216 protein-coding genes, 8 tRNA genes, 1 rRNA gene and 15 pseudogenes (2 of these 240 cut by a window edge) are annotated in these 230,686 nt (G+C 35.3%); 107 read left to right on the plus strand and 133 right to left on the minus strand.

Annotation, left to right across the window (positions count from 1 at the left end):
- The 5 genes and pseudogenes from cysS to AAGD84_RS02070 all read right to left on the minus strand — a co-directional run.
- Positions 1-1,350, minus strand: the 5' portion of a protein-coding gene (gene cysS, locus AAGD84_RS02050; RefSeq protein ID WP_264723211.1) for a cysteine--tRNA ligase. The gene continues 24 nt to the left of window position 1, outside the view; only the first 1,350 of its 1,374 coding nucleotides appear in the window; the start codon lies at positions 1,348-1,350; its stop codon lies beyond the left edge, outside the window.
- Entirely contained in the window at positions 1,343-1,999 is a 657-nt protein-coding gene (locus tag AAGD84_RS02055; protein ID WP_010962396.1) for an exopolysaccharide biosynthesis protein, read from the minus strand. The genes cysS and AAGD84_RS02055 overlap by 8 nt, the downstream gene beginning before the upstream one ends.
- A 90-nt stretch (positions 2,000-2,089) precedes the next feature.
- Positions 2,090-2,746 carry an exopolysaccharide biosynthesis protein gene (locus tag AAGD84_RS02060; RefSeq protein ID WP_010962397.1) on the minus strand — a complete coding sequence of 219 codons (657 nt, stop codon included), beginning with the start codon at positions 2,744-2,746 and terminating at the stop codon, positions 2,090-2,092.
- Positions 2,747-2,912: 166 nt separating this feature from the next.
- Positions 2,913-3,080, minus strand: a complete 168-nt coding sequence (locus AAGD84_RS02065) for a twin-arginine translocase TatA/TatE family subunit (protein ID WP_006013840.1) — start codon at positions 3,078-3,080, stop codon at positions 2,913-2,915.
- A 128-nt stretch (positions 3,081-3,208) separates the two neighbouring features.
- Positions 3,209-3,983, minus strand: a pseudogene (locus AAGD84_RS02070) (ABC transporter ATP-binding protein).
- 147 nt (positions 3,984-4,130) lie between these two features.
- Between AAGD84_RS02070 and AAGD84_RS02075 the strand changes: the two are divergent.
- Positions 4,131-4,207 (plus strand) — tRNA-Arg (locus AAGD84_RS02075).
- A gap of 101 nt (positions 4,208-4,308) precedes the next feature.
- Here the strand turns inward: AAGD84_RS02075 and uvrC are convergent.
- The 8 genes from uvrC to AAGD84_RS02115 all read right to left on the minus strand — a co-directional run bounded on the left by uvrC (position 4,309) and on the right by AAGD84_RS02115 (position 14,283).
- A complete protein-coding gene (uvrC, locus tag AAGD84_RS02080; RefSeq protein WP_182318997.1) occupies positions 4,309-6,126 on the minus strand; it encodes an excinuclease ABC subunit UvrC in 1,818 nt (605 codons plus the stop codon).
- Positions 6,110-8,227, minus strand: a complete 2,118-nt coding sequence (gene glyS, locus AAGD84_RS02085; protein ID WP_341818086.1) for a glycine--tRNA ligase subunit beta — start codon at positions 8,225-8,227, stop codon at positions 6,110-6,112. Before glyS ends, uvrC begins: the two co-directional genes overlap by 17 nt.
- A 3-nt stretch (positions 8,228-8,230) precedes the next feature.
- A complete protein-coding gene (locus AAGD84_RS02090; RefSeq protein WP_077188493.1) occupies positions 8,231-9,070 on the minus strand; it encodes a glycine--tRNA ligase subunit alpha in 840 nt (279 codons plus the stop codon).
- Between the two features lie 44 nt (positions 9,071-9,114).
- A complete protein-coding gene (locus AAGD84_RS02095) occupies positions 9,115-9,873 on the minus strand; it encodes a phosphatidylglycerophosphatase (protein ID WP_264723215.1) in 759 nt (252 codons plus the stop codon).
- A 137-nt stretch (positions 9,874-10,010) separates the two neighbouring features.
- Positions 10,011-11,015 carry a porphobilinogen synthase gene (gene hemB, locus AAGD84_RS02100; RefSeq protein ID WP_265037857.1) on the minus strand — a complete coding sequence of 335 codons (1,005 nt, stop codon included), beginning with the start codon at positions 11,013-11,015 and terminating at the stop codon, positions 10,011-10,013.
- Positions 11,008-12,033: an NADH-quinone oxidoreductase subunit NuoH gene (nuoH, locus tag AAGD84_RS02105; RefSeq protein WP_006280461.1), complete on the minus strand. Its 1,026-nt coding sequence runs from the start codon at positions 12,031-12,033 to the stop codon at positions 11,008-11,010. Before nuoH ends, hemB begins: the two co-directional genes overlap by 8 nt.
- Entirely contained in the window at positions 12,017-14,065 is a 2,049-nt protein-coding gene (gene nuoG, locus AAGD84_RS02110; protein WP_341818087.1) for an NADH-quinone oxidoreductase subunit NuoG, read from the minus strand. The genes nuoH and nuoG overlap by 17 nt, the downstream gene beginning before the upstream one ends.
- A 5-nt stretch (positions 14,066-14,070) precedes the next feature.
- Positions 14,071-14,283, minus strand: coding sequence for a hypothetical protein (locus tag AAGD84_RS02115; RefSeq protein WP_006279675.1), 213 nt, complete (start codon positions 14,281-14,283; stop codon positions 14,071-14,073).
- A gap of 261 nt (positions 14,284-14,544) precedes the next feature.
- Between AAGD84_RS02115 and AAGD84_RS02120 the strand changes: the two genes are divergently transcribed.
- The 4 genes from AAGD84_RS02120 (at position 14,545) to AAGD84_RS02135 (ending at position 18,251) form a co-directional block, all read left to right on the plus strand.
- Positions 14,545-15,057: a hypothetical protein gene (locus AAGD84_RS02120; RefSeq protein ID WP_245611107.1), complete on the plus strand. Its 513-nt coding sequence runs from the start codon at positions 14,545-14,547 to the stop codon at positions 15,055-15,057.
- A complete protein-coding gene (gene ltrA, locus AAGD84_RS02125; protein ID WP_338476458.1) occupies positions 15,042-16,343 on the plus strand; it encodes a group II intron reverse transcriptase/maturase in 1,302 nt (433 codons plus the stop codon). Before AAGD84_RS02120 ends, ltrA (AAGD84_RS02125) begins: the two co-directional genes overlap by 16 nt.
- A 131-nt stretch (positions 16,344-16,474) precedes the next feature.
- Positions 16,475-17,791, plus strand: coding sequence for an IS4 family transposase (locus AAGD84_RS02130; RefSeq protein ID WP_341818159.1), 1,317 nt, complete (start codon positions 16,475-16,477; stop codon positions 17,789-17,791).
- Between the two features lie 10 nt (positions 17,792-17,801).
- Entirely contained in the window at positions 17,802-18,251 is a 450-nt protein-coding gene (locus tag AAGD84_RS02135) for a hypothetical protein (RefSeq protein WP_341818088.1), read from the plus strand.
- A 9-nt stretch (positions 18,252-18,260) separates the two neighbouring features.
- Here AAGD84_RS02135 and AAGD84_RS02140 read toward each other — a convergent pair whose 3' ends face one another.
- The 9 genes and pseudogenes from AAGD84_RS02140 to AAGD84_RS02180 form a co-directional block, all read right to left on the minus strand.
- Positions 18,261-18,560 carry a hypothetical protein gene (locus AAGD84_RS02140; protein WP_264328518.1) on the minus strand — a complete coding sequence of 100 codons (300 nt, stop codon included), beginning with the start codon at positions 18,558-18,560 and terminating at the stop codon, positions 18,261-18,263.
- Between the two features lie 50 nt (positions 18,561-18,610).
- Entirely contained in the window at positions 18,611-19,111 is a 501-nt protein-coding gene (locus AAGD84_RS02145; RefSeq protein WP_341818089.1) for a hypothetical protein, read from the minus strand.
- A 130-nt stretch (positions 19,112-19,241) separates the two neighbouring features.
- Positions 19,242-19,382 carry a hypothetical protein gene (locus AAGD84_RS02150; RefSeq protein ID WP_341818090.1) on the minus strand — a complete coding sequence of 47 codons (141 nt, stop codon included), beginning with the start codon at positions 19,380-19,382 and terminating at the stop codon, positions 19,242-19,244.
- An 11-nt stretch (positions 19,383-19,393) separates the two neighbouring features.
- Entirely contained in the window at positions 19,394-20,695 is a 1,302-nt protein-coding gene (gene ltrA, locus AAGD84_RS02155; protein WP_338476458.1) for a group II intron reverse transcriptase/maturase, read from the minus strand.
- A 494-nt stretch (positions 20,696-21,189) separates the two neighbouring features.
- Positions 21,190-21,597 (minus strand): annotated as a pseudogene (locus tag AAGD84_RS02160) (crossover junction endodeoxyribonuclease RuvC); the annotation flags it as partial.
- 729 nt (positions 21,598-22,326) lie between these two features.
- Positions 22,327-22,536, minus strand: a complete 210-nt coding sequence (locus tag AAGD84_RS02165) for a hypothetical protein (protein ID WP_264328525.1) — start codon at positions 22,534-22,536, stop codon at positions 22,327-22,329.
- Between the two features lie 140 nt (positions 22,537-22,676).
- Complete coding sequence (locus tag AAGD84_RS02170) at positions 22,677-23,156, minus strand: hypothetical protein (RefSeq protein ID WP_341818091.1); 480 nt, start codon at positions 23,154-23,156, stop codon at positions 22,677-22,679.
- 69 nt (positions 23,157-23,225) lie between these two features.
- On the minus strand, positions 23,226-24,644 hold the full coding sequence (locus tag AAGD84_RS02175) for an AAA family ATPase (RefSeq protein WP_264328523.1): 1,419 nt from the start codon (positions 24,642-24,644) through the stop codon (positions 23,226-23,228).
- Between the two features lie 885 nt (positions 24,645-25,529).
- A complete protein-coding gene (locus AAGD84_RS02180) occupies positions 25,530-27,605 on the minus strand; it encodes an AAA family ATPase (RefSeq protein WP_341818092.1) in 2,076 nt (691 codons plus the stop codon).
- A 229-nt stretch (positions 27,606-27,834) separates the two neighbouring features.
- Here AAGD84_RS02180 and AAGD84_RS02185 point away from each other — a divergent pair, with 229 nt between their 5' ends.
- The 6 genes and pseudogenes from AAGD84_RS02185 to AAGD84_RS02210 all read left to right on the plus strand — a co-directional run.
- Positions 27,835-28,329, plus strand: a complete 495-nt coding sequence (locus tag AAGD84_RS02185; RefSeq protein ID WP_341810244.1) for a sigma-70 family RNA polymerase sigma factor — start codon at positions 27,835-27,837, stop codon at positions 28,327-28,329.
- 54 nt (positions 28,330-28,383) lie between these two features.
- A complete protein-coding gene (locus AAGD84_RS02190; protein ID WP_341818093.1) occupies positions 28,384-29,193 on the plus strand; it encodes an ATP-binding protein in 810 nt (269 codons plus the stop codon).
- 22 nt (positions 29,194-29,215) lie between these two features.
- Positions 29,216-29,995: an AAA family ATPase gene (locus AAGD84_RS02195; protein WP_341818094.1), complete on the plus strand. Its 780-nt coding sequence runs from the start codon at positions 29,216-29,218 to the stop codon at positions 29,993-29,995.
- On the plus strand, positions 29,970-30,413 hold the full coding sequence (locus tag AAGD84_RS02200) for a hypothetical protein (RefSeq protein WP_341810171.1): 444 nt from the start codon (positions 29,970-29,972) through the stop codon (positions 30,411-30,413). Before AAGD84_RS02195 ends, AAGD84_RS02200 begins: the two co-directional genes overlap by 26 nt.
- On the plus strand, positions 30,398-31,615 hold the full coding sequence (ltrA, locus tag AAGD84_RS02205; protein WP_341818095.1) for a group II intron reverse transcriptase/maturase: 1,218 nt from the start codon (positions 30,398-30,400) through the stop codon (positions 31,613-31,615). Before AAGD84_RS02200 ends, ltrA (AAGD84_RS02205) begins: the two co-directional genes overlap by 16 nt.
- 33 nt (positions 31,616-31,648) lie before the next feature.
- Positions 31,649-32,292: pseudogene (locus AAGD84_RS02210) on the plus strand (IS630 family transposase); the annotation flags it as partial.
- Between the two features lie 11 nt (positions 32,293-32,303).
- On the opposite strand, the gene AAGD84_RS02215 reads toward AAGD84_RS02210, so the two are convergent.
- Positions 32,304-33,629: an IS4 family transposase gene (locus AAGD84_RS02215; protein WP_341817859.1), complete on the minus strand. Its 1,326-nt coding sequence runs from the start codon at positions 33,627-33,629 to the stop codon at positions 32,304-32,306.
- 91 nt (positions 33,630-33,720) lie between these two features.
- On the opposite strand from AAGD84_RS02215, the pseudogene AAGD84_RS02220 reads away from it, so the two are divergent.
- Positions 33,721-33,947 (plus strand): annotated as a pseudogene (locus tag AAGD84_RS02220) (transposase); the annotation flags it as partial.
- A gap of 28 nt (positions 33,948-33,975) precedes the next feature.
- Here the strand turns inward: AAGD84_RS02220 and AAGD84_RS02225 are convergent.
- The 3 genes and pseudogenes from AAGD84_RS02225 to AAGD84_RS02235 form a co-directional block, all read right to left on the minus strand.
- Positions 33,976-34,110, minus strand: a pseudogene (locus AAGD84_RS02225) (type IV secretion system protein VirB2); the annotation flags it as partial.
- 215 nt (positions 34,111-34,325) lie between these two features.
- Positions 34,326-34,682 (minus strand): TrbC/VirB2 family protein, encoded by a 357-nt coding sequence (locus tag AAGD84_RS02230; RefSeq protein WP_285520239.1) that lies wholly within the window; start codon positions 34,680-34,682, stop codon positions 34,326-34,328.
- Between the two features lie 215 nt (positions 34,683-34,897).
- Positions 34,898-35,254 (minus strand): TrbC/VirB2 family protein, encoded by a 357-nt coding sequence (locus AAGD84_RS02235; RefSeq protein WP_264723088.1) that lies wholly within the window; start codon positions 35,252-35,254, stop codon positions 34,898-34,900.
- Between the two features lie 135 nt (positions 35,255-35,389).
- On the opposite strand from AAGD84_RS02235, the gene AAGD84_RS02240 reads away from it, so the two are divergent.
- The 5 genes from AAGD84_RS02240 (at position 35,390) to AAGD84_RS02260 (ending at position 42,153) form a co-directional block, all read left to right on the plus strand.
- Positions 35,390-36,205, plus strand: coding sequence for a YihY/virulence factor BrkB family protein (locus AAGD84_RS02240; RefSeq protein ID WP_264723087.1), 816 nt, complete (start codon positions 35,390-35,392; stop codon positions 36,203-36,205).
- On the plus strand, positions 36,192-36,947 hold the full coding sequence (locus tag AAGD84_RS02245; RefSeq protein ID WP_341818096.1) for an SDR family oxidoreductase: 756 nt from the start codon (positions 36,192-36,194) through the stop codon (positions 36,945-36,947). The genes AAGD84_RS02240 and AAGD84_RS02245 overlap by 14 nt, the downstream gene beginning before the upstream one ends.
- Before the next feature lie 779 nt (positions 36,948-37,726).
- Complete coding sequence (carB, locus tag AAGD84_RS02250; protein ID WP_341818097.1) at positions 37,727-41,182, plus strand: carbamoyl-phosphate synthase large subunit; 3,456 nt, start codon at positions 37,727-37,729, stop codon at positions 41,180-41,182.
- Between the two features lie 376 nt (positions 41,183-41,558).
- Entirely contained in the window at positions 41,559-41,819 is a 261-nt protein-coding gene (locus tag AAGD84_RS02255) for an IS110 family transposase (protein WP_010082049.1), read from the plus strand.
- A complete protein-coding gene (locus AAGD84_RS02260) occupies positions 41,776-42,153 on the plus strand; it encodes a hypothetical protein (RefSeq protein WP_341818098.1) in 378 nt (125 codons plus the stop codon). Before AAGD84_RS02255 ends, AAGD84_RS02260 begins: the two co-directional genes overlap by 44 nt.
- Positions 42,154-42,328: 175 nt before the next feature.
- Here AAGD84_RS02260 and AAGD84_RS02265 read toward each other — a convergent pair whose 3' ends face one another.
- The 9 genes from AAGD84_RS02265 to AAGD84_RS02305 all read right to left on the minus strand — a co-directional run bounded on the left by AAGD84_RS02265 (position 42,329) and on the right by AAGD84_RS02305 (position 48,122).
- Positions 42,329-43,309, minus strand: a complete 981-nt coding sequence (locus AAGD84_RS02265) for an SGNH/GDSL hydrolase family protein (RefSeq protein WP_341818099.1) — start codon at positions 43,307-43,309, stop codon at positions 42,329-42,331.
- Between the two features lie 140 nt (positions 43,310-43,449).
- A complete protein-coding gene (gene rpoD, locus AAGD84_RS02270) occupies positions 43,450-45,402 on the minus strand; it encodes an RNA polymerase sigma factor RpoD (RefSeq protein WP_341818100.1) in 1,953 nt (650 codons plus the stop codon).
- Between the two features lie 138 nt (positions 45,403-45,540).
- Positions 45,541-45,852: a cation:proton antiporter subunit C gene (locus AAGD84_RS02275; protein WP_006279706.1), complete on the minus strand. Its 312-nt coding sequence runs from the start codon at positions 45,850-45,852 to the stop codon at positions 45,541-45,543.
- Complete coding sequence (locus AAGD84_RS02280; RefSeq protein WP_006279705.1) at positions 45,849-46,268, minus strand: Na(+)/H(+) antiporter subunit B; 420 nt, start codon at positions 46,266-46,268, stop codon at positions 45,849-45,851. The genes AAGD84_RS02275 and AAGD84_RS02280 overlap by 4 nt, the downstream gene beginning before the upstream one ends.
- A complete protein-coding gene (locus tag AAGD84_RS02285; RefSeq protein WP_341818101.1) occupies positions 46,261-46,788 on the minus strand; it encodes a DUF4040 domain-containing protein in 528 nt (175 codons plus the stop codon). The genes AAGD84_RS02280 and AAGD84_RS02285 overlap by 8 nt, the downstream gene beginning before the upstream one ends.
- Position 46,789: 1 nt before the next feature.
- Positions 46,790-47,077 (minus strand): monovalent cation/H(+) antiporter subunit G, encoded by a 288-nt coding sequence (gene mnhG / locus AAGD84_RS02290; protein ID WP_006279703.1) that lies wholly within the window; start codon positions 47,075-47,077, stop codon positions 46,790-46,792.
- 6 nt (positions 47,078-47,083) lie between these two features.
- A complete protein-coding gene (locus tag AAGD84_RS02295) occupies positions 47,084-47,329 on the minus strand; it encodes a monovalent cation/H+ antiporter complex subunit F (protein ID WP_007548527.1) in 246 nt (81 codons plus the stop codon).
- Between the two features lie 28 nt (positions 47,330-47,357).
- On the minus strand, positions 47,358-47,765 hold the full coding sequence (gene rpoZ / locus AAGD84_RS02300; RefSeq protein WP_341818102.1) for a DNA-directed RNA polymerase subunit omega: 408 nt from the start codon (positions 47,763-47,765) through the stop codon (positions 47,358-47,360).
- 60 nt (positions 47,766-47,825) lie between these two features.
- Entirely contained in the window at positions 47,826-48,122 is a 297-nt protein-coding gene (locus tag AAGD84_RS02305) for a helix-turn-helix domain-containing protein (RefSeq protein ID WP_012673420.1), read from the minus strand.
- A gap of 436 nt (positions 48,123-48,558) precedes the next feature.
- Here AAGD84_RS02305 and purE point away from each other — a divergent pair, with 436 nt between their 5' ends.
- From purE to AAGD84_RS02325, 4 genes are all read left to right on the plus strand, one after another.
- A complete protein-coding gene (gene purE, locus AAGD84_RS02310) occupies positions 48,559-49,050 on the plus strand; it encodes a 5-(carboxyamino)imidazole ribonucleotide mutase (protein ID WP_264723080.1) in 492 nt (163 codons plus the stop codon).
- Between the two features lie 7 nt (positions 49,051-49,057).
- Complete coding sequence (gene mutL, locus AAGD84_RS02315; protein WP_341818103.1) at positions 49,058-50,875, plus strand: DNA mismatch repair endonuclease MutL; 1,818 nt, start codon at positions 49,058-49,060, stop codon at positions 50,873-50,875.
- An 898-nt stretch (positions 50,876-51,773) separates the two neighbouring features.
- On the plus strand, positions 51,774-54,428 hold the full coding sequence (locus AAGD84_RS02320; protein ID WP_341818104.1) for a 2-oxoglutarate dehydrogenase E1 component: 2,655 nt from the start codon (positions 51,774-51,776) through the stop codon (positions 54,426-54,428).
- Between the two features lie 245 nt (positions 54,429-54,673).
- Positions 54,674-55,462 (plus strand): hypothetical protein, encoded by a 789-nt coding sequence (locus tag AAGD84_RS02325; RefSeq protein ID WP_341818105.1) that lies wholly within the window; start codon positions 54,674-54,676, stop codon positions 55,460-55,462.
- 130 nt (positions 55,463-55,592) lie between these two features.
- On the opposite strand, the gene AAGD84_RS02330 is transcribed toward AAGD84_RS02325, so the two are convergent.
- Both AAGD84_RS02330 and AAGD84_RS02335 read right to left on the minus strand, forming a co-directional pair.
- Positions 55,593-56,189 carry a TIGR02217 family protein gene (locus AAGD84_RS02330; protein WP_264723093.1) on the minus strand — a complete coding sequence of 199 codons (597 nt, stop codon included), beginning with the start codon at positions 56,187-56,189 and terminating at the stop codon, positions 55,593-55,595.
- 190 nt (positions 56,190-56,379) lie between these two features.
- Positions 56,380-57,138 carry a DsbA family protein gene (locus tag AAGD84_RS02335; protein ID WP_264723094.1) on the minus strand — a complete coding sequence of 253 codons (759 nt, stop codon included), beginning with the start codon at positions 57,136-57,138 and terminating at the stop codon, positions 56,380-56,382.
- Positions 57,139-57,469: 331 nt separating this feature from the next.
- Between AAGD84_RS02335 and AAGD84_RS02340 the strand changes: the two genes are divergently transcribed.
- From AAGD84_RS02340 to AAGD84_RS02350, 3 genes are all read left to right on the plus strand, one after another.
- Positions 57,470-57,622: a hypothetical protein gene (locus AAGD84_RS02340; protein ID WP_007548541.1), complete on the plus strand. Its 153-nt coding sequence runs from the start codon at positions 57,470-57,472 to the stop codon at positions 57,620-57,622.
- Between the two features lie 16 nt (positions 57,623-57,638).
- On the plus strand, positions 57,639-58,712 hold the full coding sequence (locus tag AAGD84_RS02345; RefSeq protein WP_341818106.1) for a Fic family protein: 1,074 nt from the start codon (positions 57,639-57,641) through the stop codon (positions 58,710-58,712).
- Positions 58,713-58,799: 87 nt separating this feature from the next.
- Complete coding sequence (locus AAGD84_RS02350; protein ID WP_341818107.1) at positions 58,800-60,278, plus strand: UbiD family decarboxylase; 1,479 nt, start codon at positions 58,800-58,802, stop codon at positions 60,276-60,278.
- A 789-nt stretch (positions 60,279-61,067) separates the two neighbouring features.
- Here the strand turns inward: AAGD84_RS02350 and ubiA are convergent.
- From ubiA to AAGD84_RS02375, 5 genes and pseudogenes are all read right to left on the minus strand, one after another.
- A complete protein-coding gene (gene ubiA, locus AAGD84_RS02355) occupies positions 61,068-61,925 on the minus strand; it encodes a 4-hydroxybenzoate octaprenyltransferase (protein WP_077188461.1) in 858 nt (285 codons plus the stop codon).
- A 3-nt stretch (positions 61,926-61,928) separates the two neighbouring features.
- Positions 61,929-62,327 (minus strand): ribosome-binding factor A, encoded by a 399-nt coding sequence (locus AAGD84_RS02360; RefSeq protein WP_038249615.1) that lies wholly within the window; start codon positions 62,325-62,327, stop codon positions 61,929-61,931.
- A 9-nt stretch (positions 62,328-62,336) separates the two neighbouring features.
- Entirely contained in the window at positions 62,337-64,661 is a 2,325-nt protein-coding gene (gene infB, locus AAGD84_RS02365) for a translation initiation factor IF-2 (protein WP_341818108.1), read from the minus strand.
- 9 nt (positions 64,662-64,670) lie between these two features.
- Positions 64,671-66,233 (minus strand): transcription termination factor NusA, encoded by a 1,563-nt coding sequence (gene nusA, locus AAGD84_RS02370; protein WP_265038318.1) that lies wholly within the window; start codon positions 66,231-66,233, stop codon positions 64,671-64,673.
- A gap of 88 nt (positions 66,234-66,321) precedes the next feature.
- A pseudogene (locus AAGD84_RS02375) lies at positions 66,322-69,391 on the minus strand (efflux RND transporter permease subunit).
- A 175-nt stretch (positions 69,392-69,566) separates the two neighbouring features.
- Here AAGD84_RS02375 and AAGD84_RS02380 point away from each other — a divergent pair.
- Entirely contained in the window at positions 69,567-70,307 is a 741-nt protein-coding gene (locus AAGD84_RS02380; protein WP_264722978.1) for a hypothetical protein, read from the plus strand.
- Between the two features lie 3 nt (positions 70,308-70,310).
- Here AAGD84_RS02380 and AAGD84_RS02385 read toward each other — a convergent pair whose 3' ends face one another.
- Positions 70,311-71,048: a glutamine synthetase gene (locus AAGD84_RS02385; RefSeq protein WP_006280263.1), complete on the minus strand. Its 738-nt coding sequence runs from the start codon at positions 71,046-71,048 to the stop codon at positions 70,311-70,313.
- A gap of 326 nt (positions 71,049-71,374) precedes the next feature.
- Here AAGD84_RS02385 and dnaA point away from each other — a divergent pair, with 326 nt between their 5' ends.
- On the plus strand, positions 71,375-72,757 hold the full coding sequence (dnaA, locus tag AAGD84_RS02390; RefSeq protein WP_010962298.1) for a chromosomal replication initiator protein DnaA: 1,383 nt from the start codon (positions 71,375-71,377) through the stop codon (positions 72,755-72,757).
- 27 nt (positions 72,758-72,784) lie between these two features.
- Here dnaA and AAGD84_RS02395 read toward each other — a convergent pair whose 3' ends face one another.
- Entirely contained in the window at positions 72,785-74,059 is a 1,275-nt protein-coding gene (locus AAGD84_RS02395) for a metallophosphoesterase (protein WP_006279778.1), read from the minus strand.
- A gap of 190 nt (positions 74,060-74,249) precedes the next feature.
- Between AAGD84_RS02395 and AAGD84_RS02400 the strand changes: the two genes are divergently transcribed.
- The 8 genes from AAGD84_RS02400 (at position 74,250) to AAGD84_RS02435 (ending at position 82,452) form a co-directional block, all read left to right on the plus strand.
- Positions 74,250-74,337: transfer RNA gene (locus AAGD84_RS02400), tRNA-Leu, on the plus strand.
- Between the two features lie 29 nt (positions 74,338-74,366).
- Complete coding sequence (locus AAGD84_RS02405; RefSeq protein ID WP_010082649.1) at positions 74,367-75,449, plus strand: GTP cyclohydrolase II; 1,083 nt, start codon at positions 74,367-74,369, stop codon at positions 75,447-75,449.
- Positions 75,450-75,521: 72 nt separating this feature from the next.
- Positions 75,522-76,202 (plus strand): virB8 family protein, encoded by a 681-nt coding sequence (locus AAGD84_RS02410; protein ID WP_236514507.1) that lies wholly within the window; start codon positions 75,522-75,524, stop codon positions 76,200-76,202.
- A complete protein-coding gene (gene virB9 / locus AAGD84_RS02415) occupies positions 76,189-76,989 on the plus strand; it encodes a P-type conjugative transfer protein VirB9 (protein WP_174515708.1) in 801 nt (266 codons plus the stop codon). Before AAGD84_RS02410 ends, virB9 begins: the two co-directional genes overlap by 14 nt.
- Before the next feature lie 16 nt (positions 76,990-77,005).
- Positions 77,006-78,466 carry a TrbI/VirB10 family protein gene (locus tag AAGD84_RS02420; protein WP_264722982.1) on the plus strand — a complete coding sequence of 487 codons (1,461 nt, stop codon included), beginning with the start codon at positions 77,006-77,008 and terminating at the stop codon, positions 78,464-78,466.
- Between the two features lies 1 nt (position 78,467).
- Positions 78,468-79,460, plus strand: a complete 993-nt coding sequence (gene virB11 / locus AAGD84_RS02425) for a P-type DNA transfer ATPase VirB11 (RefSeq protein ID WP_264722983.1) — start codon at positions 78,468-78,470, stop codon at positions 79,458-79,460.
- Between the two features lie 30 nt (positions 79,461-79,490).
- Positions 79,491-81,503, plus strand: a complete 2,013-nt coding sequence (locus tag AAGD84_RS02430; RefSeq protein WP_265038322.1) for a type IV secretory system conjugative DNA transfer family protein — start codon at positions 79,491-79,493, stop codon at positions 81,501-81,503.
- Between the two features lie 121 nt (positions 81,504-81,624).
- The gene (locus tag AAGD84_RS02435) at positions 81,625-82,452 is read left to right on the plus strand and encodes a P44/Msp2 family outer membrane protein (protein WP_265038323.1); all 828 of its coding nucleotides are present in this window, start codon (positions 81,625-81,627) and stop codon (positions 82,450-82,452) included.
- A 163-nt stretch (positions 82,453-82,615) separates the two neighbouring features.
- On the opposite strand, the gene prmC is transcribed toward AAGD84_RS02435, so the two are convergent.
- Positions 82,616-83,455: a peptide chain release factor N(5)-glutamine methyltransferase gene (prmC, locus tag AAGD84_RS02440; RefSeq protein ID WP_264722986.1), complete on the minus strand. Its 840-nt coding sequence runs from the start codon at positions 83,453-83,455 to the stop codon at positions 82,616-82,618.
- Positions 83,456-84,374: 919 nt separating this feature from the next.
- Between prmC and rpsL the strand changes: the two genes are divergently transcribed.
- The 12 genes from rpsL (at position 84,375) to AAGD84_RS02500 (ending at position 100,276) form a co-directional block, all read left to right on the plus strand.
- Positions 84,375-84,749 carry a 30S ribosomal protein S12 gene (gene rpsL / locus AAGD84_RS02445; protein ID WP_006279787.1) on the plus strand — a complete coding sequence of 125 codons (375 nt, stop codon included), beginning with the start codon at positions 84,375-84,377 and terminating at the stop codon, positions 84,747-84,749.
- Between the two features lie 5 nt (positions 84,750-84,754).
- Positions 84,755-85,234: a 30S ribosomal protein S7 gene (gene rpsG / locus AAGD84_RS02450; RefSeq protein ID WP_007549313.1), complete on the plus strand. Its 480-nt coding sequence runs from the start codon at positions 84,755-84,757 to the stop codon at positions 85,232-85,234.
- Between the two features lie 21 nt (positions 85,235-85,255).
- Positions 85,256-87,331 carry an elongation factor G gene (fusA, locus tag AAGD84_RS02455; protein ID WP_010962308.1) on the plus strand — a complete coding sequence of 692 codons (2,076 nt, stop codon included), beginning with the start codon at positions 85,256-85,258 and terminating at the stop codon, positions 87,329-87,331.
- An 11-nt stretch (positions 87,332-87,342) separates the two neighbouring features.
- Positions 87,343-88,515, plus strand: coding sequence for an elongation factor Tu (gene tuf, locus AAGD84_RS02460; RefSeq protein WP_264722989.1), 1,173 nt, complete (start codon positions 87,343-87,345; stop codon positions 88,513-88,515).
- Between the two features lie 13 nt (positions 88,516-88,528).
- Positions 88,529-88,601: transfer RNA gene (locus AAGD84_RS02465), tRNA-Trp, on the plus strand.
- A gap of 19 nt (positions 88,602-88,620) precedes the next feature.
- Positions 88,621-88,821 (plus strand): preprotein translocase subunit SecE, encoded by a 201-nt coding sequence (gene secE, locus AAGD84_RS02470; protein ID WP_250295527.1) that lies wholly within the window; start codon positions 88,621-88,623, stop codon positions 88,819-88,821.
- On the plus strand, positions 88,811-89,647 hold the full coding sequence (nusG, locus tag AAGD84_RS02475) for a transcription termination/antitermination protein NusG (RefSeq protein WP_264722990.1): 837 nt from the start codon (positions 88,811-88,813) through the stop codon (positions 89,645-89,647). Before secE ends, nusG begins: the two co-directional genes overlap by 11 nt.
- 2 nt (positions 89,648-89,649) lie before the next feature.
- Positions 89,650-90,090, plus strand: coding sequence for a 50S ribosomal protein L11 (locus AAGD84_RS02480; protein ID WP_006279541.1), 441 nt, complete (start codon positions 89,650-89,652; stop codon positions 90,088-90,090).
- 4 nt (positions 90,091-90,094) lie between these two features.
- Positions 90,095-90,748, plus strand: a complete 654-nt coding sequence (gene rplA / locus AAGD84_RS02485) for a 50S ribosomal protein L1 (protein ID WP_264722991.1) — start codon at positions 90,095-90,097, stop codon at positions 90,746-90,748.
- 12 nt (positions 90,749-90,760) lie between these two features.
- Positions 90,761-91,279 carry a 50S ribosomal protein L10 gene (gene rplJ, locus AAGD84_RS02490; RefSeq protein WP_006279539.1) on the plus strand — a complete coding sequence of 173 codons (519 nt, stop codon included), beginning with the start codon at positions 90,761-90,763 and terminating at the stop codon, positions 91,277-91,279.
- A 26-nt stretch (positions 91,280-91,305) separates the two neighbouring features.
- Positions 91,306-91,707 carry a 50S ribosomal protein L7/L12 gene (gene rplL / locus AAGD84_RS02495; RefSeq protein ID WP_007551887.1) on the plus strand — a complete coding sequence of 134 codons (402 nt, stop codon included), beginning with the start codon at positions 91,306-91,308 and terminating at the stop codon, positions 91,705-91,707.
- Positions 91,708-91,765: 58 nt separating this feature from the next.
- Positions 91,766-100,276, plus strand: coding sequence for a DNA-directed RNA polymerase subunit beta/beta' (locus AAGD84_RS02500; protein WP_341818109.1), 8,511 nt, complete (start codon positions 91,766-91,768; stop codon positions 100,274-100,276).
- 6 nt (positions 100,277-100,282) lie between these two features.
- Here the strand turns inward: AAGD84_RS02500 and dusB are convergent, their stop codons facing one another.
- On the minus strand, positions 100,283-101,245 hold the full coding sequence (gene dusB, locus AAGD84_RS02505; protein WP_341818110.1) for a tRNA dihydrouridine synthase DusB: 963 nt from the start codon (positions 101,243-101,245) through the stop codon (positions 100,283-100,285).
- Positions 101,246-101,250: 5 nt separating this feature from the next.
- A complete protein-coding gene (locus AAGD84_RS02510) occupies positions 101,251-103,182 on the minus strand; it encodes a Ulp1 family isopeptidase (protein ID WP_341818111.1) in 1,932 nt (643 codons plus the stop codon).
- 143 nt (positions 103,183-103,325) lie between these two features.
- Here AAGD84_RS02510 and serS point away from each other — a divergent pair, with 143 nt between their 5' ends.
- Both serS and purD read left to right on the plus strand, forming a co-directional pair.
- Entirely contained in the window at positions 103,326-104,603 is a 1,278-nt protein-coding gene (gene serS, locus AAGD84_RS02515; protein ID WP_253303755.1) for a serine--tRNA ligase, read from the plus strand.
- Between the two features lie 34 nt (positions 104,604-104,637).
- Positions 104,638-105,909, plus strand: a complete 1,272-nt coding sequence (gene purD / locus AAGD84_RS02520; RefSeq protein WP_138264878.1) for a phosphoribosylamine--glycine ligase — start codon at positions 104,638-104,640, stop codon at positions 105,907-105,909.
- A 302-nt stretch (positions 105,910-106,211) separates the two neighbouring features.
- On the opposite strand, the gene AAGD84_RS02525 is transcribed toward purD, so the two are convergent.
- Both AAGD84_RS02525 and AAGD84_RS02530 read right to left on the minus strand, forming a co-directional pair.
- Positions 106,212-106,388, minus strand: coding sequence for a hypothetical protein (locus tag AAGD84_RS02525; RefSeq protein WP_264723041.1), 177 nt, complete (start codon positions 106,386-106,388; stop codon positions 106,212-106,214).
- An 80-nt stretch (positions 106,389-106,468) separates the two neighbouring features.
- Positions 106,469-107,328, minus strand: a protein-coding gene (locus tag AAGD84_RS02530; RefSeq protein WP_264705388.1) for an IS630 family transposase whose coding sequence is annotated in 2 segments (ribosomal slippage) — positions 106,469-107,004 and positions 107,004-107,328 — 861 coding nt in all. Because the reading frame shifts where the segments join, the coding sequence is not laid out codon by codon here.
- A gap of 61 nt (positions 107,329-107,389) precedes the next feature.
- Between AAGD84_RS02530 and AAGD84_RS02535 the strand changes: the two are divergent.
- From AAGD84_RS02535 to gatC, 3 genes and pseudogenes are all read left to right on the plus strand, one after another.
- Positions 107,390-107,971, plus strand: a pseudogene (locus AAGD84_RS02535) (ankyrin repeat domain-containing protein); the annotation flags it as partial.
- Positions 107,972-108,274: 303 nt separating this feature from the next.
- Positions 108,275-109,201: a ribose-phosphate diphosphokinase gene (locus AAGD84_RS02540; protein ID WP_264723118.1), complete on the plus strand. Its 927-nt coding sequence runs from the start codon at positions 108,275-108,277 to the stop codon at positions 109,199-109,201.
- Positions 109,191-109,544: an Asp-tRNA(Asn)/Glu-tRNA(Gln) amidotransferase subunit GatC gene (gatC, locus tag AAGD84_RS02545; RefSeq protein ID WP_264373789.1), complete on the plus strand. Its 354-nt coding sequence runs from the start codon at positions 109,191-109,193 to the stop codon at positions 109,542-109,544. Before AAGD84_RS02540 ends, gatC begins: the two co-directional genes overlap by 11 nt.
- Positions 109,545-109,585: 41 nt before the next feature.
- Here the strand turns inward: gatC and AAGD84_RS02550 are convergent, their stop codons facing one another.
- The 17 genes and pseudogenes from AAGD84_RS02550 to AAGD84_RS02630 form a co-directional block, all read right to left on the minus strand.
- Positions 109,586-110,848, minus strand: coding sequence for a Tol-Pal system protein TolB (locus tag AAGD84_RS02550; protein WP_006279726.1), 1,263 nt, complete (start codon positions 110,846-110,848; stop codon positions 109,586-109,588).
- Positions 110,849-110,853: 5 nt separating this feature from the next.
- Complete coding sequence (locus AAGD84_RS02555) at positions 110,854-112,488, minus strand: ribonuclease J (protein WP_341818112.1); 1,635 nt, start codon at positions 112,486-112,488, stop codon at positions 110,854-110,856.
- A gap of 192 nt (positions 112,489-112,680) precedes the next feature.
- Complete coding sequence (gene dnaJ, locus AAGD84_RS02560) at positions 112,681-113,814, minus strand: molecular chaperone DnaJ (RefSeq protein WP_341818113.1); 1,134 nt, start codon at positions 113,812-113,814, stop codon at positions 112,681-112,683.
- Positions 113,815-113,896: 82 nt separating this feature from the next.
- Positions 113,897-113,974 (minus strand) — tRNA-Arg (locus AAGD84_RS02565).
- A 66-nt stretch (positions 113,975-114,040) separates the two neighbouring features.
- The gene (locus AAGD84_RS02570) at positions 114,041-115,009 is read right to left on the minus strand and encodes a hypothetical protein (protein WP_265038336.1); all 969 of its coding nucleotides are present in this window, start codon (positions 115,007-115,009) and stop codon (positions 114,041-114,043) included.
- A 214-nt stretch (positions 115,010-115,223) separates the two neighbouring features.
- Positions 115,224-115,634 (minus strand): hypothetical protein, encoded by a 411-nt coding sequence (locus tag AAGD84_RS02575; protein ID WP_264707092.1) that lies wholly within the window; start codon positions 115,632-115,634, stop codon positions 115,224-115,226.
- Between the two features lie 100 nt (positions 115,635-115,734).
- Positions 115,735-116,655, minus strand: a complete 921-nt coding sequence (locus AAGD84_RS02580; RefSeq protein WP_264723114.1) for a group II intron maturase-specific domain-containing protein — start codon at positions 116,653-116,655, stop codon at positions 115,735-115,737.
- Positions 116,601-116,969: a reverse transcriptase/maturase family protein gene (locus AAGD84_RS02585; RefSeq protein WP_209473350.1), complete on the minus strand. Its 369-nt coding sequence runs from the start codon at positions 116,967-116,969 to the stop codon at positions 116,601-116,603. The genes AAGD84_RS02580 and AAGD84_RS02585 overlap by 55 nt, the downstream gene beginning before the upstream one ends.
- Positions 116,970-117,305, minus strand: coding sequence for a reverse transcriptase N-terminal domain-containing protein (locus tag AAGD84_RS02590; protein WP_209473178.1), 336 nt, complete (start codon positions 117,303-117,305; stop codon positions 116,970-116,972).
- A 502-nt stretch (positions 117,306-117,807) separates the two neighbouring features.
- Positions 117,808-118,155 (minus strand): annotated as a pseudogene (locus AAGD84_RS02595) (PD-(D/E)XK nuclease family transposase); the annotation flags it as partial.
- A 7-nt stretch (positions 118,156-118,162) separates the two neighbouring features.
- A pseudogene (locus AAGD84_RS02600) lies at positions 118,163-119,542 on the minus strand (IS4 family transposase).
- 54 nt (positions 119,543-119,596) lie between these two features.
- Positions 119,597-120,209, minus strand: a pseudogene (locus AAGD84_RS02605) (DUF6444 domain-containing protein); the annotation flags it as partial.
- Between the two features lie 64 nt (positions 120,210-120,273).
- Positions 120,274-120,447: a hypothetical protein gene (locus tag AAGD84_RS02610; protein ID WP_264722855.1), complete on the minus strand. Its 174-nt coding sequence runs from the start codon at positions 120,445-120,447 to the stop codon at positions 120,274-120,276.
- Between the two features lie 11 nt (positions 120,448-120,458).
- Complete coding sequence (ltrA, locus tag AAGD84_RS02615) at positions 120,459-121,760, minus strand: group II intron reverse transcriptase/maturase (protein WP_338476458.1); 1,302 nt, start codon at positions 121,758-121,760, stop codon at positions 120,459-120,461.
- Entirely contained in the window at positions 121,745-122,254 is a 510-nt protein-coding gene (locus AAGD84_RS02620) for a hypothetical protein (protein WP_341817816.1), read from the minus strand. Before AAGD84_RS02620 ends, ltrA (AAGD84_RS02615) begins: the two co-directional genes overlap by 16 nt.
- A complete protein-coding gene (locus AAGD84_RS02625; protein WP_341818114.1) occupies positions 122,163-122,558 on the minus strand; it encodes a DUF3168 domain-containing protein in 396 nt (131 codons plus the stop codon). The genes AAGD84_RS02620 and AAGD84_RS02625 overlap by 92 nt, the downstream gene beginning before the upstream one ends.
- A gap of 135 nt (positions 122,559-122,693) precedes the next feature.
- Entirely contained in the window at positions 122,694-122,990 is a 297-nt protein-coding gene (locus tag AAGD84_RS02630; RefSeq protein WP_341818115.1) for a head-tail connector protein, read from the minus strand.
- A gap of 87 nt (positions 122,991-123,077) precedes the next feature.
- Here AAGD84_RS02630 and AAGD84_RS02635 point away from each other — a divergent pair, with 87 nt between their 5' ends.
- Entirely contained in the window at positions 123,078-124,403 is a 1,326-nt protein-coding gene (locus AAGD84_RS02635) for an IS4 family transposase (RefSeq protein ID WP_341817859.1), read from the plus strand.
- On the opposite strand, the gene AAGD84_RS02640 is transcribed toward AAGD84_RS02635, so the two are convergent.
- The 3 genes from AAGD84_RS02640 to AAGD84_RS02650 all read right to left on the minus strand — a co-directional run bounded on the left by AAGD84_RS02640 (position 124,380) and on the right by AAGD84_RS02650 (position 127,138).
- On the minus strand, positions 124,380-124,682 hold the full coding sequence (locus AAGD84_RS02640) for a head-tail connector protein (protein ID WP_341817498.1): 303 nt from the start codon (positions 124,680-124,682) through the stop codon (positions 124,380-124,382). The two genes, AAGD84_RS02635 and AAGD84_RS02640, sit on opposite strands and share 24 nt — an antisense overlap.
- A 136-nt stretch (positions 124,683-124,818) precedes the next feature.
- Positions 124,819-125,130, minus strand: a complete 312-nt coding sequence (locus tag AAGD84_RS02645; RefSeq protein ID WP_319803698.1) for a hypothetical protein — start codon at positions 125,128-125,130, stop codon at positions 124,819-124,821.
- A gap of 352 nt (positions 125,131-125,482) precedes the next feature.
- Positions 125,483-127,138, minus strand: a complete 1,656-nt coding sequence (locus AAGD84_RS02650; protein WP_341818116.1) for an ankyrin repeat domain-containing protein — start codon at positions 127,136-127,138, stop codon at positions 125,483-125,485.
- A 310-nt stretch (positions 127,139-127,448) separates the two neighbouring features.
- Between AAGD84_RS02650 and AAGD84_RS02655 the strand changes: the two genes are divergently transcribed.
- Positions 127,449-127,625, plus strand: a complete 177-nt coding sequence (locus AAGD84_RS02655; RefSeq protein ID WP_179945715.1) for a hypothetical protein — start codon at positions 127,449-127,451, stop codon at positions 127,623-127,625.
- A gap of 292 nt (positions 127,626-127,917) precedes the next feature.
- Here the strand turns inward: AAGD84_RS02655 and AAGD84_RS02660 are convergent, their stop codons facing one another.
- The 3 genes from AAGD84_RS02660 to AAGD84_RS02670 all read right to left on the minus strand — a co-directional run bounded on the left by AAGD84_RS02660 (position 127,918) and on the right by AAGD84_RS02670 (position 130,391).
- A complete protein-coding gene (locus AAGD84_RS02660) occupies positions 127,918-128,496 on the minus strand; it encodes an RlmE family RNA methyltransferase (RefSeq protein ID WP_015588787.1) in 579 nt (192 codons plus the stop codon).
- A 76-nt stretch (positions 128,497-128,572) separates the two neighbouring features.
- Positions 128,573-129,148 (minus strand): PopZ family protein, encoded by a 576-nt coding sequence (locus AAGD84_RS02665; protein WP_010082598.1) that lies wholly within the window; start codon positions 129,146-129,148, stop codon positions 128,573-128,575.
- Between the two features lie 19 nt (positions 129,149-129,167).
- On the minus strand, positions 129,168-130,391 hold the full coding sequence (locus AAGD84_RS02670; RefSeq protein WP_341818117.1) for a TolC family protein: 1,224 nt from the start codon (positions 130,389-130,391) through the stop codon (positions 129,168-129,170).
- A gap of 129 nt (positions 130,392-130,520) precedes the next feature.
- Here AAGD84_RS02670 and rplM point away from each other — a divergent pair, with 129 nt between their 5' ends.
- The 3 genes from rplM to AAGD84_RS02685 all read left to right on the plus strand — a co-directional run bounded on the left by rplM (position 130,521) and on the right by AAGD84_RS02685 (position 131,903).
- Positions 130,521-130,979 (plus strand): 50S ribosomal protein L13, encoded by a 459-nt coding sequence (gene rplM / locus AAGD84_RS02675; RefSeq protein WP_010082596.1) that lies wholly within the window; start codon positions 130,521-130,523, stop codon positions 130,977-130,979.
- Between the two features lie 10 nt (positions 130,980-130,989).
- Positions 130,990-131,445, plus strand: coding sequence for a 30S ribosomal protein S9 (gene rpsI, locus AAGD84_RS02680; RefSeq protein WP_006279875.1), 456 nt, complete (start codon positions 130,990-130,992; stop codon positions 131,443-131,445).
- 146 nt (positions 131,446-131,591) lie between these two features.
- A complete protein-coding gene (locus AAGD84_RS02685) occupies positions 131,592-131,903 on the plus strand; it encodes an HU family DNA-binding protein (RefSeq protein ID WP_341818118.1) in 312 nt (103 codons plus the stop codon).
- Here AAGD84_RS02685 and AAGD84_RS02690 read toward each other — a convergent pair.
- Positions 131,896-132,603, minus strand: coding sequence for a pyridoxine 5'-phosphate synthase (locus AAGD84_RS02690; protein WP_006279877.1), 708 nt, complete (start codon positions 132,601-132,603; stop codon positions 131,896-131,898). The two genes, AAGD84_RS02685 and AAGD84_RS02690, sit on opposite strands and share 8 nt — an antisense overlap.
- 136 nt (positions 132,604-132,739) lie before the next feature.
- Between AAGD84_RS02690 and AAGD84_RS02695 the strand changes: the two genes are divergently transcribed.
- The 4 genes from AAGD84_RS02695 to AAGD84_RS07510 all read left to right on the plus strand — a co-directional run bounded on the left by AAGD84_RS02695 (position 132,740) and on the right by AAGD84_RS07510 (position 133,783).
- Positions 132,740-133,042, plus strand: a complete 303-nt coding sequence (locus AAGD84_RS02695) for a transposase (protein ID WP_081818090.1) — start codon at positions 132,740-132,742, stop codon at positions 133,040-133,042.
- A gap of 122 nt (positions 133,043-133,164) precedes the next feature.
- The gene (locus AAGD84_RS02700; RefSeq protein WP_094189604.1) at positions 133,165-133,461 is read left to right on the plus strand and encodes an IS3 family transposase; all 297 of its coding nucleotides are present in this window, start codon (positions 133,165-133,167) and stop codon (positions 133,459-133,461) included.
- Between the two features lie 3 nt (positions 133,462-133,464).
- Positions 133,465-133,626: a hypothetical protein gene (locus tag AAGD84_RS02705; RefSeq protein WP_341818119.1), complete on the plus strand. Its 162-nt coding sequence runs from the start codon at positions 133,465-133,467 to the stop codon at positions 133,624-133,626.
- Positions 133,619-133,783, plus strand: a complete 165-nt coding sequence (locus AAGD84_RS07510; RefSeq protein ID WP_353271907.1) for an IS3 family transposase — start codon at positions 133,619-133,621, stop codon at positions 133,781-133,783. The genes AAGD84_RS02705 and AAGD84_RS07510 overlap by 8 nt, the downstream gene beginning before the upstream one ends.
- 472 nt (positions 133,784-134,255) lie before the next feature.
- Here AAGD84_RS07510 and AAGD84_RS02710 read toward each other — a convergent pair whose 3' ends face one another.
- From AAGD84_RS02710 to AAGD84_RS02740, 7 genes are all read right to left on the minus strand, one after another.
- The gene (locus AAGD84_RS02710; protein ID WP_155968855.1) at positions 134,256-134,891 is read right to left on the minus strand and encodes a hypothetical protein; all 636 of its coding nucleotides are present in this window, start codon (positions 134,889-134,891) and stop codon (positions 134,256-134,258) included.
- Between the two features lie 128 nt (positions 134,892-135,019).
- Positions 135,020-137,536 (minus strand): leucine--tRNA ligase, encoded by a 2,517-nt coding sequence (gene leuS / locus AAGD84_RS02715; protein ID WP_265038331.1) that lies wholly within the window; start codon positions 137,534-137,536, stop codon positions 135,020-135,022.
- 12 nt (positions 137,537-137,548) lie between these two features.
- A complete protein-coding gene (locus AAGD84_RS02720; RefSeq protein ID WP_341818120.1) occupies positions 137,549-138,145 on the minus strand; it encodes a M23 family metallopeptidase in 597 nt (198 codons plus the stop codon).
- A gap of 45 nt (positions 138,146-138,190) precedes the next feature.
- Positions 138,191-138,517 (minus strand): MerR family transcriptional regulator, encoded by a 327-nt coding sequence (locus AAGD84_RS02725; RefSeq protein WP_006279880.1) that lies wholly within the window; start codon positions 138,515-138,517, stop codon positions 138,191-138,193.
- Positions 138,517-138,822: an integration host factor subunit alpha gene (locus tag AAGD84_RS02730; protein WP_006279881.1), complete on the minus strand. Its 306-nt coding sequence runs from the start codon at positions 138,820-138,822 to the stop codon at positions 138,517-138,519. The genes AAGD84_RS02725 and AAGD84_RS02730 overlap by 1 nt, the downstream gene beginning before the upstream one ends.
- A gap of 60 nt (positions 138,823-138,882) precedes the next feature.
- Positions 138,883-139,842 carry an MFS transporter gene (locus AAGD84_RS02735; RefSeq protein WP_341818121.1) on the minus strand — a complete coding sequence of 320 codons (960 nt, stop codon included), beginning with the start codon at positions 139,840-139,842 and terminating at the stop codon, positions 138,883-138,885.
- A 15-nt stretch (positions 139,843-139,857) separates the two neighbouring features.
- Positions 139,858-140,717 (minus strand): IS630 family transposase gene (locus tag AAGD84_RS02740; RefSeq protein ID WP_341817957.1). Its coding sequence is split into 2 segments (ribosomal slippage): positions 139,858-140,393 and positions 140,393-140,717, totalling 861 coding nucleotides; the frame shifts between segments, so codons are not numbered across the junction.
- Between the two features lie 49 nt (positions 140,718-140,766).
- Here AAGD84_RS02740 and AAGD84_RS02745 point away from each other — a divergent pair.
- Entirely contained in the window at positions 140,767-141,150 is a 384-nt protein-coding gene (locus AAGD84_RS02745) for a transposase (protein ID WP_341818122.1), read from the plus strand.
- A 203-nt stretch (positions 141,151-141,353) separates the two neighbouring features.
- On the opposite strand, the gene ppa is transcribed toward AAGD84_RS02745, so the two are convergent.
- The 5 genes from ppa to AAGD84_RS02770 all read right to left on the minus strand — a co-directional run bounded on the left by ppa (position 141,354) and on the right by AAGD84_RS02770 (position 148,010).
- Positions 141,354-141,869 (minus strand): inorganic diphosphatase, encoded by a 516-nt coding sequence (gene ppa, locus AAGD84_RS02750; protein ID WP_077188435.1) that lies wholly within the window; start codon positions 141,867-141,869, stop codon positions 141,354-141,356.
- Between the two features lie 62 nt (positions 141,870-141,931).
- Entirely contained in the window at positions 141,932-143,167 is a 1,236-nt protein-coding gene (locus tag AAGD84_RS02755; protein WP_264723063.1) for a hypothetical protein, read from the minus strand.
- A gap of 892 nt (positions 143,168-144,059) precedes the next feature.
- Positions 144,060-145,172 (minus strand): tRNA 2-thiouridine(34) synthase MnmA, encoded by a 1,113-nt coding sequence (mnmA, locus tag AAGD84_RS02760; RefSeq protein WP_006279545.1) that lies wholly within the window; start codon positions 145,170-145,172, stop codon positions 144,060-144,062.
- Positions 145,173-145,488: 316 nt separating this feature from the next.
- The gene (locus AAGD84_RS02765; RefSeq protein WP_007548791.1) at positions 145,489-146,565 is read right to left on the minus strand and encodes a rod shape-determining protein; all 1,077 of its coding nucleotides are present in this window, start codon (positions 146,563-146,565) and stop codon (positions 145,489-145,491) included.
- Positions 146,566-146,588: 23 nt separating this feature from the next.
- Positions 146,589-148,010: a carboxypeptidase gene (locus AAGD84_RS02770; protein WP_341818123.1), complete on the minus strand. Its 1,422-nt coding sequence runs from the start codon at positions 148,008-148,010 to the stop codon at positions 146,589-146,591.
- Between the two features lie 275 nt (positions 148,011-148,285).
- Between AAGD84_RS02770 and AAGD84_RS02775 the strand changes: the two genes are divergently transcribed.
- The 4 genes from AAGD84_RS02775 (at position 148,286) to AAGD84_RS02790 (ending at position 152,919) form a co-directional block, all read left to right on the plus strand.
- The gene (locus AAGD84_RS02775) at positions 148,286-148,765 is read left to right on the plus strand and encodes an OmpA family protein (protein ID WP_010081889.1); all 480 of its coding nucleotides are present in this window, start codon (positions 148,286-148,288) and stop codon (positions 148,763-148,765) included.
- Between the two features lie 184 nt (positions 148,766-148,949).
- Positions 148,950-150,245, plus strand: coding sequence for a tRNA lysidine(34) synthetase TilS (gene tilS, locus AAGD84_RS02780; RefSeq protein WP_007548788.1), 1,296 nt, complete (start codon positions 148,950-148,952; stop codon positions 150,243-150,245).
- Between the two features lie 12 nt (positions 150,246-150,257).
- Positions 150,258-152,096: an ATP-dependent zinc metalloprotease FtsH gene (ftsH, locus tag AAGD84_RS02785; protein WP_012673393.1), complete on the plus strand. Its 1,839-nt coding sequence runs from the start codon at positions 150,258-150,260 to the stop codon at positions 152,094-152,096.
- Between the two features lie 154 nt (positions 152,097-152,250).
- Entirely contained in the window at positions 152,251-152,919 is a 669-nt protein-coding gene (locus AAGD84_RS02790) for a hypothetical protein (RefSeq protein ID WP_010081999.1), read from the plus strand.
- Here the strand turns inward: AAGD84_RS02790 and tmk are convergent.
- Complete coding sequence (tmk, locus tag AAGD84_RS02795) at positions 152,912-153,502, minus strand: dTMP kinase (RefSeq protein WP_264723059.1); 591 nt, start codon at positions 153,500-153,502, stop codon at positions 152,912-152,914. The genes AAGD84_RS02790 and tmk overlap by 8 nt on opposite strands.
- A gap of 108 nt (positions 153,503-153,610) precedes the next feature.
- On the opposite strand from tmk, the gene AAGD84_RS02800 reads away from it, so the two are divergent.
- Together AAGD84_RS02800 and AAGD84_RS02805 are read left to right on the plus strand one after the other, a co-directional pair.
- A complete protein-coding gene (locus AAGD84_RS02800; protein ID WP_213863316.1) occupies positions 153,611-154,183 on the plus strand; it encodes a thioredoxin family protein in 573 nt (190 codons plus the stop codon).
- Between the two features lie 5 nt (positions 154,184-154,188).
- The gene (locus AAGD84_RS02805) at positions 154,189-155,907 is read left to right on the plus strand and encodes a monovalent cation:proton antiporter-2 (CPA2) family protein (protein WP_010963130.1); all 1,719 of its coding nucleotides are present in this window, start codon (positions 154,189-154,191) and stop codon (positions 155,905-155,907) included.
- A gap of 30 nt (positions 155,908-155,937) precedes the next feature.
- Here AAGD84_RS02805 and AAGD84_RS02810 read toward each other — a convergent pair whose 3' ends face one another.
- From AAGD84_RS02810 to AAGD84_RS02825, 4 genes are read right to left on the minus strand one after another with little or no spacing between them, the layout of a single operon-like run.
- Positions 155,938-156,555, minus strand: coding sequence for an SURF1 family protein (locus tag AAGD84_RS02810; RefSeq protein ID WP_264723058.1), 618 nt, complete (start codon positions 156,553-156,555; stop codon positions 155,938-155,940).
- A gap of 1 nt (position 156,556) precedes the next feature.
- Complete coding sequence (bfr, locus tag AAGD84_RS02815) at positions 156,557-157,033, minus strand: bacterioferritin (protein ID WP_264723057.1); 477 nt, start codon at positions 157,031-157,033, stop codon at positions 156,557-156,559.
- Positions 157,034-157,092: 59 nt separating this feature from the next.
- Positions 157,093-157,590, minus strand: a complete 498-nt coding sequence (locus AAGD84_RS02820; RefSeq protein ID WP_264723056.1) for an RDD family protein — start codon at positions 157,588-157,590, stop codon at positions 157,093-157,095.
- Positions 157,590-158,228, minus strand: coding sequence for an HAD-IA family hydrolase (locus tag AAGD84_RS02825; RefSeq protein WP_341818124.1), 639 nt, complete (start codon positions 158,226-158,228; stop codon positions 157,590-157,592). Before AAGD84_RS02825 ends, AAGD84_RS02820 begins: the two co-directional genes overlap by 1 nt.
- Before the next feature lie 167 nt (positions 158,229-158,395).
- Between AAGD84_RS02825 and AAGD84_RS02830 the strand changes: the two genes are divergently transcribed.
- Positions 158,396-159,229, plus strand: coding sequence for a hypothetical protein (locus AAGD84_RS02830; protein WP_341818125.1), 834 nt, complete (start codon positions 158,396-158,398; stop codon positions 159,227-159,229).
- Between the two features lie 130 nt (positions 159,230-159,359).
- Here the strand turns inward: AAGD84_RS02830 and AAGD84_RS02835 are convergent, their stop codons facing one another.
- Positions 159,360-160,013, minus strand: a complete 654-nt coding sequence (locus tag AAGD84_RS02835) for a transposase (protein ID WP_138264789.1) — start codon at positions 160,011-160,013, stop codon at positions 159,360-159,362.
- 37 nt (positions 160,014-160,050) lie between these two features.
- Positions 160,051-160,257, minus strand: a complete 207-nt coding sequence (locus tag AAGD84_RS02840) for a hypothetical protein (RefSeq protein WP_182309225.1) — start codon at positions 160,255-160,257, stop codon at positions 160,051-160,053.
- Positions 160,258-161,270: 1,013 nt separating this feature from the next.
- On the opposite strand from AAGD84_RS02840, the gene AAGD84_RS02845 reads away from it, so the two are divergent.
- Positions 161,271-161,816 (plus strand): phospholipase D family protein, encoded by a 546-nt coding sequence (locus AAGD84_RS02845; protein WP_341818126.1) that lies wholly within the window; start codon positions 161,271-161,273, stop codon positions 161,814-161,816.
- On the opposite strand, the gene AAGD84_RS02850 is transcribed toward AAGD84_RS02845, so the two are convergent.
- The gene (locus tag AAGD84_RS02850; RefSeq protein WP_341817859.1) at positions 161,803-163,128 is read right to left on the minus strand and encodes an IS4 family transposase; all 1,326 of its coding nucleotides are present in this window, start codon (positions 163,126-163,128) and stop codon (positions 161,803-161,805) included. The genes AAGD84_RS02845 and AAGD84_RS02850 overlap by 14 nt on opposite strands.
- A 222-nt stretch (positions 163,129-163,350) precedes the next feature.
- Between AAGD84_RS02850 and AAGD84_RS02855 the strand changes: the two genes are divergently transcribed.
- On the plus strand, positions 163,351-163,893 hold the full coding sequence (locus AAGD84_RS02855; protein ID WP_006279913.1) for a hypothetical protein: 543 nt from the start codon (positions 163,351-163,353) through the stop codon (positions 163,891-163,893).
- A 338-nt stretch (positions 163,894-164,231) separates the two neighbouring features.
- Here the strand turns inward: AAGD84_RS02855 and rnc are convergent, their stop codons facing one another.
- The 16 genes from rnc to AAGD84_RS02940 all read right to left on the minus strand — a co-directional run bounded on the left by rnc (position 164,232) and on the right by AAGD84_RS02940 (position 179,975).
- The gene (gene rnc / locus AAGD84_RS02865) at positions 164,232-164,930 is read right to left on the minus strand and encodes a ribonuclease III (protein WP_006279914.1); all 699 of its coding nucleotides are present in this window, start codon (positions 164,928-164,930) and stop codon (positions 164,232-164,234) included.
- Positions 164,931-165,020: 90 nt separating this feature from the next.
- Positions 165,021-166,088, minus strand: coding sequence for a quinone-dependent dihydroorotate dehydrogenase (locus tag AAGD84_RS02870; protein WP_007548704.1), 1,068 nt, complete (start codon positions 166,086-166,088; stop codon positions 165,021-165,023).
- 121 nt (positions 166,089-166,209) lie between these two features.
- Positions 166,210-166,281: transfer RNA gene (locus tag AAGD84_RS02875), tRNA-Cys, on the minus strand.
- 5 nt (positions 166,282-166,286) lie between these two features.
- The gene (locus AAGD84_RS02880; RefSeq protein WP_341818160.1) at positions 166,287-167,183 is read right to left on the minus strand and encodes a class I fructose-bisphosphate aldolase; all 897 of its coding nucleotides are present in this window, start codon (positions 167,181-167,183) and stop codon (positions 166,287-166,289) included.
- 64 nt (positions 167,184-167,247) lie between these two features.
- Entirely contained in the window at positions 167,248-169,554 is a 2,307-nt protein-coding gene (locus AAGD84_RS02885; RefSeq protein WP_264723052.1) for an AAA family ATPase, read from the minus strand.
- Between the two features lie 203 nt (positions 169,555-169,757).
- Positions 169,758-170,984 (minus strand): DEAD/DEAH box helicase, encoded by a 1,227-nt coding sequence (locus AAGD84_RS02890; RefSeq protein ID WP_038199603.1) that lies wholly within the window; start codon positions 170,982-170,984, stop codon positions 169,758-169,760.
- Between the two features lie 35 nt (positions 170,985-171,019).
- Complete coding sequence (locus tag AAGD84_RS02895) at positions 171,020-171,271, minus strand: cold-shock protein (RefSeq protein ID WP_006279919.1); 252 nt, start codon at positions 171,269-171,271, stop codon at positions 171,020-171,022.
- 174 nt (positions 171,272-171,445) lie between these two features.
- Entirely contained in the window at positions 171,446-172,780 is a 1,335-nt protein-coding gene (locus tag AAGD84_RS02900) for a TldD/PmbA family protein (protein WP_010081974.1), read from the minus strand.
- Between the two features lie 18 nt (positions 172,781-172,798).
- The gene (gene atpG, locus AAGD84_RS02905) at positions 172,799-173,671 is read right to left on the minus strand and encodes an ATP synthase F1 subunit gamma (RefSeq protein ID WP_010081973.1); all 873 of its coding nucleotides are present in this window, start codon (positions 173,669-173,671) and stop codon (positions 172,799-172,801) included.
- A 198-nt stretch (positions 173,672-173,869) separates the two neighbouring features.
- Positions 173,870-175,090, minus strand: a complete 1,221-nt coding sequence (locus AAGD84_RS02910; protein ID WP_341818127.1) for a heme biosynthesis protein HemY — start codon at positions 175,088-175,090, stop codon at positions 173,870-173,872.
- On the minus strand, positions 175,087-175,818 hold the full coding sequence (locus tag AAGD84_RS02915) for a hypothetical protein (protein ID WP_038250643.1): 732 nt from the start codon (positions 175,816-175,818) through the stop codon (positions 175,087-175,089). The genes AAGD84_RS02910 and AAGD84_RS02915 overlap by 4 nt, the downstream gene beginning before the upstream one ends.
- Positions 175,811-177,040 carry a lipoprotein-releasing ABC transporter permease subunit gene (locus AAGD84_RS02920; RefSeq protein ID WP_265034996.1) on the minus strand — a complete coding sequence of 410 codons (1,230 nt, stop codon included), beginning with the start codon at positions 177,038-177,040 and terminating at the stop codon, positions 175,811-175,813. The genes AAGD84_RS02915 and AAGD84_RS02920 overlap by 8 nt, the downstream gene beginning before the upstream one ends.
- Before the next feature lie 133 nt (positions 177,041-177,173).
- Complete coding sequence (locus tag AAGD84_RS02925) at positions 177,174-178,028, minus strand: sugar phosphate nucleotidyltransferase (RefSeq protein WP_341818161.1); 855 nt, start codon at positions 178,026-178,028, stop codon at positions 177,174-177,176.
- Entirely contained in the window at positions 178,025-178,165 is a 141-nt protein-coding gene (locus AAGD84_RS02930; protein ID WP_265038183.1) for a hypothetical protein, read from the minus strand. The genes AAGD84_RS02925 and AAGD84_RS02930 overlap by 4 nt, the downstream gene beginning before the upstream one ends.
- An 11-nt stretch (positions 178,166-178,176) precedes the next feature.
- Positions 178,177-179,478: a group II intron reverse transcriptase/maturase gene (gene ltrA / locus AAGD84_RS02935; RefSeq protein ID WP_338476458.1), complete on the minus strand. Its 1,302-nt coding sequence runs from the start codon at positions 179,476-179,478 to the stop codon at positions 178,177-178,179.
- A complete protein-coding gene (locus AAGD84_RS02940) occupies positions 179,463-179,975 on the minus strand; it encodes a hypothetical protein (protein WP_245611107.1) in 513 nt (170 codons plus the stop codon). Before AAGD84_RS02940 ends, ltrA (AAGD84_RS02935) begins: the two co-directional genes overlap by 16 nt.
- 592 nt (positions 179,976-180,567) lie before the next feature.
- On the opposite strand from AAGD84_RS02940, the pseudogene AAGD84_RS02945 reads away from it, so the two are divergent.
- Both AAGD84_RS02945 and AAGD84_RS02950 read left to right on the plus strand, forming a co-directional pair.
- Positions 180,568-180,807 (plus strand): annotated as a pseudogene (locus AAGD84_RS02945) (MFS transporter); the annotation flags it as partial.
- Positions 180,808-180,872: 65 nt separating this feature from the next.
- Positions 180,873-181,732, plus strand: a protein-coding gene (locus AAGD84_RS02950; protein WP_264705388.1) for an IS630 family transposase whose coding sequence is annotated in 2 segments (ribosomal slippage) — positions 180,873-181,197 and positions 181,197-181,732 — 861 coding nt in all. Because the reading frame shifts where the segments join, the coding sequence is not laid out codon by codon here.
- Between the two features lie 86 nt (positions 181,733-181,818).
- Here the strand turns inward: AAGD84_RS02950 and AAGD84_RS02955 are convergent.
- Together AAGD84_RS02955 and AAGD84_RS02960 are read right to left on the minus strand one after the other, a co-directional pair.
- The gene (locus AAGD84_RS02955) at positions 181,819-182,019 is read right to left on the minus strand and encodes a hypothetical protein (protein ID WP_010082383.1); all 201 of its coding nucleotides are present in this window, start codon (positions 182,017-182,019) and stop codon (positions 181,819-181,821) included.
- Positions 182,003-182,332 carry a transposase gene (locus tag AAGD84_RS02960; RefSeq protein WP_007548762.1) on the minus strand — a complete coding sequence of 110 codons (330 nt, stop codon included), beginning with the start codon at positions 182,330-182,332 and terminating at the stop codon, positions 182,003-182,005. Before AAGD84_RS02960 ends, AAGD84_RS02955 begins: the two co-directional genes overlap by 17 nt.
- A 328-nt stretch (positions 182,333-182,660) precedes the next feature.
- On the opposite strand from AAGD84_RS02960, the gene AAGD84_RS02965 reads away from it, so the two are divergent.
- The 4 genes from AAGD84_RS02965 to AAGD84_RS02980 all read left to right on the plus strand — a co-directional run bounded on the left by AAGD84_RS02965 (position 182,661) and on the right by AAGD84_RS02980 (position 185,324).
- A tRNA-Ser gene (locus AAGD84_RS02965) sits at positions 182,661-182,751 on the plus strand.
- 184 nt (positions 182,752-182,935) lie between these two features.
- On the plus strand, positions 182,936-184,081 hold the full coding sequence (locus tag AAGD84_RS02970; RefSeq protein ID WP_265038289.1) for a SurA N-terminal domain-containing protein: 1,146 nt from the start codon (positions 182,936-182,938) through the stop codon (positions 184,079-184,081).
- A gap of 87 nt (positions 184,082-184,168) precedes the next feature.
- Entirely contained in the window at positions 184,169-184,789 is a 621-nt protein-coding gene (locus tag AAGD84_RS02975; protein WP_264723066.1) for an oxidoreductase, read from the plus strand.
- Complete coding sequence (locus AAGD84_RS02980; protein ID WP_264723067.1) at positions 184,773-185,324, plus strand: 5-formyltetrahydrofolate cyclo-ligase; 552 nt, start codon at positions 184,773-184,775, stop codon at positions 185,322-185,324. The genes AAGD84_RS02975 and AAGD84_RS02980 overlap by 17 nt, the downstream gene beginning before the upstream one ends.
- 53 nt (positions 185,325-185,377) lie before the next feature.
- On the opposite strand, the gene AAGD84_RS02985 is transcribed toward AAGD84_RS02980, so the two are convergent.
- On the minus strand, positions 185,378-186,376 hold the full coding sequence (locus tag AAGD84_RS02985) for a glycine zipper family protein (protein WP_341818128.1): 999 nt from the start codon (positions 186,374-186,376) through the stop codon (positions 185,378-185,380).
- 150 nt (positions 186,377-186,526) lie between these two features.
- On the opposite strand from AAGD84_RS02985, the gene elbB reads away from it, so the two are divergent.
- Positions 186,527-187,234: an isoprenoid biosynthesis glyoxalase ElbB gene (gene elbB / locus AAGD84_RS02990; protein WP_264723070.1), complete on the plus strand. Its 708-nt coding sequence runs from the start codon at positions 186,527-186,529 to the stop codon at positions 187,232-187,234.
- Between the two features lie 146 nt (positions 187,235-187,380).
- Positions 187,381-187,689 (plus strand): hypothetical protein, encoded by a 309-nt coding sequence (locus AAGD84_RS02995; protein WP_010081942.1) that lies wholly within the window; start codon positions 187,381-187,383, stop codon positions 187,687-187,689.
- A 2-nt stretch (positions 187,690-187,691) separates the two neighbouring features.
- On the opposite strand, the gene AAGD84_RS03000 is transcribed toward AAGD84_RS02995, so the two are convergent.
- Entirely contained in the window at positions 187,692-189,239 is a 1,548-nt protein-coding gene (locus AAGD84_RS03000; RefSeq protein WP_264723071.1) for a peptidoglycan D,D-transpeptidase FtsI family protein, read from the minus strand.
- Between the two features lie 20 nt (positions 189,240-189,259).
- On the opposite strand from AAGD84_RS03000, the gene ispH reads away from it, so the two are divergent.
- The 6 genes from ispH to hemA all read left to right on the plus strand — a co-directional run bounded on the left by ispH (position 189,260) and on the right by hemA (position 199,157).
- A complete protein-coding gene (gene ispH / locus AAGD84_RS03005; protein WP_264329845.1) occupies positions 189,260-190,189 on the plus strand; it encodes a 4-hydroxy-3-methylbut-2-enyl diphosphate reductase in 930 nt (309 codons plus the stop codon).
- A gap of 636 nt (positions 190,190-190,825) precedes the next feature.
- Positions 190,826-191,083, plus strand: coding sequence for a hypothetical protein (locus AAGD84_RS03010; RefSeq protein WP_065095159.1), 258 nt, complete (start codon positions 190,826-190,828; stop codon positions 191,081-191,083).
- 608 nt (positions 191,084-191,691) lie between these two features.
- Positions 191,692-193,587 (plus strand): molecular chaperone HtpG, encoded by a 1,896-nt coding sequence (gene htpG / locus AAGD84_RS03015; RefSeq protein WP_264723072.1) that lies wholly within the window; start codon positions 191,692-191,694, stop codon positions 193,585-193,587.
- 65 nt (positions 193,588-193,652) lie between these two features.
- Entirely contained in the window at positions 193,653-194,630 is a 978-nt protein-coding gene (locus AAGD84_RS03020; protein WP_341818129.1) for a hypothetical protein, read from the plus strand.
- A gap of 18 nt (positions 194,631-194,648) precedes the next feature.
- Positions 194,649-197,819, plus strand: a complete 3,171-nt coding sequence (locus AAGD84_RS03025; RefSeq protein WP_341818130.1) for an ankyrin repeat domain-containing protein — start codon at positions 194,649-194,651, stop codon at positions 197,817-197,819.
- 129 nt (positions 197,820-197,948) lie between these two features.
- Positions 197,949-199,157 (plus strand): 5-aminolevulinate synthase, encoded by a 1,209-nt coding sequence (gene hemA, locus AAGD84_RS03030; protein ID WP_341818131.1) that lies wholly within the window; start codon positions 197,949-197,951, stop codon positions 199,155-199,157.
- Between the two features lie 118 nt (positions 199,158-199,275).
- Here hemA and AAGD84_RS03035 read toward each other — a convergent pair whose 3' ends face one another.
- The 4 genes from AAGD84_RS03035 to AAGD84_RS03050 form a co-directional block, all read right to left on the minus strand.
- Positions 199,276-199,971, minus strand: a complete 696-nt coding sequence (locus AAGD84_RS03035; RefSeq protein WP_151807552.1) for an inositol monophosphatase family protein — start codon at positions 199,969-199,971, stop codon at positions 199,276-199,278.
- 8 nt (positions 199,972-199,979) lie between these two features.
- Entirely contained in the window at positions 199,980-200,546 is a 567-nt protein-coding gene (gene efp / locus AAGD84_RS03040; RefSeq protein WP_012673415.1) for an elongation factor P, read from the minus strand.
- 62 nt (positions 200,547-200,608) lie between these two features.
- Positions 200,609-201,115: a ribosome maturation factor RimM gene (gene rimM, locus AAGD84_RS03045; RefSeq protein WP_006279718.1), complete on the minus strand. Its 507-nt coding sequence runs from the start codon at positions 201,113-201,115 to the stop codon at positions 200,609-200,611.
- Between the two features lie 14 nt (positions 201,116-201,129).
- Entirely contained in the window at positions 201,130-202,305 is a 1,176-nt protein-coding gene (locus AAGD84_RS03050; protein ID WP_341818132.1) for an aspartate aminotransferase family protein, read from the minus strand.
- Between the two features lie 66 nt (positions 202,306-202,371).
- Here AAGD84_RS03050 and AAGD84_RS03055 point away from each other — a divergent pair, with 66 nt between their 5' ends.
- From AAGD84_RS03055 to recF, 3 genes are all read left to right on the plus strand, one after another.
- On the plus strand, positions 202,372-203,790 hold the full coding sequence (locus AAGD84_RS03055; RefSeq protein WP_265038487.1) for a sensor histidine kinase: 1,419 nt from the start codon (positions 202,372-202,374) through the stop codon (positions 203,788-203,790).
- A 189-nt stretch (positions 203,791-203,979) separates the two neighbouring features.
- Positions 203,980-204,447 (plus strand): thioredoxin-dependent thiol peroxidase, encoded by a 468-nt coding sequence (gene bcp, locus AAGD84_RS03060; RefSeq protein ID WP_006279715.1) that lies wholly within the window; start codon positions 203,980-203,982, stop codon positions 204,445-204,447.
- A gap of 16 nt (positions 204,448-204,463) precedes the next feature.
- Positions 204,464-205,543: a DNA replication/repair protein RecF gene (gene recF / locus AAGD84_RS03065; protein ID WP_341818133.1), complete on the plus strand. Its 1,080-nt coding sequence runs from the start codon at positions 204,464-204,466 to the stop codon at positions 205,541-205,543.
- 806 nt (positions 205,544-206,349) lie between these two features.
- On the opposite strand, the pseudogene AAGD84_RS03070 reads toward recF, so the two are convergent.
- A pseudogene (locus AAGD84_RS03070) lies at positions 206,350-206,562 on the minus strand (TrbC/VirB2 family protein); the annotation flags it as partial.
- A 61-nt stretch (positions 206,563-206,623) separates the two neighbouring features.
- Here AAGD84_RS03070 and AAGD84_RS03075 point away from each other — a divergent pair.
- A protein-coding gene (locus AAGD84_RS03075) for an IS630 family transposase (RefSeq protein WP_264705388.1) occupies positions 206,624-207,483 on the plus strand; the annotation gives its coding sequence in 2 pieces (ribosomal slippage) (positions 206,624-206,948 and positions 206,948-207,483; 861 coding nt in all).
- Positions 207,484-207,563: 80 nt separating this feature from the next.
- Complete coding sequence (locus AAGD84_RS03080) at positions 207,564-207,740, plus strand: hypothetical protein (RefSeq protein WP_264723041.1); 177 nt, start codon at positions 207,564-207,566, stop codon at positions 207,738-207,740.
- A gap of 313 nt (positions 207,741-208,053) precedes the next feature.
- Here the strand turns inward: AAGD84_RS03080 and AAGD84_RS03085 are convergent, their stop codons facing one another.
- Positions 208,054-208,668 carry a hypothetical protein gene (locus tag AAGD84_RS03085; protein WP_264723042.1) on the minus strand — a complete coding sequence of 205 codons (615 nt, stop codon included), beginning with the start codon at positions 208,666-208,668 and terminating at the stop codon, positions 208,054-208,056.
- A 153-nt stretch (positions 208,669-208,821) separates the two neighbouring features.
- On the opposite strand from AAGD84_RS03085, the gene AAGD84_RS03090 reads away from it, so the two are divergent.
- The 9 genes and pseudogenes from AAGD84_RS03090 to AAGD84_RS03130 form a co-directional block, all read left to right on the plus strand.
- Positions 208,822-210,326: ribosomal RNA gene (locus AAGD84_RS03090) — 16S ribosomal RNA — on the plus strand.
- Between the two features lie 100 nt (positions 210,327-210,426).
- Positions 210,427-210,804 carry a succinate dehydrogenase, cytochrome b556 subunit gene (gene sdhC, locus AAGD84_RS03095; protein WP_007548462.1) on the plus strand — a complete coding sequence of 126 codons (378 nt, stop codon included), beginning with the start codon at positions 210,427-210,429 and terminating at the stop codon, positions 210,802-210,804.
- The gene (sdhD, locus tag AAGD84_RS03100; protein ID WP_010963113.1) at positions 210,801-211,157 is read left to right on the plus strand and encodes a succinate dehydrogenase, hydrophobic membrane anchor protein; all 357 of its coding nucleotides are present in this window, start codon (positions 210,801-210,803) and stop codon (positions 211,155-211,157) included. Before sdhC ends, sdhD begins: the two co-directional genes overlap by 4 nt.
- Before the next feature lie 84 nt (positions 211,158-211,241).
- A complete protein-coding gene (locus AAGD84_RS03105) occupies positions 211,242-212,519 on the plus strand; it encodes a hypothetical protein (RefSeq protein WP_264723044.1) in 1,278 nt (425 codons plus the stop codon).
- 116 nt (positions 212,520-212,635) lie between these two features.
- Positions 212,636-213,139 (plus strand): sugar phosphate nucleotidyltransferase, encoded by a 504-nt coding sequence (locus tag AAGD84_RS03110; protein ID WP_264723045.1) that lies wholly within the window; start codon positions 212,636-212,638, stop codon positions 213,137-213,139.
- A complete protein-coding gene (locus AAGD84_RS03115) occupies positions 213,045-213,557 on the plus strand; it encodes a hypothetical protein (protein ID WP_245611107.1) in 513 nt (170 codons plus the stop codon). Before AAGD84_RS03110 ends, AAGD84_RS03115 begins: the two co-directional genes overlap by 95 nt.
- Complete coding sequence (ltrA, locus tag AAGD84_RS03120; protein WP_338476458.1) at positions 213,542-214,843, plus strand: group II intron reverse transcriptase/maturase; 1,302 nt, start codon at positions 213,542-213,544, stop codon at positions 214,841-214,843. Before AAGD84_RS03115 ends, ltrA (AAGD84_RS03120) begins: the two co-directional genes overlap by 16 nt.
- An 11-nt stretch (positions 214,844-214,854) precedes the next feature.
- The gene (locus AAGD84_RS03125) at positions 214,855-215,028 is read left to right on the plus strand and encodes a hypothetical protein (protein ID WP_264722855.1); all 174 of its coding nucleotides are present in this window, start codon (positions 214,855-214,857) and stop codon (positions 215,026-215,028) included.
- Between the two features lie 64 nt (positions 215,029-215,092).
- A pseudogene (locus tag AAGD84_RS03130) lies at positions 215,093-215,678 on the plus strand (DUF6444 domain-containing protein); the annotation flags it as partial.
- Positions 215,679-215,685: 7 nt separating this feature from the next.
- Here AAGD84_RS03130 and AAGD84_RS03135 read toward each other — a convergent pair.
- A pseudogene (locus AAGD84_RS03135) lies at positions 215,686-217,084 on the minus strand (IS4 family transposase).
- 81 nt (positions 217,085-217,165) lie between these two features.
- On the opposite strand from AAGD84_RS03135, the pseudogene AAGD84_RS03140 reads away from it, so the two are divergent.
- The 5 genes and pseudogenes from AAGD84_RS03140 to AAGD84_RS03160 form a co-directional block, all read left to right on the plus strand.
- Positions 217,166-217,387 (plus strand): annotated as a pseudogene (locus AAGD84_RS03140) (tRNA pseudouridine(55) synthase TruB); the annotation flags it as partial.
- 317 nt (positions 217,388-217,704) lie between these two features.
- Complete coding sequence (locus tag AAGD84_RS03145; protein ID WP_341811335.1) at positions 217,705-217,839, plus strand: hypothetical protein; 135 nt, start codon at positions 217,705-217,707, stop codon at positions 217,837-217,839.
- Between the two features lie 71 nt (positions 217,840-217,910).
- Positions 217,911-218,240, plus strand: a complete 330-nt coding sequence (locus AAGD84_RS03150) for a transposase (RefSeq protein ID WP_007548762.1) — start codon at positions 217,911-217,913, stop codon at positions 218,238-218,240.
- Complete coding sequence (locus AAGD84_RS03155; RefSeq protein WP_010082383.1) at positions 218,224-218,424, plus strand: hypothetical protein; 201 nt, start codon at positions 218,224-218,226, stop codon at positions 218,422-218,424. Before AAGD84_RS03150 ends, AAGD84_RS03155 begins: the two co-directional genes overlap by 17 nt.
- A gap of 19 nt (positions 218,425-218,443) precedes the next feature.
- Positions 218,444-218,851 carry a transposase gene (locus AAGD84_RS03160; RefSeq protein WP_007548764.1) on the plus strand — a complete coding sequence of 136 codons (408 nt, stop codon included), beginning with the start codon at positions 218,444-218,446 and terminating at the stop codon, positions 218,849-218,851.
- Between the two features lie 382 nt (positions 218,852-219,233).
- Here AAGD84_RS03160 and AAGD84_RS03165 read toward each other — a convergent pair whose 3' ends face one another.
- The 3 genes from AAGD84_RS03165 to AAGD84_RS03175 form a co-directional block, all read right to left on the minus strand.
- Positions 219,234-220,109 (minus strand): tetratricopeptide repeat protein, encoded by an 876-nt coding sequence (locus tag AAGD84_RS03165; protein WP_341818134.1) that lies wholly within the window; start codon positions 220,107-220,109, stop codon positions 219,234-219,236.
- A 168-nt stretch (positions 220,110-220,277) separates the two neighbouring features.
- Entirely contained in the window at positions 220,278-220,667 is a 390-nt protein-coding gene (locus AAGD84_RS03170) for a DUF1284 domain-containing protein (RefSeq protein ID WP_209472357.1), read from the minus strand.
- Positions 220,664-221,191 (minus strand): biotin transporter BioY, encoded by a 528-nt coding sequence (locus AAGD84_RS03175; protein WP_264723036.1) that lies wholly within the window; start codon positions 221,189-221,191, stop codon positions 220,664-220,666. The genes AAGD84_RS03170 and AAGD84_RS03175 overlap by 4 nt, the downstream gene beginning before the upstream one ends.
- Before the next feature lie 85 nt (positions 221,192-221,276).
- Here AAGD84_RS03175 and AAGD84_RS03180 point away from each other — a divergent pair, with 85 nt between their 5' ends.
- Positions 221,277-221,864, plus strand: a complete 588-nt coding sequence (locus tag AAGD84_RS03180; RefSeq protein ID WP_264723473.1) for a nitroreductase family protein — start codon at positions 221,277-221,279, stop codon at positions 221,862-221,864.
- A complete protein-coding gene (gene dapF / locus AAGD84_RS03185) occupies positions 221,845-222,633 on the plus strand; it encodes a diaminopimelate epimerase (protein WP_341818135.1) in 789 nt (262 codons plus the stop codon). The genes AAGD84_RS03180 and dapF overlap by 20 nt, the downstream gene beginning before the upstream one ends.
- 8 nt (positions 222,634-222,641) lie before the next feature.
- Here the strand turns inward: dapF and sucD are convergent, their stop codons facing one another.
- The 6 genes from sucD to AAGD84_RS03215 form a co-directional block, all read right to left on the minus strand.
- Positions 222,642-223,517, minus strand: coding sequence for a succinate--CoA ligase subunit alpha (sucD, locus tag AAGD84_RS03190; RefSeq protein ID WP_341818136.1), 876 nt, complete (start codon positions 223,515-223,517; stop codon positions 222,642-222,644).
- Positions 223,518-223,520: 3 nt separating this feature from the next.
- Positions 223,521-224,672: an ADP-forming succinate--CoA ligase subunit beta gene (gene sucC / locus AAGD84_RS03195; RefSeq protein ID WP_265038204.1), complete on the minus strand. Its 1,152-nt coding sequence runs from the start codon at positions 224,670-224,672 to the stop codon at positions 223,521-223,523.
- Positions 224,673-224,709: 37 nt separating this feature from the next.
- A complete protein-coding gene (gene rpsU, locus AAGD84_RS03200) occupies positions 224,710-224,910 on the minus strand; it encodes a 30S ribosomal protein S21 (RefSeq protein WP_006279819.1) in 201 nt (66 codons plus the stop codon).
- A gap of 199 nt (positions 224,911-225,109) precedes the next feature.
- Positions 225,110-225,183, minus strand: a tRNA-Pro gene (locus AAGD84_RS03205).
- Between the two features lie 218 nt (positions 225,184-225,401).
- Positions 225,402-226,088, minus strand: a complete 687-nt coding sequence (locus AAGD84_RS03210; RefSeq protein WP_006279818.1) for a 16S rRNA (uracil(1498)-N(3))-methyltransferase — start codon at positions 226,086-226,088, stop codon at positions 225,402-225,404.
- Positions 226,089-226,116: 28 nt separating this feature from the next.
- Positions 226,117-226,188, minus strand: a tRNA-Glu gene (locus AAGD84_RS03215).
- Positions 226,189-226,378: 190 nt separating this feature from the next.
- Here AAGD84_RS03215 and AAGD84_RS03220 point away from each other — a divergent pair.
- Complete coding sequence (locus tag AAGD84_RS03220; protein WP_341817859.1) at positions 226,379-227,704, plus strand: IS4 family transposase; 1,326 nt, start codon at positions 226,379-226,381, stop codon at positions 227,702-227,704.
- Here AAGD84_RS03220 and AAGD84_RS03225 read toward each other — a convergent pair.
- Together AAGD84_RS03225 and AAGD84_RS03230 are read right to left on the minus strand one after the other, a co-directional pair.
- On the minus strand, positions 227,691-228,059 hold the full coding sequence (locus AAGD84_RS03225) for a hypothetical protein (RefSeq protein WP_341818137.1): 369 nt from the start codon (positions 228,057-228,059) through the stop codon (positions 227,691-227,693). The genes AAGD84_RS03220 and AAGD84_RS03225 overlap by 14 nt on opposite strands.
- A 50-nt stretch (positions 228,060-228,109) precedes the next feature.
- Positions 228,110-228,751, minus strand: coding sequence for a hypothetical protein (locus AAGD84_RS03230; protein WP_341818138.1), 642 nt, complete (start codon positions 228,749-228,751; stop codon positions 228,110-228,112).
- A gap of 49 nt (positions 228,752-228,800) precedes the next feature.
- On the opposite strand from AAGD84_RS03230, the gene AAGD84_RS03235 reads away from it, so the two are divergent.
- A protein-coding gene (locus AAGD84_RS03235) for an IS630 family transposase (protein WP_264705388.1) occupies positions 228,801-229,660 on the plus strand; the annotation gives its coding sequence in 2 pieces (ribosomal slippage) (positions 228,801-229,125 and positions 229,125-229,660; 861 coding nt in all).
- Positions 229,661-229,685: 25 nt separating this feature from the next.
- Here the strand turns inward: AAGD84_RS03235 and AAGD84_RS03240 are convergent.
- Together AAGD84_RS03240 and hemF are read right to left on the minus strand one after the other, a co-directional pair.
- Complete coding sequence (locus AAGD84_RS03240) at positions 229,686-229,859, minus strand: hypothetical protein (RefSeq protein ID WP_341818139.1); 174 nt, start codon at positions 229,857-229,859, stop codon at positions 229,686-229,688.
- Between the two features lie 81 nt (positions 229,860-229,940).
- Positions 229,941-230,686 carry the 3' portion of an oxygen-dependent coproporphyrinogen oxidase gene (gene hemF, locus AAGD84_RS03245; protein WP_264723038.1) on the minus strand. The gene runs 79 nt beyond the window's last position, so only the last 746 of its 825 coding nucleotides appear in the window; its start codon lies off the right edge, out of view; its stop codon occupies positions 229,941-229,943.

The following is a 230,686-nucleotide window of genomic DNA, read 5'->3' on the forward strand; positions in this document are numbered from 1 at the left end:
ATTGTCAGAAATTGTAATCCCCTTTTGTTTCAACTGATCCCTTATTTTGTCTGCAGTATCGTAATTTTTATTTTTTTTTGCAATTTTTCTTAAGTCTATCAACCTTTCTATTTCTTGATGATTTACATCCACAGCAAACCACTCTTGATAACTTGACTCAAGAAGACCAATAAATCTGGCACTCTTAACAAAACTCTTAGTTAATTTAAGCTTTTCACTTTCATTACTCATTTTGTTGATTTTTGCAGCCATTTCATGTAATATAGCTAGAGCTTCAGGGATGTTTAAGTCGTTTTTTAAAGCGTCTATAAAATCTTTAGAAATCTCTGCGTTACTTTCATCAATATTCGTTGTATCTAAACCACGTGATAATCGATAAAATTTATTTAAGGTTTCCTGTGCATCAGAAATAACGTTTTCTGTCCAATCAAGTGGTTTTCTGTAGTGAGTTTTGAGCAGTGCATAGCGTATTACTTCACCCTTTATTCCACTATCTAGCAAATCTCTTACTTTGACTATATTAAATAAGGACTTGCTCATTTTTTCTTCATTTACTGTAAGAAAGCCGTTATGTATCCAGTATTTTGCAAACATTGATCCAGCAAATGCAGACTTACTCTGTGCAATTTCATTTTCATGGTGAGGAAATTGTAAATCTATGCCGCCACCATGAATATCAAAATCTTTGCCAAGGTAAGCATATGACATTGCTGAGCATTCTATATGCCATCCAGGCCTGCCCTCTCCCCATGGGCTATCCCAATAACTTGAAAGTTTGTAGTCAATATCACTTGCAGGCTTCCACAGCACAAAATCTCCCGGGTGCTTTTTATTTTCATTAACTTCAACTCTGCTACCTGGAACCAATTCATCAGTTTTTTTTCCTGATAAAGCACCATATTCATGGTAAGATTCTATATTAAAATACACGTGTTTGTCAGATTCATAAGCGTGGCCTGATTGCAGCAAATGTTCAATTAATTTTATAATATAATCTACGTTTTCCGTTGCTTTTGGTTCGTATGTTGGTTTTTTACAATTTATGCTTTCCATATCATCATGAAAAGCTTTAATGTAATATGTGGTTATACTTTCTATGTTGCTATTTTTTTCACTTGCTGCATTAATTATCTTATCATCAATGTCGGTTATGTTACGCACATAGGTAACTTTGCCATAACAAAACTTAAGTAGCTGAAATAACACATCATACACAACAACAGACCGTGCATTGCCTATATGTGCTGTGTCATATACTGTTGGTCCGCAAACATACATTTTCACATGATCTTTATCGATAGGTGTAAAAAGCTCCTTTTTTTTTGTTAAGGTGTTGTAAAGCCTAACCATATACGAAGCTTTTGAGAAAAGAAAATGCCCCAATGATAAGTTGTGGCCCTTTGACTACTACAACAAGAGTAAGCAATAGCCCACACAATGATATTAAAACTCCCAATATGGATAGAAACCCATCTTTACTCATAATGCCAAGCGAAATAAGAGTCGTACCAATTGCAGGAATGAAGTTAGTAAGAGGCAATGGAAGAGCTATCGATAATGCAGAAAGCAACATTACAAAAGCTAAAATCTTTTCACCGGGCCCATAGAAAATAAAAGACATTCTTGGTTTCATGAACTTTTCTATTTTTTTTAATGCTGGAGAAGTTTTCTCTACCACAAAAGCTAGTGTTGAACGCTGAAAAGACCTTCTTTCCAACCAATGCGGCATCCAAGGAGAATCAAATCCAAATAGAAGCTGCAGTGAGAATAAGATTAAAGGTATAGAAAGAATAGTTGTATAACCAGGTGGAACCGGTATAGGCACCGATAGCGGCAAGGAGAAGATGATTATTAAAATACCAAAACCACGCTCATGCAAAGCTGTTTTAATGTCAAACAAAGTTACTTTATCGCTATCATTGTTATTGGTATCTGCAACTTCTTTTAGAATATCAGAAGCTAATTTATCACTTTTAGTCAACTTATCATTTTTTGACACGAAAAACCTTTGATAAAAATAATTCTTAACACAATTATTGTTTTATTTCAATATGCATTATTCATTTTGCGCTAGTAATTCGTTCTTTTGTTAAAGTGTTGTAAAGCTTTTAAGAAGAGAAAGTGCTCCGGTTATAAGTTGTGGTCCTTTGACTATTACAACAAGAGTAAGCAACAACGCGCACAATGATACTAAAACTCCCAATATGGATAGAAACCCGTCTTTACTCATAATGCTAAGTGAAATAAGAGTTGTGCCAATTGCAGGAAGGAAGTGAGTAAAAGGTAATGGAAGAGCTATTATTATTGCACAAAGCAACATCATAAAAGCCAGAATCTTCTCACCAGGCCCATAGAAAATGAAAGACAGTCTTGGCTTCATGAATTTTTCTATTTTTTCTAATACAGGGGAAGTTTTCTCTACCACAAGAGCTAGTGTTGAACGCTGAAAAGATCTTCTTTCTAGCCAACTGGGCATCCAAGGAGAATCAAATCCAAATAGAAGCTGCAGTGAGAATAAGATTAAAGGTATAGAAAGAATAGTTGTATAACCAGGTGGAACCGGTATAGGCACCGATAGCGGCAAGGAGAAGATGATTATTAAAATACCAAAACCGCGCTCATGCAAAGCTGTTTTAATGTCAAACAAAGTTACTTTATTGCTATCATTGTTATTGGTATCTGCAACCTCTTTTAGAATATCAGAAGCTAGTTTTTTATCTTTAGTTAGTTTCTCACTTTTTTGCACAATTATCCTTTAATAAAATATTCCTCTTAAGCTAACATAGTTGTTGCTGTATTTCAATATTTGTTATTTATTTCATACCAACACTTCATCTCTTTCATTCTTTAACCTGACTAAGTTTTTAAACAGATGACATGCACTAAGGTGCATGTCACGAAGTATGAGGACGCTAACGATCTGGTTCATTAGACGATAATTTTTCTGAGTCCTTAAGCTCCTGTTTAAGGTTTTTGATGCCTTTTCCTAAATCACCCATAACTTGCGGTAATCTGCCTGCACCAAACAGAACTAAAATTATTATTAAGACTAGAAACAATTGCCATGGTCCTAAACTCATTTTCACCTCCATTTAAAATATTGACCTTTAAATATTAAAACTTGACTGAAGTCAAGTAACACATAGATTATATCACCTTTATTTAATTATAAATCAAGGTTTTTTAATTATTTTATAACAATCCCAAACTAGATTATTTTCTTGCAGCGAATAAGTGGAAACTTTTCGCTTAACTGTAGAGTAGAAGAGAGCTCACTAAAAAAACTTTGCTAGCGTATCATCTTTAGGCTTATGGTATATATCGCTAGAAACTCCTGATTGAATAATTTTACCATTTTTCATTACGTAGATAAAATCTGCAACTTTCAATGCTTCTTGCGGGTCATGAGTTACCATTAGCACAGGGATATTTTTACTTCTGAAAAGGGACAATATATGTTGTCTTATTCGGCACTTGAGCAGTATATCTAAATTAGAAAATGGTTCATCTAACAACACAACATCAGGGTTTTGTGCCATCACTCTTGCTATTGCAACTAATTGTTGCTGTCCTCCAGATAAGGCGTTAGGGTACATATTTTCATATTTTTCTATATTGAGTAACTTCAAGATTTCCAATGCAATTAGGTGCTTTTCTCTCTTGGAAGAGCTGCGGATAGCAAAGGTTATATTTTCTACTACTGTTTTATGAGGAAATAATGCAGAATGCTGAAAAATCAATCCGATATTTCTATGCTCTATAGCGACTGATGCCTTATTACTTGCAACTAACCTATCATTTATAAAAATAGTTCCAGATTTTGGATTTTCTATCCCCGCAATTAATTTCAAAATTGTTGACTTGCCACAGCCAGAATGCCCCAATAAACATGCAACATTTCCTTTCTTTACTTTAATGTTTATATTGCTTAAAGCAAAGTCGTTTTGATTGTTATAGAAATAACCAATATTGTTAACTAGCATTAATCTTACTTAAACCATGTTATTAAATATAATAGCATTATACTCAAGAAGTACAGAAATGTTTTTTGTCGTCATAAATTGGTTATGCAAGAAATCTAGAAAAGAAAGGATTTTTTGCTATAACTTTACATGAATGGTAGGAAACACGGGACTATAGCTCAGCAGGATAGAGCGTTGGACTCCTAATCCGAAGGTCGTGCGTTCGAATCGCACTAGTCCCACCACATTGCTTCACAAATTTTATGGAGATTTTTTTTCACAAATACGCACACCTTTTTTTGCGGTTTTAAGATATAAATTCCCTAATAATAAAACGGGTTTTGTGTCATTCCAGTACTCCTCTCTTATAATTCACGTATTTAAGAATGACTTCTGCTAAACCTTTACTAATTCCAGGTACGTTTTGAATTTCAGCCAGAGAAGCTTTGCTTATATTTTTCACTGAACCAAAATAAGACATCAACGCTTTTTTTCTTTTGTTGCCAATGCCGGGTATTTTGCTTAATTGTGAAACTATAAACTGTTTATCGCGTTTTTTTCTATGTGAAGTTATCGCAAAACGGTGGGCTTCATTACGCAGCGATTGTAAGTAAAGCATGACTTTGCTGTCATTTGCCAGACTGAATTCTTCCCTGCCCAGCATATAAAATCTTTCATTTCCTGCGTTACGATCAGGACCTTTTGCCATACAAGCAAAAGGAACGTTTATATTCAATACTTCCAGTACATTCTGTACTATGGAAACATGTCCTGGTCCACCATCAATCAGTAAAAAATCAGGTATTATGCCTTTTATATTGCCGGAGAAACGTCTGGTTAGCACTTCCCTCATCATTTTATAGTCATCGCCTGAAAATTTTTCCTTTATAGTAAATTTTCTGTACTCACTTTTTAAAAAACCCTCCTGCCCTGCAACAACCATTACACCAATTTGTTGGTTTCCAAATATATGGCTATTGTCATAAACCTCAATACGCTTTGGAATGTTTGGTAACAAGAAGATTTTGCTAAGCTCTTCAAGCTTTTCTAGGTTATTTCTATAATCGATAAGCTTCTGCTCTAAGCTATGCTGAGAGTTATCATAAACAAATTTCAATAAATCACGCTCTTTTTTATTCTTTGCATGCAGAACTTTTACTGGCTTTTGAGCAACCTTATATAGTGCTTGTTCTATAATTTCCTTATCCACAATAGAATCTGGAACGTAAATTTGTATTGGAGGTATGTTAGCTGAATTATAAAAATTGACCAAAAAGGTGGATAAAATTTCATCATTTGAGTGATCACCACAGTTCTCGGCAAAGTAAGGAGTGCTGCCGTAGTTGTCTTTATTTCTGAACGATAACACACTAATACATGCTAGATCCTCTTCACGTACAATACTGAAGAAATCTGCATCTTTTTCAAAAGAAAAATCCGTGTGCTGTATTTGAATTTGCTCAAGAAACTTTACCCGATCTCTATATATAGCAGCAAGCTCATAGTTTTCTTCACTGCTGCACTTTCTCATTGTGAAAAGTAACTGTTCTTTCACTTCCTTATTTCTTCCAAGCAATGTATTTCGTGCCTGTTTTACTGATTGGCAGTAGTCGTCTTTTGTGATTTTGTTTATGCATGGTGCTGAGCAGCGCTTAATTTGATATTCAATACATGGTCTTTTTGTTGAGGAAAAGTATTGATCTGAACATACTCTTAGGAGAAAAGCTTTTTGCAATGACAATATAGTTTGCTTAACAGCAGCGGCAGATGTAAAGGGACCATAATAATGAAACTCATTTTTCTTAAATTTGCCTCTATATTTTGCTATTCTTGGATAATCGTGCTTGGAAATTGTTATATAAGGATAAAATTTTCCATCCTTGAGCACAATATTATAAAGTGGTTTCAATGATTTTATTAGCTGTGCTTCAAGAAGCAGTGCTTCGATTTCATTCTCAGTGATGAATATTTCAACCTTAATAACCTGTAAGAGCATAACTCTAATTCGTTCAGAAAGGTTTTCGAATTGAAGGTAGTCGGATAATCTCGACTTTAAGTTTTTTGCTTTTCCAACATATAAAACTTTATTCTTATCTCCGACCATCTTATACACGCCACAGGACTGTGGAGATGATTTGATTTGTTCTTTATATTGCCTGAGCATTTATCCATTGCTTAACCTGTATGAGGTTAAAATCTGCTACTAAATGAAAGATGGAAACTACATTTTCAAGCAAAGATAATCTGTTTCTTCTCAGCTTATCAGAATCACAGTTAATCTTTATACTGTCCATAAACTGATTGATAAACGGAGCAAAACCAGCAAGTTCATCAAGTGCTACATTAAAGTGGTTATTTTTTATCGCTTGTTTTATGTTTTTACAAGCAGTTATAGCACAATTTGATAGCGCAATTTCTTCACTTTCAATCAAAAACCTCTTACCGTAAGATGCACTATAAGTAGTGCCATCACTTTTCCTTGCTTTGCTCATCATGTTACTGACTCTTTTGTAAGTGCTTAGAATTTGTTCACCTTCTGGAGTACTAAGATAACGATCCAATATAACAGTTTGCTTTTCTGCTGTCAGCAGATCATTAATATCGATTTTATATAGTATTGAATCTACAACATCTTGCCTTATATCTCTATTTTTTAAAATAACCTTGAATCTTTCTAAGCAAAATCTAAATACTAGTTCTGAAATTTGTTTTCTATTCGGCTTATCAACTGACGCTGTATTTTTATTAAATAGAAGCCTTGAATATAAAGATACTGACTTGTCTATCATTAGCCTAATTGGAACATGCAAATTATTTTCAAGTATTGTCCTAATTATACCAATTGTCATTCTCCGCAAACCAAATTGATCATACGAACCAGAGATTTTCTCACCTGCTGCAATTAAACCAACTAAGCTATCCACTTTGTCTGCAATTGACACAGCAATTGCAGAAGGAGATTTAGGACACTCCTGCTCTGGCCCGATTGGCTTATAATGCTCAGTTATAGCTTCCACTATTTCTCTATCTTCTTGAAAATAAGAAGCATAATATCCACCCATTACTCCTTGTAATTCTGGAAACTCTCTTACTATCGATGTTGCCAAATCAGCTTTTGCCAAATATGCAGCACGTTCAACTTTTATCAGCGAAGCATGTGGAATAAATATAGCTATATACTTTGACAAAGCCGTAATACGCTTCACCTTTTCCCCCACGCTGCCAAGTGAAGCATGAAATAATATTGAACCTAATCTTTTGACATAATAATCTAGATTTTCCTTTTTATCTTGAGATATTAAAAATTGGGCATCAGCAAGACGTGCTTCTAATATTCTTTCGTGTCCTTTAACAACTTCACCATTGTTGACGTTGACAACAGTGACAAAGTGTGAAATTCTCTTTCCATTACTTAAAGCAAGGTATTTTTGTTGTGTATTAACTATACTAAGTATTACTTCCTTCGGTAATCCAAATGACTTTTCTTGATTCACTTCACCAAACAGTACGATTGGCCACTCTATAAGCCCTGTCAATTCATTTAGTAAATAATCATTTTTCTCAAGTTGTAAATTCTGCTCTTTTGTGAATTTATTAATCTGATCTAGTATAAATTGCTTTCTTTTGTCCATTTGGAGAATTACACTGTTTTTTTCTAGCAATTCAAAATAGTCTTTAGGTGTTTTAACAGTAAGCGCCGTACCACTTGAGAGAAATCGATGGCCATATGTTGTGTTAGATGCTGTAATCCCTGCAAAAGATACAGGTATTATTTCATCATTTAAAATGCATAAAATGTTTTTAATTGGCCTAACCCACCTTTCTTTTCCTTTGCCCCATCTCATACTTTTTGGCCAAGAGAAATTTTTTAATATTTCTCCTAGTTGATTTTTAAGAAACTCTTGAATGTTAAATGAGCAGCTTTCTCTTTTAATGAAGTAAAAATCCTCATTATTTACTTTTCGAACGAGCAAATCTTCTTCATTTTTCTGATATTTTCTTAAAAAACCTTCGATAGCACTTTTTGGTGCGTTAATGTTTGGTCCCTTAACTTCGTTATTGGAATCCTTTAGCTCCAAAGCATTTATGTTGTCGACTAATAGGGTAATGCGACGTGCCGTTATAAAAACCTCCATTGATGTAAATTTTACATTATTTTTGTTAAAAACATTGGCAATACAGCTCTTAACTTGAACTGTAGCTGAATTCTGCATTCTCGGGGGTATTTCTTCTGAAAGGCACTCAAATAACAACTGCAACGACATACGCTATTTACTCATGTACAATTCACAACATTTTTTTGTTAGCTCTCTAACTTTACCAATATAAGCTGTACGTTCATTCACACCAAGCACACCTCTTGCATCAAGCAGATTAAGTAGGTGACTAGTTTTAATACATTGGTCATAAGCTGCCATTGGTAGCTCCTTTTCAATAAGGAACTTACACAATTTTTCCGTATCTTCGAATTGCTGCTGTACCACTTTAGTATCATAATAATCTAACGCTAGATAAGAAAATTCATATTCTCTTTGTTTAAAAATATCTCCGTAAGTTACACCGTTATCGTTCCAAATTATATCGTAAACATTATCTACACCTTGTATGCACATTGCTAAACGTTCCAACCCATATGCCACCTCACCAGGAATCATCTTGCAGTCAATCCCTCCAACTTGCTGTATATAAGTAAGCTGTGTTACTTCCATTCCATTGCATGTAACTTCCCATCCAAGTCCTGATGCACCAACACTTGGGTTTTCCCAATCATCTTCAACAAACTTAATATCATATTTTTCTGTAGATATGCCAAGAGCTTTTAAGCTATCTAAATAGACGTCTTGTAAATTATTACCAGATGGCTTTATTATAACTTGATATTGGTGATGTTGATACAAGCGATTAGGATTATCACTATAGCGCCCATCTGATGGCCTAATTACTGGTTGTAGATATGCAATTTTTGTCGGTTTTGTATCAATTGCAGACATAATTGTTGCGGGATGTAATGTACCAGCACCAACTTCAGATGTGTATGGGTGAAGTATAACGCACCCTTCACCAGCCCAAAAATCTTGTAACTCTTTTATTATACTTTGTAAGTTCACACAAATTGTACACTTTTTATACTAAATATATAAATAAATAAGTACTATTCAATATTTATTTTTTTTGCAGCACTATGTAAATAATCACCTAAAACTGCTGAACTTTCCCTCACATACTGAATTATGCTTTTATTTAGGACAATTGCATCACGCATAGTTAAATCGCAGAATATAAATGCTGTTAAATACAGTAAAATCACCGCATAAAATGTGTGAAAAATCCCCTCAAATGTAATTGACATTGCATTATTATAGCTGAGCTGTATTGAACTTATTGGCCATGGTTTTATCACTTCTACGACATTAAAAAATACGTAAGGTATCATAAGAAAAAAGAAAAAGTGCATAAAATCATTAAACCAAAATGGGCATTGAAACATCTGCTTACATATACTCCCATAGAGTTTACTTACAGCATAATAAATTGACATTATTGCTGGCATTGAAAGTGCTACAGTCAATACTTGCCCTGACGCTATTTGTATTACTATGTCTTCACCACTGTTTGCTGAAGGGTCCTGAGCATGAAAAATAAATATTCCAATTAATTGCATTACTAACATAACTATTGCCAATTTTGTAAAAACAGCAGCTACAACTATTCCTGAATTTGGCATTTTATATAGTAAATATTCGCCTCCATATGTAAAAATCAATATAACATCGACAATAAATAATATTAAAAAAGAAGACCAATAGTTCTGCCAACCTGGTAAATATCCTATTCCCAAAAAAGAGCTTACTGTTTTAGCAGGAAAAACCTTGCCTAGCATCTTCCCCAAAAATTCAAAAAAAATCCCCATGCCCTAAGTAACACTTGGTTTATATTATTTATAATACTGTATTGTAACGGACTTATCAATAACTTAAAACATGTATTGGAAAATTTTAGGTAATATGCAGCAACAGTAGAAGAACATGCGCCAAAAATTTAGTAATTTTATAGGGCTTGTGCACTTAAATTTTTTGCAATATCAAGTGCAGCGTAAGTGAATATTGCACTTGCACCCGCACGTTTGAAACCAATCAAAGATTCATAAATCACCTTGTCATAATCCAGCCAGCTATTATTTGCAGCAGCTTTTATCATTGCGTACTCACCGCTTACTTGGTAAGCAAAAATCGGAAAATTAAACTTATCACTTGCTGTTTTGATAATATCCAAATATGGCATACCCGGTTTAACCATAATAAAATCTGCACCTTCATTTATATCCATTTCAATTTCGCACATTGCTTCGCGCGCATTTTTATAATCCATTTGATAACCACTTTTGTCTATAGAATGTGATAGCCCACATGAACCAACGACTTGCCTGAATGGAGCATAGAAGCTAGAGCAGTATTTCACTGCATAAGATAATATTAATACGTCTTGAAAGTTGTTATCATCTAATGATTTTCTGATTCTTCCTATTCTACCATCCATCATATCAGAAGGAGCAACTATATCACATCCTGCTTTCGCTAAAGCAAACGCTTGCTTACACAGCACTGATATAGTTTCATCGTTTTCTACATCCATCTGATTATCTTTTAAAATGCCGTCATGGCCGTGAATAGTGTATGGATCCAATGCAACGTCTGCAATAATACCAATTTCAGGTACCTTTAATTTTACAGCACAAATTGCTCTGCAGATTAAGTTGTCAGAATTATATGCTTCCTCAGCGTTTTCAGATTTTAGTTTACTATCAACTACAGGAAAAATTGCAACAGCATTAATCCCTAAATCTTTAGCTTCCTTAACTATAGACACTAATCCATCTATTGAATAACACTTTACGCCTGGTAAGCCAGAAATTGGTTCAGTTGTTTCTTCTCTGTCATGAACAAACAGAGGAAGAACCAGATCATTTACTGATAAACTATTTTCACTTGTTAAATTGCGAACCCATTTGCTCGAGCGCCTGCGTCTTAATCTTGTATTTGGGAAATTAAACATTGGATCCAGGCAAATTCCCAGTAAAGAGCAACACCCCTGAAATGAGTATCACCCAAAACACTGATATTGGTAAAAATACTTTCCAACCAAGGCGCATTAGCTGATCATATCGATAACGAGGTATTGTTGCTCTAATCCAAATAAATACGAATAAAAGTATAATTATCTTCAAAACGAACCAAATTAAACCTGGAATTTTATAAAGCAAACCAAGTTCTAACGGAGGATACCATCCCCCCAGAAAGAATATTGTCATCATAGCACTTGCTAAAATCATATTTGCATATTCTCCAAGAAAAAAGAGGGCAAAAGGCATGGATGAATATTCAACGTTATATCCAGAGACAAGCTCTGCTTCAGCTTCTGGTAAATCAAATGGGTGACGATTAGTTTCTGCAAGCAAAGAAATAAAAAATATTATTCCTATAGGCATTAGTAGTAAATCAACCCAAAATGGCATATTGTGTTTCGCTACCACCATCTCTCCAAGATTTAATGTTCCAGTGGTAATAACGACTGTAGCAACTATTAAGCCTATTGAAACTTCATACGAAATCATCTGAGCAGCCGACCGTATAGCGCCAAGAAATGCATAATTAGAATTGCTTGACCAGCCTGCAATAATCACGCCGTATACTCCCAGCGACGATATAGCTAGCACATAAAGCACTCCAACATTAATATTTGCTATAACCTTAGGAATAACTACTTGCTGGCCATTTTCTACAATTACTTCAGCACCAAACGGTATAACTGCCCAGGCAATTAATGCCAAGATAAAGGTAAGCATTGGAGCCATAATGAACAGTATGGTGCTCGCTCTAAATGGTATTATCGGCTCCTTAATCAGGAGCTTAATAGCATCTGCAAATGGCTGCAATAGCCCAAAAGGTCCAACTACACTTGGGCCGTGCCTCAGTTGAATTGCAGCAAGGACCTTACGCTCAAAGTATGTCAAATATGCAACTGAAAGTAGTAGCGGTACTAAAATAAATAAAATATTAACTAGCGTGTTCATAAAAAGCTTTAGTACAATCTGCCATTATTTTTGAAGCGCGACTTATTGAATCCGTCATATAAAAATTACACTTCTTTAAAGTAAAAGGTGTATTACTTAAGCTTATTTCACCGCTGCTGATTGGTACCCATGTGTTTTTTACCACTTGATCAGCATTTCTAAACTGTGGACCGATAGTATCTAATTTTTTTCTCACGTCAAATAAACTATCATATGGTAAGGAAAGATCCAAATATTGCGAGAGATTTTTAATAATTAACCAATCCTCCTTTGCTTCACCTGGAGGAAATACAGCTAAATTTGTTCTTTGCACTCGACCTTCAGTGTTTACATAAGTTGCATATTTTTCTGTATATGCAGCACCAGGCAAGATAACATCTGCCACATGTGCACCCTTATCACCGTGATGACCTTGATAAATTACAAATGTATTTTCTAATTTTGATGTATCAATTTCATCTGCACCAAGAAGATAAACCACTTCTATTTCACCACTTTCTGCATGTTCCAATATTTGATTAATATCCCTTTCGCCTTTTTTAGGAACAAACCCAGTATCTAGCCCACCAACTCTTGCTGCAGCTTTATGCAGCATATTAAAGCCATTCCAGTCATCTCTGACCATGTTAAATTTTTCTGCAATTTTGCCAGCTAGAACTAGAACTGATTCAGAATCGTCTCTTACTAATGCATCTTGACCGATAATCAGCATAGGGCTCTGAGCAGCACTCAGCAGCTCACAGAACTTATGATTTCCATTTGCTATTTCACTCAAAATATCAGGATTATCGCCCAATTTCTCAACATGATACAAATATTCAATGTTAGGACCAACACTTGCAACAGGAAAGTTGCCCTGTAAATATCTCTTTCTCAATCTTACGTTAATAATCGGTGCTTCTATCCTTGGATTTGTATTTATAAGCAGACATAAATCTGCATTTTCTATACCTTCAATAGTGGTATTGAACACATACGATCCACGATTACTTGGTATAAGCTTTGCACCATCTTGCCTACAGTCTATATTCCCCGAGCCGAGCTTCTGCATCACTTCTTTGAGTAGAAGCATAGACTCACAATCTGCTAAATCACCTGCAATTGCAGCTATTTTATTTGATTTTGTATTCTTTAATTTCTTTGCAGCAACAGTTAATGCTTCATTCCAATCAACTGGGGCTAATTTACCATCTTTTTTTATATAAGGTCGATCAAGACGCTGAACTTTTAGTCCATCATAGGCAAAGCGGGTTTTATCTGATATCCATTCTTCATTTACCTCTTCGCTCAGCCTTGGTAATATCCTCATAACCTCCGGGCCACGATAATCAACTCTAATTGCGCTGCCCACAGCATCTAGCACATCTATAGTCTCACAATGTGATAGCTCCCATGGACGCGCTGTAAAGGAGTAAGGCTTTGAAGTTAAAGCCCCTACCGGGCAGAGATCTATGATATTTCCAGATAATTCAGAACTAATATGCCTTTTTATGTAAGTGCTAATCTCTACATTTTCTCCCCTTCCGATTCCTCCAAGTTCATTTGTACCTGCAACATCAGACAAAAATCTAACACACCGAGTGCAATGAATGCATCGATTCATCGCAGTCTCAATCAGTGGTCCGAAGTGTTTTTTTGGCACAGCCCTCTTATGCTCATCAAGTCTGCTGGTTCCTTTCCCATAAGCCATCGTGATATCTTGCAAATCGCATTCACCACCTTGATCGCAAATTGGGCAATCAAGCGGGTGGTTAATTAGCAAAAACTCAAGCACACCTTCACGTGCTTTTTTAACCTTAGGGGTATCAGTGTGAATAACCATCCCTTCTGCAACTGGCATTGCACAAGAGGCTACTGGTTTTGGAGGTCCACCCTCCACTTCAACCAAACACATTCTGCAATTACCAGCAATTGCTAAACGCTCATGATAACAAAAACGTGGAATTTCAACGCCCACGACTTCACAAGCTTGAATTATAGTGAGCCCATGCTCTACTTCACATTCCTTAGAATTAATAGTAACTTTAACCACAACTATTATACAGCTTCCCACTTTATAGGATTGCCGCTTACCTCATCTTCAACCAGATTGCCGTTGTCATATTGAGCAGACATATAATTCATGCGCGAATCACGATCTATATATCTAACAGGTTTTACCGGTTTATCTTTATACATTTTTTGCTCAGCTTTCTTACGCTGAGTAGGGTTATTTTTACTAGCTGTCTTTGCTTTCCCACCTGCTGCCATATAAACTCCTAAAAACTTTTCATTCTATTTTAACACTTAAGTATACAGCGTCAATATTTAATAACTTTAAAATTTCAATAGATCTCTTATTATAATCATTTTACAATCATTGTTTAAATAAAAAGTTACCCCTTGATGCCATTCCAGCGCATGACGCACAGCTGTACGAACCATACGCGTCAAGTTAAGGAAATAAAGGTATGAAAGAGATAGAATAATAAGGTATAAGTTCTCCCAGATATACTTTTAGTGAGAGAACCAATGGTGCGCCAAGAAGTGCTTGGAGAACAGTTGGTGAAAATCCAACACAAACAAAGTCTAGCCAACAGTTTGGAACAGACCACTATGTTGCATGAGGTAACGAGTGTAATAGAGCTAGTGGGATGGACAATGCAGGGCACAACGGAAGTGAAGGAGTGGAGTCCCGAAATACCTGAAGACATAGAGGTCGACATGTTCATGGCCATGGAAGACAGCATGAAGGATAACGTAAAGGCAAGTTATCACTCACTCTATCGGGATCTGAGACCGTGCCATGTATTGAAATGGACTTCAAGTGAACTTGGGAGATCCCATGCATTCCTATTAAGGTACGTTGGAACAAGTCAACAAAGGCAAGAACTAGCGGAAGATGCAGGGGAAGTCGGACTGATTGATAGTACTCAGAATGTGGGAAAGCCACGTACAAGGGGAAGCGATCAGCAATATAGTAACTGGAATAGGGATTGCTATGCCAATACAACGGAGGTAGGAATAACATGCGATATAAACTAAACCAGATAGCAGTAAGAGCAAAGCAAGATAAGCGACTAAAATTCACATCGTTAGTCCATCTGATAAATACAGAGAATCTTGCGAGATGTTATAAAGAACTGAAGCGTAACAAGGCTTGTGGAGTAGACCAGATAACAGTGGAATCATACGGAGAAAATCTGAATGAGAAACTCGAAGTGCTAGTAGAAAGTATGAAGAGGAAGCAATATCAACCACAACCAGTAAAGAGGGTATATATACCGAAAGCTGGAAGTAAAGAGAAACGCGGACTCGGAATACCATCGACCGAGGATAAATTAGTACAGATTATGCTGAAGAAGATATTAGAAAATATTTACGAGGCAAACTTTCTGGACAGCTCATATGGATTTCGACCAGGAAGAAACTGTCATCAAGCGGTAAATGCACTAGATAAAGCAGTTATGTACAAGCCAATAAACTACATTGTAGAAGTGGATATCAAGAAGTTCTACGATAATATACAGCATAAATGGCTAATGAGGTGTCTAAGGGAACGAATAACTGACCCAAATTTGCTGTGGTTAGTAAAGCGGTTTCTCAAGGCAGGGATAGTCGAAGCTGGAAATTATGAAGCAACAAAACAAGGTACACCACAAGGCGGTATAGTAAGTCCTGTATTAGCAAATATATACTTACATTATGTGTTGGATTTATGGATAGAAAAGAAATTTAAACCAAGATCCAGAGGATATATACAAGTAATAAGGTTTTGCGATGATTTTGTGGTTTGTTGCGAAAGTAAGGTAGACGCGGAAGAATTTCTGGAATTACTGAAACAAAGGCTAAATAAATTTGGGTTGGAAGTATCTGAAAACAAGACCAGAGTAGTAAAGTTTGGCAAGAGGGAGTGGCAACGAGCGATAAGAGAGAAACGAAGGACGGAAAGTTTCAATTTTCTGGGGTTTACGCACTATGGTGCAAAAAGTCGTCGTGGTAGATTAATGATGGGACATAAAACCTCTAAGTTAAATCTAGCCAGAAAACTAAAAGAAATCAAGGAGTGGTTGAAAATAGTCCGCGGAAGTATTCGACTTAAAGATTGGTGGCAAGTACTGAAGGCTAAATTAACAGGACACTATAACTACTTTGGTATTAGCGGAAATTATTGGTGTTTGAAACAATTTTACACATCAGTAAGAAAGCTAGCATTTAAATGGATAAATCGGCGTAGTCAGAAAAAGAGTATGACCTGGGAACAGTTTGTACACTACGTAGAAGTAAATCCATTACCAAAGCCAAAAATACATTTTTCTTTATATGCATAAGAGGGACGACTGTGAAAACTAATATTGATGAGCCGTGTGCGGGAAATCTGCAAGCACGGTTCTTTAGGGGGAGTTGTAGTAATAAAACTCAAACGAGAGGAGTAAAGCTACAGCTTCTACCGAACAATAAAATAACTTGCTTATCAAAAAAGCTCAAAGAATTTTTTAATGAAAAAGCAGAGAAAATCTCAATTACAACAAGGTTTATAAAAAGAAAGAGAAAGCTAAAAGGTTCATCATTCGTAAAAGCCATGGTCTTGGGTAATATAGGAGTTGATAATTGTAGCGTAGAAACAATGTGTCAATTACTAAACGAGGACTCGATAGATATAACAAAACAAGGTTTGGATTTTAGATTTACTGAAGAAGCAGTGGAATTTATGAAAAGGATGTATAATGAATCTGTGGTTCTCTTTAAAAATATCTTGCAAGTTGATTGCAAAATCTTACAGCAATTTAATAGTGTTAAATTATTGGACAGTAGCTATATTACTCTACCTAACAGTATGGAAGAGATGTATAAAGGTTATGGTACTAGCTACAGTGGCTATGAAAGCAATACTAAGTCTGGAATAAAGTTACAATTAGTTTTCGATTACATGAATCAGATAATAGACCAACTTAATTTAACGGAGGGAATAAGATCAGACCAGGGATATAGGAAACATTTAAGTAATATATCAAGCAATGATTTGCTAATATCTGATCTCGGTTATTTTGTGCCAAGTTCTTTTAAACAAATCAATGAAATAGGAGCTTATTTCATAAGTCGTTATAAATCCGATACCAACGTATATGATGTAGAAACAAATCAAAAAATGGAGTTATTAGAATGTTTAGAGGATAAGTTATTTTTAGAAAACGAGGTATTGTTAGGAAAAGAAGCAAAAATTAGAGTAAGAATTATATGTCAGAAACTAACTGAAGAACAGTCTATAGCCAGAAGAAGGAAAGCTAATAGATTAGCAAGATCGCAGGGATATACATCCTCTAAAAGAAATCAAAAATTGTTGAACTGGTCAATATTTATAACTAATGTTCCAGAAAATAAAATTAGTGCTGAGCAAGTATTAACGATTTACAGAGTAAGGTGGCAAATTGAGTTATTATTTAAATTGTATAAAAGCCATATCAGACTTGATAAGCTAAAAGGAAAGCCATGCAGAGTATTATGTGAACTATATGCTAAATTGTGCGCAATTCTTATATTTCACGGCATAGTTGGTTGCACAGAAGTGAAAAAGAATACAGAACTTAGCTTAACAAAGGCATTTATTGAGCTAAAAAGACGGGTTAGAGAGTTATTTTTAGTATTAACCAAGATTAATAGTTTAAAAGTATTTCTTAAAAAACTCACTATAACTTGGTCGCGATTTTCATTAAAAGACAAACGTAGAAGGGCTAGAGTATCCACTTTAACCTCTCTAAATTTGCTCACAATCTCTTAACTTGACGCGTATGGTTGAAAAAGGAGTACCAGAGCTATTACCTAACGTTTCTTTTCAAGCATTCCCTTATATTCCACTGCAAGAAACAACTCTCCCAGAAAAAAAGATACTGCGATTAAAGGTTGAAGATAATACTATTTATGTTAATGACGTTGAAATTATAGGCAAACAAGCAACTTCAAGTATCCGCATCTTTAGAGTGTTACTTAAACAGTTTTTATGTGATTTAGAAGCAGCTAAAGAATGTAAATTTCTTAGTATCATTCAAATAGCAGATAGTTTAGGTATTGAAGACCCAGAACAGCAAGTACGCAGACCTCTTAATAGAATGCAAAAAACAATAGCAGAAAAGCTAGCTAGCACCTTGGGACTAAATATAAGACGAGATGATGTGATACAAGCATGTAACTGGTCAGGCTACCGGCTTAATCCATCTACCATTAACTTAAGTGCTAGCTAAGCTCCTTAGTCAATGTTGGACAGAAAACGCAGAAGGATACTTCTCTAAAATATACCGATACAATTCTTCAGCGCTTTTTTTGTCACCTGCAATGAAAGTAAAAAATTCAACTACGTCTCCTTTAATTTTGGCTAGTTTATACCAATCTCCTGCTCTTTCTCCTGTTGTCTCAACTATTATTTTATCTCCACGTAAATCTCCAATGTAAAACTTACTTTTGTAAAATTCACCACCAGGTAGTAAATGGAGTAGGTATTCTTCAATTCTATCAATTACTAACGCTTTTATTTCTTCTGGAGATCTATTCATAAAAGGTGCCCTCCAATAATTTATGATAAAAATATGATTCTTTTATTTGCTTAGAAAGGTATCCAATCAAGCCCAGTATTTTGATGTTGCTCTTGAGTAATAACCGTAGCAATCTTGTTTTTCTCTCCATATCGATCAGCTTCAATACCAACTTTTGCAGTAAACTCTAACCCGTTGAAATCAGCTATAGAGTTGACTTTTCTAGCAATAACTGCTTTTTCTGAAGTGTCATTTGAATGAATATTCCGTGCTGATTCCAAAATACTTCTAAGCATAGAATGACCAGATTTTCCCCAAACATCTTCTCCTTCAATACTTGCTTTGCCACTTTTGACACCTATAATCTGAAAAATCTTGCGTTTTGCATATGGACCTTCAGTGACAGTAAATTCAGCGTTTAAATAGATGCTGCCAGTAGTGTAGCTTTTAGTGAACCAATTTTCATAACCTCCAGGTTTAATGGCCATTTTGACTTTCACCGTTGTACCTTTTGGTATTAAATTACTTTGTGATTTTGCAGTATTAAAATCAGTTAAAAAATCTGATAGCATATTGTCCTCCTATAAATTAATTGCAAAACGAAAAAAAAGAATCAACTCCACTCATCTACGAGTTGCCAATTGCCATTTAGTTTATCGACAAGTTTGTTTGGCACGCGTTCACCATTACGAAGCTCAAATACTATCTGACGTACGGTACTTTCTTCATGTTCGGTAGAAGCTGTAGCTTTACTCCTCTCGTTTGAGTTTTATTACTACAACTCCCCCTAAAGAACCGTGCTTGCAGATTTCCCGCACACGGCTCATCAATATTAGTTTTCACAGTCGTCCCTCTTATGCATATAAAGAAAAATGTATTTTTGGCTTTGGTAATGGATTTACTTCTACGTAGTGTACAAACTGTTCCCAGGTCATACTCTTTTTCTGACTACGCCGATTTATCCATTTAAATGCTAGCTTTCTTACTGATGTGTAAAATTGTTTCAAACACCAATAATTTCCGCTAATACCAAAGTAGTTATAGTGTCCTGTTAATTTAGCCTTCAGTACTTGCCACCAATCTTTAAGTCGAATACTTCCGCGGACTATTTTCAACCACTCCTTGATTTCTTTTAGTTTTCTGGCTAGATTTAACTTAGAGGTTTTATGTCCCATCATTAATCTACCACGACGACTTTTTGCACCATAGTGCGTAAACCCCAGAAAATTGAAACTTTCCGTCCTTCGTTTCTCTCTTATCGCTCGTTGCCACTCCCTCTTGCCAAACTTTACTACTCTGGTCTTGTTTTCAGATACTTCCAACCCAAATTTATTTAGCCTTTGTTTCAGTAATTCCAGAAATTCTTCCGCGTCTACCTTACTTTCGCAACAAACCACAAAATCATCACAAAACCTTATTACTTGTATATATCCTCTGGATCTTGGTTTAAATTTCTTTTCTATCCATAAATCCAACACATAATGTAAGTATATATTTGCTAATACAGGACTTACTATACCGCCTTGTGGTGTACCTTGTTTTGTTGCTTCATAATTTCCAGCTTCGACTATCCCTGCCTTGAGAAACCGCTTTACTAACCACAGCAAATTTGGGTCAGTTATTCGTTCCCTTAGACACCTCATTAGCCATTTATGCTGTATATTATCGTAGAACTTCTTGATATCCACTTCTACAATGTAGTTTATTGGCTTGTACATAACTGCTTTATCTAGTGCATTTACCGCTTGATGACAGTTTCTTCCTGGTCGAAATCCATATGAGCTGTCCAGAAAGTTTGCCTCGTAAATATTTTCTAATATCTTCTTCAGCATAATCTGTACTAATTTATCCTCGGTCGATGGTATTCCGAGTCCGCGTTTCTCTTTACTTCCAGCTTTCGGTATATATACCCTCTTTACTGGTTGTGGTTGATATTGCTTCCTCTTCATACTTTCTACTAGCACTTCGAGTTTCTCATTCAGATTTTCTCCGTATGATTCCACTGTTATCTGGTCTACTCCACAAGCCTTGTTACGCTTCAGTTCTTTATAACATCTCGCAAGATTCTCTGTATTTATCAGATGGACTAACGATGTGAATTTTAGTCGCTTATCTTGCTTTGCTCTTACTGCTATCTGGTTTAGTTTATATCGCATGTTATTCCTACCTCCGTTGTATTGGCATAGCAATCCCTATTCCAGTTACTATATTGCTGATCGCTTCCCCTTGTACGTGGCTTTCCCACATTCTGAGTACTATCAATCAGTCCGACTTCCCCTGCATCTTCCGCTAGTTCTTGCCTTTGTTGACTTGTTCCAACGTACCTTAATAGGAATGCATGGGATCTCCCAAGTTCACTTGAAGTCCATTTCAATACATGGCACGGTCTCAGATCCCGATAGAGTGAGTGATAACTTGCCTTTACGTTATCCTTCATGCTGTCTTCCATGGCCATGAACATGTCGACCTCTATGTCTTCAGGTATTTCGGGACTCCACTCCTTCACTTCCGTTGTGCCCTGCATTGTCCATCCCACTAGCTCTATTACACTCGTTACCTCATGCAACATAGTGGTCTGTTCCAAACTGTTGGCTAGACTTTGTTTGTGTTGGATTTTCACCAACTGTTCTCCAAGCACTTCTTGGCGCACCAAAGCATCCCCCTCATTATCATCTCTGGGTGAACCCCCTTTTTTCTTTACAGCTTCAATAACTTCACTCTTACTTGCATTACCTTTGCCTGCTATAAAGCGTTTTATAGTTTTAACATTAACACCTTTGTACGGCACATGATGTTCTTCACACCAAGCAGAGAGAACAGCCAAAAACCCACCGTAGCAATGAGCTGCATCAGTTCCTAGATGTCTTCTCACTTCTTCAAAATACACTGCAGTGAACTCATGTTTCAAAGAATTAAGCCAATTACGAAAATTCAAGAAGCACATGCCACCTCCGCTAAAACGGCTACCATGAAAACTTTTGCTTCCACTTTCAATTACTCCATCTGTTAGAATTGCCCAGCCTGTCTGTTTGCCGAGGTCCAGTGTTAGGATTGACATTATTTAAAACTATAAGTAGCACTGATTCCAAAATGTCGTTTGGTTTCTGCAAAATACACTAGCAATTCATAGGTTTTTGTAGGCCAACAACGGAAATTCGAGAATTATGTGCTACTGCAGAAAGTTGTTTTCTTGTTATATATATTCACCAAAATTACGAAAACTGTTCACTTTTTTTTGCAAAGGATAAAAACCGTGTTAAACTTGCTTGCAAGTTTGTTTTGTAACAATAAGATTACTAAGGATAGCTTTTATTTGAGTTTAGAGGCTATTATAGACGTTCTTTAGTAAGTAGTGATTTTTTTTTCCCTAAAGTCACATCTAGCTTTAAAACACAGTTTTTGCCTTATTTAAAAAAATATAAATTCTCAATTACGTAACTTGCCAAAAGCCTATATTTCTTTTGCTTTCTGTTTTCCAACTTTTCTGTTTGAAGCACATCTACACTCAATGCCCCTACACTAATATATACCGGATTTCTTACTACTTTTTTCGGGATTTTTTCAAAAAAAGTTAAAATAATTTTAAGACAGCTAAGAAACTAAAGAGAGCCTAAACTTTAAGAACCAGCTAAACGGAACTCCTAGACACCTTACTATTTGAGCTGAGAAGAAATTACATGAGTTTTTGGTAAAAGCAAAATTCACTATCTATATCATCAATAACACTATAATAGCCCTCTAAAACGTTTTAAACCATAAAATTCAGAGATTTCTCATAGTGAGAACTTTAATCTTTAATCCTCTTTAAAAAGTTGTCTGAAGAAACGACTTTCATACCTCTTGCTTTTTCAAATGCCTCTCTTGCTGTGCCTGCATTTTTACCACCTTCCTTTGCCGCTTCTAAATTTTTATTATAGCCCTGTGCATCTTTATCCTTTATCTCATCAATGGTAGCTTGTTCTCCTAGCATATTGAAAATTAGCTCAATCGGTGTCATATGATCTCTTAAAGGTTAAGCCTTTTATTTCCTTATGATGCTTTGTTTTTACTCCAAATGTTCCCTCAGAAATTACGTCTGTCAATATTGCGTATTCCCTACCTTCAATATACTTGTTATTGTGGTCAGATATATTTCTATTACCCCATTCTTTTGTTAGTTGATTTCTGACAGCTATTGATTCTATTCTCTTTTGTATCCATTCTTGAGTTTTGCAGCATAATCGGCATAGATTCTTTTGAGTGCAAGTTCAGGGTTTTCATATTCTTGTAGTCTTTCATACCCAACTTTTGCAAGCCAACGTTTAAATTGCTCAACTCTTTTGGAAGGAATAGACTGCAAAATACGAAACAACCCCTCAACATTTGTACAATTAACATTCTGTTTACCACCTTTTGTTTTAATTTCAAGGGGGGGTGTCCCCATCCTTCAGAAAGCCCTATATCTCTGCTTTTTATCTTTTTTAGATAGTCAGATGGGTTCTTACTACCTGTCAGAAAAGCTATTACTTCTGTTATTACATACCACCTCTCTCCATCATGTAGTACTCTAGTAAAACTGCTATTATCAAAAGCAGTAGTTTCAATATCTCCTTCTTTTAAAGTTAAAGTATCAGTCATAAGCAACCTCTATAAGTTAAGAATAAACGTAAAAACTAAAAAGACATTATTTTTAAGTCAGAAAAACCATTACTTACAATTCAATAATTTTCCAAAATCAATTATGTGTGAAAAGTAACCACTATCTATAACATCATCACTTACATCATTGACGTGGATAAGGACTGGACGACATGAAAAGCCTTTTGGACGATTTAGTGCATCTATTTTCTTTTGTACCTCTTGTATTATTGAATGACCAATTTTATCTTTTGAAAATTTGATTTCGCAAATATAGAGAGTGTTAAACTTCGTTTGAATCATATAATCAATTTGACAACCTGCACTATTACGCGTTCTTTTCTGAAAAAATGGATTCTCGCTTATTATTCCATCAATTCCTAAGATATTACGTATACTCTTTCTATTGTTCAGCACCAAATTTTCAAATTGAAGCCCAATAATTGTATGCCACTCTGGTAGGAATCCTATAGAGTAGGTGTCACGACTAATTTTTCCTAGATCTTTTTCGATATATTTTAGATAAAACCTTAAATAATTATCTTGAAGTCTGTACCTCCTGAGCCGTGAATCAGTACCAGTTTTTATACTCCAAGTATGATCTTTTGCGATAAAACCAGCAAGTTCGAGCTCATGTAGATACTCAGAAATGCGTCCATGTCTTACGATATTTAAAGTAGCACAAATTTCTTCTTGTTCTTTAGCTCCAGTAGAAAGAGCTCTGACTATTTGCTTATAAAAAGCCGTTTTTCGCATGAATAAATCTGAGAATATTTGATTAAATTCTTCAACTAAAAACCCACCTTTTGTAAAACAAAGCCTTTTAATATTTTCTTCAGCGCTATGTTTAAAATTTATCTCCTCTAAATACTTTGGAATTCCTCCAGTTACTGCAAGCACCTTAAACTTTTCATATGCTGAAATATTTTTTGGCCAAAATTTGTTGCAATCAGAAAGTGATAATTCTCCGAGTGTCAAAGTTAACGATATTCTTCCTACAAAACCAGTACTACTAAGTATATTCTTCTCGATCCAGGATGAAGCTGATCCACAAACAACGAAAATTAGCTTGTTATTATTTTTTAGCTGTGTATCCCAAAAGTTTTTTATTTTGCCTAAAAAGGTTGGATCTTTTGAGCCCATCCAAGAAATTTCATCAAACAGCAATAATGTTTTTCCTGATAGTAGACGTTCACCAACTGCCCATAGTAAATCGCTCCAGTCATCATACCTAGCAAAAGATGTATTAAATTGTCTAGCAACTTGTCTAGAAAATTCATTAAGTTGGTAGGACGTTGTAGTATGCCTTTCTGGTGGCAAACCTATAAAGGAGTAATATTGTTCAAAATACTTACCAAACTCTTGAATTAAACGACTTTTTCCTATACGGCGCCTTCCTTTGACTACTACAAAAGATGCAGTATTTTTTTCTGTAAGTTCCAGTAGTTGCTTTAACTCAGTTTGCCTACCAATAAATGATGGAGACATAAAACACAAAATATAAATCTTTGTCTCCATTGTACGTGATAAAATTGGAGACGTAAATAAATAAATTTAGATCTTTGTCTCTATTTTAAGCGGGTTTTGTAGCTTCTGTTTCTTCTTCCATAGCAGCAACTCCAAACTTTTTTCCTTTAGCTTCATCTACAAATTATTTATATAGATTACCTAAAGACCCAACTTAAGAGTTCTAGATAAAAATAGTTGTATTTCAATAGGACCTCCAAAATAACCAGCTCTTGTTATATATTCACCTAAATTACAAAAACTGTTCACTTTTTTGAAAAAATATTTTACAAGGAATAAAAAGCGTGATAAAGTAGAGTGAGGGTTTTTTATAATAAGTAAAACTTTAAAGCAAGGGATAACTTAGAAATGCCTTGTAATCAAGTTTTAAGCCACCCTACATGAGTAACTTAGATCTTGATTGTACGATTCTACCCTGAAGTCATAGAATCTTTTTGAAACGCTATTATTAGCAATTTCGTCTTTTGTAAGCATTTATCTTTCATCTTTTTTTAGGTTATCCAAAGTGCAATAGTAGGTTTTTCATGTTTTTGTCTATTGAGATTTTTTAGTAAGCTAAAAGCTAAAGGTAGTATGTGTTAATTCATACTACTTAATATTATTATTTATAATAATAGGAGTTATTTTGAAAACTGAAAATCGGACAAAACCCTCTATATTTCTAGCTTTTTATCTCTTTTTTCAGTCTACGATTTCACAGTCTGACGATTTCTTAAACTATTGAAAATCTAGTGCTTTTTAATTATTAACAAATTCTGACTTCGTAGACTGAACGCATTCTGACAAAAACTGGCCAAGACTGAAAACTGAAATATTTAAGTAATAGAGAATTTTGGTGAAAAAGTTCTAGATATCTAAAATTTGATCGTTATAAACCCAAATATTTGGATTTTCTTCTGGAACAACATCCTCACATTCCGATGATTTGTAATCAGTAGGTAAAATCTTTTCATAGACTATAACATTCTTGTTTAGTTGATTATCAAACTTTGTTACTCTTTTTTCCATACCTTCAACACAAAGTATTCCATATTTGGTTCTTGCAGCATTTTTACCTTTTCTGTTAAATTTTATATAACCTTTTGCAGCAAGCACATCGATACGGTTACGAATAGAATGCTGACTACCAAGACCTGCTTTACCTTCAAATATCTGACAGAATGAATTAATTGTATATACTTTTCCTTTTTCTCGTGCTTCTTCATAAATCAACTGCAAAATAACATCATGTCTACGAGAACGTTCTGCATCTAACTTTTTACCATAATCTTTATTTATAAGCCTCTGTGATTCATAATCAATCATATGCCAGCAGTTATTGATTTTATCTATATATTTTGATGGAATAGCATGACCATTACGTAATTCAAACATCAGTTGACGACTACTCTGCCGTTCATCTGGCTTAAACATTATCATTCCTGTAGTATAAAAGCTTCTTAATGAACCAGCACCACTGAAACTCTGAAAAGGATCTTCTTCTAATGATTTCTTTTGTATCTTTTTCGTGTGATGCACTAGAATAACTCCTGCATCTGGATTGACTAATGTCCTTAGCTTTTCAACTCTCTCTTGTAAGAAAAAGAGCATTGCATTATTGTCATTTTCACTACCATTATCACCAGCATCAAAAATATTACGCAGTGGATCAATAGCAATAACATCAACTGTGTTTGAACCAAATGACTTTTCTATTTCAGCAACAACCTCATCCATACTATCGTCGTTTAAAAGCATCTTTACTTGTGGCGTAATTACCAAATTATCTGCAGCAAGCTCTATGAGCTCATCGCTAAGTTTTAGTTGTTGTGTCCGTTCACGCATATAATGGTAACCTATCTCTGTTTGAAGGTAAAAGATCCTTAAATGCCTCTTAGGTATCATATCAAGAAATGAAACTCCTGCTGCCATATGAAAAAGCCAGGAAATTAGAAAGTCACTTTTTCCTACTTTGGGTGCGCCAGCAAAAACTAAAAGCCCACTTGGAGTTAAAATTCTTGGTGCGATTATATCTTCTGGCATTGGTGATTTGTCACTCAAATATTGTCTTGCAGGAAATCCAACAAACCTTTTTGTATTTAAAATATCAGTAGCAGATAAATTTATACATGTGGTTAAAGCTAAAAACTTTTCAACATTTATACCTTCTTCCACACAATCAGCAGCATCCCATTTCTTAGGCTTACCTCGAGGAATTTCAAGCACAGCAAGTGATGCAACTCCAATTTCTAAAAGCTTATTTCCAACATTTTTAGCATACTTTGCACCTGCTTCATCATTATCTGGCCATATAATAATATGCTTGCCCTTAAGCTGTGACCAATCAGTCTTTTTAACATCTGCATTTGCTCCAGACATTATTGTTGTTGCTGTAATACCTTGTTTTATTAGCGCTTCTGCACATTTTTCTCCCTCAACAAGAATAACTTTATCGGACTTCAAAATACCTGGGATATTATAGAGTGGCCTTATCTCTGGCGCACCAAAGTCGGATTTTTTAATATCAAAAGGAAGATATCGCTTTCCATTACCGTCATCATAACGATAGACTCTAACAAGAGCTTGGCCTTTTTCATCGTAATAATCCCAATATGCAGTTGGATTACTTGAATTTTTGAAATGACCAAGCCACTCAGCTATAGAAGCCATTACCTCAGGAAACTCTGTCCTTGCATTCTTTCTATGCACAGCTGCCCAAAGGTCGATAATGTCACCACCTTCTCCAGTTGCAAAATCATTCCATAACCCAGCTCTACTGCCACTTAGTTCTACTCTTAAACTTTTTCCTTTGTTACCATGCACATCACCTATTCGAAATTCATCACCATGGAAGGTACCATTGGGGAAAAGGTAAGAAAGACAAGATCTTAAATTCAACAATAGTTGTGCTTTAATCTCTGGAACATTGTATGAAACACTCATAATTAATCTTTAAATTCGGAGTCTTGTTCTATATATTCACCGGATTTACAAAAACTGTTCAGTTCGTAGGTGCATTGTCTGATCAAAGTTTTGAGTGTCTGAGATTTAGAAAAGATTCTAGACTTTCAGAGGGTAAAAAATTCACGATTGTCTGAAGTATTTTTTTCATGTCCTACAATATTTACTAAGAAAGTTTCATCCTTAAGTCTTTCATTTAAGGATACATCTTATGAAATCTCGAAACTCTTATTCAGGTATTGATCCTAAAGTTGTTAATTTAATAAAATTTTATGCAAAATATTACAAATCGCTTACTGATCAAGATATTGAAGACATAGAACAAGACCTCTTCTGTGAGTTTCTTTCATGCATAGATCACTATGATAAAACTAAGGGCAGTCTTTCAACTTTTGCTAAGCAAGTTGTTAAAAATCGTATTAATAATCTAGTCCGTAAACACTCACGTACTACTCCTAAACTTGAAAATAATGTGCAACAGGAAAGTTACTGTTTTGAAGATGAAGCGATACTACGTATTGATGTTGAGCAAATTATTTCAAAATTACCAAAGAAGTGGCAAGTTTTATGTGAACAATTAAAACACCACAGCATTGCTGAAGTTGCAGACATAAACAATATGTCACGGACTACTTTGTACAACATTCTCAAGAAAATGCGATCTAAATTTGCACCTGTTTACGGAAAAAAGCATAAGAAAAATTGAACAGTTTTTTGAAATTTGGTGAATTTATATATAGTGGCAAATTAAGGTAAAAGCATGAAAATAATAAACAGCAAAGAAAGAGCAAAAATGGTCACAGGTGTGAAGATAGTAATCTTTGGACCTTATGGAATCAGCAAGACTAGCCTACTTAAAACCCTCGATGAATCAACAACACTTTGCCTTGATTTTGAAGCAGGACTTCTAGCTGTACAAGACTGGAAAGGAGATTCAACTGAGATTCGCACTTGGAATGAGGCCAGAGACATTGCTTGTCTTATTGGTGGTCCTAATCCTGCATTAAGGTCTGATCAGGCGTATAGTCAAAAACATTATGAGCATGTCTGTAGCAAGCACAAAGATCTTCTTTCTGAGGTTTCTAAATACCGCTCTATTTTTATTGATAGCATAACTGTTGCATCACGTTTATGTTTTTCATGGGCCAGAATGCAACCTGAAGCTTTTTCAGATAGATCGGGGAGAGAAGATAAAAGAGCTGCTTACGGATTACTCGCACAAGAAATGATGGCCTGGCTCAATCAGTTTCAACATATCAGAGACAAAGACATCATCATAGTTGGCACATTAGGTCAATATCTTGATGACTGCAATCGTCCAACTTGGCTGCCTCAATGTGAAGGAGCAAAAACTGCTAGTGAAATTCCAGGGATAGTTGATGAGGTAATCAGCATGGTTGGAATCAAGAAAGATGATGGAACAGAGAAACGTTCATTTGTCTGTCAGACTATTAATACTTGGGGATACCCTGCTAAAGATCGCAGTGGATGCCTCAATATGGTTGAAGAACCGCATCTGGGAAAATTACTTACGAAAATTAAAGCCAAAACCTTGGCTTCTGTTGCCTAAATTTAATTTTAAAAGGAGTAATATGGAACAAAGCTTTTTCAATATCGGTCAAAAAATCCCTTTTTACAGCGTAAAGGAGTATTTAAGTGATCAAACGCCAATACCAGAAGATATAATCTCACCAAGAATTTTAACAAAAAGAGGTCTATTGGTACTGGGTGGCCCACCTAAAATCGGCAAAAGTGACTTTTTGATCTCTTGGCTTGTCCACATGGCTGCTGGTAGATCATTTCTCGGTATGACACCAAGTAGACCTTTGAAAATCTTCTACATGCAAACTGAAATTGAATATGAATATATGAAAGAACGTTTGCAACAACTTCAACTTGATAATGAACTTTTGAATGTAGCTGCTAACAACTTAATCATTACGCCAAAAGTGCACTTATCATTTAATCATGATGAAATAAGTGAAATCAAGGAAATTGTGAATGAACGCTTTAAACCTGATGTTTTGGCCATAGATCCATTGCGTAACATCTTTAGCAGTGAGTATGGAAATGAAAATGATAATAGTGCTATGCTGTTCTTTTTGCAAAAGACTCTTGAAAAGCTACGCAGTGCTGTCAATCCAGATGCTTGTATTGTACTCACTCATCATACAAAAAAATTATCGAAAAAGATGCTGGAAGAAGATCCATTTCAAGGCCTAAGCGGTGCTGGATCTTTACGTGGATTTTATAGCACTGGCATGGTGATGTTTGCTCATGGTGCGCCAAGAAGTGCTTGGAGAACAGTTGGTGAAAATCTAACACAAACAAAGTCTAGCCAACAGTTTGGAACAGACCACTATGTTGCATGAGGTAACGAGTGTAATAGAGCTAGTGGGATGGACAATGCAGGGCACAACGGAAGTGAAGGAGTGGAGTCCCGAAATACCTGAAGACATAGAGGTCGACATGTTCATGGCCATGGAAGACAGCATGAAGGATAACGTAAAGGCAAGTTATCACTCACTCTATCGGGATCTGAGACCGTGCCATGTATTGAAATGGACTTCAAGTGAACTTGGGAGATCCCATGCATTCCTATTAAGGTACGTTGGAACAAGTCAACAAAGGCAAGAACTAGCGGAAGATGCAGGGGAAGTCGGACTGATTGATAGTACTCAGAATGTGGGAAAGCCACGTACAAGGGGAAGCGATCAGCAATATAGTAACTGGAATAGGGATTGCTATGCCAATACAACGGAGGTAGGAATAACATGCGATATAAACTAAACCAGATAGCAGTAAGAGCAAAGCAAGATAAGCGACTAAAATTCACATCGTTAGTCCATCTGATAAATACAGAGAATCTTGCGAGATGTTATAAAGAACTGAAGCGTAACAAGGCTTGTGGAGTAGACCAGATAACAGTGGAATCATACGGAGAAAATCTGAATGAGAAACTCGAAGTGCTAGTAGAAAGTATGAAGAGGAAGCAATATCAACCACAACCAGTAAAGAGGGTATATATACCGAAAGCTGGAAGTAAAGAGAAACGCGGACTCGGAATACCATCGACCGAGGATAAATTAGTACAGATTATGCTGAAGAAGATATTAGAAAATATTTACGAGGCAAACTTTCTGGACAGCTCATATGGATTTCGACCAGGAAGAAACTGTCATCAAGCGGTAAATGCACTAGATAAAGCAGTTATGTACAAGCCAATAAACTACATTGTAGAAGTGGATATCAAGAAGTTCTACGATAATATACAGCATAAATGGCTAATGAGGTGTCTAAGGGAACGAATAACTGACCCAAATTTGCTGTGGTTAGTAAAGCGGTTTCTCAAGGCAGGGATAGTCGAAGCTGGAAATTATGAAGCAACAAAACAAGGTACACCACAAGGCGGTATAGTAAGTCCTGTATTAGCAAATATATACTTACATTATGTGTTGGATTTATGGATAGAAAAGAAATTTAAACCAAGATCCAGAGGATATATACAAGTAATAAGGTTTTGCGATGATTTTGTGGTTTGTTGCGAAAGTAAGGTAGACGCGGAAGAATTTCTGGAATTACTGAAACAAAGGCTAAATAAATTTGGGTTGGAAGTATCTGAAAACAAGACCGGAGTAGTAAAGTTTGGCAAGAGGGAGTGGCAACGAGCGATAAGAGAGAAACGAAGGACGGAAAGTTTCAATTTTCTGGGGTTTACGCACTATGGTGCAAAAAGTCGTCGTGGTAGATTAATGATGGGACATAAAACCTCTAAGTTAAATCTAGCCAGAAAACTAAAAGAAATCAAGGAGTGGTTGAAAATAGTCCGCGGAAGTATTCGACTTAAAGATTGGTGGCAAGTACTGAAGGCTAAATTAACAGGACACTATAACTACTTTGGTATTAGCGGAAATTATTGGTGTTTGAAACAATTTTACACATCAGTAAGAAAGCTAGCATTTATAGCTCTTTCCATAAAAGTCCGGATGTGATAGGATAAGGGTAGATGATGATAAGGAGGTTGAATGCCAGCAGCATATAGTTATGATTTAAGAAAAAAAGCAATGGAAGCGCTAGACGAAGGAGAAAGCAGAGAAACAGTGGCAGCAAGATTTAAGATTGGACGAACTACTTTATGGGAGTGGCAGCAAAGAAGAAAAGAAACAGGAGACTTTCAATCAAAAAAACTTGGAAATGGGGGTTACAATCACAAAATTACCGACTGGGATACCTTTGCCAAATTTGCCAGAGAACACGGAGGAAAGACTCTATCGGAAATGGCTAAACTTTGGAACAACGTTAGTATCCAAACGATCTATCGAGCCCTTAAAAAAATTGGATTTACGCGCAAAAAAAGACATATGGATACAAGGAAAGAAACGAAGAAAAACGTGCTGAATTTTTGAAAATTATAGCGACAAAAGAACCTAAAAACTTAGTGTATATAGATGAGTCTGGCATTGATAACACCGAAGACTACCCCTACGGATATTGCCAGAAAGGACAGCGGTTTTATGCCTTAAAATCTGGAAAGAAAACTCAACGAATCAGTATGGTTGCAGCCTTAAGTGGAAGAAAGATAGTTGTTCCGTTAACCTTTGAAGGCCACTGTAATATGGATGTTTTTAATGGATGGTTTGAGCAATTTTTGACACCGATCTTGGAACCATACGCGTCAAGTTAAGAGATTGTGAGCAAATTTAGAGAGGTTAAAGTGGATACTCTAGCCCTTCTACGTTTGTCTTTTAATGAAAATCGCGACCAAGTTATAGTGAGTTTTTTAAGAAATACTTTTAAACTATTAATCTTGGTTAATACTAAAAATAACTCTCTAACCCGTCTTTTTAGCTCAATAAATGCCTTTGTTAAGCTAAGTTCTGTATTCTTTTTCACTTCTGTGCAACCAACTATGCCGTGAAATATAAGAATTGCGCACAATTTAGCATATAGTTCACATAATACTCTGCATGGCTTTCCTTTTAGCTTATCAAGTCTGATATGGCTTTTATACAATTTAAATAATAACTCAATTTGCCACCTTACTCTGTAAATCGTTAATACTTGCTCAGCACTAATTTTATTTTCTGGAACATTAGTTATAAATATTGACCAGTTCAACAATTTTTGATTTCTTTTAGAGGATGTATATCCCTGCGATCTTGCTAATCTATTAGCTTTCCTTCTTCTGGCTATAGACTGTTCTTCAGTTAGTTTCTGACATATAATTCTTACTCTAATTTTTGCTTCTTTTCCTAACAATACCTCGTTTTCTAAAAATAACTTATCCTCTAAACATTCTAATAACTCCATTTTTTGATTTGTTTCTACATCATATACGTTGGTATCGGATTTATAACGACTTATGAAATAAGCTCCTATTTCATTGATTTGTTTAAAAGAACTTGGCACAAAATAACCGAGATCAGATATTAGCAAATCATTGCTTGATATATTACTTAAATGTTTCCTATATCCCTGGTCTGATCTTATTCCCTCCGTTAAATTAAGTTGGTCTATTATCTGATTCATGTAATCGAAAACTAATTGTAACTTTATTCCAGACTTAGTATTGCTTTCATAGCCACTGTAGCTAGTACCATAACCTTTATACATCTCTTCCATACTGTTAGGTAGAGTAATATAGCTACTGTCCAATAATTTAACACTATTAAATTGCTGTAAGATTTTGCAATCAACTTGCAAGATATTTTTAAAGAGAACCACAGATTCATTATACATCCTTTTCATAAATTCCACTGCTTCTTCAGTAAATCTAAAATCCAAACCTTGTTTTGTTATATCTATCGAGTCCTCGTTTAGTAATTGACACATTGTTTCTACGCTACAATTATCAACTCCTATATTACCCAAGACCATGGCTTTTACGAATGATGAACCTTTTAGCTTTCTCTTTCTTTTTATAAACCTTGTTGTAATTGAGATTTTCTCTGCTTTTTCATTAAAAAATTCTTTGAGCTTTTTTGATAAGCAAGTTATTTTATTCATTGGTTCTCTCACTAAAAGTATATCTGGGAGAACTTATACCTTATTATTCTATCTCTTTCATACCTTTATTTCCTTAACTTGACGCGTATGGATCTTGGAACCTGGACAGACTGTCATTCTTGACAATGCTACTTTTCATAAGTCTGATAAGATTATCGAGCTTGCTAAAGGGGTTGGTGCAGAAATTTTGTATCTGCCGCCTTATTCTCCAGATTTCAACAAAATTGAGCATCATTGGTTTGCTATAAAAAACAGAGCCAGGAAAAAATTCCTCTATTCGAATCCTTTCGTCGTGCTGTTGATTCTGCCTTCCTATGACCTGTTCGGACTATTATGAGAAATGCTATATCTTGCATATCACTGATGATGTTGTATCACTTTCATCAACAAAAACGGTGTTGGTGGTGCCACCACTAGTATTAGCATTTGCATCAAACGCAAAGGAGAGAATTAACGCCACAAGTAGAAGAAAATTTTTCATTACGCCTCCTATAATTTCTGTTTCATGTTTGATTATCTATCGCTTTGATTAAATTTAAGTAAATGGTGAGGGTTCTAGTAAATTTGTCATCCTATCAGTTTATAAAAATTCCCGGATCTCAGTGTTATTCACTTGGACAACATTTATACAATTGTGGAATATGGTGCTCCTTTAAGAAGCACCGTTTAGCTAATGCTTTTCTAAATCTGCAGCGCCTATTTTTTACACGCTCCTGTACTTGTATCCCAGTTGGTACCATCAGGGCAAGCAGTTGCACCATTTTTACAAATCACACCGCCTGGTACTATTTTTGAAACAACTACAGGTGCACCAAAAAACACAGCAGTAAATGCACCGAGTGCAAAAAGCGCTGGCCACGGCATTCTGCCAAATATTGCAAGCAATGCTGCACCAATTATTACTATTGTGATCATCGGTCCACCTATGCCGTGAGTATAGCCTACTATTTTGCATATTGTGTTTGACGTTGCGTCATCAGTAACACTGCTAGCAAAAACATTATCAAATGCAAAGGAGAGAATTAACGCCACAAGTAGAAGAAAATTTTTCATTACGCCTCCTATAATTTCTGTTTCATGTTTGATTATCTATCGCTTTGATTAAATTTAAGTAAATGGTGAGGGTTCTAGTAAATTTGTCATCCTATCAGTTTATAAAAATTCCCGGATCTCAGTGTTATTCACTTGGACAACATTTATACAATTGTGGAATATGGTGCTCCTTTAAGAAGCACCGTTTAGCTAATGCTTTTCTAAATCTGCAGCGCCTATTTTTTACACGCTCCTGTACTTGTATCCCAGTTGGTACCATCAGGGCAAGCAGTTGCACCATTTTTACAAATCACACCGCCTGGTACTATTTTTGAAACAACTACAGGTGCACCAAAAAACACAGCAGTAAATGCACCGAGTGCAAAAAGCGCTGGCCACGGCATTCTGCCAAATATTGCAAGCAATGCTGCACCAATTATTACTATTGTGATCATCGGTCCACCTATGCCGTGAGTATAGCCTACTATTTTGCATATTGTGTTTGACGTTGCGTCATCAGTAACACTGCTAGCAAAAACATTATCAAATGCAAAGGAGAGAATTAAAGCCACAAGTAGAAGAAATTTTTTCATTACGCCTCCATAATTTCTATTTAACGCTGGATTATTCTTCACTTTGATTAAATTTAAGTAAACGGTGAGGATTTTTTTGCTTAAAAATATATTTGATTTCATTTAGAATACTTTTCTTGGTTCGTTTATATTACAGTGCTACAGAAATTTTACAGCATCGTTTATTGCCTTTATCGTGCTTTGATTGACACAATTTATAATGATGGAGTGGAGCACGCAGGGTATTTGTCATTTTTAATCCTGTTATCGATATTTCCTTTTCTCATCGTTTTAATGGCTGTGGCGTCAACATTTGCAAATTTTTTAGACCAGTACAACATTGGCTGGGTATTTATCATTGATAACATGCCACAGGATATTTTATCATCTTTGATGCCGCGTATTAGGGAGATAATATCAGGCCCGCCGCAAAGCTTACTAACTTTAGCAATTGTAGGTGCTGTTTGGACCGCTTCATCGACAATTGAAGGGCTTAGAACAATACTCAATAAGGCCTATAAAGTTCCGGTTTCGCCGCCTTATATATTAAGAAGAGTACTAAGTATATTACAATTTTTAGTAATCACGCTTATTATAACTCTAACTATAGTGTTCTCTACATTAGTGCCAATGCTAATTGATTTTTCCTATCAGGGACTAAGTTACACTAAATACCTACTCATTGAATTTGTACTTTTCACAGTAGTCTCTTGGCTATATTTTATGTTGCCAAACATAAAACAAAATTTATCAGACGTATTTCCTGGATCTTGTGTAGCTGTTATTCTTTGGACGATTTCTGCTTCAGCTTTTAAGCAATACTTAAAAGCTTCCTTTGACCAACTGGATTTGATATATGGAAGTTTAGGTGGTGTGGTAGTGTCATTACTATTTTTTTATATGCTAAGTTTGATTTTTATATATGGAGCAAAATTCAATTTTCAGCTAAAATATTTCAATGGATCTCGCTAAGGAGAAAGAAATGAGTAAGTTAGAAGGTAAAGTAGCTTTAATCACCGGAGCTTCAGGTGAAATAGGCTCTGCTGTTGCAAAAAGGTTTATAAGAGAAGGTGCATGTGTGATTCTGATTTCAAGATCTCTTGATAATCTCAAGCCACTATATAATGAAATTGAAGAGCTTGAAGAATTTAAAGAAGGCTCTGTGAAACTAATTCAGCTTGATCTTTTAGACTTTGAGAATGTAAAGATACTGACAAACATGATAGAAAGCCTGAAATTATCAGAATCTGGAGCACTTGATATATTAGTTGCGTGTGCTGGAATTTTAGGCAAACTGAACCCCATTCATGACTGTGAGATTGAAGAGCTACAGAACGTAATGAATACAAATTTTACTGCCAATTGGTACTTACTAAAAAACTTAGATCCAATGCTAAAAAAGTCTAATGCTGGAAGAGCGATATTCATGACCTCAGAAGTGACACTTTCTCCTTCCTCTTATCCATATTGGATGCCGTATGCTGCAGGTAAAGTTGCACTAGAAATAATGGTGCAGATATATGCATCTGAGACAAAACATACAAAATTATGTGTAAATGCTGTATATCCAGAAGGACCTGTGGGTAGTGAGCAGGCATTTCCTGGATCTGAATTGGTGTCACCTGATAAACTAACAGATAAATTTGTGGAATTAGCTTCTGAAGACTGCAGCATATCAGGAAAAATCTTACCGCTCAGCAAATCTCCCGAATAAATTACCATAGTATCTGCAAAGATACCGTTAAGCCCACAACTGTATGAACATTGTGATTTGAGAGTAATCTCCACTAGGAAGGATGTCATCCCAGTGCCTCTATGGTGTCATTCCAGTGCTTGACACTGGAATCTAGTCTTTATTATGCAGCCACTTATTTAAAGTTAAGTTTTCTGGATCCCAGACGGCTTTGTTGCATCGCTAGCTATGATGGATTAAAGATAAAAAAGATAGGGAATATCAGTAGCTTATTATTCTGGTATTTATAACAAGAACGGTCAATGAATACCTAAATTTGAGTAAAAGAAATTTCACTACCATTTACCAATCCGGCTAAAATTCAAGAATTTCAATGCTTTAGCTATTTTCAATAGAATTAAATTTATTAATATAAATAACAAATTACTATTCTTAAATTTGATCAGATTGATTGCAAAAAAACAAGATTTTCAATAGGTTGCTTATAATCCTAACTATAGTTAGCCTTTCATAAGTAGCGATGCAACAAAGCCATCCCAGACTGGGATGACACCTCTGGGCACTGCCGTCATAAAGGAACCAGTGTCAGCTACTTGAATGACATCATTTGCTGTGCAATTTACCTTCAAAAATGAATGTTTGTACAGCTGTGTGTCAAGCACTGGAATCTGCCACGCAAATTGCAATGTTCGTACAGTTATGCGTCAAGCCTAAAAGTAATTAGCTAATAGGTTTAATAAAAATTCACATATACAGGAAAGATTGGTAACATTACTTGAATAGAGACCGTTATTGTAATTATGCCGAAACGCACAGATATAGAATCTATATTAGTAATAGGAGCAGGCCCAATAGTTATAGGTCAGGCATGCGAGTTTGATTATTCCGGAACGCAAAGCTGTAAAGTATTAAAAAGCGAAGGTTATAAAGTCATTTTGGTTAACTCCAACCCCGCAACTATAATGACAGATCCTGAATTCTCTGATGCAACTTATATTGAGCCGGTACTGCCTGAAATCATAGAGAAAATTATAATTAAGGAGATGCCAGATGCAATATTGCCAACAATGGGCGGGCAAACAGCACTCAATTGCGCAATAAAACTTGCAGATGATGGAGTGTTAGACAAATACAATGTAGAATTAATAGGAGTAAATAGAGAAGCAATAAAAAAAGCAGAGGATAGAGAGTTATTCCGTCAGTCCATGGATAGAATAGGACTGAAATACCCCAAAAGTATCATTATAAAAAATCAAGAACAAATAAAAAAGGCTTTGGACTACGTTGGATTACCAGCAATCATCCGTTCATCATTCACTCTTGGTGGCGCAGGTAGTGGCATAGCATATAATAAAGAGGAGTTTTTTAATATCGCAGAAAGTGCTCTCAAAATTTCGCCAATAAATGAAGTTCAGATAGATGAATCAATTATCGGCTGGAAAGAATATGAAATGGAAGTTATCCGCGATTGTAAAGATAACTGCATAATAGTCTGTTCGATAGAAAATGTTGATCCGATGGGAGTGCACACTGGGGATAGCATAACTGTTGCTCCTGCTTTGACTCTGTGTGACGTAGAATACCAACAGATGAGAAATGCATCTATAGCAGTGCTGAGAGAAATTGATGTTAGTGCCGGAGGTGCAAATGTTCAGTTTGCAGTGAATCCTAAAGAAGATGGAAGCCTCGTTGTAATTGAAATGAATCCAAGGGTTTCTCGCTCTTCTGCACTTGCCTCAAAAGCAACAGGTTATCCTATTGCAAAAGTTGTAACTAAACTTGCTATTGGCTATTCACTCGATGAAATACGTAACGACTGCGCTCCAATAATACCAGCAGCATTCGAACCAGTGATTGATTATATCGTCACTAAAATCCCTCGATTTGAGTTTGAGAAATTTAAGGGAACGAATTGTGAACTATCAACCTCCATGAAATCAGTGGGAGAAGTAATGTCTATAGGCCGCACTTTTAATGAGTCACTGCAGAAAGCTTTTCGTTCACTTGAAACTGATCTTACAGGACTTGATGAAGTGTTTCCTGAGAACATTGATATTGATCACGTAAAATCTCAATTAGCAAAATTGCTACCAAACAGATTACTGATTGCTGCTGACGCAATGCGCCACGGAATTAGCATAGAAGAAATAAATTCGATTACAGGATATGACTTATGGTTTCTGCAAAATATACAGCAAATTATATTAACTGAACAAAAAATCAAGGAAAATGGATTTCCTGGAACTGCGTACGAAATGTTAGAGCTGAAAAAAATGGGATTTTCAGATGCAAGATTAGCAAAGTTAAGTAATAGACCTACCTCTGTCATTCCAGTACCCTCTAATGTCATCCCAGTGCGTGACACTGGGATCCAGCCAGCGTTACACGCTGGAGATCGAGTAAAACAAATCGAAGAAATAAGAAAAAAATTTGGCATTAAACAAGTTTATAAACGCGTAGACACCTGTGCAGCTGAGTTTGAATCAAGCACTGCTTATATGTATGGCTGCTATGAGGGTGATGTTGAAAATAAAACGGAATGTGAGGCGAATATTTCTGACCGAGAAAAGGTTGTCATTTTAGGAAGTGGTCCAAATCGCATTGGTCAAGGTATTGAGTTTGATTATGCATGCGTACATGCAGCTTCTGCCGCCAAAGAAATGGGGTATGAAACAATAATGATCAACTGTAATCCCGAAACTGTCTCAACTGACTACGATACCGCTGATCGTTTATATTTTGCACCACTCATTGCAGAGGATGTGCTTGAAATACTAAGTAAAGAGCAAGAAAATGGCACACTGGTTGGTGTAATAGTTCAAATAGGCGGTCAAACACCTTTAAAGTTAGCCAAAGTGCTTAACGAGAGAGGTTTCAAAATTCTGGGAACTTCGTTTGATTCTATTGACCTTGCAGAAGATCGCATGAGGTTTAAAAACCTTGCTTTGCAACTTAATTTAAAACAACCTGAAAATTCTATCTGCCATTCAGTAGAAGAAGCGTTAACCAACGCAGAAAAGGTGGGGTTTCCACTAGTAGTCAGGCCATCATATGTCCTCGGCGGTCAGTCTATGTCGATTAGACACGATACTCAGAGCTTTAAAGAGTACGTCTTAGATCAAACTAAAATCTTTGAGCATGGTTCGCTGCTTCTTGATAAATTTTTAGTCAATGCAGTTGAGGTTGACGTTGATGCTGTATGTGATGGGGAAAAAGTTTTCATTGCAGCGGTCATGGAGCATATTGAAGAAGCTGGTATCCACTCTGGTGATTCAACATGCTCAATACCGACAAATACATTGAGTGACGAAGTAATAAAAGAGATTAAGCTACAAACTGAAAGAATAGCTCTTGCACTAGAAGTGAAAGGTCTGATAAACATTCAGTTTGCTGTTCAAGAGAATAGACCTCTTGCAGAACCTGTTTGTGATGAGAAATTTTTAGAAAAAGTGCAGATGAGCACCACAGAATACTCGAATGTATTTGAGGAGCGCAGACAAGCTTTGACGACAAAATTGCCTTCAGAAATCGAGTTATGCAAGAGGTCTAGTGATGTATACATACTTGAAGTGAATCTAAGGGCTAGTCGCACAGTTCCTTTTATTTCCAAAGTAATTAACATCCCTATTGCAAAACTTGCCACTCAAGTTATTTTGGGTAAAAAATTGAATCAGGAAAACGAGCCTTTCAATCATTTTGCAGTTAAAGCTGCTGTTTTTCCATTCACGCGCTTTTCGGGAATTGATATTCTACTTGGTCCTGAAATGAAATCAACAGGAGAAGTGATGGGAATTGACTCATCTTTCGAAGCTGCACTTGCAAAAGTGCATATGGCTGCGGGATACAAGTTACCAACAGAAGGAGCAGCTCTGGTTTCAGTAAAAGATGATGATAAAGAGTATATATTGCCTGTTGTACGAATGTTGAAAGAACTGAGTTTTGAAATATATGCAACCAAAGGTACAGCTTCTTATCTGAATAATAATGGCATTGCTGCACAAACTGTAAATAAAGTGAGAGAAGGCAGACCCCACATAGTTGATATGCTCAAAGATGGAAAAATAAATCTAGTGATCAATACTTCAAAAGGTGTGAAATCAGTCTCAGATAGCAAAGATATCAGGAGAACTGCTATTTTGCAAAATATAGCTTACAGTACCACAGCTTCTGGGAGTAAAGCGTTAGTGCTTGCAATTCAATATGTAAAGAATAGCAAATTGGAAGTGAAATCATTACAGCAGATACAAAACGTTTAAATATCAAAACTAGAATAATTCACTCTCAAAATGCTAAAGAGAACATAATAAAAAGATGGAAATTTTGAAGGAAATAGTATACCTAAAGAATCAACTAGCGTAATTGAACAGCCAAATGCTACAACGAATACTCCACAATCTTACCTAGAGGACACTTCCCTTATATGTTAAGAACAAGTCTTTATAAATATCAAAGTAGTGATATTAAAGACACACAGAGAAGAGGAACCGTCACGCCCCTTGATTATAAGAATCGTTGTTCAGCAAGGTTCTCTTCTCTGGTTTATTATACTGAAAGTTCCGAACAACTGATTGAGCTTTTAGGCTCGTATATAAGGCTGGAAAATGCAGTATATGTTATTATTACGGAGGAATTATGAATTCATCAAATATTATTGCTGGCATTGATGTTAGCAAAAGTAAATTAGATCTCCACATTCACCCACTTGAGCATTATAAAATATTTGAAAACAATGTACAATCCATTGATGAAATGCTGGACTTTTTACGTTTGCATAATGTAACCAAAATTGGTCTTGAGGCAACTGGTGGATACGAAAAATTATGTGCCTATACTTTACTAAGCAATGGTTTTGAGGTGTACGTCATTCAACCAAGGTGGGAGAGACTATGCTAAAAGCCTTGGTATTACTACAAAAACTGATAAAATAGACTGCAGTATCATCTCACGTTATATTAATAATACAGATATGCGTGTTACTCCTTTAACAGTTAGTAATGGTAATATTGATTGCTTGAAACAAAAATTATCTCGTAGAAACCAACTTGTAGAAATAGCAAAAATACAAAAAACCCAAATCCAACAGGTAACTGATACATCTATAATCAAACAAATAGAGGAACTTCTTGCAATTTTACGTAATCAAATTAAAACTTTAGAAGATGAAATGATTACATTTATCGATCAAAACCAAGGGCTTAAAAGAAAATATATATCAATAACTATATAGTAGCGGGATGACGGTTTTTCAAATTGTCGGTAAATCTAAGTCAGTTTAGCTATAGGCAGCAATTTTCTGTATTTATTTTAAATTGAAGAAAGCTCAAATGAAAGATCGTGTTTTGCTAAAAATCACAGAATGCAGTCTGGTTACTATTTAAAAGGATATGTTCAAAAAAACTGTGTCAAATCAACTCATACACTTCATTACCAACTTCATGATGAAGTTCCGCAGTTGGATGGAAATAATCAAAAAAGAAATAATCCTTTAGTGTTTCTTTGCTACACCCAGGGTTATAGTGAACGTCAAGTTCCCCTTTAAATATCAACTTTAAGAGTATTTTTATATTTTCTTTAAATCTCCCAACTTGGTCTGCAATGTTCGATGTGCATGCATCTTGACAATTTAAACCTTTGCTCTTGTATTCGCTAAGCATACTTTTCATTTTAGAGTTAAGATCAAATGCTTTGATTTCAAGATCTGTACTTTTCTTCATACAATCTAAGCCATTAGCCAATTTTGCATTGAAACTCTCTGTGAGCTTTGTAGCTAGTTCCCTTGCTTCTTCATCTCTATTAAAAGCTGGTATTGAGCCAACTTCAGGTGCATTTGCAACAACTACATGCTTAACACCATGTTCATTTAGAACCTTAAGTGCATTACATATTTCACTCACTGCTTGTTCCAACACTTCTTCCGCTTTAGTATCGTCATAAGCAGTGGCAACCATAACATCATTTCCGCCGATTATGATGCAAAATAAATCTTCTTTACCTATATCTGGATGATGTTTAATTACCGCATCTAGCTGGTTAGCTAAACGAAATTTATTGAAGAAATAAGAAAAAATAGGGTCAAAAATTTCAGATGCTGTTGCATATGAAACTGCGTAATTCTGACCTTGCTGTTCGTGGCATCTCCCAAAAAATGAATAACTCCACCCAGGTTTAAATTCATCTAAATCTAAATATTTTGCTATATATTCAACAGCAGTAGGGCCATTGCTAAAAGATCTTCCTTGATAAAAAGGATCATCAAATTTTACGCTTTTTGCAAAGGATAAATTATTTAAAATTCCAATGATTGCGCCATTATCGGATAAGCTATCACCCAGAACATAAAAATTTCTATACTTTGAATTAGAATTGTCATTTTTGTTTGTCATAATATTTACCGTAGATTAGCATGTTGTTTCATTAGATTCATAGAAAAAGAAAAATAGCGGTGAAATTATACAACTTTGGCCTAACTTGCTCTCCACTTTTTCCGGGCAAAATCAGCTTCTTCTTAACTTGACACGTATACTTAAAAGAACCCTCTAAGTTTTCTAGCACGGCTTGGATGTTTCAACTTGCGCAGTGCTTTTGCCTCTATTTGCCTAATTCTCTCACGTGTTACATTAAAAATTTTTCCTACTTCTTCTAAGGTATGTTCCTTCCCATCTTTACCAAGGCCAAAACGCATTCTTAAAATTCTTTCTTCCTTTGGTGTTAAAGTTGCAAGAACATTGGTTGTAATGCCACGCAAGTCAGCAAGTATTGCAGCATCCTCTGGCCTGGAGACTCGCTTGTCTTCTATACAATCACCAAAGGTACTACTATCATCTTTTCCTGTTGGAGCTTCAAGACTTACTGGATCCCTTGCTATTTTCATAACTTTGCGTGTTCTTTCCAGTGGCATTGTCAGTTCTACACTCAATTCCTCTAACGTCGGCTCTCTTCCCATCTCATGAGTCATCTTTCTTAATGCTCTGTTGATTTTACTGATAATTTCCACCATATGAACTGGTATTCTAACTACTTTAGACTGCTCAGGTATTGCTCTAGTGATTGATTGTCTTACCCACCAAGTGCCATAAGTTGAAAATTTATATCCACGTTTGTAATCAAACTTATCCACGGCCTTCATAAGACCAATATTGCCTTCTTGTATCAAATCAAGCAGATCAAGGCCTCTTTTTGAATACTTCTTAGCAATGGAAACTACTAGCCTTAAGTTAGCCTTAATCATTTCTTGCTTTGCTTCAGAGACTTCTCGTTCGTGTTTTTGTATTCTCTTGATTAGCTCCTTAAATTCTTGTACGTTATCTTCCTGTATATGCTGCTTAATACCGTTCAAGGTACTAGCTATATGTTCAGAGTTATCGTCTATAAACCTTAAAAATTTGTTTTTTAATTCACCTGTAAAAGAGGACTGATTTTCATTGATCTTTAAAAGACTTATCTTTTTCAATTCGTGCTTTAAAAGCACGTCATCATAAACTTTATAGAAACTTTCTCTATCGATATCGTATTTTCTAGCCTCAGCAATAAGATTAGCCTCTTCAAGCGTAATGGATCTATTTATCTTATAAAGTTCTTGTGTAATTCTGGCAACAGCAGCATCACTTAACTTAATTTGTAATGCTATAGACCATATTTGATTATACAAATTTTCTAGCTCATTAGAGAAATTTTTAGAATTTTTTCTTAATATCAACGCTTCATTTGTTAAAGTAATTATCTCATCCAATGCAACTATGACCTTTGGCAATAAGTCACTTTCCATTTCAAGAATAGAAACATTTAAATTGACTGAACTTATATCTTCATTATTACCGTCTTTCTCATCATCACTTTTTTTACTATCTTTCTCATCATCACTACAGTACTCAGCATCTTCAGAAACATCCTCAGAATCCTCAACATCTTCAGCACTTTCTTTACTCTCTTCACTTTCTTCTTTGGGTACCACATTAAAATCAGAGTTATAAATTGCATCCAGATCTATAATTTCTCTCAGTAAGAGAGCTCCATTACTTAAATCATCACGCCATACTTTTATCACCTTTAATGTTACTGATGTTTCAATTATTGCACGTAACATGTTATGCTTTTCAGATTCAATTTTTTTTGCTATCTCGATTTCATCTGCCCTTGATAAAAGCTTTACGGAGCTCATGTCTTGTAAATAAATCCTCACTGGATCATCATTTTGTACTAAAGTTGCAGTAACATTTGGCGATGTGTCATCATCATCAAGTTTACTATCATCACTGTTGGAAGGAATATCTTCTTCATCTTCGCTACTTTCAAGCACATTAATTCCGGAATCCTGCAATAAAGATATAGCATCATCTATAAAGTCAGACGAAAAATTTTCATCTGATAATTTATCATTTATATCATCAAAGGTGATAAAACCACCCTTTTTTATACTCTTAGTTACCAGATCTTTGATAATTTTTTTCTTATCTTCTGCATCATTAATAGTTGACATCATTACCTTTATAGTTTATAATTTTATTTCTTATTAACAAACAAACTTACAACGAGCAAGTCTATAATTTTACTTTTAACTTGTGGCTATTTGTTACTTCATATAGTTTAAGATACTGTTAATTTATGTACACTTGTCTTAATCGATTGTTCCATACTTTTCTTCCATTTTTACTGCTATGGATAATCCAACTGAAAATGTTGCAATTCCAACCACTATAGCAGTAAGCATTAAAACATGGGGTATAGGATTGCTATATGAATAAAAATTTGAAACCAATATAGGAGGCAAGGAACTTTTTATATATCCTAGAGATATGTAAAATAACAAAACAGATGCTTGGAAGACGCTTACCCCTATCATTTTCTTGATTAAATTTTTATCGTTTATAATAATATATAAACCTAGCACCATTAATACAATAATAATCGTATAATTATATAAAGTCATTGTTTTTTCCTACGAGCAAAATTTATATATATAATTAACATAGAGGAGCAGACAGTAAATGCTACACCTAATTCCACCAAAAAAATACCTAATTTTTGACCGGTTCTATTATTGGTTAACAAGATATCATAAGATAAAAAATTTTGGCCAAGTAAAGTTGTTGCAACGCCCGTTCCTCCATAAATTAAAATACCTAACACGTTAGTCAATCTAATCACAGAATAAGGTATTGCTTTTAGAGTTGTAGATACACCAAATAGCATTGAATATAATATTATCCCGGAGGCAATAATTATTCCTGCTTGAAAACCTCCACCCGGAGTGTAATCACCGTGAAATTGTATGTATAAACCAAATAAAATGATAAAAGGTATCATCAAAAATGTTACTGCATTTAATATCGGATCTTTAATCATTTTCTTTTTCTTCTTTTAATATCAACGTTATACAAAGCGCAGCAGTAAAAACTACTATAGTTTCTCCAAACGTGTCATAACCACGAAAGCTTGCCAAAATAGCTGTCACTATATTAGGAATACCGGTAGCTTTTTCGGTATTTTCCACATAATAAGGAGCAAAATGCAAGTGGATCGGAGCATTGTGGCTGCCAAAATCTGGCAATTGAATCATAAAATATGACAAACATACAGTCAGAAATAACATAAAAAAAAGCGTTATAGAGTTATGAGATAGATTTACTTTATGATTCTTTATCAAGGAGAGTGCTGCAAACGTAAAAACTGTACTGAGCCCCGCACCAACAGAAGCTTCAGTAATTGCAACATCAGGTGCATTCATAATTAAGTATATAAGCGCAATCAGTGAACTAAATACACACATTAGAACAGCACTTACGACTAAATGTCGCGAGAAAACTATAAAAACCGTAACTGTTAGTAACAACAAAAGTAACACTACATTTAATATTTCTAACACCTTAGCCTTCTTTAACAGTTTTTTTCTTAACTTTATAATGAGTGCGCGCTAAAATATAGCTATTAGTTGAGTTAGCTACCCATATTATAAAAATTAATAATACTATTTTAACAGTATTGATTGAAAATCCATTCTGCAAAGCAAAACCAATTAACAATAACGTTGCACCGCTAGAATCTGTAATACCTGCTGCATGTAACCTAGTATAGAAATCAGGAAATCTGATCACCCCTATATTTGAAATAATTATCAAACAAATACCTAAAAATATGAAAATGGATCCTATCATAAATTATCAAAACAACATTAATCTCATTAGTGCTATAGTTGATATAAAGCTAACGCTAGCATACAACAATGCTATATCAATTAAAAAAAAATTATTCAGAATGATTGATATTGCTGTTATAAGTACAACTACTTGCGTTGAGAAATTATTGAACGCTAAAACCTTATTGTACACATCATTTGACTTAGACACTATGCAACACAACATTACACTCATACAGAACAACAGTGTATAGATAGCAATGCAAATCATTTAAAGACTATGTGACTTCAGTAGATTTCTAAACGGATACTTTTTCATCGCCATCTTGATCATTTATTTCATCATCTATTTCACCATCCACTTCATAATCTTGGCTTTCTTGACTTGCATCAAGATCTGTGTTATCAGAAAAATTTAATAAATTCGCTAGCTTACTTGTATTACTGCTGTAAACATTATTCATATTTCCTTTCATGTATTCCTTGCATCTACCTACCAAAAGGCTAAACAGCTCATGAGTATCCACCTGTTTTCCTGCTATTTCATGTAAGGAAACTATGGTATTTTTATGACCTTTAAACTTAGCTGCTTGAATTGGATTACTTGCCCCTGTATTTAAATCATGTGTTCTTTGACTTGCCAACAGAACCAATTTGAAACGGTTACTTACCCGTTCTATACACTTTTCTACAACAGACTCAGCCATAAGATACTACCTTAATAAGTTTTATACTATATCACAAAAAACAAGTTGTCAACTTTGTATCTATTGCGATTCAACTTCATGTTTTACTTTTTCTGCCTCAGATTTTATTTCTTGGCTTTCTGTCATCGTGATTGTTATCTCATGATCAAGTTTTTTTAGAAATCCTAACAATCGCTCTAAAGAAAAACCATCTATTTTACCATTTTTAATTTGCGATACCTTTGGCTGATCAATACCAAGTTTCTCAGCTGCAAAAGCCTGAGTCCAAGCATTTTTTTCTACAATTTTATTTATTATATAAAGCAACTTTGTTTTTATTCCTGCACTGTCTAAGTTATTTAACGATATTATTTCCATAATTCTTACACTCACATATCAATTAACTTTATTAAATATTATAACATAATATTTAATATACCAAGATATTAATATCATGTAACTTGTCAATAATTATATGATATCAATATTTAAAACTTTAAGTTGATTATATATTAATATTTTTATCAAATTTCTAGTAATTTTAAATTACCATTTTACCATCAGTCTATCTGAAAAAACCATTTATAGAAAGAACAAGCTAAGATTACAAAGCTTGAAATACAAAAATAATTATTTTATAAATTTATCTTACATAAGAAGTTTATATCTCTATATCTTAATATAAATATTTATTTAAATTTTTAAAATTTCTATTTTAACGAGAATTCTATATATTATATTTATAATATAATTTAAATATTTGTTGCTTTTTAGCTGGAACATTATTTAGTTAGTAAGTAAAATTGTGTTGAATATGACAAAAATAAAAAAAGATGTTGCTGTTATTATGGGAAGTGAGTCAGATTACACCACTATGGTCCATACTGTTGATATGTTAAAAGCATTAGAAATTTCACATGATATATTCATAATATCTGCACATAGAACACCAGAAAGGCTCTTCAATTTTGCTAAATCTGCACAAGAAGAAGGTTTTAAGGTTATTATAGCTGGTGCAGGAGGTGCAGCTCATTTACCTGGTATGGTTGCGTCACTAACTTGTTTACCAGTTATCGGCGTTCCTGTGCATAGTAAACAATTAAATGGGCTGGACAGTCTACTCTCTATAGTTCAAATGCCAAAGGGTGTTCCAGTTGCAACCATGTCTATAGGAGAAAATGGAGCATATAATGCTGCCATTACCGCCGTATCTATATTGTCAATTTCTAACAGTGAAATTGCAGGTAGGTTAAAAAAGTGGAGAGAGAAGCAGACCAAAGAAGTAAAAGAAAAACCAGTTTCATAATAAATCTATGGCAATAATTCTTTTAGACACAAAAACCATAAACCGTATAGCAGCGGGGGAGGTAATAGAAAGGCCAGCAAGTGTAGTAAAGGAATTAGTGGAAAATGCAATAGATGCTGGAAGTTTAGAAATAGAGATCAAAATAGAAAGTGGTGGGCGTAACCTTATTATTGTGACAGATGATGGTAACGGAGTAGAAAAAAACGATTTAGAACTTGCGTTTATGCGCCATGCTACTTCAAAATTGAGCGACAATGAGTTGATAGAAATCAAGCATCTTGGCTTTAGAGGAGAAGCTCTGCCTTCAATAGCAGCAGTAAGTAGGATAAAATTATCGTCTAAGGCAAGAGAAGCAAATGAAGCATGGTCTATAAGTTATGAGGGTGGAGAGAAAATAGGGGAGCAAACTCCTTACTCTTTATCACAAGGCACACATATTGAAGTACGAGATTTATTTTTTGCCACTCCAAATAGACTAAAATTTCTAAAAACTGAAAGAGCAGAAACTCAAAGCATTGTTGATATTGTAAATAACCTAGCAATGATTAACTATCATATAGGGTTTACTCTCACTTCAGGTAATAAAAAGCTCTTAAAATACGCTAAGCAGACTTCGTTATTTCATAGATTGTGTGAAGTAGAAGAAGAATTTCAGGGCAGTTCTCTGGAGATTAATGAAGAAGAAGACGGCATTAAACTTACGGGACACATCTGTAAACCGACCGTCAATCGTGGTAAGTCAACTCAGATCTATACGTTTGTTAATGGAAGGCCAATCAAAGATAATCTACTTATTGGCGCAGTTAGGTATGCATATCATGATTTTATTCCAAGCGATAGGTATCCTTTCGCAGCGTTACATTTAGAGATACCTTATGATCAAGTAGATGTAAACGTGCATCCAAATAAGTCAGAAGTAAGGTTTCAGAATAAGAAGCTCATATATGAGATAATGACAAGAGGATTAATTAAAGCATTGTCAAGAAGGATAGGCACCTTTCCAGCGCATGACCAGAAAATGGATTCAACATTGCCAGATCCTTTTGATAAACCTGATGTTCAAAATGAAAGAAGGCCAAGTCCTTTTGAAAATCAACTAATAAAAGAATTTGCTTCTCCAAATGAAAGAGTAAAAAGCTTATCAGAACAGTCAAAATCGTTTGATTATACCGGCATACAGAAATTACCATCACAAGCGGAGACTATGGTTCTAGAAAAAAAGGTGTTAGAGCAAGTTGATTTGATAGAGAGCCACCCGCTCGGGTTTGCACGCTGTCAGGTCTATAATACTTACATTATTGCCGAGGTAAGGGACAAATTGATTATAGTCGATCAGCATGCAGCCCACGAAAGATTAGTATATGAATGCTTAAAACAAAAATCAAATGTAAAAAGACAAAAACTACTTCTTCCTGAAACGGTTGAAATCAAAAATCAAGCCGGAATGGAGATGATTGAAGTTTATAAAGATAAGTTATTTGAAATGGGTTTTGATATTGAGATCAAATCAGAAAATAAAGTGATAGTAAAAGAAATCCCTGCAATTTTGGGAGCAATAGATGTGAAAGAGATGCTAATTAATATAGTCGATAGATTAACGGAAATAGAAGATACATTGCCAGTAGAAGATAAAGTGAACAAAATATTGGCCACTATCGCTTGTCATGGATCAATTAGAGCGGGTAGAAAAATGAGGTTAGATGAAATGAATGAGCTGCTGAGACAAATGGAAAAAACCCCATATTCCGGGCAATGCAACCACGGAAGACCAACTTATATAGAAATGAAACTCAGTGATATTGAAAAACTTTTTGAGCGTAGGTAATGAGGTTGCCATAAATATGTAAGTGCTCTTTCCTCGTCATCCAAGTAGCTCATAGAAACGGATTAAACGAAAAAACTTCCTTGACAAACTCCGTCAGCCCCCTTATCATGAAAGTGAAGCTATTTATTTATCTTCTCTGTACAGATTAAATGACAAAAAAACTCACGAATCTGGCGTCTCATGTTTAATTTTTTGCACTATGTGCACCTTATGTCTTTATAAAATTCTAGGTTTTTACCTAATATAAGCTAAAATGCGCTTATAAAGCATTTAAAACATAAAAAAACGCCAACTTAAAAAATGGATAGTGAATAATTAGCTACCCTAGGGTTTCTTTTGTCTTTTTTTCTGTTTAGTAAATTTCTTAAACATTTATGACTAAAGGTTAGTTGCATTAAAAAGCAGCTAAATCGCGGTTATTAAGCGTTTAGAATAAAAAAACGCCATACTTGAAAGTATAATGTAAGTAATTAGCCAACCACGGGGCTTCTTTTGCCTTTTTTTTCGCTTAGTAAATTTCTTAATGTTTATAGCTAAACGACAACCGTCATCCCGCTACGTGTTAGCGGGATCTCTTGTTAGCGCCGCGGCGGTATGACGTCTCGCTTGCAACCTATAGCTTTGTCATTCCAGTGCTCCTTTTTTTGTCATCCCAGTGCCTTGACTATTTGGATCCAGAAAACTTAGCTTCGAGTCAAGTAGGCTGCAAATAAAAACTGGATTCCAGCGTCACGCGCTGGAATGACACCCTGACAATCGTCATCCCGCTACGTGTTAGCGGGATCTATGTTAAGAGATACCGCGAATGAATCGCGGTATGACGTATAGAAACTAAAAAAGTTCTTTTTTAAAAAACTTAAGTTATACTTATAAGTATTTGATACTTTTTATAGTGATTATGTCGAGTTTAAGCTGCCTTTATGGTGATAATGCAGAATTTGTGGAAGAAATGTATAGCCGTTATTTGCAGGGTGATAAATCAATCGGGGAGGATTGGTATAGAATTTTTTCAAGCAATTTAGAAGTTAATAAAGCGGAGACCTGCGGTGCACAACATGTAACTAAGGTGGATGATTCAGTTTCTAGTTTAGCAAATTTTTTCAGATCTTACGGTCATTTTTTTGCGGATCTTAATCCGTTATCACCCAATGTGAATAAGGAAGTAGATTATCAGAAATATTCGAATCTATATCCGGCAAGTGACGCTGGAATCTATAGAGATATTTACTGCAAGAACATCGGTTTTGAATTTATGCATATCTCCTCTTATGAGGAGAGGATGTGGCTGCAGGAAAAGATCGAAAATCAAACCTATACGCTGAGTTCACAAGATAAAAAGGAAATACTGAGGCACTTAATTGAATCTGAGATGTTCGAGCAATTTCTCCATATGAAATTTCCTGGATATAAACGTTTTTCTATCGAAGGTGGGGAATCAGCTATCGTTGCAATTGAGAGAATCATTAGTGATTCTGCAGCTTTTAGTATTGAAGAAATAGTTCTTGGCATGGCTCACCGCGGACGACTCAATATTTTAACCAAAGTTATGGGCAAAGAATATGCGGCAATGCTATCTGAATTTCAAGGCAATCTTGCATATCCAGGTGGTCTTGAGGTGTCCGGTGATGTTAAATATCACCTTGGTTACTCTTCTGATCAAACACTTGCCGGTGGTAAGAAAATACATTTAAGTTTATGCCCTAATCCATCTCACCTTGAAGCGGTAAATCCGGTTTTGGCTGGAAGAATAAGAGCAAAACAGAATATAAGATCTGTGCTTGGCATATCAATTCATGGTGATGCGGCTTTCATCGGTCAAGGAGTGGTTGCTGAAACTTTAACCTTAAGCAATATTGAAGGCTATAAAGTGGATGGCATTGTGCACATTGTCATTAATAACCAAGTTGGTTTTACTGCTAACCCATGTTGCGCACGATCCTCTTTTTATTGCACTGATATAGCAAAATCAATAGAAGCTCCAGTGTTTCACGTCAATGGAGATAACCCGGAAGCTGTGAGTTTTGCTACAAGTCTGGCGATGGAATATAGGCAGAAATTTAAAAAGGACGTAGTAATTGACATAATGTGCTACCGCAAATATGGCCATAATGAAGGTGATGAACCGAATTTCACTCAGCCACTTATGTATAAGGCGATATCAAAGCATAAAACTCCTGGAACATTGTATGAAGAAAAATTGACTGCAGAGAAAGTATTAGATGGCGATGAAGTAAATAAATTGCGCAGTGAATTCAGGGCAAAATTAGATAAAAGTCTTGCTGAATCAGCGGCTTACACTCCAAAAAAAGCTGACTGGTTCGGTGGAGTGTGGTCAAAATTAAGAAGAGCAAAGCTGAGCGATTTGAGCAAATACTACACGGATTCTGGTGTTCCGCCAGATGAGCTGAAAAAATTAGGTGTGCGTATAAATAGCAATATCCCAAGTAACTTTAACATTAACAATAAGGTTAGAAAAATACTCGATGGCAGAATAGACAGCATAAATTTTGGTAGTAATATAGACTGGGCAACTGCCGAAAGTCTTGCGTTTGCATCACTGCTCACAGAAGGAATAGGAGTGCGTTTATCAGGACAAGACTCTGGTCGTGGAACTTTCTCGCACCGTCATTCAAGGCTTGTTGATCAGGTAACAGAAGAAGCGTTTATTCCGCTAAACAATATAAATGAAAAGCAAGCTTACTTTGAGGTCATAGATAGCGCTTTATCAGAGTATGCTGTAATGGGCTTTGAATATGGATATAGCCTTGATTCCCCATATTCACTGGTGCTCTGGGAAGGACAATTTGGTGATTTTGCAAATGGTGCACAAATTATGATCGACCAGTTTATTGCATCTGCAGAAACAAAGTGGTTGCGATCAAGCGGTCTAGTTTTGTTGCTGCCTCATGGTTATGAAGGACAGGGACCTGAGCATAGCTCCGCGCGTATAGAGAGATTTTTGCAACTCTGCGCAGAAGATAACATGCAAGTTGTTAATTGCTCTACTCCAGCAAATTATTTTCATGCTTTACGCAGGCAAATCCACAGAGACTTTCGCAAGCCTTTAGTAGTGTTTACACCTAAATCACTATTGCGTCATAAAAGAGCAGTTTCTAACCTATCTGACTTTGAAGGAAAATTCCTCACGGTAATCCCAGAATATAGAACAGATTTGGTTCTAAATGATAAAATACGTAAAGTTGTAATATGCAGTGGTAAAGTTTACTACGACATAATTGAAGTATGTGAAGCACAAAAAATAAACGATATAGCAGTAATACGTTTGGAGCAATTCTATCCGTTTCCGGCCGATAAACTAAGCAGTGAACTTGAGAAATACGAGAACGCTGAAATTATATGGTGTCAAGAAGAACCAAAAAATATGGGAGGATGGTTTTTTGTCAACCCATTGATAGAAGAAGTGTTATCCAATCTCAATATTCAAGCAAAAAGACCTAAGTGCATTGCAAGACTTGCTGCTGCATCTCCTGCATGTGGTTATGCTAGTGTACATGCTCAGCAACAAGAGGAGATTTTAAGACAGATCGCTTAGTATTTACAGTTATTGAAGCAGAAGTGGTGCTATAAAAGTAGCTGACACTTGAATCCGGTTGCATCACGCGCTGCGGCCAGGCGCAATAGAAAACGCATTACACCAATAAAGCCCTTTTGGTACTCAAGCAAATATAAAAGATTTTTATTCTATTAAAAAAAATATAATTTTTATTAAAATTTTCATTTATTTTTATTTAAAAAGTAAACATTATTAATATTTACTTTAACTAATATAGGATATATATGAATACAAAAATATTTGAGATGTTAATAAGGAGAACTGGTCTACGCAGAGATAGCAAAGCTGAGATCATACAGTTAAATAGAAATGAAAAAGCTTTCGTAGATGAGGATAAAGAATCTATCGAATTAGCTGAGGCCATTTTTGAAGAGAATAATATGTTTCATTTCCGCAAACCAGGTTCTGCTATGGATTACATTTTGCACAAATTAATAAATGATAGGAAGCTTTTCGAGGAAATGAAAGATAGAGGTACAAGTATAATACGTCTTTTTTCTTTGTTATCAATGTATCATGGTCGTCTCAATTGCTGTGTTATAAGAAAAGGAGGGTGTATTACTGAGTGTGGCATACTTGATTACGCTGGCACCTATCCAGAACTAGTGCCTTTAGAGGACTTTATACTTATTGAGCCTTGCTCGTACCTCGAGTACACTGTGCTTGATAATGATAACATCAGAAATAGGTTAGCTGAAGACTTAACTGAAGATAAAACAAAATTAGATATCTTTTTGAATGGAATTTTAGCAACAAAGAATTCGGATTTAGTATTATCTTGTATTAACAAGATAGAGGTTCTTAATGAGGGAGATAGATATTTTGTTAATCTCTTACAGAAAAACGGCATGCTAGACTACATCTTAAACAAAGATGATACAACACTTGCAAAATCAACTCTAAAGGAATTGTTGAAGCTTTCTATTTTGCAGGAAGGAGAAAGCACTGAGTTAGAATCTCCCCAAGCTTCAAGTGTAAATGTTAGCAAAGCTCAGCAACATTGTAGTATATAGCTGGTGATAAAGTTTAAAATAATTGCATATACTAAGGCTCATTTAGGTATAGAGCCTCAGTGGTGCTTAATTTTTTAATTTATGGTAGACTAGTAGCCCTACTATGATGTAGATCTATGCTCGCTTATAACTAAAATTTTACCTCTATTAGTGGAATGTTATTCCAGCTATTGCTTCCATAGTCATCAATAGAAGCGTTTAAGTAATCTGTATCAAAGCGCACGGGCACATCAAATTCGAAGCTCGCAGTGATTATTGCATCTTTTACTGGCGGTTTCATGAATGTTATTTCTCCCGTTGAATAATTTACTGAATATTCACTCTCTTCTTTACCATTTAAATAAATCTTTACTGTCCCATGTACTGGCTTTTTGATCGTGCGTATATGCTTATCTTCCCCACTTACATAAGTTTTGATTAGCTGAAAAGTCGTTTTTTTGTTATCTCCTATACCAATCTCTTGGTTGATGGCTATAAAATCCGACCAATCCTTAAAACGAAACCCTATTGCTTTACCTTTTCGTGCATGAAAAAATGTTATTAGTTCTAGTAGCTGCTCGTTTGATCTGACCCCGTAAGCTATGTTGTATCTAGTGCGTGCATGAGACCAATTGATGTTGCGCTGTTCACAACCATTGTGAGTTGTTACAACGTCAGTGGAAAATTCCGGTCCTCCAGTGGAACCATAAGATATATTTTCTGGAAATCTAATTTCTGTGAATGACATATGTCCTCCTGTGAAAGTAAAATAGTTTGGTTGAAGAAAATGTTGTAATTTGAAAGCGTTTCACATAGTAAATGACGCCATGGAAAGTGGATGAGACCACTGAGTTAAACTGCTGTCATACCCACAATTACTATACTCAGGTTCATTTGAGTTGTCAAGCAAAAAAATAAAATTTTATGGCAAATTGAAACTAGCCTTGCTTGTGACTTAATTCATCTACTTTTTTGCGTAATACATTCAAATCAGTTGCTCCTACAAACAGGCTATCTCCAATTATTAAAAAAGGTGTACCACCTACTCCCAAATCTTTTACTAGAAGCCTACTGTTGTTTATCATTTGCTCAATTTTGTCCGCGTTATCTTTTATGGAATCATTAAAATCGTCCTCATCAATCCCTATGCTTTTCACTATATCCAATATGCTTTCGTCTGAAAATCCTCCTTTGTGACTTAAAGCAGAATAGTGAAAATCGAAATATTTTTCTTTATCAATAAAGTAAACAGCTAAAGCGCTTTTTGCTGCCCTTAAAGAGTCATTACCAAGTATTGGAGCGTCTCTAAAGATATACTTAATTTTACCGTCGTTAATTAACTGCTTTATATCATTCTTCATAGCTTTGCAATATCCACAAGAATAGTCAAGGAAGCCTGCAACTATAACACTACTATTTTCATTTCCGGAGTAAGGATAAGTAAGGTCAAATATTTCATCCTTGTATTGTGAAATTTTACTTTTGGTTACATTATCTCGAGCAGCGTAACTACTTTTAATCGACTCCTCTTTGAGAGTTTTTACGATCTTATCAAAATTTCTACTGATATAATCATCTAATCTCGTACTTATTTGGTCATCGGTTAGGGTTTGACCGCGGTGTGAAAGCCAATTGTTTATTACTGGTAAACTTGCTACTGCCAGTATAAGAATCAATAAAAACGATATTCTAGACATATACTTATTAAAGAACCTACAATATAAAACTTTTAGTACACATTTATCTATATATTAAAAGAAGCATCTAATGTTAATATATAAAAACATTTATATCAAGTGTATTTTATAGTCAGTTTTGCCTCGAATACAAACTTTACGTACAATGATTAGGTATATTGTCACAAAGTTCATCAGAAGACTTGATAATGTAGGTGACCAAACTACCCCCAGAATAGCCAATTATGAGATGCTCTATCTTTTACCGCCGCGCTGTAAGCATGGCGGTAAAACAAAGTTGATAATTTTATTCCGCTGTGTATAATTTCAACAAACTCCGCGGAATAAACATATGAGTGAACCAATAATTGGCAGAGAAAAAGAAATAGCTATTCTACAAGACAAACTTCTTTCTCAATCAGCCGAATTTATTGCTGTTTATGGTCGGCGTCGTGTAAATGTTGTATTATCTGCATTTTATCAGCATAATATAGAAGTAATGTAATGCAGATATTATGCCGATGCCGAATTATACGATTACTTCTAAAATTGCTAGTTGTCTTATAAGGATTGAAGCAGCAAAAGAAAAAGTGTTACATTTGCCGCTCACTGTATCAATGCTTTTGTCTCTTCGTGAAACTGCACGGCTTTATACCACACACTATTCTACTATGATTGAAGGAAATCGACTTGAACCTAAACAGATTGAAGAGGTTTTAAGTGGTAAAAGCCACTTTCCAAAATATAGGAGAGATGAAAATGAGGTTAAAGGATATTATGCAGCTTTAACTCAAGTTGAACAATGGGCAGCAAGGAGAATACCCATTACTGAGAAAGCTGTTCAAACACTACATGCTCTAGTAATAGCAAGTGGAAAATCTAAAATAAAATCAACACCTTATCGTGATGGTCAAAATGTTATCCGCGATAGTCTTACACGTGCAATAATTTATATGCCACCTGAAGCAAAGGATGTACCAAAGCTCATGAGCAGTATGATTGATTGGATTCGTAACAGTGAGCAAGTGCCTTGCCCAATTATTGCAGGTATTGCGCATTATCAATTTGTAACAATTCACCCTTACTATGACGGTAATGGTCGTACTGCAAGATTGTTGACTACATTAATTTTACACCTTGGTGGGTATGACCTAAAAGGACTTTATTCATTGGAAGAATATTATGCTAAGAATCTAGGAGCGTATTATGAAGCAATCAGTATAGGTCCATCGCACAACTATTACATGGGACGAGCTGAAGCAGATATTACTAAGTGGGTGGAGTATTTCGTAGAAGGTATGGCAAATTCATTTGAGAACGTTTTACAACGTATAAATAAAGAAGAATACCACGCTGATCAGACTGATCTTATACGTAAGCTTGATCCTAAACAGCGTAGGGCTCTTGAGCTCTTCCAGGAGTTTTCCGCTATTACAGCTAGTCAGGTTGGCGAACTATTTAATTTTAAGCCTCGTACCAGTGCGCAACTTTGTAAAAAGTGGGTGGAAATGGGGTTTATCAAGATTGTAGATTTTTCCAATAGAGGAAGGAAATACAAACTTAGTAAGCGATATGAAGATTTGATCTCAAATTAACTGAAAGCTCGCTAGACAGTGCATAGATCAAATTTCAATAAAGTGCTTGAAAACTAGATATAAACTTAAAATTTTAAAAACTGGAATATGTACAACAACTTACGCGACTTCATCAAAGCCTTAGAAGAAAAAAAAGATCTGATTAGGATTAAGGAGGAAGTTTCAACAGTTCTTGAAATGACAGAAATTCACCGTAGGGTTTTGTCAAACAAAGGGCCAGCGATCATTTTTGAAAATGTTGTCACAGAAAATGGTAAAAATTCGATTCCTGTTTTGGTGAATTTATTTGGTACTATTAAGAGGATTGCATTGGGGTTGAACATAAACCCTGATGAACTAAGAGATCTTGGTAAACTTTTAGCATTTTTGCAATCACCTGAGCCGCCAAAAAACTTTAAGGATGCTATAAAAATGTTTCCTTTGTTGAAAGTCGTGTTATCGATGCGAAGTAAAGTCGTGAGCAAGGCTCCATGTCAAGAGGTAGTGCTAACCGGAGATGAAGTGGACCTAAGTCTACTGCCCATTCAAACATGCTGGCCAAATGAACCTGCACCACTTATCACCTGGCCGATTGTGGTGACAAAAGGACCTACGAAAGACAAACAAGATAATTTCAATCTTGGAATATATCGTATGCAGGTCATAGATAAAAAAACAACTCTAATGCGTTGGCTTGCGCATCGTGGAGGAGCAGGTCACCATAAACGATGGAAAGAGAAGGAACAAAATATGAAATTTCCTGCTGCTGCTGTGATCGGTAGTGATCCTGCAACGATTATTGCTGCAGTAACTCCAGTGCCAGAAACATTGTCAGAATACCAATTTGCTGGACTGCTGCGAAAGAGGCCGCTTGAGCTTGTAAATTGTAAGACTATTCCACTTCAAGTGCCAGCTCACGCGGAAATCGTTCTGGAAGGCTATGTGAGTTTGGATAGATATCAAGACGAAGGGCCATACGGAGATCACACCGGCTACTATAATTCTGTTGAGCAATTTCCTGAATTTAATATTACTGCAATTACTATGCGTAAAAATCCAATTTATCTCAGCACTTTCACCGGCAAGCAACCTGATGAACCATCGATTCTTGGTGAAGCACTCAACGAAATTTTTGTGCCCATTCTTATCAATCAATTTCCAGAGATAGTGGACTTTTATCTGCCACCGGAAGGTTGCTCATATAGAATAGCGGTAGTGTCGATAAAAAAATCCTATCCAGGGCAGGCAAAAAGAATTGTTATGGGCATACTTTCCTTTCTAAAGCAATTTTTATACACGAAGTTTATTATCGTTGTTGATGATGATATAAATATACGTGATTGGAAGGAAGTGATGTGGGCAATGTCAACAAGGATGGACCCTGTGCGTGATACAATCATGATAGAAAATGCACCTATTGATTATTTAGACTTTGCTTCCCCTGAAAGTGGACTTGGAGGTAAAATGGGATTTGATGCGACAAATAAAATCCCGCCTGAAACCAAACGAGAATGGGGAAAGAAAATTAAAATGAGTGAGGAAATAGTAAGAAAAGTCACGGAAAAGTGGGAGGAATATATGGACTAGACTTCTTGCATAAAAGCAGAAAAAAGTTTGGCGTTTTTTATAATGCCGTAATTAGCATTAACTGATAATTGTGATTTAAGTTCGTCACAGTGCCCTTTTTTTGTCATCCTATAGCTATACCGCCGCGGTATCTCTTAGCCGCTAACAAGTAGTGGGATGAAGAGCTTATCGTCATCCTGCCGCGAACCGTCATACCGCGATTCATTCGCGGTATCTCAGCCGCTAACAAGCAGCGGGATACTTAGGGATGACGGTTGTTGTTTAGCTGTAAATATTAAGAAATTTACCAAATGAAAAAAAAGGCAAAAGAAGCCCTGGGGTTATTATCCGCTTTAAAATATTGGCGTTTTTTATGTTTTAAACGCTTGACAAGCGAGATTCAGCCGCTTTTAATTGCAACTAACTTACGCTGCAAATGTTTAAGAAATTTACTAAGCAGAAAAAAAGACAAAGAACCCCCGAGTTAGCTAGTCTTTTACTATCTCTGTCGAGTATTGGCATTTTTTGATGTCTTGTAACGCTTTATAAGCGCGTTCAGCTTATTTAGATAAAAATCTAGATGTAGATGAAGTTTTGTAAAGACATACAGTATCTATATACTGCAAAAAATTGAACATAAGACGCCGATACATTAAGTAATCCTTACCTTTTAATCTGCAGATTGGCGAAAGCAAATACAATAGCTTCAGTTTCATGATAAGAGGGCTGGCGGAGTTTGTCAAGCAAGTTTTTTTGTTTCTGCGGGCTACCTGAGTCTATTGATTTCATTAGAGCCGAAACTCTTGAGACCTAGGTGATAATTCTATCTAAAAGAATGCCGAAAAAGAGCAGCAACCCTACGTAGGAATTATTTTTAAATATGGACATGCATTGACTGGGATCGTCAGGATTGAAATTTTTGTATTGGCGGTGAAATATGAACCCTACAGCAAGTAGAGCAATATAAAAAATGTTATTTAATGATGATAAGATACCAGCATATAGCCACGTCATAAGAGATATTAAATAAAATCTTTTCAACCAAGATTTTGTTGTATCACCAAAATATAATGCGGTAGATTTCATCCCGAGTTTTTCATCATCTTTTTTATCTTGATGGGCGTATATGGTGTCATAGCTAAGTGTCCAAAAGACGCATCCTATATAAAACAGCAAGGATTCTATACTGATCTGGTTTGTTATTGCTGCTGAGCCCATGAGCGATCCCATATTGAAGGTAAACCCTAAGAACAATTGTGGCCACCAAACATACCGCTTTAATAAAGGGTAAGTAGCTATCATACACATTGAGATTATTCCAAGTATGAGTGTAGTTTTATTAGTTAATAATAAGATTACCAGGGCAATAGACAGTAACAGTGAAAGTAAAGCTAAAGCCTGCTTTATGTTTAATGCACCACTTGCAAGTGGCCTATATTTTGTTCGTTCAACGTGCGCATCTATTTCCCTATCGAAAATGTCATTGATTATGCACCCTGCGGGTCTCATTAAAAATGCACCTATAGTAAACAAAACAAGGAGAAAAAGAACCTGATACGATAGAGAAGTTGAGGCTAAAAGAATACCGCTCAAACTGGGAAATAGCACAAGCCACAAACCCGTTAAACTGTGCAACCTCATTAATGAAAAGTAACGATTGAAATGCATTAATTAAGTGTGATTATGTAATATTTTGCTTACATTAACAAAATTATCGAACGCTAAGTCAGGCTTGAAAACTAGTTCAGGTATAAATCGCAAATCAACATAACACAATATAGATTTACGTATTGACCATGCAGATTGGTTCATTTCATTAACAACAGTATTAATATCACAATTATTCTCAGAAGGATCTCCAGTGCGTCTTTTTTCTGGATCTAAGTAGTCAGCTACTTGAATATTCAATGAAGATAACACAATATATACATCTGCTTTTTTCAAATCTTTACTTAATTTTACGTCAGATACCGCTACATTTTTATTGAACACCTTACCTTCCATTAGAATTCTTGATATTGCTCTATGCAATACCGATGCTATCTTTAGGTTTCTAATTTCCTTTTTCATATCCAGCTACTATAACACCCTTTCTTCTTGCACTAATTGATAAGCTTCCAAAATATCTCCAACTTTAATATCGACATTACCCTCTAGTGATACTCCGCATTCAAAGTTTACACCTACTTCTTTAACATCATCTTTAAATCTACGTAGTGCTTTTAACTTTCCTTCATGCACCAATTTACTATTGCGCACTACCTTAATTAAAGAATCTTTTTTTATGACTCCATCACTTACATAACATCCAATGATATTACCAGCTTTAGATACATTAAATATTTGCCTTACAGATGCAGAACCAACACGAACCTCTCGTGTAACAGGCTTTAACATTTTAGTTAAATACATTCTCATGTCGTCAATGAGCTCGTATATTATGTTATAAGTATGTATTTCTATACCTTTTTGTTTTGCCAAGTCCCTTATTTTTGAGTCCACTTTTACATTAAAAGCTAAAATTACTGCACTTGATGCTTCTGCAAGCAGCACATCTGAATCTGTTATCCCTCCTACTGCTTTGTGTAGGATATTTAATTTCACTTGGTCTTTACCGAGTTTATCAATTGAACTTGATATTGCTTCAATAGAACCAGTTACATCGCACTTTAAAACTACAGATAGTTCTTCTGTTTCGCTGTTATTACGACTGAATATATCTAAATTATTGTCGCCCAAATCTTCTTTCTTTTTCTTGATTAACTCTAGCCTGTATTCAACAATTTCACGCGCCTGCTTTTCAGAATTTACAACAACAAATTTATCTCCAGCATTTGGTACACCATTTAGACCAGTAATTTCAATTGGAGCGGAGGGTAGTGCTGCTTTTTCTCTTTGACCGAGGTGATTAACCATACTACGTACTTTGCTGTATGTTGTACCAACTACCAATATATCACCAACCTTTAACGTTCCTTCCTCAACTATCAATGTGGCTGATATTCCTTTCGCTTTATCTATTTTGGATTCTATTACCCATCCAAGTGCTCGACAATCTTCTATTGCTTCTAGCTTCATTAATTCAGCGATTAACAAAATCGTCTCTTCTAGTTTATCTAAATTAGTTTTCTTTTTTGCTGATACTGGCACAATCATAACATCACCACCAAGCCCTTCAGGGATGAGATCATATTGAGGCAAACTATTAATTATTTTTTCTACATCACCAGGCTCAGATTTATCAATTTTATTAATAGCAACTATAATGGAAACATTTGCTGCTTTTGCATGATTTATTGCTTCAACTGTTTGTTTCATGATTCCATCCTCAGCTGCAACTACTATTACAACTATATTAGTAATATTGGCACCACGTGTACGCATCGCAGTGAACGCTTCATGTCCTGGTGTATCAATAAAGGTAATTTTTTGCTTATCTTTTGTCGTTATTTGATAAGCACCTATGTGTTGAGTTATGCCACCTGACTCTCTTTCTGCAACATTAGATTCACGAAATGCATCGAGCAATGAGGTTTTACCATGATCGACGTGTCCCATAAAAGTGACGATTGGTGGTTTAGGTTTTTTAGTCAGGCTTTCTCTGCCTTCTATAAAAAATAAATCTTTTTCTCTGTTGGTATCGCTCACTCGTTTAGCCGTATGATTAAATTTTTCCACTATTTCACATGCTATATCTGGATCCACCAGATCATCTACTCTATAACTCTCACCGACTTCTTCTTTGAACATTTTTAGCACACTCTTGCTATCTTCTGCCATGCGAATAGATAACTCCCTGATAGTTATTTTGTCTGGTATAATAACTTCTCTTGATATATTTTTACCCTTAGTAAACTTTGACTTTCTACCTCTTATACCAAACCTTTGCTTAAATACAGGGGGTTGTTCAGTTTTTTCATCTATTGCCTGTGCAATTACCAGTTTAGAATGCTTAGAATATATATCTTTGTTGACTTTAAAAGACTTTTTATCGTTGTCCTCATGGTCAATACTATCTTCTTTTGGTTCAACTAAGTGGGTATTACTTAAAACTTGCTTATTTATTTCCTTAGATAAAGCGTCCGCTTCATTTTTCTCGTCAATCTCTTTATTGCTGTCTTCTTTTGCTGTTTTCTCTTTTTCTTCTCTCTGATTTCTTTCTTTCAGCAAAGCAGCATTCTGCACAGCATTAATGCGAAAAATTTGTTCTTTCTCTGTTAAAGAACCTAATTTACTCTCGTCAAATAAATTATGTTCTTCTGCATCATGAGATTTTTTTCTTCTTTTTTTTACTACTGTAGCTCCAGTACTTGGGCTAGCTGAAGAGTTTAAATTGAGGTCTAATTTAAGCTTGCTTAAACCTTGGAGCGTTAATTTTTTATCACTGATATCTTCATTATTCATATTATTTTATTATATTAATCCAAGCTTTTTACGTGCTTCTATGATTATTGAATCTACTGTATCTTTTAGATCTTCTTTGCTGTCGGATGAGGAAGAGAGTATGCTGCAAAACTCATAACTTGATAAATCTGCTATGTCCTCTAAAGTCTTAATATCATGCTTACTAAGAGCAATTTTATTGTCTATTGATAAAGTTAAATTGATTACATCATCCTCCATACCTAAACTTTTTAGCTCTTCTATTTTTCTATCATTTTCTGCTTTCAGGTACTTATTTGCTCTATTATGAAGTTCGTTTGCAATATCTTCATTAAAGCCCTCTATTGAAGCAAGCTCTTTAATTGAAGCGCTAGATATGTCTTCTACACTTGAAAAACCTTCTGTTACCAATAGCTGACCCATAATCTCTTCTAAGTTTAAAGCTTCAGCAAATAAAGCTGAACATTGACTAAGTTCTTTACTTCGCCTTTCTGATTCTTGCTGAGTGCTTAATATCTCAATTTTCCATCCAACAAGCTCTGAAGCTAATCTTACATTCTGGCCCTTTTTTCCTATCGCTAAACTCAATTGATCTTCAGCAACTATTAACTCTATGCAATTTTCATTTTCATCAATAATAACCTTCGATACTTCTGCAGGAGTAATGGCTTTAATAACAAATTGACCCAAATCTGAGGAGTAATTTATAACGTCAATTTTTTCACCATTTAATTCGTGTATAATAGTTTTTATTCTATCTCCCTTAACTCCAACACAAGCACCTACTGGATCAATGTTCTTGTCGGGAGAGAAAACGGCAACCTTAGACCTTGAACCAGCATCTCTAGCTATACCTTTAATTGTCACTAATCCGTTAGCAATTTCTGGTATTTCTTGATTTAATAATGCCTCCAAAAAGCCTTCATGAGTCCTAGAAAGAATAATTTGACGTCCATCATCAGAGCGCTTAACAGTCTGTATGTAAGCTTTAACCTTATCACCTTCACGAAATGATTCACCACCAGTTAAATTTCGCAATGGAAGATATGCCCTAGTGCCATTTATGTCTATAATAAGATCTGAATATTCTACTTGTTTAACAATACCATACCTTATTTCTCCCACCTTATCTTTAAATTCCTCATATTGCTTTTTTGACTCTTCATCTTTAATTATTTGAGCAATCTTTTGCTGGGCAATTCTTGCTGAAGCAAGATCAGTGTTAAGAGAGAGTAATTCACTAACAGTATCTCCAACTTTTGCATCTCCTTTTATTAATTTAGCTTGTGTAAGCGTAATTGATTCACACTCAGTATTCTCTTTTTCATTTGATTCATCATCAATAACTTTTAGTTTTCTGTATGAAGTAACTTTGCCTGTGTTTCTATCTATATTAACTACAATTTTACTTTTGCTACCATATTTTTGATAAGCCACTGCTTCTATAGCACTTTCTAGTGCCTTTATTACAACATCAAAATCTAAACCTTTTTGAAGTGAAAGCTCTCCTGCTGTTTTTATTACATCAAGGCTTCCAACTATGTTATTCTTGTTACTTTTCTGCTTAACACTGCTTTTACGATTAGCAATCATAATAAATAAATCCAATGTAATTAGTTATAATTATAGCTCCAACGGGCAAAGAACACTATCTTAAATGTTAAATGATTGCTAATTTAAGTCAAGTTTTTTCATGTCTTTGTATAACAAGCAACGCAGGAGTAAAGAATAAAGTTAAAACCGTTGCAGCCAATATTCCACTTGCTATGGTTGTTGAAATGTCAACCCACCACTGGCTTGATGGAGCATCATATGTGATTTGTAGCGTAAAAAAATTGATATTTAACCTGGTAATCATCGGTATTAAACCAAGAACTGTGGTTGCAACGGTAAGCAATATTGGCCTAACGCGAGAAATTGCAGCGTTTATTACACATCGCTTGATGTCATTTTTGTGTACCTTAATTTGGTGATGAAAGGCATCAAGTAATAGTATGTTATTATTCACTATAATTCCCGCCAAAGCAATTATCCCCACTCCACACATAACAACTACGAAAACTTGTTGGATAAGAAAGAAAACAAAAAACACACATGTTGTGGATAAAAACACTGCTGTCATTACGATAAATGTATGGTATACATTATTAAACTGTGTCACTAATACCAATATCATTAGTGTAATCGCTAATATAAAAGCCTTTAACAAAAATGCTCCTGATTTTTGTTGATCTTCTTTGTCGCCTTTAAAATCAATTTTTACTCCCTTGTCCCAATCCTGGGCAATAGAATTCTGAATGAACTTTACTCTTTCATCAACAAGATAGCCAGTATCAACGTCAGCAGAGATTGTCACTATGCGTAATCCATCAATCCTGTTTAGTTTGTTTACCTTTTTTTCGGGAGCATATTTTACTATATTGCTCATAGGATACGGGCCATTAACTGTATTGATAAAAAGATTGTCTATAGTCTTCATGTTGCGATCCTTTCCAGGGAAACGGAGTACAATATCGATTTCTTCATCCGTGTTATTTGGTCTATATTTTCCAATCAACACTCCATTTGTAACCATCTTTATAAAATCGCCAATGGTTGCAACACTTACTTCAGAGCTTGTAGCCTTATTCTTATCAACACTCATATTCCACTCTATTTCAGGTGCTGATCTGCTATCTTGAATATTTATAAACCCGGATGAAGGTTGGTTCATAATTTCTAGAATTTTCTCTGCTGCTAAATTCAAACTGGATACACTCCCGCTGAGGTTAATTTGTATTGGCTTGTCAGCCGACGGTCCTGGCTTTTCCTCTTGAACATTAATTATTATTCCTTTCATGTCTTGCACACTGCTCCTTATATCATTTAGTATGTGCTTAGCTTTGCGCCTGAAGCGCCAATCCATAAGTTCTAGTTGTATTCTGGCGATAACGTTGTCTGAAAATGCTCCTGATCTAGCATAAGAAACATGAATTTCTTTTTCAATGCTCAAAATGCGTTCTTCCACTTCTTTGAGTATCAGATCTCGTTCTTTGGCTGATAAGCTTTCTTTTGCTTTAACACTGATTAAAATATTATCTGAATCCACTTTCGGAAAAAACTTTACTCCAGGAGCAAAAGTACAGCACACTAAATGAAAACAAAACGAATACAGTAGCACATACGAATTTTTTAGGATGATCCAAAACCTTCTCTAGCATGCGTACGTAAGCTCTTATTATAGGCCCAGCATTTTTTATTTCACCACTTTCTATAGCACTCATTTTTTTTATTTCTTTTTTTGAAGTTATCGAAGGCTTACCAAATATTGCACCAAGTGTTGGTATAAAAACCAAAGCCATAATGAGCGATCCAGTCAAAGTTAGAATTATTGTAATTGGTATGTACTGCATGAATTTACCAACAGTATCAGGCCAGAATAATAGAGGAAAAAACACTGCTAATTTAGTTAACATTGATGATAGAACCGGATAAAACATATCACGAACTGAAGTGTAAAAAGCTTCTACTTTGTCCATTCCGCAGATCATCTTTCTATCGGCATATTCGCTGATCACAATTGCATCATCAACCAGCATGCCAACAGCCATAATTAAACTGAAGAGCACAACGATATTTAAGGTTATACCCATAAAGTAAAGAGCTATTATCCCAATGAGAAAGGAACCGGGTATCGAGAGTGCCACAAGAATAGCAATCCTTGTTCCCATAGAAAGCATCATTATGATCAATATTAACAACACAGCAAATATTATGCCGTTTTCCAAGTCATCAAGCACATCGCGGACGTTTTTTGACTGGTCGTTTAAGTACACCACTTTTAAATTTTCAGGTAATTGATCTTTTGCCTTATCCATTAAGTATTTTACTTGATTTACTGTGTCTATTATGTTTTTTCCGTTACGTTTTGAAATTTCTAGCACGACACTAGGTAATCCATTAATGCGAGCAAATCCTTGGTGATCCTCAAACCTAGGGTATACTTTTGCTATATCTTTGATTCTCAAAACTGCATCGCCTTGAGATCTAATAGGAATATTCATAATATCTTCTATATCTTTTAATAACCCTGATATTTTAATCGAATATTTACCGGTATCATTTTCCAGTGACCCAGCTTCCACTAGTCTGTTATTGCTTGATATAGCTTGGAATATTTCGTTTGATTGAATGTTATATTTTGTTAGAACTGTGGGCTCAACTATCACTTCCACTGTTTCTTTACGCATACCTGCCACTTCAACTTTGAGAACATTTGGCAGAGATTCTATTTCTTTCTTTAGCTTGCGTGCTATTTCAGTTAAGGCTCTTTCTGGCAAATTACCAATTAAGCCGACATTGAGTATCGGAAATAAGCTCAAGTTTATTTCATTGATTATCGGAGATTCCGCTTCAACAGGTAACTTCGATTTTATGTTTGAAAGCTTTGAACGAACATTATCGAGCACTTCTTTATTATCATACTCTGTTCCAAATTCGAGTATCATGTGAGCACCATCATTAGTTGCAAAAGCTCTCAATTCTCTTACACCTTCGATGGATCTTAGTTCATTTTCTATAGGAAGCACTAATAGCTTTTCACTATCTTGAGCAGAAATCCCAGGAAGTCCAACAAACACGCTGATTATAGGAATCTGTATATCAGGATTGCTTTCCCTTGGCATTTTTACATAAACGTATGAACCGAAGATAAAAATTACTATAAGTAATAATACCACCGCCCTGTTTCGCTCTATGAGTAAGCTCTGCATGTTGAATGTTAGCTGAATATGTGTGTTTGTACAATATTATAGTCGAGATACATTGCATATTAATTAATCCTTGTGTAGCTTTAAAACTTTACGCAAATAATTAAAATTTTCGCAAAATTGCAAGTATAAGAAAATTCCTGTATAATAATTCTAGAACAGTATTTTAGAGGTTATTATGGTGGCAATTCTAAATGTAACAAAGGGCAAAAATAAAGTTATTGTGTCTGGATTAGCTGGAGCTTTATCAGCTTTAATATTTTTAACAGCAATCCACATTGCCGCAAAGATAGCCATTATCGTTTCTGCTGCTGCAGTTACTTACTTATTACTTTCGCTGATTCATAAAATAAGAACTAAAAAAGAACAGCCTGAAATTACTGGTGTTTCAGGAGAGAAAGTTTCAGAAGATGAAGGGTATAGCAGTGTTGATGAAGGTGAAGAAAAAGATACCGCAAAAGAACCAGAAAGAACTGAAACTGAGTTAGAAGAAGAAATAATAAGGAAAAGAGCACAAGAACGCATGGAGAAAGGATCACTTGGTGGTCCTATAAATGCGTTTGGCGAACCAATTCATGTGACTATAGATGCTGAAAATAGTAATCCTGTTGATTATACAAAAACTATGGTAGTGCCTGAGGAAATTATTCTTAGCATGCTAAATGATAAAACTCTTACACAAAATAACTCTAGCTCTATAAAGAATCAGATGAAACCTCTTCCTGAGCACATGGATGTGCCTGGTAATCCACTTCCTGGGCAAGTGTTAAGCAATCTAGAGCTTGAATCTAAAGGCACGCAGAAACTATCTGCTTTAGACTTGCTATTACAGTGCAAAAATGTAGATAATGATGTAAAAAAAATGCTAAAACAGCCAATTACCCAAAAGGGGTTTAACGGATTAGGATTTGATAGATAGTTGTTATATTAACCTCTCCATCTCATATTGAGGATCAGATGCAATGCCGTAGACCCTATTTGGCGGAGCAATTTTGTTCTCTATACCAAAAACCATACCTTCAATTATTGCTGTGAGTACTTTTTCAAGGTCACAATCTGCTCCGGGAACGCGGTGCTCTAGGCGGCATCTTTTGAAATCGTTGCCAAAATAGGGAATTCTTATCGCAGCAGTTCTGTTATTTACTCCCCAACTAATCGTAGTTGGAGTGTGAATATCCGGATACTGAAATCTTAAATATGAATCATCATTTGGAGCAAAAAACAACATATGTTTTTTCATCATTGCACATAATCCACCAATACTATGAATCAGATAGTCACTGTACTTTTGCTCATTGATATAAAATAAGTTACCGTTATTTGAATTCACGAGATTAACATGCACATTTAATGCACTGCCTGCTCTATCCAAATAAGGCTTTGCTTTAAAAGAAACATTCCCACCTAGTTTTTGTGCTGTTTCAGTAAGTGATTGTTTTGCTAACTCAAAATGCTTAATTAAATTGTAGGAGTTCGTATAACAACCACTTTTTATCTCATACTGATGTGTAGAATTCTCCTTCTCGCAAGAAAATTCAAGAGATGCTATTTTATTTTTGATGCTATTCAGAAATAAGTATTCTTTTTCTATTCCTTCAATGTAAAACTCTAGTTCAATACCGAATACAGCATAACAACTCAAATTACTTAATATAATCATAAATTTGCTTCAGTAAATCTATATTAGGTTAGCTATATTTATATGAATACTTTACTTATTTGCCAGTAAATTTAACATCTTATTTATACATAATGTATTACTGTTTTTAATAGCATGCTTCTAATCCTCGATACAAGGGACATTTACAAATTTTTCATTTTTTTGAAATAAAAATGATCAATTTTAATGTTTTTATACCCTTTACAACCCATCAAAAAATCACCATAATTTTTAGTATGTATTAAGTAGTATTAGCTTTTCATTTTGCAGTAAGCTATTGATTATCTTATATTTTTCTAATTATTGCTTTTTTCTTGGTGTAGTATATGAACTTAACTAGCCCTAAGGTTTCTACTATGTTTTTTGATCAGATTATTACAGTAACGGATCACAATGTTACTTGGGAAAAAATCCAAAATTGTCTTTATAATCTTTATGGAGAAGCAACATATAATAGCTGGCTGAGTTCACTAAAATTTGTCAGTAGCAGAAATGGGGAAGTTCTTTTATCCGTGTCAACAAGGTTTATAAAAGAGTGGATTACAGTTCATTACATGAAAAAAATATTATCATTATGGCAAAGCGAAGATAAAAGTATACGTTCTATTGATATTCAAGTAATTGAGGAGAGGAATTCAAATTTTAATGTTATACTAAAAAACAGAGAGGAAAGTAATCATAATCTTGGTTCGCCGCTGGATCCAAGGTTCACCTTTGATAATTTTGTAGTGGGAAAGCCAAATGAATTAGCATTTACGGCGGCAAAGCGTGTGGCAGAATCTATAGATCCAATATTAGGCAGCAATCCTTTGTTTCTATATGGTGGAGTGGGACTTGGTAAAACACATCTAATGCATGCTATAGCTTGGCACATAGTCAATTCCCCATCAGCAAAAAGAAAAGTGGTGTATTTATCAGCAGAGAAATTCATGTACCAATATATTACAGCGCTGCGAAGCAAAGATATTATGTTATTTAAAGAGCAATTTAGATCAGTAGATGTATTGATGGTAGATGATGTGCAATTTATCAGTGGTAAAGATAGTACACAAGAAGAATTTTTTCACACTTTCAATGCATTGATAGACCAAAATAAACAATTGGTTATATCAGCTGATAGGTCTCCTAGTGATCTTGATGGAGTGGAAGAAAGAATAAAATCACGACTCGGTTGGGGGTTGGTGGCAGATATTAATGAAACAACTTTTGAATTAAGGCTTGGTATATTGCAGGCAAAAGTGGAGCAGATGAATATGTATGTTCCGAAAGATGTCCTAGAGTTTTTAGCAAGGAACATAAAATCTAATATAAGAGAATTAGAAGGAGCATTAAATAAGGTTACCCATACCTCATTAATTGGAAGAAGTATGACGGTAGAATCAGCTAGTGAAACCCTAATCGATCTTCTTAGGTCAAATCATAGGTCAGTCACAATAGAAGAAATACAAAAGAAAGTAGCTGAATTTTTCAATATAAAGGTTGCAGATATGCAATCCAATAGAAGGCTTCGCAGTCTTGCAAGGCCAAGACAAATAGCTATGTATTTTGCCAAAAAATTTACGCAAAAAAGCCTACCAGATATTGGGAGAAACTTTGGTGGCAGAGACCATGCTACTGTTATACATGCAGTAAAACAAGTAGAAAATTTTATAAAGACCGACTCAAAATTTGCTGATGAAATCAATCGATTAAAAAAAATGTTTAAGTAGCGTTTTTAAAATAGCTAATAACAAATCCTAAAATGAATCGACTATAGTTTTAATCCGTTTAAGTTTAAAATCTTCTGTTAGCTTCGCAGAATACATTTCCTTATTGTGTTGATTATAGAAGGTAAATTCGTGATCATCTAAATTTAGTATTGCAAAGCCAAAGCCAAAAAAGTTTCTAACCTCGTGTGCTAAGTAGTTTTTACCATTTAAATAGTCAAATTCTACATTTTGATAAACAGATTCTTGATCTTGAGCGTGTAATGATGCACCACCGTTTCCAACTATAATTTGGTCTGGAACATTATCCATTAATAAAATCTGGGCTATATGAATGTGGCCAGAAACTATGGTAGTAACATTGCTTGGAAATTTATCTCCAAAAGCTTCGATTTGTGTAAGATTACCATGGCTTTTTAATGTCAAAAATTCTTTTTTTGGAGATCTCCAAAGCGGTTTATGAGTTAAAAACCACATGGGCTTGTCAGAACTATTTTGTATCAATTTATCAAATTGCCTCTCAAAAGCATCAATTGTGCTTTGGGTTGTAAAAATATCCTCACCGGATGAAGAGTCGAAGATAAAAAATTTCATCGGTCCAGCATCTAAGGACCAACTAGAAACGAAGTTACCACATTTTTCAGACGAAAAGGGGTATGAATCTAGATACCTGAACCATCCTTCATAAGCTCTATCACAACTCTCATGGTTTCCACGAACAAAAAGGAAAGGGGATTGTGATAAAATATCCTTTGCAGGCTCAAACCAATCAGCGTACCAAACTTCTTTATTATATCCATAAATATCGCCACACTTTTTTGTATTTCTACATTTTGTTTGTCTATAATGATAATCACCAACATGGATAATTAAATCTGGTTTATGAAGGGCGATTGAATCTAAATTTTTTTTTAAAGGCCAGCTATCTACCGAATTACATTCCTGCTGAAATAACATATTTATTCTACAGCCCGTGTCACCAATGAAAGCAATTTTATTAACCTTTTTTGGTAATATAGGAACCCGTAGATCCTCAATACTAATGTTTTTGGCACTTGTTTGTACTGTCAGTTCACAAACTGTTTCGTTATGATCACCATTGTTAATTGAGCTGCGATTCAGCATTTCTGTTTCCTCGCCATCAACATAAACAATGGGACACATGTCATTGTCCGTAATTGCGCGTATGCTTAGTTTATTTTCTGGGATAACTTGAGACCATGTGTATAATATTTGTGCATGGACGAAATGAAAGCTAGTTATAAGAGAGAGAGCTAAAAAAATAAAGATATTAGCTATATTCATTTGTATAAAAACCTAAGTTAAAAATTAGTAGTAAGGTTATCTTAAATGATTAAAATTTATAATCACAAAATTCATAATCAAATTATACAAACAATTTCTAAATTATTCTAGTATCAGATTGACACTCTAGATGAAAAATTCTAAAATGATTAAGTAATTTAAAATAATTATATAAAAACTAGAATATAGTGCGGCCGTGGTGGAATTGGTAGACACGCAGCGTTGAGGTCGCTGTGGCTCATAAGGCCTTGGAAGTTCAAGTCTTCTCGGCCGCACCAGTTTTTATCGCTGTTTAATATGGGTAAAAATGTTTATAGGAAATCAGAGTAGCAATAAGGTAGAAAGAGCTATCAGCGAAATCAGGCGCGGTCGGCCAATTGTAATATATGATGAAAGTAATTACCTATTGTTTGCTGCTGCTGAGGCTTTAGAAAGAGATTTATTTAATCAATACAAGCTTACATCAAGTAATGTATATGTTACTTTAACTTCAAGTAAGGTAAAATACATATCTCAGAATAAAGAACATAACAGCAAACGTCTGTTGGTGAATAATTTTGATGAACTGCTCTATTTAATAAACTGTTCAAAGGAAGATTGCATAAAAGAGTTGCAATGCTCAAAGACAATAGATGAATGTGCTATTGCCTTGCTTAAGTTCTCAGAATTATTGCCATACGCGTTAGTGGCTGATATGACTTTTGAGAATAACCATGAAATGCGAAATTGGTGCGAGAAAAATGACGTTATTGCACTGGACACGTCATTCATAAATAATTTTCAAGAAAATCAGGATGTATATGAAGTGTGCAAAACATCGTTATTTTTAAAACAGACTCAAGAAGTAAATATCATATCTTATAGAACCGAAAGTGGTGGAAGAGAACATCATGCAATTATCATTGGCAATCCAGATAAAGATGACGAACCATTAGTGAGAATTCATTCTTCGTGCTATACGGGTGACTTGTTAGATAGCTTGTCATGCGATTGCAGAAGTCAGTTACATCAAGCAATTCAAATGATAGCTGACTCTGGAAGTGGTATTATATTGTATTTGATGCAAGATGGAAGAGGCATTGGTTTAACTAATAAGTTAAGAGCGTACAGTATGCAAAGAGGACATAATCTTGATACTGTTGATGCAAATAGAATATTGGGTTTTGAAGATGATGAAAGGAGTTTTGCTGTTGCAGCTAAAATGCTTAAGAAATTGAACATTAACAAAATCCAATTACTTACAAACAATGATAGGAAATTGTCAGAATTGGAAAGTAGTGGTATAGGAGTTACAAAGTGTCTACCACTTATTGTGGAACGTAATAAATATAACGATTCATATATGGAGACAAAGTTTGGTAAATTAGGCCATAGATTAAGAGTTTTTTAGCTTTTTTGCTGTAACTACTTTGTTAATTTGCTATGTTTATTAACATAAGTTAAGATTTTTAGGAATACTAAAATGCTAAGATTTTTTAAGCGAGAAAAAAATACTGAATCCTTAGATAAGGATATAAATTGGAATTCAAACCGCTACAGCACAGTTATTGCTCAAAGGAATATTCTACTTTTATTTGCATTAATATTATTAGCAACGATCTCTATCAGCATATTAGTCGTATTTAAAATTAGCACAAGTAGCACTATTGAGCCATTTGTTATAGAAATTGACAAGAAATCAGGAATAGTGCAATTGGTTGATCCTGTCACAGTAAAACAGTATTCTGCAGATGAAGCGCTAAACGATTATTTTATTTCAGAGTATATAAAAGCAAGGGAGGTTTTTGATCCATATCATTATAATTATAACTATTATACAAAGGTGAGGTTGTTTTCCTCACCTAATGTGTATAATGAATTTAGAAATTATGTAGGATCGCAGAATATGGATGATCTTTTTAATTTATATTCAGATACCAAAAGTGAATTTAAAATTCGCTCAATTCAAAAGTTGGGTAACGATGCTCTTCAGGTGAGATTTTTTGTGGAATTTACACGGAAAGATGGAAGTTCTACGAGAAAAAATAAGATAGTTATTATGTCATATAGATATGCATCGCTTGAAATGGATGATCAGCAAAGATATATTAACCCATTAGGATTTCAAGTTATTTCATATAGAGTAGATGATGAATATGTATAGGATATTATTAGTTTTAGCTTTACTTGTAAGTGGCAATTTAAACGCATCCATTAATTATAATGAGCCTATTTCTATAGATAGTAGAATAAAGACTTTTGTGTATAGCCCTAATGAAGTATTTACGGTGGTTTTTAGTCAGGGTTACTATTCTTATATTGAATTTGCGGAAGGAGAAAAAGTTAAAAATATCGCTGTTGGTGATGCATCAAGTTGGAAAATTAATCCTTATGACAATAAATTGCTTATCATGCCATTTGAAGTTAGTAGTCGCACTAACATGATTATTACGACAACTAAAAAAAGAAATTACATTTTTGATTTAATCTCAAGGCCAAACTACGATAAATACCCGGATACTGATGCTAAGAAAGTGGATCACGATTATTCTGCTGAAAAGGATATATCTTACGTAGTACGTTTTTATTATCCTCAAGAAGAAGGTGAATTTGATGTTGATTTAGATGAGGTTTCTTTACCTACTCAAATGCAATATACTACAGACAAGCTAGAAAAAATAATACAAGAAAATGATACGAAGTACAATTATACATATATTGATGAAGGTGGTAATGCGGATATAGTTCCGATCGAGTTATTTGATGATGGTTATTTAACCTATTTAAAATTTAGAAATAATAATAAAATACCTCAGGTTTTTGTAGAAGGGGAGGATAAACCTTGTAAAAGGCTGTTATTTGATGATTATGTTATAATAAAAGGAGTACATAAAAAGCTATTTATGCGTTATGAAGATGGTGAAGTTGAAATTATAAATAGGTCACTTTAGCTGTGGTACATGCAATATGAATAAAGAAAGGCGTAACAATTCAGAAGATGAATCAGAAATAGAGAATAAGGTAGTAACAGTTGGCTCTAATCAAGGTCATAGGGCATTGATGGTCATTATTTTAGTGCTTCTGGCTGGTGGAGTGTATTATCTCTATTTTAGTCCTTCTCCTAAAGAGGGTTCAGAAGTTATTAAAAAAGAGGAAACAAAGCAAAACGTTCAAGAATTGAAAGGAAAGTTGGAACAAGTTCCAGATAATGTAATGGTTCCTGAAAGAATAATAACTGATCCCTTACCACCCTTACCTCCTCTTCCTACACCACTAATCATACCAGAAATAAAACAAATTAGAAAAGAAGAAGTGATGAAAAAAGAAGAAGAGAAACCAAAAGAAACTCCTGTGTCAAATATACCTATTTTGCCAAAGCAAAATTTTCCTTCTAGTAATGTTATGGGCAATTTACCTACCTCGTTTCCTACAATAGGGGGTGGCGGTTATCCTAGAGACAGACGTAGTGCACAGATGTTGACAATTTCAGGTGGTAGTGGAGAGAACAAGTCTGCTGATGCTATTTTATCCGACACTTCAGCACAATCGAGCAAAGCTACCAGAGTAGGAAAGCTTGGTTTAATGATTACTCAAGGTAAAATTATTGATGCTGTTCTTGAAACTGCAATAAACTCTGATCTGCAAGGAATGCTGCGTGCTATGGTGAGTAGAGATGTTTATGCAGAAACTGGTGATACAGTTTTAATACCTAAAGGCTCAAGATTGATAGGCAGTTATTCATTTGACTCGAATGTTGCTAAATCTCGTGTAAATATAAACTGGAATAGAGTGATTCTGCCACATGGAATAGATATTGCAATCTCATCACTTAGTACTGACGAGCTTGGTAGAGCAGGAATAGCAGGAATAGTTGATAACAAAATAGTAAGTGCGTTATTCTCTTCAGTGACACTTGCTGGTGTTTCGATTGGTTCTGCTGTTATAGGGCAAAAGGCTTCTAATCTTGTTGATACGCTAACTATCAGAGATGCAGTAAAGTCTATCACTGCAACCGAAATAGATTTTTCTTCTCTCCAACTCATTATTGACCCAGAAAAGAAGATATCTAGTGACAAATGGAAATTAGGCCTTGGGGCTATCGGAAGAATTCGGAGTGCCAAAAGCAGACAAGATTTACTAAAAATAATGAAAGAGGAAATAGCAAAAGCACTAGGAATTGAAGAAGACGAGGTAAATATAAGCCTGGAAATTGTAAATCAACTGTTAGAACAAATTCAAAGAAAAAGCAAGTCTGTTTATGATGAAGCAATCGGGAAATCAATCGAGGATTTTTCTAAAGATATGCGGGATGTAGTGGGCAGATATACAGATAAAAAACCAACTATTTATGTTGATCAAGGCACTGCATTGAAAGTATTTGTTAACCAAGATATAGTATTTCCTCCACAGGCAATATTAAATCAATGAAATGAACTATGCTGCACTTGATACATATTTGGAGCCATTACAAGGCATATTTCAAGAAGAAGGCGTAAATGAAATATCAATAAATAAGCCAAAGGAAGTATGGATTGAAAATCGCGGTGAAATAAGGTGTGAAAAATTAGAAGTATTCGATCTTAACCATTTGAAATCTCTTGGCAGACTGATTGCTCAAGCTACAGAACAAAAACTTAGCGAAGAAGCGCCGTTACTTTCGGCAACATTACCAAATGGTTACCGTATACAGATAGTATTTCCGCCAGCATGTGAACCTGATAAAGTAGTCATGTCGATTCGTAAGCCTTCTAGCATGCAGTTAGCACTCGATGATTACGAAAAAATGGGGGCTTTTTCTGAAACTGTTACAGAAGCAACTGATAATCCAGTTGACCGTCATTTGGATTTATTGTTAAGGCAAAAAAAAATAAAAGAGTTTTTAGAATACGCTGTAATAAGTAAGAAAAATATTATAATTAGTGGTGGAACTTCCACTGGTAAGACTACTTTTACTAATGCTACTTTGCGTGCTATTCCAGTTGAGGAAAGAATTATTACTGTTGAGGATGCAAGGGAAATCGTTTTGAACGAACACCCCAATAAAGTCCATCTAATTGCCTCTAAAGGAGGGCAGGGCAGAGCAAAAGTAACCACTCAAGATTTGATAGAAGCGTGCTTACGTTTAAGGCCAGACAGAATAATAGTTGGTGAGCTCCGTGGAGCGGAAGCTTTTAGTTTTCTCAGGGCGATAAATACTGGTCACCCTGGATCAATATCAACCCTTCATGCGGATAGTCCAACGATGGCCCTTGAGCAAATAAAACTGATGGTTATGCAAGCAAACCTTGGCATTCCTCCAGATCAAATTATACCATACATTAGAAATGTGATTGATATTGTTATTCAGCTAAAAAGAACCGGTGGGGGCAAAAGAAGCATTTCTGAGATATTATTTACTAGATCTGCGAGCGAAAATGCTTAAATTTATACATAAGTTAAGGAAGAGTAGTTTATGAGTAATGGAAATCACCTACGTAATATTCTCATAGGAGGTGTAGTAGCTTTTAGCATACTTGAGTTTTGCTTCTATCTATCTGGTATATTGTTCTTTCTATTAGTTGACGGTCCGGATGCTGTGGATTTTAAGGCAATTAATCCTAGTTTGACGCCTTTCCCTCAAGCTCTTTGGCCAACAATCTTTGATCATATACAATATTGTTGGCATCATCCAGAGTTATATAGCCTTGAGCTCAAAATCACATTAATTATATCTTCTGCACTGCCTATCATTGTTTTAATGATTATTTTGTGGAATTTAAGAGAAAGGATAATTGAGTGGCGACCATTTAAAAAGAAAGAATCACTTCATGGAGACTCGCAGTGGGCATCAGAGAAAGACATACGAAAAGCAGGATTAAGAAGCAAAAAGGGATTATTGCTTGGTAAAGATAAAAGAGGATACTTCATTTCTGATGGGTTTCAGCATGCATTGTTATTTGCACCTACAGGTTCTGGTAAGGGTGTTGGCTTTGTAATTCCTAATTTATTATTTTGGACTGACTCGGTAATTGTACACGACATAAAATTAGAAAACTATGAAATAACAAGTGGTTGGCGAGAACGACAAGGACAAAAAGTATACGTATGGAATCCAGCGCAGCCAGATGGAATAAGTCACTGTTACAATCCATTACAATGGATTAGTGAAAAACCTGGGCAGATGGTTGACGATGTGCAGAAAATAGCTAACCTAATCATGCCTGAACAAGACTTTTGGCAGAATGAAGCAAGAAGCTTATTTGTTGGAGTGGTATTATACTTACTTGCTGCACCAGAGAAAGTTAAATCTTTTGGTGAAGTTGTGCGTACAATGCGTAGTGATGATGTAGTTTATAATCTTGCTGTTGCTCTTGATACGATGGGTAAAATACTACACCCTGTAGCATATATGAATATTGCAGCTTTTTTACAAAAAGCTGATAAAGAAAGGTCGGGTGTTGTATCAACCATGAACTCATCGCTTGAATTGTGGGCAAACCCATTGATTGATACTGCAACTGCGTCAAGTGATTTTAATATTCTAGATTTTAAAAAGAAGAAAATTACAGTTTATGTTGGTTTAACTCCTGACAACTTGACTAGGCTCAGGCCTTTAATGCAGGTTTTTTACCAACAGGCAACTGAGTTTTTATGTAGAAAATTGCCATCGGATGATGAGCCTTATGGTGTATTGTTTTTAATGGATGAGTTTCCTACACTTGGAAAAATGGAGCAATTTCAAACAGGTATTGCATATTTTCGTGGTTATCGAGTTAGGTTATTCTTAATTGTTCAAGATACTGAGCAGCTCAAAGGAATATACGAAGAAGCAGGGATGAACTCCTTTTTGTCAAACTCGACTTACAGAATAACTTTTGCAGCCAATAATATTGAAACAGCTAATTTAATATCGCAACTTATAGGAAACAAAACTGTACAACAAGAATCGTTGAATAAGCCTAAATTTTTAGATTTAAATCCTGCTTCAAGGTCATTACATATCTCTGAAATACAGAGAGCATTGCTATTGCCTCAAGAAGTTATTATGTTGCCACGTGACGATCAGATAATTTTAATAGAGTCGACTTACCCAATTAAATCAAAGAAAATTTTGTACTACAGTGATACCACCTTCACAAGAAGGCTGCTCAAGCAAACTCGTGTGCCTACACAAGAACCATATGACCCAAATAAAGTTCTTTCTGCCGCTGCGAGCAAAGATAAGGTTAATAACGAGGGGAATAATGCTCTTGAGGGGCCTAATTCAGTTGATTATCCTGCTGAAACTAAAACCGAAGATGCAGTATATGATGAATCAGATGAATTTGCAGACGAAGATATTGATGATGAAGATATTGACGATAAGTTTGAAGATGATGACGAGGAAGATGAGGATAGGAGCGATGATGGGTTTGATGACGAAGAAGAGGAGGATGAATTTGAAGATGAGGATATTGACGATAAATTAAAAAATGACGAGAAGTAAGGTTAACTTTGCCTATTTTTAGCTCAGAAAAGTGCAAGTTATGCAAATAATTAGGTTTTTCATATTAAGCCATTTTTAATTAATTAGTATTAGATTAGCTATTTTAACTAGAGGAGTAGTAATGATTAGTAAAAAAACATTAGCGGTTACAGCACTTGCTTTATTGTTGTCACAACAATCTTTTGCAAGTGAAACAGAAGGGTTTTACTTTGGTAGTGGGTATTATGGTCAATTTTTTAATGGCATGGGTGAGTTGAAAGCAAAAATTGGAGATACTGCTGCTACAGATGCCAATAATGTATCTATAAATGACAGGAGTGCTCAGAACACAGACGGTCAGTCACTAAGTAAGTATAAAGGAGATTATAATCCACCTTTTGCTGCAAATGTGGCACTTGGTTATACAGGGGAATTGAATGGCAATAGCTACAGAGCTGAATTGGAAGGAATGTATTCTTCTGTAAAAGTGGATAATATTGGTTTAACAAGTGGCCAGATGACAATATCCTACACAAAGGATAAAAATGACCCAAAAGAGAGTTATGGAGCAATAGTCAATCATGACCAAATTGAGAACATATCTGTAATGGCAAATGTTTATCATCATTGGAAAAGTGACCGTTTCTCTTTTTCTCCTTATGTTGGGGTTGGAGTCGGTGCAACAAGAATGACAATGTTTGAAAAATCGTCAATAAGACCCGCAGGTCAATTAAAAGCTGGCCTTGATTATCGCATAAACGAAGATGTAAATATGCATATCGGATATAGAGGTTTTGGTGCTATTGGTAGCAGTGAGTACAAACTAGAAACCTTAAAGTGGGATACCGCAACAAGTCAAATGGCTAAACAAACAGGTAATAATCAAGTATCCACTACCATACAGAACGGCTTTTTTCATACACACGGCATAGAGGCTGGCCTTACTTTCCACTTTGCCAGCAAAGCTTAAACATGTTGCCCTTTTAAAAAATGCATAAAACCGTTCCTGTCATCCTATGGCTTGACCATAGTAAATATAGATCCCAGTGTCACGCACTGGGATGACGAGGTAGAGGGTACTGGGATGACATAGGATAATATGGGATGAAGGAGATAATACAAGAAAACATTAGCTATGTTCTTTTCACAACAATGCATCTCTTCACTCCTGCTAAATCATGTACGTACTCCTGAAAAGCTAGTTCATACAAGGGTATTATTTTGTCAATATCATTTTGATCTTCACCTACCTCCAATATCGCAAACCCATTTTTTTTAAGGCACTTTCTCAATATTGGAAAAATACTCAAATAACAACTCAGACCATCAATACCACCATCAAGAGCAATTCTTGGTTCCTTTTGTACTTCGGCTTGCAAGTCTTTCAATTTACTTCTTTTAATATATGGAGGATTGCTAATTATCAGATCAAATAAATCGCTGCACTCTGTCCACGAACTAGGAAATATTTTGGCTCTGCTGAGGAGATCATGTTTCTTTGTGTTCTGATAGGCAACTTTGTATGCTTCCAAGCTTTTTTCAAAACCGACGCCAACAGCATATTCATACTCACTGAGTACGGATATCAATAAACAGCCTGTACCTGTACCAAAATCTGCAATTTTTAGTTTCTGTTTTTTGTTTGGGTAATATTTTAACACTGCTAGGATTATTGTTTCACTATCTGGCCTTGGATCTAAAACATGCTGATTAACTATAAAATTTTTACTCCAGAATTCACGATTACCTATTATTTGCGATATTGGATATCTTTCCGCTCTTTTTTTTGTTAATTTCCAAAATAGAAGTTCTTTGTCTCTTGGTACCTGATTAGTGTGATTCATAATTATGAATGATCTTTCCACTCCAAGTACGTGCTGCATGATGATTTCACAATCCAAATGTGGTGATTCAACTTTATGTGACGATAATAACTCCGATCCTTCTTGAATTAAAGTGCTGATTGTTTTCATTATTCTAAAAATATGTTCCTTTCAGCCAAGAATAGCAAGATGAGCGTAAATCTTTGAGTTTAGGATAACTGCACTAAATCCCAGTGTCAAGCACGCAACTGTACGAACATTGCAATTTGTAGATCCAAGTAGCTTGACTACTTGGATCCAGCTAAGTTGGTGAGCATAAAAGTATAGCTAACGCGAGCTTTACGTCATACCGCCACGAACCGTCATACCGCGATTCATTCGCGGTATCTTAGCCGCTAACACGTAGCGGGATGACGATTGTCGTTTAGCCATAAATATTTAAGAAATTTGCCAAATAAAAAAAAGGCAAAAGAAGCCCCGTGGTTGGCTAATTACTTACATTATACTTTCAAGTATGGCGTTTTTTTATTCTAAACACTTAATAACCGCGATTTAGCTGCTTTTAAGCCGCAACTAATCTAAATTATAAACGTTAAGAAATTTACTAAACAGAAAAAAAGGTAAAAGAAACCCTAGGGTAGCTAGTTATTCACTATCCATTTTTTAAGTTGGCGTTTTTTAATGTTTTAAATGCTTTATAAGCGCATTTCAGCTTATATTAGGTAAAAACCTAGAAATTTTATAAAGACATAGAGTGCACATAGTGCAAAAAATTAAACATGAGACGCCAGATACGTTGAGTTTTTTTGTCATTTAATCTGTACAGAGAAGATAAATAAATAGCTTCAGTTTCATGATAAGGGGGCTGGCGAAGCTTGTAAAGTAATTTTTTCGTTTCTACTGAATGACAGTTGTGGCTTGGGAGGTAGTGCAAGAAGTCTACTGATGGCTTTCAAGGCAGTTGAGCTTAATTATTAGAGTAGTAATGTTTATTTTTATATTGACTATTGAGGTTTATTATTTTATAACTAAAAACTTAGTTATTTTAATGAGCTTGAGTTTATAACATATGCCTACGATAAATCAATTAATACGTAAGGGTAGATTAGGATTGACCCATAAGAAAAAGGTACCAGCTTTGGGAGAAAGCAACCCTCAAAGGAGAGGTGTTTGCACTAAGGTGTATACTACAACTCCTAGAAAGCCTAACTCAGCACTCCGTAAAGTAGCCAGAGTAAAAATTAGTGGGTATGGTGAAGTGACGGCTTATATACCTGGTGAAGGTCATAATTTACAAGAACACTCTGTTGTTTTGATACGTGGTGGGCGGGTTAAAGATTTGCCAGGTGTGCGTTATCACATAATAAGAGGTGCCCTTGATCTGCGTGGTGTGCAAAATCGAAAGAAAGCTCGTTCAAAATATGGTGTAAAGAAATCTGGTTAAAGTTTATGGCTCGTCGGAATAAAGCAAAAAAAAGAGAAATAAGTCCTGATTCGCGTTACGGCAGTGTTTTGCTGATGCGTTTCATTAATACAATCATGAAATGTGGTAAAAAATCTACTGCAGAAAAGATTATCTATGACGCTTTGTCTTTAGCTGAAAAGAAAATAGGCGAAGGTGGGTTATCAATTTTTGAGACAGCAGTAGGAAATGTTACTCCTTCTATAGAAGTGCGTTCTCGACGCATTGGTGGTGCAACTTATCAAGTACCTGTTGAAGTTCGACAAGATAGAGCGGTTTCTTTAGCGTTAAGGTGGATTGCTAAAGCAACTTCTGCTGCTCGAAAAAAGAGTGGAAAAACCACTGTTGATTGTTTGCAATCTGAAATACTGGATGCTTATAATAAACGCGGTGGTGCGTTTAAGATGTGCGAAGAAAAATATAAAATGGCTGAAGCTAATAAGGCATTTTCTCATCTTCGTTTTTAATGTTAGCTAATTAATTGTGATATGGAAATTGGAATATCTAAATACAGAAATATAGGGATAATGGCTCACATAGATGCTGGTAAGACTACCACAACAGAGCGTATTTTATTTTATACTGGTAAGCAAAATAGAATTGGTGAAGTGCACGATGGTGCAGCTTCTATGGATTGGATGGAGCAGGAAAAAGAGCGTGGTATTACAATCACATCTGCTGCAACAACATGTTTTTGGAATGATCATAGGGTCAATATAATAGACACTCCTGGTCACGTTGATTTCACTATTGAAGTTGAGAGATCTTTAAGGGTTTTGGATGGTGCAGTTGCTGTATTTGATGGAGTTGCTGGAGTTGAACCTCAATCTGAGACAGTGTGGCGTCAAGCTGATAAATATAGCGTTCCTCGTATCTGCTTTGTTAATAAGATGGATAGAATAGGGGCAAATTTTTATCGATGTGTTGATATGATAAAGACGAAGCTTGGTGCAGCACCTTTAGTTATTCATTTACCAATAGGGAGTGAGAAAGATTTCAAAGGTATAATTGACCTTATTTCTATGAAAGCCATTATATGGCAAGAAGAAACGTTGGGCGCTAAATTTTCTTATGAAGATATTCCTTCTGATTTGCTTGATAAGGCTCAAGAATATCGAAATCTTTTATTAGATGCTGCAGCTGAGATGGATGATGAAGCGATGAATACTTACTTTGAGTCTAATGATCTGCCAGTAGATTTACTGAAAAAATGCGTGAGAAATGGGACCATTAAAGGAAAATTTGTTCCTGTGTTATGTGGATCAGCTTTTAAAAATAAAGGCGTACAACCACTTTTAGATGGTGTGGTTGACTTTTTACCTTCTCCTATTGATGTTGATGTAATTGTTGGAATTGATCCTAAAGATTCAGAAAAGAAAATTGAGGTCAAACCTTCAGAAAAAGAGAAATTTGTTGCTCTTGCATTTAAAGTGATGACGGATAAATTTGTAGGCAGCTTGACGTTTATCCGTATTTATTCTGGTAAATTAAAGTCTAAATCTACCGTTTCAAATGCGTTAAAAAACGAAACTGAAGGGATTGGCAGAATGTTACTTATGCATGCAAATAACCGAGAAGATATAACTGAGGCTAGGGCTGGAGATATAGTTGCTTTAGTTGGGCTAAAGAAAACAACCACCGGAGATACTTTATGTTCTGTTGATTTTCCTATATTATTGGAGCGTATGGAATTTCCTGAGCCTGTTATTGAAATTGCTGTGGAACCTAAAACCACTTCAGATCAGGAAAAATTAGGTATTGCTCTAAATAGGTTGGTTGCAGAAGATCCTTCTTTAAGAATGTCAGTAAATGCGGAAAGTGGCCAGACTATATTGAAAGGCATGGGTGAGCTCCATCTTGAGATTATTGTTGATAGAATGAAGCGCGAATTTAACGTTGAGGCTAACGTCGGTGCTCCTCAGGTTGCATATCGTGAAACTATCACTAAATCTGTTGAAATTGATTACACTCATAAAAAACAATCTGGTGGAGCTGGTCAGTTTGCTAAGGTTAAAATAAAATTTGAACCTCTTGAGCCTGGTTCTGGGTTTCAATTTGAAAGTAAAATTGTAGGTGGTGCTATTCCAAAAGAGTATATTCCTGGGGTAGAAAATGGCTTGGAGTTGATAAAAGAAGGTGGTATAATTTCGGGATTTCCGTTGATTGATTTTAAGGCTACCCTTCTTGATGGTGCTTTTCATGAGGTTGATTCTAGTCCTTTAGCTTTTGAACTTGCTGCTAAAGGTGCTTTTAAAGAGATGGCAAATAAAGCTGGTCCAAAAATGCTGGAGCCTATAATGAAAGTTGAAATCATTACTCCTGAAGAATATATGGGTGATGTTATGGGTGATATAAATAGTAGAAGAGGAAATGTTGCTGATATGCTCGATTTAGGTAATAATAGTAAAATAATTACTGCTTCGGTACCTCTTGCAAATATGTTTGGTTATATCAACGTTTTGCGTTCTATGTCTCAGGGAAGGGCGCAGTATAGTATGCATTTTTCTTGTTATGAGCAAGTGCCACAATATGTGGTTGATGAGTTAAAGTTAGAGTATAATTAAGGGTAATAATTATGACAGCAGTAGTGGAAGCATTTGGAAAGCCGCATGTAAATGTGGGAACAATAGGACATGTGGATCATGGGAAGACGACGTTAACAGCGGCGATAACGAAGCATTATGGAAATTTTGTAGCGTACGATCAGATAGATAAAGCGCCAGAAGAAAGGAAGAGGGGGATAACGATAGCAACAGCGCATGTTGAGTATCAGACGGAAAAAAGGCATTATGCACACGTTGATTGTCCTGGACACGCTGACTATGTAAAGAACATGATAGTAGGTGCAGCACAGATGGATGCGGCGGTATTGGTAGTGTCGGGGGTTGATGGGCCAATGCCACAAACGAGAGAGCATATATTGCTGGCGAAGCAGGTAGGTGTTGGATATATCGTGGTGTATATAAATAAAGCTGATGTTGCTGATGCTGATATGATAGATTTAGTAGAAATGGAAGTGAGGGAATTACTGAGTAAATACGGATTTCCAGGGGATGAGGTGCCTGTGGTGGTTGGTTCAGCGCTCAAGGCGCTGGAGGATGACAGCAGCGAATATGGAAAGAAATCAATAGACAAATTGATGGAAAAGTTAGATGAATATGTAGCGGTTCCACCAAGGCCTGTGGATTTACCATTTTTATTGCCAATCGAAGATGTATTTTCGATATCGGGGCGAGGAACAGTGGTAACAGGAAGAATAGAGAAGGGAGAGATAAAGACGGGAGAAGAGATAGAGATAATAGGTCTGAAAGCGACGCAAAAGACGATATGCACAGGTGTTGAGATGTTTAAGAAGTTGCTGGATAAGGGAAGTGCAGGACTCAATGTAGGAATATTGTTAAGAGGAACAAAAAGAGAAGAAGTGGAGAGAGGGCAAGTATTAGCGAAACCGGGGACGATAACACCGCATAGAAAGTTTAAGGCGGAGGTTTATATATTAAAGAAAGAGGAAGGAGGAAGGCATACACCATTTTTTGCGAATTACCAGCCACAGTTTTATTTAAGGACAACAGATGTAACTGGGAGCGTAAAATTGCTAGATGGGAAGGAGATGGTAATGCCAGGAGATAATGTGAGTATAGAAGTAGAATTGCAAGTACCGATAGCGATGGATAAGGGATTGCGTTTTGCGATAAGAGAAGGTGGTAGAACTGTTGGTTCTGGTGTTGTTTCTGAAATTTTGGAGTGAGAGTTTGAGTTATAGGAGTGTAGCTCAATTGGTAGAGCGCTGGTCTCCAAAACCAGAGGTTGTAGGTTCAATTCCTATCGCTCCTGCATTAATGTTGTGGTGAAAATGTTAAAAAGTTTGTGTGTTTTTTTCTGTGATATAAAGCAAGAAATACGAAGAATTGCTTGGGTAAAGAAACAGGAGGTGTTGTCATCTCTATTTGTTGTAATGATTGTTATATTATGCTTTTCGATTTTCTTCTGTTTTGTGGATTTTATGTCTCTTTACGTAATTAAGGCTTTATTTGGAATTATTTATGGAATGTGAATATAAATGGTATATCATTAAAGTTGATTATGGATATGAGCAAGATATACGCGGATTGGTAAGTAATGCTATTTATTTTAAGGAAGTGTTTATTCCTTATCAAACGGTATGTAATGCAAAGTCTGATATAAAAGAGTTATGTGAAGTGTATGTATATATGCATCTATGTGATGAAAGCAAAAATATTTTGAATCAAACGCCTGGATTCTGCAGTGGCGAATCTGGTAATTTTGAGATGATTTTAGATGATGAGATAAGTTTAAAGTGTAAAGAATTTAATAGGTATAAATGGTATATCTTGAGAGTTGCTTCTAATTGTGAAGAGAAAGTGCGCCAACATATATTGGAAAATTCTATGAGATTGGGTGTTAATGATTACTTTAAGGAAGTTTTTATTCCATATGAAGAGCTAAGTGAAGTAGAGTTGAAATCTAAGAAAATTGCTACACGAAGGAAATGCTTTCCTGGTTATGTCTTTTTATACGTGAATTTATGCGATGAAGTATTGAATTTTATCAATAATATACCAAAATCTCTTAAGGTTTATGGATTTTTGAAAAACGGTAATATTCCAAAGGTGATTTTGGATGATGAGATTCACTCAATGTGTAATGCACTTTATAATGCTCAAGAGACAAAGAAGTTAGGTTATGGTTATGAAAAAGGTGAAAAAGTGAAAATTAATGATGGTCTTTTTCAAAATTTTACTGGTAAGGTAAATATGGTAAACGATGAGAAAAAAATTATTAATGTGGAAGTATCGATTTTAGGTAAGCCGACAATAATAGAGCTTGATCTGGCTCAAGTAGAGAAAATAGAGGATTAATTATGAGTGTTATAGTTGCTAAGATTAACTTACTTATGGAAGCTGGGAAAGCAGTTCCAGGACCGAAAATTGCTTCAGTACTTGGTCCACGTGGTATACCTGTTCCTAAGTTTTGTGAAGCTTTTAATAAAGTTACTAGTGCTGCTAACGCTAATTATAAAGTAGGCGATTTAGTAACAGTGCGAATTTCCATAAAGGATGATCGCTCTCATGATTTTACTGTCAGCGGTCCGCCTGTGGCTTATTTACTTAAGCAGGAGGCTAAATTAAGTAAAAGTTCTGGTAATCCTGGTAAAGAATTAGTGGCTAAATTACCTATGTCTGCTATAATTAAAGTAGCAAAGTGCAAGATGGTTGATATGAAAGTGGATAATGAAGATTCAGCAGTGAAAATGGTTGTAGGCACTGCAAAATCTATGGGTATAGAAGTTGTGGAAGGTTAGGTAAATGAATACATATAATGATAATCCTAAGCAGTGTTTGAAGAAGATTGTTGAGTCTGCTTCAGCAAAATTTAATGAATCAGTTGATATTGCGGTCAATTTAGGCGTAGATTCACGTAAATCTGAAGAGCAGGTGCGTGGTACAGTAGTTTTGCCTAAAGGTATCGGGAAGAATATTAAAGTAGCTGTTTTCGCTCAAGATAAACATTTATTAGAAGCTGAAAAAGCTGGTGCTGATATTGCAGGAGGAGAGGATTTAGTTGAAGAAATAAAAAAAGGTAGAAAGTTAGATGTTGATTGGTGCATTACTACTCCTGATTTTATGGCAAAAATCACTCCTATTGCAAAAGCATTGGGTGCTAAAGGGCTGATGCCTAACCCTAAATTTGGTACTGTGACTTCTAACATTGCAGAAGCTATTAAAACCATTAAGTCTGGTCAGGTAAAATTTAGAACAGATAAAAATGGTGTTATTCATGGTAAATTAGGAAATATTAAATTTGATATTGATGACTTGCTAGAAAATTTAAAAGCCTTTCTTAAAGTAATTAAAGATAATAAACCTATTTCTGCGAAAGGAATTTACTTTAAGGGTGTTTTTTTAAATTCAACTATGGGTAAAGCTTATAAGATAGGCAAAGTGGAAGATATAATTTAAGGGAGTGATACCGTGAAGCGTAAAGATAAGGATGAATTTATACAGAGCACAATAAACGTATTTGTAAATAATGATTTCTTGATATTAGTAAATTTTAAATCTATAAATGCTAATGATTCATTAACTCTGAGGAATAGTCTGAAGTCTATAGCAGGTGGGGTATTAGTAGTTAAAAACACTCTAGCGCGCTTGGCTTTGGAAAGGACTGGTAAATTCTCTTATTTATCAGGCAAATTTTCCGGTCCTGTTGCTATTATATACTCTAGTGGCATAGTAGAAGCTGCAAAATTAATAGTTGATTTTACTAATGCTAACAAAGAAAAAATGTCTGTGATTTGCGCAGCTCATTTAAATGAATTGTTAACAGTGGAAGATGTTAATAAACTGGCTAAGTTGCCTTCTCTGGATGAATTGCGTGTTAAAATTATGCGTTTAATATCTTATGATATTCCTGCTCGGTTAGCGTTGTCTATTAATTCATCTTCTATGAGGCTTATGAGAGTTTTGGATTATTATAGTTCTAAAAAATAAATTTGTTGTTAAGTAAGGTGGTAATTATGAGTAATGTAACAAGTGATTTGGTTGATAAAATATTATCTTTAAACCTATTAGAGGCTTCTGAACTTGTAAAAGTTTTAGAAGAGAAAATAGGGTTGCCTGCTGGTTCTTTTCTTGGTGGAGCTGTTGGTGCTGGGGCGCCTATTGGTGATAATGCTGCTGCTCCTGCTGCTCAAGAAAAAGCTGAGTATAAAGTTGTGATTAAAGAAATTGATGCGAGTAAAAAAATAGGAGTTATTAAAGCTGTGAGAGAGGTTAATTCTACATTGGGTTTAAAAGAAGCAAAAGAGTTGGTTGAATCTTTACCTAAAGATTTGACTGCTAATGTTCCTAAAGACGAAGCAGAAAAAATCAAGCAAAAACTTATTGAAGCAGGAGCAACTAAAGTGGAGCTTGAATAATATTTAATGTATTAATTTTATATTGATATAGCTCTTTTAATTAGTTTGGGGTATTTTAATGGTTGATTCTTCTTATATGTACGCTTCTGGTGCTTTTGTTCCTAGAGTTTCTTATTCTAGGTCGATTGATTTAAAAGATTCTTTATTGGATTTGGTTAAGGTTCAAAAAGAATCATATGATTCTTTTACTCCTAAGAATAAGGGTAATGAAAGACTTGAAGTTATCTTTCATACAATCTTTCCAATAAATGATCCTTTGCGTAGGGCTACTATTGAGTTTATAAGTTGTAGGGTAGATGATCCTAAGTATGATGAATCTGAGTGTATAAAGCGTGGTGTAACTTTTTCTGCTCAGGTTATTGCTTCTATACGTCTTGTTGTTATGCAGGATGGTATTTCTCTTGATGAATATAAATCGATTAAAGAGAGTGGAGATCATTCTAAACTTGCAACCGTTGTAAAATCTATAGAAGAGCAGAAAGTCCACTTTTGTGGGTTGCCTATGATGACTGATAAGGGCACTTTCATCATTAATGGTGTGGAAAAAGTTATCGTCTCACAAATGCATAGGTCTCCTGGTGTATTTTTTGATAGCGATAAGGGAAAAACTTACAATTCTGGTAAATTGATCTATTCTGCTAGAATTATTCCTTATAGGGGTTCTTGGCTTGATATTGAATTTGATGTTAAAGACCATTTGTATTTTCGTGTTGATAGAAAAAGAAAATTGCCAATTTCAGTTTTATTAAAGGCGTTGGGTCTATCAAATAATGATATACTCGATAGATTTTATGAGAAAATAAAGTATGTAAAACATAAAGATGGTTGGAAAGTGCCTTTTGTTCCTGATAAATTTAAAGGAGTGAGGCTGCCTTTCGACTTAATGGATATTGAAGGTAATGTGCTGCTTAAAGCTAACGTTCGTATTACCTCAAGACTAGCTAAAAAGCTATATGATAATGAATTGAAAGAGTATCTGGTTCCTTTTAATTCTATATGTGGTTTATTCCTCGCAGAAGATTTAATGGATAGTGCTAGCTCTACGAAAATTTTATCTGCTGGTGAATCTATAAAGCTGGAAGACATAAAGAAGCTTGAGTTATTATCTGTAGATGAAATATCAGTGTTGAACATAGATAATTTGTTTGTTGGACCTTATATATTAAATACGCTTTTCTTAGATGAAAACATGTCTTATCAGGATGCACTATATGAAATATATAGAGTTTTGCGTCCTGGTGAAGTTCCTGTTTTAGAGATAGTAGAAGAGTTTTTCCGTAATCTTTTCTTCAGTCCGGAATATTATGATTTGTCTAACATTGGTAGGTTGAAGCTTAACTCTTACCTTGGATTAAATTATGATGAGGATTTAACTGTTTTAACGCATGAAGATATTATTGAAATTGTGAAAAAAATAGTATTGTTACGTGACGGTCAAGGATCTGTAGATGATATTGATCATTTAGGAAACAGAAGAGTAAGATCAGTTGGAGAGTTTATAGAAAATCAATTTAGAACTGGGTTGTTGAAATTGGAACGCGCAATAGTTGATTCTATGTCCACTTCTAGTTTAGATAAAGTTTCTCCATCTGATTTTATTAATCCAAAAGTGTTAACTAATGTCTTAAGAGATTTCTTCAATTCTTCTCAATTATCTCAATTTATGGATCAGACTAATCCGTTATCTGAAATAACACATAAAAGAAGGTTATCCGCGTTAGGTCCTGGCGGTTTAACAAGAGAACGGGCAGGATTTGAGGTGCGTGATGTTCATCCAACTCATTATGGAAGAATTTGCCCTATTGAGACTCCTGAAGGGCAAAATATAGGGTTAATCAACAGCTTAGCTATATACGCGCGTATTAATAAATATGGTTTCATTGAAAGCCCTTATAGAAAAGTAGTCAATAGGGTTGTTACTGATCAAATTGAGTATCTTTCTGCTATAGACGAAGGCTCACATCATATAGCTGACACTAGCGTAAAGCTTGATGAAAATAATTGCTTTGTTGATGACATGCTATACTGTAGATATGCTGGTAGCTTCGTCATGGTAAGTAGCGACCAAGTTAGTTACATTGACGTATCTCCTAAGCAGGTAATATCAGTTGCAGCTTCCTTGATTCCATTTTTAGAAAATGATGATGCTAATAGAGCATTAATGGGCTCAAATATGCAACGTCAGGCCGTACCTTTATTGAAGCCTACCGCTCCTCTGGTTGCTACTGGTATGGAGTCTTTTGTAGCTTCTGGCTCTGGTGCTGTAGTTTTAGCAAAACGCGATGGCATAGTTGATAGCTCTGATAGTAACTCTATAGTTATACGTGCTTTTGATAAAGAAAGGGTTAACTACTTGGACGTAGATATTTATCATCTAAGGAAATTTCAGCGTTCTAACCATAATACTTGTATTAATCAAAGACCGCTAGTGTGCGTAGGTGATTATGTTAAAAAGGGTGATGTAATAGCTGATGGTCCTGCAATTAACAGTGGTGAGTTGGCGCTTGGTAAAAATTTGCTAGTCGCTTTTATGTCTTGGCAAGGTTATAATTTTGAAGACTCTATTATTATTTCTAGTGAAGTTGTTAAAAAAGATCTCTTTACTTCTATTCATATAGAAGAATTTGACTGTGTTGTACATGATACCCCTTTAGGATCAGAAAAAATAACTCGTGCTATACCTGGTGTTAATGAAGAAAATCTATATCACTTGGATGATAGTGGTATAGTGAAAATTGGTACAAGAGTTGGTCCAGGCTATATTCTGGTAGGTAAAGTTACACCTAAACCTTCTCTTTCATTGCCTCCTGAAACGAAGTTATTAATGACAATTTTTGGTGAAAAGTCATTCGATTGTGCGGATTCCTCTTTATATACATCTCCAGATGTTGAAGGGACAGTAATTGATGTACAAGTCTTTACACGCAGGGGGGTTGAAGAAAATGAAAGGGCATTACTCATCAAACAAAAAGAGATAAATGACTTTGAGGAAGAGCGAGATTATATAATCAATGTTACTAGTGAATATTTCTATGATGAACTGAAGAAACTTCTTATTAATTCTGGTTCTCAAGATCGAGAAAAATTTGACTCTATTGAACGTGAGCAATGGTGGGGTATAGGATTAAAAAACCAATCCATTTCTGAGCAAGTTAAGAGCTTAAAAAAAGATTTTGATGAAAAAGTATCACATGCAATAGCACAGTTTAAGCGAAAAGTAGAAAAATTACATGAAGGTTATGACCTGCCTCAAGGTGTGTCGATGTCAGTAAAAGTTTTCATTGCTGTGAAACATAGTCTGCAACCAGGGGATAAAATGGCTGGTAGACATGGAAATAAAGGTGTGATTTCTCGAGTTGTGCCAGTGGAAGATATGCCTTATTTGGAAGATGGTACTCCTGTTGATATTATTCTTAACCCTCTTGGTGTTCCTTCACGAATGAATGTAGGACAAATACTGGAAACGCATGTAGGTTGGGCTTGTAGAAAATTAGGGGAAAAGGTAAGTAATATTCTCGATGAGATCAATAAGATCAAAAGTGCTTTTTGCAAGGGAATTAGGTCCCTTAACGATGATAATTTTACACAATTTGCAGTAGCATACCTTGATAATAAAAAAATTGAAAATATTGATGATGAAATAACGGCTTCTGTTTTAAATACACCTAATAAGAATGCACTAAATGACGAGTTGAATGAGTTAGTAGAGAACTATTTGAACTCTTGTAAAAGTTCATACAGCAATTTACGTAACTTCCTGATTGAGGTTTATAGCTATGGCAGTAACGTATCTATCTGTAATGATATTCGTAATATTAGTGATAATAATCTCATTGAATTTGCACGCAAATTACGTGATGGCGTTCCTGTTGCTGCACCTGTATTTGAGGGTCCAAAAGATGAACAAATAGCAAAATTATTTGAACTTGCTGGTTTAGATAACTCTGGACAAGCTGTATTATATGACGGTTGCAGTGGTGAAAAATTCGACCGCAAGGTTACAGTTGGTTACATGTACATGCTTAAGTTGCACCACTTGGTTGATGGTAAAATTCATGCGCGTTCAGTAGGGCCTTATAGTTTGGTTACTCAACAACCTCTTGGAGGAAAATCTCATTTTGGTGGTCAGCGTTTTGGTGAAATGGAATGTTGGGCATTACAAGCCTATGGTGCTGCTTATACTTTGCAGGAAATGTTAACTGTGAAGTCTGATGATATTAATGGTAGAGTTAAGATTTATGAATCGATAATAAAAGGTGACAGTAATTTTGAATGTGGAATTCCTGAATCCTTTAATGTGATGATAAAAGAACTACGTTCTTTATGTTTAAATGTAGATTTAAAGCAAAATGATGTAGTGATTGAAGATATATCTCACACTAACATTGCACAACCTTTTAATGAGGTTAGCATATCGATTGCTAGCCCTGAAAGTATTAAGCGTATATCTTGTGGTGAGATAGAAGATGTTTCAACTGCAAATTATCGTACGTTCAAAGTTGAGAAAGGTGGATTATTTTGCCCTAAGGTTTTTGGCCCTGTCAATGACGATGAATGTTTATGTGGAAAATACAAAAAAAGAAGACACAGAGGTCGCATATGCGAAAAATGCGGAGTAGAAGTTACATCTTCTAAAGTAAGAAGAGAAAGGATGGGTCATATAGAGCTTGCATCTCCTGTTGCTCATATATGGTTTTTGAAATCGCTTCCTTCAAGAATTGGAGCATTATTGGATATGTCTCTCAGAGATATTGAGAATATTTTATATAGCGATAATTATATCGTAATAGATCCTCTTGTTTCGCCTTTTGAAAAAGGTGAGATTATTAGTGAAAAAGCTTATAATGAAGCTAAAGATAGCTATGGGATCGATAGTTTTGTAGCTATGCAAGGTGTTGAAGCTATAAGAGAGTTGCTAACGCGCCTTGATTTACATGAAATTAGGAAGGATTTAAGACTAGAATTAGAATCTGTTGCTTCTGAGATAAGAAGAAAGAAAATTATAAAGAGATTGCGTATTGTTGAAAACTTCATTAAATCTGGAAATAGGCCTGAGTGGATGATACTTACAACTATACCTATTTTACCACCTGATTTGCGTCCTTTGGTATCGCTTGAGAGTGGTCGTCCTGCAGTTTCTGATCTGAATCATCATTATAGGACTATTATTAATAGAAATAACAGGTTGAGGAAATTGTTGAGCTTAAATCCTCCTGAGATTATGATTCGTAATGAAAAAAGGATGTTACAAGAAGCAGTTGATTCTCTTTTTGATAATAGTCGTCGTAATACTTTGGTAAATAAAGCTGGTGCTGTTGGATATAAAAAGTCCATTAGTGATATGTTAAAAGGAAAACAGGGTCGTTTTCGCCAGAACCTCTTAGGAAAAAGGGTAGACTACTCTGGACGTTCTGTAATAGTTGTTGGTCCAACTTTGAAACTAAATCAGTGTGGATTACCAAAAAGAATGGCTCTTGAACTATTCAAACCTTTTGTTTACTCAAAGCTTAAGATGTATGGTATGGCTCCAACTATTAAGTTTGCTAGTAAGTTGATAAGAGCAGAAAAACCAGAAGTTTGGGATATGCTTGAAGAGGTAATAAAAGAGCATCCTGTTTTGTTGAATAGAGCGCCTACGCTACATAGACTTGGTATTCAGGCTTTTGAGCCAATCCTTATTGAAGGCAAAGCAATACAGCTTCATCCGCTTGTCTGTACGGCGTTTAATGCTGATTTTGATGGTGATCAAATGGCAGTGCATGTGCCAATTTCATTGGAAGCTCAGCTTGAAGCTAGAGTGTTGATGATGTCCACTAATAACGTTTTAAGTCCTTCTAATGGCAGACCGATTATAGTTCCTAGTAAAGATATAGTACTTGGTATATATTATCTGACTTTACAAGAACCTAAGGAAGATAATTTACCATCTTTTGGTGCTTTTTGTGAAGTTGAGCATTCCTTGAGTGATGGTACTTTACATATTCATTCTAGTATAAAGTATAGGATGGAGTATATTAATAGCAGCGGTGAAACTCACTATAAAACTGTTTGTACAACTCCTGGCCGTTTAATATTATGGCAAATTTTTCCTAAGCATGAGAATCTAGGCTTCGATCTAATAAATCAGATATTAACAGTCAAGGAAATAACTGGTATAGTTGATTTGGTATATCGTAACTGTGGTCAAAGTGCTACAGTGGCATTTTCTGATAAATTAATGGTACTTGGCTTTGAGTATGCCACATTTTCTGGTGTCTCTTTTGGTCGTTGTGATATGGTTATACCTGAAACTAAAGCTACACATGTTGATCACGCGAGGGGTGAAATTAAGAAATTCTCTATGCAATATCAAGATGGGCTAATAACTAGAAGTGAGAGGTATAACAAGGTTATAGATGAATGGTCTAAGTGTACGGATATGATAGCTAATGATATGTTAAAAGCAATATCTATATATGATGGAAATAGTAAGTACAACTCAGTGTATATGATGGTTAACTCTGGTGCAAGGGGTTCTACTTCACAGATGAAACAGCTAGCAGGAATGCGAGGGCTCATGACCAAACCTTCTGGTGAGATTATAGAAACACCTATAATTTCTAATTTCCGTGAAGGATTGAACGTATTTGAATACTTTAATTCTACTCACGGTGCGCGTAAAGGTTTAGCTGACACTGCACTTAAAACTGCAAACTCTGGATACTTAACTCGTCGTTTAGTTGATGTATCTCAAAATTGCATAGTTACAAAGCATGACTGTAAAACAAAAAATGGTCTTGTTGTGAGAGCTACAGTTGAAGGAAGTACTATAGTTGCATCTCTAGAGAGTGTTGTGCTGGGTAGAACAGCTGCAAATGATATATATAACCCAGTGACAAAAGAATTATTAGTAAAAGCAGGGGAATTAATTGATGAGGATAAAGTAAAGCAAATCAGCATTGCAGGTCTTGATGTTGTAAAAATTAGATCGCCTTTAACTTGTGAAATAAGTCCTGGTGTATGTTCTTTATGTTATGGAAGAGACCTTGCAACTGGTAAAATTGTTTCAATAGGTGAAGCAGTTGGTGTTATAGCTGCTCAATCTGTTGGAGAGCCAGGTACTCAGTTAACGATGCGTACTTTTCATATAGGTGGAGTAATGACTAGAGGCGTTGAATCCTCGAATATTATAGCTTCTATTAATGCTAAAATAAAGTTAAACAATAGTAATATAATTATAGATAGAAACGGAAATAAAATTGTGATAAGCCGTTCCTGTGAAGTCGTGTTGATTGATAGCCTTGGTAGTGAGAAGTTGAAGCACAGTGTACCTTACGGCGCTAAGCTTTATGTAGATGAGAGTGGGTCAGTAAAAATTGGCGATAAAGTTGCGGAATGGGATCCTTATACATTGCCTATTATCACGGAGAAGACTGGTACAGTGTCTTATCAGGACTTAAAAGATGGAATTTCGATCACTGAAGTGATGGATGAATCTACAGGAATATCAAGCAAAGTAGTAAAAGACTGGAAATTGCATTCTGGTGGAGCTAATTTACGTCCTCGTATTGTGCTGCTTGACGATAATGGTAAAGTAATGACACTCGCAAGTGGCGTTGAAGCATGTTATTTTATACCAATCGGTGCAGTGCTCAATGTACAAGATGGCCAGAAGGTTCATGCAGGTGATGTTATTACAAGAACACCAAGAGAGTCAGTTAAAACTCGTGATATTACTGGTGGTTTACCGAGGGTTATAGAGTTATTTGAAGCACGTCGTCCTAAAGAGCATGCTATTGTTAGTGAGATAGATGGCTATGTAGCGTTTTCTGAAAAAGACCGTAGAGGAAAACGCAGTATATTAATTAAACCTGTAGATGAACAAATTTCTCCAGTTGAATATTTGGTATCAAGAAGTAAGCATGTAATAGTCAATGAAGGTGATTTTGTACGTAAAGGTGATCTATTGATGGATGGTGACCCTGATCTCCATGATATTTTACGTGTGCTTGGGTTAGAAGCTTTAGCGCACTATATGATTTCTGAAATACAGCAAGTTTATAGATTGCAGGGTGTTCGTATAGACAATAAGCATTTAGAGGTGATCTTAAAACAAATGCTACAAAAAGTGGAAATTACTGATCCTGGTGATACTATGTACTTGGTTGGCGAAAGCATTGACAAGCTGGAAGTTGATAGGGAAAATGATGCTATGAGTAACTCTGGCAAACGGTCTACTCATTATCTTCCTATTCTGCAGGGGATTACTAGGGCAAGTCTTGAAACTAGCTCCTTTATTTCTGCTGCCTCTTTCCAAGAGACAACAAAAGTACTTACAGAAGCAGCATTCTGCGGGAAGAGTGATCCTTTAAGTGGATTAAAAGAAAATGTTATAGTAGGAAGATTAATTCCTGCTGGTACAGGTTTGATTATGAATAAGATCAGAGCACTTTCACTTTGTGATAATGTGGATAAATATGAAAAATATTTTGATATTGAAACTTATGACAAGGAATGGTTGATGGATAATGGTTGTCATTTACACTCTGGTGAGGAAGAGAGCGTAGTGGCATACGATCAGTCGAATTGAGTACAGCTAGTGTGTCTCTTGACCAAAAAAGCCAATAATATTTTCTTTCACTTCTGTGCTATCTGTCATGTTATTTACTCTCACACGAAGTTCAGATGAGCCTTGAAGCCCGCTACTGTACCAACCTATGTGTTTGCGGGCCATCTTTATTCCTGTGTCATTTCCATAGTACTCAAGAATATTGTCGTAATGCTCGAGTATGATGCTTAATCTCTCTGAAGCTGTTGGCTCAGAAGTTTCACTTCCACTGAGAAAGTTCATTGCTTGATTAATCAGCCAAGGTTTACCGTAGGCACCACGACCTATCATCACTCCGTCTGCTCCAGATTCTTTGAGAGCATTCTGAATATCATTTAAATTTTTAATATCGCCATTTACTATAACTGGAATTTTCACTTGCTCTTTAACATTTCTAACGAATTTCCAATCTGCTTGACCATTATAAAGCTGCGCTCTTGTTCTTCCATGCACAGTGATCATTTTTGCTCCTAAGTCTTCGGCAATTTTCGCAAGTCTCGGGGCATTGCGATTTTCATCGTTCCATCCAGTGCGCATTTTCACCGTAACTGGCATATTCACTGCTTTGACCACAGCTTCAATTATCTCAGCGGCTTTTTTCTCATCACGCATTAGCGCTGATCCTGCATAACCGTTTACAACTTTTTTAACAGGGCAACCAAAGTTTATGTCTATAATTTTTGCTCCCATGTCCTCGTTTAATTTTGCAGCCTCCGCCATAACATCTGGCTCACACCCAGCAAGCTGCACAGCAGTTAATGCATCGACTTTTGCTTTTTGCAAACTCTGGCGAGTTTGCATAATCATAGCTCTGCTTGCGATCATCTCTGAAACTAACAAACTTGCACCAAGTTTCTTCACAATACTTCTAAACGGATAATCAGTCACTCCAGACATTGGAGCTAAAATAACTGGAGAATCAATTGTCAAATTTCCTACTTGTAGGGACATATATTCTATGTGTTCAAACCTAGCGCATTTACACATACTGTTACAACACTTTGTATAGCCGAACTTACTTTTTCCATAAGAGAAGGCTCTACCTCTACTATCTCAGCTCTCTCATAATGACCAGGTGCCAAGTATACCGTTTCTTGTTCTTTATTTCCCCATAGCTCGTTGTTCTGCTGATAACCTTCATTTATCATTCCCGCATTTGGCAGAAACAATGTATTTACATCATTACCATTATTTTTATAGTAGACGTCAATTTCAATATTAGCCAGCGAAGCTAAGATAGAAATTTCTTCTATGAAAACATGGTAACTTTGGCTGCTGATTGCCTCTAGATAAGATCTATAAATGGATTTGCCATTGAGAAAAGAATTTGCTGCAGTATCACTATTATAATTTCTATCATATTTTCTTTCACTAATATTGAGATTACTAGCACTAATGCTTCTTAAATCACCTATAACTTCATTTTCTTTTAATGTTGTAAGACAACATAACTTTTTTATTAATTTATTAGTCTTTTTTTTGATCTTCTCTACCCGTCTGTTTGTATGCTGAACCAAATCTTTTATTGAGTCCGACATACCAATCAAATGATTTGGATTTTCTAAGAATGCACCAAAAACTTTCTGCATCTGTCCCTTCAATAACTCAGGCATCCTTGGATCATTCAAAGAGTTAAATTGACTTAAAAATTTGTGCCATTCCATTCTCATATCTTGTGCTTTTTCAGTTTTATATTGACCAGAGCTATTATCACCAAATACCGCATGGAAAAAGCAGTTGCCATCACCTGTAGTATTATATTGAACAATTTTTGTTTGCTTACTTTCTACTGAATCTAAACTTACTCCGCTATCTTTACGACTTATATTTCCTGGACTACCTAATACAGGGCTTGGCGTGCCAGCCCTGCTTTGTTCATCCTTTTTCAACGCTTTTGCAAATTCTTTTCTCTTCTCTATTAATTGCTCTGAACTAAGTTCATATTTTAGCTGATCATCAATTTCATCAAACGATTTGCCTGCTTTCAGCATATCTGTAATTTTCTTAGCATTCTCTAAGGCAAATATTCCACAATTATACTTATCATCTTGTTGTTTAGCTTTTGAGTTTCTAATACTACTATTGTCTATTCCTAGAGTTTTCTGTAGCGCACTTGATACCTCTTCTGGTAATGGTTCACCAAATGAATCGCAATAGCAAGCTCTAAACTTTTCACTCTTTTCGTCGTAAGAAACACCCAGTGTTACCCAATGGTTTCCATTTAAATTAAGGATTGAAGTGAACACTAAATCACTACCCTCTCGTTCTACTTTATTTTTATATTCTTTTAGTTCTTGCTCTAAAGATGATGTAGAGTCAGGACAAGCAAAAATCACACCTTCAGAAGTATCTTTTAAGCCTTTTTTATTTTTGTGTGCTATCCACCCATATTTGCTTTTTACAATATCTCTAATATCAGTAGTAGTTAATTTGTAATTATAATTCTTTTCTTTCTCTGTTTGATGTAAAAAAGAATTATTATCTATAGCTATTTCCGATGTAATAACACCACTATCCCTATCAGGAGTTTTCGGTCTTGCTTGCTTTTCTGGAGTCTTGCCTTGCAAATCTTGTAGTTCTGTATCTTTTTCTTCACTCTTTTCCCCCTTTGAAGCTCTTTTTCCATTAATATAGTTCTTCGCTAAGTAAAATAAAGGTTCAACAACCATTTTGTATGCTACTGTAAGAATTATTCCCGTTAAAACCCAAACTACGGGGTTAGAGATGAGCATAGCAAGTGGAAAGGTCAATAGAGGGGATCCTATTACCGCCCCTAAACAGCCAGCAGCGAATGTGGCTGCTAGGCATACACAAGTAGCGTAGATAACGAATTCCTCACCAGCAAAGTAAGTGCTCTCTTTCTGATTATTTTTTGTAATGCCCAACATACTACACCCTATGAACGCTAAGTTAATTAAATTTTAACAAATTCTAACAAAAAAATCAACCATAATAATTTTAGTAGTATGAGAATATATTGAATATTAAGAGCTTTTGGAGTACAGTAACAATGTTAGTAATAGCACAATATATGCACGATATAGAATATATACGCAAAAACCCTGAAGGATTTGAAAAGGCAATGAAAAGCAGGGGAATTAGAGAATCTACTGCGGAAGAGATATTAGAAATCGATCACGAGAAAAGATCATTAACCACTAAACTGCAGGATTTGAATAGGCAGCGCAATGAAATCACAGAGGAAATAAAAAAGCTTAAAATGAGCAAGAGCCCCTGTGAAGAGCAAATAGAGTTGTCAAAAAGCATCACAAATGAGATAGAGGCAATCAGCTTAAAAGAACAAGCAGAAAAGGATAAGTTAGTGAATGTTTTATCTAACTTGCCGAATATTCCTGCGCAAGATGTGCCAATAGGCGCAGATGAGAACTCTAATTTAGAGGTGAGAAGATATGGAGGAAAAAGACAGTTTGATTTTGTACCAGAATCTCATTATGAACTCGGAGAAAAATTAGGTTTAATGGACTTCGAACAAGCGGCGAGAATTTCCGGATCAAGATTTACGATATTAAAAGGACAGTTAGCTAAGCTTGGACGAGCGCTAATAAATTTTATGCTTGAAATGCATGTTAATGAATTTGGCTATACTGAGCTGTACCACCCGACTTTGGTGAAAAACGAGGCTATGTATAATGTTGGTCAGCTACCGAAATTTTCTGACGATTCGTATTTAACTACCGACGAATTGAGGTTGATTCCCACAAGTGAAGTGTTTTTAACAAATTTAGTTGCTGACAAAATAATGGAAGAAAAAGAACTGCCTATTCGCTTTACTGCATATTCGGAGTGCTTTCGTAAAGAAGCAGGCAGCGCAGGGCGAGACACGAGAGGTATGATAAGGCAACACCAATTTGGTAAAGTGGAGTTGGTAAGCATCACAACTGAAGACCAATCAAATGATGAGCTTGAGCGTATGACGAGTGTTGCTGAAGAGATATTAAAAAAATTAGAATTGCCATACAGAGTAATGCTGCTTTGCAGTGGCGATATGGGTTTTGCTGCACAAAGGACTTATGACATAGAGGTATGGTTACCTGGGCAAAATAAATATAGAGAAATATCAAGCTGCTCAAATTGTGGTGCATTTCAAGCAAGAAGGATGAACGCTAAATACTCTTCAGAAACTGATAAAAAGATGAAAAAATATATTCACACTTTAAACGGCTCAGCTTTAGCTATAGGAAGAACGATTATTGCCATAATGGAGAATTATCAAAATTCTGACGGGTCGATTGCAATACCAAACGTGTTGCAAAAATACATGAGTAATGATACTGTTATAAGCAAATAATAATTTTGACATATAGAAAAGCGAGGAAATAAAGATGAAGGTTCTGGTTATAGGTTCTGGTGGGCGTGAGCACGCTCTACTTTGGGCTCTAAAAAAATCTCCTATCTTGACTGAGTTATATGTAACTCCTGGTCGCCAAGCTATGAAAGATCTTGGGGCTCTTGTGGATGTAAATATTCAAAATTCAGTGGATGTTACACAATTTTGCAAGAGAGAAAATATAGAGTTGGTTGTTATTGGTCCAGAACAACCAATAATTGATGGGCTTGCTGATGATTTAGTTGCAGAGGGAATAAATGTTTTTGCTCCAAGTCAAGCAACTGCAAAACTTGAGGGATCGAAGTCTTTCACCAAGGGACTATGTAAACGATATGGTATACCAACTGCCAAGTACGAGTGTTTTGTTGATGAAGGGTTAGCTAAAGATTTTGTACGTAGCAATAAAATAAAGTTTCCACTTGTAGTGAAAGCAAATGGAATTGCAGCAGGAAAAGGGGTGGTTATATGTAATACAGAAAGCGAAGCTTTTTCAGCAATAAATTCAATGCTAGTGGAGAAAAAATTTGGTGAATCAGGTGAAGAAATAATCATAGAAGAGTTTTTAGTTGGAGAAGAAGTAAGTTTTTTTGCTCTTATTGATGGGTTGAAAGTAGTAACTCTTGGGTGTGCAAAAGATTATAAGAGAGTTGATGAAAGTAATGAAAGCCAAAATACTGGAGGTATGGGGTCGTACTCATCACCTTCAATTATAAGTAAGGACATGGAGCAAAAAATTATCCAAAAAATAATATACCCTACAGCTCAAGCATTGGTTAACATGGGTACGTCTTATAAAGGAGTACTCTTTGCTGGTTTAATGATTTGCAAAGATAGCCCAAAACTTCTCGAGTATAACGTTAGATTCGGTGATCCAGAAACGCAATCTATATTACCTAGATTTGATTCAAATTGCGATTTGTTAAAATTGATGTTGTCAGTTGCAGAAGGAAAGTTAAATGTCAAAATGGTGGAACTTAACAACAAATCTACAGTTTGTGTAGTTGTTGCAAGTAAAGGCTATCCGGGTGATTATCAAAAGGGAGAAGTAATTAAAGGATTAGATAAGATTGAAAGCATTCCTGGTGTGTTGGTGTTTCATGCTGGTACTAAATTCGATGAAAGTGGTAACTTAGTTTCCGATGGCGGAAGAGTGCTAAATATAGTAGCAGAAGGGAGCACTATAGAGGAAGCCAAAAGTAAGGTGTACTCAGCATTAAATTTTTTAGAATGGCCAGGGGGCTTCTTCAGATACGATATCGGTAGTTAATGTTAGCTGTCGGTTAGCAGGTGGTTCACAGAAACGAAAAAACCTACTTGACACCCTTCGCCAGCGCCCTTATCATGATAGTGAAGCTATTGTATTTGCTTTCGCCAATCTGCAGATTAAAAGGTAAGGATTACTTAATGTATCGGCGTCTTATGTTCAATTTTTTGCAGTATATAGATACTGTATGTCTTTACAAAACTTCATCTACATCTAGATTTTTATCTAAATAAGCTGAACGCGCTTATAAAGCGTTACAAGACATCAAAAAATGCCAATACTCGACAGAGATAGTAAAAGACTAGCTAACTCGGGGATTCTTTGTCTTTTTTTCTGCTTAGTAAATTTCTTAAACATTTGCAGCGTAAGTTAGTTGCAATTAAAAGCAGCTTAATCTTGCTTGTCAAGCGTTTAAAACATAAAAAACGCCAATATTTTAAAGCGGATAATAACCCCAGGGCTTCTTTTGCCTTTTTTTTCATTTGGTAAATTTCTTAATATTTATGGCTAAAGATTGCACGAATGTTGCAATTATAGCATTTCTCATAATAGTCCGAACAGGTCATAGGAAGGCAGAATCAACAGCACGACGAAAGGATTCGAATAGAGGAATGTTTTTCCTGGCTCTGTTTTTTATAGCAAACCAATGATGCTCAATTTTGTTGAAATCTGGAGAATAAGGCGGCAGATACAAAATTTCTGCACCAACCCCTTTAGCAAGCTCGATAATCTTATCAGACTTATGAAAAGTAGCATTGTCAAGAATGACAGTCTGTCCAGGTTCCAAGATCGGTGTCAAAAATTGCTCAAACCATCCATTAAAAACATCCATATTACAGTGGCCTTCAAAGGTTAACGGAACAACTATCTTTCTTCCACTTAAGGCTGCAACCATACTGATTCGTTGAGTTTTCTTTCCAGATTTTAAGGCATAAAACCGCTGTCCTTTCTGGCAATATCCGTAGGGGTAGTCTTCGGTGTTATCAATGCCAGACTCATCTATATACACTAAGTTTTTAGGTTCTTTTGTCGCTATAATTTTCAAAAATTCAGCACGTTTTTCTTCGTTTCTTTCCTTGTATCCATATGTCTTTTTTTGCGCGTAAATCCAATTTTTTTAAGGGCTCGATAGATCGTTTGGATACTAACGTTGTTCCAAAGTTTAGCCATTTCCGATAGAGTCTTTCCTCCGTGTTCTCTGGCAAATTTGGCAAAGGTATCCCAGTCGGTAATTTTGTGATTGTAACCCCCATTTCCAAGTTTTTTTGATTGAAAGTCTCCTGTTTCTTTTCTTCTTTGCTGCCACTCCCATAAAGTAGTTCGTCCAATCTTAAATCTTGCTGCCACTGTTTCTCTGCTTTCTCCTTCGTCTAGCGCTTCCATTGCTTTTTTTCTTAAATCATAACTATATGCTGCTGGCATTCAACCTCCTTATCATCATCTACCCTTATCCTATCACATCCGGACTTTTATGGAAAGAGCTATACTAGCTAGCCATGGTGCATTGATTAATGAAAGAGAAAGTACCGAAGGGTATACTCCTCTTCACTTTGCTGCTTTGTATGGGAACAAAAATATAATACAAGCCTTAATTGATAAGGGACAAGATATTGAAGATGTGGACAATAATGGGCGAACAGCTCTGTTTTTAGCTGCTAGGCAGTGCACTGAAGCAGAAGATGATAGCAGAATAGAAATTATCAAGTATTTGATAGACAAGCTCAAAGCAGATGTAACAAAGAAAGACAATAATAACAATGCAGTACTCTTTCCTGCCGCTAATAATTGCCCTGGAAAAGTGGTAGAATTCATCATTGAGCAATATATAAAAATCTTTGAGTTAGAGAATTTTATCAACCACAAAAATAATGATGGAATGGATGCTTTGGATATTGCGCTGAATAGTGGAAACGAGAAAGCTATTGAAGTATTAAGATCATATGGAGCAGATATCAAGAATAAGGTAGATGGTAGCATTCAAAAAATTACTGCAGAAAAACCAAGTAGTACCCTAGACAGAGCAGAAAGTGCAGAGGTAGCACCTCCAATTAAGCAAAGAGTATAAAGCTTTTTATAAAGCGATTATAAATTTCAGTAAGTTGCAGAGGCTCTACAATGGGAAGTGTAGTATGTTAGCAGATACAAATGACTAGATAAATTATATTTCATTAAAGTCATTTATCTTGAAACATAAGCAGGATTTTGTATAGTTGTTTCAATTTGGGTCTGTATATTGAAACAACGCGTGAAAATGACAGGTCATTGTACAAGAGATACCTAATTCGCCGACAAGAATACTAGATAAAGAAACTTACATTTCAATTATTTCACAATTTCTGTATAATCTTAAAAACTCAATTAGTGCGTTATGAAGATAATAATAGGTAATGCTAGTAAGGAATTAGGGGAATCAGTAGTTAACCGGCTAGATGTTCAACCATCCTCTGCTTGGATATCAAAGTTTACCGATGGTGAGGTAAATGTAGAAGTAGCAAATGATCTGTATAATCAAGAAGTATACATAGTACAATCTCTTTCTCCACCTGTGAATGATAACCTTATGGAGCTTCTGCTTATAATTGATGCAGTAAATAGATTAGGAGCCAAAAGGATAGTAGTAATTATCCCTTATTATGGATATAGCAGGCAAGATAGAATTATCAAGAACAATAATATGCAATCTGCTTTAAGTGCTAAATTAGTTGCAAATCTTATTCAAACTGCAGGTGCAAGTAGTGTTGCAGTTATTGATTTGCACTCAAGTCAAATTGAAGGATTCTTTGATGTACCGATAACTAATTTGAACTGCTTTGAAGCATTTGTTGACTCTATAAACACGGAAAATTTGACAATTGTTGCACCTGATGTTGGAGCAATTGGCAGAGCACGTGCTTTTGCGAGAGCTTTAGAGGAAAAGTACAAGATAGGGTTAAGTGATAAGATTATTGTAGTAGATAAATATAGGGAGAGAGCAGGCACATCTCAAGTAATGAACATAATAGGAGAAGTTGCAAACAAAAATTGTGTCATTGTTGATGATATAGTCGACTCTGGTGGAACGTTGTGTAATGCAGCTCTTGCTTTAAAAAATTGTGGAGCAAAATCCGTAACTTCATGCATCACACACGGTGTGCTTTCAGGAAGTGCAGTTGAGAAAATCTCTTCCTCTTCTTTAGATAAATTAGTGATTACGGATACCATACTTCACAAACTTGAAAAAACTGGTAAAATAGAAGTTGTTTCGGTTGTAAATATTTTAACTCACTTCATCCAAGGAGGTAGAAATGCCAGCTAAGTCAACAGAAGATGTTATTACTTCACTAATAGAATTTGCAAATAAGAGAAAAATAACAATTACCAAAGAAGAAATGCTTAAAATTGCACAGCTTGTAAGGATTAAGTTATCAAATGACGAGATTGATCACTACTCCAAAGAACTGACAATGCTGGATTGGATACACGATACTTTATTGCAAGTTAATACTGAAGGTGTTTCTCCTATGCGTTATGGCAGTATAGACAAGGATATTCATGTACGCGATGATGTTATAAATTCTCAAAATATTAAAGAAGAGATATTGTCCAATACAAAACCTGAGCATGGGTATTTCGTAGTGCCAAAGGTTATAAGCAATTAAAGTAAAATAAGGCTCATATCAAATCTATAATAGATCTACTTTCAAAAATAAGACCAATCCGGTAAAGAAGCATTTGTGGGAGTGGAAACCATTTTTTGATTTTTCTTTACTAAGTCTACTAAATATAGTTTAGAGTTGCTTGGTGATTCTGTTCTTGTAAAAATGATTTCTCTACCATTTGGTAGCCATGCTGGGGATTCAATTTTATGCCCCTCTGAAAGCAGACGTTCTTCTTTGCCATCTGGCTTCATAACTCCTATGTAAAATTTTCCTGACTGAATCTTTGTAAAAGCTATCAGATCTCCTTTTGGCGACCAAACAGGCGTAGCATATCTTCCACTCCCAAAACTAATTCTTTTAGGTTTTTTACTTTTGTTAGTAAAATCGATAACGTACAGTTGCTGACTCCCACTTATATCAGAACTAAAAGCCATATACTTTTGATCTGGAGAAAAAGAGGGAGAAGTGCTTATAGCTGAACCTTTAGTAATTTTTTTTGTTCGTTTACTACTTAAATCCAAAGATAATATATTCGTTTCACCACCCAATGAGTGGGAAATTAAAAGAGATTTACCATCGGGAGAAAATCTTGGTGCAGAAACAACTCCTTCAAATGCGCTGATTATTGATTCAGTGTTATCTTTTAAATTTTTTAATATTATATAACTTTTACCATTTGCGTACGAGATATAAACAATGCCCTTTCCATTTGGTGAGAATCTCGGTGTTGACACAAATCTATCGCCATTTGTTAAGTATTTTATATTACTTCCATCTTGATTCATCACAGCAATTTTACGCACAGATTTGTAGTTGCTATCTTTTTCTTCAGCGATATACGTGATTTTTGTGTTGAAGTGCCCTTTCTCACCAATTAATCTATCATGTATCACATCCGAAACGAGGTGACCAATTTTTCTCCAGTCTTTTGCTGGAAAAACAACTGACTGAGTAAGTAATTCTCTTTTTGTAAAAGCGTCAAATAAACGAAATGATAGCTCTAATGCACTACCAGATATTTCGCTTAAACTTACTGTGACTACAGTATCGCTTTTCCAAGATTTAGATTCAGCTTCCGCGCCACGTTTTACATTAAATAAGCCACAATTAGATAAATTTGTTCCTATTACCTTTGCAATATTTTCGCTTAATTCGCTTTCCAACGCTGTTTTACATGTACATTTAGATACAACAAGACCAATGTTACCAACACTGCTTTTTTTTATATCAACATATAAAGCAGCTTTTGTAAAATAAGGAATAAATAACGAAATAAATAACACCAGATGAACGAATAGCTTCATTCATTTCATACCTGTTCTATCTGAACCTCAATTATAGGTCTTTTTAGTAAATATTCCTTTAAGATACTCAATATTGAACTTTCAATCTTATTTTTAATTTTTTTTGTTGGCTGCAAACTAAACAACGACTCAACTTTCTTGACAATTTTCTGTATGGTAGCTGCATCTTCTAGCACTTCAAAAACACCAGGTACAAATACTTTTGGTTTAGCAAGCAATTTATTTTTCTTGTTTACAACTGCTGTTACCACAATAACTCCGGCATCTCTCATTCTTTTACGCATTTTTATAACACTGCTCTCCGGATGACGTAGCAACATACCATCAATACCAAAGTAGTCAACATCAATTGAATCAACCTTTTCTCCGTTCTCCAAATTAACAATATCACCTGGTGCAATCATTATTGCTTTTGCCACACCGCACTCTTTAGCAAATTTTACATGTGCATGCGTGTGAATATATTCGCCGTGAACTGGAATAGACATCTTCGGTTTTATTAAAGAATACATTTCCTTTAGCTCTTCTCTTGTTGGATGCCCAGAAGCATGAACATGCTCTGTTTTTTCAGTAATAACTTCTACCCCCATCTCAATAAAGGCATTGAGCATGTTGTGCGCACGAGTTTCATTTCCAGGAATGATTTTTGACGAAAAGATCATGGTATCACCTTGCTGCATTTTAAATGCTTGATGACTCTTAGCAGCAAGTCTTGCGGTAGCTGCCAGTGGCTCACCTTGACAACCTGTGCAAAGTAGCACCAGTTCTTCCCTTGGAAAATTTACTGCTTCCTTTGCTTCAAGAAACTGAGGAGAATCAGTTAAATAACCACTATCTTGCGCAACTTTCACTATTCTCCATAAAGATCTACCAAGTAAAACTACTTTTCTATTTAGTGCTTTTGCAGCTTGGCTTATCGTTTCAATTCGTGCCACATTTGAAGCGAATAGCGAAACAGCAACTAATTTTTTAGACCGCTTTATTATGTTATAAATATTATTATAAATTTCACCTTCTGACTCAGGGTGATGCTTGCTTAATATATTGGTTGAATCGCAAATTGCTGCAAGCAGGTCACCTTTATCGCCAATTTCTTTTAGACGCTCCATATTAGAAGTTAATCCAACAACAGGTTTTGGATCAAATTTCCAGTCTCCGGTATGGAGTGCACTACCCATTTCAGTGCTAATTAATATTGAATTTGCCTCAGGAATTGAATGAGTTACATTTATAAACTCGACGGTAAAAGGACCCAAATTTATGCTGCCATTTATGTCTACCTCTTTCACAGGCACTATACCTTCCAATCGAAATTCTTTTAGTTTCTCTTTAAGAAAATTAACCGTAAACTTTGTTGTATATATGGAGCACTGCAACTCTTCCCACAAGTGGGGCACTGCACCGCAGTGGTCCTCATGTGCATGTGTAATTATTATTCCAAGTAAATCTTTTTTTCTTTGAGCAATAAAATCTATATCAGCAATGAACAGCTCAACACCTGGCATAGTTTCATCTGCAAAACCAACACCAAGGTCGATCATAATCCACTTACCTTGGTAATGATATAGGCTAACATTCATCCCGATTCTTCCTACTCCCCCAAGCGGAAGAAATAAAAACTCATTTTTGTTTATATTCATTAAATTTAAATTATTAAAACCTGAGAATAGCAAAACTTCGACCTTAAATAAAGAAATTTATTGCTTTTACATAGTTTTAAGGAACTAAGAAGTTTCTGTTGGCTAATAATAACACTATTGTTAAGTTTTCCATTAATAAGGTCAAAGAATTGCAGGATTAAATGAAAACCCGTAAACAGTTACCCCTTTATGTCATTTAGCAGATTTCTTATTTTTTTTTATTTTACTAAAAAACCCTTCAGATTGCTGTTGTACACTTGCATTTTCCTCTTCTTCAAGCGCTTTTAATAGTTCAATTTGCTTTTTAGTTAAATTTTTTGGATTTAAAGTCTCAACTATTACCTGTACGTATAAATCACCACGAGCATGTGAGTTCATATATGGCATACCCTTTTCCCTACAACGTAGTTTGGTACCAGTTTGAGTGCCTTCAGGGACCTTTACTTTTATTTTAGCTCCATCAATTGATTGAATATCGATTTCACCACCAAGCACTGCTAGTGTCATTCTTATAGGCACTTTACAGTGTAAATCTGCTTTATTTCTAGCAAAGATTTTATGGAAAATTATTTTCACGTATACGTATAAATCTCCACTTTTTCCACCTTTTGTTCCAGCTTCTCCTTTACCACTTATCCTTACCTTAGCTCCTTCTTCTATGCCTTTTGGAATTGAAACGGATATATTTACTTCATCTCTTCTACGTCCACTTCCACCACATTTCTTACATTTGTTTTGTATTATTTCTCCTTCCCCATAGCATGTAGTACATGTTCTTTCGATGGTAAAAAAGCCTTGTTGAGTTCTAATCCTACCGCTTCCCTGGCATGTGTGGCACTGAACTGGTTTAATTGCTCCTTCGCCACCTGTGCCTTGGCATGTATCACATTTTACATTTGTCACATAATGTATAGGCGCTTGTATTCCTTTAAATGCATCTTCTAAGGTAATTTCAAGATCATAACGTAGGTCTGCTCCAGATACTCCTGTTGTACTTCTTTTTGCTCTCGATCTACTTGCACCACCACCGAATCCTCCACCAAAGAAGTCATTGAATATGTCGCTAAAATCTCCTGCAGAGCTAAAGCCTTGAAATCCACCAGAAGCACCTTCGTGGCCATAACGGTCATAGCCTGCCCTTTTCTCAGAGTCAGACAGAACTTCATATGCAGCTGTTACTTCTTTAAATTTTTCCTCTGCTTCTTGATTGCCAGGATTTCTATCAGGATGATATTTTAATGCTAATTTTTTATACGCTTTTTTTATCTCATCAATACTGGCATTTCTGCCTACTTCCAGCAGATCATAGTAGTCTTTTTTGCTCATATATAATAGTTTAGTGCTTAACCTTTAAAGATAGGTATTACATATATTAATTTCAAGTGTGACTTCTGTTTCCTATAAAATGTGGTGCACCCTGAGCGACTTGAACGCCCGACCTTTTGATCCGTAGTCAAATGCTCTAATCCAACTGAGCTAAGGGTGCTTTCACAAAGTTAACTTTAGCAGGTTTTGTAGCTTGATTCAATTAATTTGGCTAAAAATAAAACTGTTAATTTTTACCACGCATGAACCACTCACAATTCCCAGACTGCTGTTCCACATTAGGATTATTAAATTCACTATAAGAAGGAGAAGCGCTTTGAGGAAAGTAAGGAGGAGCGCTTGGAGTAGTATTAGGATATTGAGGAGAGTAAGGAGGTGGTGCATCACGAGAAGAATCTCCATAACCATGCACTTGTTTAAGATAGCTATCTACCGCTCTTTCAGCTTTCTCGATATTTTCTGATTCTTCCTCATGCTTCATATGAAAAGCTAAACCACCAGCAAAACATACGAGAGAATTAACGCCAAGGATAGCTAAACCCCACACTGGTAAGACTGGGTAAACAGCACAAGCTACCAAAGCTGCCAAAGAAACAACGCCAACCGCAAATTCTATATTTCTGAACGTTTTAAATTTACTATCCAGGTAATCTATTTTTTCTTCTTTTCTAGCCACTTTTCTGCTGCTGTTATACCAAAAACACATACCAGCATGGAAAGCAACACACACAACTGCAGCTACTATACCCAAAGCTAATAGCTTTCTACTGTCTTCTGATTCTTTTTTATTCTCTTTTCTCCCTTGATGAGTGGTATTACCATTGTTAATATTCGTTATATTATTAACCGTAGTGTGACCACGTCCACCGAATAAAGAATCCATCCAGCATTGTAATAGCAAATAATCCCAAAAGTCTAAACCTCTATTGTGTACATGTATATGTGTAATCTGAGAGCCTGTAGGTTGTGCGTTATTCCCTGCGTTATATTGATCATTTCTGCTTCCTGTATCGTGCCTATTGCTTGAATTTGGATGTGTAAATTCTTCATACACATTTTTAAAATTCTCCTTGCTCCAAGTTAAATTCGGTGTATTATTACAATACTGTAGAAACCCTTCAATATTATTATTATTACCTAATTTCTTTATATAGGCTAACGCATACCTTTTTAAAACACTATCACTTGCTACCATAAATACCCTCTTAAGTTAAGATTAAATTAATAAATATTTATTATAACAAGATAACATCTACTTGTCAACTTGAGCCTGATTCAAGTATCCGTTCAGAGTGTGGCAGAAGAACTTATTCAAATAAAGTAGGTGGTAAAATATAAACATTTTATAAAGTGAAAAATGGACTTTTCAGACCACTGCCGAGCTAAAAAAGCCCTGAAAACCGTGATACTTAGGCCACTTCTTGCTTAAGCTGTACAATTTCAGCTTGAGAAAGGCCAGTGGATTCAGCTATTAAATTAACAGATACACCAGCTTTAAGTAAATTTTTTGCAACTTCGATTTTTCCTTTCTCTATACCTTCCTCAAGTTTGTATTCAAGAATGGCTTCTTCCTTACGTAGATCCATTATTCTTTCTTCATATGCTACTAAATCTTTCTCATTCCAGCAAAACTTGTCTAACTCATCATATGCTAGCTTTACTATTGGTGATTTTTCTGCTATATTCCTTAGGTCTTCATCTGTAGTTTCATCTGCATACTGTTGTCTAAGTGAAGAAGGTCGCCCCTCCTCACTCGACTTCAAAACCGTACGTGAGACTTTGCGCCTCATACGGCTTCTCTCCAATTTGGTGCTTTTCATGCACACCTCCTGTGTAATTCATCGTGACAATGTCCATGTAACAAAGATAAGTTTTTGATCATATTGTTTCGTCTATTCCGGTCTTTATGATGTATTTCTATTATATCATCACTTTCAAACCATAGTCTACATTATCACATTTACTTTGTTGTAACTTCAATAGTTTTATTACTCTTAATGGCTTATCTGGTATTTTTCTCAGACGTTTACCCCAATATACCCAATCACCATCATATGGAGATCTGGTTTTTTGCACTTTGATATGTCGTTTAATAACATGATCGCTGTGTATAATAAGATGTATCTTGTTACTTGTCATAAAACGCCAGTTATCGTTATTATACTTTTTAAAGTATTTTCTTTTTATCCAGCATTTCCCTTTGTTTGGGTGCCTAAAGACTGCCCACTTCCAGAGCTTTCTATGTATAGTATTATCCAATGAGCTAAAGATTTTACATGAAACTACCGAAGAGTAATATTGACTCCATCCTCTGTTTATTGGATTGAGATTCCTTATTATTACTTCCTGTGGCGCCCCACGCATTTCTCTAAGTTTATGTTTAATAGCAAATGTATGCTGCTTTATAGAATTACGACTTGGTTTTATTAATAATGTGTAACCTTTTTTACTTTCTTTTGTTGGATATTGTCTTATTGAAAATCCAAGAAAATCAAATCCTGGTTTTATTCCATTAATGATTTTTAATGTATGAGAAACTTTTGTCTTAGAAGACTTTAATTCTAATCCAATGGTTTTTAACCATTCTTCAACTAGAACTTTTGCCCTAAGAATAATTTCTTCACTTTCATGTATGACGACAAAATCATCACAGTAGAAAATTACACTAATAGACTTTTGCGCGTTTTTATGCGATATCCTACCATATTTTCTTTTCATGCATTGAAAGAGTTCGTTTGTTAATGCTTTTTTGACATGTTGCTCTAATCCGTGTAATGCAACACAAGCTAGCAACGGTGCCTCCTTGAATTGTACCACGTTTTGTGGATTGAAACTTTCCATCTTCCATAACGCCTGCCCTTAACCATCTTCTTATGATTTTCTTTAACGTTGGTGTGGTTTTCAAGCAGTTTATTATGGTTAATATTGTCAAAACATCCAGAAATATCAGCATCTAATACATATGCTGTTTTCTGTTTTAGCACATCAAATATGGCTTCAATTGCATCATGACATGATCTACCAGGTCTAAAACCATAAGTGTTTGGCTCAAGTTTTGCCTCCCATTCTGGTTCTAAAGCCATTTTTACAAGTGTTTGTGATATAGTAGGTATACCAAGCGGGCGATGCTCCGATGGCTTACCAGGTTTTGGGATTCAGACGCGTCTTGATGGCTTTGCTTTTTCTTTTATATCTAAAGAATATGATAGTTGTAATCTTTCTTTTTGATTAAGATTAGCCTTTCCATCAATACCTGCAGTCTTCTTCCCCCTATTGTCCTGTGTTACTTTCCTAACAGCGAGTGTTTTTGCACTTGTTGATTTGAGCAATAATTTTTGAAGATTATGCATCTTTTTGATATCATTACATTTAGAGGCTTGGTAAATTCGTTTTTGTAGCTTAAATGAAGATTTCTTCAGCTTTCGCCAAGGAATTCCATTCCATTCATACCTAGCTTTTTGCTGGTCCATAACATATTCACTACTATTCACCACTTTACCTTCCAAATTAAAGTGTTTACGTCTGCATATCCCAGATATTACTTTGGGCATTAGCTTCTTAAACAATCCTTCCACATAGCAGCTTGTGGTTGGCTACCTACTTATATTTAATGAATATAAGAGCTTTTATGTGGTTACTCCGTTCCATAGCTTCGTTTCACGTTAAACTTAGATTCCTACTATTTGCCGGAAGCTGGGAACATCAATAACTAAAGTCTTCAATCTTTAGTTCCCCTTTTGCTTCGTACCATTTTGGTCTATGCGTAGTTCAACCTCTTTTCGCATACTATGCTTTGACGACAATTCAAACATAGGTTCCTCTCGTAATCATATCTAACTCTGTTTGCAGGATGAGGTTTAGTGTTACCTGCTTTTATCTCATGCTTGCATCCCAAAGGTTGCCATCCTTTGAAATGTGAGACATACATTATCCCCGATGTCTAGGGAAGATGGAATTTAACCATCACAAAACCACGGCTTTCCGGGTCGCACTGAAGAAAAATAACCAACGATCCACTATGCTTTCTAGCTGTTCTTCCTTATTCTTAGGAAATTTAGGTAGTTCAATAAATACAAATTGAAAATCTTTTAAGTCATGCTCATTGGTTTTCTCATCTCTTATAGTGTGGCTGGATATATAATCAAGCTTATCAGGAAATAAATTACAATTAGAGATAGCAATAAAGAAAACCTTCTTTAAATCAATGTACTTACCAGATTTATCAGCTTGCCTTGAGTAAGCCTTAGCAGCATATAGTTGAGCTCGTTTCTCAAAACCTTTATCACGAGTAAACTGGTCAGGTAAGGAAGCAGTATTACTACTACTCCCTCCCTTAGAAACCTTACTATTACCCACAAATATGAGGTTCATGAGCAAGTCTCCATCCTTCTGCTAGATCAAAGAGACGTCTCCACCCTTTCCAAAGAGTAATTGGTCCTGGTTTTGGGTCGCTTTTTCTTGCTAAATGACCTCCAAGTTCACGAAACGGCTTCTTTTATAGTAGGGGCTATATTTGGACATGGTTTCCTGTGTATTTTAACATATAAAACTTTCCATTCTTCCTCAGCTAATAAGGCAGTACATAGTAATGTTGGGTTAGTTCTTGCAATTGATGTAATAAAGAAAATTCTCCAAGCAATAATGCTCATGACTGTTAAATACCTCATTAATCTTTCTGCTGTTCCAAGTCTACATTCCTCAACTTTGAGACCAGATTTTAAAATCTTATGCAATATCTATATTTTCCATCTCAAACAATACCAACTAACTTTTTCAACAGCTTCTTCAAAAGTACTGACCGGAAAAAAGCATCCACTCTAGAGGACTTGCTTCGGGAGGAGAGTTTTTTTCAACAACATGAATTGCGTGAAGTTGTAGACTCTGTCGGTTTATATTTTATGTGACCTTCTTTACATTTTATATGGCCTTCATGTGATAAATTTTCCGAATCTAATTTCTAAAAACGCTGTCCTTTTTTGCTTGTTATCTCTAGCAGGGATTTCAACTTCTACTTTTCCAGCGCAAGGGAGGCCTTGGATAAATGACCATAATTTTTGCTTGTTCCTGGTATGCATGAATTTTTTATTTACATTTCTGTTGTGGCGAGCTCTTACTAAAATTGCTGAGTTAAGATTATGTGCAAGTTCAAAAAAATCATGCATATCTGCTTCTCTGTCACATACAGTTATAGCTTCGGTTTGGGCCAGATCTATAATATTATTTGTTTTCTTTAAACTTTCTAGCCATTTCATACTTTCTTTATCCTCAATATGAACGTTGTTACGATGGCTCTTTAGTCTTTTTTCTTCTTCAGAAATGAGTTGCCTCGAGTAAATCTTTTGATCCAGTATTCCCAGCTTCCGTACTAACAGCAAGGGCTGTATGCATTACTGCTCCTTTTCCAGCAATAGTTCCCAATCCGCTTATGGCTTGAGTATGAAATATAAGTTGTATCTTGAATCACAAGAATTCTTTTATGAGCTTTTGTTCTCTCAACTGTTTTATCAATGTGTGAAGCTAGAATATCGACTTCTTTTACGTTCTCATTTTGAAAAAAACGTTATGCTGCTTTTGCTTCTGACCAACTTCCGCATGCCTCATTAATTGAGCTTTCAGGTAAACTTATCAAACTATCAGCAATCTTTACTAATCGGTCAGTTAATCTTTTATCTCCAAGTACAGCATCTCCAAATTCATTTTTAGCCCATTCATTACTCTCGTTTGCCATTTTTATACCCTCAATATTTGCAAACTCTAATATTGTAATACTTTATTTATAAGTACATTTATATTTGTGGGTAATAGTAAGATTTGATATGCTGCCAACACTTATGTTCAAATTAAAAATGTCATTTATGATACTAGCCACTTCACGCTTTGAGTTTTTGTAAAATCCGCTGAGTGCTGCAATTATAGACTTAACCCTTGGACCAAATGTATCTGGCGTAACACCTTCTGGTAACTTGCTACTTTTTCTTTTTCTGCATCTCCAACAACGACCATGTTCCAATTACTACATAAGGCCTAATTTCCGGAAGATCAACTTTTTGGTGAACATAAGGTTTTTCGCATATTACAAGCTCTCCTCCGCATTCGCAAATATTAGGCAACTCTATTTTTACTACTTTATCCGCTTCCATTGTGGCATGAAAATTTCCTTTATGCCCAACCTGATCGCCAACATTCCTTTCGCTTTTTGGCTTGTCCTTTTTTATTTTGTATAGCTCTTTTGAGCTGGGCAGGGATGAGTTTTTTGAATTTAAACCGAGCCTTTCCTTTAATTCAGCGTTCTCTATCTTTAAAGCTTTATTTTCTGCTTTTAAGTTTTCTATCTCTGCTTTCAGTTTTTCTATTTTTTGCTGTAAATTTTTGCAAAGTTCTAAAAGGTTTACCACATTAGTTATCTAAGTGAGGAAAGTCACCTCTCCCCACTCGACTTCGAAACCGGACTTGTGACTTTCACCACATCCGGCTTCTCTCTAACTTGGTGTTTGTCATACACACTCCTATGTAAATAATGTTCGGTAGAAGCTGTAGCTTTACTCCTCTCGTTTGAGTTTTATTACTACAACTCCCCCTAAAGAACCGTGCTTGCAGATTTCCCGCACACGGCTCATCAATATTAGTTTTCACAGTCGTCCCTCTTATGCATATAAAGAAAAATGTATTTTTGGCTTTGGTAATGGATTTACTTCTACGTAGTGTACAAACTGTTCCCAGGTCATACTCTTTTTCTGACTACGCCGATTTATCCATTTAAATGCTAGCTTTCTTACTGATGTGTAAAATTGTTTCAAACACCAATAATTTCCGCTAATACCAAAGTAGTTATAGTGTCCTGTTAATTTAGCCTTCAGTACTTGCCACCAATCTTTAAGTCGAATACTTCCGCGGACTATTTTCAACCACTCCTTGATTTCTTTTAGTTTTCTGGCTAGATTTAACTTAGAGGTTTTATGTCCCATCATTAATCTACCACGACGACTTTTTGCACCATAGTGCGTAAACCCCAGAAAATTGAAACTTTCCGTCCTTCGTTTCTCTCTTATCGCTCGTTGCCACTCCCTCTTGCCAAACTTTACTACTCTGGTCTTGTTTTCAGATACTTCCAACCCAAATTTATTTAGCCTTTGTTTCAGTAATTCCAGAAATTCTTCCGCGTCTACCTTACTTTCGCAACAAACCACAAAATCATCGCAAAACCTTATTACTTGTATATATCCTCTGGATCTTGGTTTAAATTTCTTTTCTATCCATAAATCCAACACATAATGTAAGTATATATTTGCTAATACAGGACTTACTATACCGCCTTGTGGTGTACCTTGTTTTGTTGCTTCATAATTTCCAGCTTCGACTATCCCTGCCTTGAGAAACCGCTTTACTAACCACAGCAAATTTGGGTCAGTTATTCGTTCCCTTAGACACCTCATTAGCCATTTATGCTGTATATTATCGTAGAACTTCTTGATATCCACTTCTACAATGTAGTTTATTGGCTTGTACATAACTGCTTTATCTAGTGCATTTACCGCTTGATGACAGTTTCTTCCTGGTCGAAATCCATATGAGCTGTCCAGAAAGTTTGCCTCGTAAATATTTTCTAATATCTTCTTCAGCATAATCTGTACTAATTTATCCTCGGTCGATGGTATTCCGAGTCCGCGTTTCTCTTTACTTCCAGCTTTCGGTATATATACCCTCTTTACTGGTTGTGGTTGATATTGCTTCCTCTTCATACTTTCTACTAGCACTTCGAGTTTCTCATTCAGATTTTCTCCGTATGATTCCACTGTTATCTGGTCTACTCCACAAGCCTTGTTACGCTTCAGTTCTTTATAACATCTCGCAAGATTCTCTGTATTTATCAGATGGACTAACGATGTGAATTTTAGTCGCTTATCTTGCTTTGCTCTTACTGCTATCTGGTTTAGTTTATATCGCATGTTATTCCTACCTCCGTTGTATTGGCATAGCAATCCCTATTCCAGTTACTATATTGCTGATCGCTTCCCCTTGTACGTGGCTTTCCCACATTCTGAGTACTATCAATCAGTCCGACTTCCCCTGCATCTTCCGCTAGTTCTTGCCTTTGTTGACTTGTTCCAACGTACCTTAATAGGAATGCATGGGATCTCCCAAGTTCACTTGAAGTCCATTTCAATACATGGCACGGTCTCAGATCCCGATAGAGTGAGTGATAACTTGCCTTTACGTTATCCTTCATGCTGTCTTCCATGGCCATGAACATGTCGACCTCTATGTCTTCAGGTATTTCGGGACTCCACTCCTTCACTTCCGTTGTGCCCTGCATTGTCCATCCCACTAGCTCTATTACACTCGTTACCTCATGCAACATAGTGGTCTGTTCCAAACTGTTGGCTAGACTTTGTTTGTGTTGGATTTTCACCAACTGTTCTCCAAGCACTTCTTGGCGCACCTAAAATGACCTCACTACTAAAACCTTCAATGCTCTTAAGTATCAAGTTAATATGCCTTATAATGGCAAACATACTGTCTATATGATAAGTATATATGTCGCATGAAAATCTTGCCTTTGTAGCAAAATTGGACAGCATATGCAGGTTATTATAATTCACTACACGCAATCTCAGGTAAGGAATGGTGACCTGTTTAGGTAAGTAGTCATAAATGTTAGTAACATATTTCCTTAAATCAGAGTTTGCTTTTAGTGCTTCATAAATGCTACTGTACAACTCGTTTATAGCTTGAATTTTTTTCATAATTAACCCTCGAAAGATATATAGAAACTCGTCATCCCGCTGCTTGTTAGCGGGATCTATGTTAAGAGATACCGCGAATGAATCGCGGTATGACGTTGGCAAGTCTTATTTACTTTAGCTATATTTCATCCTTATCTACAAAACAACCTTTGGTTCGCGAAATGGAGAATATACCTTCTTCACTTCAGATAAATGGCTACTTACCTCCGATTCACGATTTTTGTAAAGAGCAGAAACATGCCGCATAATACCTAGTTTTATCTGCTCAGGAACATTGTCATAACCAGCTTCGTATACAACATCAACTCTTATTGCATTCAAACAATTGAAAAACTCAACGTAGCCCCCTACACCACTAAAATAATACTTAAGTGTACTCTTCTCTTGATTTTTAGACATCATTGCAGTAGCCAATACTATCTTACTCACCATACGCGTCAAGTTAAGGAAATAAAGGTATGAAAGAGATAGAATAATAAGGTATAAGTTCTCCCAGATATACTTTTAGTGAGAGAACCAATGAATAAAATAACTTGCTTATCAAAAAAGCTCAAAGAATTTTTTAATGAAAAAGCAGAGAAAATCTCAATTACAACAAGGTTTATAAAAAGAAAGAGAAAGCTAAAAGGTTCATCATTCGTAAAAGCCATGGTCTTGGGTAATATAGGAGTTGATAATTGTAGCGTAGAAACAATGTGTCAATTACTAAACGAGGACTCGATAGATATAACAAAACAAGGTTTGGATTTTAGATTTACTGAAGAAGCAGTGGAATTTATGAAAAGGATGTATAATGAATCTGTGGTTCTCTTTAAAAATATCTTGCAAGTTGATTGCAAAATCTTACAGCAATTTAATAGTGTTAAATTATTGGACAGTAGCTATATTACTCTACCTAACAGTATGGAAGAGATGTATAAAGGTTATGGTACTAGCTACAGTGGCTATGAAAGCAATACTAAGTCTGGAATAAAGTTACAATTAGTTTTCGATTACATGAATCAGATAATAGACCAACTTAATTTAACGGAGGGAATAAGATCAGACCAGGGATATAGGAAACATTTAAGTAATATATCAAGCAATGATTTGCTAATATCTGATCTCGGTTATTTTGTGCCAAGTTCTTTTAAACAAATCAATGAAATAGGAGCTTATTTCATAAGTCGTTATAAATCCGATACCAACGTATATGATGTAGAAACAAATCAAAAAATGGAGTTATTAGAATGTTTAGAGGATAAGTTATTTTTAGAAAACGAGGTATTGTTAGGAAAAGAAGCAAAAATTAGAGTAAGAATTATATGTCAGAAACTAACTGAAGAACAGTCTATAGCCAGAAGAAGGAAAGCTAATAGATTAGCAAGATCGCAGGGATATACATCCTCTAAAAGAAATCAAAAATTGTTGAACTGGTCAATATTTATAACTAATGTTCCAGAAAATAAAATTAGTGCTGAGCAAGTATTAACGATTTACAGAGTAAGGTGGCAAATTGAGTTATTATTTAAATTGTATAAAAGCCATATCAGACTTGATAAGCTAAAAGGAAAGCCATGCAGAGTATTATGTGAACTATATGCTAAATTGTGCGCAATTCTTATATTTCACGGCATAGTTGGTTGCACAGAAGTGAAAAAGAATACAGAACTTAGCTTAACAAAGGCATTTATTGAGCTAAAAAGACGGGTTAGAGAGTTATTTTTAGTATTAACCAAGATTAATAGTTTAAAAGTATTTCTTAAAAAACTCACTATAACTTGGTCGCGATTTTCATTAAAAGACAAACGTAGAAGGGCTAGAGTATCCACTTTAACCTCTCTAAATTTGCTCACAATCTCTTAACTTGACGCGTATGATCTTACTCACAGGGCCATAGCTTAAATAGATCCTACGAGGTACATAATCTTCATATGAAACTTGCCATGTTTGTTTCACCAGTGACTTTTCCATATGCCATTCAGCGTAATCAGTTGCCATAAAAATTAGATCTGAAATCAACTTATCATCCTGGTCGTTCTCAATGCGTAAAAAAGATTTAACCTCTTCTAAAGTAACTGGAAAAGATTCAGGCTTAGATTTACGTTGCACAGATATTCTTGGTGAAGTAGATCTTATTGACATAATAACCCTCCTTTTTGATATAGCTAGAATAAGTAAGGTTTACCTCGTGACAGCGTGGGGCAAATCTTACTTACTTTAGCTATGCAGCTTGCATTCAACATTAAATTAAATTGGCGCAGCAACAACTCTGAGTGCTTTATCGTATGAATATATTGAAAAGAGAACGTATTAAAGCTGTTTCTCCTTTTTTATTGATAAAATTTGAACTTATAGCGTATTCAACTAGGCTAGATTTTAGTAGATTGACATTTTGAGAATGAATATTATTAAAGGTGGAGTTTAACTCTTTAGCAAGCAGACTGCGAAATTTTTGCACACTGTCATATGCGATATTTTCAAGTTCATGTGCAAATTTATCTTGAGCTATAGTTGTTATATCTTCAATTTCCTTATTAAACTCCTCTAGCTTTTTTTCGTTATTTTTAAAATTTTTCGTAAAAGTTTTCATATCAATTAAACTCAACTACTTTTATGATTATAACTGTAATAAAAAAACTACCAAAGTAAAAAATTCACACTACTGTGTAACTTGCAAATACTTTTACGCGCTAGGGCTATAGGTGTTATCCCAGCTCGTCATGCAAGTAGCCTCCTTTTCCTGTCATCCCGCGCGGAACAATTAACCGTCATACCGCCGCGGTATCTCATCCGCTAGCACGTAGCGGACCGTCATACCGTCACGGTATCTCTAGATCCCGCTGCGGGATGACGATTGCCAGGGTGTCATGCAAGTAGCTGACACATAACTGTACGAACATTACCTCCTGGGACAATGTTCGTGCAGCTGTGGGTGCTAAGTTTTACAAACACCGTTGTGCTGAACCTTGAATATCCACTTCTTTCAATTCAGTGTCAGGAGCGATGGGTTTTGATATTGTGTATGTAATGCCACCGGCTATCAGTGCAGATACCACAGAAGCTGCAACTATTAATAGAGCAGACAATCCGGAAGCAATACTAAGAGCAGCACCTACTGCTAACATAGCTGCAAGGCTCGCGTAGGCAACTTTTGGGGAAAATTGTCTTTTTCCTACTTTTTCTAGTGACACTTCATTTGTTTTAGTTTTGCCCAGTTCACCCTCAAGTGGTGTGTTTTCATTCTCCAGACTTTTTATTTTTTGTGTCAGTGATTCATTCTCTTTATTGAATTGTTTCAACTTAGTCTCATGTCTAGCTATACAACTTTTTGATTCTTCTAGTTCCTTTTGCGCTTTTTCTAACAACACTTCTGCTTTAGAATACTGACTTTCTGTTTTGTCTAATTTATCCTTAAGCGTTGCTTTTTCACTTTCTAGATCTTGTATTTTTTGTTCTAGTGATTCATTCTCTTCATTGAGTTTCTCCAGTACTTCCAATTTAGTCTCATGTTCAGTGACACAATTTCTCAATTCTGTTAGTTCCTTTTGCGCTTTTCCTAGTCCACCCTCAAGTGTTGTGTTTTTACTTTCTAGATCTTGTATTTGTTGTTTTAGTGATTGATTCTCTTCCTTTTGAGATCGCAGTGCGTTTTCTAGAGTCTGATTATCAACATTTTCCTCAACATGATTTGCCCCATCATGATTTATTTCGGAACGGGAAGAGGTATTAGATGCAGTCTCAAGTCCTAATTCTAGACCGCTGTCCTCACTATCACTTTCATCAGTAAGAATCCGTTTATCACTATATGTAGCATTTGTTTTTTTCGATGACTCAATTTTTTCTACCATATTCTTAACACTAACACGTAGGCATTGCTCATCTGCTGTACTGTCACTACTTTCACCCGTAACAGAAGTCTGTTTATCATTACGTGTAGCATCGTGTTGTTTCAAATAAGGACTTATAACATTTGCTGGTGCAGCAGCTGCATTACTTCTTTTTTTCACAGTTTTTGCCGGAGTTCCATGACTGTCCTGCAATAAATGGTAGTGACCTTCTCCTTCAATCTTTATATTAAGATCTTTTGCGTTTTCCTTAGGCTTTGTACGATAACTTTTTTCTGCTGCCTCTAACATTTTTATTATAGTATCCCTATTTGGCACATCACCAACCATCTCTCTTGGAGTCATATTTTTGCTTTTCAATGAAGGATTAACTCGATTATCACTTAGTAACAGCTCTATTATGTTTTCATGGCCATAAGAAGAAGCAATGTGCAAAGCAGTTAGTCCACCATCTTTAGATCCATCTTTCACTCGAGCGTTAACACTTACTTTCTTTTCTAGTAGAAGTTCTACTGTCAATAAATTGTTACATGCCGCAGCAAGATGTAATAATGTCCAATCTTCTATTTTGTCTGAAATTTTTATACTGAATTGATGCTCCTTACTAAAATTACGTTTAAACTTGTCGTATTCTGCATAATCTTTTTTACATAACTCATCTTTTATTTTTTGGAGCAAATTATCCTCATTCAAATCTTTACTCTCACTCACATTGCATATTATTTCAAAAAACTTTTCCTTTTCTATTGCCATAACTTTTACACCTAATTTATTTATTATTGCTGAACCATCTCACAAAAAAGTTAAGTTTGTCGAAATTCCATGTTTGATCTAAAAATTAGTCATAAACATTTTCTATGCAAGTAGCTGACACTGGTTCACTCTATAATGGTGTCACAGCAGTCCTACGTCATACCGCCTCGGTATCTCTAGATCCCGCTAACAAGTAGCGGGATGACGAGATGCCACCGTGAACCGTCATACCGCCGCGGTATCTCTTAGCCGCTAACACGTAGCGGGATGACGGTTGTCGTTTAGCTATAAACATTAAGAAATTTACCAAATGAAAAAAAAGGCAAAAGAAGCCCCGTGGTTATTATCCGCTTTAAAATATTGGCGTTTTTTATGTTTTAAACGCTTGACAAGCGAAATTCAGCTGCTTTTAATTGCAACTAACTTACGCTGCAAACGTTTAAGAAATTTACTAAGCAGAAAAAAAGACAAAGAATCCCCGAGTTAGCTAGTCTTTTACTATCTCTGTCGAGTATTGGCATTTTTTGATGTCTTGTAACGCTTTATAAGCGCGTTCAGCTTATTTAGATAAAAATCTAGATGTAGATGAAGTTTTGTAAAGACATACAGTATCTATATACTGCAAAAAATTGAACATAAGACGCCGATACATTAAGTAATCCTTACCTTTTAATCTGCAGATTGGCGAAAGCAAATACAATAGCTTCAGTTTCATGATAAGGGGGCTGGCGGAGTTTGTCAAGTAAGTTTTTTGTTTCTGCGGACTACCTAGATTAATATTATATAGAAAGTCTGCTGCCAATAAAGCCTAAACTTACCAAATACATTTCTGTAGATTCAGATCTACTTGACTTTGGTTTAAAGTATTTTACTGTTTTAAACATTTTTTTTAGCTCGTTACAAAAATCTTTATCAGATTCTCCTTGGAAAATTTTTACTACAAACGTGCCACCATGACTCAAGAAATGCTTTGCAAAATTGAGCGCTGCTTCGCATAAAAGCATAATTCTGATATGATCCAACGATTTTAAACCACAAGATTCGGGGGCCATGTCAGATAAAATTACATCAAATTTTTGATCCTTGAATTTTTCTCTTAAAATTTCAAACTCATTGATAATATCACATTGTATAAACTCTACTCCATTAATTGCGTTCATTGGTTTTATGTCAAGAGCAACCACATTTGCACCTTTCTGAGATGCAACTTGTGACCATCCACCAGGAGAAGCACCAAGATCAATAATTTTTTGCCCTTCTTGGAATAATTTAAATTTGTTATCCATTTCTACCAGCTTATATGCTGAGCGTGACCTATAACCATCCTTGCTAGTTTTTTGCACATACTGATCATTCAAATGACGATGTAGCCACCTTGTTGAAGATAGTTTTCTGCCTCTAGCCGTCTTTACTCTAGTTTTTATTGCTAATACCCTACTTATTATTGATTATATCTTTAAGCTCTTTTTCAACTACTTCTTTTACCAGTGCATGTAGATATTTATTCAGCCATTCTGAGAGCTGAGGTTTTAAAAGAGATGTAACTAATTCTTCAACAGTAAGGTTCGCTTTTTTTTGTTGTTTATGCTGTAATTCGTTTTGCATTTTTCCAAGCAACGCTTTGATCTCTTCCATATTCTCTTTTAAAATTAGATGATCGTTATTTTGCGCTTGTAAGCCGCTATTACTCGCTTTGTTATTACTCATTTGGATATTATCGTACAAATAAATATCTTTTTTTTCTTCTGAATTGTAGCTATGGCCATTAAATTGGTTATTGTTGCAAGCCATTTCCTCACTTTGGTCATCATTATCAATGTCCTCTTTTTCATTATTTTCTTTTTTGCCATCTTCTTCTATTTCTTCTGGATACTCTTCCTCAAGGTATAGCACATCATCATTTTCATCCTTTATTTCTGCTTTATCGTTACTCGCGTTTTTACCCGATATAGCTTTTTTTATATCTTCTAGGATATCTTTTACAGATTGATTGCCTTGTTCATCATGCATAGTGCTAATACCATTAAATTTAGAGGTCTATACTATTTATCATAAAAAGCAAGTTGTAAACACTAATCACATAATTGCTTTTTGCTTCAACTAAGTCTGAACGTGCTTTAAATAATGCATCTTCAGTGTCCAAAAGGTCAGATGTATTCTTTAAATTTAAGTTTACTTCTTGCTCAACTCCTTCCAATGCTAGAGCTGCTGCTTTTTCCGCTTCTTGACTTGCTTTGATAATGGCCTTTGCTGTCAACACATTATTCCAAGCATTTACAACTGCTTGTTCTATATTTTTTACCGTTTCATAATAATCGTAGGTAGATTTTTTTGCATCCATTTTAGCTTTACTGACACCAAAAGCATTAACTCCTCTCTTAAAGATTGGAACATCAAGAGTAAAAACTACATGAACATTTTCTAATAGTTTGTCTACCTTCATACCATCCTCCCCAAAATTTTTGCTTGCGCTTAGATTTAAAGAAGGAAGCCACTTGGAGCTTTCAGCAATCACTTCCATTCCGGCTGCTCTTTTTTGATAAACTGCTGCTTTTAGAGATAAATTATTGGTTTTTGCTAACTGTAAACATTCATTTAGCTCTGGAACAGAAGGTAGTTTATCATTAGCTTCAGAAAGGTCATCAGCATCTTCGCCAATCAAATGATAATAAGCAATATTTACCAACTTTAATTTACCTTCAGCATCAACTCTTTCGGATATAGAAGACGAAAATTTTGCTTTTGCTAACAAAACTTCAGCATTGGTTACCTCTCCAAGGGAAAAGCGTTTTTTCATAGCTGACAAATGTTCCAAAGAAACGCGTTCTTTATGTTCTCTGAGCTTTAATATTTCTGTCTTTTGTAAAACATTAACATATGCGTTCACAGCATTAAGTGCAAGCTCTTGTTTTAATTGCTGAAATCGCATCTTTTCTGCTTTGAGAAGATGGCTTGATCGACTGAATGTGGCAAAGGTACCACCGCCATCGATTAATTTCTGGCGCAATGTAAGTTTTTTTTCAGATGTATCAAGATTAAAGTTACTATCGAAATTGTATTGCAAATTAATGTCAGGTAAAAATCCAGCTAACCCAGAAGATTTATAGTGTTTTTCTGCGCTTTTATATTGGTAAAATTGAGACTTTATTTTTGAGCTATTTTTGATGGCTTTGCTTATCACTTCTCCCACATCGGTTGCATAGCAACTTATAGTATTAAAAATGATCGCAAGTGTGATAATCAATCGAAACATTCTAATTCCTATGCATATTGGTTGCGCAGCTCAATTACTAACATAAATTACTTTAATAATCAATAACTAATATTGTTGACACTATTGAGAAATTAAGTATATCATAGCTTACTATTGTTGGATCAAATAATGAAGACTTTTTTCTTAAAGGAGAAACAAATCAATAAAAAGTGGTTTGTCATAGATGCAGAAGGATTAGTGGTAGGGAGGCTTGCAGCATTTGTAGCGACACTATTACGTGGAAAGCATAAACCTGAGTATACACCTCATATGGATTGTGGCGATAATGTAATTATTATCAACGCAGAAAAGGTGCATTTCACCGGAAAGAAGCTTAAAGATAAAATTTACTATAAGCATACAGGTTATTCTGGTGGTTTGAAGAAAACTACTCCAGATAATATTTTAAATGGCAAATTTCCTGAGCGTGTAATAGAAATGGCAGTGAAAAGGATGCTTGATGATGGGCCTATGGCACGTAGACGCTTTGAAAATTTGTATGTTTATTCTGGTTCAGAGCATAAGCATCAAGGACAGCAACCTGAAAAGATAGATTTTGCCTCTTTGAATCGTAAAAATAAAAAGTAATGGAGTAAAAATGAAGAGTTCTACAATAAATAACAATGATTGGTCAGAAAAGACAATTAAATCAGCAGTTGATTCGCTTGGTCGTTTATATGCTACAGGCCGAAGAAAAGAATCTGTAGCAAGAGTATGGATAAAGCCGGGGAGTGGAAAATTTAGTGTTAACAAAAAAGGCGATCTAATTTCTTATTTTAAAAGAGAGTCAGTGTGCCAAATAGTAAAAATGCCATTTGTTGCAACTTCCACATTGGATAAATACGATGTATTTGCAACTGTAAAAGGTGGAGGGCTATCTGGTCAAGCAGGTGCTCTAGCTCATGGAATAAGCAGAGCTTTAAGTAGTGTAAGCCAAGATTTGCATTCTATACTACGTAATGGTGAGTTCTTAACTAGAGATTCACGTGTTGTTGAACGTAAGAAATATGGTCAACATAAAGCTCGGAAAAAGTGTCAATTTTCTAAGAGATAGTTATTTTATAGGGGTGTTTTTTTGTAAGTATTATACAAATATTTGCAAAAATGTATGATATCCTCTATTTTTGTGATGAATTTAGTTGACTATCGGTGTCAACATAATATGCTATTTATGTGATTTTTTCAATATTAAGGTAATTTATGAGTAAAGAAGATATAATAAAACAATTAAAGGAAGATTGTTCTAGTCAGAATATAGATATAACAAAATCTGATTTGAGCAAGATTCATGATGCGTTTATCAAAATAATAAAGAATGAGCTGCATGGGAAAGGTGAAATACGTTTGCATGGAATAGGAACATTTGCTACTGCTATCAGTCAGGAAAAACAATGTCGTAACCCCCAAAGTGGTGAGATCATGACTGTTCCTAAAAAGACAAGGGTAAAATTTAAAGCAAGCCAAACTCTTTTAAGTATTTTAAATGAGAAGGAAAAAGCAGCAGTTAGTTAGACATTGTCATTTTCATTGTTTTTACTACGCTGTGTAAGCCGTAAAATACAGCTTCGCTAATTAAATAGTGGCCTATGTTAAGAGCTGAGATGTGAGGTATTCTTGTCATCTTCTTAGCGTGTTTATAAGTTATGCCATGTCCTGCGTGGCATTCTATTCCTAATTTATTGACGTACTCTGCAGCATTAGTAATTAACTGTAACTTTTTTTCTGATGGATTATCACAGTAATCCCCTGTGTGAATTTCTATTATGTCAGGTTTTGTCCCTAGCTTTTCAAGATATTTTAGTTGATCAATATTTGGATCGATAAACAGTGAGACTTTTATGCTAGAGCTATGCATTTCCTCTATTATACTAGAAAGTTTACTGTGCATATTCACGATATCCAGGCCACCTTCGGTTGTTAATTCTTCTCTTTTTTCTGGTACTATACTAATCGAATAGGGTTTTACCTTTTTTGCTATTTCAAGCATTTCTTCCGTGGCTGCAATTTCAAGATTTAACTCAGTGCTAATGCTTTTTTTTAGGTTAAATACGTCTTCATCTCTAATATGCCTTCTATCTTCTCGTAAGTGTACAGTAATAAAGTCTGCTCCAGCGTCAATGGCTATTTCTGCTGCTTTCAATGGATCTGGATAAGAAGTTCCGCGTGCGTTGCGGAGGGTTGCAACGTGATCGATATTAACACCTAGTTTCACAATCTACCTCAGAAATTATTTATAGATTATACATGTTATTAGGTTTTTTGCATAGTCATTGTTTGACCTTACCCAGAAAAAGTGGAGAGAAAGAAAAGAGTTTTTTTGGGTAAAATAAAATTTTGGAGGATTAGAAATGGTAAGAGAATATACAGCAGAATTCAAATTGGAAGCTGTTAAACTGGCAAATGAACAAAGAAAGGCAGGTCAAACAATTACAAAAATAGCAAAGGATTTAGGAATAAAGGGTGGTTTATTAGGAAAATGGATAAAGAAACACAACGAAAAAAAGTCGGCAGCAGATGCATTTCCAGGTAGAGGTAACATGGCTCCTTACGACAAAGAGAGGTTTGATTTACAAAGCAAGAGTAATAAGGGAAAGAGACATTTAAAAAAAAGCCCTGGCCAGTCAAAAAGAGTAAAATATTTTTTTATATAGTAACTGCTATAAAGTACAGGAATTATGTAGGATTTTCTGCTAGTGGCTACTATAAGTGGACTACAAGAAAAATAAGCAGTAGAGAATCAGCAAATAAAGAGCTACTCGAAGCTATTCAAAAAATATATCAAGTTTCTAAATGTAGATATGGAGCTCCTAAAATTCATGCTGAATTGAAGGCTTTGGGTAAAAGTTGCAATTTGAAAACGGTGCAAAGTATTATGCAGAAAAATGACATCAGGGCTATACTGAGAAGAAAGTTTAAAATTAAAAAACAACAAACAGATAATAGAGCTGTAGCTCCCAATATACTAGATCAAAACTTTATTGTTGATCAACCAAATAAAGTATGGGATTACTTACATCAAAACCAAGGAGGGATGGCTATATTTGGCAGCAATAATTCTCACGTATGGTAGTTAATGAGTAGTGCAATAAATAAACAATTGGTTATGAACTCTTTATTAATGGCCATTAATAGGCGTAAACCTGTTAAAAATCTACTGCTGCACAGTAACCAAGGTTCACAATATACTGCGCAAGGGTATCAATATCTCTTAGCTGTAAAGAATATAGATGAGTAATAAAGGCTGTTGTTACGACAATTCTGTTGCAGAAAGCTTCTTTAGCTCATTGAAAAGAGAAATACTTATTGATACTTCACAACACCCTGCTCAACAAACTAGAACTGCAATATTTGAATACATAGAAATTTTTTATAACAAACAACGTCACTATTAACTATTGCATTCCAGAACAATTTGATGCATCATTCTTTTTGTAAAAAACATTCCAAACTTTCTCTCCACTTTTTCTGGGTAAGGTCATTTTTGCCTTGACCAAGAAAAAATTCAGCTATTGCCTTACTTTCTCTTGCAACAACTTCTTCCTTAACAATTTTTCCTTTCTCATCAACGATACTTATAAAAGTTTCTTTTAGTGAGATCGCTATAATATTCCATGAGACTGCTCCTACTAATAAAAGTTTAAATTATTTTTGAAGAACTTATTCTACTGAATTCGTTACTTCGTGCTAAAATAATGGACTCCATCATTCAACAGCAATTACAGTATGTTTACCCTTTTTCTTGTTATTTTTCTAATCTATAGCTAGCGTTCAAAACCATATTCGAAAATACGTTTTCGGATTTTTTTTAATGCTGTTTATTTCATCCTCAACATCGTCTCTACCTTTATGAACTAAGTAGCAGCATTAAAAATTATAACGTACCCCTATCTCTAGAGTTGCATCTGGTATTTGTTTTGCTTTTATACCACTTAGTTGCCCACCCATGGTCATACCAACTGCACCAATTATCTGCGGAGTAATTTCATAATCAACACCTAACTTTAGTTTATAGGAAATAGAACTCAGTATTTTATCTACTACAGATGAACCAGCAGCTTCACCACCTGATTCTGGAGCACCTTGTGTTTCTTCTTCCTTTTCTTTTTCTTCTTGTGAACTATCGCCATCACCATCAACTGTATCACTAACACCAAAGCCAAAAGGTGTTATTTGGAGATATCCTCCTAAACCTCCGCTGACATATAGTTTAACGGGATCAATATCAAGGTCAGGATAGAAGCGGTAGTTTGCCAATAAGCTAGCTCCTATGCTCTTTAATGACTTAATATTACTGAGAACCTCAAGTTCAAATTTAGAGTTTTGGTCATAATGGTAACCAAGAACAACACCAGGTTTCATTTTAAAGCCACCACCCCAACCAGCACCAAAGTTTAAACCTGCATAGTACTTATCTTCTGACTTACTTGCACTATTACTAGCTGCACCTGCTAGAGATGAAGTAAGCAACACAGCCAAAACGCACAATCTCTTTATTTTCATATAACTCCTCATACAAAAAAATATATAATGCATAAGTATATATCCTTTATATTAAAAAAGATATAACTACATGTCAAAAAAAGTATAGCCATAAAATCAGATTATATAAAACGTACTACTCAGGTCTTTTATATAACTATATTTACTATCTTATTTGGTACAGCATATACAGTGCGAACTTTGCTTTGATCGATCTTACTGGACACAGAGTCTATCGCTATTTTCTTCAATTCTTCTTGAGGTAAGTTAATTGCCACCTTGATTGTTGTACGTAATTTTCCATTGATTTGCACTGCTATAGTTACCGTATCGTCAACTAATAATGATTCATCAGCTCTTGGCCAAGGTTGACCTCCTATTTCTTGCCATAGGCTTTCAGCTAGATGTGGTATGAATGGTTCGATTACTCTGATTAATATACATATACCTTCATCAATAAGAGATTTTCCAGTTTTTACGTCTATTTCAGCTATTAAATTCGTCATCTCACGAAATTTTGCCACTACACAGTTTAATCTGCAGTTTTCCAAGTCATCTGTAAGTCCGTGTAAGAGTTTATGAATTTTTTTTCTGTACTCTAGAAGTCCACCCGTAACATTTTCATTATCATAGTGTATATTTACAGGTCTTAGCTGCATGACCATACGCCACAATTTATTTACATAACGAGAACAACCTTCCACGCCATCATCGGACCATTCCATATCTTTCTCCGGAGGAGTGTCGGACAACACAAACAAGCGAGCAGTATCAGCACCATACTTTTCTATGATAAAGTTTGGGTCAACTGTATTCTTTTTCGATTTGCTCATTTTTTCAACTTTGCCCACTTGAACTTTTGCACCTCGCGCTATTAATTCTTTTGCTTCTGCGGGAAATAGCCACTTACCATTTTCGTCTTTATAAGTTGCATGGCAGACCATTCCTTGAGTGATTAAAGTAGAGAAAGGCTCTTTAATATCAAAATAGCCACATTTGGTTAAAGCACGGCAGAAAAATCTTGAATAAAGCAAATGCAGAATTGCATGTTCTATCCCACCTATATAATAATCAACAGGCATAAAACGATTACATGCATCTTTGTCTATTGATTTATCTTCACTACAGAATGCAGCAAAATACCAGGAAGATTCAAAAAAGGTGTCGAATGTATCAGTTTCACGCTCTGCTTGCTTTCCGCACTTTGGACAATCAACAAATTTCCAAGTTGGGTGCTTATCCAGCGGATTGCCACCACTTGTAAATTCTACATCTATTGGTAGAACTACAGGAAGGTCTTTTTCTGGCACTGGAACAGTTCCGCAATCTTTGCAATATATGATAGGTATAGGGCATCCCCAATAACGCTGCCTTGAAACTCCCCAATCGTGCAAACGATAGTTTATTGTTTTTTTGCCTATTTTTTTTTCTTCAAATTTTTTAACTATGGCTTCCTTTGCTTCACTAACCATTAATCCGTTTAAGAATTCGGAGTTAAACATTGTCCCGTCTCCAGTATACGCCTCCTTTGTCATCTGAGTAGCTTGACACTGGGATCCATTGTAAGAATTCTGGTCACGCGCTGGAATGACACCTAAGTGGGCTGAAGAAATAACGGGAATTATCGGCAAATTATATTTCTGTGCAAATTCAAAGTCACGCTGATCATGTGCAGGGCAACCAAAAATCGCGCCTTCCCCATATTCCATCAACACAAAATTCGCTATGTAAAGCGGCAATTCCTTATCAAGAAATGGATGTTTGACGTTTAATCCGGTGTAAACTCCTATTTTTTCATCGTTCTCTCTTTTCGATTTTATTTCCTGGATCCCAGTGTCAAGCACTGGGATGACAACAGAAGAACCATTCTTTAAATCCTGCACAATAGGATGCTCTGCTGCCACTGCACAAAAAGAAGCCCCAAACAAAGTATGAGGATAAGTTGTAAAAACTTTTAATTTCTTATTCAGGCCAACTACTTCAAACTCTATAGTTGCTCCTTCAGATTTTCCTATCCAACGCTCCTGCATTGTTTTGACTTTTTCTGGCCAATTTTTCAAACTTTGCAGGCACTTGAGTAAATCTTCAGCGAAATCAGTAATCTTTAAAAACCATTGGGACAACTTACGTTTTTCAACAACTGCACCTGATCGCCATCCTTTTCCATCAACCACCTGTTCATTTGCAAGCACTGTTTGGTCCACTGGATCCCAGTTAACCCATGATTCTTTTCGATAGGCAAGCCCATGCTTTAAAAAATCCAGGAAAAATTTTTGTTCGTGTTTGTAATAATCAGGCTCACATGTGGAGAGTTCACGCTCCCAATTATAAGAAAGACCTATAGATTTCAACTGTGTACGCATATTATCTATATTCTCTTTTGTCCATGTTTCGGGGCTAATATTGTTATCCCTTGCTGCATTCTCAGCTGGTAATCCAAACGCATCCCAGCCAATTGGATGCAAAACCTCAAATCCATTAGCTCTCTTGTAACGCGCTATCACATCCCCTATTGCATAGTTACGTAAGTGTCCCATATGAATTTTACCAGATGGATATGGAAACATTTCCAACACGTAACACTTTTCTTGTTTACCACTCTTGCTTACAGAAAAATCCCATTTATCTTGATAAAATTTTTCAACACTTTTAAAATCATATTTCATATAAATCCAAATTCAATTACAGCTCATATGCATCAAAGGATCAACCGCTTGGCCATTATGTCGTATTGTGAAACACATCTGTGGATCTTTATCTTGTGTGCTTGATTTACCTGCAGATCCAATTACTTGACCTTGCTTTACTTTATCGCCAATTTCAACATGTATGTTTTTTAAATAGGAGTACACAGTCATGTAATTATCTTTGTGTTCCACTATAATTAAATTCCCATACCATCTCAGCCCTTTGCCTACATATATCACTTTGCCTGGTGCAGAGGAAACTACGTTCGTTCCATTTTGAGCAGCAATTTTTATGCCATCCTTACACATTTCATCAGAAGAGGTAGCTGAACCTTTAACTGGCATTACAAATTTACAATTTACCCCCACATTTTGTGTATTATTGTTATCTTTGTATATCCTATTTATGATGGCTTTTCTACTTTCTTTTTGCACTGAAGGCTCCCTAATTAAATGGTACTCTCTTGTATATTCCAGATCTCTTTTTCCGTAAAATTCTTCGCCTTTAAGCAGCACAGGTGCAGGTTTTTGCAGGCCACAGCCTATTAATATTGCTAATAACATAAGAAATGAGGCTATATGCCACATTTTAAACTCTCACAAAACTCCAAAATTTTAGCGAGACGTAGTGTTTCACGCCTGCTTGTTACTTTCCTCGTTATTTATTTTACTAGTTAAATAGTCCCTCAAATCGGTGAGTTCTTGCAACAAATTCTTTGTGACTTTTATATCATTACCAAATTCTTTTTGCACTCCTTTTATTGTATATCCTTTATCATATAGCATGTATTTTACTTTCTTTATGGCCTCTATACACTTACGATCATATAGCCTTCTTCCTTTACGCTTTGTAGGCTTAATTTGATGAAATTGACCTTCCCAAAATCTCAAAACATGCTGTTCCAAATGTAGCTCTTCAGCTACTTCCCCAATCGTATAAAATAATTTTTCCTTGTTCATTAATTATTGATTGATTTTTTTATAATTTTTGAAGGCCTAAAAGAAACTGAATTTCTTGCCTGAATCATCACTTTCTCCGATGTATTTGGTATATTTCCTGGTCTTTCCTTCTTTTTCTTAACCAAGAATGTTCCAAATGACGATATTTTTACTATTCCATCCTTTACCAAGCTTGTCTTTATTTCGTCCAATATATCATCTATTATCGAAACAGAGTCTTCCTTTGATAATCCTATTTCTTGGTTTATATCTCCAGCTATCGTTGCCTTAGTTACTGTTGTGTCTTTTGTTGTAACGTGATCCATTATTGATAAATATTACAATACGTAAATATAATATAGCAATCGACTCGAGATTCAGCTACTTTATTTTTTAGAGTATGTCTCTTTTGTTGCATAATTTAAAATACCGGCAACTATCAATATCGCAAATATTGCAAAAAGTGCCATTTTATGATCTGTAAAAAGTGCTAACATTGACACTATAACTCCACTGCCAATAAACATAAATCCATTGATAATGGATGATGATGTGCTGATGTATTTTCGTTTCACAATCTCGCTGCCGACAGTAAAATTAAGCATATGTCCTCCCGCAAAAAACCCGAACATTAACATACAAAAGTACACAACGTGGACTGTTAAATGGCTGTATAGTAAAATAATAATTGAGACGCCTTGCAATAAAGCAAAAGCAGAAATTACATGTTTCCTATTTTTAAATAAGTTTGAGATTCGATCTGCAATTGGAGCACCAACTGCAAGACCAAGCCATAGTATTGCAGTTGCTATACCTGACTCCATTGCATTGAGTTCTGAGTTGCCCAGTAACCTTAGAGTCCACAAGGTATTAAGTGCTAAAAATGTTCCAAAAGTAATAGCACCCACCACTGAAGTTATCCAGATATCTCTTAATTTTAGCACTGTTAATATAGAGCACATTACTGTCTTCATAGAGCTTTTTATTGTGCGCTTTTCTGAGCTGCTTTCTGGAAGTGTGTTTGGACAAAAAAGCGTAAGTACAAATATCAACACACCAAATAGTATTATGCATACAATCAGATTTTTCCAATATGCATCTTCGGCAAGCAAGTTAGAGAACAGTATTTGAATCACCAAAGCAGAAAGGCTTGAAATTGTCTGCACTAGTGAAAACATTAGTCCAAATTGGGCAGCGGAAAAACAGATGCTACTTATATGAGCAGCACCAATAAAACCAAATGATGCTCCAGTTGCAATCAATAATTGTGATAAAATCAAATGAGCAAAATTGTCGCTATTAATAAGGACAAAGAACCCAAAAATCATAGTTATAGCATTTCTCATAATAGTCCGAACAGGTCATAGGAAGGCAGAATCAACAGCACGACGAAAGGATTCGAATAGAGGAATGTTTTTCCTGGCTCTGTTTTTTATAGCAAACCAATGATGCTCAATTTTGTTGAAATCTGGAGAATAAGGCGGCAGATACAAAATTTCTGCACCAACCCCTTTAGCAAGCTCGATAATCTTATCAGACTTATGAAAAGTAGCATTGTCAAGAATGACAGTCTGTCCAGGTTCCAAGATCGGTGTCAAAAATTGCTCAAACCATCCATTAAAAACATCCATATTACAGTGGCCTTCAAAGGTTAACGGAACAACTATCTTTCTTCCACTTAAGGCTGCAACCATACTGATTCGTTGAGTTTTCTTTCCAGATTTTAAGGCATAAAACCGCTGTCCTTTCTGGCAATATCCGTAGGGGTAGTCTTCGGTGTTATCAATGCCAGACTCATCTATATACACTAAGTTTTTAGGTTCTTTTGTCGCTATAATTTTCAAAAATTCAGCACGTTTTTCTTCGTTTCTTTCCTTGTATCCATATGTCTTTTTTTGCGCGTAAATCCAATTTTTTTAAGGGCTCGATAGATCGTTTGGATACTAATGTTGTTCCAAAGTTTAGCCATTTCCGATAGAGTCTTTCCTCCGTGTTCTCTGGCAAATTTGGCAAAGGTATCCCAGTCGGTAATTTTGTGATTGTAACCCCCATTTCCAAGTTTTTTTGATTGAAAGTCTCCTGTTTCTTTTCTTCTTTGCTGCCACTCCCATAAAGTAGTTCGTCCAATCTTAAATCTTGCTGCCACTGTTTCTCTGCTTTCTCCTTCGTCTAGCGCTTCCATTGCTTTTTTTCTTAAATCATAACTATATGCTGCTGGCATTCAACCTCCTTATCATCATCTACCCTTATCCTATCACATCCGGACTTTTATGGAAAGAGCTATACTATATGCAGATAGGGCATATGACAGAGAAAAGCTCTATAAGCTGTGTAATCAATATGGTATAAAAACGAAAATTCCTCCGAAAAACAACGCAGCAGAGCATCCAAAGTTAGACTATATGGCTGAGAGAAATTCTGCAGTCAAGCTCATAAAGTCATATGATGAAGATGGTATAAAGAAGTGGAAAAAAGAGATGAGTTATGGAAAAAGATCTTATATAGAAGGTTTTTTCTCGCGATTAAAAAAGACATTTGGATTTAGTTTTAGGAACAAATCTGAAATGAATCGTGAGAGGGAACTGCTACTCAAATGTTATTTGCTTAACAAATTTACTGAAATAGGCATGGCTAAATTTGAGATAGCTTCATAAATTTATTGTGCGTTACCTACTATCCGAAGAGCGATGCAACAAAGCCATCCCAGTGTCAAGCACTGGGATGACATCATTTACTATGTGCCATATTGCAATGTTCGTACAGTTGTGGGCGGTATCTCATCAGCTAACACGTAGCGGAATGACGAATTTGTTGTTTTTCAAATCGTAGAGCCACTTTAGCTATAAATCAACAAAAACTAATTTCCGCTTTTAATAGAGCTTGCAACAATTTGTTTTGCTTCTTCTACACCAACCCATTCTCCAACTGCTACTGTTTTTCCCTTTTCTAGATCTTTATAATGAGAAAAGAAATGAGTAATTTTATCTAGTAGATTTTTAGATAAATCAGAATAGTTCTTTATATTGTCATAATAGCTATCAACACTGGAAACAGGCACTGCTAATATTTTCTCATCTTCTCCTTTTTCATCTTTAGTGAGTAATGCGCCTATTGGACGTACCGATATTAAAACACTAGATGCTAAGGGAAATTGAGTTAGCACCAAAACATCCACAGGGTCACCATCACCTGCGCAGGTATTTGGTATAAATCCATAATTGCAAGGATAAGTCATTGAGGTAGATAAAAATCTGTCAACTTGTAACAACCCAAGCTCTTTATTAAATTCATACTTTACAGGCTCAGCATTTGCACTTATTTCAATTACCACATTCACCGCATTTGGTCCCGCTGTTATTTTACTTAAATCCATAAATCACCTCTTAACTTAAGATTATACAATATGTACTTTTAAATTGCTACATTTATGTAGTTCTAAGCTTGTTTTGCATGGAGCGGTCCTAAATTTTCATTCGTCATCTTATTGACTGTTGAAAGTGGTGGTTCCTGTGATAATTGAAATAAAGCATATACTATTACAATAGTAAGCACCGCACCAACTATCAGGTTAGTAAGGTTGTCTTGTAGCAAAACATTTTTTATTGAGTTGAACAATTTTTGCTCCATAAAGAAATAATCAGCAACATATAACCCAACAGATAATACAAACATACCTAAAATAAGTTTACAGACTGTGTTTTTATGGTTCTTTTCTTTTTTCTTGCCGACAATGAAATTTGGCCTACATTCATTCTCTTCTTGTGGCACTGAATAATATGTGTTGTTTATTATCCTCTCTTCAAACTTATTGCTATTTTGCTTCTTCAACAGCTGTTTCACAGTTGGTCCAATGCTTTTCAGGCATAAAAAACCTTGATTATTGTAACCTGCTGACATATTGAATATTCTGTTTAAGCTACCTATCCTTCTGTAATCCAGCGTATATTTGATGGCTCCATTTTGATCTTCCAGGCCAATACTTTGCAATGAGATAGCTACATTTCCTATATATCCGAAAATAACTCCATTATTTATTATTGATAATGTTCCTTTTTTAATTAATTTATTAGATGGTGAAAGTTCTTTATAGTAACTACCTATGGAAAACAACAATGCAATATCTTTATCTACTTTTATATTATGAATAGAGTAGTAACAGCCAATAACGCACTTATTTAATGCAAATTCTCTGTCATATTTGTTTAATGTATTTCCTTCACTTAGTAACTTTCTAAGACCAATGAGTACTTTATTTTCAAAATCTTCTTCTGTTTTAAATATTGGTTCTCTCTTTGGATTTGCTAAGATGTTAAGTAAATCTAATTTTCTTCCATCTACTACTTCATTTATATATTCATTTAACTCAGATCCTTTAATAACTTCATATATTTTATCTATGACATCTTTAGTATTCAGGTTATTGTTTTCACTTAGAATTCGATAAGCTAGAGCATAAATTAAAAACAACCCTTGTAGACTAAATTTTAAGTTAAAATAGTAATCTAATTGTTCATCTTGCTTCTGTATGAATGCAGACAGACCTATGTGATTCCTGTGATCCATAAAACGATCTAAGTCAGCATGTTGAAAGCTACCTAAAAAAATAAATAACGTCTCTAATAAATTACCCTTACCAACAATTTTTATTAGTTCTTCAATTTCTTTTATCATTGCTGAAACCTATAATGTTCTACTTTATAGTATAAGGGATACATGGCAAAATAGCAATAAATGTTATTAGACTTCTTGCATAACCCAAACTAAGTAGAAAAAGGTATAGCTATACCGCCGCGGTATCTCAGCCACTAACAAGAGATCCCGCTAACACGCAGCGGGATGACGAGACTTATCTTTATGCCGCCGCGAACCGTCATACCGCGATTCATTCGCGGTATCTCTCAACATAGATCCCGCTAACACGTAGCGGGATGACGAATTACTTAACCATCATTACACCGTCATACCGCGATTCATTCGCGGTATCTCTTAGCCGCTAACAAGCAGCGGGATGACGGTTGTCGTTTAGCTACAAACATTAAGAAATTTACCAAATGAAAAAAAAGGCAAAAGAAGCCCCGTGGTTGGCTAATTACTTACATTATACTTTCAAGTATGGCGTTTTTTTATTCTAAACACTTAATAACCGCGATTTAGCTGCTCTTAAGCCGCAACTAATCTAAATTATAAACGTTAAGAAATTTACTAAACAGAAAAAAAGGCAAAAGAAACCCTAGGGTAGCTAGTTATTCACTATCCATTTTTTAAGTTGGCGTTTTTTAATGTTTTAAATGCTTTATAAGCGTATTTCAGCTTGTGTAGGTAAAAACCCAGAAATTTGATAAAGACATAGAGTGCACATAGTGCAAAAAATTAAACATGAGACGCCAGATACGTGAGTTTTTTTGTCATTTAATCTGTACAGAGAAGATAAATAAATAGCTTCAGTTTCATGATAAGGGGGCTGGCGGAGTTTGTCAAGCAAGTTTTTTTGTTTCTATTCCCAATGTTATATGGTTATGCAAGAAGTCTATTGTATGTTTACACTCTGCATTAAAGCTTTTAGTTAAGAGCATATCCATCCACCGCCGATAACTTGCTCATCTTTATACGCTACACAGGCTTGACCTGGACTGATGCCAAAGTAATCGTCGTTTAAAATGACACAGGCTTTATTTTTTTCGTCAGTTGAATGTATTGTTGCTAAACTTCCCGCATGTGATGATCTCAGCTTCACAGTTACTTCCATACCTTCCTTTGGTTGTTCTAACCAATTTAACTCCTTGATCAATATTTTTTTTTGCATTAATACGTTGATCGGACCTACTATAACCTCATTATTTTCTGTATTAATTTTTATCACATAAAGAGGTTCATTGTGTGCGATACCCAAGCCCTTTCTTTGCCCCACTGTAAAATTTACTATGCCACTGTGCTCGCCTAGCACTTTTCCATTAACATCCACTATTTTACCTTTCTGTACAGATTGTGGAGCTAATTTAGCTATTGTTTTACTATAGCTTTCGGAAACAAAGCATATATCTTGACTGTCCGGCTTTTCAGAAATTTGTAAGCTGAAATACTTTGCTAATTTTCTTATATCACTTTTATAGAACCCACCTAGTGGAAATCGCAAAAGCTTCAATTGCTCTTGAGTTGTAGCAAACAAAAAATAACTTTGATCTTTACTTTTATCAATGCTTCTGCACAACTTTACCTCACCATTTTTTTCTAACCTTCTCACGTAATGTCCTGTTACGAGCACATCCGCACCAAGATTTTTTGTAACTTGTAATAGATCACGAAATTTTACCGTTTGGTTACATCTCACGCATGGTATGGGAGTTTCCCCACGCATATAGGTACTCGCAAAATCCTCTATTACTTCCTTTTTGAATATTTCCTCATAGTTTAAAATATAGTGAGGAAAGCCAACACTTTCAGCTACACGCTTAGCGTCATAAATATCCTGTCCAGCGCAGCATGCACCCTTTCTTGCGTTAGCATTACCGTCAGTGCCATAGAGTTGAAGAGTCACACCTATCACCTGGTACCCAAGGTTATGTAGCAGTGCTGCAGCAACCGAGCTATCAACTCCCCCGGACATTGCAACAACAGCCTTAGTCTGGTGCGGAGTTTTATCTTTTAGCAGAGGTTCAATTTCAAATTCTTTTAGCATAACCGCCTTAATTTATAAACGCAAATCTTGTGTCATTCCAACATACAACTGTGCAAACGTTTTGATTTGGGGGCAATTTACATAGTAGATAATGTCATGAAAGTAGCTGACACTGGAATCTAGCTTCTATTACACAAATTCATTAAAACAGCATATTTATTTGTAATCAAGTTTCCTGGATCCCAGTGTTAGCTACTCGGATGACACCCTTTTCTGCTAGAAGTTGCCTTCAAATTACTTGGTGCATGACACTGGGATCTCATTTATATTACATAATTCCATCAAAACAATTCGATAAACTACCTTCAAAAACAATTTAATCTTGCTTGAATAAAACATGGCCAAAATAATCCATGTTTTCAAGCACTTTTCCACTACCTAAGGCAACACAACAAAGTGGGTCATCTGCAACACGAACCGGTAATTTTGTTGTTTCACTGATAACTTTACCTAGATTACGTAATAATCCACCACCACCGGATAAAACTATTCCTCTATCGACTATATCAGAAGAAAGTTCAGGTGGAGTGCTCTCCAGCGCAGTCTTAATAGCAGAAATTATCTGATGTACAGGCTCTATTAAACTCTCTGCAACTTGGTATTCTGATAAAAGCATTTCTTTTGGCATGCCACTCACTAAATCCCTGCCTTTAATTATCATTCCCTCTTTGTTATTTTCACCTGGCAGACTGGCTGAACCTATGCTTTTCTTAATTTTCTCAGCGGTTGTTTCACCGATTAACAACTTATGATTTTCACGAATATATGATTTTATTGCTTCATCCATAATATCGCCACCTACTCTGGCAGAACGTGAATAAACAATTCCGCCTAAAGAAATAATTGCAACTTCAGTTGTACCGCCTCCTATATCAACAATCATAGAACCCTCAGGTTCAGTAACCGGGAGCCCAGCTCCGATTGCTGCAGCCATTGGTTCTTCAATTAAAAATACTTCATTTGCACCAGCACTTTCTGCTGCATCTTGTATAGCACGCCTTTCAACTGGCGTGGATCCAGATGGAACGCATATGATAATATTAGGTTTATTAACAGTGAATTTTGTGTTTGCACTGCGTATGAAATATTTTAGCATTTCTTCCGCACTTTTAAAATCAGCAATGACTCCATCTTTTAAGGGCCTTATCGCCTCTATTTCTCCAGGCGTTTTTCCAAGCATCATTTTAGCTTTTTTACCAAAAGCATAAGGAACGTAACTTCCTTTTTCTTTTATTCTTGCTACAACTGAAGGCTCATCAAGCACTATTCCCTGATTTTTCTGATAAACTAAAGTGTTTGCAGTGCCAAGATCTATAGCAATATCGCTAGCGAATAAACCTTTGAAAGTGAAAAGGCTATAAAACTTTCCGGTTAATTTTCGAACAAAATTCATACATAACTCAAGAAAACCATTTATTAAGACAAATTATACTTTTCAGATAAGTAGTAAGTAACACACTCAACGTCTAAACCCTTACCTGTTACTTTTTTTAGCAGTTCCAGGCCACACTTTGCACTGTATATATTTTGAGATAACCAACTGATAAGTAAACTAAAATCTCCTTTTATTATAGCACTTAATGATTCGTAATGATTCTTTTTAACGCAAGAGAAAATCTGCACAGCAGCAATTAAAGCAATAATTTTTATAGGAAAGTATCCCATAACACCGCTTGCCCAATATTCATCTTGAAAATAAGTGTTTAGCTCATTTTCAGCTTTTACTGGAATTTTATAGTGCTTCATACCTTCCAGCCACGCATCATGCAGGTCTTTGACTTCCAATGTACCATTTATTATATCTTGTTCTAACCTAGTTCTCAACATAATATGAGCTAACAGACTAAATTCATCTGCATTTTTTAAAAAAGAAGAAAGGTTTATTTCATTGAAAATCAAGTACAAATTTTCAACACTGCTAACTTTCTCGTTAGTTTTGCCTTTTATAGCAAATTTCTCTTTTATGTGTGGTTGAATAAACTCAATAAATTCTCTGGATGTTCCAATCATCCTTTCCATGAATAACCCTTGAGTTTCATACATAACATGTCTCGTAATTGGACTACTTATAGAATTTTGCGCTAAACATTTTTGATAAATTGCATAACCACTATGCCGTAAAAGTGAAAATAAACCATAACAAAAATCAGATCCATCATAATCTATAGGGTAGTAATAAGAAGTACGAATCTCATTTAGTGCAATACCCATTTGCTGTAAACATAATGAGCCAAGTTCAATCTGTTTCTGAGTAGCAACTTTTTGTATATTAGTAACCTTATCCTTTTTCTGCTTTTCAATTATTTTATCTACATTTTCGCTAAAAAATTTGCCTACCTTGGGGAATACTTCCCTTATATTCTTTTCTGTGATATCAGAGTCATAGTCAGCAAGCAGTGAGTCGTATTTTGAGCATTTTAATTGCTGCGATTTTATAGAAGCTACTTCGCGAATGAGTGTGATTAAATCAGTAAAACGTTCTTTTAGTTTTTCTAAGTTACTGGTTTCAGAATGAGATAGCTTCCATAAATCTTGGCATTCAACCTTAGCTTTGGATAAAGACTTTACTAAATCAATAGGAACAGCACTGTTGTTTTTATGTATTCTCTCTATTAACTTTAGCTGCTGAGTATTTGCACTTTTTTTGTTACCAAGAGCATCTGCTAATGATTCCTTTATTGCGTCATGAGAGATAATTTCATGTCTGATTTCTTCTAGAAGACTCATTTGTTCAACTTTGTCCTCTATATTCAATTGGCTTTGGTTTAGTACTTTTAGCGTATTTTCGATATTCTTTACCCTATATAATACTTCCTCTAAAAACTTATAAGATTGCATATTTGTTCATTATTTTAGAAAACATCTGTTTAATACCGTAATAGATTAATAATAAAGTTAAAAGTATATTTGCTTAAAGTACAATAAAAAATTGTACTTTTTATTCTTTTATTGGATTTTTCTACTCAGAGTCCAGCATATTATAGGAAAATTAATTGTAAGGTTGTAGAAAAAGTATTTAGTATTTTATTTCTCTTGACTATATTACAATATGGAGAGATATTAGCTACTGAAATTAAAGTTACGCACTATTTAAAATTTATGGAGGTTTAGTAATGTGGAGTAGACTGGTTATAATGTGCTGTTTTTGTTTATTACTTACTGGTGTAAGTTCTTGCCCAAAAAAAGGAGCAAATACAACAAATAAAATAAATTCTGTTGTTAAGCAGATAGGTGATAAAAGAGTTTTCTTTGGTTATGATGAATCTAGTATTGCTGAAGTAAGTGCAGATGCATTACTTGACGTAATGGAGGTGTTACAAGATAACCCTGACGCGAAGGTTACTTTAACTGGTCACACTGACAACCGTGGTTCTCATGAATATAATCTTGCGCTAGGCGCTAGAAGGGCAGATGCAGCTAAAAAATTTATGGTTAGTTGTACACCCTACATAGAAAACAGAATAAAAACTGCTTCTAAAGGTGAAACTGAGCCTTTGGTTAATGTAAAAGATGATTCTAGAAATTCTAAATATGAAAAAGAGCATGCTAAAAATCGTAGAGTGGAATTTTCATTTTCTGGAATAAAGAAATAGTTTCTTGCATTAAAACCTGGATCCCAGTGTCAAACACTGGGATGACATAAAGAAAGGGCACTGGGGTAGACAAAAAAGGACAAACTTGTCATATTTCGTTGCTTGTTAGCGGGATCTATATATACCACAAATAAGTCGCGGTATGACGTAAGAGATCTGACCTGTCTGGCCATCAAGAGACATAATGGAATTAGAGTTATTATTTCAAAATGTGGTTAATAGTTTTGCTTTCTATAACAATCAAGTTGCAGTTGCAGTATCAGGTGGTGTAGATAGTATAGTCTTACTGCACTTAATGACTAACTGGGCAAAAAAAAACAAGCTTTCACTTCCTACAGCATTAACAGTAAATCATGGGTTACGTCCAGAGTCTCAAAAAGAAGCTGATTTTGTTGTAAGTTATGCAAAGGAACTTGGAGCAAAGGAATCGTTCATATTAAATTGGGAGAAGCAAAATATTAAAGGCAATATTCAGTTACAGGCACGAAAAGCACGGTATAAGTTACTAGCAGAGTGGTGTAAAAATAATAATGTTAAATATTTACTTGTTGCTCATCACAAAGATGATCAAGCAGAAACGTTCTTGTTAAGATTAGAGCGAGGTAGTGGCGTAGATGGATTATCATCAATGGACTACAAGTCTTTCCTAAATGGTATTTATATATTTAGGCCATTGTTAAATTTTAGTCGTAGTGAAATAGAAAAGTACGCTAAGCTTCATCGGTTAAAATGGATCGAAGATAGAAGCAACTATGACTTAAAATACAGGCGAACTTTATACCGTAACTTACTTAAAGCAAGTGATAATCAAGAGATTTTAACAGAGCGAATATGCCTCACAGCCCTTCATATGAAAAGAGCTGCAAAAGCGTTGATGCACTACACACGCCTTGCGTTTAATGACTGCGTTAATGTGCATGATCTTGGTTATATTGAAATTAAACTAAGTGAGTTTTATCAATTGCCAGAGGAAATAGCCTTGAGGCTTCTTCTTTACTCCATAATGGCAATTGCCAGTAAACATTATAAACCAAGGTACAACAGCCTTATCGTAATATTTAATAAAATATTGCAAAAGGATAGTAATGTTAACTGTACACTTTCTGGGTGTAAAATAAGAAAACATGGAGAAAATATCTTGATAATTAGAGAATCGTCAAAGATACAAGAAATTACCTTAAACCTACCTTTAAATGAACCTACTCAATGGGATAACAGATTTAGCTGCACAATACTCGGAAATCAAGAGTGTTCAGTTATCATCGCTCCATTAAAAAAAACACAAAAAGTTCCTGAATTTCTGAAGGATTACAACTGCTGCCCTGAAGTTTTCTATTCTTTGCCTGTAGTGCTAAAAGATGGAAAGGTGCTTGCTTATCCTGATGTAAATTATAACGGAAAAAATACCAATGACGATAAGGTTCAATGCATTATTAATAGCACGATAAAACAAAATTTGGTAAGCTTGATTAGTATTTAGTTAGAAATAGAAATGAAAAAATTTTTAGAAGGCTTATTGATCTGGTTAGTAATTATTGTTCTTATTTCAGTTGCTTATATTCAGTTCAGCGGAAATGTAGGTAAAAGTAAAACAATTATACCTTTTTCGGAATTTTTAACTAGACTAGAAGACAATGATGTAGAAAATATTGTCATAAAAAACCAGAGCATTGAAGGCAAGTTCAGGGACGGTTCAAGTTTCAATTCAAGCGGTGTCATATATAGCGACCTAATAAAAAATTTACATGATAGAAAAGTGAGATTCTCCTTTTCAACTGGAGATTCTGCCATGAACGTAATTGGTGGATTACTTATCTCATGGGTCCCAACATTTATCTTTATTGGCTTCTTGCTATTCTTTCTTAAACAAACACAAGCGGGGGGCAACAGAACTATAAGCTTTGGCAAGTCAAGGGCTAGACTCATGACTAGTGGAAAAAAAGTAACATTTGATGATGTTGCCGGAATTGATGAAGCAAAAGAAGAGCTAGTAGAGATCGTTGATTTTCTTAAACAAAGGCAAAAATTTCAAATATTAGGTGGAAAAATACCAAAAGGGTGCCTTTTGATTGGCTCTCCTGGAACTGGTAAAACTTTACTTGCTCGTGCAATTGCAGGAGAAGCTAATGTGCCATTCTTTAGTATTTCTGGATCTGATTTTGTTGAAATGTTTGTGGGTGTTGGTGCAAGTCGTGTTCGTGATATGTTTGATCAAGGCAAGAAAAATGCTCCTTGTATAATTTTTATAGATGAAATAGATGCGGTGGGTAGACATCGTGGCATTGGTCTTGGTGGCGGCAATGATGAAAGAGAACAAACATTAAATCAGTTATTAGTTGAGATGGATGGCTTTGAGTCTAATGAAGGTGTAATAATAATTGCTGCGACTAACCGTCCGGATGTCTTAGATCCAGCACTGCTTAGACCTGGTCGTTTTGACCGACAGATTACTATTTCTTTACCCGATATAAATGGGCGTGAAAAGATATTAAATACTCATATAAAGAAAATATCAATAGCACCAGATGTAAACGTGAAAACAGTTGCAAGAGGAACACCAGGTTTTTCAGGGGCTGATCTAGCAAATTTGGTGAATGAATCTGCACTTATCGCTGCAAGAAGAAACAAGAAGATTGTTACCATGGATGATTTCGAATATGCACGTGATAAAGTGATGATGGGCGTAGAAAGGCGATCTCTCATTATGACAGAAGAGGAAAAGAGACTGACTGCATACCATGAAGCTGGTCATGCGATGATTGCTGTTAATATGCCTGCTTCTGATCCTATACACAAGGCAACAATTATTCCACGCGGTAGGGCACTCGGTTTAGTTATGAGACTACCAGAAACAGATAGAGTGTCCCTCACAAGAGAAAAGATGCTAGCAGATATAACTGTTGCAATGGGTGGAAGAGTGGCAGAAGAGCTAATTTTTGGCTACGATAAAGTCACAAGCGGTGCATCTTCGGATATAAAACAAGCATCTGATTTATCACGCGCTATGGTAACAAAATGGGGAATGAGTGACAAAATAGGCCCGATCTATCACAATCGCGAACAAACCATACATGGTTCTGAGATAATTTCTGAAGATACGTTAAAACTTATAGATGAAGAAGTGAAGAAAGTTGTATCTTCTTGCTATGAAAAAGCAAAAGACATTTTGACCAAGCATAAGAAAGGCTTAGATCTCATTGCCGAAAATCTACTGGAGTTTGAAACTTTAACAGGAGATGAAATAAAGGACATATTAAATGGAAAAAAAATTGTTAGAGAGGAAAATGAGAAGAATGAGAAAATAAAAAAATCCTCTCTCTATGAGAGTTGACCTCATCTTAAAAATGCTAATCAGCTAACGCTGCAATAAAACATTCAGAATTGTAACTGTCAATATAAATTGTATTAAAATATTCATAATATTGCATTTTCATCACAATAATGCTATCATTCAGTTAGTATTAATGTTTAATGAGGTGTGAGTAATGATTGATATAGCTTCTATTGGTGTAAGTACAGTTATTGATCAGAATTATAGAAGAAAAGCACAATTATGTTTATCAGGATTATTTGTAACTGTGTCAATAGCAACTGTTACCTGGTTTATTTTCCCTGCGTCACAAAATGTATTAGCTCCGTTTTTACTTCCGGCTATGTTCTTGCTCTTCACTTTATCGATGGGTTATTACATGTTCATATTTAGTTGTGAAGAAAAATCTTTGGTAAAGAATGTTCTTGGTATGGTTGAACCGGCTGAATCGGTAAAGAGAGTGCATTGCCAAGAAAATATTAAGTCCTTATTAGCAGAAGTGAGAAGTACTACGAAAGATAGGTTTCGTAACGTGCTTGTTAATCTTTGTTTTGAAGATCGTAGTAAAGCACACAAACTTGCATTATATGTGAAAGAAATTGACGATATTGTGTCTTCAATAAAAAATAAAGACCTCTTAGACCATTTTGATCAATTTTTTACTATTACTGAAGTAAGCAATAAAAAAAATAGAAGTGAATTAATGAACCTCGCAAGGGCATATAAGATGATAAGTGAAGAAGATCCAGACAAAATACAGGATTTTTTAGCTACTCAAACAAAAAGTTATTCATATGAAATAATGTTACCTGAAATTGATAATTTTCTATCACAAGCTAGGTGATTTTATCAATAATTTCATTGTGTACGTGATTATCATTTTTTGTTTCAATTCCAGTGATAACACTGCACCTAACGGGCTCTTTTATGGCTATTTCCTGAAATCCTTTTCTGACCTTATTGTAAAAATTAACATCCATTTCTTCATATTTATTCTTGTCTTTTGCTCTATTTAACCCAACTTTAACATCAATATCTAGAATGAATGTAATATCTGGATATTTAATTTCCACTAGCTTATGTAAGTCCCTTATTAGCCCTAAGTCAACTCCAAACCCATATCCTTGATATGCAATAGTTGAATCAATAAACCGATCACAAATCACTATTTTTCCTTCTGCAAGAGCTGGTAATATTAATTTTTTCATATGTTCGCGCCTCATCGAGATAAGTAGCAAGAGTTCAGAAATAGAATCAATATTATTCGTTAACAATACTCCTCTTACCTTCTCTGCAAAGTTAGTGCCACCTGGTTCTCGAGTCAATACCACATTATTTTCGCCGCGAATTTGCTTAAAATGATTTGTAAGTAGCTTAGATTGTGTTGTTTTACCAGAGCCGTCTATTCCTTCGAAAGTTATGAACATAAGTTTTATAATTATAATACTAAAAAAGAATATGCAAACAGTATACATAGAAACCGTTTGACATTTAAATAATAAGACCGTAAATTACATGTGGTATAATAATAGTCTATGGTTGCTCTGAATACTCCTAAAGTCGATTTTAGTTTTACTGCAAAAGATTTTAATCTTTTGGGAGTAGACAATAAATATTATGCATTAAGTGACTGTTGTGGAAAAAATGGTCTTATTATAATGTTTATATGCAATCACTGTCCTTACGTTCAGTCAATTATTAGCAATCTGGTAAGCGATGTTGATCAATTGAAAAAAGATTATCAGGTAAACACCATTGCAATAATGCCAAATGATGTAAATGAATATCCAGAAGATTCCTTTGAAAATATGATTAATTTTGCCAAGGAAAATAAGTTTACATTTCCATATTTAATTGATAGTACACAGAAAATAGCTAAAGAATACGGGGCTGTTTGCACTCCTGACTTTTTCGGCTTTAATTCCAATTTAAACCTTTGCTATCGTGGACGTTTTAACGACGCAAAAAAAGAAAAGGTTCAAAGCTATGAAGTAGGAAGTAGTGACTTATTTCAAGCTATGAAATTTATTGCAGAAACTGGTAATTCTCCAATTGACCAAAAATCAAGTATTGGCTGCTCAATTAAATGGTCTAATTCTACAGGTTAAATATCATGCACAGTGGCTCTCAGCATTTGTTTGATATTATAATTTTGCTTTCTGCTGCTGTGTTTATAGTCATAGCATTTTGGAAAATGAATATTAGTCCAGTGCTTGGTTACTTCGTTGCAGGTGCAGTTATTGGTTCTCACGGATTTAATCTGATACACTCAGCTGAAGCAATGGATAATCTTGCAGAATTTGGTGTAGTTTTTCTATTATTCATTATAGGCCTTGAATTGACATTTGAACGCCTGATCGCTATGCGTATTCATGTATTTGGGTTCGGTTCTCTTCAAGTTATAGTTACCATGGTAGCAATATGGTGCATCGCTCTTGCTTTCGGAGTGAATACGAATATAGCAACAGTTATTGGTGGTGGGCTTGCGCTATCCTCAACAGCAATAGTGTTGCAGGTTCTGCAAGAAAAAGGTTCTCAAGCAAGTCAGGTTGGTAGGTTGTCGATAGCAGTGCTATTAATGCAAGATTTTGCAGTGGTACCATTAATAGTATTGGTACCTTTACTTACTGGCAATTCTGAGCACAGCCTGATAAGCTCATTGGCAGGTTCATTGGTGCAAGCAGCTATTGCATTAGTGCTGATATTTATAACTGGTAGATTATTGCTTAGACCTTTATTTTCGGTTATTGCTAAAATGGAAAGTAATGAGATCTTTATATCAACAACGCTTTTAATAGTATTAGGAGCAGCATTTATTACTGAGCAATTCCATTTATCGTTAGCATTAGGTGCATTTGTTGCTGGATTGTTAGTTGCAGAAACAGAATATAGACACTCAGTAGAACACGCAGTATTGCCATTTAAAGATTTGTTTCTTGGCTTATTTTTCATGACTGTTGGTATGTCCATCAATACCGAACTTTTACTCAATAAGTTACCACTAATTACTTTATTATCGATTATCCTTATCGTTTTAAAAACATCTATTATATATATATTGTGTAGATTTTTTGGGTTTAAGAGTGCACCTGCTATACAAGCTGGGTTACTGCTTTCACAAGGCGGTGAATTTGCGTTTATTTTGTTTCGCTTAGCAGATGAGCTAAATGTGCTACCAAGTGAAATCGCTCAAGTACTTATGATGGTAACTACAGTAACCATGGCTTTCACTCCTCTTTTATCGGGGCTTGGAGATTGGATAGCAAACTCATTTAGCACTGAGAAAACAATATTAGATGATGAAGCTGTTGAAACAGATACACAAGATCTTTATAACCATGTGATAGTTGCTGGATTTGGTAGAGTGGGATATATGGTAACAAAAATGCTTACGGCAGAGCATTTAAGTTACGTTGTTGTAGATATTCAATCGAAAATAGTCAAAGAAGGAAAAAGTGATAGTTTTCCTATATATCTTGGAGATGTTACAAGATGTGAAATTTTAAAATCTGTAGGAATAGAAAGAGCTCAAGCTCTCGTTATTTCAATAAAGAATGAAGTTACTATAAAAAAAGTTGTTTCTTTAGTTGCAGCAAATTTTCCGCATGTAAATATTGTAATACGCTTACCAGATCTGAGTAATGTGGAGGTTTATAGAGATCTAGGAGCTAGTAAAATTATTCCTGAAACATCTGAGATAGGATTGCAGCTAGGTGGAGCTGCACTGAGCCTTAGTGGTATTAGCGAAAGTGGAGTTACGTCTTTAAAAAGTAGATTCAGAAAAGGCAATTACAGTATGTTAAAAGACCTTGGTAGTGATAAAGATGAATAACTACTTCTCTAATTTTATGTACAGAAAGCTTCAAGCTTTATTGAGGTTTTGCCTATAGTAAATTACGCACATAATCAACCAAATTAAGGAAAGTGCAAACCAAGTGATTGCATATTCCAAATGCTTCATTGGCTGTACAGCTAATTTGCTACCAAAATTGTTCGGCCACAATACACACTTCTCTAGCTTAATACCTAACTCATTGGAAATTTCTTCTGTACTCAGGGTAAACCATGTATTCGAAGCAGTATCGTTCTTGATAAACCAATTTTTGCTTTTACTGCTATTGCAATATAAAACTCCACCTGCAGCTACTTTTTCAATTTTTGCTCTTTCCTCTTTTTTTTCTTTAACTATTCCTTTGTTCACTAGCATATAATTTCCAGTAGTAAGTAGCATAGGAGATAACACATGATAGCCATGTTGTCCTGCAAAAACATATAGTTCTATGTCACTTAGAATCCCATCAATCTTGACATGCCTATAGTTAAATTTTTCAAGGTCGTTATTGGGCAATAGATGAACAACTGGAAGACTCATATTTTTGATAATATTATTCTTCCAGTTCAATCTGAATACTTGCCATAATCCTAATAAAAAAAGGAGCAAGCAAGGTACAATTAAAATAAATACTATTTTTTTTAACACTCTATATTTGTGTTCTTAAATAGTTTTCAACACCCATTAGTTCAATAAGGTCAATCTGTTTCTCAATCCAATGGAAGTGCTCTTCTTCATTTTTTAACATCTCTTCTAATAACATTACACTAACAAAATCCTTTTCTTTCTCAGCGATAGAAATCGTTTCTTTGATATCTTTGATACCCTTTCCCTCTAATTTCAAATTAGCTTCTAAGATTTTCCGTATTGTGTCTTTTGTAAACTTTCCATCATGCTTTGATATTTCGTTTGTATCTTGAAAATTTGGAACTCCTTTAAATAACAAAATTCTTTCTGCCAACTTGTTTGCATGTTCAAGTTCTTCGTTAAGCTCATTTTTTACCTTTTCTGCAAGTCTATTAATTCCATTGTTTTTGAGAACCGCAAAATGCAAAAGATACTGGCGTACAGAAGTCAGCTCATTGGTCAATAATTTATTCAAACATTTTACTATCTCTTCATTCATAATCTTCCCTTAGTTCAATTTATCAGCATAATTTATATGATAACGATAGTTATAGCAACTCATTTAATAGTTCCTTTGATAACAACCGTATTAAATAGCATGTCGTGGTATGTCTGTTTTTTCTTAGAGAAGCAAGCAACTAGATACCAGCAGAGAGTGAGCAGCACCGTTAATATAGTGAGTAGCACTATTAATATATCGAAAGCGTTTATTAACACGTCCTGTTCTTGGAAAAGCTCGATGAGGATAACTATTATGTTATATAATAGAGAAAGAAAAAACTGAGAAATGCTTCTATCAAATGCTAAACTCAAATCTATTTTAGAACCGTCCAAGCTTATGGTATGTATGTTCATTAATTGCTGACCAGGAGTTGCTTGGGCTTTTGAAGATATAAAATATGTGAAGTAACTGCAATCTATACACATAGATGAAATTAACGGAAAATTCTTTAACAATAGTCTGATTAATAAGTTTGGAATTAATAAAATTGCTCTATCTATCAAATATGCGCAAAAGCGTCTTATTATACTGGCAATCTCTGTAACAGTGGTCATTACCTATCTTCTAAATACTTTATTATAAAATCTGTAAGCTTATCAAAATGTTGAAAACATAACAAATCTTCATAACCGCTTATTGATTGACCGTATATAATAGGTAAACAATTGGCATTTTGTGCACACAGAACATCTGTGATGCTATCACCAACGAAAAACACATTTTCTCTATTTATAGGCAACGTACTCTCTTCTAGTGCAAATAGCAGTGGGGTTGCAGATGGTTTATCTTCCGCGGCATCGCATGACCCAACCACTCTTTCAAAGTAAGAATCCAGTTTAAAATAGGTAACTTCTTCACGTAAATTAGTATTTTTCTTATTACTTACTATTGCTAGATAAATATTGTGGCTTTTCAGTGTCTGCAACATTTTCTCTACTCCTTGATTCAAAGCAATGTTTTGCAATAGTGCATCATCTAAATATTGTTGATATATCTGATTCGCTTTTTTCCACTGATCGCCAAATAAATTGACCATATAGCTCTTTCTCGACTCATGGGAATTTCTATCAGCAGCTTTATTACTATACCCCATTGAGTTTATGGTATGTTTAATAGCATTAAAAATGTTATCTTGAGTGTCAACTAAGGTATTATCCCAATCGAATACTACTGCTAATGGGCTATCTTTCATTTCTTATATAATTATACATTTTAACTTAATAAGTAAATAGCATTTTAATGAAAAAGATATAAATAGGACGCCCTTGATAAACACTTTTTACCACAAGTTATGTTAACTGTTTTTTATATAATTAGCTAATATACTGGTTATATGATATGTTTTAATAGGTAACAGGTATGGCCCAGACATCTAAAGAAAGTGTTGAAAAAAAGTTTAAAGATGTTTTTGAACGTTCTCCAGGTGCTTTTCCAGAAGGTACCTCATTAGAAGAGAAGGTTAATTATATCGCAAAAGGAACAGAGGCTCTAAAAGCTGTGAAAAGTAAGGAGCTTGAGAACAAAATGAAAAACGTTGCAGAATTGAGTCAGAAATTTGAAAGTCAAAAAGGACGTGCAGATGAAAAAGTACGTCAAGATTTTGAAAGAATTGCTGAGCTTGACCAACAATATAAAGGGAAGGGCATCTTCACAAGTGAAAAAGTTGCAGAATTAAAAAATGACAAAAAATTTCAAGAAGCAGCTAACACTCTTAGAGAAACTACAACAGAAGGTAAAAGTGTTGAACAGAGTGGACAAAAAAAGACTTCTGAGGCTTCTGTACAAACAGATACACAGCCATCAGAGCACATCGTTAGTCCCTCAGTGAGCAAGAGTTCTGTAAAAGAGAAGCTCAACACTGAGCCGGACAAAAAAGATACCACGCCTCAACCACAAGAAAATCAAAAAGAAGAAGGGTTTTTGAGTCTTCTGAAGCGCTTTGTTAAGAAAATATTAGAAAAACTTTTGGGTGAAGGTGAAAAGGATGTAGAGAATGCTCGTGGCATGAAAGAAGATGCTCAAAGAGATACGTCAAATAACGAAGAGCAACAAAAGAGTAAGCAGCTTGATGAAATTTTAAAGGACAAAAGTGTAAGCGAGGGTTTGAAGCAGGCAACAAAGCTTGAGAACCCAGCAATAACGCCTGTTAATACTCCTAAAGTGAATGAAGTAAACACGGGTCGTGAAAGGTGATCCGCTTTCAAGCTTCATTATACCGCCACGAACCGTCATACCGCCGCGGTATCTCTAGATCCCGCTAACACGTAGCGGGATGACGATTGTCAGGGTGTCATCCCAGATACTGTCTCTGCTGTCAAACAAATTATCCAACAAAATTACAATTAAATGGTTGATTATTTTTAAGAATACCAAAAAAGACATGCATTAATTTTCGCATTAACGCAAGAACTATGACTTTTGGACATTTGCCTTTACTTGCTAGACGCTGACAAAACTTTTGAAAATGATTATTATGGTTTTTGACTACTATAGCTGGCATATAAAGAGCTTTTCGAATACGCTCAGATCCTATTTTGCATATGCAACTTCTCTTACTTACTGACGATCCCGATTGATAATGTCCTGGATTTAGACCAGCAAAAGCTGTAAATTGTTTAGCATTGTCAAAGTTATCAACTGATGGCATTTCTGCGACAACAGCAACAGCAGTAAGATATCCTATACCTTTTATAGTCTTAAGGTTTTCCACCATATTTTTTAGATGTGGATAGTTATTTATATGCTCATTAATTTCTTTTTCGAGAACAATAATTTGCTCCTCTATTGCCAAAATTACTTTAGATATAGCTTCTTTGCAACTGGAATGCATATTTTTGTTTTCCAAGCGATTTGTCTGTTGCACCTTATCATCTTTTAGCGATTGCATGCAACGGTAAAGCTCCCTCAAATGCCTCATTTCAGGTGCAATGGGCTTCCAAAGAGCAGGTTTGTTGGCGATACAAAATCTAGCTATCATAGCTGCATCTGATTTATCTGTCTTATTTCTGAGCAGCTCACTTTTGCCAAAAGCTTTCTGGGTTTACTATACTGACATTATGTCCTAAATCGTGCATAAAAGTAGCCAAATCTTCTCCATACCAACTAGTTGCTTCAAGACATAAATGAGTAAGATTTGCTCCATGGCCATTGCACCAAACTACAAGTTTTGCAAAACCATCTTGATTATTTTGAAAGACTTTGTGTCGTTTTTTACTGTCCACTAACAAACATCAAATTTCTTTTTTGAAATATCCACACCCAAAATAGCATTTACTTGCATAAAATTGCCTCCAAGACTATAAATAAACTGAGAGTTTAGACTAACCTTGTAATACGGGATATAATTCCAAAAGATACTGTTCAGTCTTTAACTCTATGGGAGGGAAGCAAAATCTGGCTTAATGGCATTAGTGTCGCATCAGCTTCACCCTCCCTGTGAGGTATTTTAGCTCTAATGCCTCACATCATAAAGATACAAGTGTCCCTATGATGTCATCCCAGTGCCCTGACTACTTGGATCTAGCAAGCTTTGCTTGCAAATAAGTCTAATACGCGTCGCGTTTTATGCCAAAACACAATTGGAGTTACATGCAAAATAGATCCCAGTGTCAGCTACTCGGATGACAAAAAAAGGAGCACTGGGATGACACCATTTGTTGTATTTAACAAAGTTCGTACTTAGCTTCATGTTAGCTATAAACATTAAGAAATTTACCAAGCGAAAAAAAAGGCAAAAGAAGCCCCAGCTAATATCTATTTTAGAACATTGGCGTTTTTTAAGTCTTAAACACTGCAATTTAGCTGCTTTTAAATGCAACTCACCTTAGTTTAAATGTTTAAGAAATTTACTAAGCAGAAAAAAAGGCAAAAGAAACCCCGTGTTAGCTAGTTGTCACTCCCTAATCCTGCAAATTGGCGTACTATACTGTCTTAAACGACTTATAAGCGCGTTTCAGCTTGTGTAGGTAAAAACCTAGAAATATTGTGAAGACATAAGGTGCACATAGTGCAAAAAATTAAAAATAAGACGCCAACTACGTTGTTTTCTTGCTGTTTAATCTGCACAAATGAAGATAACTGAATACCTTCAGTTTCATGATAAGGGGGCTGGCGGAGTTTGTCAAGTAAGTTTTTTCGTTTCTAACGGTTGTTGCCAAAAACTATGCAAGAAGTCTATTGACAGGTGATTAAATTATGATGTAGCCTATCGCCGTATATCCGGGGGTGGGTTGTTGTGAGGCTTTTTCACTTTTTATTCTTGTTAATGTGTTTTTCTCTGTATTACTATGCGGGTTTTATATTTTCGCCCTGCCCAAAAGCTACGGTTTGCTTTTCACCTGGAGAAGATTGTGCTGTACCGATAATCAACGTAATAGATCAGTCTAAAAAATCTATCTTAGTTCAAGAATATACATTTACTCTTGGAACAGTTGCAAAATCTTTGATTAATGCTAAAGAACGCGGTGTTGATGTTAAAGTCATCTTAGATAAATCGCAACTCTACTCAAAATATAGTGTTATAAATGAATTATTTTCAGGTGGAGTACCAATTTGGATCGATGATAAGCCAAAGATTGCTCATAATAAGATAATGATTGTTGACAATCAAAAAGTCATCACAGGGTCATTTAACCTTAGTAAGACAGCTAAAAAAGGAAATGCTGAAAATTTATTAATTATTACAGATTATCCTGAATTGATTCAGCAGTATGTGAAAAACTGGGAGGCACGAATGTCACAATCTTACAAATACCATACGCGTCAAGTTAAGAGATTGTGAGCAAATTTAGAGAGGTTAAAGTGGATACTCTAGCCCTTCTACGTTTGTCTTTTAATGAAAATCGCGACCAAGTTATAGTGAGTTTTTTAAGAAATACTTTTAAACTATTAATCTTGGTTAATACTAAAAATAACTCTCTAACCCGTCTTTTTAGCTCAATAAATGCCTTTGTTAAGCTAAGTTCTGTATTCTTTTTCACTTCTGTGCAACCAACTATGCCGTGAAATATAAGAATTGCGCACAATTTAGCATATAGTTCACATAATACTCTGCATGGCTTTCCTTTTAGCTTATCAAGTCTGATATGGCTTTTATACAATTTAAATAATAACTCAATTTGCCACCTTACTCTGTAAATCGTTAATACTTGCTCAGCACTAATTTTATTTTCTGGAACATTAGTTATAAATATTGACCAGTTCAACAATTTTTGATTTCTTTTAGAGGATGTATATCCCTGCGATCTTGCTAATCTATTAGCTTTCCTTCTTCTGGCTATAGACTGTTCTTCAGTTAGTTTCTGACATATAATTCTTACTCTAATTTTTGCTTCTTTTCCTAACAATACCTCGTTTTCTAAAAATAACTTATCCTCTAAACATTCTAATAACTCCATTTTTTGATTTGTTTCTACATCATATACGTTGGTATCGGATTTATAACGACTTATGAAATAAGCTCCTATTTCATTGATTTGTTTAAAAGAACTTGGCACAAAATAACCGAGATCAGATATTAGCAAATCATTGCTTGATATATTACTTAAATGTTTCCTATATCCCTGGTCTGATCTTATTCCCTCCGTTAAATTAAGTTGGTCTATTATCTGATTCATGTAATCGAAAACTAATTGTAACTTTATTCCAGACTTAGTATTGCTTTCATAGCCACTGTAGCTAGTACCATAACCTTTATACATCTCTTCCATACTGTTAGGTAGAGTAATATAGCTACTGTCCAATAATTTAACACTATTAAATTGCTGTAAGATTTTGCAATCAACTTGCAAGATATTTTTAAAGAGAACCACAGATTCATTATACATCCTTTTCATAAATTCCACTGCTTCTTCAGTAAATCTAAAATCCAAACCTTGTTTTGTTATATCTATCGAGTCCTCGTTTAGTAATTGACACATTGTTTCTACGCTACAATTATCAACTCCTATATTACCCAAGACCATGGCTTTTACGAATGATGAACCTTTTAGCTTTCTCTTTCTTTTTATAAACCTTGTTGTAATTGAGATTTTCTCTGCTTTTTCATTAAAAAATTCTTTGAGCTTTTTTGATAAGCAAGTTATTTTATTCATTGGTTCTCTCACTAAAAGTATATCTGGGAGAACTTATACCTTATTATTCTATCTCTTTCATACCTTTATTTCCTTAACTTGACGCGTATGCTTACAAATACGCTCCCAACTAATCGAGAGCGCTTGCTCAAAATCAGTTTTAAAAACAGCAAGGGAGAGCTTTTTTGATTGATTGGCATAATGATTATGATATAATGAACTAAAAATTTAAGGAATAAAGTAATGGATTATATAAATGATGCTGCCGGTAGCTACACTGCTATTCATGATTTTTTTCAAAACAACGGTGTTGGAGATTACAAAGTTCAATGCAATTATGGTGGGGTGCCGTATGCTACTGATGAGTACGTGCATTCTGGCGATAAATTTTGGAGTAATAATTTCATAGACTCACATTTTGGCAGGGAAATAAAAATGTATCCTCAAAGTGAACTTTTAGCTAAAGAATATGCTGGAAATACGTTGCCAGTTTCAATATCACTAGATAAGGATTTAATAAAAATGAAGGAATGTCAGAAAAAAACGAAATTTGTGGAACTAGAAAGAGAGTCAGGTGATTTAGTGCATGATAAGCAAAAGTATGTAAAGTGTTACACAACAAAGCTATCATATGATGATGTACATATTTACAATAACGATAAAGTTTCAACATTTAGCATAAAATACGACGTGCCAAATGATCCGAAATACAGTTTAAATATAACATTTACAAAGGTTAATGATAATAAACCAGGATTTTGGCAGAAATTTAAAAATATGTTTTAACGTGACCATTCACTGGTTTTTACTCAATCAACCAACAACAGTTAATATCAAATTTTTATAATTAAAAAATATGCTATTTTTTAAAACTTTCATTCTCCTTGACTCTGTCAACTTCACAAAACAACTCTTGGACCAAATGTATCTGGCATAACACCTTTTGGTAACTTGCTACTTCTTTTTTTCCGCATCTCCGACAACAGCCATTGATATTCCACTACATAAGGCTTGATTTTTGGTAGATCAACTTTTTTATGAATAATACTATGCTTCTCCTTAAATTGACCATTTACCCTAAACGCTATTAGCTTCCTTAAAATTTACATTAATGCCTATTTTGCCTAAACTGAAGCGTCTTTTCCAATTTTTTCTAGCATCAACTCAGCAGCTTTTTGTTCAGCAATCTTTTTACTAGAAGCGCATGCAGAAACTTTACCATAATCTTCTATGCAAACTGATATAGTAAATTCAGGATTGTGCGCTGGTCCAGTTTGTTTTACAAGCTCATACTCTGGTAAAGGCAATTTGTTTTTCTGAGTCCACTCTTGCAGTGAGGTTTTAGGATCTTGAGGGGGGTCAAGCATGCCTTTAGCTAGCTTTTCCCAATATTGGATAATAAATTTTTCAACATTTTCAAGCCCGCCATCAATATAAATTGCACCTATTAGTGCTTCAAGCGAGTTTTCTAAATTTTTTAAGTTACATCTCCCTCCATTGCAGCGTTCACTATTATTCATGATGATAAAGCTGCCTAATTTTATTTCTTTAGCAACATTAGCAATGGTGTTGCCACAAACTAAATCCGTCTTTCTTTTTGCCAATGCTCCTTCTTTTTCTTCAGGAAATAGTTTAAACAGTGTGGCAGATACAACCATATTCAAAACACTATCGCCCAAAAACTCTAGTCTTTCGTAGCTTACAATCTGGTTTTTGCTATTCCTTTTATTTACGCTTGGGTGAGTTAGTGCCTCTTCTAATATTGCATAATTTGTAAATTTATAATCAATGATCTTAGATATTGCATCATTCAAACTCTTCATACCAATTATTTAAAAGAAAAGCACTTTCTACCACCTTTATACCAGAGAATTAGTTTTATTTTATTAAAATAATACCACCAACTTCCAAAATTAATGTATACAACCCACCACCTCACTAATGTTACTAAATCCATCTCTCCTTATTAGTTCTGCAAGTTCTAGATTAATTTTGTTTACAACTTGAGGTCCGTGGTATATGAGAGCAGTGTACAACTGCACCAAAGAAGCTCCTGCCTTTATTTTTTTATATGCATCAGCACCACTTGAGATTCCTCCGCACCCTATCAATAATATTTTGCCCTTAGTAAATTTGTACATATCGCCCAATAACTCGGTTGAAAGTTTAAACAGCGGTTTGCCACTCAACCCACCACTCTCATTATGGTGAGAATGCAGATTATCTCTACTTACCGTAGTGTTGCTTACTGTTAATCCGTCAATCTTATATTCCAACGCAAGCTCAGCGATATTTTCTTTCGTTTGCTGATCTACATCTGGTGAGATTTTTAATATTATTGGTATGGATTTAGAATTATCAATTGATTTTCGGGTTAGAGTTACGGATTTCAACAATTCCGATAATTCTTGCTTATTGTGCAGATTGCGTAAATTAGGCGTGTTTGGGGATGAGATGTTCAGCACTATATAATTGCTCTTTCCATATACTATCTTTATTAAGTCAACATAATCGCTGATTTGGTCCTTTGATGTACTGTTTTTTCCTATGTTGATGCCAAAAATGCAGTCATCAAGCTTGGTTTCACCTATTTGTTTAAGAAAATAGTCTATTCCTTTATTGTTAAATCCCAATCTGTTAATTACCCCTTGATCTTTAATTAACCGAAAAATTCTTGGCTTTTTGTTTCCATATTGTGGATTACGAGTTACAGTACCAGTTTCAATAAACCCAAAACCAAATGAGAGCATAGGCCTTATAACTTCTGCATTCTTGTCAAAACCTGCAGCCAGACCTATGGGGCTTCTGAGCTTATTACCAAAAAAATTCACACTCAAAGATTCTGGTAGCTCTATAGGATTCTTATAAGGCATTTTCTTTAATGCCATAATTGCCAAAGAGTGAGCAACTTCGGGCGGTAGTAAAAATAGTAAATTACGTTTGTAAAACACTTTGCTTATTTTTAGTTTATTTTTTACCATGAAACGCTATAAGAGTATAACCATAACTTGAAAAGAAATTGATTTTACTATGGACAAGCTTTCTCTATAGGTTACACACTTAAAGCTACTGTTAACTTTTACTAGATATAGAGAATGAAAGAGGCCGGGACCGGAATTGAACCGGTATAAAAGGATTTGCAGTCCTCCGCATAAGCCATTCTGCCACCCAGCCGTTTTTTATGTGTAGATATCCATTATATCTTTTAGCATAGATAAAGCCTCCTCCCTTTTGCGTTGAAAAGTGTTACGTCCAATGATTGAACCATTACCGCCACCCTGCTTAATTTCTTTCGCTTCATTGTATATGTTATCTACTTCCTTCGATTCACCACCAGAAAAAACTACTATTCTTTTCCCTGCAAAACAAGACCTTTTAACATATTCAATTCTTTTAGATAATGATTCAATATTTTCTGTTTCTATTTTCTCCCTTTCCAAATATTTAGTTGGAAGTTTTACTTTTATTATATTAGCGCCAAGCAAAGCTGCTATGTGTGCAGCATAGGCAATAACATCAACTGCTGTTTCACCTTCTTTGGAAATCCCTTCACCGCGTGGATAAGACCATAGCACTACTGCAAGCCCGTAAGATTTGGCTTCAGCTATGATTCCACGGGCTTCCTCCATCATATCGAAACACTTAGCAGAACCAGGATATATAGTAAATCCGACAGCTAAGCAGCCCAAACGCAGCGCATCTTTCACAGAAGAGGTTATTGCCTGATCAGAGGTTAGATCCTTTGAATGTAAAGAGTTGGAACTATTAAGTTTCAAAATAAGTGGGAACATTCCAGCATAAGTTGCAGCACCAGCTTCAATCATACCAAGTGGAGCAGCATATGCACTTACTCCCGAATCAACCGCAAGCTGAAAATGATAATGTGGGTCATAAGCATCAGGGTTAACTTCAAAACTTTTAATTGGACCATGCTCAAATCCTTGATCTACTGGCAGAATCACTAACTTGCCAGTGCCGCCAAGCTTTCCATGCATGAGAATACGAGTAAGATTTGCTTTTACCCCAGGGTTTTCACTTTCGTAGTAGCTTAGGACTTGTTTTACTTTATCACTTATCACTATAATTCAAATTGAATTTAAGTTATAGATTGTAACAAAGATGAAGTTCAATACAAGGATTTTAAACTATATCAAAAGCAATTTTATTTTCTACTTTATTCATATAGATTCTTAATTTCTTTCCTTTTATTAATTTACGATTCAGTATTTCTTCCGCTAAGTAACTTTTTATCTCTTTTTCAATAAGTCTCTCTATCGGACGTGCTCCCATTTCCTTACTATAACCTGTTTGTGCAAGATAAGATTTCACTTCATCTTCTACCAAGCAGTTTATGCCTTTTTGCGTCAGCTGCTTTTTCAGTTCCTGAATAAATTTATCTACAATATGCAGAATTATATCCGCATTTAAGTCAGAAAAAGAAATAATCGCATCAAGACGATTACGAAATTCAGGGCTAAAAACCTGTTCTATCGCTTTTTCACTATCACCAGTGTTAAATTTTTTATGCCCAAAGCCAACAAAACTTTTGCTGCGTTCAGCTGCTCCTGCATTAGTTGTCATAATTAAGATTATATTGGAAAAGTTAACTTTACGTCCGTAAGTGTCTGTAACGCAACCATAATCCATAATTTGTAGCAATATATTATAGATATCGCTATGAGCCTTTTCAATTTCATCAAGCAGCACAACACTATATTGATTATTAGATACAGACTCTGTGAGTAATCCACCCTGATCATAACCTACATATCCAGGAGGAGAACCAATCATCCTTGATATCGTATGAGACTCAATATATTCGGACATATCAAAGCGTATAAGATTCATGCCCATGCTTTCTGCTAATTGTTTTGCTAGCTCGGTTTTACCAACACCGGTTGGCCCTGCAAAAAGATAATTTGCTAAAGGCTTATTGTAATTTCTCAACCCAGATTTAGCAATTTTAATAGAATTAACAAGAGATTCTATTGCCTGCTCTTGGCCAAAAATCACCTTCTCTAGATTAGCTTTTAAAGACTTTACTTTCTGCAAATCATCAGATTCAGATCCGCAAGGCACATTTGTAATTCTAGTAATGGTATTCTTAATATCTCTACTATTTACAATTTTACCCCTGTTTCTTAGCAATTTACAATATGCCCCTGCCTCATCAATAACATCAACCGCTTTATCAGGTAATATTCGCCCAGTAATATACTTATGCGAAAGTTCAGCCGCAGACCTAATGGCATTCTTTGTATAATATACTCCATGATACCCTTCATAGTAGTGCTTTATACCATCTAGTATCTTTATCGTTTCATTAACAGAAGATTCTTTAACATTAATTTTTTGAAACCTTCTCGCTAGTGCTTTATCTTTTTCAAAACTAGTGCTGTATTCTCTATATGTAGTTGCACCTATACAACGCAGTGTACCTCTTGCAAGTGCAGGTTTGAGCAGATTACCGGCATCAAGAAAGCTACCACTTGTAGAACCTGCTCCAATGATAGTGTGTATTTCGTCAATAAAAAGGATAGCACCTGGTTTTGCCTCAATCGCTTTTATTATAGATTTTATTCTCTCTTCAAAATCACCTCTATAGCGTGTCCCTGCAAGGAGTGACCCTAAATCCAAAGCATAAATTATACTGGACCTGAGCGCACTTGGAACACTGTTTTCAATGATTTTGAGTACCAAACCCTCAACTATTGTGGTTTTGCCAACACCTGGATCTCCAACATATAAAGGGTTGTTTTTTCTACGCCTCAATAATATTTCTATAGTGCGATTTAATTCATAATCACGACCAATAACATAATCTATTTTTTTGCTTCTTGCATAGTCATTTAAATTTTTACAATAACTTTGTAGAATTTCCTCATCTTTTAGTAGCTCACCTTTATTTACTGTAGTAGGAGCATCATTATTTTTATCAAGTTTTACTTTATGATTAGTGGTGTATTCATCTATATCGTTAGAGTATTTCATGTTAGATATGTGGTAAATCAAATTGGAATCTTTCGCACTTTGTTTCTGCAATAGATCTTCAACGTATAAATCTTGCCCAGACAAAATTTCTACTAGAACACTTGCTCCATTTATTTCTTTTTTCCCCAAGCTATGAGCCCGTATTATTGCTCTGTGTATTATGCATTGAAACATTGAGCTAGGTTTAACTCCACTGATAATCAATTCAGAACTGCTTTGTAAAAACCCTTTTATATTATTATTATAATCATTAGCCTTAATATTGCATCTTGATAGAATGTTATCCATACTGATGATTTCATCGGCTCTGATATTACATCTTGATAAAACGTAATTTACATCCACGTCTTTAGTTAACGCCAGCAATAAATGTTCTACTTTCGCATATTTAAGATTAAAATTAGAAGCAATGAATAGTGCTCTATTCAAACTTGCCTCTAAGTTTTTGGAAATCATCTCCTATTCTCTTTAAAAGTGGGAACTCATATATAATGAATAGCACACAATTATTAAAAAAATTGAAATCCAGCAGTTCGCTGTAGCCAATTTGAATCCCACTCTGGATCTACGTCATAGCACCGCAATATCTCAGCATAGATTCCGCTAATGAGTAGCGGAATGACGAGTTTTACGCTTATCAAATTGTAGGTAAATCCTATTTAATACGCTTTTTCTAGTACTCTGCTTTTCTTCTTAAATGCATTGATCTTTTTTCTACCGTATTTAGTCTTTAACGTACTTGGCCTTTTAAAGACCTTTTTGCTGTTACGTTTTTTAAATTGCACACTACAATCAAAATTTAGCTCTCCTTCTTTGTCTGCCAGTGCAGGCAGTCTTCTCTTATCTTGAGGTGTAACAAAAGATAGCGCATACCCTTCAGCTCCAGCGCGTGCAGTTCTACCTATACGATGAATATAGTCAGCTTGCGATTGTGGTGCATCATAATTGATAACATGTTGAATGTGGGGAATATCAAGGCCGCGAGAAGCAACATCTGTTGCAACCATGATTTGATTACGGCCACGACGAAAAGAATTAATGACCCTTTCGCGCTTGTGCTGCCTTAAATCACCATGAATTGCTAAAGCGCTATAGTCATCTTTGTGCAATCTGTTAGCTAGCTGATCCGCTCCTCGCTTTGTTTTGACAAAGATAATGATTGATCCTTCGCGCTGACATAGTTGTGTAACAAGCTTTTCATATTTTTCTGATTCTGATGCATAAACAATTTCTTGCTTAATTTTTACAGAAGTTGTAACCTCACAATCAACAGAAATACGTTCTGGTCGATTAAGGTACTTCTCAGCAAGTTTTACTATATCTCCAGGAAGAGTTGCAGAAAACATAAGAGTTTGCCTTATTTTAGGCAAATGCTTCATAATTTCTTCAATCTGAACTCCAAAGCCCATATCAAACATACGATCCGTTTCATCAAGCACAAGAACGCTAACATTGCGAGTAATCAAAGTTTTACGCTCAATATGGTCTATAATACGACCAGGAGTACCTATTACAATTTGTGGTTTTTTCTGAAGCTGATTTAGCTGCCTAAAAATAGGCTCACCACCAATCAACAAAGCGACCCTTAGTGCAGAATTTTGAGATAAGAGTTTTCTTATCTCATTTGTTACCTGATGCGCAAGCTCTCTGGTTGGCACGATGACTAAAGCTGAACCAGTGTTAGGCTCATTCAGCAACTTAGCAACCAACGGAATAGCAAATGCTAAAGTTTTTCCAGTCCCCGTTTGAGCAGATCCGAGAATATCTTTACCTTGTAGCGCTAAGGGAATCGCTTGTATTTGAATCGGAGTTGGGACGAAAAGATTATTTTTATCTAGAGCTTGTCTAAGCGAAGCTGGGAGACCCATCTCATGAAAATTATTCACAATACGTTAATCCTGTTAAAAGACTTCATAATAGATTAATCTTCCAATCTTAAATTTATTGCAGATTTTTTATCTTCTCCGTTTCTACCGCGCTCCTCTTTAACCTCATAACTCACCCTTTCTCCTTTTATTCCCTTCTCTTTATTCTCTCCTTTAAGTGCCTCAGGTCTTATTCCCGAACGTTCCAATGTGCTAATATGTACAAAAACGTCACCCCCTTTACCTTCTGGCTTGATGAAACCATAGCCTTTTTCGGCATTAAACCATTTTACATTACCAAATTCCATTTAAACAACTCCTAAATTATTAACTAACATTACTAATGTGATGAAAAACTTTGAAATTACGATTGAGAATGCTTTAAGCTTAGCTATTGAAACTAAACCTTTATACTCCATAGTCTATTCTTAACATTACATGACAATAATACACAATTGTTGTACTTGATGCAAATAAATTTTTTAATCGTTAAGCGAACCTGCAACCGTCATTTCGCTAACTTTAATCGTTGGTGAATTAAATTGCCCACAAAAAGTTAGATCATCTGCAACGACTAAATTGCTAAACATATCCTTCAAATTGCTAGCAATGGTAATCTCATGTATTGGATACGTTATTTTTCCATTTTCTATAAAAAATCCGGAAGCGCCTTGGCTGTAATCGCCATTGATTAAATTGACACCAAAACCAAATAAATCAGTTACATATATTCCCTCTTTCACTTCCTGAATTAATTCTTCAAACGATACATCACCATTCTCAATGTAGAGGTTACTAGCTGCAGGAATAACTGCAGCATTACTTGCACGAGTTGCACTTCCGGTTGTTTCTGAGTCTAATTTTCTAGCCGAGTATAAGTCTAAAATCCAATTTTGTAATATTCCGTTTTTTACAAATATATTTTTCTTGCTAGTTATCCCTTCTCCATCAAATGGTCTCGATGCTATGCCTCTTGGCAACAATGGATCATCGATAATATTAATTCTATCGTTGAAAATCTGAGCGTTTAAACTACCCCTCAAGAAAGAACTGTTGCTTATAATACTGCTCCCATTTATAGCAGAAGCAAAACTTTTTACTAGCCCTTTTGCTGCTCTTTTTTCAAAAATAACTGGAAATTTACCAGTTTTCATTGTACGTGAATTCAATTGATCAACTGCTCTTTTTGCTGCTTCTTTTCCCATTAACTCTGGCAACTTTAAATCACTAAAATTACATGCTATATCATAATCGTAACCAACCTTCATTTCACTTTCTCTTCCAGCAACAACAGAGACCTGATTAGCAAAGGTTGATTTACTAAACGAGCCAATAAAACCAGAAACAGTCGATAATACTGTATTCACTAAAGCGTATGAAGAAGAGGCTCCTTCAGAATTAGTGATACTCTTATGTGCAAGGGCTGAATTTTCTGCAGCTTCAGCAATTTCTTTTAGGTTATCAACGGTTACAACATTATTATCTGAGATACTTAAATCTGCAGAAGAGATATAATTACTACCATTTACAGCAAAATTAATGCAAGGATCTTCTGGCGCATTCTTTGCCATTTCTACCACTTGGCTTACTGTATCACTCAGATTATTCAAATCGTTTGTAGAAATATACGCAGCTTTGTTTTTACCTGCTATAGCTCTGATTCCTACAGTGCAATTTTTAGATTGTGATATTTGCTCAATTTTTGATAGACGCTGAGAAACTGAAGTCTTATTAGTTTCATATATTGTAACTTCCGCATCTTGATTTTGCTTTTTTATTAGTTTAGTAATATCTGCTGCAATATTTAATATATTCATTTTCTATTCCTTAGATTTCTATAAAGATTCTGCACCACCTATAACTTCAATTAAATCAGTCGTAATCGCTGCTTGACGAGAACGATTATAAAGCAATGCTAATTTGTTCAGTATCTCTTTAGTGTTTCTGTTTGCTGATTCCATAGCAACCATTCTAGCACTATTCTCACTCGTTGCACTTTCAAGTAAAGCAGAGTAAAGAGCAATTACAACGTAATCTTGAACTAAAGATTTTAAAATAAATTCAATATTTTGTGGTTCATACTCATAGCCGTAATCTGTTGTTGGACCAGCCAGAGAGCTATCAATCAAGGATGAGTCTTTACTCCATGGTTTTATTGTTTCCAACATTGGTTTTTGCGTGAAGGTATTATAGAATTTACTATAAAAAACTTTAACTTTATCGTATTTACTTAAATCTATACCATCAACCAAAGCTTCTACGTGCTTTAACGTGATTCCCTTACTATTTTCAATTTTTAAGATACTTTTAGAGTCAAATCTATTTTTACCTACATCAAAAGCTTTTTTACCAAGAAATACAATATCTACTTTTTTGCCATTTGCGATTGACTTATTTACACGCTCTTGACTAAATTTGACAATAGAAGAGTTAAAGTTGCCGCACAAGCCACGATCAGACGCAATAATGAATACTAGGTAAGAACCGTCGTTACTGACATTTAGAATTTTTGCCAGTAATTCTTGATCAACTGATAGCATTAATGAAAAAATAATGTTATGCAGCTTAGATACATATAATTTTGAATTTAATAACTTCTTTTGGCTTTGTAACAACTTTGCTGCAGAAACCATTTGCATTATTTTCGTGGTTTTCTGTACAGACCTAATATTCTTAATTCTTAAGGATAATTCCTTTAAGCTCTTCATTTTGTATACAACCCTGATTTATTAAAATATATAACTGTTAGTGTCTAAAAGCAAGTTTTTTTGACATTAAAACCAAGTCTAGCTAAGAAACTTGCAGGTTTATTGTTTGGAGATAAGGATTATATTAAGAAAGTGCTCTAACTTCAGCAATATCAATGTGAAAGTAGCCTAATGGTAATTTCTACACTTTGTGGAATTTTATAATATATAATAAACACAATTAAAACTATTACAACTTGAACACTTATGATCCCATTGTTCTAGTTCCCTGTTACAATTTTTACATTTCCAGCCTGGATCAGGCAAAGCTTCTGAGCCCATCTTGTTTAGCCAATAAATTACCTTGTCGTGTTCTTGCAATGTAACCTTGAGTTGTATTACAATAAAGTAGATTGACATGTAATTAGCTTTTTTCATAGCAGTGTCTAAATATTGACTTGCAAGATCATATTTACCTGAACTCATTGAGGACAAAGCAAGTAAACAGTAACTAAAATAATAATCAGGGCGTAAGTTGTATAGTCTTTCAGCACCTTTACTATTTAAATTGATGTACATTTTAGCTGACTGAGGAGTAGGATTTACTGTATACTCTGCCTCTAGCACTGCAGAAGCTTTTCTGATTTTTCCAAGTTTAATATATAATTCTGCCTTTAAATAATTGATGGGCTGAAAAATTGCACTATAACGTTGTGCTCTAAATAAAGACTTTATAGCCTCCTTAAAATCTCCTTTACTTTCATATTGCTTTGCTAAAGCGCAATAAAACACTGCAAACATTTCTTTATGATCAAAGGGGAGAAAAATATTGGACTTAACTGCTTCCTTCAACCTCAAAATTGCATTAATCCAATCTTCTTTCAATATGCAATGCTCTATTTGAAAGGGAATAGATAGCATTTTATCGTTAATTGAACTAGAGCAATATTCTATAAATTTTTGAAAGACTACTTTTTCTTGTTTGAGGTGGACAATCAGCTTATTGGCTAGAAGTAGAGCTAAGTTACGATTTTTATTTGCAATATTTGTTAAACCGTTACTGAAAAAGCTGTAATTTCCCGTCTTACCTGAGTTAAAGAGCTTTATTAAAGACAACCTATCGCTCTCCTCACTCAGACTTTTAACTAGCTTTTGGGCATTCTCTATATTGTCTAAGTCTATGCTAAAGAAAGCTTCAAAGAGAAGCAATTCTTCCCTATCCCTTCTTCTATTTCTTATGTTGGCAAATGTTGATGAAATGGAGGAAAAAAAGCGTACAAGTGTAATTAATAAAAATAATAAAACTACACAAGTAAAAATAATGAAATATAGATCAATACTTATAGTGTAATTGCCTAATTCCAATTTTATTACTTCACCACTTACCTTGACCCATATACCAAATAAAAACGAAAAAGCGAAAATTATAAAATAAATCATGAGATATATTGTAATAAGTGATGATATATTGTTGAAATATTCTTAGAAGCTACAATAAAACCATTCAATTTATTCAGCCATGGCTTGAATTCTGAATGCGTTAAATTGCTTACTGTAACAGTTATATTTTGCCAATCATTATCATTTATTGACTCCTCAATTTCTGCGAATTTTACTCTTAATGGATCATTTCGGTCGTCTACCTTTATCCAGTTTGAAATGATTTTTTTAGACAATGTACTTTTGTTGTAATCGATAGTATCAATAGTTTTTTCAAAAGATAACTTCAATTCGTGTAAGGTATTTATCTCTTTCAAATTTTCTAATTCATCTACTGCATTTTCTATCTCTGGATCGTCAAGCTCTGATATCAAAGGCTTTATTGAATTTATATGGTTATCAAATTTTGCTTCTCGCAATAACGAATTCTTCATTTTAACCACAAGTAATAGCAATTTTGCAAGGTTCTTACATCTTGAGTTATTATCACCTTGCTCACATTGAGTATGCTGACTTCTCTTGAGGTCAAATATCTTTTTTTCTATTCTAGATTGATTAACTTCAAGCAACATTCTAAATTCATCCATGTTTTCCGTTAAAGCTTTCACATTGTTTTCACTCTCTTGCTGATTTATTTTTAAAAAGATTATGTTATTTATTGTGATGTAACCGGTAAATAACAATACAATTAAGAACCAACCTATGTACTTTTGCTGAGTATCATTCATAACGTAATATCTCTGCAGGATCTTGTGCAGCTGCCTGTAATGCAGGAGCAATTGTCGCTAAAAATGATAAGAATAATGCAAGTGCAGAAATGTTCACTACATCTTGAGGAACTAATATCATTGGTAAACTTGAAAAAAAGTATATCATAGGATCAAACAGCTTGACGTTAGTAATGTTTTCTAAAAACACTCTAATGCTTTCGATATTGAGAGAAAAAACGACACCTATAATACAGCCAAGACAAGTTCCCGTAAAACCGATTAATAGACCACAAGCACAAAATATGCGCATAATGCTTCCACTTGTTGCACCAAATGTACGCATAATTGCAATCGCGGATTTCTTTTCTTGCACTATCATCATTAAATTTGAGATAATATTAAACGCTGCTACAACTATAATCAAAGTAAGAATTAAAAACATCACATTTCTTTCAGTTTTTAAAGCACTAAAATAATGGCTTTGCTGTGATTGCCAACTTTCAGCTTCCATTCCTATTTCTTTTTCTATAGCATCTGCCAGCTTATCAGCTCTAGTAACGTCGTCTACAAGTACTTCTATATTTTTTATGCTATTTTCATAATTAAAAAAGGCTTGTGCTGATTTTAGAGGCATATATATCAAGGTATTATCATACTCAAACATACCCATATCAAATATTGCTATAACTTTATATTTTTTCATTCGCGGCATTTCACCAAGTAATGCATCAAATTCTTCAGATGATATAAACGTAATTTCGTCGCCATAGTCAATGTTCAAAGCTTCTGCCAATCGTGCTCCTATTATTATCCCTTCATCAAATTTTTTTACATCACCTATAATTACATTATTTGTAACGGCAGTACTATCAAGCAAGTCTTTAGTTGACACACCTCGCACTACGCTACCTGCAATTTTACCATTTGCTGCAATAATGACTTGATCATTGGTCATAGGAGTAGCTTTTAATATACCAGGAATTCTCTCAATAGATTTTGAAACTGCGTAGTAATCTGAATTTATGTTCCTATCAAAATAAACGTTAATATGGCCATCAATGCCAAGTATTGAGTCAAGCAACTTTGCTCTGAATCCGTTCATCACAGACATCACCACTATTAGTGTTGCAACTCCAAGGGCAATGCCGATAATAGAGAACAAAGTCATTATAGAGCAAAATCTGGCATTTTTCGCTCGCAAATAGCAAGCAGCCATAGTAATTTCAAAGGCAATGGACATTACAAAATATTTTGAGGTTAGACATTATATTTTTGAAACTTCGTATAATTGTAGACTTTTCTTTATTTGAAAACTAGAGATTTTTGCTTCCTTAAATTTAGCAGACTTATAGAGTATCTTTAACATTAGAATTTCAAAATCTTCCATATACATCATCCAACCTCACTATATCATTATCAGATAAATGCTCTCCTATCTGAAATTCAACTATTTCAAGTGGAAAGCTTGTGCTTCTATTTTCAATCCTATGGGAAACTTCCCTTGGGATTTCTATCATATGGTCTTTTACTATAGCATATTCTTTGTCGTCTAAACTAACATACCCAACTCCTGATAGTACCATATGGTATTCATCTCTATAGTGATGGAATTGCTTAGAAGTGCAGCTTAATGGATTTATAAAAAGATATTTTATGAGAAAATTTTCGCTCATTAAAATTATACTACAAAATCCCCATGGTTTAACTTCTTTCCTTATCGCCTTTACTTTCTTAACTTTATGAATAAATGAAATTAGACTTTTGTTTGGTTGCTTACAAGCTCCACCCAATAAATTTTTATTACTTTCTGTCGTTGAAACTGGTTCTTTTTCTCTAATCACATGCTGAAATGGCACCGGTTCTTTACTAAACTTCTCACTCAATTCTAAAACTGAATTCCAAGTTCCAACATCCAACCAATCGAAATTAGCTTCTATCATTGCAACGTTTTTTGCTTTCTCCATCACCAAGTAATCAATGGATATGTCTTTAATTCCTGCAAAATCTTGTTGTTTTAAATATAGAAATCTCTCTTGCGGTGTGAAATGTTTAAAACATGAATTGTAAAGATTCAGGGCAGATTTTTTGATCTCATCTATGTAGCGTTTTGCTTTAAACACAAATATTCCAGAGTTCCAATAATGATCGTTACTTAATTCATGCTCAGGTTTCTCTATGAAATCCTTCACTATATGATACTTTTCCTTATGATCATAAACTGCATTTATATAGCCGTATTCAGAATTGAATTGTTCGGTAGAAGCTGTAGCTTTACTCCTCTCGTTTGAGTTTTATTACTACAACTCCCCCTAAAGAACCGTGCTTGCAGATTTCCCGCACACGGCTCATCAATATTAGTTTTCACAGTCGTCCCTCTTATGCATATAAAGAAAAATGTATTTTTGGCTTTGGTAATGGATTTACTTCTACGTAGTGTACAAACTGTTCCCAGGTCATACTCTTTTTCTGACTACGCCGATTTATCCATTTAAATGCTAGCTTTCTTACTGATGTGTAAAATTGTTTCAAACACCAATAATTTCCGCTAATACCAAAGTAGTTATAGTGTCCTGTTAATTTAGCCTTCAGTACTTGCCACCAATCTTTAAGTCGAATACTTCCGCGGACTATTTTCAACCACTCCTTGATTTCTTTTAGTTTTCTGGCTAGATTTAACTTAGAGGTTTTATGTCCCATCATTAATCTACCACGACGACTTTTTGCACCATAGTGCGTAAACCCCAGAAAATTGAAACTTTCCGTCCTTCGTTTCTCTCTTATCGCTCGTTGCCACTCCCTCTTGCCAAACTTTACTACTCTGGTCTTGTTTTCAGATACTTCCAACCCAAATTTATTTAGCCTTTGTTTCAGTAATTCCAGAAATTCTTCCGCGTCTACCTTACTTTCGCAACAAACCACAAAATCATCGCAAAACCTTATTACTTGTATATATCCTCTGGATCTTGGTTTAAATTTCTTTTCTATCCATAAATCCAACACATAATGTAAGTATATATTTGCTAATACAGGACTTACTATACCGCCTTGTGGTGTACCTTGTTTTGTTGCTTCATAATTTCCAGCTTCGACTATCCCTGCCTTGAGAAACCGCTTTACTAACCACAGCAAATTTGGGTCAGTTATTCGTTCCCTTAGACACCTCATTAGCCATTTATGCTGTATATTATCGTAGAACTTCTTGATATCCACTTCTACAATGTAGTTTATTGGCTTGTACATAACTGCTTTATCTAGTGCATTTACCGCTTGATGACAGTTTCTTCCTGGTCGAAATCCATATGAGCTGTCCAGAAAGTTTGCCTCGTAAATATTTTCTAATATCTTCTTCAGCATAATCTGTACTAATTTATCCTCGGTCGATGGTATTCCGAGTCCGCGTTTCTCTTTACTTCCAGCTTTCGGTATATATACCCTCTTTACTGGTTGTGGTTGATATTGCTTCCTCTTCATACTTTCTACTAGCACTTCGAGTTTCTCATTCAGATTTTCTCCGTATGATTCCACTGTTATCTGGTCTACTCCACAAGCCTTGTTACGCTTCAGTTCTTTATAACATCTCGCAAGATTCTCTGTATTTATCAGATGGACTAACGATGTGAATTTTAGTCGCTTATCTTGCTTTGCTCTTACTGCTATCTGGTTTAGTTTATATCGCATGTTATTCCTACCTCCGTTGTATTGGCATAGCAATCCCTATTCCAGTTACTATATTGCTGATCGCTTCCCCTTGTACGTGGCTTTCCCACATTCTGAGTACTATCAATCAGTCCGACTTCCCCTGCATCTTCCGCTAGTTCTTGCCTTTGTTGACTTGTTCCAACGTACCTTAATAGGAATGCATGGGATCTCCCAAGTTCACTTGAAGTCCATTTCAATACATGGCACGGTCTCAGATCCCGATAGAGTGAGTGATAACTTGCCTTTACGTTATCCTTCATGCTGTCTTCCATGGCCATGAACATGTCGACCTCTATGTCTTCAGGTATTTCGGGACTCCACTCCTTCACTTCCGTTGTGCCCTGCATTGTCCATCCCACTAGCTCTATTACACTCGTTACCTCATGCAACATAGTGGTCTGTTCCAAACTGTTGGCTAGACTTTGTTTGTGTTGGATTTTCACCAACTGTTCTCCAAGCACTTCTTGGCGCACCATGACACCCTGACAACCGTCATCCCGCTACTTGTTAGCGGCTGAGATACCGCGAATGAATCGCGGTATGACGGTTCGTGGCGGCGTGACGATAAGCTCGTTATCCCGCTGCTTGTTAGCGGGATCTAGAGATACCGCGGCGGTATGACGTAGGACTGCTGTCATCCCAGTGCTCCTTTTTTTGTCATCCAAGTAGCCTCCTATGGTGTCATCCCAGTGCCCAGACACTGGGATCCAGTTGAGCTATTTCAACAAAAATACTGCATTTTGAGATGAACGTTTATTTTCACCAGATTATTTACAAGTATAACAATTAAAGTCTGGATTCCAGTGTCAAGCACTGGAATGACACCGTCTTGGATGGAAACCAGTGTTGGCTACTCGGATGACATCATAGGGGCGCTGGGATGACACCCTGACAACCGTCATCCCGCTACGTGTTAGCGGCTAAGAGATACCGCGACGGTATGACGGTTCGTGACGGTATGACATAGGGAAACCTTTTTTGGGTTAGCTACAACAGTAGTCAGGAAATAATAGCCTAAAAAGAGACTTAGTGTTAAGTTATCAATAAGCTACTTTAAAAATAAATCCTATGGAAAGCAGAGCTAAGGCTTGGTTCATTTGGCTGATTAGTAACTTGGTTGTTATATTCAGCAATATGCAGATAATTTATGCCTTTATAAGTGTGAATCTTGAAAGGGAACTTGGACTTACAATCGCACAAGTTGCACTGGCTAATTCAGCATATACTTGGACTTTCGCCATCTTACAATTTTTTAGTGGGGCAACGTTTAATGTTTTTTCCAATAAAAAAATTTATTTTTTCTCATTATTATAGCTCTTTCCATAAAAGTCCGGATGTGATAGGATAAGGGTAGATGATGATAAGGAGGTTGAATGCCAGCAGCATATAGTTATGATTTAAGAAAAAAAGCAATGGAAGCGCTAGACGAAGGAGAAAGCAGAGAAACAGTGGCAGCAAGATTTAAGATTGGACGAACTACTTTATGGGAGTGGCAGCAAAGAAGAAAAGAAACAGGAGACTTTCAATCAAAAAAACTTGGAAATGGGGGTTACAATCACAAAATTACCGACTGGGATACCTTTGCCAAATTTGCCAGAGAACACGGAGGAAAGACTCTATCGGAAATGGCTAAACTTTGGAACAACGTTAGTATCCAAACGATCTATCGAGCCCTTAAAAAAATTGGATTTACGCGCAAAAAAAGACATATGGATACAAGGAAAGAAACGAAGAAAAACGTGCTGAATTTTTGAAAATTATAGCGACAAAAGAACCTAAAAACTTAGTGTATATAGATGAGTCTGGCATTGATAACACCGAAGACTACCCCTACGGATATTGCCAGAAAGGACAGCGGTTTTATGCCTTAAAATCTGGAAAGAAAACTCAACGAATCAGTATGGTTGCAGCCTTAAGTGGAAGAAAGATAGTTGTTCCGTTAACCTTTGAAGGCCACTGTAATATGGATGTTTTTAATGGATGGTTTGAGCAATTTTTGACACCGATCTTGGAACCTGGACAGACTGTCATTCTTGACAATGCTACTTTTCATAAGTCTGATAAGATTATCGAGCTTGCTAAAGGGGTTGGTGCAGAAATTTTGTATCTGCCGCCTTATTCTCCAGATTTCAACAAAATTGAGCATCATTGGTTTGCTATAAAAAACAGAGCCAGGAAAAACATTCCTCTATTCGAATCCTTTCGTCGTGCTGTTGATTCTGCCTTCCTATGACCTGTTCGGACTATTATGAGAAATGCTATACTTTTATGACATACTGAAAATCGACTTCTTTTAGCAAATCACAAGCTCCATAGTGATCAGCCGTTACTGTATTTTACAGCTATGGCTTTTTTGCTGTTTGTATTCAACATTACATGCAATTTTCTTGTCTGTTCATAGCTGCGATACTTTCTATCTTCGCTATTTTCTTTGCTATGACCAGGAGTGTTGTTGTATATACTAATTCCTGTACTGTCTATAGCAATTTCGATATCTTCCATATTATTTTCTGCAATCATTGATCTTAATATTGAGTTTCTTAAACCTTCTTGATGATTGTGAATAGCTGATAACTTGCAAATTTTTCCCAATTTGCTCAAGGTATCCTGCTATAAACCCAACTGTTTGCCTCAGGCCTATTCTAAATAAACAAGTTATTATGTGCACCAAAATTACAACTTTATCGCTATAAATATTGTTGCCACCTGGTATTTTTGGACCATTCTCGTACCACTTTTCTATGGCTTCGTTGATATAATGAAAAATATTTCCTCTTTTTTCTAGAAATTTGTTATATTCGCTATGGTTACTGACCCTCATTTTTTGTGGCATATTTTTTCTTTCAAGGTTAAATGGCTATTTTATAATGAATTTTGTCAGTAGCCACCAGATTTTTTCAGTTGCTATGCAACAAAGCCCACTGGGATCCAGACTTTCCGTAAAAACGTTATATTTTAACATAACACTTATATGCTCACCAACTTAGTGCTAATCAAAATCCTGGATCCCAGTGTCTGGGCACTGGGATGACAAGAAAGGGAGCACTGGAATTTTTGTTTCAGCATTAGCCATGCATCTGAACAGATACAAATATTGCAATTAAAAGCATTAGACAGGTGGTAGAGGTCTTGGTATTATATAATCTTTAGGTTCTAAATTTGGAAGGGTGGCCGAGCGGCTGAAGGCGGCGGTTTGCTAAACCGTTATACGACCCAAAAGTCGTATCGAGGGTTCGAATCCCTCTCCTTCCGTATACTGTTTTTAGCACGGTTTAAATTCGCTATATTAGCATGTTTTTAGCCTATTTACCAGCGTACCTGATTTTGTTGCAATGGTTTTTATTTCCATTGTCACTGAGATCACTATTAAAAAGTTGGCTAGCATTGACTCAGTATTTATTATAGAATTGGTTATTAACTAAACAACTTTACTTGTATGTATAAAATACTAATTTTACTGTTGATAGTGTTGCCACTTAGGTTGCTTGCAACCGAGATTGAAATTGTTGCAGATGTAAATGGTGAACCAATTTCAAATTTAGATATCGAAAAACGCATCAACTTTATAAATTCATTGTTTGGCACTCAAAGTGTTAATCAAAAAGAAGCAAAGCCTCAAGTGCTTAGGGAGCTAATAGACGAAATTATCATTATCAATGAAGCACAGAGGCTGAATATAAAATTGAGCAACGAGGAGTTAGATAATGCTATTATGTTATTTTTAACCCAAAGTTTTAAACTTAAGGCTAATGAAGTTGATCAATACATAGAGAAGCATAATATAGATCTTGGTATTTTAAGAAAACAAATAAAATGTCAGTTACTGTGGAGCAAAATTATTGAAGTAAGAATTGTGCCATTTATTAATATAAGCGATAAAGAAGTAGATGATGTAAAAAGGCAAACAGAAAAGCCGGATTATCTTATCACGTTCCAAGAGTTTATAATTCCTGATCAAAAAGACAAGGACGTTTATGGTATAGCTGAAGATTTAGTAAAAAAATTACGCAACAGTAATAACCCAGAATCTCTAATAAAGATGCGTAAAGCAACAGTTAATTTAAGTCAGTTGAAAGGCAAACTCAAGAGCGTTTTAGAAGGATTAGAAGTCAGCGACATAGCAGGTCCATTCAGTTTTAGTGAAGGTTACTCTGTTATAAAAGTAATAGATAAAGTACAACTTAATCATGCACTGCTGGAAAGCACTTTAAAATTAAAACAGATTGTGGTTGAAGGTTCAGAAAGTTTATTAGATAATCTCAAGGAGCAAAAAGTTAATTGTTTAAATTTTGATAAATTGGCAGATAATTTTAAGTTGCCAAACGCAAAGGAATTTGAAATAAAAATGCGAGATTTAAATCCTGATTTACAGATTTTATTTAGTAAAACAAGTGTGAATGAAATAGTAGAATTTAGAGAAAATGGCACTGCAAAGTTAATGATGTTGTGTGATATCAAGAGTAATGCAGCGGATATAGAAGCAATTAAACAGCAGATGTACCAACAAAAGATTATGATACAAAGCAACTTGTTATTGGATATTATACGTAAAAGTGCAGCTGTCAGTTATCGGTTTAGTTGAAGTCAGAGAGTGTCCTTGTCTCTGTCTTTGTGTGCCTTTGTTCTACAAAATTTCGAAAAATTTGAACAAATATAGTTAAAATAGCACATGAAGAATATAATGCTAATTGGTGGTGGAGTTGGAAATGCAGTATTATTTTCGATAGGGAAGGCATGTCTTGAAAATAATAACAAGGTTTTGTACTTCGCTGGCTATAAGAAGTTAAGTGATGTATTTAAACGAGCACTGATAGAACGTGCATCAAATGCAGTAGTTTGGGCATGTGAAGAAGGATTGATAGAAACAAGCAGAGATCAAGATAAATCCTTTCATGGTAATATAGTTGATGCAATAGTCTCTTATCAACAAGGAAGATTAGGTATTAATTTGAACGCTATAGATAAAATTATCACTATTGGTTCTGATAAAATGATGAAAGCTGTGAATGAAGCTAGAAAAACAATTTTAAAGCCATATCTGAAATCAAGCCACATAGCAATATCATCAGTTAATTCTCCTATGCAGTGTATGATGAAAGAAATCTGCGCTCAGTGTGTGCAGCAACATATAAATGCGAAAACAGGAGAAAGGAGTTTTGTTTATAGTTGCAGTAATCAAGACCAGGATATGGAGTTTATTGACTTTGACTTTTTAAGTGAGCGTTTGAAGCAAAATAGTTTACAAGAAAAACTTACTGCGAAATGGATAGATCATGTTCAAAGATATTAAACAGCACAAAAAGGAGATAAGAGAGCAATATAGAGCTATAAGAAAAGATATTGATGAAAGTTATTCCAGTTATGCGGCAAATTCCCTTATTAATCTCTTTAATCAGAACTTAAGTTACGTTAAAGGCAAAACAATAGCAGCTTACATTCCAATGGATGGGGAAATAGATGTTGTGCCTTTGATGCATAGTTTACTCGATTTAGATTATAAAGTAGCAATTCCTAATAAAAATAAGTTACTAAAATTTGAGGAATGGAACAAAACAAATGAAGACATAATTCCTGACGTAATCATTACTCCTGTTATTGCTTTTGATGATCATTTTAATAGATTAGGTTTTGGCGGTGGTTGGTATGATACAATGATAAAAAAATTACGGCCGCTTGGAAAAATATTTATAGGTGTAGCCTATGAAAAACAATATTGTAAAGATTTACCTGTAGAACAACATGATCAAAAATTGGATATTATAATCACTGAGATGTGTGTTAGATTTGAAAGTGGATTGCTCAAGAAAGTGGATAGAAAGGAATAGCGTAATTCCACTTTCTAATAGTAATTTTTGCGTCAAAACGCTCCTCAAATGCATCAATTCGGTCCTGTGATTCTTCCTTCACTCACTCGTGCAGCACTTGAAATACCTAAGTGAGAATTTGGCTTCATTTCCTGAGCTTTCTCATTAACTTTTTGTTCTACCTCTTTTATGTCACTACCAATTGCCATAATTACAGGTTGAAATTGATCGACAAGGTTCTTAAATGCTTCCATATCACTTTCATGAGTACTAAGACCTTTGTTCATAAGTCTGCTCATGTCATCTTTTGAAAAATTTTGAATGGTTCCATTCTTTACTAACTCTTGTATAGCAGATCGCTTCCCTTCGTCTTGAAGCATTTTTATGATCCTTATTTTATTCTGGGCCTCTTTTGATTTTTCATCGTCTGTAGGGTATACCATATCGTGAATGAACTCTTTCTCTAATCTAGAGAAGTTAGTCTTTTCCCAAGTCAATTTATCGATTACATTTTTCACAAAACTTTTCACTGCCTTTCCTGCATCAATCGCACCTTTTTTTATCTCACCTCTATGCTGATATATAGCATAACCAATAGCATCTATAGCAAATAGTGCCACAAACCCTACTAATGCTGCTCCACCACCAATTAATGCACCAGTCACTCCTCCTACTGTTAATAAACCTGCCAGTGTACCCGTTAATGTTGTAACTGCTGCTCCACCTATCACTCCTTGAACTAACAGTTGATTGCCTAAAGCTTCAAGCTTTTCCTCCATGCCTTTTACTTTATTTACTTGTTCAAGCAATATTTTTAATTCATTGTTGTTTTTCTCAAGATACTCCTTTACAATATCTATTGCATTCTTCAAAAGATCTTTATCTTTCATCAGCAATTCAGACACATGCTTAATAGCTGATTCGTCAAAAATTTCACCTTCCTTTTGAAGGCTATTTAGTTTTAATAGCGCCTCCAGTTGTTGTAACAAATCTTCTTTTCCACTAATATATTTTACTATATTTTCAATCAACACCTCTGAATCACCAGTATCTGTTGCACCACCTTGTACCATATTCAATTTCTGTCAATTATAAACATGCTTGATTATACATACTAATTATTAATTATATTATAATAAATATGAGGTAATTAATATAGTTACCCCTTTCCAAATATATAATTTGTATTAAAATATCTAGATTACATGAAATTAAGGTACTTTATGGGTGAAAAAAAATTAAAAGCTGCTGTGGTTTTATCAGGGTGTGGTCACCTTGACGGTGCAGAGGTAAGAGAAGTGGTTTTAAGTTTGCTTGTGCTTGATCAGCAGGAAGTGGATGTTAAATGCTTTGCACCTGACATCAATATCACACAAGTTATGAATCATAAAACAAAAGAGGCAGTGAAAGAAAAAAGGAATGTGCTTGCAGAATCAGCAAGAATCGCAAGAGGCGAAATATATGACTTAAAAGGAGCCAAAGCTGAAAATTTTGACATGCTAGTTGTACCTGGTGGATACGGGGTTGCGAAAAATTTATCTGACTTAGCTGAAAATAAAGACATGGTGACAGTAATGCCTGAATTTGAAAGATTAGTTTCAGAATTCTTTGTTACAAAAAAGCTAATAGGAGCGATATGCATATCTCCAGCCATCATTGTTTCAATTTTAAGTAGCAAGATAGGTAAAGAAGAAAGTAAGGTTAAGGTAACTATAGGAGATGACAAAGAACAGTTGATAGAAAAGCTTGGCGGCGAACACATAAAGTGTGATACAGGGTTATCAATAGAAGACGAAGAACATAATGTATTTTCCTGTTCTGCTTATATGCGTAGCGACGAAAGTACATACTCTGTATATCAAGGGATAAAGCATATGATTGACAGCATGGTAAAAAAGATTAACAAAAAAACTAAACAGCCATTCCTCTAAGATATAGTAATTTAGACTTCCTTACACAATTAACTGTTGAATTTTACATTCTTAGCTGTATTATAGCTAAAGTGCTCTAGGTTTACTGACTATAACGGTATGGCGTAGGGCTTTAGCTCTTTTTTTATAAACGTAAGGTGTTTTATATGTCAGACCTTTTCTATATTGAAACTACGTGTTGTGTGGACGGTCAGTGTGATGTCTATACAGGGGAAGTGAGTTTTAATGATGTCATGTTAGGCAAGTTCAGTCTAAATTCGTGCAGCGGGAAAGAAGCTATGATAAATCTAGACATTATTACATTCGATATTAATATCGCTATTGATGGTCAAAATGGAAAGACAATAAAAAAAGACCTTAAAGGTCTTGAATTTGTAACTAAAGATGATGGTTCTTGGTATATTAATAAGGATTTTGGTGATGATAAATTTGAAGTTGTAGTAAAGCAATCATAATTTTACATCTCAGGTGTAACATTTAGTATAGGCACTATTCTATTTATAATGTTCTTTACTATAGGCGCAGCAATTATTCCCCCGGTATGGTGCATCCCTTGAGGCTCATCAATAGCAATTAGCACTATGTACCTTGGGTCAAGCATAGTTAGCACTCCTATAAATGATGCTATGTTTGCATCTTTGCTATATTTACCATCTACAACTTTTTCCGCCGATCCAGTTTTTCCTCCTATTGAATATGCCTTTATTTTTGCTTTTCTGCCAGTGCCATCTGTTACTGCTGCACGTAATAATTTTCTCATTTCCCTGGAAGTTCTTCTTGAGATAATTTGCTCTCCTATACTTCTTTTATTCAACATCAAGGTTGCGTTATGAAATATCCCATTGTTGATTAATGCTGCTGCAGTTTGTGCAAGATGTATAGGAGTTACAGCTATGCCATAACCATAAGATGCTGTTATTAAAGTGTTTTCACTCCATTTATCCGGGATTATCGGTGTGGATTTTTCTGGTATTTCTATTTTCAAAGGAGAAAATAGCTTCATAGCTTTAAAGTATTCTACCTGTTTTTCAATACCTAGTTTGACTGCAATTTTTGCTGCACCAATGTTGGATGATTTTACAAATATATCTTGCACAGTAATTTTTGGAATTTTAGATTTATGAAAATCCTGAATTTTATACTTTCCAATGGTGATTGGTGTTGATACGTCATATAAATCGCTAGTTTTTGTAGCGTTCGCATCAAGCGCTGCGGCTATTGTAAAGTATTTTAATACCGACCCCATCTCATATACCCCAAGACTGGCGCGATTAAACTTTTGTACGTCTTCTGCCTTATTCTGTAAGTTGGGATTAAAATCAGGTAGGCTGACCATCGAGATGACTTCACTATTTCTCACATTTAAAACAATTCCTACTCCGCCAAGTGCCTGATATCTGCTTACAGCTTTAGTTAGCTCTTCATGCACTATGCTTTGCACTCGTGTATCTAAGGATAGTATTATGGGCTTTTCTTGCTCATTGTTTTTACTTATATACGCCTCAACTCCTGCAATACCATTGCCATCTATGTCAGTGTAACCAAGCACGTGTGAAAATAAATTACTGTGAGGATATATACGCTTTATGTCGTCATAAAAATTTACTCCTGGTACACCAGCGTTTTTGATCGCTAGTAATTCTTTTGGAGTCAAGTGCCGCTTTATCCAAGCAAATTTCTTTTCTGAAGTAAGTACTCTATATAAGTTCTTGTATTCGAGGTCATGCAAAGTAGAACACAGTTGTGCTGCTATACTTTCCGGATTCTTTACTTTGGTTGCATCTATATATAGTGATGTTGTGGGCACATTTGTTGCTATTACCACTCCATTTCTATCTAAAATATCAGGTTGTTTATGTACTATATTATCTTTTCTAAAATTTTCTGAAGTAGTAAGTTGATCAAATGTTAAAGAGAATATGCGAAAAATAATTATTATATAAAATATAAATAATGGTACTATAAAACACAGTGAGCGGAGCTTATTTTTAAGTAATGCTTGCATATTTACTTGATTTGACAAAAATGGAAATCATCTTAGCTGAACCACGAGGTTTTTGTGCCGGGGTAAAAAGAGCTGTGGACATATTAGCTATTACTTTAGAAAAATACAAAAACGAGCGCCAAGTTTATGTGCTACACGAAATTGTTCACAATAAATATATAGTAGAGGACTTTAAGAAACAAGGAGTGGTTTTTGTAAGCAGTATCGAGGAAATTGAAGATAATGAAGGAATACTGATCTTCAGCGCGCACGGAGTATCAAAAAATATAGAAGATGAGGCAAAAAGAAAGGGTATTCAAGTGATTGATGCAACATGTCCTTTAGTCAACAAAGTGCATAAAGAAGCAAAAAGGTATGAAAACAGTGGTAAAGAATTAATTCTCATTGGACATGAAAACCATCCAGAAGTTAAGGGAATTAGGGGAAGAGTAAACAATCCTATCACTTTAGTGCAAACTTTGCAGGATGTATATGATTTAAAGGTTAAAGATCCAGATAATTTGTCTTATGTTACACAAACTACGTTAAGCATCGACGATACCCGTGACATTATTGCTGCCTTGAAATTAAGGTTTCCAGGCATAACAGGTCCAGATTTAAAGGACATATGCTATGCAACGCAAAACAGACAAAATGCTGTTAAAAAGCTAGCTGAAATTGTAGATATGGTATTAGTTGTAGGAAGTAAAAATAGCTCAAATTCAAACCGCTTATTAGATCTGTGCACTGCCAGAGGAAAAAGAGCCTACTTGATTGATAATTACAGATGTGTAAATAAAAGCTGGTTCCAGGGCGTAGAAAAGATAGGAATCACTGCAGGTGCTTCCGCTCCTGACATATTGGTTGATGAATTAATGGACTACCTAAAAGTAAACCTGAGTGTAAAAATTTCAGTTATGCCAGGTGGTATTATTGAAAATGTTCAGTTTAAAATACCGAATCTGGTTTAAAACACAACTTATCTACTAAGCTTCTCTTGAAATCACACAAACCAGCATCTATAGCTAAGACGTCATACCGCGATTCATTAGACTTCTTGCATAACCATATAACAAACTTTTATTGGGAATAGAAACGAAAAAACTTACTTGACACCCTTCGCCAGCGCCCTTATCATGATAGTGAAGCTATTGTATTTGCTTTCGCCAATCTGCAGATTAAAAGGTAAGGATTACTTAATGTATCGGCGTCTTATGTTCAATTTTTTGCAGTATATAGATACTGTATGTCTTTACAAAACTTCATCTACATCTAGATTTTTATCTAAATAAGCTGAACGCGCTTATAAAGCGTTACAAGACATCAAAAAATGCCAATACTCGACAGAGATAGTAAAAGACTAGCTAACTCGGGGATTCTTTGTCTTTTTTTCTGCTTAGTAAATTTCTTAAACATTTGCAGCGTAAGTTAGTTGCAATTAAAAGCAGCTGAATTTCGCTTGTCAAGCGTTTAAAACATAAAAAACGCCAATATTTTAAAGCGGATAATAACCCCAGGGCTTCTTTTGCCTTTTTTTTCGTTTGGTAAATTTCTTAAATATTTACGGCTAATATGAAGCTAAGTACGAACTTTGTTAAACACAACAAATGGTGTCATTCCAGTCTGGAATCCAGGAAAAAGAATGGTGTCATCCCAGTGCCCAAACACTGGGATCCAGTTTTCTTTACAAATTCACCAAAAGTGTTTCATTCTATAACATAAAACCCATACTCACCAAATCCAATGCATTACTTGCAATTAAGTTTCCTGGATCCCAGTGTCTGGGCACTGGGATAACAAAGGAGGACGTTATTCCAGTGCCAAGCACTGACCATTTCTGGTCTCTTAAATTGCAACTAATCTAAGTATTAAAAAATTTACCAAGCGAAAAAAAAGGCAAAAAAAGCCCGATGGTTGGCTAGTTACTTACATTATACTTTCAAGTATGGCGTTTTTTTATTCTAAACGCTTAATAACCGTGACTCAGCCGCTTTTAAGCCGCAACTAATCTAAATTATAAACGTTAAGAAATTTACTAAACAGAAAAAAAGGCAAAGAAACCCTAGGGTAGCTAATTATTCACTATCCATTTTTTAAGTTGGCGTTTTTTGATGTTTTAAATAGCGTATTTCAGCTTGTGTAGCTAGAAATTTGATAAAGACATGAGGTGCACATAGTGCAAAAAATTAAGCATGATTTACGCCAAATACATTAAGTTTTTTTGTCATTAATCCACTGCAGAGATTGCGAAGATAAATAAATAGCTTCAGTTTCATGATAAGGGGGCTGGCGAAGGGTGTCAAGGAAGTTTTTCGTTTCATCCAATGCGCTGCCAAAAGTTTGTTATGCAAGAGATCCCATAAATTGGGTGTCATAATAACTACACCCACATTAATTTTGGTGTACGTGACCTTGAAAGATCGTGATTCAATACTTAAATTATTAGGGTAGTAGGCAAATAATGGAGCTCAAAATGCATAATGTACAAGAAACTGAAAATTTAAAATTTGACGCTGAGGTAGGGAAAGTACTGAATATAGTGATTCATTCACTTTACACCAATAAAGACATTTTTCTGCGTGAATTAATATCAAATGCATCAGATGCATGTGATAAGTTGCGCTATGAATCTCAACTAAACCCTAATTTGCTAGATTTGAGTGACGAATTAAAAATCACTATCAGCTCCAATAAAGATAAGAACGAGCTATATATCACTGATAATGGCATTGGAATGAATAGACAGGATTTAATAGACAATCTTGGTACAATTGCAAGCTCTGGTACGCAAAAGTTCTTGGATGCGATTAAGAATAGCAAGGATTCAAGCCAAACTGTGGAGCTGATTGGGAAGTTTGGTGTTGGTTTTTACTCAAGCTTTATGGTTGCATCAGAAGTAATAGTAGAATCGAGAAAAGCTGGAGAAGAGGAGTCTTGGATCTGGCAATCCAAAGGAGATGGGGAATATTCAATCAGCAAGTCAGATAATCAAGTCCCTCGCGGAACCAAAATTACGCTCATTATGCATCCTGAAGAAAACGAGTTTTTAGATAAATTTCGTGTTGAAAATATTGTCACTACTTACTCTGATCACATAAATTTTCCTGTTGAATTTATAGACGAAGAAGGAAAAAGTGAAAAGTTAAACAGTAAGGCTGCAATTTGGACTAAGCCAAAAAATGACGTTACTCAAGAGGAGCACAACGATTTTTTTCGCAGTGTTGCTCACGTTGGCGGGGAGCCCTGGATGATATTGCATAATAAAAATGAAGGTGCAATAGAATATACAAATTTGCTTTATGTTCCTTCTATAAAACCTTTTGATTTATTCCATCCAGATAGACGTTGCTCTGTGAAGTTATATGTAAATAAAGTATTTATCACTGAAGATAACGTACAGATTATACCACAATACTTGCGTTTTCTGAAAGGCGTGGTTGATTCACCGGACTTGCCTCTTAATATCAGCAGAGAAACGCTGCAGAATAATCGTGTTGTTGAGCAGATCAGAAAATCTCTCACTAAGCGTGTGATATCAGAGCTCGGTAAAAAAGCAAAAGAGAATTTAGAGGAATATACAAAATTCTGGACCAATTTTGGTGCAGTTTTAAAGGAAGGTCTTTGTGAAGCTATGCCAACTGATGAGAGAGAAGCACTACTCTCAATTTGCAGATTTCATAGTACTGGTGATGAGAAATTAGTCAGCATTGATGACTATATAAGCAGAATGAAGCCTGAGCAGGAACATATCTATTATCTCACCGGAAATAGCCTCGATTCAGTGAAAAACAGTCCGCAACTTGAGGGGTTCGTCAGTAAAGGGCTGGAGGTTCTTCTGTTCGTTGATCCAGTGGATGATTTCTGGACTAGTGTAATTCATGAATATAAAGATCAAAAGTTTAAGTCTGTGACTCGCGCTGATGTTGATTTGGAAAAATTCTCTTCAGAAGAAGATAAGAAAAATGAAGAAAACAAATCGAATGAAGAAAAAACTGAGGAAACTATATTGCAATATTTTACCACAGTGCTTGGAGATTCAGTAAAAAGCGTAAAAATTTCCAAAAAATTGACTGATAGTCCCGTATGCCTAGCGGTTGATGAAGGTGCTATGGATCTTCGCATGGAGCGTTTTTTGCGTGAACAAAAGCAGCTAAATTACCGCACGCCAAAGGTGCTGGAAATTAACACTAAGCATCCTGTAATAAAGAGTATAATGAAATCTTATGCTGAAAGTGGTGAAAACCCAACATTGGAGGACATGGTTCACTTATTGTTTTACCAAGCTTGCATCGTGGAAGGCGAAGAGATGGACAATGCAAGCCTGTTTGCTAAGAGACTGAATAATTTGCTTGGCAAGATTTCTGTTTAATGCTATACTTTAGTTAAGTTGTTTTAGTAGGGGAAAACATGACTTGGAGTTTACTTGGTGGGCTCATGCCACCAGCAGCAGATGCTGCAAAAGAAAATAAAGTTAAAAGTACGAAAAATTCTGGGGATTCAGGTAATTGTTCAGAGGCTGAAGAAGAACAAAATACCAACAGAGCGACTACATTAGAATTCCAGCTAACGCAATCTTTGCTCAGTCAAGTAAGGGCAGACAAAAATAATGCTGATGCGAATTCTGGTAAGCAAGCTTATAAAGACTTACCTAGAATGAATTTTATAATCAATGGTAAAACCATAAGTAAAGATTTTGTTGGCCAGTTGTGCGATAGGTATAATCAAGAGCTTCAAAGTAATAAACGCCAAGTTGCAAAGCATGTTCTAATAGAAATGTTTAAGCATGCTAAGGCAGAAGTTCCAGATGATCATATACTGAAAGAGTTAATTACTAATTGCAATCAAGCCGGGTATGACGGCTCTTTGTTCATGCAGCTCTTTCCTATATTTTTTGAGCATAACCTACAATTGTCTGACGCTAACGATAGAAAGATAAGTATTATATGTAATAGCCAAGATTCCCTAAATATTCAGTATTGTCCAAGTATGCCTGTTAAGCAACAGGATACAAATATAGAAATATGCAGGCTTGATGCTATTTTAGAGTTCACGCTTAAATCTCAGAATGGTAAGGTAGAGTATGAAGAAGGTAAAGTAACACTTACCATTCCCGAGCAGTTAAAAACTGGTAGAGAAAGTTTACTAGATGATATCAATAAGTATTTTAAAGGTGCCGATAATGCGGTTGTTGCAGGTTCGCCAGCAGAGGTGGATTCAGATGTTGATAATTCATTTGATATCATTCCTAAAAGTTTAGCCTTTGATGAATTGGTAGATAGTATAAATAAAGCAAAAAATGGTGATTATACGGATTTGGATGAAGTTATAAATAATATAAGAGAAGATAAGAAGAATGATAGGTTTATCGCTGACTTGAATCGTGGTAATTTTAAGAGTTTTTGCTCTCAATAACTTAATTTGACTAAGCCTATGTACACGGTGCTGTCGAATTATAAAAAGGGTAACTATAATAATACAGTGAAAGAGCTTGTACTGCTGGCCATTGCTGCTAATGATACGCTTGTGGAAAAATGTGCAAAGATGCACGAAGGTATATTATTCACGCAAGATGAAGATTTGGATAGGCTACTTCTTGGTGCTGGTGGACAGGGGTATATTAAAGCTTTATTAGAATTTTTAGAAGAAAAACAAAGTCGTGTACTCTCTTGGAATAATATATGTGAAAAACTTAAAAGGGCGTCGTCAATTGGCAATCAGGAATGCGTGGAAGCGATACTAAATAGATTTGAAGATACTGAGAGTAGAGATCCTGCTATATCATCAAAACTTTTGCACTATGCTGTAGAAAAAGGCGATTATGATTTAGTAAACTCACTTATTAAAAATGACGCTAATGTTAATATTCAAGATAGGAATAACAAAACAGCTTTACATTATACCGTTTCCTCTTATGGTGACATTCAAAATGTTAATAAAATGGTAATGTTGCTTGTTGAAAGTGGTGCTAAGATTGACACTCAAGATAGCGATGGCAAAACAGCTCTACATTATGCTGCTGCTTCCAATAAGGATGAAATAGTAAGGTTGCTTTTAAAAGAGGGAGCTAATGAGGAAATTAAAGATAAATCTGGTAAGACATTTTTAGACATGGTAGCTTCAGGAACTAAATTATTCCTTCTTAACGTGTTACACCCAGGAGGGCTTTTGCATCATGCTGCTAAGGAAGGTAATATTGACAGGGCTAAAAGACTTCTTGCGAAGGGTAAGGATGTTAATGCTAAAAATAGTCATCGTGAGAGTCCTTTAAGTGTAGCTATTCAAAATAATCGCTTGAAGATAGTTAAGTTATTTCTTGAAGAGAGAGCAAAAATTGGTAAGGAGGAAGTTAACAAAGCCATTGGAGCAGGTAATCTGGAAGTAATAGAATTGCTTGTGAGTAAGGATGCTGTTATAACTGAAAAAGCCATACAATACGCACGAGGTGTTTATGAAAAATGTGAGGAAGATAAAAAGCAAGCTCATTCAAGCGTATTAACGTTTCTTGTGGATATTCATAATGAACAGCTATTTAAAAAGGCCATTGAACAAGGTGATCTGAAAAAAATAAAATCGTATGTAGACAAAGGTACTGTTATATCTGGAGAAATCATACAATGCGCACGAGATGCTTGTAAAATTTGTAGGGAAGATAAAAAGCAAGCTCATTTAAGCGTATTAACGTTTCTTATGAAGACTAGTAAAGATCAATTTAAAGAAGCCATTAAATTAGGTAATCTAGAAAGAGTAAAATTGTTTGTAGAGAAAGGTGCTGTTATAACTGAAAAAATCATACAATACGTACAAAATGCTTATGAAAAATATAAGGAGGGAAGAGTTTGTATATCGCAGTATCCAGATGGAATGAAGGCTGAGGAGCGGAATCGTACAGAAATACTAAATTTTCTTAAGGATAATGTACGATCAAATAGTAACTTAGTAAATGAAACTGCAACTTCAAGTCAAGTAGTGAATGAAGAAGATAACAATCAATCAGAAAATCCAGGACTTGAAAGTGCTGGCAGTAAGCAGCCACAAGAAAATGTTGACAAAGGAAAAAATATTATGAACAATGAAGAGGCTTCAATAGAAGAAGCTATAGGTAATAATTATAGGAGAGGTAAAATGTCTAAAAATAAAAAAAGTATAAAGCAGGGATTGTTTATTGATGTTATCTACGATGTTAAGCGGATGAAGAATTTCCTAGAAAGCAATGATGATAAGCTTGTTTTGAAGAAAGCCCTAAACCAAGTAAATACTGAACTTACAAAGAAGGAGAACACTAGAGGTCTAGATCTTGCTAAGAAGAACATAAGAATTAATCAGAAGAAAAGACTCACAGAAGCTAAAGAATTGCTTACAGAAAAGATCAGCAACATTGAAATGAATGCTAAGACTGCTGCATCATCAGTAAATGATGTTAGTGCTACTACAAGTAGTCAAGCAGCTCCTGTTAGTGAGGATGTTTCACAAGATATACGATCAGAAATTTTAGTACCATCATCTAGCGTTTCTCCAGATGTCGGCAACGTGTCTACGGCTGAAAATATTAATGACAATATGGTAGCTAGCGAAAACTCTGGACAAGTGAATGATGTTCAAAGCGGCGATGAGCAGCCAGATTCACCACCACTTTCACCACAGAGTTCTGCGAGTGGTGATGTTGAAGATACAGAAGCCTCTGCTAATGCAGCAGTAACTATACCTAAAAAAGTAGATAGTCTTGTGAGTGATAAGGATGTTACTGACGGTAGTGATAACGAGTTTGTTAAAGTTTCTCCACCTCCAGAAGATAACACGCATTCTCCTCAATCTATTAGGGTACGAGATAGTTTTGGCTATACTCCATTGACAGTTGCGCATGAAAGAAATATTACTGTCAAAACAAGAAATGCACAGAATTTGCAATCTGCAGTTTTAAGTAGTCAACAGCTTGCTTCCCTCAATGTCATTGAAATTTTCAACAAGCATGGTAGAGAGGATTTTACTCCGCTTAAGCTTACGGTACAGGAGTTTCTTAACAATGGAATATCGGAAATCCAACTTCCTGCCTCTAATGGTTGCATTACCTTTAATTTGAATGTGATCAACGAAGCAAGTCCAGAAGAATTGCAAAATATAGTAAAAGTACTTACAGATTTGTATAAGAATGGTGCACTTAATGATAGAACTCGCAATGCTATTGGCACTGGGGCACAGGATGATATTGACGGTCATAGGCTTTCAGAGGAAGATCCAATTCCAACACCTACGCCGGCGCCAACGCCGAACCCAATTCCAACACCTACGCCAGAGCCGACACCACAAACAACACCGGCACTGAAGCCAACACTAATACCTTCAGTAGCTAACAACAAATCTGAGCAGGTGAATGATACTCAAACCAATGGCAAGCTGCCTAATAATCCAGGAAATGGAAGTATTACTGCAGCACAAAATACGCAAAAGAGTAAGTGGCCTACCGTAGCTACATGGACGTTAGCAGTAGCTGGAGTTGTTTCAGGAGTAGCTATTACAGTTTATTTGGGAAATGCTAGCTGCAGGAATAGCAGTTGGAGCTTGTTGTCTGGTTGCTGCTGCAGTTATATACTACTGCACACCTAAAAGCTCAGTTGAAAACAGCAATGTTGAAACTGTTAAAACAGCTGAACTAACAGCACAATAAGGAATAAATATTGTAGTTTACCATTTAATAATTTATTATAATTATGTTAATTATCGGTAAATAAGGACTTGGTAAACTACGAAGAAATATTCTTGAATAAAATAAAAGATATAAAAGATGAGGGGCGCTACCGTGAATTTACGCACTTTGCGTCATTGCCAGGTAGGCTTCCCCACATTATGGACTATGAAAGAAATAGGGAAGTAATAGTCTGGTGCAGTAATAACTATTTGGGAATGTCACAAAATGAGAGTGTAATTGCCGCTATCCAAAATTCATCTATTGGCGCTGGAGGAACAAGAAATATATCTGGTACAACAAAAGAGGTTGTCGAACTTGAAAAATCCTTAGCTTGTTTGCATAAAAAAGAGGCTGCTTTAACTTTTGCTTGTGGCTACCTTGCTAACCAGACAACACTTAGCACTTTATCGTCTGTTATTCCTGGCGTAGTAATTTTTTCAGATGAGAAGAACCATTCTTCGATGATAGAAGGCATAAAATCAGGAAAAAGGCCAAAACATATATTTAAACACAATAATGTTAATCATCTAGAGCAGTTACTCAAGTCTATAGACAAAAAGACACCAAAAATAATAGCGCTTGAATCCGTATATTCAATGGATGGCGATATAGCGCCGCTTGAAGCGATATGTGATCTTGCAGATCAACATAATGCAATTACCTATTTGGATGAGGTGCACGCAGTTGGCATGTATGGTTCACATGGTGGCGGAATTGCAGAAAGAGAAGGTCTGATGGATAGAATAACCGTTATTCAAGGTACACTATCGAAGGCTTTTGGAGTGATGGGTGGGTATATAGCGTCTTCAAAGAGCTTGGTAGATGTAATAAGAAGTTCCGCTCCAGGATTTATTTTTACCACTGCTATGTCGCCTGTTTTAGCAGCGGCAGCAAAGGCAAGCGTTGAGCACCTAAAATCGAGCAACATTGAAAGGGAAAAGCAAAAGCAAGTCGTTGAAAAAGTAAAAAACTCGCTGAGAAATGCAGGAATTAACTTCATTCCAACAGAAACTCATATAATTCCAATAATAATTGGCGACCCAGAGTTATCCAAAAAAGCATCAAAATTATTATTTGATGAGTATGGAATATACGTTCAACATATAAATTACCCGACAGTTCCAAGAGGAACTGAGCGTTTCCGTATTACCCCTACACCTTATCATACAGATGAAATGATAGAGCATTTAACAGAATCTCTTGTAAAAGTTTTCGAAAAATTGTCTATCCCTTTAGCCTGTTTATGCTATAGCTAGTACAGCCCTACGTCATACCGCGATTTATTCGCGGTATCTCAGCATGGATTCCGCTAACAAGTAGCGGAATGACGAGTTTTACGCTTATCAAATTGTAGGTAAACATAAATTACTTTAGCTATAGTTTTATATCTCCAGCAATGATTAGCCCGTTGTCTTCCGTTAGCCTTCCACCGCTTTCTTGCAGAAAAAGTCTACCGAGCAAGGCTTTATATTTGTTAACTCCAGAGTAAACTGTTCCTCTGTGCCTTCCTGCTGCAAGGTATGCAAAGCCTAAAATTGTTGAACCTATGGAGCGTACATTACTATTACCAGGCAGCAATTTATTTAATAAATTACCACTTACATCTATTAGACCCCCTTCACGGCTTTTCACTCGCATTTTTATATGACGAGATCTAAAATCCTCAAGAAAAGCACCTTTCTTTTCTTCTGCCCAAAAAGTTTCTCTAAGAGCCGGAGCATCAATTACAGCCGCCACAACTTTATTTTTATGAATGAGACAGACTGATACTGCAAAATAAACCATACAACTGGAAAAGTTCTCCCTGCCCTCTATAGGCATAATAAACCAGGTATAAGTGTCATCTTTTACTTCTTGATCAGTATCATCTTCGGAAATAAACCCATAGTCTCGTTTGTAGTCGTGCAAGCAATCGTATATGGTTTGCTTGGATTTTGAATAAGTTTTATTAATAAAGTCTGCTGATTTAACATTAGAAATTTGCAATTCATTAAAATCGCGCATAAGCTGCCTGGAAGCATTACGCACAGAATCAAGCATCACATTAATTCGTGGTGATGAGATGGACATTCTTCTTTTTACTCTTTCACTCTTTCATAATAGCTGTCATCTGGAGTATATACTACAATTTTATCCTCTTCTTTTATAAACTGAGGCACGTTAACGCGCATTCCGTTTTCCAAAATTGCAGGCTTATAAGAAGCAGTAGCAGTTTGTCCTTTAATAACAGACTCTGTTTCTTTCACAGCAAGTGTAACATAATCAGGCACATGCGCAGAAATTATTTTGTCTTGATAAGCTACAACTTTAATTTTCATGTTATCCTGTAAATAAATTTTTTTTTCTCCCAATAAGTCCAAATTTATAGTGATTTGCTCGTAATTACTTGGATGCATAAGATTTACAATGTTTCCTTCAGTGAAAAGGTAAACATATTCCTCTTCATCTAAAATTGCCCTTCTGATTGTTGCATCAGAACGAAATCTTTCATAGTGTTTTGCTCCGGTTTTGATGTTTTTCATTTCGGCTTGTATGTATGCACCACCTTTACCAGGTTGAGTATGCATAATACCTACAACCAAAAATAATCCGCCGTTATGTTCCAACACCTGACCTGGTCTAATATCGTTAGCTCTTTCTGCCATAATTACATTTTCAGTTTGATCTTACAATTATAAATAGCTTTATATAAATATCAAAGTCTTTATTAGTCAATAAATTCTGGTATATTTAATACTATATACCTCCCCTTTATATTTATATGTGGAAATATCTCTTTAGTGAAAGACAGCATAATACGTTTTTTTGTGCTGATAACTAAAATTTCTAATATATCCCCTGAGCCGAAATTATACACAGATTTTACATAGCCATATAATTCATTACTTTTCAGCCTTACTTCCATATCTACAAGGTCACTTTGGTAAAATTCATCCTCATCATTTAGCTCTGGTAACTTGCTTCTTTCTATATATAGCTTCTTATTCCTTAAAAGCTCTGCTTCATTACGGGAATTTACTCCGCTTATTGTAGCTATTACTAAATTATCACCTATGACGGATACTGAGTCTATTTTATAATTCTCATCACCACTTATTAGCTTACCATATAAGGAGATATTTTCAGGCTTTTCAGTAAAGGTTTTTACTTTAACAGCTCCTTTAATTCCGTGAGGAGAGGTAATAATTCCTAAGCATACCAGATTGTCGTTCATATTAATGCAAGTATCTAATCAGAAGATTTCTCAGATAAATATTGAGTCAAAATCTCGATGCCTTCATCAATCTCTTTTTCAGTGATAATGAGTGGAGGTAAAATTCTCACAACGTTATCTGATGTTACCCCAACAGTAAGCAAGCCGCGATGACTTAACTCTTCTGCAAACTTTTGATTGTCTGCTTTCACTTTTATTCCAAGCATTAACCCTTTCCCTCTTACTTCCTCTATTATTGGAAATTTACTTGCTAAGTCTTCTAGTTTATTTTTTAAGTATTTACCTCTAATTTCAACATTTTTCAAAAAGCCGGGGCTGAGCAATTCTTCGAGCACAGCATTACCTACTGAGGTTGCAAGCGGATTGCCACCAAAAGTGGAACCGTGCATACCAACTGCCATATATTTAGCAGCCTTTTCAGTTGCAAGACAAGCCCCCAGCGGAAACCCCCCGCCTATTCCCTTTGCAAGAGCACATATATCAGGTTCCACTCCTATATGTTCGTATGCGAATAATTTTCCTGTCCTACCAGCACCGCATTGTACGCAATCAAAAAATAACAATATGTCATTTTCATCACACAGCCTTCTTAGTTCTTTCATAAAGACTTCATTCATTACTTTGATACCACCTTGCCCTTGTGTTGGTTCTATTAATATAACGCCTATACCACTTGAAATTGCTTTCTTTACGCTCTCAATATTGGGCTCGATGTTATCACACCAATCAATGTAGGGATTTAGTAATTCAGAAAATTTCTGTTTATCGTTTGTAGCACAAGTTAAAAAGGTTCTTCCATGAAATGCACCATGAAATGTTAAAATTCTGTGACGATTTTTATTGCCTTTTCCATTTTGATAGATCCTAGCAATCTTAAGTCCACATTCTACTGTCTCTGATCCAGAATTTGAGAAAAATACAGTGTCAGCGAAACTATTGTTTATTAATTTTTCTGCAAAATTATTGGCAGCAGGTATATTATAGGTATTTGATATATGCCATAATTTTTCTCCTTGCAATTTAAGAGCACTAATTAATCGCGAATTAGTGTGACCTAAGCTACTAACGGCTATTCCGGAGTGAAAATCTACGTAGCGCTCACCATCAACATCATATAGGTAGATACCTTTGCCATGAGAAAAATTTATATTAACAGGAGAATAAACTGGCAAAATAGGAGAAATTGTCATAAAATATTATATGCTAAATTTTATTATTAATAACATAAAAGCCGTTGTTTCGCAATGAGTAAGGATATGTATAAGATAGGTAAATTAATGTTTTCTGCACTGGGGAAAAACAAATACACAAAAGTTATCGCATTATTCTCATCAATTTTTATGATTTTATTCAGTGTGATATATTGTAATTATTTACTAAGGAGTAATTTCCTTTCTTCTTACCGTGATTCAAGTGTAAACTTAAAAAGCGTACTGGAAAATGGCATAATAAAAAAATACCATTATTTACTAATAGAAAAGCATCACATTAAATACAAAAATTTTGACTACATAAACCAACTAGTAAAACTACGTGCTGAATTATTACAATCAGTGAGCAAAGTAAAGGATTTCAGCTTAATACTGTATGATCAAAACGGCAGAATAATATTCAGTAATTTTAACACTCAAGATTATGATTATGAACAGTTACTTACAAACGATGAAATTGATAAACTATTAAGTAACCAAGAAATATTTTATACTACAGGAAATACATTAACTTCTATTTTCCCTATATTCCATGAAAATAGCGCTAAACCGTCGTTTTTTTTGAAGATTCTTCGAAGCTACAATAATTCTTATGTTATAGCATATGGCCTATTTTTAGGCTTATTATTAATAATTTTAATATTAATAATGTTCTATTTGCACTTTTCTAATACCAAAATGCTGGCCAAGCAACATAAAACTAACATTGAATTACAGCAGATAAAAGAGGCATTAGAGCAAGAAAATGCAAACAAGCTAAAGTTTTTTGCAGGCGTTACACATGAGTTACGCACACCTCTTAATGCTATTATTGGATTTGCAGAGTTGATCAAAAATGAAACTTTAGGTTCAATGGATAACTCTCAATACAAGGAGTATGCAGACGATATATATAATGCAGGGACGCATTTACTTGCTTTAATTAACGATGTGCTCGATTTTTCTAAAGCTGAATCAAGTAGTTTAACAGTAGAAAAAGTGAAGTTTAACCTGAACAAAATAATGGATTCATGCATAAATATGCTATTACCTAAATTAAGAGAAACTGAGATTAATTTAAAAAAAGAGATACCTAATAAGCAATTATTAGTTATTGCAGATCCTAAGAGAATGAAACAAGTTATAATAAATTTATTATCAAACTCAATCAAATTTACCCCAAAGGGTGGTTTAATAAGAATGGTGGTAAAAGAAAATATAGAAAAAAACTTATTAACTATTGAGTTTCATGACAATGGAATAGGGATAATGCAGCAGGACATATATAAAGTTATGTCTGTTTTTGGCCAAGCAGATTCGGGGTATAGAAACGAAGGTACGGGCATCGGATTGCCGCTAAGCAAGAAATTAGTAGAGTTAATGGGTGGAACTTTTGACATTAAAAGTGAAGCAAAACTTGGTACTACGATAACATTGAACTTCTTTTATGAAGAACAAACATGTGAAGATTCGATTGATTTTTAATAGGATCTATTTGATATGGCCTTACATCAGACGAAAACCACACTTTATCAAAAGCGGCAAGCCGAGAAGGTAGGCAGAAATTCATCAATAAGCCCCCATCAAGAATCTTATCTGTTAGCTATATATAAAATTTGATACTCTGACTACAATATACTACTATAGATAGAAGTGTTATTAATGGAGCAAGGTATGGAATTAGCAGTAGGAAATAATGCACCCGATTTTAGCTTACCAACAGATTCTGGTGAAAATTTATCACTGAGTGAATTTTTTGATAAAAAAAATGTAGTTCTTTATTTTTATCCTAAAGACGATACTCCGGGTTGTACAATGGAGGCAAAAGGCTTTAGAGATAAAATAGATGATTTTTCTTTCCTTGACACAGTGATAATTGGTGTATCAAAAGATAGTGTTAGATGTCACACTAACTTCAAAGCAAAATATTCTCTGCCGTTTTCTTTAGTTTCTGATGAGAATGCTGAAATGTTGGGAAAATATGGTGTTTGGGTAGAGAAAAGTATGTTTGGCAAAAAGTATATGGGAATAGAACGCACTACTTTTTTAATAGATAAAAAAGGTAAAATAGTGAAGATCTGGAAAAATGTAAAAGTTAGTGGACATGTTGATGAGGTTCTGGAAGAAGTAAAGAGAATATAAACTAAAGAATAGGTTAATGGCTACCCATTGCTACATAAAAAAGCTGAAATTACATAATTTTCGTAGCCACTCAAACTTTGAACTGGATTCAGATGATAGCTCAGTTGTAATAACTGGCAAAAACGGTATTGGTAAAACTAATATACTTGAAGCAATCTCGTTGCTTGCTAAAAGCAATGGAATGAAAAAAGCAAAAGCCAGTGAGATACAAAATAGATTCAGTAATGAAGATTGGGTAGTGCACTATGATTTTTTTAATGGAACGGATTTTAATTCAATTGGTATCGCAAAGAGTTTTGATAAGAAACTAATACAAATTGATGGAAAAACGCAATCGAGTTATTCATCTCTGTATAAGATATCCAATGTAATATGGCTGATTCCACAAATGGACTATGTTCTTCTTAATTCTCCAAGTGACAGATTAAAATTTTTAGACCGTATAGTCTCACTGTTTGAGGAAAATTACACTTGCTGCTACATGAAACACAGAAAAGCTAAACGTGAGCGAAGTAAACTGTTGAGAGAGAACACCTTGGACGAAAATTGGCTCTCTAGTCTTGAAAACATAATGGCCGTTAATGCAGTTAGTATTTTACGTATGCGATCGTCTGTTTTAAAGACACTACAAGACACAATTGATAACCATTCCAGTGAGTTTTTTCCGAAGGCAAGTTTGAAATTCAGCAGCCAGCTAACTTTGGACGATACTGCAGAATATTTTCAGAATCGTCTAAAGGAAAACAGAGAAAAAGATTCATTGACTGGTAGAGTAACCTTTGGTGTGCATAACGATAATTTTCGGGTTTTTTGTCAAAAAAGAAACGTACCAATAAATCTGTGCTCCACTGGAGAACAAAAGTTATTACTGCTTTCTATTATTTTATCCAGTGTAAAAGCAAGGTGTATTCATTACAATGAGGCACCACTTCTTCTACTTGATGATATAATGTCTCATCTGGATAAACATTACAGAAAGGCGTTAATGGAGGAAGTGTTAAGTATTCAATGTCAAACTTGGATAACTGATGTAAATCAAGATAATTTCAATAGCTATCTTTATTCTTTCAAGTTTTTTGAATTATCAAATGAATAGTACCTCTTTCAAAGCTCATACAGGCAACTCCCAATTGTAAATTCCGGCAATTAAACCTCAAACCAAAACATTTCTGTTTTTTTTACTTTAAATTAAATGCAAAAGTTACTTTACAAACTTCGCCAGTCCCCTTATCATGAAACTGAAGCTATTTATTTATCTTCGCAATCTCTGCAGTGGATTAATGACAAAAAACTTAATGTATTTGGCGTAAATCATGCTTAATTTTTGCACTATGTGCACCTCATGTCTTTATAAAACTTCTAGGTTTCTACCTATATAAGCTGAAACGCGCTTACAAAGCGTTTAAGACAGCAAAAAACGTCAAATTGACAAGGGAGAATTTGAATGCTAGCCACCCTAGGGTTTCTTTGCCTTTTTTTTCGCTCAGTAAATTTCTTAATGTTTATAATTTAGATTAGTTGCGGCTTAAAAGCAGCTGAATTGCGGTTATTAAGCGTTTAGAATAAAAAAACGCCATACTTGAAAGTATAATGTAAGTAATTAGCCAACCACGGGGCTTCTTTTGCCTTTTTTTTCATTTGGTAAATTTCTTAATATTCATAGCTAAACGACAACCGTTATTCCGCTGCTTGTTAGCTGATGAGATACCGCGAATGAATCGCGGTATGACGGTATGCGGCGGCATGACGATAAGCCTTGTCATTCCAGCGCGTGACGCTGGAATCTAAACTTTAACTGATATGATTACAGAAAGAGAATTTATTAGGTATTCATAGACACTGAAAGTGGTCAGCTTGACCACTTTCAAGTAAAGAAAACTACGTTTATGCCTCCAATAATTTCTATGGATGATTCTTTACTGCACCGTCTTCACAAATCACACCTCCTGGTGTTATTTTTGAAACGACTACAGGAGCGCCAAAAAACACAGCAGTAAATGCACCGAGTGCAAAAAGCGCTGGCCATGGCATTCTGCCAAATATCGCAAGCAAAGCTGCACCTATTATCACTATTGTGATCATTGGCCCACCTATGCCGTGAGTATAGCCTATTATAGCTCTTTCCATAAAAGTCCGGATGTGATAGGATAAGGGTAGATGATGATAAGGAGGTTGAATGCCAGCAGCATATAGTTATGATTTAAGAAAAAAAGCAATGGAAGCGCTAGACGAAGGAGAAAGCAGAGAAACAGTGGCAGCAAGATTTAAGATTGGACGAACTACTTTATGGGAGTGGCAGCAAAGAAGAAAAGAAACAGGAGACTTTCAATCAAAAAAACTTGGAAATGGGGGTTACAATCACAAAATTACCGACTGGGATACCTTTGCCAAATTTGCCAGAGAACACGGAGGAAAGACTCTATCGGAAATGGCTAAACTTTGGAACAACGTTAGTATCCAAACGATCTATCGAGCCCTTAAAAAAATTGGATTTACGCGCAAAAAAAGACATATGGATACAAGGAAAGAAACGAAGAAAAACGTGCTGAATTTTTGAAAATTATAGCGACAAAAGAACCTAAAAACTTAGTGTATATAGATGAGTCTGGCATTGATAACACCGAAGACTACCCCTACGGATATTGCCAGAAAGGACAGCGGTTTTATGCCTTAAAATCTGGAAAGAAAACTCAACGAATCAGTATGGTTGCAGCCTTAAGTGGAAGAAAGATAGTTGTTCCGTTAACCTTTGAAGGCCACTGTAATATGGATGTTTTTAATGGATGGTTTGAGCAATTTTTGACACCGATCTTGGAACCTGGACAGACTGTCATTCTTGACAATGCTACTTTTCATAAGTCTGATAAGATTATCGAGCTTGCTAAAGGGGTTGGTGCAGAAATTTTGTATCTGCCGCCTTATTCTCCAGATTTCAACAAAATTGAGCATCATTGGTTTGCTATAAAAAACAGAGCCAGGAAAAACATTCCTCTATTCGAATCCTTTCGTCGTGCTGTTGATTCTGCCTTCCTATGACCTGTTCGGACTATTATGAGAAATGCTATAATTGCAACATTCGTGCAATCTTTAGCCATAAATATTAAGAAATTTACCAAATGAAAAAAAAGGCAAAAGAAGCCCTGGGGTTATTATCCGCTTTAAAATATTGGCGTTTTTTATGTTTTAAACGCTTGACAAGCAAGATTAAGCTGCTTTTAATTGCAACTAACTTACGCTGCAAATGTTTAAGAAATTTACTAAGCAGAAAAAAAGACAAAGAATCCCCGAGTTAGCTAGTCTTTTACTATCTCTGTCGAGTATTGGCATTTTTTGATGTCTTGTAACGCTTTATAAGCGCGTTCAGCTTATTTAGATAAAAATCTAGATGTAGATGAAGTTTTGTAAAGACATACAGTATCTATATACTGCAAAAAATTGAACATAAGACGCCGATACATTAAGTAATCCTTACCTTTTAATCTGCAGATTGGCGAAAGCAAATACAATAGCTTCACTATCATGATAAGGGCGCTGGCGAAGGGTGTCAAGTAAGTTTTTTCGTTTCATCCGATGCGCTGCCAAAAGCTATGCAAAAAGTCCAATGAGTTAACTCCCATATATCCTGAGTAATTCTTGTGCATTAGCTTTGATTAGGATAGGGCATTTTCTATCATTTAATAGGGAACGCAATATTTCAGTTGCACCCTTAACGTCGTTATTGTGTATCTTTACTATAGCGATGGCTTCTTGGCTTGAATAAGGGTATACTGTGCTTGATTCTAAATTATCAATTTTGTCTTTATTTATTTTTTCACCGTTGGAGTGAAGTAAGCTCATTACTTCTAAATATTGTGCTAACTCACGCAAAACATTAGGAGCATCTTTATCATCTGCCAAATCATTATAAATAGATGCTGTGTCTGTTGGCATTGAATCTGAGATATGATTGAATGCGCGTTCAAAATTTGTTAAATACTCCCAATTTGAATCTATTTCTTCTAGCAGCGGCTTATTATCTTTTTTTAAGAATAATACTTCGTAAAACTTGTCACCTGCAGTTATAGATTGTTTTGTGTTATCAATGTTGCGCAATAAGTATAGTGTAATGCCAACTAACATTGGCGCGAGTGCAAGCAGAAAGATGTATTTTTTCATGGTAATATTCTGAATAGTCATATATTTATACATTAATGCTTTTGATTTGCAAAAACATATTGACATAGTGATTATATCACATAATAATATTCTTAAAGTTGTTTGAATAGTTGGAGATTAAAATATTTCTAAAGTAGAAATAAAGACAGCAGTATTAAGCTAAATTATTTTTTGTCGGATTTATCCGATGTACCCTCAACCTTTTATAGGTTGAAGTCTAAATTTGAGAGTTTGATCCTGGCTCAGAATGAACGCTGGCGGCAGGCCTAACACATGCAAGTCGAACGGAGTTATATTGTAGCTTGCTATGGTATAACTTAGTGGCAGACGGGTGAGTAATGTATAGGAATCTACCTAGTAGTACGGAATAATTGTTGGAAACGGCAACTAATACCGTATACGCCCTACGGGGGAAAAATTTATTGCTATTAGATGAGCCTATATTAGATTAGCTAGTTGGTGGAGTAATAGCCTACCAAGGCAATGATCTATAGCTGATCTGAGAGGATGATCAGCCACACTGGAACTGAGATACGGTCCAGACTCCTACGGGAGGCAGCAGTGGGGAATATTGGACAATGGGCGAAAGCCTGATCCAGCCATGCCGCATGAGTGAAGAAGGCCTTTGGGTTGTAAAGCTCTTTTAGTGAGGAAGATAATGACGGTACTCACAGAAGAAGTCCTGGCTAACTCCGTGCCAGCAGCCGCGGTAATACGGAGAGGGCTAGCGTTATTCGGAATTATTGGGCGTAAAGGGCGCGTAGGCGGATTAGTAAGTTAAAAGTGAAATCCCAAGGCTCAACCTTGGAATTGCTTTTAAAACTGCTAATCTAGAGATTGAAAGAGGATAGAGGAATTCCTAGTGTAGAGGTGAAATTCGTAAATATTAGGAGGAACACCAGTGGCGAAGGCGTCTATCTGGTTCAAATCTGACGCTGAGGCGCGAAGGCGTGGGGAGCAAACAGGATTAGATACCCTGGTAGTCCACGCTGTAAACGATGAATGTTAAATATGGGAAGTTTTACTTTCTGTATTACAGCTAACGCGTTAAACATTCCGCCTGGGGACTACGGTCGCAAGATTAAAACTCAAAGGAATTGACGGGGACCCGCACAAGCGGTGGAGCATGTGGTTTAATTCGATGCAACGCGAAAAACCTTACCACTCCTTGACATGGAAATTATACCTATTCGAAGGGATAGGGTCGGTTCGGCCGGGTTTCACACAGGTGTTGCATGGCTGTCGTCAGCTCGTGTCGTGAGATGTTGGGTTAAGTCCCGCAACGAGCGCAACCCTCATCCTTAGTTACCATCAGGTAATGCTGGGGACTTTAAGGAAACTGCCAGTGATAAACTGGAGGAAGGTGGGGATGATGTCAAGTCATCATGGCCCTTATGGAGTGGGCTACACACGTGCTACAATGGTGGCTACAATGGGCTGCAAAGTCGCGAGGCTAAGCTAATCCCTTAAAAGCCATCTCAGTTCGGATTGTACTCTGCAACTCGAGTGCATGAAGTTGGAATCGCTAGTAATCGTGGATCAGCACGCCACGGTGAATACGTTCTCGGGTCTTGTACACACTGCCCGTCACGCCATGGGAATTGGTTTCACTCGAAGCTAACGACCTAACCGCAAGGAGGGAGTTATTTAAAGTGGGATCGGTGACTGGGGTGAAGTCGTAACAAGGTAGCAGTAGGGGAATCTGCAGCTGGATTACCTCCTTAGGCTTTGCACATAATTTACCATTTTTAATGATGGTGTTGTTATGTGCTATACTGCTGTCTTTACTTCTACTTTATTTTAATTTCCCGATAACGGAATTTTATGAGTGATAGACCTCTTTCTCCACATTTACAAATATATAAAGTACAAGTTACTAGTTTTTTCTCTATTATGCATAGATTGACTGGTATCTTGCTATTCCTTTTATTAATGATACTTTCTTGGTATTTCATATTACATGTTTACTTTCCTGAGTTACTTATAGTAAGGTACTTAAATGCATTATTATTCACTCCTGTTGCTAAATTAGCTTATGTCTTATGTTTTATAAGTTTTGTATATCATTTTCTTAATGGTATTCGTCATTTATTGTGGGATGCTGGGCTTAATTTAGAAATTACTGGCGTTTCAAGGAGTGCTATACTGCTGACAGTAACGCTACTTCTTTCTACTATGGCTTTTTTATTTATGTTTATATGAGTCAGTCTGGAAATTCAGTACATCATTGGTGGGTTCAGCGTGTTTCTGCGGTAATTTTACTGTTCCTGTTTCCTTGGTTTATCTATTCATTTTCTTGCACATTTTATACTGATAGCTCTTTGTCTTTTAGTGAAAAATTTATTAATCACCCTCTAGAGCTTTTATTTTTTGTTGTATTGTTGTTTTGCATTTTTTGGCACGCAGTTCTTGGAATGCAGGTAGTATGCGAAGATTATATACACAGCGTACCTTTGAGGATTTTTACAATTACATGCATAAAGTACTTATCAAGCATTACTTATATAACCCTCGCTTTTACAATCTTTATCTTCTACAGGCATATTTTCTTGTAAAATCACCGGTGCTGTGTTAATATATTATTAGTGTACTAGTTTTATTATTGAACTATAGCATTATAGCGATTTTGGTTTGACAATATGTTTGAAGCATTAAAAAAGGGAGCAATAGATCTTACACTTAAAGCAAAAGGTCTGCTTACTTCACCTGAATCTCAAGTTTACGTCGAAGACCTTAGAAAGGTAATGATGTATGACGGAAGGAAATGCCAGTATCCAAAAAATTATGATCAAATTGTACAGTCTGCTAAAATCATAGAAAACAGGGATATGCATGGAAATGCTATACTAGATAAAGATAAAAATCCAACCTATAAACTTTTGTATGGTCAAAAAGATGAGAATGGAGAACAACCAAGTTTCAGATTATCTTTAGTTACCAAAGATAAAGATAATGATAGATCTTATTTTACTATCAATTATATAGACAATCAGGGTAAGCAAATTCCGATAAATGAGTTGCATAAGTCATATTTTGAGCCATTAGGCTTTTCGAGAATGGATTTGAAAAAACACGTGCCAATTTTCGAAGCTCAAAAAACTAAGAATCCTCAATATCCGTTTGAATTAACTAACTCTTCTGTGCTAACTAAAGAGGTAAAAAATAAAGAAGGTAAAGTTCAGGAAGTTGTTGATGAAAAAGGAAGAAATGGAGAATTATTATACACTAGTAATTACAAGAAGCTAAGCACCCATTTTTCAGAAATTAGAGATCAGGATGGTAATCTAGAGCTAGATAAAAGTCTTATATCTGTTCCTATCGTTTTTGCTACAAGCTTGGCTAAAGTTTGTACTAAATTGTTGACCTCTCTTCCTATAAAGTTAGGGGAGCATTTAATAAGCAAACAAAACCCAATTGCAAAGTCTTTTGGTTATCTTTTATTTACTCCTGCAATGGCAGTAAAAAATTTAGTGGATATGGGAGCTACCATACTTAAGGCTCCAATTTTATTATTTGTAGCAGATAAGAAGAAGTATGGTGATGCTTACTTCACTATGTGGAAACACCAATTGAAAGGATGTTGGGAAGAAGCAAAAAGTGACTTTAATGTTATTAAAGGTGGAGAAAGGCTAAAACCGGAGCAAAAGGATCATAAGCTACTTAGTATAGTGGGCACATGGGATGAGCTTAACGCCAGGAGGCCAGGTATTGAAAAAGACTTAGAGAAGCCGTCAAATAAAAGTAGTGAAAGTATAGATAAATCTAGAGAACCAGGTGTTGGAAAAAGCTTAAATAATGAAAGCATAGCTGAGTCTGGAAAAAAGGCTATTGCTCAGGAGAAATTGAGCAACCATGCTGATAAAATAACACAAGAAAGACAGGCAGGCGCAAGCGCTCCATCACGTATACCACAATAATCAACCATTACTTTAAATCAACGTTTACTTTCTTTATTAACTATTCCACAACAAAAACTTGCATGCATTTTGCCCTCAGTATAAGATGTTAATTAAATAATTAGTATCTTAACTAAATGCGCCCTGTAATATTGTGTGGTGGTAGTGGTAGCAGACTTTGGCCTTTATCTAAGCCAAAGCAATTTCAGAAAATATTTAGTCAGAACACTATGTTTCACAACACTTTGTTGAGGCTAAAAAGCGATTATATGCCGCCCATAATTTCTACAAATATACAGTACGAGTCATTAGTGATGGAGGAATTACATGCGCTGCAAGAATATAAAGTGATTTTCGAACCAGTGAAAATTGGAACAGCAGCGGCAATATTAATTGCTGCGCTTCTCTGCAATGAAAACGAGATAATGTTAATTCTGCCTTCAGACCATTTTATAGGTGATTTGAATAGTTTTTATGCTTCTACTCAAAAAGCGTCTAAGTTAGCCTCTGAAACTAACTCTATAGTCACTTTTGGGGTTAAGCCTCATGGTGCGCCAAGAAGTGCTTGGAGAACAGTTGGTGAAAATCCAACACAAACAAAGTCTAGCCAACAGTTTGGAACAGACCACTATGTTGCATGAGGTAACGAGTGTAATAGAGCTAGTGGGATGGACAATGCAGGGCACAACGGAAGTGAAGGAGTGGAGTCCCGAAATACCTGAAGACATAGAGGTCGACATGTTCATGGCCATGGAAGACAGCATGAAGGATAACGTAAAGGCAAGTTATCACTCACTCTATCGGGATCTGAGACCGTGCCATGTATTGAAATGGACTTCAAGTGAACTTGGGAGATCCCATGCATTCCTATTAAGGTACGTTGGAACAAGTCAACAAAGGCAAGAACTAGCGGAAGATGCAGGGGAAGTCGGACTGATTGATAGTACTCAGAATGTGGGAAAGCCACGTACAAGGGGAAGCGATCAGCAATATAGTAACTGGAATAGGGATTGCTATGCCAATACAACGGAGGTAGGAATAACATGCGATATAAACTAAACCAGATAGCAGTAAGAGCAAAGCAAGATAAGCGACTAAAATTCACATCGTTAGTCCATCTGATAAATACAGAGAATCTTGCGAGATGTTATAAAGAACTGAAGCGTAACAAGGCTTGTGGAGTAGACCAGATAACAGTGGAATCATACGGAGAAAATCTGAATGAGAAACTCGAAGTGCTAGTAGAAAGTATGAAGAGGAAGCAATATCAACCACAACCAGTAAAGAGGGTATATATACCGAAAGCTGGAAGTAAAGAGAAACGCGGACTCGGAATACCATCGACCGAGGATAAATTAGTACAGATTATGCTGAAGAAGATATTAGAAAATATTTACGAGGCAAACTTTCTGGACAGCTCATATGGATTTCGACCAGGAAGAAACTGTCATCAAGCGGTAAATGCACTAGATAAAGCAGTTATGTACAAGCCAATAAACTACATTGTAGAAGTGGATATCAAGAAGTTCTACGATAATATACAGCATAAATGGCTAATGAGGTGTCTAAGGGAACGAATAACTGACCCAAATTTGCTGTGGTTAGTAAAGCGGTTTCTCAAGGCAGGGATAGTCGAAGCTGGAAATTATGAAGCAACAAAACAAGGTACACCACAAGGCGGTATAGTAAGTCCTGTATTAGCAAATATATACTTACATTATGTGTTGGATTTATGGATAGAAAAGAAATTTAAACCAAGATCCAGAGGATATATACAAGTAATAAGGTTTTGCGATGATTTTGTGGTTTGTTGCGAAAGTAAGGTAGACGCGGAAGAATTTCTGGAATTACTGAAACAAAGGCTAAATAAATTTGGGTTGGAAGTATCTGAAAACAAGACCAGAGTAGTAAAGTTTGGCAAGAGGGAGTGGCAACGAGCGATAAGAGAGAAACGAAGGACGGAAAGTTTCAATTTTCTGGGGTTTACGCACTATGGTGCAAAAAGTCGTCGTGGTAGATTAATGATGGGACATAAAACCTCTAAGTTAAATCTAGCCAGAAAACTAAAAGAAATCAAGGAGTGGTTGAAAATAGTCCGCGGAAGTATTCGACTTAAAGATTGGTGGCAAGTACTGAAGGCTAAATTAACAGGACACTATAACTACTTTGGTATTAGCGGAAATTATTGGTGTTTGAAACAATTTTACACATCAGTAAGAAAGCTAGCATTTAAATGGATAAATCGGCGTAGTCAGAAAAAGAGTATGACCTGGGAACAGTTTGTACACTACGTAGAAGTAAATCCATTACCAAAGCCAAAAATACATTTTTCTTTATATGCATAAGAGGGACGACTGTGAAAACTAATATTGATGAGCCGTGTGCGGGAAATCTGCAAGCACGGTTCTTTAGGGGGAGTTGTAGTAATAAAACTCAAACGAGAGGAGTAAAGCTACAGCTTCTACCGAACATTATTTACATAGGAGTGTGTATGACAAACACCAAGTTAGAGAGAAGCCGGATGTGGTGAAAGTCATAAGTCCGGTTTCGAAGTCGAGTGGGGAGAGGTGACTTTCCTCACTTAGATAACTAATGTGGTAAACCTTTTAGAACTTTGCAAAAATTTACAGCAAAAAATAGAAAAACTGAAAGCAGAGATAGAAAACTTAAAAGCAGAAAATAAAGCTTTAAAGATAGAGAACGCTGAATTAAAGGAAAGGCTCGGTTTAAATTCAAAAAACTCATCCCTGCCCAGCTCAAAAGAGCTATACAAAATAAAAAAGGACAAGCCAAAAAGCGAAAGGAATGTTGGCGATCAGGTTGGGCATAAAGGAAATTTTCATGCCACAATGGAAGCGGATAAAGTAGTAAAAATAGAGTTGCCTAATATTTGCGAATGCGGAGGAGAGCTTGTAATATGCGAAAAACCTTATGTTCACCAAAAAGTTGATCTTCCGGAAATTAGGCCTTATGTAGTAATTGGAACATGGTCGTTGTTGGAGATGCAGAAAAAGAAAAAGTAGCAAGTTACCAGAAGGTGTTACGCCAGATACATTTGGTCCAAGGGTTAAGTCTATAATTGCAGCACTCAGCGGATTTTACAAAAACTCAAAGCGTGAAGTGGCTAGTATCATAAATGACATTTTTAATTTGAACATAAGTGTTGGCAGCATATCAAATCTTACTATTACCCACAAATATGAGGTTCGTGAGCAAGTCGCCATCCTTCTGCTAAATCAAAGAGACGTTTATATCCTTTCCAAAGAGTAATTGGTCCTGGTTTTGGGTCATTTTTTCTTGCTAAATGGCCTCCAAGTTCATGAAACAGCTTCTTTTATGTTGGGAACTACACTTGGACATGGTTTTCTGTGTATTTTAACGTATAAAACTTTCCATTCTTCTTCAGCTAATAAGGTAGTACATGGTAATGTTGGGTTAGCTCTTGCAATTGATGTAATAAAGAAGATCCTCCAAGCAATAATACTCATAACTGTTAGATATCTCATTAGTCTTTCTGCTATTCCAAGCCTACATTCTTCAACTTTGAGACCGAATTTAAAATTTTATGTAATATCTCTATTTTCCATCTAAGGCAATACCAACTAATTTTTTCAACAGCTTCATCGAAAGTATTAACTGAAAGATTCGTTAATAGCATCCATTCTAGCGGTTTTTTTTAAGGGAAGGGGAGTTTTCTCAACAACATAAACTGCATAAAGTGGTAATTTAGGTAGTTCTTCCGTCTTATGCCTAATATTATTCTTAGATGGATTCATCATAAACTTTCCAAATCTAACTTCCAAACGTGCTGTTCTTTTTGGCTTATTATCTTTTACAGGAACTTCAACTTCTACCGTACCTGCACAATGAGAGGATTTAATAAATGCCCATAACTTCTGCTCACCTTTTTCAGGATATCGAGATTTTCTATTTACTGCTCTATCTCTGCATGCTCTAACTAGCACTGCCGAATTAAGATTATGTGCAAGCTCAAAAAAGTCATATATATCTGCTTCTCTATCGCATACAGTTGTAGTCTCAGTTTGAGTTGGATCAATAATATTATTTGTTTTTCTTAAAGTTTCCAACCACTTTACGCTTTCTTTATCTTCAATGCGATCGCTCTTTTTTTTAAGGTTCTCAGTTTCTTCAGGTCTTGAATAAACTTTTTGATCTAGTATCCCTAGTACCAAACCTTCTATACTAACGGCAAGAGCTGTATGCATTATAATACCTTTTGCAGTATCATAACTGGACAAATTTGCTAATCCGCTTGTTTTTTTATGGTTATTATATACAATGTAACTGGTATCTTGAATGACAAGAACCCTCTTGTGAGCTTTTGTTCTCTCAACCGTCTTATTAATATGTGTAGCTAAAATATCACTTTCTTTTACATTCTCATTTTGAAAAAAACGGTATGCTGCTTTTGCTTCTGACCAACTTCCGCATGCCTCATTAATTGAGCTTTCAGGTAAACTTATCAAACTATCAGCAATCTTTACTAATCGGTCAGTTAATCTTTTATCTCCAAGTACAGCATCTCCAAATTCATTTTTAGCCCATTCATTACTCTCGTTTGCCATTTTTATACCCTCAATATTTGCAAACTTTAATATTGTAATACTTTATTTATAAGTACATTTATATTTGTGGGTAATAGTAAGATAAATAATAGTGCAAATTTTTCTATGATATGCGGTAGTGGTGTATATGTAAGATCAATTGCTCGTGATCTTGGAATTGCATTAAATTGTTTTGGACATATTACAAAATTAAGAAGAACTATGGTAGGTGACTTTAGAGAAAATGAATCAGTGACAATTGAGCAACTTACTAAAAAAAACACAACAACTTACTCTCCGATGTCATCCCAGTGCTTGACACTGGGATGGCTTTGTTGCATCGCTACTTATGAAAGGCTAACTATAGTTAGGATTATAAGCAACCTATTGAAAATCTTGTTTTTTTGCAATCAATCTGATCAAATTTAAGAATAGTAATTTGTTATTTATATTAATAAATTTAATTCTATTGAAAATAGCTAAAGCATTGAAATTCTTGAATTTTAGCCGGATTGATAAATGGTAGTGAAATTTCTTTTACTCAAATTTAGGTATTCATTGACCGTTCTTGTTATAAATACCAGAATAATAAGCTACTGATATTCCCTATCTTTTTTATCTTTAATCCATCATAGCTAGCGATGCAACAAAGCCCACTGGGATCCAGATATACAAATACTTACAAATCATGTAATGGACAAAAGATTCTAGGAGCATATGTCAAAAACAATGTTCGTGATGAAATAGGCTGGATCCCAGTGGGCTTTGTTGCATAGCAACTGAAAAAATCTGGTGGCTACTGACAAAATTCATTATAAAATAGCCATTTAACCTTGAAAGAAAAAATATGCCACAAAAAATGAGGGTCAGTAACCATAGCGAATATAACAAATTTCTAGAAAAAAGAGGAAATATTTTTCATTATATCAACGAAGCCATAGAAAAGTGGTACGAGAATGGTCCAAAAATACCAGGTGGCAACAATATTTATAGCGATAAAGTTGTAATTTTGGTGCACATAATAACTTGTTTATTTAGAATAGGCCTGAGGCAAACAGTTGGGTTTATAGCAGGATACCTTGAGCAAATTGGGAAAAATTTGCAAGTTATCAGCTATTCACAATCATCAAGAAGGTTTAAGAAACTCAATATTAAGATCAATGATTGCAGAAAATAATATGGAAGATATCGAAATTGCTATAGACAGTACAGGAATTAGTATATACAACAACACTCCTGGTCATAGCAAAGAAAATAGCGAAGATAGAAAGTATCGCAGCTATGAACAGACAAGAAAATTGCATGTAATGTTGAATACAAACAGCAAAAAAGCCATAGCTGTAAAATACAGTAACGGCTGATCACTATGGAGCTTGTGATTTGCTAAAAGAAGTCGATTTTCAGTATGTCATAAAAGTACTATATGCAGATAGGGCATATGACAGAGAAAAGCTCTATAAGCTGTGTAATCAATATGGTATAAAAACGAAAATTCCTCCGAAAAACAACGCAGCAGAGCATCCAAAGTTAGACTATATGGCTGAGAGAAATTCTGCAGTCAAGCTCATAAAGTCATATGATGAAGATGGTATAAAGAAGTGGAAAAAAGAGATGAGTTATGGAAAAAGATCTTATATAGAAAGTTTTTTCTCGCGACTGAAACAAACATTCGGGTTTAGTTTTAGGAATAAATCTGAGACAAATAGAGAGAAGGAACTACTTGTTAAATGCTATTTGCTCAATAAGTTCACTGATATTGGTATGGCTAAATTTGAGATAGCTTCATAAATTTATTGTGCGTTACCTACTATCCGAAGAGCGATGCAACAAAGCCCACTGTGATCCAGAAAAAAGAATGGTGTCATTCCAGTGCTTGACACTGGAATCCAGCTTTTTCATAATCATTAAAACGTTGTATTTTTACATAAAACAGCTATTTTTATGCTCGCCAACTTAATAAAATTCCTGGATCCCAGTGTCAAGCACTGGGATGACACCCTCCTGATGGGCCAAAATCACAATGTTCGTACAGTTATGCATTTGTTGTGCAAATTACCTTTGCAAACAAATGTTCGTACAGCTGTGTGTCACACACTTTGCTTCAATATTTGCACATTAGCCACTCCCTTGAACAGATACGATAAATTAGCTTTAGGTAAGCTATAAGCTTTTATGAAATCTTTGAGTGCGTGCTGTGAAGTTTTATAAATTTTAGTCTTGCTGTCACTTTGTATAAAGGTATTTTTTCACTCACATCTTTCGAAGTTGTAGCCATGTTTAACAACTTTAAGTAGAATATTGTAGCATTTTGAAAATCTGAAAGTTTATCTAGAATAACAGCTAAATTATAAGTATAAAAAATATTGTTTTCATCGAGGGAAATAGCAGTTATCATATACTCTTTACCTTTTACATAATCCTCCTTTTTCATATAGATCAGACCTAAATTTGCTAATAAAGGAGCATAATTTTTATGTATATCATACAATTTTAACATTTCACTCAACGCCAGATCAGGATCATATTGTGAGATTATCGTCAGAAAATTTTTTAATATGTAAGGGTTACTAGGGTGTTCTTTTAACAGTCTTGTGTAAATCTCTACAGCTTTTTTGTATTCTTTATTAGCGTAATAAATATTTCCCAATCCAATTAAAGCATTTTTATGATAAGGAAACTTTGCAATGATCTGATTAAGGAGAGAAATAGCTGTTTCATTATCTCCTGATTCAAAGGAATCTTTTGCTTTTTTTAAAGTAGAGTATATGTCAAAACTCTTGCCAGAATTCTGCGCAATTTTGATGTTAAATTTATCACTTTTTCTCTCAATAACATCAAGATCTTTATATTTTTTATCAGCTTTTATATGCTTGACAACACTATCAAAGGCCTTCTGTATCTCCAAATTTTCACTAGCATAGGTAACAGAAGACCTCCATAAAATCACAACGCAAATTAACATGCAGATAAACATAGGTCCTAGTGTTGTGGCATTGGCTGCAGCGTGTAACCAGTAAACCTTATTTCTTTGAGCTATATGCAACACATTACAAATTCATAAATGCTAAATTACCTATCTCATACAATAATAAAGATATTATTAATTAGCGGGACGAACATGCTGTGTAGCCTTTCAGAATGCATTTATCTTTTGTCTTCCATATTTCGCTTTATTTCCACAAAAATGCTTCAATTTATCTTAACATTTTGTCAACTACCTTTGTAGATTTAAAAGGGCATTTTTACATATTCCATATGGCTGCCAGTTGCACCCCTCACATGCGTACTCGAATTTCTCTAAAGACATTTTCTCCCTAATCTTTTCTACCGCTTCACTCCAGGTCAAAGTCTCGCCAATTTTAATTCCTAAAATTTCCATATGCCTTCTATCTAGCTCTAAAACTTTAGCTTGTGTGGTGCATTTACCTTGTTTAGTCTGATTTGGACAAGCACTACAGATATTATCAAGGTTACCAACTACTTCGATTTGAGTACTAATTACTTTGCTTGCTATCCTTTTATAATTTTCTACAAAACCCTGAGAATACCCATATCCCCGAAACGCGAGGGTGCACATAAAATGATGAGGGCGAAATTTTATCATTTTTTCAAATATTGCAAAGCTGCTACAAGTAGAAAAATTTTTATCAAACCAGGAAGGATAAATGGTAAAACACCCACCATTATTGCTTGTTCCAGACCCAAGTAAACAGCAAGCCAACTAACACCACAAATAAAGATTGTAACTGTACCAGCCAGACAACTTAAAGAATTACATACAAATGATTTATACTTAGAGTTCAGTAATTCATTTACTTTGCTCATTACCATAACAGCAGCTAAACAGCCAATTAAATATCCACCGGTTGGTCCAAGAAGAGCGTGATAACCACCAGAAAAATTCGCAAGAACAGGCAATCCTGCTGCACCAAGTGATAGATATGTAAGCACAGAATAGAATGCTGTTCTGCGGTTAAATTTAAGCCCAATAAGCATTACTCCTAAAGTTTGCAATGTGATAGGCACAGGCTGCAATGGTATGCTTATTTGAGCCATCAAGAATAAAAGTAAAACGCAAGACAATATTTCAGCCAGTGTTGATCTGCTGCTAGATTGTGTTATAAACATACCTTCCCAATAAAAATAACTTATTAAATGTAATATATGTGTATGAGAGGTTTTGCAATTTAAATTTTGCTTATATTGTGCTACAATGCATTATTTATGCACTATTAAATTAAAAATGATGAGTAAACAAGATCTATTATCGTTGATGAAAGCAAGACACAGCGGACGTTCATACGATCCTACAAGAGCAATATCTCAGGAAGACATGGATATTTTAATGGAAGCTGTAAGGCTGACTCCCTCATGTTTTGGTGATGAACCCTGGAGATACGTAATATGCAACAAACAGAACAATCAAAGCGCATGGGAAAAGCTGCTAAATTGCCTTGATGAATCTAATCAAAAATGGGCAAAAGATGCACAAGTGTTAATCATATCTTTAAGTGCTAAAAACTTCCGTAAACAAGGTAAAGGAGAAAATCTTTGGGCTAATCATGATACTGGTGCAGCAAATTATGGACTTATGTTACAAGCTGCAGTTATGAACTTAATGGCCCATCAAATGGGTGGATTTGATAGAGATAAAATAGTGAAAGAGTTCAATATACCCAATGACTTTAACGTAATGTCAGTGATAGCGGTTGGTTACGAAGAAGAGGGTGCTGAAACAAGTAAGAAGAAAAGAAGACCAATAGAAGAAATATTTTTTTATGATGAGTGGCCAAAATTCTGAAAATTTTATCAAAATGCACGGCACTGGTAACAATTTTGTTATCATAGACTCACGTTCAACAAACAATTTAGACTGGAACCATAGACAAATTGCTGATCAAAGCAGTTGTGATCAAGTGATAATTATAACAATGTCTAATGCTGCAGACTGTTTTATGCATATCTATAATGCTGATGGCAGTCGAGCTGAAATGTGCGGAAACGCAGCACGCTGTGTTGGATATTTGATAATGTCAGAAAAAGGTGCTGAATACTCCATTATTGAGCTAACAAGCAAACGCATTTTAGAGTGTTTTAAAGTGGGTGATAAATCCATAAAGGTTAACATGGGTAAACCTTTGCTAAAATGGCATGAAATTCCCTTGTCTACTGAGTGTGACACTCTTCACTTACCTATAGAGCTTGAAATGCTAAAAGATCCTGTTGCAGTAAATATTGGCAATCCTCACATAGTTTTTTTTGTTGATAACATAAGTGAAATACCATTGCGAAATTTAGGACCAAAGCTAGAAAATCACGCATTATTTCCTCGGAAAATTAATGTTAGTATTGCACAAGTTGAAAAGTCTGGAGAAATAGCTTTAAGAGTTTGGGAAAGAGGTACAGGCATTACTGCATCATGCGGTAGTGCAGCCTGTGCAGCACTTGTTGCATCCACACTACGTGGATATCTGGTTGCCCAACAGACTTCAGTAAATTTACCAGGAGGCAAGTTATTAATCGAATGGACAAATAACGTATTCATGACCGGTGATATAGGGTTTTTGTGACCCTAATTCTAGTGATGCATTACTTCCAATACCTTCTTACCAATTACTGCAGGGGTTTCAGCAATTGCGATCCCGGCACTCCGCATAACTTCTAGTTTTGCACCAGCACTTCCACCGCTGGAGGAGATGATTGCTCCAGCGTGTCCCATACGTCTTCCTGGAGGTGCCGTTTGGCCTGCTACAAAACCAACGATTGGCTTTTTAGTTTTTTCTGTTTTCACAAAATGTGATACATCTTCTTCTTCGTTTCCACCTATTTCACCAATAACTACAATACCATGAGTATCGTCATCTTTTAAAAAGAGCTCCATACAGTCAACAAATGTCATACCATGAATTGGATCCCCCCCAATTCCGATACACGTGGATTGACCAAGACCAACAGCGGTTGTTTGTGCTACTGCCTCGTAAGTTAAAGTTCCGGAGCGAGACATAATTCCTATGTGTCCATGCTTATGGATATGGCCAGGCATAATTCCTATTTTGCATTCTTCAGGTGTAATAATTCCCGGACAGTTGGGACCAATCAATCGACTTTTTGAGCCGATAAGCGCACGCTTAACTTTCACCATATCAAGTATAGGAATGCCCTCTGTAATACAAATTATCAATTCTATTTTTGCATCTATTGCTTCAAGTATTGCAGCAGCAGCAAATTTAGCAGGTACATATATAACTGTAGCATTTGCACCGGTTTTTTCTTTGGCTTCTGCTACAGTATTAAAAACCGGTAAATTAAGGTGAGTGCTACCACCCTTTCCAGGAGTTACACCTCCCACCATTTTCGTTCCGTAATCAATTGCTTGCTCTGAATGAAATGTGCCTTGTGCACCAGTAAAACCCTGGCATATTAATCTTGTATCTTTGTTTACTAAAACGGACATGCTTTATTTTACCTCTTTTACTATCTTTTGTGCAGCATCACCCAGTTCATCTGCAGCAATAATATTTAATCCTGACTCTTCTAAGATTTTTTTTCCTTCTTCAAAATTAGTACCTGATAATCTAACCACTAGAGGAACTTTAATGCTCATTTCTTTTGCAGCCGCAACAATTCCACTTGCGATAATATCGCAACGCATTATACCACCAAATATGTTAACCAGAATTCCTTTTACGTTGCTATCAGACAATATGATTTTAAATGCTTCAGTTACAGTTTCTTTACTCGCTCCACCACCAACATCCAAAAAGTTAGCAGGCTCTGCTCCGTAGTATTTTATTATATCCATTGTTGCCATAGCAAGACCTGCACCGTTTACCATGCAACCAATACTGCCATCCATTTTGATGTAACTGAGCCCATATTTTGAAGCCTCTATCTCTTCTTTCACTTCTTCATCATAATCACGAAGTTCCATAATTTCTGGGTGACGATATAAAGCATTGTCATCGAAATTAATTTTCGCATCGAGCGCAATAAAATCTCCAGAGTTTGTTTCAACCAGTGGATTAATTTCAATTTGGCTCGCATCAGTTGCAATAAACGCATCATATATATTTTTTGCAACATTTGTTATTTTTTCTATTTGTTCTGGACTCAAATCAAAACTGCTGCTTAACTTGCTGCTATCAAAACTTGTAGCAGAATCAATATCAAATTTCACAATTTTTGCAGGAGAATTTTTTGCCACTTCTTCAATGTCCATTCCACCTTCTGAGGAAAATATGAATATTGGCCTACTGAGCTTCGGGTCGATTACCAGGCTTAAATAATACTCTTTCTTAATGCTTGAGCCTTCTTCAACGTACACTTTTCTTACTTGCTGCCCGCTTGGCCCTGTTTGATGAGTAACTAAAGTCATACCAATCATGTCCTTTACAAACTGTTGAGCTTCTTCAACTGACTTTGCTAGCTTTACGCCACCGGCTTTACCCCTACCACCTGCATGAATTTGAGCTTTAACTACAAACACGTCAGATTTTAATTGACTTACTTGAGTCTTTACTTCTTCCGCAGATGTAGCAACAAAACCTTTTGGCACTGGGACATTAAATTTATGCAAAACTTCTTTCGCTTGATATTCGTGAATATTCATAAAATAACCAATGATAAACTATTAACCTGAGTACAAACTACCAACCATAACGCTGCCTTCTGCACTCTTGTTGGTACCTCTTTTTTTTAGCTTCAGCTTTCTTTTTAGCTCTTTTTTCTGATTTTTTTTCATGATATTGTTTTTTCATTTTCAACCCTCTTCCTTCCTTTTGAATTGTTTTTTTCAATACTGGAAGAGCTCTGTCTACATCACCATAATGGACTGATACTTCTATCAAACTCTATACCTCCTTCGGTAATCATTTCAAAATCTATTTATAAATTAGAAAATTAACATTGTCAATTATTTTATAAACTTGAGCGTTAAAATATAATATGCCACAATTTACATGGTAAATGATGTCATTCCAGTGTCAGCTACTTGCTTACTGATGGAGATTGCTCTTATATTGCAGCGTTTTTACAATCGTACTAACATCGGGGCGGAGAGATTTGAACTCCCGACCCTTTGGTCCCAAACCAAATGCGCTACCAGGCTGCGCTACGCCCCGACTTCTTTACTCAGAGTATCAATAACTCAGGCAAAATGCAAGATTCATTTGTTTACTTTAGAAAAAATATAATATGAGATTTAATATTATCTTAGAATATGTTTTTTATTAGCTCCTCTTTAACAACAGACTGCTTCGTAGAAAGTCTACAGGGTTTTTGTGCGCGCAACACTGAACCAGATTTCTTTATGACCCAAACCTTAGTCATATTTAAAAATCTAGCTACACCAATTGGTGAAAGTGAGTGCAGCAACTACAGCAGTATCGACCCTTAAAATTCTTTTTCCTAGACTCAATTTTTGACAAAACTTATCGGCAAGATCAAGTTCATAAGATGAAAAACCACCTTCAGGGCCAACAATAATAGCAACATTTTTTTTGCCTTTCAGCACTTTGTCAGCTTTACCTGTTTCATCACACAAAACAAAATTTTTACTCTGGGAATCAGGTAACTCACAAAAGTTAATAGGAGGCAAAATCTCTGGTATACTTATCCTACCTGATTGTTCCGCTGCTTCGATTGCTTGTAATTTTGCTCTACTTAGGTTAATATTTTTTACCACTGTACGTTCCGTTGAAATAAATTGAATGCAGATTACTCCCATTTCAGTTGCCTGTCTTACTATGTTGTTCAAAGCAGCACTTTTTACCATGGCACAATACAGGTATAAATTTTCCTCATATTGCTGTTGTTTAGTGCATTCTTTGGGTGTAACTTCTGTCAATTTACGCGATATATTAACTACTTCTCCTAACCATTCTCCATCTTTTCCATTAAAAAGAGAGAGATTATCATACTTCTTAAGCCGCATTACATTGCAAATATAGTGACTTTGTTGTGGATTAAGTGCTAAACTCACGCCTTGTGATAAAGCTTCTTCAACATAGAGCCTAATTTTTCCCATTCAAAACTTTAATTATATTCTACTTGAGTGACTCTTACGGGATTTGAACCCGTGTTACCACCGTGAAAGGGTGGTGTCCTAACCACTAGACGAAAGAGTCAACTTGAATCTAACTAGGTTATATCGATTACATATATAAAGTCAATTCAATTATTTTGAATCACATAGTTAGAGGGATATATCAGTAATCTTATATCGACCATACGCGTCAAGTTAAGGAAATAAAGGTATGAAAGAGATAGAATAATAAGGTATAAGTTCTCCCAGATATACTTTTAGTGAGAGAACCAATGAATAAAATAACTTGCTTATCAAAAAAGCTCAAAGAATTTTTTAATGAAAAAGCAGAGAAAATCTCAATTACAACAAGGTTTATAAAAAGAAAGAGAAAGCTAAAAGGTTCATCATTCGTAAAAGCCATGGTCTTGGGTAATATAGGAGTTGATAATTGTAGCGTAGAAACAATGTGTCAATTACTAAACGAGGACTCGATAGATATAACAAAACAAGGTTTGGATTTTAGATTTACTGAAGAAGCAGTGGAATTTATGAAAAGGATGTATAATGAATCTGTGGTTCTCTTTAAAAATATCTTGCAAGTTGATTGCAAAATCTTACAGCAATTTAATAGTGTTAAATTATTGGACAGTAGCTATATTACTCTACCTAACAGTATGGAAGAGATGTATAAAGGTTATGGTACTAGCTACAGTGGCTATGAAAGCAATACTAAGTCTGGAATAAAGTTACAATTAGTTTTCGATTACATGAATCAGATAATAGACCAACTTAATTTAACGGAGGGAATAAGATCAGACCAGGGATATAGGAAACATTTAAGTAATATATCAAGCAATGATTTGCTAATATCTGATCTCGGTTATTTTGTGCCAAGTTCTTTTAAACAAATCAATGAAATAGGAGCTTATTTCATAAGTCGTTATAAATCCGATACCAACGTATATGATGTAGAAACAAATCAAAAAATGGAGTTATTAGAATGTTTAGAGGATAAGTTATTTTTAGAAAACGAGGTATTGTTAGGAAAAGAAGCAAAAATTAGAGTAAGAATTATATGTCAGAAACTAACTGAAGAACAGTCTATAGCCAGAAGAAGGAAAGCTAATAGATTAGCAAGATCGCAGGGATATACATCCTCTAAAAGAAATCAAAAATTGTTGAACTGGTCAATATTTATAACTAATGTTCCAGAAAATAAAATTAGTGCTGAGCAAGTATTAACGATTTACAGAGTAAGGTGGCAAATTGAGTTATTATTTAAATTGTATAAAAGCCATATCAGACTTGATAAGCTAAAAGGAAAGCCATGCAGAGTATTATGTGAACTATATGCTAAATTGTGCGCAATTCTTATATTTCACGGCATAGTTGGTTGCACAGAAGTGAAAAAGAATACAGAACTTAGCTTAACAAAGGCATTTATTGAGCTAAAAAGACGGGTTAGAGAGTTATTTTTAGTATTAACCAAGATTAATAGTTTAAAAGTATTTCTTAAAAAACTCACTATAACTTGGTCGCGATTTTCATTAAAAGACAAACGTAGAAGGGCTAGAGTATCCACTTTAACCTCTCTAAATTTGCTCACAATCTCTTAACTTGACGCGTATGCTTATATCGACAGCCTCCTATTACTCCATGCTCAATACTCACTGAACCTATCTCAGATTTAGGAGCTAATTCTAATTGTTGTTCAACTTTTGTATCGGAATCATAGCCAGAATCGTAGCCAGAATCTCTACGCTCATATTTCTGCCTTATTTCTTCTACACTAAAGCCAGCCTTGGTCTTAATTTTTTGATCATTAGTCTGTTGCTGACTTATCGACTTATTAGCACTTAGCTCATTTAGCTTCACTTGCCAATCATTCACTTTATCTTGCACTAACCCATGGCAAGTTCCAGAATTAGCTTTTATGTCTTTTGCTTTTCTTTCTGCTCTTTTCTTGGACAAATCTACCCTAGCATAAATAGGTTCTGACGACTGTTCTGGCTCTTTCTGTTTTAGGCTAGTAGGCTTTTTTGTTCTGAAAGATCATCTATAGTGCAATAAATAGGTTCTTCTGATATACTCAAATAACCACTATCTTCCAATGATAAATTTTCAGTGGATTTTTTATGTGAATCATATATTTCAGCATAAATAGATTCTTCTGATACACTCAAATAACCATTCTCCCCTAATGAGTTACTAACCTTAGCATCATACACCTCAGCGTAAATTGGCTCTTTTGAAGGCAAAGCATCATAATTAGTGCTCTTTGGCTTATACTCAAAAGTTCTAGGAGGTTTTTGAGGTGGTATTACATTGTTGTTCACCTCAGCGTACATAGTTATTGGCTCATATTCAGAGGTTCTAGGAGGTTTTTGTTGTATAGCTTCAACATTCAAATCATCTGTAGAATAATACTCTGCGCCTTTTCCTAGTAAAAAGGAAACTGTGGGGTGAAGAATTATCTCTGCTGGTAAGTTTTTCTCACTATCCAATTTTAGATTTTTTGATTCTGCTAAACTCTCAATAACACGAATTATAACATTCTTTCCATTCTCATCTATTGAGTGGATATCAGCTCCACGATTAATCAGCAATTCCATTATTTTGTGATCTGTAGCATGTCCTAAAGCCTGATTTATAGCTCTTTCCATAAAAGTCTGGATGTGATAGGATAAGGGTAGATGATGATAAGGAGGTTGAATGCCAGCAGCATATAGTTATGATTTAAGAAAAAAAGCAATGGAAGCGCTAGACGAAGGAGAAAGCAGAGAAACAGTGGCAGCAAGATTTAAGATTGGACGAACTACTTTATGGGAGTGGCAGCAAAGAAGAAAAGAAACAGGAGACTTTCAATCAAAAAAACTTGGAAATGGGGGTTACAATCACAAAATTACCGACTGGGATACCTTTGCCAAATTTGCCAGAGAACACGGAGGAAAGACTCTATCGGAAATGGCTAAACTTTGGAACAACGTTAGTATCCAAACGATCTATCGAGCCCTTAAAAAAATTGGATTTACGCGCAAAAAAAGACATATGGATACAAGGAAAGAAACGAAGAAAAACGTGCTGAATTTTTGAAAATTATAGCGACAAAAGAACCTAAAAACTTAGTGTATATAGATGAGTCTGGCATTGATAACACCGAAGACTACCCCTACGGATATTGCCAGAAAGGACAGCGGTTTTATGCCTTAAAATCTGGAAAGAAAACTCAACGAATCAGTATGGTTGCAGCCTTAAGTGGAAGAAAGATAGTTGTTCCGTTAACCTTTGAAGGCCACTGTAATATGGATGTTTTTAATGGATGGTTTGAGCAATTTTTGACACCGATCTTGGAACCTGGACAGACTGTCATTCTTGACAATGCTACTTTTCATAAGTCTGATAAGATTATCGAGCTTGCTAAAGGGGTTGGTGCAGAAATTTTGTATCTGCCGCCTTATTCTCCAGATTTCAACAAAATTGAGCATCATTGGTTTGCTATAAAAAACAGAGCCAGGAAAAACATTCCTCTATTCGAATCCTTTCGTCGTGCTGTTGATTCTGCCTTCCTATGACCTGTTCGGACTATTATGAGAAATGCTATAAAGCTTGATTATTATTTATATCAAATGATCCTGTATTCTTGAGAGACATAGTCTTTGAAAAGAATTTTCTAAAACTATTTAATGCATTATAGAGAATTAGAGTCAGTTTAACACCTTTTATATCATTGTTTTTGACAGATTTAATTAAAAAATTATCTATTATGCCCATGATTATACCCCCTATATAAAAGCTCACTACCATGGTACAATTTTAAACTATGATGATTTATTTTCTACTAATAGCAGCTCTCTATAACCACTTAACAAGTGGTGGCATTGACATCATAATTGCATCTGGATTGCCGTCAGTCATTAAACCAAACCTTGTGCCACGATCGTATAACAGATTGAATTCTACATATCTGCCACGTTTTATTAATTGATTTTCTCGTTGTTCTTTTGTCCAAGATTTTTGTATATGTTTACGTATGATGTGCAAATAAATTTCCAAAAAGACTTCACCTACTGCTTTTGTGAACTCAAAATCGTTTTCCCAGTTGCCAGAACTCAGATTATCATAGAAAATGCCACCAATACCACGTGGCTCTTTTCTGTGTTGTAAGAAAAAATAATTGTCACATTGCTCTTTAAATTTTGGATAATATCCGGTGTCAAATCTATCACATGTCATTTTGATTGATTCATGGATATACTTGCAATCTTCTTCATTTTTATATATTGGCGTAAAATCCATTCCTCCACCAAACCATTGTTTTGAAGTATATATCAGCCTTGTGTTCATATGTGCTGCAGGGATAAGGGGCGATTGCATATGAGACACTAAAGATATACCGCTTGCCCAGAACTCTCCGTTACTTTCACTTGCACCAGGAATTTCATTAATGGCTGAATCTGCAAATTTTCCGTGTACTTTTGAAACGTTTACTCCAACTTTTTCAAAAACATTACCAAAAATAATTGTAGATTCACCACCTCCACCACCTGGGCGATCCCACTTTCTCTTTTCGATCTTTGGCTCTGCGGATGATTGTTTTT

Source organism: Wolbachia endosymbiont (group A) of Andrena fulva, from assembly GCF_964026815.1.
GTDB classification, from domain to species: Bacteria; Pseudomonadota; Alphaproteobacteria; order Rickettsiales; family Anaplasmataceae; genus Wolbachia; species Wolbachia pipientis.

Bases quoted from the DNA above. Each gene is read 5' to 3' on its own strand.
- AAGD84_RS02065 (WP_006013840.1), bottom strand. From the start codon at position 3,080: ATGAGTTTAGGACCATGGCAATTGTTTCTAGTCTTAATAATAATTTTA.
- uvrC (WP_182318997.1), bottom strand. From the start codon at position 6,126: ATGCTCAGGCAATATAAAGAACAAATCAAATCATCTCCACAGTCCTGT.
- glyS (WP_341818086.1), bottom strand. From the start codon at position 8,227: ATGTCGTTGCAGTTGTTATTTGAGTGCCTTTCAGAAGAAATACCCCCG.
- AAGD84_RS02095 (WP_264723215.1), bottom strand. From the start codon at position 9,873: ATGGGGATTTTTTTTGAATTTTTGGGGAAGATGCTAGGCAAGGTTTTT.
- hemB (WP_265037857.1), bottom strand. From the start codon at position 11,015: ATGTTTAATTTCCCAAATACAAGATTAAGACGCAGGCGCTCGAGCAAA.
- nuoH (WP_006280461.1), bottom strand. From the start codon at position 12,033: ATGAACACGCTAGTTAATATTTTATTTATTTTAGTACCGCTACTACTT.
- AAGD84_RS02115 (WP_006279675.1), bottom strand. From the start codon at position 14,283: ATGGCAGCAGGTGGGAAAGCAAAGACAGCTAGTAAAAATAACCCTACT.
- AAGD84_RS02120 (WP_245611107.1), top strand. From the start codon at position 14,545: ATGGTGCGCCAAGAAGTGCTTGGAGAACAGTTGGTGAAAATCCAACAC.
- ltrA (WP_338476458.1), top strand. From the start codon at position 15,042: ATGCGATATAAACTAAACCAGATAGCAGTAAGAGCAAAGCAAGATAAG.
- AAGD84_RS02135 (WP_341818088.1), top strand. From the start codon at position 17,802: ATGGTTGAAAAAGGAGTACCAGAGCTATTACCTAACGTTTCTTTTCAA.
- AAGD84_RS02140 (WP_264328518.1), bottom strand. From the start codon at position 18,560: ATGAATAGATCTCCAGAAGAAATAAAAGCGTTAGTAATTGATAGAATT.
- AAGD84_RS02145 (WP_341818089.1), bottom strand. From the start codon at position 19,111: ATGCTATCAGATTTTTTAACTGATTTTAATACTGCAAAATCACAAAGT.
- ltrA (WP_338476458.1), bottom strand. From the start codon at position 20,695: ATGCGATATAAACTAAACCAGATAGCAGTAAGAGCAAAGCAAGATAAG.
- AAGD84_RS02165 (WP_264328525.1), bottom strand. From the start codon at position 22,536: ATGACACCGATTGAGCTAATTTTCAATATGCTAGGAGAACAAGCTACC.
- AAGD84_RS02170 (WP_341818091.1), bottom strand. From the start codon at position 23,156: ATGACTGATACTTTAACTTTAAAAGAAGGAGATATTGAAACTACTGCT.
- AAGD84_RS02175 (WP_264328523.1), bottom strand. From the start codon at position 24,644: ATGTCTCCATCATTTATTGGTAGGCAAACTGAGTTAAAGCAACTACTG.
- AAGD84_RS02180 (WP_341818092.1), bottom strand. From the start codon at position 27,605: ATGAGTGTTTCATACAATGTTCCAGAGATTAAAGCACAACTATTGTTG.
- AAGD84_RS02185 (WP_341810244.1), top strand. From the start codon at position 27,835: ATGAAATCTCGAAACTCTTATTCAGGTATTGATCCTAAAGTTGTTAAT.
- AAGD84_RS02190 (WP_341818093.1), top strand. From the start codon at position 28,384: ATGAAAATAATAAACAGCAAAGAAAGAGCAAAAATGGTCACAGGTGTG.
- AAGD84_RS02195 (WP_341818094.1), top strand. From the start codon at position 29,216: ATGGAACAAAGCTTTTTCAATATCGGTCAAAAAATCCCTTTTTACAGC.
- ltrA (WP_341818095.1), top strand. From the start codon at position 30,398: ATGCGATATAAACTAAACCAGATAGCAGTAAGAGCAAAGCAAGATAAG.
- AAGD84_RS02215 (WP_341817859.1), bottom strand. From the start codon at position 33,629: ATGAATAAAATAACTTGCTTATCAAAAAAGCTCAAAGAATTTTTTAAT.
- AAGD84_RS02230 (WP_285520239.1), bottom strand. From the start codon at position 34,682: ATGAAAAATTTTCTTCTACTTGTGGCGTTAATTCTCTCCTTTGCATTT.
- AAGD84_RS02235 (WP_264723088.1), bottom strand. From the start codon at position 35,254: ATGAAAAAATTTCTTCTACTTGTGGCTTTAATTCTCTCCTTTGCATTT.
- AAGD84_RS02245 (WP_341818096.1), top strand. From the start codon at position 36,192: ATGGATCTCGCTAAGGAGAAAGAAATGAGTAAGTTAGAAGGTAAAGTA.
- carB (WP_341818097.1), top strand. From the start codon at position 37,727: ATGCCGAAACGCACAGATATAGAATCTATATTAGTAATAGGAGCAGGC.
- AAGD84_RS02255 (WP_010082049.1), top strand. From the start codon at position 41,559: ATGAATTCATCAAATATTATTGCTGGCATTGATGTTAGCAAAAGTAAA.
- AAGD84_RS02265 (WP_341818099.1), bottom strand. From the start codon at position 43,309: ATGACAAACAAAAATGACAATTCTAATTCAAAGTATAGAAATTTTTAT.
- rpoD (WP_341818100.1), bottom strand. From the start codon at position 45,402: ATGTCAACTATTAATGATGCAGAAGATAAGAAAAAAATTATCAAAGAT.
- AAGD84_RS02275 (WP_006279706.1), bottom strand. From the start codon at position 45,852: ATGACTTTATATAATTATACGATTATTATTGTATTAATGGTGCTAGGT.
- AAGD84_RS02280 (WP_006279705.1), bottom strand. From the start codon at position 46,268: ATGATTAAAGATCCGATATTAAATGCAGTAACATTTTTGATGATACCT.
- mnhG (WP_006279703.1), bottom strand. From the start codon at position 47,077: ATGATAGGATCCATTTTCATATTTTTAGGTATTTGTTTGATAATTATT.
- AAGD84_RS02295 (WP_007548527.1), bottom strand. From the start codon at position 47,329: ATGATTTGCATTGCTATCTATACACTGTTGTTCTGTATGAGTGTAATG.
- rpoZ (WP_341818102.1), bottom strand. From the start codon at position 47,765: ATGGCTGAGTCTGTTGTAGAAAAGTGTATAGAACGGGTAAGTAACCGT.
- AAGD84_RS02305 (WP_012673420.1), bottom strand. From the start codon at position 48,122: ATGGAAATAATATCGTTAAATAACTTAGACAGTGCAGGAATAAAAACA.
- purE (WP_264723080.1), top strand. From the start codon at position 48,559: ATGACAAAAATAAAAAAAGATGTTGCTGTTATTATGGGAAGTGAGTCA.
- mutL (WP_341818103.1), top strand. From the start codon at position 49,058: ATGGCAATAATTCTTTTAGACACAAAAACCATAAACCGTATAGCAGCG.
- AAGD84_RS02320 (WP_341818104.1), top strand. From the start codon at position 51,774: ATGTCGAGTTTAAGCTGCCTTTATGGTGATAATGCAGAATTTGTGGAA.
- AAGD84_RS02325 (WP_341818105.1), top strand. From the start codon at position 54,674: ATGAATACAAAAATATTTGAGATGTTAATAAGGAGAACTGGTCTACGC.
- AAGD84_RS02330 (WP_264723093.1), bottom strand. From the start codon at position 56,189: ATGTCATTCACAGAAATTAGATTTCCAGAAAATATATCTTATGGTTCC.
- AAGD84_RS02335 (WP_264723094.1), bottom strand. From the start codon at position 57,138: ATGTCTAGAATATCGTTTTTATTGATTCTTATACTGGCAGTAGCAAGT.
- AAGD84_RS02340 (WP_007548541.1), top strand. From the start codon at position 57,470: ATGAGTGAACCAATAATTGGCAGAGAAAAAGAAATAGCTATTCTACAA.
- AAGD84_RS02345 (WP_341818106.1), top strand. From the start codon at position 57,639: ATGCCGAATTATACGATTACTTCTAAAATTGCTAGTTGTCTTATAAGG.
- AAGD84_RS02350 (WP_341818107.1), top strand. From the start codon at position 58,800: ATGTACAACAACTTACGCGACTTCATCAAAGCCTTAGAAGAAAAAAAA.
- ubiA (WP_077188461.1), bottom strand. From the start codon at position 61,925: ATGCATTTCAATCGTTACTTTTCATTAATGAGGTTGCACAGTTTAACG.
- AAGD84_RS02360 (WP_038249615.1), bottom strand. From the start codon at position 62,327: ATGAAAAAGGAAATTAGAAACCTAAAGATAGCATCGGTATTGCATAGA.
- infB (WP_341818108.1), bottom strand. From the start codon at position 64,661: ATGAATAATGAAGATATCAGTGATAAAAAATTAACGCTCCAAGGTTTA.
- nusA (WP_265038318.1), bottom strand. From the start codon at position 66,233: ATGATTGCTAATCGTAAAAGCAGTGTTAAGCAGAAAAGTAACAAGAAT.
- AAGD84_RS02380 (WP_264722978.1), top strand. From the start codon at position 69,567: ATGGTGGCAATTCTAAATGTAACAAAGGGCAAAAATAAAGTTATTGTG.
- AAGD84_RS02385 (WP_006280263.1), bottom strand. From the start codon at position 71,048: ATGATTATATTAAGTAATTTGAGTTGTTATGCTGTATTCGGTATTGAA.
- dnaA (WP_010962298.1), top strand. From the start codon at position 71,375: ATGAACTTAACTAGCCCTAAGGTTTCTACTATGTTTTTTGATCAGATT.
- AAGD84_RS02395 (WP_006279778.1), bottom strand. From the start codon at position 74,059: ATGAATATAGCTAATATCTTTATTTTTTTAGCTCTCTCTCTTATAACT.
- AAGD84_RS02405 (WP_010082649.1), top strand. From the start codon at position 74,367: ATGTTTATAGGAAATCAGAGTAGCAATAAGGTAGAAAGAGCTATCAGC.
- AAGD84_RS02410 (WP_236514507.1), top strand. From the start codon at position 75,522: ATGCTAAGATTTTTTAAGCGAGAAAAAAATACTGAATCCTTAGATAAG.
- virB9 (WP_174515708.1), top strand. From the start codon at position 76,189: ATGAATATGTATAGGATATTATTAGTTTTAGCTTTACTTGTAAGTGGC.
- AAGD84_RS02420 (WP_264722982.1), top strand. From the start codon at position 77,006: ATGAATAAAGAAAGGCGTAACAATTCAGAAGATGAATCAGAAATAGAG.
- virB11 (WP_264722983.1), top strand. From the start codon at position 78,468: ATGAACTATGCTGCACTTGATACATATTTGGAGCCATTACAAGGCATA.
- AAGD84_RS02430 (WP_265038322.1), top strand. From the start codon at position 79,491: ATGAGTAATGGAAATCACCTACGTAATATTCTCATAGGAGGTGTAGTA.
- AAGD84_RS02435 (WP_265038323.1), top strand. From the start codon at position 81,625: ATGATTAGTAAAAAAACATTAGCGGTTACAGCACTTGCTTTATTGTTG.
- prmC (WP_264722986.1), bottom strand. From the start codon at position 83,455: ATGAAAACAATCAGCACTTTAATTCAAGAAGGATCGGAGTTATTATCG.
- rpsL (WP_006279787.1), top strand. From the start codon at position 84,375: ATGCCTACGATAAATCAATTAATACGTAAGGGTAGATTAGGATTGACC.
- rpsG (WP_007549313.1), top strand. From the start codon at position 84,755: ATGGCTCGTCGGAATAAAGCAAAAAAAAGAGAAATAAGTCCTGATTCG.
- fusA (WP_010962308.1), top strand. From the start codon at position 85,256: ATGGAAATTGGAATATCTAAATACAGAAATATAGGGATAATGGCTCAC.
- tuf (WP_264722989.1), top strand. From the start codon at position 87,343: ATGACAGCAGTAGTGGAAGCATTTGGAAAGCCGCATGTAAATGTGGGA.
- secE (WP_250295527.1), top strand. From the start codon at position 88,621: ATGTTAAAAAGTTTGTGTGTTTTTTTCTGTGATATAAAGCAAGAAATA.
- nusG (WP_264722990.1), top strand. From the start codon at position 88,811: ATGGAATGTGAATATAAATGGTATATCATTAAAGTTGATTATGGATAT.
- AAGD84_RS02480 (WP_006279541.1), top strand. From the start codon at position 89,650: ATGAGTGTTATAGTTGCTAAGATTAACTTACTTATGGAAGCTGGGAAA.
- rplA (WP_264722991.1), top strand. From the start codon at position 90,095: ATGAATACATATAATGATAATCCTAAGCAGTGTTTGAAGAAGATTGTT.
- rplL (WP_007551887.1), top strand. From the start codon at position 91,306: ATGAGTAATGTAACAAGTGATTTGGTTGATAAAATATTATCTTTAAAC.
- AAGD84_RS02500 (WP_341818109.1), top strand. From the start codon at position 91,766: ATGGTTGATTCTTCTTATATGTACGCTTCTGGTGCTTTTGTTCCTAGA.
- dusB (WP_341818110.1), bottom strand. From the start codon at position 101,245: ATGTCCCTACAAGTAGGAAATTTGACAATTGATTCTCCAGTTATTTTA.
- AAGD84_RS02510 (WP_341818111.1), bottom strand. From the start codon at position 103,182: ATGTTGGGCATTACAAAAAATAATCAGAAAGAGAGCACTTACTTTGCT.
- serS (WP_253303755.1), top strand. From the start codon at position 103,326: ATGCACGATATAGAATATATACGCAAAAACCCTGAAGGATTTGAAAAG.
- purD (WP_138264878.1), top strand. From the start codon at position 104,638: ATGAAGGTTCTGGTTATAGGTTCTGGTGGGCGTGAGCACGCTCTACTT.
- AAGD84_RS02525 (WP_264723041.1), bottom strand. From the start codon at position 106,388: ATGAAAAAAAAGGCAAAAGAAGCCCTGGGGTTATTATCCGCTTTAAAA.
- AAGD84_RS02540 (WP_264723118.1), top strand. From the start codon at position 108,275: ATGAAGATAATAATAGGTAATGCTAGTAAGGAATTAGGGGAATCAGTA.
- gatC (WP_264373789.1), top strand. From the start codon at position 109,191: ATGCCAGCTAAGTCAACAGAAGATGTTATTACTTCACTAATAGAATTT.
- AAGD84_RS02550 (WP_006279726.1), bottom strand. From the start codon at position 110,848: ATGAAGCTATTCGTTCATCTGGTGTTATTTATTTCGTTATTTATTCCT.
- AAGD84_RS02555 (WP_341818112.1), bottom strand. From the start codon at position 112,488: ATGAATATAAACAAAAATGAGTTTTTATTTCTTCCGCTTGGGGGAGTA.
- dnaJ (WP_341818113.1), bottom strand. From the start codon at position 113,814: ATGAGCAAAAAAGACTACTATGATCTGCTGGAAGTAGGCAGAAATGCC.
- AAGD84_RS02570 (WP_265038336.1), bottom strand. From the start codon at position 115,009: ATGGTAGCAAGTGATAGTGTTTTAAAAAGGTATGCGTTAGCCTATATA.
- AAGD84_RS02575 (WP_264707092.1), bottom strand. From the start codon at position 115,634: ATGAAAAGCACCAAATTGGAGAGAAGCCGTATGAGGCGCAAAGTCTCA.
- AAGD84_RS02580 (WP_264723114.1), bottom strand. From the start codon at position 116,655: ATGGAAAGTTTCAATCCACAAAACGTGGTACAATTCAAGGAGGCACCG.
- ltrA (WP_338476458.1), bottom strand. From the start codon at position 121,760: ATGCGATATAAACTAAACCAGATAGCAGTAAGAGCAAAGCAAGATAAG.
- AAGD84_RS02625 (WP_341818114.1), bottom strand. From the start codon at position 122,558: ATGAAAAAAATTCAAGCTATAAACGAGTTGTACAGTAGCATTTATGAA.
- AAGD84_RS02630 (WP_341818115.1), bottom strand. From the start codon at position 122,990: ATGGTGAGTAAGATAGTATTGGCTACTGCAATGATGTCTAAAAATCAA.
- AAGD84_RS02635 (WP_341817859.1), top strand. From the start codon at position 123,078: ATGAATAAAATAACTTGCTTATCAAAAAAGCTCAAAGAATTTTTTAAT.
- AAGD84_RS02640 (WP_341817498.1), bottom strand. From the start codon at position 124,682: ATGTCAATAAGATCTACTTCACCAAGAATATCTGTGCAACGTAAATCT.
- AAGD84_RS02645 (WP_319803698.1), bottom strand. From the start codon at position 125,130: ATGAAAACTTTTACGAAAAATTTTAAAAATAACGAAAAAAAGCTAGAG.
- AAGD84_RS02650 (WP_341818116.1), bottom strand. From the start codon at position 127,138: ATGGCAATAGAAAAGGAAAAGTTTTTTGAAATAATATGCAATGTGAGT.
- AAGD84_RS02655 (WP_179945715.1), top strand. From the start codon at position 127,449: ATGAAAAAAAAGGCAAAAGAAGCCCCGTGGTTATTATCCGCTTTAAAA.
- AAGD84_RS02665 (WP_010082598.1), bottom strand. From the start codon at position 129,148: ATGCATGATGAACAAGGCAATCAATCTGTAAAAGATATCCTAGAAGAT.
- AAGD84_RS02670 (WP_341818117.1), bottom strand. From the start codon at position 130,391: ATGTTTCGATTGATTATCACACTTGCGATCATTTTTAATACTATAAGT.
- rplM (WP_010082596.1), top strand. From the start codon at position 130,521: ATGAAGACTTTTTTCTTAAAGGAGAAACAAATCAATAAAAAGTGGTTT.
- rpsI (WP_006279875.1), top strand. From the start codon at position 130,990: ATGAAGAGTTCTACAATAAATAACAATGATTGGTCAGAAAAGACAATT.
- AAGD84_RS02685 (WP_341818118.1), top strand. From the start codon at position 131,592: ATGAGTAAAGAAGATATAATAAAACAATTAAAGGAAGATTGTTCTAGT.
- AAGD84_RS02695 (WP_081818090.1), top strand. From the start codon at position 132,740: ATGGTAAGAGAATATACAGCAGAATTCAAATTGGAAGCTGTTAAACTG.
- AAGD84_RS02705 (WP_341818119.1), top strand. From the start codon at position 133,465: ATGAGTAGTGCAATAAATAAACAATTGGTTATGAACTCTTTATTAATG.
- AAGD84_RS07510 (WP_353271907.1), top strand. From the start codon at position 133,619: ATGAGTAATAAAGGCTGTTGTTACGACAATTCTGTTGCAGAAAGCTTC.
- AAGD84_RS02710 (WP_155968855.1), bottom strand. From the start codon at position 134,891: ATGAAAATAAAGAGATTGTGCGTTTTGGCTGTGTTGCTTACTTCATCT.
- leuS (WP_265038331.1), bottom strand. From the start codon at position 137,536: ATGAAATATGATTTTAAAAGTGTTGAAAAATTTTATCAAGATAAATGG.
- AAGD84_RS02720 (WP_341818120.1), bottom strand. From the start codon at position 138,145: ATGTGGCATATAGCCTCATTTCTTATGTTATTAGCAATATTAATAGGC.
- AAGD84_RS02725 (WP_006279880.1), bottom strand. From the start codon at position 138,517: ATGAACAAGGAAAAATTATTTTATACGATTGGGGAAGTAGCTGAAGAG.
- AAGD84_RS02730 (WP_006279881.1), bottom strand. From the start codon at position 138,822: ATGGATCACGTTACAACAAAAGACACAACAGTAACTAAGGCAACGATA.
- AAGD84_RS02735 (WP_341818121.1), bottom strand. From the start codon at position 139,842: ATGAGAAATGCTATAACTATGATTTTTGGGTTCTTTGTCCTTATTAAT.
- AAGD84_RS02745 (WP_341818122.1), top strand. From the start codon at position 140,767: ATGGAAAGAGCTATACTATATGCAGATAGGGCATATGACAGAGAAAAG.
- ppa (WP_077188435.1), bottom strand. From the start codon at position 141,869: ATGGATTTAAGTAAAATAACAGCGGGACCAAATGCGGTGAATGTGGTA.
- AAGD84_RS02755 (WP_264723063.1), bottom strand. From the start codon at position 143,167: ATGATAAAAGAAATTGAAGAACTAATAAAAATTGTTGGTAAGGGTAAT.
- mnmA (WP_006279545.1), bottom strand. From the start codon at position 145,172: ATGCTAAAAGAATTTGAAATTGAACCTCTGCTAAAAGATAAAACTCCG.
- AAGD84_RS02765 (WP_007548791.1), bottom strand. From the start codon at position 146,565: ATGAATTTTGTTCGAAAATTAACCGGAAAGTTTTATAGCCTTTTCACT.
- AAGD84_RS02770 (WP_341818123.1), bottom strand. From the start codon at position 148,010: ATGCAATCTTATAAGTTTTTAGAGGAAGTATTATATAGGGTAAAGAAT.
- AAGD84_RS02775 (WP_010081889.1), top strand. From the start codon at position 148,286: ATGTGGAGTAGACTGGTTATAATGTGCTGTTTTTGTTTATTACTTACT.
- tilS (WP_007548788.1), top strand. From the start codon at position 148,950: ATGGAATTAGAGTTATTATTTCAAAATGTGGTTAATAGTTTTGCTTTC.
- ftsH (WP_012673393.1), top strand. From the start codon at position 150,258: ATGAAAAAATTTTTAGAAGGCTTATTGATCTGGTTAGTAATTATTGTT.
- AAGD84_RS02790 (WP_010081999.1), top strand. From the start codon at position 152,251: ATGATTGATATAGCTTCTATTGGTGTAAGTACAGTTATTGATCAGAAT.
- tmk (WP_264723059.1), bottom strand. From the start codon at position 153,502: ATGTTCATAACTTTCGAAGGAATAGACGGCTCTGGTAAAACAACACAA.
- AAGD84_RS02800 (WP_213863316.1), top strand. From the start codon at position 153,611: ATGGTTGCTCTGAATACTCCTAAAGTCGATTTTAGTTTTACTGCAAAA.
- AAGD84_RS02805 (WP_010963130.1), top strand. From the start codon at position 154,189: ATGCACAGTGGCTCTCAGCATTTGTTTGATATTATAATTTTGCTTTCT.
- bfr (WP_264723057.1), bottom strand. From the start codon at position 157,033: ATGAATGAAGAGATAGTAAAATGTTTGAATAAATTATTGACCAATGAG.
- AAGD84_RS02820 (WP_264723056.1), bottom strand. From the start codon at position 157,590: ATGACCACTGTTACAGAGATTGCCAGTATAATAAGACGCTTTTGCGCA.
- AAGD84_RS02825 (WP_341818124.1), bottom strand. From the start codon at position 158,228: ATGAAAGATAGCCCATTAGCAGTAGTATTCGATTGGGATAATACCTTA.
- AAGD84_RS02830 (WP_341818125.1), top strand. From the start codon at position 158,396: ATGGCCCAGACATCTAAAGAAAGTGTTGAAAAAAAGTTTAAAGATGTT.
- AAGD84_RS02835 (WP_138264789.1), bottom strand. From the start codon at position 160,013: ATGATAGCTAGATTTTGTATCGCCAACAAACCTGCTCTTTGGAAGCCC.
- AAGD84_RS02850 (WP_341817859.1), bottom strand. From the start codon at position 163,128: ATGAATAAAATAACTTGCTTATCAAAAAAGCTCAAAGAATTTTTTAAT.
- AAGD84_RS02855 (WP_006279913.1), top strand. From the start codon at position 163,351: ATGGATTATATAAATGATGCTGCCGGTAGCTACACTGCTATTCATGAT.
- rnc (WP_006279914.1), bottom strand. From the start codon at position 164,930: ATGAAGAGTTTGAATGATGCAATATCTAAGATCATTGATTATAAATTT.
- AAGD84_RS02870 (WP_007548704.1), bottom strand. From the start codon at position 166,088: ATGGTAAAAAATAAACTAAAAATAAGCAAAGTGTTTTACAAACGTAAT.
- AAGD84_RS02885 (WP_264723052.1), bottom strand. From the start codon at position 169,554: ATGATTTCCAAAAACTTAGAGGCAAGTTTGAATAGAGCACTATTCATT.
- AAGD84_RS02895 (WP_006279919.1), bottom strand. From the start codon at position 171,271: ATGGAATTTGGTAATGTAAAATGGTTTAATGCCGAAAAAGGCTATGGT.
- AAGD84_RS02900 (WP_010081974.1), bottom strand. From the start codon at position 172,780: ATGAATATATTAAATATTGCAGCAGATATTACTAAACTAATAAAAAAG.
- atpG (WP_010081973.1), bottom strand. From the start codon at position 173,671: ATGAAGAGCTTAAAGGAATTATCCTTAAGAATTAAGAATATTAGGTCT.
- AAGD84_RS02910 (WP_341818127.1), bottom strand. From the start codon at position 175,090: ATGATTTATTTTATAATTTTCGCTTTTTCGTTTTTATTTGGTATATGG.
- AAGD84_RS02915 (WP_038250643.1), bottom strand. From the start codon at position 175,818: ATGAATGATACTCAGCAAAAGTACATAGGTTGGTTCTTAATTGTATTG.
- AAGD84_RS02920 (WP_265034996.1), bottom strand. From the start codon at position 177,040: ATGTCCATTGCCTTTGAAATTACTATGGCTGCTTGCTATTTGCGAGCG.
- ltrA (WP_338476458.1), bottom strand. From the start codon at position 179,478: ATGCGATATAAACTAAACCAGATAGCAGTAAGAGCAAAGCAAGATAAG.
- AAGD84_RS02940 (WP_245611107.1), bottom strand. From the start codon at position 179,975: ATGGTGCGCCAAGAAGTGCTTGGAGAACAGTTGGTGAAAATCCAACAC.
- AAGD84_RS02955 (WP_010082383.1), bottom strand. From the start codon at position 182,019: ATGATTGCAGAAAATAATATGGAAGATATCGAAATTGCTATAGACAGT.
- AAGD84_RS02960 (WP_007548762.1), bottom strand. From the start codon at position 182,332: ATGCCACAAAAAATGAGGGTCAGTAACCATAGCGAATATAACAAATTT.
- AAGD84_RS02970 (WP_265038289.1), top strand. From the start codon at position 182,936: ATGTATAAAATACTAATTTTACTGTTGATAGTGTTGCCACTTAGGTTG.
- AAGD84_RS02975 (WP_264723066.1), top strand. From the start codon at position 184,169: ATGAAGAATATAATGCTAATTGGTGGTGGAGTTGGAAATGCAGTATTA.
- AAGD84_RS02980 (WP_264723067.1), top strand. From the start codon at position 184,773: ATGTTCAAAGATATTAAACAGCACAAAAAGGAGATAAGAGAGCAATAT.
- AAGD84_RS02985 (WP_341818128.1), bottom strand. From the start codon at position 186,376: ATGGTACAAGGTGGTGCAACAGATACTGGTGATTCAGAGGTGTTGATT.
- elbB (WP_264723070.1), top strand. From the start codon at position 186,527: ATGGGTGAAAAAAAATTAAAAGCTGCTGTGGTTTTATCAGGGTGTGGT.
- AAGD84_RS02995 (WP_010081942.1), top strand. From the start codon at position 187,381: ATGTCAGACCTTTTCTATATTGAAACTACGTGTTGTGTGGACGGTCAG.
- AAGD84_RS03000 (WP_264723071.1), bottom strand. From the start codon at position 189,239: ATGCAAGCATTACTTAAAAATAAGCTCCGCTCACTGTGTTTTATAGTA.
- ispH (WP_264329845.1), top strand. From the start codon at position 189,260: ATGGAAATCATCTTAGCTGAACCACGAGGTTTTTGTGCCGGGGTAAAA.
- AAGD84_RS03010 (WP_065095159.1), top strand. From the start codon at position 190,826: ATGGTGTCATTCCAGTCTGGAATCCAGGAAAAAGAATGGTGTCATCCC.
- htpG (WP_264723072.1), top strand. From the start codon at position 191,692: ATGCATAATGTACAAGAAACTGAAAATTTAAAATTTGACGCTGAGGTA.
- AAGD84_RS03020 (WP_341818129.1), top strand. From the start codon at position 193,653: ATGCCACCAGCAGCAGATGCTGCAAAAGAAAATAAAGTTAAAAGTACG.
- AAGD84_RS03025 (WP_341818130.1), top strand. From the start codon at position 194,649: ATGTACACGGTGCTGTCGAATTATAAAAAGGGTAACTATAATAATACA.
- AAGD84_RS03035 (WP_151807552.1), bottom strand. From the start codon at position 199,971: ATGTCCATCTCATCACCACGAATTAATGTGATGCTTGATTCTGTGCGT.
- efp (WP_012673415.1), bottom strand. From the start codon at position 200,546: ATGGCAGAAAGAGCTAACGATATTAGACCAGGTCAGGTGTTGGAACAT.
- rimM (WP_006279718.1), bottom strand. From the start codon at position 201,115: ATGAACGACAATCTGGTATGCTTAGGAATTATTACCTCTCCTCACGGA.
- AAGD84_RS03050 (WP_341818132.1), bottom strand. From the start codon at position 202,305: ATGACAATTTCTCCTATTTTGCCAGTTTATTCTCCTGTTAATATAAAT.
- AAGD84_RS03055 (WP_265038487.1), top strand. From the start codon at position 202,372: ATGTATAAGATAGGTAAATTAATGTTTTCTGCACTGGGGAAAAACAAA.
- bcp (WP_006279715.1), top strand. From the start codon at position 203,980: ATGGAATTAGCAGTAGGAAATAATGCACCCGATTTTAGCTTACCAACA.
- recF (WP_341818133.1), top strand. From the start codon at position 204,464: ATGGCTACCCATTGCTACATAAAAAAGCTGAAATTACATAATTTTCGT.
- AAGD84_RS03080 (WP_264723041.1), top strand. From the start codon at position 207,564: ATGAAAAAAAAGGCAAAAGAAGCCCTGGGGTTATTATCCGCTTTAAAA.
- AAGD84_RS03085 (WP_264723042.1), bottom strand. From the start codon at position 208,668: ATGTCAATATGTTTTTGCAAATCAAAAGCATTAATGTATAAATATATG.
- sdhC (WP_007548462.1), top strand. From the start codon at position 210,427: ATGAGTGATAGACCTCTTTCTCCACATTTACAAATATATAAAGTACAA.
- sdhD (WP_010963113.1), top strand. From the start codon at position 210,801: ATGAGTCAGTCTGGAAATTCAGTACATCATTGGTGGGTTCAGCGTGTT.
- AAGD84_RS03105 (WP_264723044.1), top strand. From the start codon at position 211,242: ATGTTTGAAGCATTAAAAAAGGGAGCAATAGATCTTACACTTAAAGCA.
- AAGD84_RS03110 (WP_264723045.1), top strand. From the start codon at position 212,636: ATGCGCCCTGTAATATTGTGTGGTGGTAGTGGTAGCAGACTTTGGCCT.
- AAGD84_RS03115 (WP_245611107.1), top strand. From the start codon at position 213,045: ATGGTGCGCCAAGAAGTGCTTGGAGAACAGTTGGTGAAAATCCAACAC.
- ltrA (WP_338476458.1), top strand. From the start codon at position 213,542: ATGCGATATAAACTAAACCAGATAGCAGTAAGAGCAAAGCAAGATAAG.
- AAGD84_RS03145 (WP_341811335.1), top strand. From the start codon at position 217,705: ATGCAACAAAGCCCACTGGGATCCAGATATACAAATACTTACAAATCA.
- AAGD84_RS03150 (WP_007548762.1), top strand. From the start codon at position 217,911: ATGCCACAAAAAATGAGGGTCAGTAACCATAGCGAATATAACAAATTT.
- AAGD84_RS03155 (WP_010082383.1), top strand. From the start codon at position 218,224: ATGATTGCAGAAAATAATATGGAAGATATCGAAATTGCTATAGACAGT.
- AAGD84_RS03170 (WP_209472357.1), bottom strand. From the start codon at position 220,667: ATGATAAAATTTCGCCCTCATCATTTTATGTGCACCCTCGCGTTTCGG.
- AAGD84_RS03175 (WP_264723036.1), bottom strand. From the start codon at position 221,191: ATGTTTATAACACAATCTAGCAGCAGATCAACACTGGCTGAAATATTG.
- AAGD84_RS03180 (WP_264723473.1), top strand. From the start codon at position 221,277: ATGCATTATTTATGCACTATTAAATTAAAAATGATGAGTAAACAAGAT.
- dapF (WP_341818135.1), top strand. From the start codon at position 221,845: ATGAGTGGCCAAAATTCTGAAAATTTTATCAAAATGCACGGCACTGGT.
- sucD (WP_341818136.1), bottom strand. From the start codon at position 223,517: ATGTCCGTTTTAGTAAACAAAGATACAAGATTAATATGCCAGGGTTTT.
- sucC (WP_265038204.1), bottom strand. From the start codon at position 224,672: ATGAATATTCACGAATATCAAGCGAAAGAAGTTTTGCATAAATTTAAT.
- AAGD84_RS03210 (WP_006279818.1), bottom strand. From the start codon at position 226,088: ATGGGAAAAATTAGGCTCTATGTTGAAGAAGCTTTATCACAAGGCGTG.
- AAGD84_RS03220 (WP_341817859.1), top strand. From the start codon at position 226,379: ATGAATAAAATAACTTGCTTATCAAAAAAGCTCAAAGAATTTTTTAAT.
- AAGD84_RS03230 (WP_341818138.1), bottom strand. From the start codon at position 228,751: ATGGAAAGAGCTATAAATCAGGCTTTAGGACATGCTACAGATCACAAA.
- AAGD84_RS03240 (WP_341818139.1), bottom strand. From the start codon at position 229,859: ATGGGCATAATAGATAATTTTTTAATTAAATCTGTCAAAAACAATGAT.